Source organism: Phaeobacter porticola (assembly GCF_001888185.1).
Classification (GTDB): domain Bacteria; phylum Pseudomonadota; class Alphaproteobacteria; order Rhodobacterales; family Rhodobacteraceae; genus Phaeobacter; species Phaeobacter porticola.
The window spans coordinates 1,466,861-1,694,923 of the sequence record NZ_CP016364.1; the positions used below are offsets into that span (position 1 = coordinate 1,466,861).

General features: G+C 57.8%; 214 protein-coding genes, 4 tRNA genes and 2 pseudogenes (2 of these 220 only partly in view). 108 read left to right on the plus strand and 112 right to left on the minus strand.

The annotated features are described in order from the left end of the window. Positions 1-207, plus strand: the end of a protein-coding gene (locus PhaeoP97_RS07135; protein ID WP_072504489.1) for a PaaI family thioesterase. Its footprint begins 216 nt before the window's first position; only the last 207 of its 423 coding nucleotides appear in the window; its start codon lies beyond the left edge, outside the window; it ends in the stop codon at positions 205-207. A gap of 3 nt (positions 208-210) precedes the next feature. Here the strand turns inward: PhaeoP97_RS07135 and asd are convergent, their stop codons facing one another. From asd to PhaeoP97_RS07155, 4 genes are all read right to left on the minus strand, one after another. Further along, positions 211-1,101: an archaetidylserine decarboxylase gene (asd, locus tag PhaeoP97_RS07140; protein WP_072504490.1), complete on the minus strand. Its 891-nt coding sequence runs from the start codon at positions 1,099-1,101 to the stop codon at positions 211-213. A gap of 185 nt (positions 1,102-1,286) precedes the next feature. Next, positions 1,287-2,141 carry a polyamine aminopropyltransferase gene (gene speE / locus PhaeoP97_RS07145; RefSeq protein WP_072504491.1) on the minus strand — a complete coding sequence of 285 codons (855 nt, stop codon included), beginning with the start codon at positions 2,139-2,141 and terminating at the stop codon, positions 1,287-1,289. Further along, positions 2,138-2,659: an adenosylmethionine decarboxylase gene (gene speD / locus PhaeoP97_RS07150; protein ID WP_072504492.1), complete on the minus strand. Its 522-nt coding sequence runs from the start codon at positions 2,657-2,659 to the stop codon at positions 2,138-2,140. The genes speE and speD overlap by 4 nt, the downstream gene beginning before the upstream one ends. Positions 2,660-2,871: 212 nt before the next feature. Then, positions 2,872-3,105: a DUF1127 domain-containing protein gene (locus PhaeoP97_RS07155; protein ID WP_024097372.1), complete on the minus strand. Its 234-nt coding sequence runs from the start codon at positions 3,103-3,105 to the stop codon at positions 2,872-2,874. Between the two features lie 91 nt (positions 3,106-3,196). Between PhaeoP97_RS07155 and PhaeoP97_RS07160 the strand changes: the two genes are divergently transcribed. Further along, positions 3,197-4,612 carry an aminotransferase-like domain-containing protein gene (locus PhaeoP97_RS07160; RefSeq protein ID WP_072504493.1) on the plus strand — a complete coding sequence of 472 codons (1,416 nt, stop codon included), beginning with the start codon at positions 3,197-3,199 and terminating at the stop codon, positions 4,610-4,612. Positions 4,613-4,704: 92 nt separating this feature from the next. On the opposite strand, the gene PhaeoP97_RS07165 is transcribed toward PhaeoP97_RS07160, so the two are convergent. Further along, positions 4,705-5,229, minus strand: coding sequence for a hypothetical protein (locus tag PhaeoP97_RS07165; RefSeq protein WP_072504494.1), 525 nt, complete (start codon positions 5,227-5,229; stop codon positions 4,705-4,707). A 296-nt stretch (positions 5,230-5,525) separates the two neighbouring features. Here PhaeoP97_RS07165 and rplM point away from each other — a divergent pair, with 296 nt between their 5' ends. Together rplM and rpsI are read left to right on the plus strand one after the other, a co-directional pair. Then, a complete protein-coding gene (rplM, locus tag PhaeoP97_RS07170) occupies positions 5,526-5,984 on the plus strand; it encodes a 50S ribosomal protein L13 (RefSeq protein WP_072504495.1) in 459 nt (152 codons plus the stop codon). A 5-nt stretch (positions 5,985-5,989) separates the two neighbouring features. Continuing rightward, positions 5,990-6,475: a 30S ribosomal protein S9 gene (gene rpsI / locus PhaeoP97_RS07175; RefSeq protein WP_040168968.1), complete on the plus strand. Its 486-nt coding sequence runs from the start codon at positions 5,990-5,992 to the stop codon at positions 6,473-6,475. A 110-nt stretch (positions 6,476-6,585) separates the two neighbouring features. Here rpsI and PhaeoP97_RS07180 read toward each other — a convergent pair whose 3' ends face one another. From PhaeoP97_RS07180 to guaA, 9 genes are all read right to left on the minus strand, one after another. Then, positions 6,586-7,203 carry a TetR/AcrR family transcriptional regulator gene (locus PhaeoP97_RS07180; protein WP_072504496.1) on the minus strand — a complete coding sequence of 206 codons (618 nt, stop codon included), beginning with the start codon at positions 7,201-7,203 and terminating at the stop codon, positions 6,586-6,588. Beyond that, positions 7,196-8,065 (minus strand): polyphosphate kinase 2, encoded by an 870-nt coding sequence (gene ppk2, locus PhaeoP97_RS07185; protein WP_072504497.1) that lies wholly within the window; start codon positions 8,063-8,065, stop codon positions 7,196-7,198. Before ppk2 ends, PhaeoP97_RS07180 begins: the two co-directional genes overlap by 8 nt. Before the next feature lie 60 nt (positions 8,066-8,125). Then, positions 8,126-9,106, minus strand: a complete 981-nt coding sequence (locus PhaeoP97_RS07190; RefSeq protein WP_083570337.1) for an alpha/beta fold hydrolase — start codon at positions 9,104-9,106, stop codon at positions 8,126-8,128. Next, positions 9,096-10,013: a homoserine O-acetyltransferase MetA gene (gene metA / locus PhaeoP97_RS07195; RefSeq protein WP_072504499.1), complete on the minus strand. Its 918-nt coding sequence runs from the start codon at positions 10,011-10,013 to the stop codon at positions 9,096-9,098. The genes PhaeoP97_RS07190 and metA overlap by 11 nt, the downstream gene beginning before the upstream one ends. Before the next feature lie 68 nt (positions 10,014-10,081). Beyond that, positions 10,082-10,945: a hypothetical protein gene (locus tag PhaeoP97_RS07200; protein WP_014879924.1), complete on the minus strand. Its 864-nt coding sequence runs from the start codon at positions 10,943-10,945 to the stop codon at positions 10,082-10,084. Between the two features lie 200 nt (positions 10,946-11,145). Next, positions 11,146-12,291, minus strand: coding sequence for an outer membrane protein transport protein (locus PhaeoP97_RS07205; RefSeq protein ID WP_072504500.1), 1,146 nt, complete (start codon positions 12,289-12,291; stop codon positions 11,146-11,148). A 109-nt stretch (positions 12,292-12,400) separates the two neighbouring features. After that, complete coding sequence (locus PhaeoP97_RS07210; protein WP_072504501.1) at positions 12,401-13,303, minus strand: DMT family transporter; 903 nt, start codon at positions 13,301-13,303, stop codon at positions 12,401-12,403. Positions 13,304-13,412: 109 nt separating this feature from the next. Continuing rightward, positions 13,413-14,993 (minus strand): hypothetical protein, encoded by a 1,581-nt coding sequence (locus PhaeoP97_RS07215; RefSeq protein WP_072504502.1) that lies wholly within the window; start codon positions 14,991-14,993, stop codon positions 13,413-13,415. 146 nt (positions 14,994-15,139) lie between these two features. Beyond that, positions 15,140-16,708: a glutamine-hydrolyzing GMP synthase gene (gene guaA, locus PhaeoP97_RS07220; protein WP_072504503.1), complete on the minus strand. Its 1,569-nt coding sequence runs from the start codon at positions 16,706-16,708 to the stop codon at positions 15,140-15,142. A 238-nt stretch (positions 16,709-16,946) separates the two neighbouring features. Here guaA and PhaeoP97_RS07225 point away from each other — a divergent pair, with 238 nt between their 5' ends. Continuing rightward, positions 16,947-18,500: a trimethylamine methyltransferase family protein gene (locus tag PhaeoP97_RS07225; protein WP_072504504.1), complete on the plus strand. Its 1,554-nt coding sequence runs from the start codon at positions 16,947-16,949 to the stop codon at positions 18,498-18,500. Between the two features lie 87 nt (positions 18,501-18,587). Here PhaeoP97_RS07225 and PhaeoP97_RS07230 read toward each other — a convergent pair whose 3' ends face one another. After that, complete coding sequence (locus PhaeoP97_RS07230; RefSeq protein ID WP_072504505.1) at positions 18,588-18,884, minus strand: DUF6477 family protein; 297 nt, start codon at positions 18,882-18,884, stop codon at positions 18,588-18,590. 239 nt (positions 18,885-19,123) lie between these two features. Here PhaeoP97_RS07230 and PhaeoP97_RS07235 point away from each other — a divergent pair, with 239 nt between their 5' ends. Continuing rightward, positions 19,124-20,194: a DUF6456 domain-containing protein gene (locus PhaeoP97_RS07235; protein ID WP_072506353.1), complete on the plus strand. Its 1,071-nt coding sequence runs from the start codon at positions 19,124-19,126 to the stop codon at positions 20,192-20,194. 93 nt (positions 20,195-20,287) lie between these two features. On the opposite strand, the gene PhaeoP97_RS07240 is transcribed toward PhaeoP97_RS07235, so the two are convergent. Continuing rightward, positions 20,288-20,836, minus strand: a complete 549-nt coding sequence (locus tag PhaeoP97_RS07240; RefSeq protein ID WP_072504506.1) for a peroxiredoxin — start codon at positions 20,834-20,836, stop codon at positions 20,288-20,290. A gap of 392 nt (positions 20,837-21,228) precedes the next feature. On the opposite strand from PhaeoP97_RS07240, the gene lipA reads away from it, so the two are divergent. Both lipA and PhaeoP97_RS07250 read left to right on the plus strand, forming a co-directional pair. Then, positions 21,229-22,182 carry a lipoyl synthase gene (gene lipA / locus PhaeoP97_RS07245; protein ID WP_072504507.1) on the plus strand — a complete coding sequence of 318 codons (954 nt, stop codon included), beginning with the start codon at positions 21,229-21,231 and terminating at the stop codon, positions 22,180-22,182. Continuing rightward, on the plus strand, positions 22,179-23,321 hold the full coding sequence (locus PhaeoP97_RS07250; protein WP_072504508.1) for an amidohydrolase: 1,143 nt from the start codon (positions 22,179-22,181) through the stop codon (positions 23,319-23,321). The genes lipA and PhaeoP97_RS07250 overlap by 4 nt, the downstream gene beginning before the upstream one ends. Positions 23,322-23,372: 51 nt before the next feature. Here PhaeoP97_RS07250 and PhaeoP97_RS07255 read toward each other — a convergent pair whose 3' ends face one another. Both PhaeoP97_RS07255 and hpt read right to left on the minus strand, forming a co-directional pair. Continuing rightward, positions 23,373-23,699 (minus strand): hypothetical protein, encoded by a 327-nt coding sequence (locus tag PhaeoP97_RS07255; protein ID WP_027247367.1) that lies wholly within the window; start codon positions 23,697-23,699, stop codon positions 23,373-23,375. Between the two features lie 216 nt (positions 23,700-23,915). Beyond that, on the minus strand, positions 23,916-24,461 hold the full coding sequence (hpt, locus tag PhaeoP97_RS07260; RefSeq protein ID WP_014874585.1) for a hypoxanthine phosphoribosyltransferase: 546 nt from the start codon (positions 24,459-24,461) through the stop codon (positions 23,916-23,918). A gap of 73 nt (positions 24,462-24,534) precedes the next feature. Here hpt and PhaeoP97_RS07265 point away from each other — a divergent pair, with 73 nt between their 5' ends. Further along, positions 24,535-24,981, plus strand: a complete 447-nt coding sequence (locus PhaeoP97_RS07265; protein ID WP_072504509.1) for a type II toxin-antitoxin system RatA family toxin — start codon at positions 24,535-24,537, stop codon at positions 24,979-24,981. 77 nt (positions 24,982-25,058) lie between these two features. On the opposite strand, the gene PhaeoP97_RS07270 is transcribed toward PhaeoP97_RS07265, so the two are convergent. From PhaeoP97_RS07270 to PhaeoP97_RS07285, 4 genes are all read right to left on the minus strand, one after another. Then, positions 25,059-26,240: an ammonium transporter gene (locus PhaeoP97_RS07270; protein ID WP_072504510.1), complete on the minus strand. Its 1,182-nt coding sequence runs from the start codon at positions 26,238-26,240 to the stop codon at positions 25,059-25,061. A gap of 205 nt (positions 26,241-26,445) precedes the next feature. Then, positions 26,446-26,928 carry a CinA family protein gene (locus tag PhaeoP97_RS07275; RefSeq protein ID WP_072504511.1) on the minus strand — a complete coding sequence of 161 codons (483 nt, stop codon included), beginning with the start codon at positions 26,926-26,928 and terminating at the stop codon, positions 26,446-26,448. A 2-nt stretch (positions 26,929-26,930) separates the two neighbouring features. Then, complete coding sequence (locus tag PhaeoP97_RS07280) at positions 26,931-27,437, minus strand: phosphatidylglycerophosphatase A family protein (protein ID WP_014879937.1); 507 nt, start codon at positions 27,435-27,437, stop codon at positions 26,931-26,933. Beyond that, positions 27,434-28,654: a bifunctional 2-C-methyl-D-erythritol 4-phosphate cytidylyltransferase/2-C-methyl-D-erythritol 2,4-cyclodiphosphate synthase gene (locus PhaeoP97_RS07285; protein WP_083570338.1), complete on the minus strand. Its 1,221-nt coding sequence runs from the start codon at positions 28,652-28,654 to the stop codon at positions 27,434-27,436. Before PhaeoP97_RS07285 ends, PhaeoP97_RS07280 begins: the two co-directional genes overlap by 4 nt. A gap of 181 nt (positions 28,655-28,835) precedes the next feature. Between PhaeoP97_RS07285 and dusB the strand changes: the two genes are divergently transcribed. From dusB to ntrX, 5 genes are all read left to right on the plus strand, one after another. Next, entirely contained in the window at positions 28,836-29,849 is a 1,014-nt protein-coding gene (gene dusB / locus PhaeoP97_RS07290) for a tRNA dihydrouridine synthase DusB (protein WP_072504512.1), read from the plus strand. Then, positions 29,846-30,988 (plus strand): two-component system sensor histidine kinase NtrB, encoded by a 1,143-nt coding sequence (locus PhaeoP97_RS07295; protein ID WP_072504513.1) that lies wholly within the window; start codon positions 29,846-29,848, stop codon positions 30,986-30,988. The genes dusB and PhaeoP97_RS07295 overlap by 4 nt, the downstream gene beginning before the upstream one ends. A 6-nt stretch (positions 30,989-30,994) precedes the next feature. Further along, on the plus strand, positions 30,995-32,392 hold the full coding sequence (locus PhaeoP97_RS07300; RefSeq protein ID WP_072504514.1) for a response regulator: 1,398 nt from the start codon (positions 30,995-30,997) through the stop codon (positions 32,390-32,392). Between the two features lie 99 nt (positions 32,393-32,491). Further along, a complete protein-coding gene (locus tag PhaeoP97_RS07305) occupies positions 32,492-34,771 on the plus strand; it encodes a sensor histidine kinase NtrY-like (protein ID WP_072504515.1) in 2,280 nt (759 codons plus the stop codon). Next, on the plus strand, positions 34,768-36,183 hold the full coding sequence (gene ntrX / locus PhaeoP97_RS07310; RefSeq protein ID WP_072504516.1) for a nitrogen assimilation response regulator NtrX: 1,416 nt from the start codon (positions 34,768-34,770) through the stop codon (positions 36,181-36,183). Before PhaeoP97_RS07305 ends, ntrX begins: the two co-directional genes overlap by 4 nt. 63 nt (positions 36,184-36,246) lie before the next feature. On the opposite strand, the gene PhaeoP97_RS07315 is transcribed toward ntrX, so the two are convergent. Then, positions 36,247-36,726 (minus strand): hypothetical protein, encoded by a 480-nt coding sequence (locus PhaeoP97_RS07315; protein WP_237028995.1) that lies wholly within the window; start codon positions 36,724-36,726, stop codon positions 36,247-36,249. Positions 36,727-36,837: 111 nt separating this feature from the next. Here PhaeoP97_RS07315 and trkA point away from each other — a divergent pair, with 111 nt between their 5' ends. The 4 genes from trkA (at position 36,838) to hflX (ending at position 41,422) form a co-directional block, all read left to right on the plus strand. Next, complete coding sequence (trkA, locus tag PhaeoP97_RS07320; protein WP_072504518.1) at positions 36,838-38,214, plus strand: Trk system potassium transporter TrkA; 1,377 nt, start codon at positions 36,838-36,840, stop codon at positions 38,212-38,214. A gap of 1 nt (position 38,215) precedes the next feature. Next, positions 38,216-39,781 (plus strand): TrkH family potassium uptake protein, encoded by a 1,566-nt coding sequence (locus tag PhaeoP97_RS07325; protein ID WP_072504519.1) that lies wholly within the window; start codon positions 38,216-38,218, stop codon positions 39,779-39,781. Positions 39,782-39,911: 130 nt separating this feature from the next. Then, positions 39,912-40,151: an RNA chaperone Hfq gene (hfq, locus tag PhaeoP97_RS07330; protein WP_008204623.1), complete on the plus strand. Its 240-nt coding sequence runs from the start codon at positions 39,912-39,914 to the stop codon at positions 40,149-40,151. After that, positions 40,151-41,422 carry a GTPase HflX gene (gene hflX, locus PhaeoP97_RS07335; protein ID WP_072504520.1) on the plus strand — a complete coding sequence of 424 codons (1,272 nt, stop codon included), beginning with the start codon at positions 40,151-40,153 and terminating at the stop codon, positions 41,420-41,422. Before hfq ends, hflX begins: the two co-directional genes overlap by 1 nt. An 89-nt stretch (positions 41,423-41,511) precedes the next feature. On the opposite strand, the gene PhaeoP97_RS07340 is transcribed toward hflX, so the two are convergent. Beyond that, on the minus strand, positions 41,512-43,995 hold the full coding sequence (locus PhaeoP97_RS07340) for a penicillin acylase family protein (RefSeq protein WP_072504521.1): 2,484 nt from the start codon (positions 43,993-43,995) through the stop codon (positions 41,512-41,514). Between the two features lie 136 nt (positions 43,996-44,131). On the opposite strand from PhaeoP97_RS07340, the gene PhaeoP97_RS07345 reads away from it, so the two are divergent. Continuing rightward, complete coding sequence (locus tag PhaeoP97_RS07345) at positions 44,132-45,004, plus strand: NAD(P)-dependent oxidoreductase (RefSeq protein ID WP_072504522.1); 873 nt, start codon at positions 44,132-44,134, stop codon at positions 45,002-45,004. Between the two features lie 100 nt (positions 45,005-45,104). On the opposite strand, the gene PhaeoP97_RS07350 is transcribed toward PhaeoP97_RS07345, so the two are convergent. Both PhaeoP97_RS07350 and hemB read right to left on the minus strand, forming a co-directional pair. Continuing rightward, positions 45,105-45,680: a lipid-binding SYLF domain-containing protein gene (locus PhaeoP97_RS07350; protein WP_072504523.1), complete on the minus strand. Its 576-nt coding sequence runs from the start codon at positions 45,678-45,680 to the stop codon at positions 45,105-45,107. Positions 45,681-45,902: 222 nt separating this feature from the next. Beyond that, positions 45,903-46,901 carry a porphobilinogen synthase gene (gene hemB / locus PhaeoP97_RS07355; protein WP_072506355.1) on the minus strand — a complete coding sequence of 333 codons (999 nt, stop codon included), beginning with the start codon at positions 46,899-46,901 and terminating at the stop codon, positions 45,903-45,905. 200 nt (positions 46,902-47,101) lie between these two features. Between hemB and PhaeoP97_RS07360 the strand changes: the two genes are divergently transcribed. Together PhaeoP97_RS07360 and mfd are read left to right on the plus strand one after the other, a co-directional pair. Further along, positions 47,102-47,626, plus strand: a complete 525-nt coding sequence (locus PhaeoP97_RS07360; RefSeq protein WP_072504524.1) for a component of SufBCD complex — start codon at positions 47,102-47,104, stop codon at positions 47,624-47,626. A gap of 35 nt (positions 47,627-47,661) precedes the next feature. Next, on the plus strand, positions 47,662-51,123 hold the full coding sequence (gene mfd / locus PhaeoP97_RS07365) for a transcription-repair coupling factor (RefSeq protein ID WP_072504525.1): 3,462 nt from the start codon (positions 47,662-47,664) through the stop codon (positions 51,121-51,123). 106 nt (positions 51,124-51,229) lie between these two features. Here mfd and PhaeoP97_RS07370 read toward each other — a convergent pair whose 3' ends face one another. The 3 genes from PhaeoP97_RS07370 to PhaeoP97_RS07380 all read right to left on the minus strand — a co-directional run bounded on the left by PhaeoP97_RS07370 (position 51,230) and on the right by PhaeoP97_RS07380 (position 54,889). Continuing rightward, positions 51,230-52,453 (minus strand): multidrug effflux MFS transporter, encoded by a 1,224-nt coding sequence (locus PhaeoP97_RS07370; protein ID WP_072504526.1) that lies wholly within the window; start codon positions 52,451-52,453, stop codon positions 51,230-51,232. A gap of 241 nt (positions 52,454-52,694) precedes the next feature. Further along, on the minus strand, positions 52,695-53,360 hold the full coding sequence (locus PhaeoP97_RS07375) for a DsbA family oxidoreductase (protein WP_072504527.1): 666 nt from the start codon (positions 53,358-53,360) through the stop codon (positions 52,695-52,697). After that, the gene (locus PhaeoP97_RS07380; RefSeq protein ID WP_072504528.1) at positions 53,357-54,889 is read right to left on the minus strand and encodes a class I adenylate-forming enzyme family protein; all 1,533 of its coding nucleotides are present in this window, start codon (positions 54,887-54,889) and stop codon (positions 53,357-53,359) included. Before PhaeoP97_RS07380 ends, PhaeoP97_RS07375 begins: the two co-directional genes overlap by 4 nt. Before the next feature lie 65 nt (positions 54,890-54,954). Between PhaeoP97_RS07380 and PhaeoP97_RS07385 the strand changes: the two genes are divergently transcribed. Beyond that, entirely contained in the window at positions 54,955-55,578 is a 624-nt protein-coding gene (locus PhaeoP97_RS07385; protein ID WP_072504529.1) for a helix-turn-helix domain-containing protein, read from the plus strand. An 84-nt stretch (positions 55,579-55,662) separates the two neighbouring features. Here the strand turns inward: PhaeoP97_RS07385 and PhaeoP97_RS07390 are convergent, their stop codons facing one another. From PhaeoP97_RS07390 to PhaeoP97_RS07410, 5 genes are all read right to left on the minus strand, one after another. After that, positions 55,663-55,893 (minus strand): hypothetical protein, encoded by a 231-nt coding sequence (locus PhaeoP97_RS07390; protein WP_072504530.1) that lies wholly within the window; start codon positions 55,891-55,893, stop codon positions 55,663-55,665. A 163-nt stretch (positions 55,894-56,056) separates the two neighbouring features. Further along, positions 56,057-56,719 carry an aquaporin gene (locus PhaeoP97_RS07395; RefSeq protein WP_072504531.1) on the minus strand — a complete coding sequence of 221 codons (663 nt, stop codon included), beginning with the start codon at positions 56,717-56,719 and terminating at the stop codon, positions 56,057-56,059. Further along, positions 56,716-57,192: an arsenate reductase ArsC gene (locus PhaeoP97_RS07400; protein WP_072504532.1), complete on the minus strand. Its 477-nt coding sequence runs from the start codon at positions 57,190-57,192 to the stop codon at positions 56,716-56,718. Before PhaeoP97_RS07400 ends, PhaeoP97_RS07395 begins: the two co-directional genes overlap by 4 nt. A gap of 22 nt (positions 57,193-57,214) precedes the next feature. After that, positions 57,215-58,048 (minus strand): arsenate reductase/protein-tyrosine-phosphatase family protein, encoded by an 834-nt coding sequence (locus PhaeoP97_RS07405; protein WP_072504533.1) that lies wholly within the window; start codon positions 58,046-58,048, stop codon positions 57,215-57,217. 121 nt (positions 58,049-58,169) lie between these two features. Then, positions 58,170-59,996, minus strand: coding sequence for an extracellular solute-binding protein (locus PhaeoP97_RS07410; RefSeq protein ID WP_072504534.1), 1,827 nt, complete (start codon positions 59,994-59,996; stop codon positions 58,170-58,172). Positions 59,997-60,389: 393 nt separating this feature from the next. On the opposite strand from PhaeoP97_RS07410, the gene PhaeoP97_RS07415 reads away from it, so the two are divergent. Beyond that, positions 60,390-61,163, plus strand: coding sequence for a 3-hydroxybutyrate dehydrogenase (locus tag PhaeoP97_RS07415; protein WP_072504535.1), 774 nt, complete (start codon positions 60,390-60,392; stop codon positions 61,161-61,163). A 130-nt stretch (positions 61,164-61,293) separates the two neighbouring features. Beyond that, positions 61,294-62,322 carry a patatin-like phospholipase family protein gene (locus PhaeoP97_RS07420; RefSeq protein ID WP_072504536.1) on the plus strand — a complete coding sequence of 343 codons (1,029 nt, stop codon included), beginning with the start codon at positions 61,294-61,296 and terminating at the stop codon, positions 62,320-62,322. 59 nt (positions 62,323-62,381) lie between these two features. Here the strand turns inward: PhaeoP97_RS07420 and PhaeoP97_RS07425 are convergent, their stop codons facing one another. The 4 genes from PhaeoP97_RS07425 to PhaeoP97_RS07440 all read right to left on the minus strand — a co-directional run bounded on the left by PhaeoP97_RS07425 (position 62,382) and on the right by PhaeoP97_RS07440 (position 65,915). Beyond that, the gene (locus tag PhaeoP97_RS07425) at positions 62,382-63,089 is read right to left on the minus strand and encodes a DUF502 domain-containing protein (protein WP_072504537.1); all 708 of its coding nucleotides are present in this window, start codon (positions 63,087-63,089) and stop codon (positions 62,382-62,384) included. Positions 63,090-63,172: 83 nt separating this feature from the next. Then, positions 63,173-64,087 carry a pseudouridine-5'-phosphate glycosidase gene (locus tag PhaeoP97_RS07430; RefSeq protein ID WP_072504538.1) on the minus strand — a complete coding sequence of 305 codons (915 nt, stop codon included), beginning with the start codon at positions 64,085-64,087 and terminating at the stop codon, positions 63,173-63,175. Beyond that, positions 64,084-65,046 (minus strand): PfkB family carbohydrate kinase, encoded by a 963-nt coding sequence (locus PhaeoP97_RS07435; protein WP_083570424.1) that lies wholly within the window; start codon positions 65,044-65,046, stop codon positions 64,084-64,086. The genes PhaeoP97_RS07430 and PhaeoP97_RS07435 overlap by 4 nt, the downstream gene beginning before the upstream one ends. Before the next feature lie 47 nt (positions 65,047-65,093). Further along, positions 65,094-65,915: a DUF4198 domain-containing protein gene (locus PhaeoP97_RS07440; RefSeq protein WP_072504539.1), complete on the minus strand. Its 822-nt coding sequence runs from the start codon at positions 65,913-65,915 to the stop codon at positions 65,094-65,096. On the opposite strand from PhaeoP97_RS07440, the gene PhaeoP97_RS07445 reads away from it, so the two are divergent. Continuing rightward, positions 65,914-67,107, plus strand: a complete 1,194-nt coding sequence (locus PhaeoP97_RS07445) for a HupE/UreJ family protein (RefSeq protein WP_072504540.1) — start codon at positions 65,914-65,916, stop codon at positions 67,105-67,107. The genes PhaeoP97_RS07440 and PhaeoP97_RS07445 overlap by 2 nt on opposite strands. Before the next feature lie 85 nt (positions 67,108-67,192). Here PhaeoP97_RS07445 and PhaeoP97_RS07450 read toward each other — a convergent pair whose 3' ends face one another. Then, positions 67,193-67,828, minus strand: coding sequence for a thiamine phosphate synthase (locus PhaeoP97_RS07450; protein ID WP_072504541.1), 636 nt, complete (start codon positions 67,826-67,828; stop codon positions 67,193-67,195). A 207-nt stretch (positions 67,829-68,035) separates the two neighbouring features. On the opposite strand from PhaeoP97_RS07450, the gene PhaeoP97_RS07455 reads away from it, so the two are divergent. The 3 genes from PhaeoP97_RS07455 to PhaeoP97_RS07465 all read left to right on the plus strand — a co-directional run bounded on the left by PhaeoP97_RS07455 (position 68,036) and on the right by PhaeoP97_RS07465 (position 71,494). Continuing rightward, positions 68,036-68,782 carry an RNA methyltransferase gene (locus PhaeoP97_RS07455; protein ID WP_072504542.1) on the plus strand — a complete coding sequence of 249 codons (747 nt, stop codon included), beginning with the start codon at positions 68,036-68,038 and terminating at the stop codon, positions 68,780-68,782. 91 nt (positions 68,783-68,873) lie between these two features. Next, on the plus strand, positions 68,874-70,022 hold the full coding sequence (gene ctaA, locus PhaeoP97_RS07460) for a heme A synthase (RefSeq protein ID WP_072504543.1): 1,149 nt from the start codon (positions 68,874-68,876) through the stop codon (positions 70,020-70,022). Between the two features lie 2 nt (positions 70,023-70,024). Beyond that, complete coding sequence (locus tag PhaeoP97_RS07465; protein WP_072504544.1) at positions 70,025-71,494, plus strand: carboxypeptidase M32; 1,470 nt, start codon at positions 70,025-70,027, stop codon at positions 71,492-71,494. A 97-nt stretch (positions 71,495-71,591) separates the two neighbouring features. Here the strand turns inward: PhaeoP97_RS07465 and PhaeoP97_RS07470 are convergent, their stop codons facing one another. Further along, positions 71,592-71,942, minus strand: coding sequence for a DUF6614 family protein (locus PhaeoP97_RS07470; RefSeq protein ID WP_072504545.1), 351 nt, complete (start codon positions 71,940-71,942; stop codon positions 71,592-71,594). Positions 71,943-72,074: 132 nt separating this feature from the next. After that, on the minus strand, positions 72,075-74,813 hold the full coding sequence (gyrA, locus tag PhaeoP97_RS07475; RefSeq protein WP_072504546.1) for a DNA gyrase subunit A: 2,739 nt from the start codon (positions 74,811-74,813) through the stop codon (positions 72,075-72,077). Between the two features lie 224 nt (positions 74,814-75,037). Here gyrA and PhaeoP97_RS07480 point away from each other — a divergent pair, with 224 nt between their 5' ends. The 3 genes from PhaeoP97_RS07480 (at position 75,038) to pgl (ending at position 77,713) form a co-directional block, all read left to right on the plus strand. Next, positions 75,038-75,307 (plus strand): usg protein, encoded by a 270-nt coding sequence (locus tag PhaeoP97_RS07480; RefSeq protein ID WP_027247342.1) that lies wholly within the window; start codon positions 75,038-75,040, stop codon positions 75,305-75,307. 250 nt (positions 75,308-75,557) lie between these two features. Then, positions 75,558-77,045, plus strand: a complete 1,488-nt coding sequence (gene zwf / locus PhaeoP97_RS07485) for a glucose-6-phosphate dehydrogenase (RefSeq protein ID WP_072504547.1) — start codon at positions 75,558-75,560, stop codon at positions 77,043-77,045. After that, a complete protein-coding gene (pgl, locus tag PhaeoP97_RS07490) occupies positions 77,042-77,713 on the plus strand; it encodes a 6-phosphogluconolactonase (RefSeq protein WP_072504548.1) in 672 nt (223 codons plus the stop codon). The genes zwf and pgl overlap by 4 nt, the downstream gene beginning before the upstream one ends. Before the next feature lie 34 nt (positions 77,714-77,747). On the opposite strand, the gene PhaeoP97_RS07495 is transcribed toward pgl, so the two are convergent. Further along, entirely contained in the window at positions 77,748-78,224 is a 477-nt protein-coding gene (locus PhaeoP97_RS07495; RefSeq protein ID WP_072504549.1) for an acyl-CoA thioesterase, read from the minus strand. A 138-nt stretch (positions 78,225-78,362) separates the two neighbouring features. Further along, positions 78,363-78,436 (minus strand) — tRNA-Gly (locus PhaeoP97_RS07500). Between the two features lie 264 nt (positions 78,437-78,700). Between PhaeoP97_RS07500 and PhaeoP97_RS20180 the strand changes: the two genes are divergently transcribed. Next, entirely contained in the window at positions 78,701-78,865 is a 165-nt protein-coding gene (locus PhaeoP97_RS20180; protein ID WP_237028996.1) for a DNA cytosine methyltransferase, read from the plus strand. Between the two features lie 94 nt (positions 78,866-78,959). Then, positions 78,960-79,460 carry a hypothetical protein gene (locus PhaeoP97_RS07510; RefSeq protein WP_157891237.1) on the plus strand — a complete coding sequence of 167 codons (501 nt, stop codon included), beginning with the start codon at positions 78,960-78,962 and terminating at the stop codon, positions 79,458-79,460. 232 nt (positions 79,461-79,692) lie between these two features. Here the strand turns inward: PhaeoP97_RS07510 and PhaeoP97_RS07515 are convergent, their stop codons facing one another. Beyond that, positions 79,693-81,789, minus strand: a complete 2,097-nt coding sequence (locus PhaeoP97_RS07515) for an ASKHA domain-containing protein (RefSeq protein WP_072504551.1) — start codon at positions 81,787-81,789, stop codon at positions 79,693-79,695. A 160-nt stretch (positions 81,790-81,949) separates the two neighbouring features. After that, the gene (locus PhaeoP97_RS07520; RefSeq protein WP_072504552.1) at positions 81,950-83,125 is read right to left on the minus strand and encodes a CaiB/BaiF CoA transferase family protein; all 1,176 of its coding nucleotides are present in this window, start codon (positions 83,123-83,125) and stop codon (positions 81,950-81,952) included. 251 nt (positions 83,126-83,376) lie between these two features. Here PhaeoP97_RS07520 and guaB point away from each other — a divergent pair, with 251 nt between their 5' ends. Next, positions 83,377-84,825, plus strand: coding sequence for an IMP dehydrogenase (gene guaB, locus PhaeoP97_RS07525; protein ID WP_072504553.1), 1,449 nt, complete (start codon positions 83,377-83,379; stop codon positions 84,823-84,825). 256 nt (positions 84,826-85,081) lie between these two features. On the opposite strand, the gene PhaeoP97_RS07530 is transcribed toward guaB, so the two are convergent. From PhaeoP97_RS07530 to PhaeoP97_RS07565, 8 genes are all read right to left on the minus strand, one after another. After that, complete coding sequence (locus PhaeoP97_RS07530) at positions 85,082-85,360, minus strand: hypothetical protein (protein ID WP_072504554.1); 279 nt, start codon at positions 85,358-85,360, stop codon at positions 85,082-85,084. A 407-nt stretch (positions 85,361-85,767) separates the two neighbouring features. Beyond that, entirely contained in the window at positions 85,768-86,298 is a 531-nt protein-coding gene (locus PhaeoP97_RS07535) for a PD-(D/E)XK nuclease-like domain-containing protein (RefSeq protein ID WP_083570340.1), read from the minus strand. A gap of 152 nt (positions 86,299-86,450) precedes the next feature. Continuing rightward, positions 86,451-86,915: a phosphatase domain-containing protein gene (locus tag PhaeoP97_RS07540; protein ID WP_072504556.1), complete on the minus strand. Its 465-nt coding sequence runs from the start codon at positions 86,913-86,915 to the stop codon at positions 86,451-86,453. Continuing rightward, the gene (locus PhaeoP97_RS07545) at positions 86,912-87,457 is read right to left on the minus strand and encodes a histidine phosphatase family protein (protein ID WP_072504557.1); all 546 of its coding nucleotides are present in this window, start codon (positions 87,455-87,457) and stop codon (positions 86,912-86,914) included. Before PhaeoP97_RS07545 ends, PhaeoP97_RS07540 begins: the two co-directional genes overlap by 4 nt. Beyond that, entirely contained in the window at positions 87,454-88,470 is a 1,017-nt protein-coding gene (locus PhaeoP97_RS07550) for an MBL fold metallo-hydrolase (RefSeq protein WP_072504558.1), read from the minus strand. The genes PhaeoP97_RS07545 and PhaeoP97_RS07550 overlap by 4 nt, the downstream gene beginning before the upstream one ends. Before the next feature lie 51 nt (positions 88,471-88,521). After that, positions 88,522-89,571 (minus strand): ABC transporter ATP-binding protein, encoded by a 1,050-nt coding sequence (locus tag PhaeoP97_RS07555; protein ID WP_072504559.1) that lies wholly within the window; start codon positions 89,569-89,571, stop codon positions 88,522-88,524. Next, complete coding sequence (locus tag PhaeoP97_RS07560; RefSeq protein ID WP_072504560.1) at positions 89,559-91,262, minus strand: ABC transporter permease; 1,704 nt, start codon at positions 91,260-91,262, stop codon at positions 89,559-89,561. Before PhaeoP97_RS07560 ends, PhaeoP97_RS07555 begins: the two co-directional genes overlap by 13 nt. After that, positions 91,262-92,230 (minus strand): ABC transporter substrate-binding protein, encoded by a 969-nt coding sequence (locus PhaeoP97_RS07565; protein WP_072504561.1) that lies wholly within the window; start codon positions 92,228-92,230, stop codon positions 91,262-91,264. Before PhaeoP97_RS07565 ends, PhaeoP97_RS07560 begins: the two co-directional genes overlap by 1 nt. Positions 92,231-92,399: 169 nt before the next feature. Here PhaeoP97_RS07565 and PhaeoP97_RS07570 point away from each other — a divergent pair, with 169 nt between their 5' ends. The 3 genes from PhaeoP97_RS07570 to PhaeoP97_RS07580 all read left to right on the plus strand — a co-directional run bounded on the left by PhaeoP97_RS07570 (position 92,400) and on the right by PhaeoP97_RS07580 (position 97,553). After that, a complete protein-coding gene (locus PhaeoP97_RS07570; RefSeq protein ID WP_072504562.1) occupies positions 92,400-93,164 on the plus strand; it encodes a DeoR/GlpR family DNA-binding transcription regulator in 765 nt (254 codons plus the stop codon). Positions 93,165-93,940: 776 nt separating this feature from the next. Continuing rightward, entirely contained in the window at positions 93,941-95,149 is a 1,209-nt protein-coding gene (locus tag PhaeoP97_RS07575; RefSeq protein ID WP_072504563.1) for an RsmB/NOP family class I SAM-dependent RNA methyltransferase, read from the plus strand. Positions 95,150-95,243: 94 nt separating this feature from the next. Next, positions 95,244-97,553, plus strand: coding sequence for an ATP-binding response regulator (locus PhaeoP97_RS07580; RefSeq protein ID WP_072504564.1), 2,310 nt, complete (start codon positions 95,244-95,246; stop codon positions 97,551-97,553). Positions 97,554-97,635: 82 nt separating this feature from the next. Here the strand turns inward: PhaeoP97_RS07580 and PhaeoP97_RS07585 are convergent, their stop codons facing one another. Then, the gene (locus tag PhaeoP97_RS07585) at positions 97,636-98,229 is read right to left on the minus strand and encodes a gamma-glutamyl kinase (RefSeq protein ID WP_072504565.1); all 594 of its coding nucleotides are present in this window, start codon (positions 98,227-98,229) and stop codon (positions 97,636-97,638) included. A 204-nt stretch (positions 98,230-98,433) separates the two neighbouring features. Here PhaeoP97_RS07585 and recA point away from each other — a divergent pair, with 204 nt between their 5' ends. The 3 genes from recA (at position 98,434) to PhaeoP97_RS07600 (ending at position 102,687) form a co-directional block, all read left to right on the plus strand. Continuing rightward, a complete protein-coding gene (gene recA, locus PhaeoP97_RS07590; RefSeq protein WP_072504566.1) occupies positions 98,434-99,501 on the plus strand; it encodes a recombinase RecA in 1,068 nt (355 codons plus the stop codon). 156 nt (positions 99,502-99,657) lie between these two features. Beyond that, positions 99,658-102,309, plus strand: coding sequence for an alanine--tRNA ligase (gene alaS / locus PhaeoP97_RS07595; protein WP_072504567.1), 2,652 nt, complete (start codon positions 99,658-99,660; stop codon positions 102,307-102,309). A gap of 90 nt (positions 102,310-102,399) precedes the next feature. Beyond that, positions 102,400-102,687 (plus strand): DUF1330 domain-containing protein, encoded by a 288-nt coding sequence (locus tag PhaeoP97_RS07600; protein WP_072504568.1) that lies wholly within the window; start codon positions 102,400-102,402, stop codon positions 102,685-102,687. Positions 102,688-102,783: 96 nt separating this feature from the next. On the opposite strand, the gene PhaeoP97_RS07605 is transcribed toward PhaeoP97_RS07600, so the two are convergent. From PhaeoP97_RS07605 to PhaeoP97_RS07630, 6 genes are all read right to left on the minus strand, one after another. After that, positions 102,784-103,365: a VOC family protein gene (locus PhaeoP97_RS07605; protein ID WP_072504569.1), complete on the minus strand. Its 582-nt coding sequence runs from the start codon at positions 103,363-103,365 to the stop codon at positions 102,784-102,786. A gap of 99 nt (positions 103,366-103,464) precedes the next feature. Then, positions 103,465-105,285 (minus strand): translational GTPase TypA, encoded by a 1,821-nt coding sequence (typA, locus tag PhaeoP97_RS07610; protein WP_072504570.1) that lies wholly within the window; start codon positions 105,283-105,285, stop codon positions 103,465-103,467. A 146-nt stretch (positions 105,286-105,431) separates the two neighbouring features. After that, the gene (locus PhaeoP97_RS07615) at positions 105,432-105,767 is read right to left on the minus strand and encodes a DMT family transporter (RefSeq protein ID WP_072504571.1); all 336 of its coding nucleotides are present in this window, start codon (positions 105,765-105,767) and stop codon (positions 105,432-105,434) included. Positions 105,768-105,865: 98 nt separating this feature from the next. Further along, the gene (locus tag PhaeoP97_RS07620; protein ID WP_072504572.1) at positions 105,866-107,038 is read right to left on the minus strand and encodes an HD domain-containing protein; all 1,173 of its coding nucleotides are present in this window, start codon (positions 107,036-107,038) and stop codon (positions 105,866-105,868) included. Continuing rightward, the gene (locus PhaeoP97_RS07625) at positions 107,031-107,279 is read right to left on the minus strand and encodes a hypothetical protein (protein ID WP_072504573.1); all 249 of its coding nucleotides are present in this window, start codon (positions 107,277-107,279) and stop codon (positions 107,031-107,033) included. Before PhaeoP97_RS07625 ends, PhaeoP97_RS07620 begins: the two co-directional genes overlap by 8 nt. Beyond that, positions 107,279-107,932, minus strand: coding sequence for an alpha/beta hydrolase (locus tag PhaeoP97_RS07630; RefSeq protein WP_072504574.1), 654 nt, complete (start codon positions 107,930-107,932; stop codon positions 107,279-107,281). Before PhaeoP97_RS07630 ends, PhaeoP97_RS07625 begins: the two co-directional genes overlap by 1 nt. Positions 107,933-108,122: 190 nt before the next feature. On the opposite strand from PhaeoP97_RS07630, the gene iscR reads away from it, so the two are divergent. The 10 genes from iscR to PhaeoP97_RS07680 all read left to right on the plus strand — a co-directional run bounded on the left by iscR (position 108,123) and on the right by PhaeoP97_RS07680 (position 116,243). After that, positions 108,123-108,581 carry a Fe-S cluster assembly transcriptional regulator IscR gene (gene iscR / locus PhaeoP97_RS07635; protein ID WP_072504575.1) on the plus strand — a complete coding sequence of 153 codons (459 nt, stop codon included), beginning with the start codon at positions 108,123-108,125 and terminating at the stop codon, positions 108,579-108,581. 113 nt (positions 108,582-108,694) lie between these two features. Then, positions 108,695-109,738, plus strand: coding sequence for a cysteine desulfurase family protein (locus tag PhaeoP97_RS07640; RefSeq protein ID WP_072504576.1), 1,044 nt, complete (start codon positions 108,695-108,697; stop codon positions 109,736-109,738). A 15-nt stretch (positions 109,739-109,753) separates the two neighbouring features. After that, positions 109,754-111,277: a Fe-S cluster assembly protein SufB gene (sufB, locus tag PhaeoP97_RS07645; protein WP_072506357.1), complete on the plus strand. Its 1,524-nt coding sequence runs from the start codon at positions 109,754-109,756 to the stop codon at positions 111,275-111,277. 2 nt (positions 111,278-111,279) lie between these two features. Next, a complete protein-coding gene (locus PhaeoP97_RS07650; RefSeq protein ID WP_072504577.1) occupies positions 111,280-111,549 on the plus strand; it encodes a hypothetical protein in 270 nt (89 codons plus the stop codon). After that, positions 111,546-111,860, plus strand: coding sequence for a YbjQ family protein (locus PhaeoP97_RS07655; RefSeq protein ID WP_072504578.1), 315 nt, complete (start codon positions 111,546-111,548; stop codon positions 111,858-111,860). Before PhaeoP97_RS07650 ends, PhaeoP97_RS07655 begins: the two co-directional genes overlap by 4 nt. A gap of 67 nt (positions 111,861-111,927) precedes the next feature. Next, entirely contained in the window at positions 111,928-112,683 is a 756-nt protein-coding gene (gene sufC / locus PhaeoP97_RS07660; RefSeq protein ID WP_072504579.1) for a Fe-S cluster assembly ATPase SufC, read from the plus strand. Continuing rightward, positions 112,684-113,964: a SufB/SufD family protein gene (locus PhaeoP97_RS07665; RefSeq protein WP_072504580.1), complete on the plus strand. Its 1,281-nt coding sequence runs from the start codon at positions 112,684-112,686 to the stop codon at positions 113,962-113,964. After that, entirely contained in the window at positions 113,964-114,449 is a 486-nt protein-coding gene (locus tag PhaeoP97_RS07670) for a YIP1 family protein (RefSeq protein ID WP_072504581.1), read from the plus strand. The genes PhaeoP97_RS07665 and PhaeoP97_RS07670 overlap by 1 nt, the downstream gene beginning before the upstream one ends. Beyond that, complete coding sequence (locus PhaeoP97_RS07675) at positions 114,446-115,030, plus strand: YIP1 family protein (protein WP_072504582.1); 585 nt, start codon at positions 114,446-114,448, stop codon at positions 115,028-115,030. Before PhaeoP97_RS07670 ends, PhaeoP97_RS07675 begins: the two co-directional genes overlap by 4 nt. After that, positions 115,023-116,243 (plus strand): cysteine desulfurase, encoded by a 1,221-nt coding sequence (locus tag PhaeoP97_RS07680; protein ID WP_072504583.1) that lies wholly within the window; start codon positions 115,023-115,025, stop codon positions 116,241-116,243. The genes PhaeoP97_RS07675 and PhaeoP97_RS07680 overlap by 8 nt, the downstream gene beginning before the upstream one ends. A gap of 158 nt (positions 116,244-116,401) precedes the next feature. On the opposite strand, the gene PhaeoP97_RS07685 is transcribed toward PhaeoP97_RS07680, so the two are convergent. Together PhaeoP97_RS07685 and PhaeoP97_RS07690 are read right to left on the minus strand one after the other, a co-directional pair. Further along, positions 116,402-118,054, minus strand: a complete 1,653-nt coding sequence (locus tag PhaeoP97_RS07685; protein ID WP_072504584.1) for an O-linked N-acetylglucosamine transferase, SPINDLY family protein — start codon at positions 118,052-118,054, stop codon at positions 116,402-116,404. A gap of 238 nt (positions 118,055-118,292) precedes the next feature. Then, positions 118,293-118,382 (minus strand) — tRNA-Ser (locus tag PhaeoP97_RS07690). A 119-nt stretch (positions 118,383-118,501) separates the two neighbouring features. Here PhaeoP97_RS07690 and PhaeoP97_RS07695 point away from each other — a divergent pair. From PhaeoP97_RS07695 to PhaeoP97_RS07725, 7 genes are all read left to right on the plus strand, one after another. Next, entirely contained in the window at positions 118,502-119,353 is an 852-nt protein-coding gene (locus PhaeoP97_RS07695) for a DUF2059 domain-containing protein (protein ID WP_072504585.1), read from the plus strand. Between the two features lie 281 nt (positions 119,354-119,634). After that, the gene (locus PhaeoP97_RS07700) at positions 119,635-120,228 is read left to right on the plus strand and encodes a 50S ribosomal protein L21 (RefSeq protein ID WP_072504586.1); all 594 of its coding nucleotides are present in this window, start codon (positions 119,635-119,637) and stop codon (positions 120,226-120,228) included. Between the two features lie 11 nt (positions 120,229-120,239). Further along, positions 120,240-120,509 (plus strand): 50S ribosomal protein L27, encoded by a 270-nt coding sequence (gene rpmA, locus PhaeoP97_RS07705; RefSeq protein WP_014874659.1) that lies wholly within the window; start codon positions 120,240-120,242, stop codon positions 120,507-120,509. A 203-nt stretch (positions 120,510-120,712) separates the two neighbouring features. After that, on the plus strand, positions 120,713-121,252 hold the full coding sequence (locus PhaeoP97_RS07710) for a GNAT family N-acetyltransferase (RefSeq protein ID WP_072504587.1): 540 nt from the start codon (positions 120,713-120,715) through the stop codon (positions 121,250-121,252). 109 nt (positions 121,253-121,361) lie between these two features. Beyond that, the gene (obgE, locus tag PhaeoP97_RS07715) at positions 121,362-122,396 is read left to right on the plus strand and encodes a GTPase ObgE (protein ID WP_072504588.1); all 1,035 of its coding nucleotides are present in this window, start codon (positions 121,362-121,364) and stop codon (positions 122,394-122,396) included. Beyond that, positions 122,384-123,490: a glutamate 5-kinase gene (proB, locus tag PhaeoP97_RS07720; protein ID WP_072504589.1), complete on the plus strand. Its 1,107-nt coding sequence runs from the start codon at positions 122,384-122,386 to the stop codon at positions 123,488-123,490. The genes obgE and proB overlap by 13 nt, the downstream gene beginning before the upstream one ends. Positions 123,491-123,563: 73 nt before the next feature. After that, positions 123,564-124,829: a glutamate-5-semialdehyde dehydrogenase gene (locus tag PhaeoP97_RS07725; RefSeq protein ID WP_072504590.1), complete on the plus strand. Its 1,266-nt coding sequence runs from the start codon at positions 123,564-123,566 to the stop codon at positions 124,827-124,829. 77 nt (positions 124,830-124,906) lie between these two features. On the opposite strand, the gene PhaeoP97_RS07730 is transcribed toward PhaeoP97_RS07725, so the two are convergent. After that, complete coding sequence (locus tag PhaeoP97_RS07730) at positions 124,907-125,503, minus strand: histidine phosphotransferase family protein (protein ID WP_072504591.1); 597 nt, start codon at positions 125,501-125,503, stop codon at positions 124,907-124,909. 28 nt (positions 125,504-125,531) lie between these two features. On the opposite strand from PhaeoP97_RS07730, the gene PhaeoP97_RS07735 reads away from it, so the two are divergent. From PhaeoP97_RS07735 to tsf, 5 genes are all read left to right on the plus strand, one after another. After that, the gene (locus PhaeoP97_RS07735) at positions 125,532-125,717 is read left to right on the plus strand and encodes a DUF3553 domain-containing protein (protein WP_072504592.1); all 186 of its coding nucleotides are present in this window, start codon (positions 125,532-125,534) and stop codon (positions 125,715-125,717) included. 105 nt (positions 125,718-125,822) lie between these two features. Beyond that, on the plus strand, positions 125,823-126,584 hold the full coding sequence (gene olsB, locus PhaeoP97_RS07740; protein WP_072504593.1) for an L-ornithine N(alpha)-acyltransferase: 762 nt from the start codon (positions 125,823-125,825) through the stop codon (positions 126,582-126,584). Then, complete coding sequence (gene olsA, locus PhaeoP97_RS07745; RefSeq protein ID WP_072504594.1) at positions 126,581-127,432, plus strand: lyso-ornithine lipid O-acyltransferase; 852 nt, start codon at positions 126,581-126,583, stop codon at positions 127,430-127,432. Before olsB ends, olsA begins: the two co-directional genes overlap by 4 nt. Before the next feature lie 171 nt (positions 127,433-127,603). Beyond that, positions 127,604-128,389 (plus strand): 30S ribosomal protein S2, encoded by a 786-nt coding sequence (rpsB, locus tag PhaeoP97_RS07750; RefSeq protein ID WP_072504595.1) that lies wholly within the window; start codon positions 127,604-127,606, stop codon positions 128,387-128,389. A gap of 88 nt (positions 128,390-128,477) precedes the next feature. Then, on the plus strand, positions 128,478-129,353 hold the full coding sequence (gene tsf, locus PhaeoP97_RS07755) for a translation elongation factor Ts (protein WP_072506358.1): 876 nt from the start codon (positions 128,478-128,480) through the stop codon (positions 129,351-129,353). Between the two features lie 515 nt (positions 129,354-129,868). Here tsf and PhaeoP97_RS07760 read toward each other — a convergent pair. From PhaeoP97_RS07760 to PhaeoP97_RS07770, 3 genes are all read right to left on the minus strand, one after another. Next, the gene (locus PhaeoP97_RS07760) at positions 129,869-130,621 is read right to left on the minus strand and encodes a LuxR family transcriptional regulator (protein ID WP_072504596.1); all 753 of its coding nucleotides are present in this window, start codon (positions 130,619-130,621) and stop codon (positions 129,869-129,871) included. Further along, on the minus strand, positions 130,618-131,067 hold the full coding sequence (aroQ, locus tag PhaeoP97_RS07765) for a type II 3-dehydroquinate dehydratase (protein WP_072506359.1): 450 nt from the start codon (positions 131,065-131,067) through the stop codon (positions 130,618-130,620). Before aroQ ends, PhaeoP97_RS07760 begins: the two co-directional genes overlap by 4 nt. A gap of 269 nt (positions 131,068-131,336) precedes the next feature. Next, complete coding sequence (locus PhaeoP97_RS07770; protein ID WP_072504597.1) at positions 131,337-132,338, minus strand: NADPH:quinone oxidoreductase family protein; 1,002 nt, start codon at positions 132,336-132,338, stop codon at positions 131,337-131,339. A gap of 162 nt (positions 132,339-132,500) precedes the next feature. Here PhaeoP97_RS07770 and PhaeoP97_RS07775 point away from each other — a divergent pair, with 162 nt between their 5' ends. From PhaeoP97_RS07775 to PhaeoP97_RS07800, 6 genes are all read left to right on the plus strand, one after another. Continuing rightward, positions 132,501-133,523, plus strand: coding sequence for an NAD(P)H-dependent flavin oxidoreductase (locus tag PhaeoP97_RS07775; RefSeq protein WP_072506360.1), 1,023 nt, complete (start codon positions 132,501-132,503; stop codon positions 133,521-133,523). An 11-nt stretch (positions 133,524-133,534) separates the two neighbouring features. Next, positions 133,535-134,605: a phosphotransferase family protein gene (locus PhaeoP97_RS07780; RefSeq protein WP_237028997.1), complete on the plus strand. Its 1,071-nt coding sequence runs from the start codon at positions 133,535-133,537 to the stop codon at positions 134,603-134,605. Between the two features lie 26 nt (positions 134,606-134,631). Continuing rightward, positions 134,632-135,426 carry an IclR family transcriptional regulator gene (locus tag PhaeoP97_RS07785; RefSeq protein WP_072504599.1) on the plus strand — a complete coding sequence of 265 codons (795 nt, stop codon included), beginning with the start codon at positions 134,632-134,634 and terminating at the stop codon, positions 135,424-135,426. 144 nt (positions 135,427-135,570) lie between these two features. Next, on the plus strand, positions 135,571-136,323 hold the full coding sequence (locus PhaeoP97_RS07790; protein ID WP_072504600.1) for an enoyl-CoA hydratase/isomerase family protein: 753 nt from the start codon (positions 135,571-135,573) through the stop codon (positions 136,321-136,323). 33 nt (positions 136,324-136,356) lie between these two features. After that, positions 136,357-137,568, plus strand: a complete 1,212-nt coding sequence (locus PhaeoP97_RS07795) for a serine hydrolase domain-containing protein (protein ID WP_072504601.1) — start codon at positions 136,357-136,359, stop codon at positions 137,566-137,568. A gap of 79 nt (positions 137,569-137,647) precedes the next feature. Beyond that, positions 137,648-138,514, plus strand: a complete 867-nt coding sequence (locus PhaeoP97_RS07800) for an acyl-CoA thioesterase (RefSeq protein WP_072504602.1) — start codon at positions 137,648-137,650, stop codon at positions 138,512-138,514. A 9-nt stretch (positions 138,515-138,523) separates the two neighbouring features. Here the strand turns inward: PhaeoP97_RS07800 and PhaeoP97_RS07805 are convergent, their stop codons facing one another. Further along, positions 138,524-139,300 carry an SDR family NAD(P)-dependent oxidoreductase gene (locus PhaeoP97_RS07805; RefSeq protein ID WP_072504603.1) on the minus strand — a complete coding sequence of 259 codons (777 nt, stop codon included), beginning with the start codon at positions 139,298-139,300 and terminating at the stop codon, positions 138,524-138,526. 201 nt (positions 139,301-139,501) lie between these two features. Here PhaeoP97_RS07805 and PhaeoP97_RS07810 point away from each other — a divergent pair. The 3 genes and pseudogenes from PhaeoP97_RS07810 to PhaeoP97_RS20895 form a co-directional block, all read left to right on the plus strand. Continuing rightward, positions 139,502-140,819, plus strand: a pseudogene (locus PhaeoP97_RS07810) (ISNCY family transposase). A gap of 15 nt (positions 140,820-140,834) precedes the next feature. Continuing rightward, a complete protein-coding gene (locus PhaeoP97_RS07815; RefSeq protein WP_072504604.1) occupies positions 140,835-141,107 on the plus strand; it encodes a hypothetical protein in 273 nt (90 codons plus the stop codon). A gap of 330 nt (positions 141,108-141,437) precedes the next feature. After that, positions 141,438-141,644 (plus strand): annotated as a pseudogene (locus tag PhaeoP97_RS20895) (hypothetical protein); the annotation flags it as partial. A 588-nt stretch (positions 141,645-142,232) separates the two neighbouring features. Here PhaeoP97_RS20895 and PhaeoP97_RS07825 read toward each other — a convergent pair. Next, positions 142,233-143,453 carry an acyl-CoA dehydrogenase gene (locus PhaeoP97_RS07825; RefSeq protein ID WP_072504606.1) on the minus strand — a complete coding sequence of 407 codons (1,221 nt, stop codon included), beginning with the start codon at positions 143,451-143,453 and terminating at the stop codon, positions 142,233-142,235. A gap of 103 nt (positions 143,454-143,556) precedes the next feature. Between PhaeoP97_RS07825 and PhaeoP97_RS07830 the strand changes: the two genes are divergently transcribed. Next, positions 143,557-144,468, plus strand: a complete 912-nt coding sequence (locus PhaeoP97_RS07830; protein WP_072504607.1) for a LysR family transcriptional regulator — start codon at positions 143,557-143,559, stop codon at positions 144,466-144,468. Between the two features lie 62 nt (positions 144,469-144,530). On the opposite strand, the gene phoB is transcribed toward PhaeoP97_RS07830, so the two are convergent. From phoB to PhaeoP97_RS07885, 11 genes are all read right to left on the minus strand, one after another. Further along, positions 144,531-145,220, minus strand: coding sequence for a phosphate regulon transcriptional regulator PhoB (gene phoB / locus PhaeoP97_RS07835; RefSeq protein ID WP_014874682.1), 690 nt, complete (start codon positions 145,218-145,220; stop codon positions 144,531-144,533). 2 nt (positions 145,221-145,222) lie between these two features. Then, positions 145,223-145,933 carry a phosphate signaling complex protein PhoU gene (gene phoU / locus PhaeoP97_RS07840; protein WP_014874683.1) on the minus strand — a complete coding sequence of 237 codons (711 nt, stop codon included), beginning with the start codon at positions 145,931-145,933 and terminating at the stop codon, positions 145,223-145,225. 14 nt (positions 145,934-145,947) lie between these two features. Further along, complete coding sequence (gene pstB, locus PhaeoP97_RS07845; RefSeq protein ID WP_072504608.1) at positions 145,948-146,745, minus strand: phosphate ABC transporter ATP-binding protein PstB; 798 nt, start codon at positions 146,743-146,745, stop codon at positions 145,948-145,950. 12 nt (positions 146,746-146,757) lie between these two features. Then, positions 146,758-148,128, minus strand: a complete 1,371-nt coding sequence (gene pstA / locus PhaeoP97_RS07850) for a phosphate ABC transporter permease PstA (protein WP_072504609.1) — start codon at positions 148,126-148,128, stop codon at positions 146,758-146,760. Continuing rightward, positions 148,128-149,606, minus strand: a complete 1,479-nt coding sequence (gene pstC / locus PhaeoP97_RS07855; RefSeq protein ID WP_072504610.1) for a phosphate ABC transporter permease subunit PstC — start codon at positions 149,604-149,606, stop codon at positions 148,128-148,130. The genes pstA and pstC overlap by 1 nt, the downstream gene beginning before the upstream one ends. 144 nt (positions 149,607-149,750) lie before the next feature. Continuing rightward, positions 149,751-150,806: a substrate-binding domain-containing protein gene (locus PhaeoP97_RS07860; protein ID WP_072504611.1), complete on the minus strand. Its 1,056-nt coding sequence runs from the start codon at positions 150,804-150,806 to the stop codon at positions 149,751-149,753. Between the two features lie 242 nt (positions 150,807-151,048). After that, entirely contained in the window at positions 151,049-152,089 is a 1,041-nt protein-coding gene (locus PhaeoP97_RS07865) for a sensor histidine kinase (RefSeq protein ID WP_014880011.1), read from the minus strand. Positions 152,090-152,138: 49 nt separating this feature from the next. After that, positions 152,139-153,296: a trans-sulfuration enzyme family protein gene (locus tag PhaeoP97_RS07870; protein ID WP_072504612.1), complete on the minus strand. Its 1,158-nt coding sequence runs from the start codon at positions 153,294-153,296 to the stop codon at positions 152,139-152,141. A gap of 27 nt (positions 153,297-153,323) precedes the next feature. Continuing rightward, positions 153,324-153,845, minus strand: coding sequence for a gamma carbonic anhydrase family protein (locus PhaeoP97_RS07875; protein ID WP_072504613.1), 522 nt, complete (start codon positions 153,843-153,845; stop codon positions 153,324-153,326). Further along, positions 153,842-154,483 carry a guanylate kinase gene (gene gmk / locus PhaeoP97_RS07880; protein WP_072504614.1) on the minus strand — a complete coding sequence of 214 codons (642 nt, stop codon included), beginning with the start codon at positions 154,481-154,483 and terminating at the stop codon, positions 153,842-153,844. Before gmk ends, PhaeoP97_RS07875 begins: the two co-directional genes overlap by 4 nt. A 41-nt stretch (positions 154,484-154,524) precedes the next feature. Then, the gene (locus PhaeoP97_RS07885; RefSeq protein ID WP_072504615.1) at positions 154,525-155,421 is read right to left on the minus strand and encodes a YicC/YloC family endoribonuclease; all 897 of its coding nucleotides are present in this window, start codon (positions 155,419-155,421) and stop codon (positions 154,525-154,527) included. A 245-nt stretch (positions 155,422-155,666) separates the two neighbouring features. Here PhaeoP97_RS07885 and PhaeoP97_RS07890 point away from each other — a divergent pair, with 245 nt between their 5' ends. Beyond that, complete coding sequence (locus PhaeoP97_RS07890) at positions 155,667-156,512, plus strand: PAS domain-containing protein (RefSeq protein ID WP_072504616.1); 846 nt, start codon at positions 155,667-155,669, stop codon at positions 156,510-156,512. Between the two features lie 243 nt (positions 156,513-156,755). Here the strand turns inward: PhaeoP97_RS07890 and PhaeoP97_RS07895 are convergent, their stop codons facing one another. Continuing rightward, complete coding sequence (locus PhaeoP97_RS07895; protein WP_072504617.1) at positions 156,756-158,126, minus strand: class II 3-deoxy-7-phosphoheptulonate synthase; 1,371 nt, start codon at positions 158,124-158,126, stop codon at positions 156,756-156,758. Between the two features lie 180 nt (positions 158,127-158,306). Here PhaeoP97_RS07895 and PhaeoP97_RS07900 point away from each other — a divergent pair, with 180 nt between their 5' ends. Continuing rightward, positions 158,307-159,311 carry a GlxA family transcriptional regulator gene (locus PhaeoP97_RS07900; RefSeq protein ID WP_072506361.1) on the plus strand — a complete coding sequence of 335 codons (1,005 nt, stop codon included), beginning with the start codon at positions 158,307-158,309 and terminating at the stop codon, positions 159,309-159,311. Positions 159,312-159,342: 31 nt separating this feature from the next. Here the strand turns inward: PhaeoP97_RS07900 and PhaeoP97_RS07905 are convergent, their stop codons facing one another. Beyond that, positions 159,343-160,431: a PQQ-dependent sugar dehydrogenase gene (locus PhaeoP97_RS07905; RefSeq protein WP_237028998.1), complete on the minus strand. Its 1,089-nt coding sequence runs from the start codon at positions 160,429-160,431 to the stop codon at positions 159,343-159,345. 465 nt (positions 160,432-160,896) lie between these two features. On the opposite strand from PhaeoP97_RS07905, the gene PhaeoP97_RS07910 reads away from it, so the two are divergent. The 5 genes from PhaeoP97_RS07910 (at position 160,897) to PhaeoP97_RS07930 (ending at position 166,138) form a co-directional block, all read left to right on the plus strand. Next, the gene (locus tag PhaeoP97_RS07910) at positions 160,897-162,090 is read left to right on the plus strand and encodes an ABC transporter substrate-binding protein (RefSeq protein ID WP_014880018.1); all 1,194 of its coding nucleotides are present in this window, start codon (positions 160,897-160,899) and stop codon (positions 162,088-162,090) included. Positions 162,091-162,189: 99 nt separating this feature from the next. Beyond that, positions 162,190-162,978 carry an ABC transporter ATP-binding protein gene (locus tag PhaeoP97_RS07915; RefSeq protein WP_072504618.1) on the plus strand — a complete coding sequence of 263 codons (789 nt, stop codon included), beginning with the start codon at positions 162,190-162,192 and terminating at the stop codon, positions 162,976-162,978. Then, complete coding sequence (locus tag PhaeoP97_RS07920) at positions 162,975-163,805, plus strand: ABC transporter ATP-binding protein (protein WP_072504619.1); 831 nt, start codon at positions 162,975-162,977, stop codon at positions 163,803-163,805. The genes PhaeoP97_RS07915 and PhaeoP97_RS07920 overlap by 4 nt, the downstream gene beginning before the upstream one ends. A 3-nt stretch (positions 163,806-163,808) precedes the next feature. Next, positions 163,809-164,819 carry a branched-chain amino acid ABC transporter permease gene (locus PhaeoP97_RS07925; RefSeq protein WP_014874700.1) on the plus strand — a complete coding sequence of 337 codons (1,011 nt, stop codon included), beginning with the start codon at positions 163,809-163,811 and terminating at the stop codon, positions 164,817-164,819. Then, positions 164,816-166,138: a branched-chain amino acid ABC transporter permease gene (locus PhaeoP97_RS07930; protein ID WP_072504620.1), complete on the plus strand. Its 1,323-nt coding sequence runs from the start codon at positions 164,816-164,818 to the stop codon at positions 166,136-166,138. The genes PhaeoP97_RS07925 and PhaeoP97_RS07930 overlap by 4 nt, the downstream gene beginning before the upstream one ends. Before the next feature lie 97 nt (positions 166,139-166,235). Here the strand turns inward: PhaeoP97_RS07930 and PhaeoP97_RS07935 are convergent, their stop codons facing one another. Further along, the gene (locus tag PhaeoP97_RS07935) at positions 166,236-167,780 is read right to left on the minus strand and encodes a helicase HerA-like domain-containing protein (protein ID WP_072506363.1); all 1,545 of its coding nucleotides are present in this window, start codon (positions 167,778-167,780) and stop codon (positions 166,236-166,238) included. Between the two features lie 545 nt (positions 167,781-168,325). Here PhaeoP97_RS07935 and PhaeoP97_RS07940 point away from each other — a divergent pair. Next, on the plus strand, positions 168,326-168,970 hold the full coding sequence (locus PhaeoP97_RS07940; RefSeq protein ID WP_072504621.1) for an invasion associated locus B family protein: 645 nt from the start codon (positions 168,326-168,328) through the stop codon (positions 168,968-168,970). An 89-nt stretch (positions 168,971-169,059) separates the two neighbouring features. Here PhaeoP97_RS07940 and PhaeoP97_RS07945 read toward each other — a convergent pair whose 3' ends face one another. The 4 genes from PhaeoP97_RS07945 to PhaeoP97_RS07960 are packed head-to-tail and all read right to left on the minus strand — an operon-like array spanning position 169,060 to position 173,347. After that, complete coding sequence (locus PhaeoP97_RS07945; RefSeq protein WP_072504622.1) at positions 169,060-170,268, minus strand: beta-ketoacyl-[acyl-carrier-protein] synthase family protein; 1,209 nt, start codon at positions 170,266-170,268, stop codon at positions 169,060-169,062. Between the two features lie 28 nt (positions 170,269-170,296). Beyond that, positions 170,297-170,551 carry an acyl carrier protein gene (locus tag PhaeoP97_RS07950; RefSeq protein ID WP_072504623.1) on the minus strand — a complete coding sequence of 85 codons (255 nt, stop codon included), beginning with the start codon at positions 170,549-170,551 and terminating at the stop codon, positions 170,297-170,299. Between the two features lie 46 nt (positions 170,552-170,597). Next, the gene (gene lpxD / locus PhaeoP97_RS07955) at positions 170,598-171,671 is read right to left on the minus strand and encodes a UDP-3-O-(3-hydroxymyristoyl)glucosamine N-acyltransferase (protein WP_072504624.1); all 1,074 of its coding nucleotides are present in this window, start codon (positions 171,669-171,671) and stop codon (positions 170,598-170,600) included. Between the two features lie 38 nt (positions 171,672-171,709). Beyond that, positions 171,710-173,347, minus strand: coding sequence for a L,D-transpeptidase family protein (locus tag PhaeoP97_RS07960; protein WP_192849687.1), 1,638 nt, complete (start codon positions 173,345-173,347; stop codon positions 171,710-171,712). A gap of 374 nt (positions 173,348-173,721) precedes the next feature. On the opposite strand from PhaeoP97_RS07960, the gene mepK reads away from it, so the two are divergent. Both mepK and PhaeoP97_RS07970 read left to right on the plus strand, forming a co-directional pair. Next, the gene (gene mepK, locus PhaeoP97_RS07965) at positions 173,722-174,291 is read left to right on the plus strand and encodes a peptidoglycan L,D-endopeptidase MepK (protein ID WP_072504625.1); all 570 of its coding nucleotides are present in this window, start codon (positions 173,722-173,724) and stop codon (positions 174,289-174,291) included. A 256-nt stretch (positions 174,292-174,547) separates the two neighbouring features. Further along, positions 174,548-174,624, plus strand: a tRNA-Arg gene (locus tag PhaeoP97_RS07970). Between the two features lie 327 nt (positions 174,625-174,951). On the opposite strand, the gene PhaeoP97_RS07975 is transcribed toward PhaeoP97_RS07970, so the two are convergent. From PhaeoP97_RS07975 to PhaeoP97_RS07985, 3 genes are read right to left on the minus strand one after another with little or no spacing between them, the layout of a single operon-like run. Continuing rightward, a complete protein-coding gene (locus PhaeoP97_RS07975) occupies positions 174,952-176,013 on the minus strand; it encodes a methyltetrahydrofolate cobalamin methyltransferase (protein WP_072504626.1) in 1,062 nt (353 codons plus the stop codon). 3 nt (positions 176,014-176,016) lie between these two features. Next, complete coding sequence (locus PhaeoP97_RS07980) at positions 176,017-176,949, minus strand: methylenetetrahydrofolate reductase (RefSeq protein ID WP_072506365.1); 933 nt, start codon at positions 176,947-176,949, stop codon at positions 176,017-176,019. Positions 176,950-176,975: 26 nt separating this feature from the next. Further along, entirely contained in the window at positions 176,976-177,272 is a 297-nt protein-coding gene (locus PhaeoP97_RS07985; RefSeq protein ID WP_072504627.1) for a virulence factor, read from the minus strand. A gap of 323 nt (positions 177,273-177,595) precedes the next feature. Here PhaeoP97_RS07985 and PhaeoP97_RS07990 point away from each other — a divergent pair, with 323 nt between their 5' ends. Together PhaeoP97_RS07990 and PhaeoP97_RS07995 are read left to right on the plus strand one after the other, a co-directional pair. Next, positions 177,596-178,708 (plus strand): Ppx/GppA phosphatase family protein, encoded by a 1,113-nt coding sequence (locus PhaeoP97_RS07990; RefSeq protein ID WP_072504628.1) that lies wholly within the window; start codon positions 177,596-177,598, stop codon positions 178,706-178,708. Positions 178,709-178,778: 70 nt separating this feature from the next. Beyond that, positions 178,779-179,519 carry an RlmE family RNA methyltransferase gene (locus tag PhaeoP97_RS07995; RefSeq protein ID WP_072504629.1) on the plus strand — a complete coding sequence of 247 codons (741 nt, stop codon included), beginning with the start codon at positions 178,779-178,781 and terminating at the stop codon, positions 179,517-179,519. 51 nt (positions 179,520-179,570) lie between these two features. On the opposite strand, the gene PhaeoP97_RS08000 is transcribed toward PhaeoP97_RS07995, so the two are convergent. The 4 genes from PhaeoP97_RS08000 to PhaeoP97_RS08015 all read right to left on the minus strand — a co-directional run bounded on the left by PhaeoP97_RS08000 (position 179,571) and on the right by PhaeoP97_RS08015 (position 181,917). Next, positions 179,571-179,777, minus strand: coding sequence for a hypothetical protein (locus tag PhaeoP97_RS08000; RefSeq protein WP_072504630.1), 207 nt, complete (start codon positions 179,775-179,777; stop codon positions 179,571-179,573). Positions 179,778-179,926: 149 nt separating this feature from the next. Beyond that, complete coding sequence (locus tag PhaeoP97_RS08005; protein WP_072504631.1) at positions 179,927-180,790, minus strand: YihY/virulence factor BrkB family protein; 864 nt, start codon at positions 180,788-180,790, stop codon at positions 179,927-179,929. 218 nt (positions 180,791-181,008) lie between these two features. Further along, complete coding sequence (locus PhaeoP97_RS08010; protein WP_072504632.1) at positions 181,009-181,455, minus strand: ion channel; 447 nt, start codon at positions 181,453-181,455, stop codon at positions 181,009-181,011. Between the two features lie 147 nt (positions 181,456-181,602). Continuing rightward, the gene (locus tag PhaeoP97_RS08015) at positions 181,603-181,917 is read right to left on the minus strand and encodes a hypothetical protein (RefSeq protein WP_237028999.1); all 315 of its coding nucleotides are present in this window, start codon (positions 181,915-181,917) and stop codon (positions 181,603-181,605) included. Positions 181,918-182,174: 257 nt separating this feature from the next. On the opposite strand from PhaeoP97_RS08015, the gene PhaeoP97_RS08020 reads away from it, so the two are divergent. From PhaeoP97_RS08020 to PhaeoP97_RS08030, 3 genes are read left to right on the plus strand one after another with little or no spacing between them, the layout of a single operon-like run. Beyond that, complete coding sequence (locus PhaeoP97_RS08020) at positions 182,175-182,840, plus strand: ABC transporter ATP-binding protein (RefSeq protein ID WP_072504633.1); 666 nt, start codon at positions 182,175-182,177, stop codon at positions 182,838-182,840. Continuing rightward, positions 182,837-185,296, plus strand: coding sequence for an FtsX-like permease family protein (locus PhaeoP97_RS08025; RefSeq protein ID WP_072504634.1), 2,460 nt, complete (start codon positions 182,837-182,839; stop codon positions 185,294-185,296). Before PhaeoP97_RS08020 ends, PhaeoP97_RS08025 begins: the two co-directional genes overlap by 4 nt. Further along, complete coding sequence (locus tag PhaeoP97_RS08030) at positions 185,286-186,404, plus strand: lipocalin-like domain-containing protein (protein ID WP_072504635.1); 1,119 nt, start codon at positions 185,286-185,288, stop codon at positions 186,402-186,404. Before PhaeoP97_RS08025 ends, PhaeoP97_RS08030 begins: the two co-directional genes overlap by 11 nt. A gap of 102 nt (positions 186,405-186,506) precedes the next feature. Here the strand turns inward: PhaeoP97_RS08030 and PhaeoP97_RS08035 are convergent, their stop codons facing one another. The 3 genes from PhaeoP97_RS08035 to PhaeoP97_RS08045 all read right to left on the minus strand — a co-directional run bounded on the left by PhaeoP97_RS08035 (position 186,507) and on the right by PhaeoP97_RS08045 (position 190,688). Continuing rightward, positions 186,507-186,938: a universal stress protein gene (locus PhaeoP97_RS08035; RefSeq protein ID WP_072504636.1), complete on the minus strand. Its 432-nt coding sequence runs from the start codon at positions 186,936-186,938 to the stop codon at positions 186,507-186,509. Continuing rightward, the gene (locus tag PhaeoP97_RS08040) at positions 186,935-189,544 is read right to left on the minus strand and encodes a TRAP transporter permease (protein WP_072504637.1); all 2,610 of its coding nucleotides are present in this window, start codon (positions 189,542-189,544) and stop codon (positions 186,935-186,937) included. The genes PhaeoP97_RS08035 and PhaeoP97_RS08040 overlap by 4 nt, the downstream gene beginning before the upstream one ends. 178 nt (positions 189,545-189,722) lie before the next feature. Continuing rightward, positions 189,723-190,688 (minus strand): TAXI family TRAP transporter solute-binding subunit, encoded by a 966-nt coding sequence (locus tag PhaeoP97_RS08045; protein WP_072504638.1) that lies wholly within the window; start codon positions 190,686-190,688, stop codon positions 189,723-189,725. Positions 190,689-191,385: 697 nt separating this feature from the next. On the opposite strand from PhaeoP97_RS08045, the gene PhaeoP97_RS08050 reads away from it, so the two are divergent. From PhaeoP97_RS08050 to PhaeoP97_RS08110, 13 genes are all read left to right on the plus strand, one after another. Next, positions 191,386-192,252, plus strand: coding sequence for an FAD binding domain-containing protein (locus PhaeoP97_RS08050; RefSeq protein WP_072504639.1), 867 nt, complete (start codon positions 191,386-191,388; stop codon positions 192,250-192,252). Beyond that, positions 192,249-192,731 (plus strand): (2Fe-2S)-binding protein, encoded by a 483-nt coding sequence (locus tag PhaeoP97_RS08055; RefSeq protein WP_072504640.1) that lies wholly within the window; start codon positions 192,249-192,251, stop codon positions 192,729-192,731. The genes PhaeoP97_RS08050 and PhaeoP97_RS08055 overlap by 4 nt, the downstream gene beginning before the upstream one ends. After that, on the plus strand, positions 192,731-195,001 hold the full coding sequence (locus PhaeoP97_RS08060) for a xanthine dehydrogenase family protein molybdopterin-binding subunit (RefSeq protein ID WP_072504641.1): 2,271 nt from the start codon (positions 192,731-192,733) through the stop codon (positions 194,999-195,001). Before PhaeoP97_RS08055 ends, PhaeoP97_RS08060 begins: the two co-directional genes overlap by 1 nt. Positions 195,002-195,011: 10 nt before the next feature. Beyond that, the gene (locus PhaeoP97_RS08065; RefSeq protein ID WP_072504642.1) at positions 195,012-195,302 is read left to right on the plus strand and encodes a MoaD/ThiS family protein; all 291 of its coding nucleotides are present in this window, start codon (positions 195,012-195,014) and stop codon (positions 195,300-195,302) included. Positions 195,303-195,389: 87 nt separating this feature from the next. Then, on the plus strand, positions 195,390-196,493 hold the full coding sequence (gene mtnA / locus PhaeoP97_RS08070) for an S-methyl-5-thioribose-1-phosphate isomerase (RefSeq protein WP_072504643.1): 1,104 nt from the start codon (positions 195,390-195,392) through the stop codon (positions 196,491-196,493). Between the two features lie 7 nt (positions 196,494-196,500). After that, positions 196,501-197,172, plus strand: coding sequence for a class II aldolase/adducin family protein (locus PhaeoP97_RS08075; protein ID WP_072504644.1), 672 nt, complete (start codon positions 196,501-196,503; stop codon positions 197,170-197,172). A gap of 204 nt (positions 197,173-197,376) precedes the next feature. Then, the gene (locus PhaeoP97_RS08080) at positions 197,377-198,429 is read left to right on the plus strand and encodes a dipeptidase (protein ID WP_072504645.1); all 1,053 of its coding nucleotides are present in this window, start codon (positions 197,377-197,379) and stop codon (positions 198,427-198,429) included. A gap of 109 nt (positions 198,430-198,538) precedes the next feature. Further along, complete coding sequence (locus tag PhaeoP97_RS08085) at positions 198,539-200,134, plus strand: ABC transporter substrate-binding protein (protein ID WP_072504646.1); 1,596 nt, start codon at positions 198,539-198,541, stop codon at positions 200,132-200,134. A 1-nt stretch (position 200,135) separates the two neighbouring features. Further along, the gene (locus PhaeoP97_RS08090) at positions 200,136-201,194 is read left to right on the plus strand and encodes an ABC transporter permease (RefSeq protein ID WP_014874732.1); all 1,059 of its coding nucleotides are present in this window, start codon (positions 200,136-200,138) and stop codon (positions 201,192-201,194) included. Further along, a complete protein-coding gene (gene nikC, locus PhaeoP97_RS08095; RefSeq protein ID WP_027247283.1) occupies positions 201,191-202,126 on the plus strand; it encodes a nickel transporter permease in 936 nt (311 codons plus the stop codon). The genes PhaeoP97_RS08090 and nikC overlap by 4 nt, the downstream gene beginning before the upstream one ends. Next, positions 202,123-202,977 (plus strand): ABC transporter ATP-binding protein, encoded by an 855-nt coding sequence (locus tag PhaeoP97_RS08100; RefSeq protein WP_072504647.1) that lies wholly within the window; start codon positions 202,123-202,125, stop codon positions 202,975-202,977. Before nikC ends, PhaeoP97_RS08100 begins: the two co-directional genes overlap by 4 nt. Further along, a complete protein-coding gene (locus PhaeoP97_RS08105; protein ID WP_072504648.1) occupies positions 202,977-203,732 on the plus strand; it encodes an ABC transporter ATP-binding protein in 756 nt (251 codons plus the stop codon). Before PhaeoP97_RS08100 ends, PhaeoP97_RS08105 begins: the two co-directional genes overlap by 1 nt. A 100-nt stretch (positions 203,733-203,832) precedes the next feature. Beyond that, a complete protein-coding gene (locus PhaeoP97_RS08110) occupies positions 203,833-205,380 on the plus strand; it encodes an HD-GYP domain-containing protein (protein WP_083570425.1) in 1,548 nt (515 codons plus the stop codon). 19 nt (positions 205,381-205,399) lie between these two features. Here the strand turns inward: PhaeoP97_RS08110 and PhaeoP97_RS08115 are convergent. Further along, a tRNA-Leu gene (locus PhaeoP97_RS08115) sits at positions 205,400-205,485 on the minus strand. A gap of 179 nt (positions 205,486-205,664) precedes the next feature. Here PhaeoP97_RS08115 and PhaeoP97_RS08120 point away from each other — a divergent pair. Next, on the plus strand, positions 205,665-206,243 hold the full coding sequence (locus tag PhaeoP97_RS08120) for a YqaA family protein (RefSeq protein ID WP_072506367.1): 579 nt from the start codon (positions 205,665-205,667) through the stop codon (positions 206,241-206,243). Between the two features lie 2 nt (positions 206,244-206,245). Further along, a complete protein-coding gene (locus PhaeoP97_RS08125) occupies positions 206,246-206,716 on the plus strand; it encodes a disulfide bond formation protein B (RefSeq protein ID WP_072504649.1) in 471 nt (156 codons plus the stop codon). A gap of 34 nt (positions 206,717-206,750) precedes the next feature. On the opposite strand, the gene PhaeoP97_RS08130 is transcribed toward PhaeoP97_RS08125, so the two are convergent. After that, complete coding sequence (locus tag PhaeoP97_RS08130; protein WP_014874739.1) at positions 206,751-207,176, minus strand: Lrp/AsnC family transcriptional regulator; 426 nt, start codon at positions 207,174-207,176, stop codon at positions 206,751-206,753. Positions 207,177-207,288: 112 nt separating this feature from the next. Here PhaeoP97_RS08130 and rocF point away from each other — a divergent pair, with 112 nt between their 5' ends. Genes rocF through PhaeoP97_RS08145 form a run of 3 tightly spaced genes read left to right on the plus strand, consistent with a single transcriptional unit; the run spans position 207,289 to position 210,184 of the window. Then, positions 207,289-208,215 carry an arginase gene (rocF, locus tag PhaeoP97_RS08135; protein ID WP_072506368.1) on the plus strand — a complete coding sequence of 309 codons (927 nt, stop codon included), beginning with the start codon at positions 207,289-207,291 and terminating at the stop codon, positions 208,213-208,215. Then, positions 208,212-209,141, plus strand: coding sequence for a citrulline utilization hydrolase CtlX (gene ctlX, locus PhaeoP97_RS08140; RefSeq protein WP_072504650.1), 930 nt, complete (start codon positions 208,212-208,214; stop codon positions 209,139-209,141). Before rocF ends, ctlX begins: the two co-directional genes overlap by 4 nt. After that, positions 209,138-210,184, plus strand: coding sequence for an ornithine cyclodeaminase (locus tag PhaeoP97_RS08145; RefSeq protein WP_072504651.1), 1,047 nt, complete (start codon positions 209,138-209,140; stop codon positions 210,182-210,184). Before ctlX ends, PhaeoP97_RS08145 begins: the two co-directional genes overlap by 4 nt. Before the next feature lie 77 nt (positions 210,185-210,261). Here PhaeoP97_RS08145 and PhaeoP97_RS08150 read toward each other — a convergent pair whose 3' ends face one another. After that, complete coding sequence (locus tag PhaeoP97_RS08150) at positions 210,262-210,828, minus strand: HNH endonuclease (protein ID WP_014880053.1); 567 nt, start codon at positions 210,826-210,828, stop codon at positions 210,262-210,264. A 604-nt stretch (positions 210,829-211,432) separates the two neighbouring features. Here PhaeoP97_RS08150 and PhaeoP97_RS08155 point away from each other — a divergent pair. Next, a complete protein-coding gene (locus PhaeoP97_RS08155) occupies positions 211,433-212,131 on the plus strand; it encodes a pseudouridine synthase (RefSeq protein WP_072504652.1) in 699 nt (232 codons plus the stop codon). Between the two features lie 40 nt (positions 212,132-212,171). On the opposite strand, the gene PhaeoP97_RS08160 is transcribed toward PhaeoP97_RS08155, so the two are convergent. Next, positions 212,172-212,837 carry an alpha/beta hydrolase gene (locus PhaeoP97_RS08160; protein ID WP_072504653.1) on the minus strand — a complete coding sequence of 222 codons (666 nt, stop codon included), beginning with the start codon at positions 212,835-212,837 and terminating at the stop codon, positions 212,172-212,174. Further along, complete coding sequence (locus PhaeoP97_RS08165; protein WP_072504654.1) at positions 212,834-213,502, minus strand: DNA-3-methyladenine glycosylase family protein; 669 nt, start codon at positions 213,500-213,502, stop codon at positions 212,834-212,836. Before PhaeoP97_RS08165 ends, PhaeoP97_RS08160 begins: the two co-directional genes overlap by 4 nt. A 92-nt stretch (positions 213,503-213,594) precedes the next feature. Between PhaeoP97_RS08165 and PhaeoP97_RS08170 the strand changes: the two genes are divergently transcribed. After that, positions 213,595-214,821 carry an MFS transporter gene (locus PhaeoP97_RS08170; RefSeq protein WP_072504655.1) on the plus strand — a complete coding sequence of 409 codons (1,227 nt, stop codon included), beginning with the start codon at positions 213,595-213,597 and terminating at the stop codon, positions 214,819-214,821. A gap of 85 nt (positions 214,822-214,906) precedes the next feature. On the opposite strand, the gene PhaeoP97_RS08175 is transcribed toward PhaeoP97_RS08170, so the two are convergent. The 5 genes from PhaeoP97_RS08175 to PhaeoP97_RS08195 form a co-directional block, all read right to left on the minus strand. Continuing rightward, positions 214,907-215,686 (minus strand): squalene/phytoene synthase family protein, encoded by a 780-nt coding sequence (locus PhaeoP97_RS08175; protein WP_072504656.1) that lies wholly within the window; start codon positions 215,684-215,686, stop codon positions 214,907-214,909. After that, a complete protein-coding gene (gene cimA / locus PhaeoP97_RS08180; protein ID WP_072504657.1) occupies positions 215,686-217,317 on the minus strand; it encodes a citramalate synthase in 1,632 nt (543 codons plus the stop codon). The genes PhaeoP97_RS08175 and cimA overlap by 1 nt, the downstream gene beginning before the upstream one ends. A 66-nt stretch (positions 217,318-217,383) precedes the next feature. After that, on the minus strand, positions 217,384-218,781 hold the full coding sequence (gene cysS / locus PhaeoP97_RS08185) for a cysteine--tRNA ligase (protein ID WP_072504658.1): 1,398 nt from the start codon (positions 218,779-218,781) through the stop codon (positions 217,384-217,386). Between the two features lie 307 nt (positions 218,782-219,088). Beyond that, entirely contained in the window at positions 219,089-219,673 is a 585-nt protein-coding gene (locus PhaeoP97_RS08190; RefSeq protein WP_072504659.1) for an outer membrane protein, read from the minus strand. Positions 219,674-220,072: 399 nt separating this feature from the next. Then, complete coding sequence (locus PhaeoP97_RS08195) at positions 220,073-220,657, minus strand: outer membrane protein (protein WP_072506369.1); 585 nt, start codon at positions 220,655-220,657, stop codon at positions 220,073-220,075. Between the two features lie 473 nt (positions 220,658-221,130). Between PhaeoP97_RS08195 and PhaeoP97_RS08200 the strand changes: the two genes are divergently transcribed. Continuing rightward, positions 221,131-222,681: a trimethylamine methyltransferase family protein gene (locus PhaeoP97_RS08200; protein ID WP_072504660.1), complete on the plus strand. Its 1,551-nt coding sequence runs from the start codon at positions 221,131-221,133 to the stop codon at positions 222,679-222,681. 63 nt (positions 222,682-222,744) lie between these two features. Here PhaeoP97_RS08200 and PhaeoP97_RS08205 read toward each other — a convergent pair whose 3' ends face one another. The 6 genes from PhaeoP97_RS08205 to PhaeoP97_RS08230 form a co-directional block, all read right to left on the minus strand. Next, complete coding sequence (locus PhaeoP97_RS08205; RefSeq protein WP_072504661.1) at positions 222,745-223,488, minus strand: glycosyltransferase family 2 protein; 744 nt, start codon at positions 223,486-223,488, stop codon at positions 222,745-222,747. Between the two features lie 75 nt (positions 223,489-223,563). After that, positions 223,564-224,253: an ABC transporter ATP-binding protein gene (locus PhaeoP97_RS08210; RefSeq protein ID WP_072504662.1), complete on the minus strand. Its 690-nt coding sequence runs from the start codon at positions 224,251-224,253 to the stop codon at positions 223,564-223,566. Continuing rightward, the gene (locus PhaeoP97_RS08215; protein ID WP_072504663.1) at positions 224,250-225,014 is read right to left on the minus strand and encodes an ABC transporter ATP-binding protein; all 765 of its coding nucleotides are present in this window, start codon (positions 225,012-225,014) and stop codon (positions 224,250-224,252) included. The genes PhaeoP97_RS08210 and PhaeoP97_RS08215 overlap by 4 nt, the downstream gene beginning before the upstream one ends. Further along, entirely contained in the window at positions 225,007-225,990 is a 984-nt protein-coding gene (locus PhaeoP97_RS08220; RefSeq protein ID WP_072504664.1) for a branched-chain amino acid ABC transporter permease, read from the minus strand. Before PhaeoP97_RS08220 ends, PhaeoP97_RS08215 begins: the two co-directional genes overlap by 8 nt. After that, positions 225,990-226,910, minus strand: a complete 921-nt coding sequence (locus tag PhaeoP97_RS08225) for a branched-chain amino acid ABC transporter permease (RefSeq protein WP_072504665.1) — start codon at positions 226,908-226,910, stop codon at positions 225,990-225,992. Before PhaeoP97_RS08225 ends, PhaeoP97_RS08220 begins: the two co-directional genes overlap by 1 nt. A gap of 57 nt (positions 226,911-226,967) precedes the next feature. Continuing rightward, positions 226,968-228,063, minus strand: the 3' portion of a protein-coding gene (locus PhaeoP97_RS08230; RefSeq protein ID WP_072504666.1) for an ABC transporter substrate-binding protein. 41 nt of this gene lie beyond the right edge of the window; the window shows 1,096 of its 1,137 coding nt (coding positions 42-1,137); its start codon lies beyond the right edge, outside the window; its stop codon occupies positions 226,968-226,970.

A 228,063-nucleotide genomic window follows, 5' to 3' on the forward strand; every position in this document is an offset into this window, starting at 1 on the left:
CTGGGGCGCAAGGCGCTGGCGGTGACCACCAATGCCTCCTTCGATTTCATGCGCAAGCCGGTCGGCGGCACGCCTCTGGTGGCAGAGGGCAAGCTGCTGAAACTGGGTCGTCAGCTGGCGGTTGGCGATGTGCTTTTGTTTTCGGAAGGGGATCCGCGACCGGTGGCGCGCTCCACTATGACCTATGCAATCCCGCCAGAGCGATAGGCGTCAAATAGCCGTGGCCAGCGGTTGGCCGACTTTCACAAGCGTCTCGCGGCCCTTGGCGCTGTTGGTGACCAGATCGTCGCTGAACTGCACGCGGCCCGGTTCGAACACCACCACGACCGTGGAGCCGCCGAATTTGAAATAGCCCTTTTCGTCCATCTTCTCGACCGCGCCTGAGGTGCGGGTGTTGATGATGGAGCCAACGCCAAAGGCACCCACCTCGACAAAAGCGTAACTGTCAATGGTGTCTGTGTCGATCAGGGTCCAGCTGCGCTTGTTCTCGCCAAAGACATCCGGCCCGGCCCCCAGTGCAATCGGGTTCACCGAATGGAGCGCGCCGGGCAGATCCTTGGCGGCGCTGATCCGACCGGAGGCGGGGAAGTGATAGCGGTGATAATCCGCAGGACAGAGCCGGACGATGGCCAATGCGCCACCGATGAACCGGTCCGCGATGCCGGGCAGCATAGTGAGAATGGACATCGGATGCCCCTTCACGGGGACAAACACATCCTCGGCCAGCTCTGGAAACACCAGCACGCGGCCATCTGCGGGGCTGACGATCTCGCGGGGATCCTCACGAAAGGGGCGTGCCACAGGCTTTAGATGGCGGGCGAAGAAGCTGTTGAAAGTTGCATAGTTTTCCGTTGGTTCCGTTGCCTCGCTCATGTCGATGGCAAGGTCCTCGACCACGGCCTTGATCTTCCCCTTGGAAAACCGCGAGTCGAACCAAGCGCCCATCAGGCGGCTGATCAGGGCGGAGCGGAACAGCAGTTTTTCCACAGGCTTGGCGCTGGCGTTCTGATAGGCCCAGCGGATCCATGACTCTCCCAGCACCACCTCCTCAAAGGTTTCGCCGGTATCGCGGTCAACAACTAGAATCGGGTCGCGCTGCATGGGGCCTGCCAGATTTTGTTTCGCTCCCGTCGCGCCTAGCAAGAAGCGCGGTCTAGGCCAAGGGGGATTTGGAGCGCAAGGCGAGGGGTGGGCCGCCACGGCCCGAACGCATGATATCCGTGCGATGTGATCATTTGTCATCAGAGCAAAGAAAAAGGGGGCCGAAGCCCCCTGATGCCTGTCCCTTACGGAAACAGCTTTTTCACATAGTTCGGCAAGGCAAAGGCGGCCTTGTGAACCTCCGGGTTGTAATACCCGGTATCGATTCCAGCCGCGGCAAAGCGCGCCTCCAGATCCTCAAGCCGCACATTGCGGGCCTTGTCCGAATGGCTGCCCCAGCCAAAGGCCATCGGTCCGCCAGCATAAGTGGGCACGGTGGCCAGATAGCAGGAGGCATCGGCAAACAGCGCCTGGAACGCGCGCAGGGTGCCGGTCAGCTCATCGCCCTGCATGAAGGGCACGCCGTTCTGCGTGACGATGATGCCATCCTCAGACAGCGAGCGAGCTGCATGTCCATAGAAGGTGTCGGTGAACAGCACTTCGCCGGGGCCGATGGGATCGGTGGAATCGACGATGATCACGTCGAACTTCTCAGTGTTCTCTTTCATGAAGAGCGCACCGTCATTGATCACCAGATTGAGCCGCGGGTCGTCAAAGGCGCCGTCGCTCAGCATCGGCAGATACTCTTTCGAGAAATCCACCACGCCTGCATCAATCTCCACCATGGTCACATGCTCGACCGAGGTGTGGCGTAGCGCCTCGCGGGCCATGCCGCCGTCGCCGCCGCCAATGATCAGCACGCGTTTTGCGTTGCCATGGGCCAGAATCGGCACATGGGTCAGCATCTCGTGGTAGATGAAATTGTCGCCTTCGGTGGTCTGCACCACGTCATCCAGCGTCAGAATGCGGCCGAACTGACCGTTCTGAAACACCTTTAGGCGCTGATGCTCGGTGTTGCTGTCATAAAGCATCTCATCGACGCGCAGGGATTGCGCGTAATGCGCATGCAGGCGTTCGGTGTTCCAGGTCTGATCGCTCATGCTGCGACCTCCTTGGATGGGATCCCCTTGGCGAGGAATTCCTCGCCGCGCAGCAGTTCGCGTACCTCAACGGTGGGCGTATCAAAGGCCTCTTTCAGCACATCAACCGCGTTCCACGGTTCGGCATCACCGCACATGAAGACGTCAAAGGCGCCATAGCCGATCTCGGGCCAGGTGTGGACGGAGATATGGCTCTCGGCCAGCACCGCGACACCGGACACGCCCTGCGGCGAGAATTTATGGGTGTGAATATGCAGGAGCGTTGCGCCACAGACTTCGACGCATTTGCGGAACGCGTTCTGAATGCGGGTTTCGCAATCCAGACCGCTGCCGTTCATGACCTCGATAATGAGATGGGTTCCGGCAAACACCTTTCCATCCCGACGGATGAAATGGTCTTCGCGATCCGAATCCACAAGTGAGTTTACGATCGCAGTGGTTGCACTGCGGGCGGTATCTTCCTCTTGGGCGCCTGTCTCCAGACCGATCCCCAGTTGGAAGAGGTTGGCGTCCGTCATGACACTCCCCTTCGTTCCAGTAGATGACAATCCAGCCGGCCCTTAGCGCCCCCCCGGATAAGAGTCCGGGGTTGGGATCGGTACCGAAAGTGAAGCGGCATCTATGGTGGGGGCGGGATTCGATCAAGAGGTTTTTTGTAAAATGAACGGGATCAGCCCATAAAAAAGGCCGGGGCAAGCCCCGGCCGTAAGGTGGTTCCGTTGCCCGGGGATCATGGGCGCCAGAACGGAAGAGTTCCTTGATGCCGTGCCTCTTCACGGGTTAGCCCAACATCTTTGAGCAATTCCGGAGGCAATTGGCGCAATGCCTGGCGGGTGCGCTGACGCACTGTCCATTTGGTGACCAGAACCGCAAAGGAGACTGCAACCTCCGCCAGCACCGGCAGGGCGGGGCGGCTGGAGAGATAGAGCATATCCGGCGAAGGTGGTGTTGCGTTCTGTGTCATGGCATTTTCCTATTGTACTGATACAATCCTGTGTTAATATCACAATAATTGGGTACAATTTGTGGGGCGTCTTGTCCAAGGAAGGATTGTAATGGGTACAATTTGGCCAGATGAGCTGCCAACCGATCTTTCTGGCCAGTCCGGTCCTAAATATCAGCGAGTCGCCGATACAATCCGAAACGCGGTTGAGGATGGGACGCTTTGTATTGGTACAAAGTTGCCACCGGTGCGCGAGCTGGCTTATCAGTTGAAAATCACCCCCGGAACCGTGGCACGCGCCTATACACTGTTGACAGACGATGGCCTGCTACAGGCCGAGGTTGGTCGCGGCACCTTTGTCGCAGAGCGCCAGACCAAGGTGCCGGATGACGTTTGGTCGCGACAGCTGCATCTGCAAGAGGCAAAGGACCCCGACCATGTCAGCCTGTTCAGTCCGCGCCTGGTGGATGTCGGGCAGGTGGCTGCTATCCGCGAGGCGCTGATTAAAGTGTCGCAAAGCGACGCGCTACAATTTCTGAACTACCCGACACGCGATGCCTATCGCCCCTTGCGTGAGGCTGTGGTGAACTGGCTGTCGCAGGATCCACTGGGCCCGCTGGATGAGCGTGACGTTGTGCTGACCCATGGCGGGCAGAATGGCATCCTGACGGTGATGCAAGCCATTCTGAAGGGGCCACAGCCTACGGTACTGGTCGAGGATCTTTCTTATGCCGGCTTTCGCCGCGCGGCTGAACTGGTACGGGCCAAGGTGGTCGGCGTTGCGATGGACGAGCATGGCATCCTGCCGGCTTCGCTGGAGCTGGCGATCCGCAAAACAGGCTCAACCGTTCTATGCACCAGTCCCGAGGTGCATAATCCGACCGGGCTTTATACGCCGCTGGAACGTCGCCAGCAGATCCTTGAAGTTCTACGTCGCCACGATGTACAGATCATCGAGGACGACTGCTACCGCATGGGGGACGCCCGCGCGCCAAGCTACCGCGCCCTGGCGCCGGATCTGTCCTGGCATGTCTCGTCGATTTCCAAAACCCTGACACCTTCGCTGCGGGTTGGTTTCGCACTGGCACCCAAGGGCCGTGGCCCGGACCTACGGCGTATGGCAGAATACAGTTACTTCGGGATCGCGCAGCCGGTTGCCGAGCTGACGCGCCTTCTGCTGTCTGATCCGCGCACAAGGAAACTGGTCGCCGATGTGCGTCGCGAAATGGACAATTACATACGGATCGCTGTCAACACTCTGGGTGGGTTTGATCTGATCTGGTCGGAGAGCGTGCCGTTTCTGTGGCTCAAACTGCCCTCGGGCTGGCGCGCCGCAGCATTCACCCGCGCGGCGGAGGCGCAGGGGGTCCAAATCCGATCCGCAGATGAATTTGCCCTACGCGATGGTCGCGCGCCCAATGCAGTGCGGATCGCGGTGAACGGTCATGTCTCGCCCAAACGGTTTGAGGAGGCGATGCTGCGCCTGCGCTCGCTGCTCGACAACCCACCGGAGCAGATCAGCGTCTGATTGTTGCTCGCACTGGGGGCTGTCCGGCAAAGGAAAAAGGGCCTGAACAGCCAGGCCCCTTTATATATAGACACGGTGATCGATCGGGTCGGTTATTCGACCAGGATCGACACGCCCGAGGCGTGGTTGCCTATAAACGACCAGTTGTCGCGACCAGCTGCGATGCCAGCGGTAACGGCAGCGGCCAGAAGACCTGCAGCCGAGGCGCCGCCAACCACTGTGCCGTTCAGCTCAGGCTTAAGCGTGGTCCGGCCGGACTGTTCGCCTGCATTGCACTGCACATAGGCCGGGGTCGGACGGCGTTTGAGCACCGGAACGTTGACTTTTGCTGGGGTAATGAATGTCGCCTTGAATTCGGTGCTTTCGACTGTGCACCTTGCGCCAACAACCTCGCGCATGTTGGCGCTGCTGGGCTGACCGCCTGTCGCCTTCATCTTTTCCTTGTCCAGCACGACATGCGTGCGGAAGGTCAGTTCTTTGTAGCCCTGAATGCGCGGCGCTGTCGTGCTTTGATTCTTGAGCGCCACCGTCACCGGGGGAGCGGTGACTTCGGCGTTTTGCATACAGGCACACAGGGCCAGCGGCAGGGCGCCAGCCAGAGCAAGTTTTCGAAACATGTAATGAGATCCTATAATTCGTCTTTCCGATGCAGCTTTAACGTGTGAGACAGCGGCTGAAAAGGCGCGCCGACCTGTTCCGCGTCGACAGTTGCGGTTTTTGATCGGGCAGCAGCGCATCGGGCGGCATCAAAAATTTGGGGTATTATCATACCTATTTTGTAAGATGTTGTTTTTAAATGATTTAATGTATTTTCAAGGTGTTGACCTATGCGCGAGCCTGCCGTAAACCCCGTCCATCGAATTCGGATGCATCACTTTGGGTGTGTCCTTCACGTAAACAGGATTGACCTGCCATGAAAACCTTTTCTGCTACACCGGCAGACATCGACAAGAAGTGGATCCTGATCGACGCCGAGGGCGTTGTTCTGGGCCGTCTTGCCTCGATCATTGCCATGCGCCTGCGTGGCAAGCACAAGCCGTCGTTCACACCGCATATGGATATGGGCGACAACGTCATCGTCGTCAACGCTGACAAGATCCAGATGACCGGCAAGAAGCGCGAAGAGCACTTCTACTGGCACACCGGTCACCCCGGTGGCATCAAATCGCGCACCAAACAGGAAATCCTGGACGGTGCCCACCCCGAGCGCGTTGTCTATCAGGCCGTCAAACGGATGCTTCCCGGCAACCGTCTGTCGCGTCAGCAGATGACTAACCTGCGCATCTATGCAAGTGCCGAGCACCCGCATGAAGCCCAGTCCCCCGAGGTTCTGGATGTTAAATCCATGAACAAGAAAAACACCCGGAGCTGAGACCGATGGCTGATCAGATCAACACTCTCGAAGAGCTCGGCGCCGTTGCAGGCGTAGAAACCGTAGCCGAAGAAACCATTTCGCGCGAACCCGTTCGTGACGAGTTGGGTCGTGCCTATGCAACCGGCAAACGGAAAGATGCGGTTGCCCGCGTCTGGATCAAGCCGGGTTCCGGCAAGGTCTCCGTCAACGGTAAAGAGCTGAACGCATATTTTGCACGCCCTGTGCTGCAGATGATCCTGCGCCAGCCGTTCCAGGTTGCCGGTGTCGAAGGCGAATTCGACGTCTACGCAACCGTCAAGGGCGGTGGCCTCTCCGGTCAGGCCGGTGCGGTCAAGCACGGCATCTCCAAGGCGTTGCAACTGTACAACCCGTCCCTGCGTGGCGCGTTGAAAGCTGCTGGCTTCCTGACCCGCGACAGCCGTGTCGTTGAGCGTAAGAAATTCGGCCGCCGCAAAGCGCGTCGTTCGTTCCAGTTCTCCAAGCGTTAATCGCTGGATCACATGGATTGAAAAAGGCCGCAGAGCAATCTGCGGCCTTTTTCTATGTTTGACCTGTTTGATGTCGGCGCAGGTGTCGCAGGTGTTGCCTGCTACCAGCCTCAGCTGTCAGGTTCGATCAAACCCAGCCCGCGCAGGTAAATGCCAATGCCGCTTTCCAACAGATCCTCAGGCGGGAAGGGCGAGGCCGCGCCGGGGGAGTTTCGCGCGTAAAGCTCGACCACCCCATGGCTCATCGCCAGAATATGGGCCGAGAACATCGAGGCCGGGGGGCGCTTCTCAACCGGGATATGCTTGCTTAGGTCTGCGGCGGCCCGTTCCAGGATGGCACGGGCGCGGTTGGCGGCCTCTGCCAGCTCTGGCGTGCGGTTCACGGAAATGCCACTCTCGAACATTGCGATGTAATGGCCCGGATGTTTGCGCGCAAACGCCAGATAGGCCCGGCCTGTGGCCTCAAACGCGGCCAGGGCCGAGGGCTGATATTTATCATAGGCGTGCTGCATCAGGTCGGTAAACATGACATAGCCCTGCCTGCCGGCCTCTGCGATCAAATCCTCGCGCCCCTTGAAATGGCGATAGACCGCCGCCGGGGTGACGCCTGCCTGTTTGGCTGCTTCCGAGAGGGTGAAACCGGTCGGGCCCTTGGCCTCGATCAGATGGAGTGCTGCCTCAACCAGAGCCTGCCGCAGGTTGCCGTGGTGATATCCGCGTTTAGGCATCCCAGAGATCCGGGCCGCCAGAGATATCGCCATCCAGATCGCCAAGCGCTTTGGCATCCTTGTTGGGATAATCCAACGCATGCAACACCTGCCGGATTGCCGCCAGCCGTGCGCGTCGCTTGTCATCCGATCGCACGATGGTCCAGGGTGCATGTGAGGAATGGCTGCGCTTTAGCGTATCAGCAATAGCGGTGGAGTATTCCTGCCAGAGGCCCAACCCTTTGATGTCAATCGGGCTCAGCTTCCATTGCTTTAGCGGGTCGGTTTCGCGGGACAGGAACCGGCGCAGTTGTTCGGCACGACCGACGTTAAGCCAGATCTTGAACAGCTGAATCCCATCCTCGACCAAGGCTTCCTCAAACCCGTTGACCTGATCAAAAAACCGTTCTCGCTGCGCATCTGTGCAAAAGCCAAATACCGGTTCCACCACGCCGCGGTTGTACCAGCTGCGATCAAAGAAGACGATTTCACCCGCTGACGGCAGATGGGTGATGTAGCGCTGGAAATACCATTGGGTCTGTTCGCGCTCGCTGGGTTTGGACAGGGCCACGATGCGGGCACCGCGTGGGTTCAGGTTTTCGCGGAACCGCTTTATTGTGCCACCCTTGCCTGCGGCATCGCGCCCCTCGAACAGGATGGCGATACGTGCCCCAGTCTCTCGCGCCCAAGACTGCATCTTGACCAGTTCAATCTGGAGCTTGGCCATCTCTTTTTCATAGCGCTTGCGGCTCATCCGTGTGTCATAGGGATAGCCGGGATCCAGCAGGGCCCCCTTGTCCGCGCCTTTGATCGCTGCGCGGATCTCATCGGGGGCTTTGGTTTCGTAAAACGCACTGATCGCGCCATCAAAGGGCAGGGGCATAGAAAAATCCTTCTGTCTTCTGTCCCTTATATGGGGCTTCGCCGCGAAATGTGAATCGTTTTAACGTAATTTGATGCGCGCGGCGGCGCGATCTACAGCTGCGACAACCGCTTCGGTGGCCACCTGATGCGGCATGTGCCCGATGCCCTCCAGCACGGTGAGATTTACCGATGGTACATCCCGGGCCAGCTGCCGTGCGTGCAGATCCAATCCCACAGTCGTGTCAGCGCGACCATGCACCGCCTCGATCGGCAATGACAGGTCGCGATAACGTGGCACCATGGTCTCAATCTCTGCCAAAAGGTTTGCCCGTTGACGTGCATTGGCCCGGAGTGCTGATCGCCGCAGCGTGAGACCAGGACCGAAATGCTCAAAATACCCCGCCGGAACAGGTTGCGGAGCGAAGACCTCTGTCAGGGCGTTGCGAATGGTGGTTTCGGGGACATAGGCGGTCAGCAGGGGTACGGCCAGCCGCTGACCCAGCGGCGAGGAGGTTACCTTGTAGAACAGGCTCAGCGGTGTGGGCCAGGGGTGGGACACGGATCCGATCATGACCAACGCTGACAGGCTGTCAGGGGCGTCCAATGCCCAAGACAATGCGACGCCGCCGCCGTAGCTCTGACCCAGCACGATAGGGCGCTCGGCGCCGAGTTTTGCAACCGCGCCCCGGATCAACGCCGCCTGCGCACGCAAAGAGGCCTCTGCACCACGGATGCGGTCGCTGTAGCCCAGTCCGGGCCGGTCCACGATGATCACCCGGTAGCGATCCGTCAGCGCCGGAGCGAGCCGGAAGGTCATATCGCGGATATGACCACTGGCACCGTGGATCAACACAAGATCAGGCGCCTGGTCCCCCGGCTCCAGACCAGGCGGTTGGCCCAAATCCAGCAGATGAATCTGCTGGCCGTGCACCTCGATAAACTCACCTTGGGGCGGATAGGCGGCCACTGCGGCAGCCTCCCGCACAGAGGCGCGCCACAGGGTCACCCCGGTGCCAAGCGCGAGCACAAGCGCAGCGATCAGCACCTGTTTAATGGCCAATCTTCGCCATATCAAAAGGCGTGGATTGATAGATGGCATTGATCCAGTTGCCATAAAGAAGATGCGCATGACTGCGCCACCTGTTCTGCGGTTTGCGGCTGGGATCATCGTCCGGGTAGTAGTTCATCGGCACGTTTATTGGCGTGCCGCTGGCCACGTCGCGATCATATTCCTGTTTCAACGTGTCGCTGTCATATTCAAAATGATTGAAGATATAGAGCGCGCGATGGTTCGGATCCTCGATCAGGCAGGGGCCTGAGCCATCGCTACCAAGCAGGCTGCGAAGGCCGGGTCTGCTGTCGATCTCATTCTGGCGAATTTCGGTCCAGCGCGAAACGGGTATAACACAATCATCTGAGAAACCACGCAAATATGGAGAAGCCGGATCAAGGTTCTGATGCCGGAAACAGCCAAATATCTTGTGATCCAACAGATGTTTTTTGACACCGTGGAAATAGTTGATCATCGCCATGCCGCCCCAGCACACGCCAAAGGTGGAATGCACGTTGGTCTGGGTCCAGTCAAACACCTCGCACAGCTCATCCCAATAGGTGACATCCTCGAACTCAAGATGTTCAATCGGTGCGCCGGTGATGATCAAACCATCGAATTTCTCGTGTTTGATCTCCTGAAAGGAGTGGTAGAATTCGGCCATATGTTCAGCAGCGGTGTTGCGGGTCTGATGCTCGGTCATGCGGATCAGCGATAGGTCGATCTGCAAGGGCGTCGCGCCGATCAACCGGGCGAACTGGTTTTCGGTCTGGATTTTTTTCGGCATCAGATTGAGCAGACCGATGCGCAGCGGGCGGATGTCCTGACGTGCCGCCTGATCCGGCGACATGACCATCACGCCTTCGTTCGTGAGAACGTCATAGGCAGGGAGGTCTGAAGGGATCTTGATCGGCATATCTTGTCCTTTGGTTGTTTATCCCCGCCCAAGGTTGGTTGGGGTCTTGGTCACGTGATGTAGAAGGCCTAGCCGCGCGCCTCAAGGGCACCCGCGATCACGTCTGTGAAATCGGCCTCGGTGCGGATCGTGGAAATCTGATCGGCGGTGACCGTGACACCCCATTTTTCGGCCATCGCAGCATAGCGGGGCTGGCGATGAGCCAGCGCCTGCGCATAGGTCCAGCGAATGAAACTATCAGGATCCACATCGGCCTCTGATAGGGTGTTTTCCTTTAGATACTCTTGCCAAACACGGGTCAGAAAAGCGGGTTCATAGGCCATCGGCTTGGGTGCGCGATCAAATCGACGGATCAGCTCTTGGGTATGGGCCTCGTCGCCCTTGATCCAAACCATCAGCGTATTCTTTGCAAGCTCGGTCAGTAGGGGGTCGCCCGGATCATTGGCATCGACCCATTCGCAGATACTGCCGCCGGTGTCGCAGATGAAGTTCGGGTAATCATAAAGCCGCGCAGCCCGGTCGATGAAATAGCCGGTATCACGCAGCGCGTTCAGCTCAGCAGTGCGGAACTGGTCCTGACGGCGGGTGTATTCCTGCATTGCCAGCCCACCCTTGGCCGGATCACCGGGTTTGCCCAAGTAGGACGCCACCGGTGTCAGGTTCTCAAAGCTGATGTTGGAGCCGATGTAGATCGAGTCCGACAAAAGAAGATCCCGCAGGAACGGCACTTTCATTGCCTCGGCCTTGGCATTGTCAGCGATATATTCGCCCATGTAACGGGTGCCGATGCGGTAATCGATGGAATAGTGAAACCAACTGCCGGCGCCGCGCAGGATATTGCTGATATAGGTTTTGCCCAGACCGGACATGCCAAAGAACAAAACCCGCTTATGCGGCGCCTTACGCCACTCTTCGGCAGACGAATAGAGCATTTGAAATCCGGTCCCTGTTGGTTCCTTGCCTTGCTACTGACCAATGTCGCGTGGGTCAATCAGCAGCGCCCGAAGGTGACCTGATCAGATGTAGTCGTGACACGAAAAACCCCCGCACCATGGGTGCGGGGGCAAAGCTGGTCCTGGCCCTGTCTTTGTTGCAGCGCGGCCTGTAAGCGCACGCAGGTTTTACGCCAGGATCAGAAGCTATAGCCGACCTTCAGGCCAAAGCTGACGGCGTCGTTGTCGCGAAAGTTCGCGACGCCCACAGCACCACCGGGCGCGGCAATTGCGTCACCCAGTTTGGTATAGCGGATACCGGCAGAGATCTTCATCTTGTCCTGAGTGTACTGCACGCCAAGGCGGATTGCCTCATAGCCGTGCGTCGGCGCGAGCGGTGACACGAGGTTGTCGCCATCGACATCTGCATAGATTACCGCAAGCGAACCAGACCAGTTCTCGTTGAATTTGCGACCTACACCCAGCGTGTAGGTGACGGAGTCATCAAGGTCGATCAGGTCTACGGTGCGACCGGCCTGACCGCTGAGGCCCGGCACAACCAGATTGGTGACGCTATGCTCTGCCCAACGGACACTGCCAAACAGCAGCGTGTCTTTTGCAATGCCGGTCTGCAGGTCTAGATTGACCGACTGCGGTGTTTTGGTTTTGGTCGAGGTTGATGCGGTGGCACCGGTGACGAAAGTTTCAGTCAGGCTGAATTCGTGTTCGATTTCGGAACTGTAGGTCAGAGCCGCGCGGAGAGCGATTTCCGGGACTTCGTAAGCGACACCGGCCACCCAGCCAAAGGCACCATCCTTGTTGACCTGTACGTTGTATTGGCTGCCGATAGAGGAATAGGCTCCGCCCGCAAGGTTAATCGCGCCGTCAATTTCCTGATAGCGGATGCCGCCGTGGACGCTGAAGTTTTCGTTGAACCGGTAGCGCAGCAGTGCAGTGATTGCATTGGAATCTGCCACTGCGGTGGTGCCGCCCAAAAGGAGTGAGCTTCCGACCGGGTAATTCACGTCGACGCCCCACGGCTGATCGAAGATCACTGCGAAGGACAGCTGCTCGTTGATGTCCCGCTTGTAGCCTGCGCCAAACATGTTGAAGCGGTCGCCGACATCGCCGGTCGCAGATTGAAAAGGGTTACCCGGTGAACCGACGGTGGTGGTGGCGCGGTCATTACCGGACAGATCTACAGATGAGGTCGCCACGGAAAACTCGGCGTAGGTGCCTTCTTCAAAGATGATGCCAATCGGCTGGCCGGTCCGATCAAGACCGCTGGCCATAGCGGAGCCGGAAGCCAGCGCCAGCGCCGCTGACGTTGCAAGATAGCGTTTCATTATTCCTCCCTGTCCGAACGTTAAGCGTCCGGTTGTAAACATTGGGAAACGCTAGCAAGGCGGTATTTTTCGGTCAATGTTGACGCAAAGGCAAGCAACGGCAAGAAGATTAGGCAGAACGGCCTTGTTCTGAATGCGCACGCAATCGTCCTGCGGCATCAAGGATGTTGATGTAATTGGCGCAGAAGATCACCGCCGCGCCTAGCAGGATCCAAAGGTTAAGCGCTTCACCATAAATCAACATTCCGGCCACAGCGATGGCGGGCAGGCGTGCAAAATCAATTGGCACCACAACGGTGGCAGGGGCAATGGAGAGTGCTTTTGTCATGCAGAAATGCGCCGCCAGCCCGGCGCAACCGATGACCAGCAACCAAAGTGCCGTTACGGCATTTGGAATTGAAATTGCACCATCCCAACCTGATATAGCCAAACCCATCGCCAATTGCAGCAGCGTCAGCCATAGCAGGATTGAGGCAATCGGCTCGTGCCGGGTCAGTCGTTTGGTGAATATGATGGTCAGAGCAAAGAAGATGGCAGAGGCCCCAGCGGCCAGCACGCCAGCGTTCAATGTCTCAGGGCTGGGCCGCGCGACAATCAGAATACCGATGAACCCAAGTGCGGCTGCCAACACCCGTGGTCGCGTCAACCGCTCTCCCAGAAGGAGAGGAGAGAGCATCAGAACCCAGAGTGGCGATGTGAACTCGAGCGCAAAAACCTGTGCCAGCGGGATCAGGGTCACAGCAAAAAACCAGAGGTTCTGCCCAGTGAAATGCGCGGCATTGCGGATGAGGTGCAGGCCCAGCCGGTCGCGCCGTACCTGGCGCCAGCTGCCCGTCGCGGTCAGAGCCACGACGACGATCACCAGGCCGACTGCACTGCGGTAGGTCATGATCTCAAACGTGTCGAGGCTCAGACCGGCCTCTCGCCCGGCAATCGCCATGGCAGAGAAGGAGACAATCGCCCCGATCATCCAGATCGCAGCCGTCCCAATCGGTCGGTCGTTCAATTCCATCACTGCCCCTCATGCGCCATTCTAACGGGCAGAAGGGGGCAGTTTTCAACTTAGGTCAAGCCATGTTCGCCGCGCGGTCCAGTGCCGGGACACTGATATGCCGGGACAGCTATTCGGCAGCGACCTTCCCGGCTCTGGCGCTTTGGCGTGGCAGAGCTGGTACATCGAGCCGGTTTCCGCGCTGAATAAAGCCCTTGGCGGCGTCCTCCGGATCAAAGCTAACCCGCTGAAGCAGGGTCTCAATCTCGCCCACAAGCGCCTCCGTGGTGGAGTCATTCGTGTTTGACGCATTCATCTTCGGCGGCAAAAGCGCACGCCTCTGATGCCCGAGTGACTGCATCAGCCTTGCCGCCCCGTCAGCTGTGGTGGCCTCTTCCAAGGTTGTCTCCACAAAGCGCAGCTGATGGCCGTAGAGATGTTTATAATACGCGTATCGCGCCTCCATTTCCAATGCATACCAGATGGCAGTCCCAATCTCGCCCATCGGGGTAAGTGTACTGGGGTCGAGGATATTGTTGCGATAGTTAGGATGCAGGTACCATTGCCAGGGGGTGGTGATATTGAAGAAATCATTGCGATTGATGTAACTTGCGATTTGTTTGGCAAGGTTGCGGCGCAGGATGATGGTGGTTGTACGCGGTGCAAGACCGTGGTCAACAAGGGCCTCGATGAGCCCGCATTTTCCCAAGGTGTGATTGCTTTCCGCGTAGGGGGCTTGAAGCTCGCCCAGCCTGCCCTCCCAAAACTCGCAGACAGGTCCGTCCATGCCGTAGGTGTTGAAGTGCCGCATATGGCCGATACTGGGCAGGCGGGTGCCATAATCATCGAGATCAAGGGGTTCATGCACCGATGGAATATTCAGGTTCTCGCCGAGAAATCGCGCGAGCCAGGCCGTGCCGGTGCGCCCGGCAGAGAGGGTGAAGATGAAATCAGGCCGCGGATCAGGAGCGGCACCGCTGCCTGAGGGCATGTCACCTGGCGCAGAGGCAGTTGTGCGCTTGAGTGCCTCCGGATCTGGCGTTGCAACCGGACGGGCGTAGCCGAAGCGGGCAATTTCACCCGCGGCTTCCTGCTCAATCAGATCAGCGGTATCAGGATGTGCGGCAAAGACGGTCGCCGGATCGGCGCCGCGTTTTGGGCGAAGTGCCCCCTTGGCGCTCAGGCTTGAGAACCGCGCCCAGAGGTCGTCGATACCCAGCGCGTTGACATCCTCCTCAAGATGCTCGTAGCGCAGGAAAATGTCGGGGCTGTTCGGGCCATTCAGCGGCGCGATGCGACGGTTCTCGCTCAAGACGCTGCGGAAGTGCCCGACAAACTGGTCGAATGGAATATTACGTTTGTCCATCCCCTCCCAGTAATAGCGCGAGATTATCGCGTCATACGGATCGCGCCAGATTGTGATCTTGGTGTAACTCTCCCAGATGTCCTGAGGAACAGCGGCGCGGATCTGCCCGGCGGTCATGTGATTGAAGAAAGCCTGCGTGCCCTCATTTCCATCCGGCCAAGCCTGGGTTTGATGGTTCTGAGGACCGGGATAGCACAACTCTCTCCGGCTCTCTTCATCCTTTGGGCTGATTGGTGTGATGATGCTGCCGTCGTCGCAATAGCTGGACAGAGCGATCTCAAACGAGGTTCCGCCAACCTTCTTCGTTTTGATGAAAATTAGCTTGAGTGGGTGGCAGATGATCATTCCAGAAACGCTCCCGATAGAGGTTCACCGAAACTTCGCAAAGAGAGTTATTCAAATCGTTAAGATACCAGTTAAGGTAAAATAAAATCAGGGCTTTCTATAAAAAGAAAAACCCCGGCTCATGGGCCGGGGTTCTGGGTGCTGGCTTATTCCCACTCGATGGTGCCGGGTGGTTTTGAGGTGATGTCATAGGTGCAGCGGTTGATCCCCTTCACCTCATTGATGATCCGCGTGGCGGTCTCGCCTAGGAAGTCGTGGCTGAACGGATAGTAATCCGCCGTCATACCATCGACCGAGGTCACCGCGCGCAGGGCGCAGGCGAAATCGTAGGTGCGCCCGTCGCCCATGACGCCGACCGTGCGCACGGGCAGGATCGCAACGAAGGCCTGCCAGATGTCATCATAGAGACCGTGTTTGCGGATCTGGTCGATATAGATCGCATCGGCCTCGCGCAGGATCTCCAGTTTTTCGCGGGTGATTTCGCCGGGGCAGCGGATTGCCAGACCTGGTCCGGGGAAAGGGTGGCGGCCAATGAAACTCTGCGGCAGACCCAGTTCGCGGCCCAAGGCGCGGACCTCGTCCTTGAACAGCTCGCGCAGCGGCTCGACCAGTTTCAGGCCCATCTTCTCCGGCAGGCCACCGACGTTGTGGTGGCTCTTAATGGTGACCGATGGCCCCCCTGAAAATGACACGGATTCAATCACATCCGGGTAGAGCGTGCCCTGTGCCAGGAACTCGGCGCCCTCAATGGTGTTGGCGTGTTTCTGGAACACGTCGATGAACAGCTTGCCGATGATCTTGCGCTTGGTTTCCGGGTCCGACTGACCGTCCAGCTCGCCCAGGAACAGCTCCTGCTCATCCGCGTGGATCAGCTGGATATTGTAATTGTCGCGGAACATTGCGACGACCTCCTCGGCCTCGTTCTTGCGCAAGAGGCCGTGGTCCACAAACACACAGGTCAGCTGATCGCCGATTGCTTCGTGGATCAGGATGGCCGCAACCGAGCTGTCGACACCGCCGGACAGGCCACAGATCACCTGCTTGTCGCCGACCTGATCGCGGATCGCCTGGATCGCCTGTTCGCGGTAAGCACCCATTGTCCAGTCACCGGTGAACCCTGCGATACGCACAAAGTTTTCATACAGTTTGGCGCCATTGGGTGTGTGGTGCACTTCCGGGTGGAACTGCACTGCGTAGAAATTGCGCGAGACATCTGCCGTGACGGCAAAGGGCGCATTAGGGGAGGTGCCGTAGACCTCAAACCCCGGTGCAATCTCGCTGACGTGGTCGCCGTGGCTCATCCAGACCTGTTCGCGGTCGCTGTCATCGGCGAACCACCCCTCCAGCAGGGGCAACGAGGATACCGAAGGAGTCACATAGGCGCGGCCAAATTCGGCGGTGCCATGGCCAGACAGAACCTTGCCGCCGAGCTGGTGCATCATCACCTGTTGGCCGTAGCAGATTCCCAGAATGGGCACGCCAAGATCAAAGATCTCCTGCGGCACGCGGGGGGATCCCTCGCGGGTCACGCTGTCGGGTCCGCCGGAGAAAATCACCGCTTTGGGCGCCATCTCACGCACAAAGTCCATAGTGACATTCTGATAGGGATGGATTTCGCAATAGACGTTCAGCTCGCGCAGGCGGCGTGCAATCAGCTGCGTGACCTGGCTGCCAAAGTCGATGATGAGAAGGCGGTCATGGGATGTCTCTGTCATGTACGCGCCTTAGGGCAGCGGCGCAGGTTTCGCAAGGGATTTTCGTGCGTCAATCCTGCGTTTGCGCTATCTTACCTTGGCGCAGCCTCGGGGGGGGGCAGGCCGTATCGCGTCATATTTTCTGAGAAACCTGCCGCGAATGTCGCTTTTCAACTTCAATGGCCGTAATCCTGCGGCGCTGGTGTGCGGTAGCGATATAATCACCCTTGCAACGAAATGCCTGTGGTGAGGAAAAACCATGACAGAAGCAGCTCCAGCAGCACCGCGCCGCCGCGCACGTGGAGGCGGTGGTGCCGCCCGTCGCGCAGAACGTTCCGGCGTTAAGATCGAGACCGCAAAATATATTGAGCGGAAAATCCCGAACTTTGAGGTTTTGGACGACGAAGCCCTGCAAGTCATCGAGACCAGCGCCGAGACCATTCTGGAAGAGGTCGGTGTTAACTTCGTGAATAATCCCGGTGCGTTGGAGCGTTGGCGTGAGGCAGGCGCGATCATCGAAGGCGAACGGGTGCGCATCCCACGCGGCCTGGCCCGCAAACTATGCGCGACCGCGCCGTCCGAGTTCACTCAGCATGCCCGAAACCCGGAAAAATCTGTGGTTGTGGGGGGCAAGAACATGGTGCTGGCCCCGGTATACGGCCCGCCGTTTGTCCGCGATGCCAAAGGTGGTCGTCGCTATGCCACACTGGAAGATTTCCAGAAGTTTGTGAAACTGGGCTATATGTCCAAATGGCTGCACCACTCTGGTGGCACCGTTTGTGAGCCGACCGATGTGCCGGTGAACAAGCGGCACCTCGACATGCTGATGGCGCATATGACGTTGAGCGATAAGCCGTTCATGGGGTCGGTGACAGAACCCAGCCGGGCGCAGGATTCCGTCGAAATGTGTGAGATCCTGTTTGGTAAGGAGTTCGTGCGTGATAACACTGTGATGACTTCGCTCATCAACATCAACTCGCCAATGACATTCGACGATGTGATGATGGGCGCGCTGGAGGTCTATGCAGCACATAACCAGGCCTGCATTATCTCGCCCTTCATTGTGGGCGGTGCGATGGCGCCGGTGTCTGTCGCCGGGACGCTGGTTCAGGTTCTGGCCGAAGTTCTGGCCGGTGTCGCCTATAGTCAGCTGATCCGCCCCGGTGCGCCGGTGATCTTTGGGGCGATGGTGACCTCGATCGACATGAATTCGGGTGCGCCGACCTTTGGCACGCCAGAGGCGTCGCATATCACCTATGGCGCCGGCCAATTGGCGCGCCGTCTTGGGCTGCCTTTCCGTTCTGCCGGGTCGTTCTGTGGCTCGAAACTGCCCGACGCACAGGCCGCTTACGAGACCGCGAATTCGCTCAACATGGGGCTGCTGTCGGGCGTGAACTTCCAGCTGCACTCGTGCGGCTGGCTTGAGGGTGGCCTGGTGGCCGATTTCGAGAAATTTGTCATGGATGCCGATCAGTTGGGGGCCCTGCATGGTCTGGCCAAAGGTGTCGTGGTTGACGATGACACACTGGCCATGGGCGCGATCCGCGAAGTTGGTCCGGGTGGTCACTATCTGGGCTGCGAACACACGCAGGCGAACTTCAAATCGGCGTTCTGGAAATCGGATCTGTTGGATTACAAGCCCTTCGAGACGTGGGAAGAAGAAGGCGCACGGGACACAGTTGCGCTGGCAACCAGTCGGGTGGAGACCCTGCTCAACGCCTATGAGGCCCCGCCGTTGGACCCAGAGGTTCTGAGCAAGCTTGAGGCCTATGTGGCCGCGAAAAAGGACTCGATGCCGGACGCCTTTATGTAAAGGCATAGGATTTTTCTTCTGCCGCAGATCTGGCGGTGATTTCGGCAACGGCGGCTCTTTTGGGCCGCCGTTTTGCGTTGCGGACGGCTACGCGCAATCCAACCTGAGCCGCTGCAGGCCTTCAGCCTCGCCCACGAGGGCAATCAACACATCAACATGGTGGGTCAGCGAATAGCCTGCATCGCCATCCTCGCGCTGCTGATTATGCCCGCGTTCCATATCCAATAGCCGCATGATTGCTGCCGCGGGCTTGGGCAGGGCACCGTAGCCCAGTACCCGTTTCAGATCCCTGCGGCGGCTGTAGTCACGCGCCCCGATACGCGCGGTTCGAACCAGCAAACGGGGACGATGGAGCGCTGCCAGATGACCAAAGATATCCTGCATTGTGATGTCCTTTCCAGCTCAGTTATCAGCGTTGTTTAGCACAACCAATGAGGGTGTTGCGGAGGGGTGCGGTTCGGCGAACGGTCTATTCGATATTGATTGATGAAAATTTGAAACCAATGATGGTCTGACTGAGACTATTCAGAAAAATCAGGCCAGTACGGTAAGAAGTGACTGTGGAAAACACCTGGCAGGCCAATGGGAGGATAGTCTCGACTGATCACATGTGGGGTGATAAAATGCAAACTATGGCTGTATCCGGCTTGCCGGAATGGGTGCCTGAGGAGGCTTGCCGATATCTCGAACATACCGAAGCGGGTCGATCGATCCGCAATCTTGCCAAGCAGGCGGGCTGCCACCCGTCAACCGTCTTGCGGCAGGTCCGACGGGTCGAAACCAGGCGCGACGATCCGCTGGTGGATGGTGCTCTGGCCGCTCTTGCGGCGTGTCACTACGCTGGGGATGTGCCCGGACCAAGACCAATATCGGCCCGCGCGCTGGTGCTTGGGACTGTACCGGCCTGTGCCGAAGCCTTTGAGAGCCAGGCGATTGAGGTTCTAAGCTGCCTTAACCCGCGCGGGGCCGTATTGGCGGTGGCCGATGGCATGGAAAAGGCCGTTGTGGTACGCGAGGCAGCGTGTGAAGACAAAAAAGTGGTGGTGGAGCGAACCCTTGCCGAGGCATTGGCGCTGCGCGATTGGATTGCCTGTCCGACGCCCGGACGACTCAGCCGCTATCATATCACGTCAGAGGGTCGAAATGCGCTGAGCCGCTTCATTGCCGGCCGCGAAAATCGCGCTCGGGCCCGCGTTGAAAGCGCTAGCCCTACAACCCGAAAATTTGGCCGTGATCGCCATCAACGACGGCGCGCGCGGTATGGATTGGGTGAAACACCGCTGCATATGCTGGCCCGGCATACCGACCGGGATGGCACTCCGTTTCTGACAACTGAACTGGTGCGCGCGGGTGAGCGGCTGCGCGAAGATTTTGAACTGGCACAGGTGGCTGATCATTTGGCCCGTAGTTCCAGCCAGTTTGCGGATGCGGATTGCGCAGCGAGTGCACGCAGGCGTCGACCAGGACAGGCGGCGATCGCGGCAAAGCGCCGTGCAGCGGCGGCGCTCAGTGTGCTTGGTGAAGGGCTGAGCGACATCGTAATGCGCTGCTGTTGCCAGCTTGAAGGGTTGGAGGCTGCCGAACGTCAATTGGGGTGGTCTGCGCGGTCCGGCAAGGTGGTGCTCCGCATCGCTTTGCAGCAATTGAAACTGCACTATGACGCACAACAGAAACAGGACGAAATGATCGGCTAAAGATGTTGATCGCAAAACAAAAACCCGACGCTTTCTTAAGCGCCGGGTTTCATGACTTTGTAGCGGGATCGCCCGCGTGTCGAACCTGCTAGATCAGGCAGCGACCTCTGCCTTGGCGGTTTTCAAATGCGCCAGCACGGTTTCAGGCGAGGAGACGCCATAGGGATCTTCGCCGTGGTTATCGCAGAGACCCGGCTCTTCGAACCATGCTTCAACAACGCCGTTGTTGACGACGGCTGCATAACGCCAGGAGCGGTTGCCAAAGCCCAGATTATCCTTGGCGACCAACATGCCCATTTTGCGGGTGAACTCACCCGAGCCATCGGGGATCACATCGACGTTTCGCAGTTTCTGGGATTCGGCCCATTTGTTCATCACAAAACTGTCGTTCACCGACATGCAGTAAATTGCATCAATGCCTTCGGCCTGGAAATCGGCAAAGCCATTCTCAAAACCGGGCAGCTGATAGGTGGAGCAAGTGGGGGTGAAGGCGCCTGGCAGCGAGAACAGCACGACGCGTTTGCCGGCAAAGTAATCTGCGGTGGTTTTGTCTTCCCAACGGAACGGGTTCGGGCCGTCCACGGACTCGTCCCGGACACGGGTGCGGAAGGTCACATCGGGCAGTTTTACGCCAGCTTTCATCGTCAGCTCCTTAAAGATCAAATCGTCATCGCGCGGTGACTTATAATAGTTCTAAATCACTCGCAATGGGGTATTCGTCGCAGTGTTGACGCACCCCACGACAGCAAAAAATAGTGTCTTATCGCGACCGGTATAGCACTGCGGTGTCGCGATAATATTACGGCGGTTTCCGCACGACTCGCGACGCCGCTTTGCAGAGATGGCCCGTCGGCAGTTGGATCGGGTGGCTGGGTTGCATTTTCTGCAAGACGGCAGCGGGCTTAATTAATATCAGAGGGTTGCATGTCATTTCTGACTGAAGATACGATGTGACCCGGCTCAGAACTGGTCGTGCCAAGCGATTGCAACTATGTTACGAAGATCAAAAGACCACTGCCGCAAGGGAACATCGCGTGAGAGATCTGAAAATCCCCGAGCAACGCCACCCGGAAAAGGCGCATCGCCCTGACAATGCTCAGCCGAAAAAGCCAAGCTGGATCCGGGTCAAGGCGCCAGGGGGCAAGGGGTACGCGGAAACGCATAAGATCATGCGAGAGCATAAGCTGGTCACCGTCTGCGAAGAGGCGGGTTGCCCCAATGTTGGCGAATGCTGGAGCCAGGGCCACGCCACCATGATGATCATGGGCGAGGTTTGCACGCGGGCCTGTTCCTTTTGCAACATTGCCACCGGCAAACCGCCAGAGGCGCTTGATGTGTTTGAACCGGGCCGGGTTGCAGATGCGGTGCAGAAGCTTGGACTGAACCACGTCGTCATTACCTCTGTGGATCGCGATGATATCGACGACGGCGGCGCCGAGCATTTTGCCCAGACAATCCGCGCGGTGCGTCATCGCTCGCCCAAAACCACCATTGAAATTCTCACACCTGATTTTCTGAAATGTGATCCGTCTGTGCTGGAAAAAGTGGTCGAAGCGCGCCCGGATGTGTTCAACCACAATCTGGAAACCGTGCCCGGTCTCTACCCGGAAGTCCGGGCAGGCGCGCGCTATTTTCATTCGCTGCGGTTGTTGCAGCGGGTCAAGGAACTGGATCCGTCCATGTTCACCAAATCTGGCATCATGGTCGGCCTGGGCGAGAACGCGCAGGAGGTAAAGCAGGTGATGGATGATATGCGGGCCGCAGAGATCGACTTCCTGACCATCGGTCAGTATCTCCAGCCGACGCCGAAACACCATGCGGTCGACCGGTTCGTGACGCCGGAAGAATTTGAGAGCTATGAGAAAGCCGCCTATGGCAAGGGCTTCCTGATGGTTTCGGCAACGCCGCTGACGCGGTCATCTTACCATGCGGGGGATGATTTTGCCCAGCTGCGCGCCGCCCGCAACAAGAAGCTTGGCCTGGCATGACGCCGGACCGTCTGGCGCAGCTGGCAGAGCTGCGCCATGCGTTGCACCAGATTCCGGAAATATCGGGGGCCGAGGGAAAGACTGCGGCGTTCATCACCGACTTTCTGCGTGGCCATGATCCTGACCAGCTGCTGACCGGTCTGGGTGGCCATGGCGTTGCGGCGGTTTATAACGGTGCGGCAGATGGACCGACCGTGATGATCCGCTGTGAGCTGGACGGCCTGCCGATTGAAGAGCTCTCTGATCAGCCCTATCGCTCGACACACCCGGGGCGCGGCCATCTCTGTGGTCATGATGGGCACATGACCATCGTGGCTGCACTGGCACAGGATCTGGCCGCAAGGCGACCGGCACGAGGCCGTGTTGTGTTGTTGTTCCAGCCGGCGGAGGAGACCGGGCAGGGCGCGCGTGCTGTGATCGCCGACCCTGCGTTTCCGCAAATTGCACCGGAGTATGCCTTTGCCCTGCACAATCTTCCGGGGCTGCCGGTCGGGGCTGTGGCCTTATGTACTGAGGCGGCCAATTGTGCGTCCCGCGGGATGCGCATCCGGCTGATGGGCAAGACCTCTCATGCGGCGGCCCCGCAGGACGGAATTTCACCGGCGGGTGCCATGGCGCAGCTGCTGCCGGGGCTGGTGACGCTTGGCGGAGGTCAGGATCTGGGGCCGGATTACGCGCTGGTCACGCTCACTCATGCGCGCCTTGGCGAGGCGACATTTGGTATCGCGCCCGGTGAGGGCGAAGTCTGGGCCACGCTGCGCACGGTCAATGATGCGCGAATGGAGGCGTTGATCGCTGAGGCCACAGATCTGACAGGTCGGATCTGCGCGGACAGTGGGGTGGGCTGTGACATCAGTTTTGACGATGTTTTCGACGCCTGCACCAATGACGCTGAGGCCGTGACCATCCTTCAGGCGGCCTGCAACACCGCTGGGCATCCGGTTGAAATCCGCGATCGGCCGCAGCGTTGGTCCGAGGATTTCGGTCAGTTTGGGAAGACGGCACGGGCTGCGATGATCTGGCTCGGCTCAGGCGAAATGCAGCCGCAACTTCATAATCCTGACTATGATTTTCCCGATGACGCGATCCCGGTTGGCGTGTCCATTTTTACTGCCGTCCTTGATGATCTGCTGAGATAAGTTAGATTTCACAGCCTCTTATGTGCGCATGTTGATGTCGGAAAACGGCGATCAATCGATCAGCGCATCCACCAGAGCAACGGCGCCCACAATCGCCAGCGTGTCCCGCACCACTTCGTAAATTCGGTCATCCTTGCGGATATAGCGGTGACCCGGAGCAGGCGGCGCCAGCCCCCAACGGGCATGATCGTCGATATAGTCCCAGTCACCGCGCAGCTGTTGAAAGCCTTGGTGGCGCGGTTTGTGCTGTTTTTTGATCTGACCGGGGGCATGCTGCGCTGCGCTGTTCTTGTGGCCGGGCGCCCATTTCGGGGGCGCGGCGATCCCTGCGACAGGGGTAAGGGCAAGCGAGGCCGCAGCGATATAGGCCAGTCTCATTGTCGATCTCCTTTTTGGTCTCAATGCTTGGGGGAGCCTTGGAGGGGATCGGGGTATTTGGCAAACGGGCTGTGCAGAAAGACGCTGACGCAACAGCGAGCCATCGGCGGGCTGGTGCCGGTCTGGGGGAATCTTCAGTGCGTAGGGCGCGGTTGTTTGCGCCCCACGCCGGATTGCTCGGCGGATAATAGCGACCGGGAGAAGCCGGGCGCAGGTTCAGCCGTCTTCTGTGAAGCGGACTTTGCCGATGAAGGGCAGATTGCGGTTGCGCTGCGCGTAGTCGATTCCGTAGCCGACGACAAATTCATCCGGGATCTCAAAGCCGATCCAATCAGAGCGGAAATCGACCTCACGACGGGAGGGTTTGTCGAGCAACGCGATAGATTTCAGCCGGGCTGGCTGGCGGCTGCGCAACAGATGCGTCACGTGGTTCAGTGTATGGCCGGTGTCGACAATATCCTCAACAACCAGCACATCACGGCCTTCAATTGCGCCGCGCAAGTCCTTGAGAATGCGGACTTCCCGGCTGCTTTCCATGGCGTCGCCGTAAGAGGACGCCTCAAGAAAATCGACCTCGATCGGCAGATCCAGTTCCCGCACTAGGTCGGCGATAAAGACAAAGCTACCACGCAGCAGCCCCACCACCACCAGTTTGTCGGTGCCTTCAAATTCTGTCTGGATCTCGGCGCAAAGCTCTTCGATCCGCGCCGCAATGGCTTTGGCTGAGATCATCACATCGATGACATATGGCCGCTGTGTCATGGGTGCCCCCTTGAATTTCCCGCGCGTTCATATGACATGACGCGGGACGATCATAGCAGGAAATGCGCCTCTTATGCCTACCCATTCAGAAACCCGGCCAATGCCTTACACGGCTCAGCAGATGTATGATCTGGTGGCTGATGTCGGCGATTACCCCAAGTTTCTGCCATGGTGCTCCGCTGCCCGTATCCGCAGCCGCACGCCACTGGGGGAGGCTGAGGTGATGGAGGCGGACTTGGTGATCTCCTTCAAGGTGTTTCGCGAACGCTTTGGCAGCCGGGTCACGCTGTTCGCCGAGGAGAAGAAAATCGACACGGAATATCTGGACGGGCCGTTTCGTTACATGAAATCCAATTGGGCGTTTGCGGATCGTGCGGATGGTGGCTGTGATGTGTCGTTCTATGTTGATTTTGAGTTCAAGAACGCCGTGCTGCAGGGCATCATTGGTGTCGTTTTCAACGAGGCGATGCAGCGGATCGTACGCGCGTTCGAGCGACGCGCGGCGGAGCTATATACCTGATCAACACTGAGGCCTAAGTGGTTGAATGCAAACGGGCCCGCGATGCAGGCCCGTTTTTTGATACTGATGCTGTGGTCTCAGCTGGTCATGTCGTAGGCGCGTTCACCGTGAACGGTGATATCAAGCCCGTTGGTCTCCGTCTCCAGGTCGACGCGCAGCGGTGTGATCGCGGCGGTAACCTTGACCAGAACGACGGTCACAACGGCGGTGAAGACCCCAACCACAACCAGACCGCCAAGCTGTGCGAACCAACTGCCCGCGCCGAAGACCGCGATCATGATGGTGCCGAAGATGCCGCCGACACCATGCACGGCGAAGACATCAAGCGTGTCGTCGATCTTCAGCAGGTTTCTGACGACGTTCACGGCTTCTTGGCAGAGGATACCGGCGACAGCACCGATCACCAGCGCCTCGACCGGGCCGACAAAGCCGGAGGCAGGCGTGATGGAGGCAAGGCCCGCGATGGTGCCGGTGACGAGGCCTACCATGGACGCCTTACCGTATTTGATCTTCTCCCACAGCGCCCAGGTCAGTGAGGCGATGGCGGCGGAGATATGGGTGACAGTCAGCGCCATCGCCGCGCCACCGTCTGCGGCCAGCTGCGAGCCACCGTTGAAGCCGAACCACCCAACCCAGAGCATGGCCGCGCCGATGAAGACATAGCCGGGGTTGTGCGGCGGTGTGGTGCGGTTTTTGCGAGGGCCAAGGAACACCGCGATGATCAGCGCCGCCAGACCTGCGGTTTCATGCACCACGATGCCACCGGCAAAGTCGCGCACGCCGACTTCGCCAAAGATGCCGCCATCGGCCAGCATGCCGCCGCCCCAGATCCAATGCACGACGGGCGCGTAGCACAGGAGCATCCAGAGGCCGGAAAACACCAGCACAAAGCCAAAGCCCACGCGCTCGACATAGGCGCCCACGATTAGGGCAGGCGTGATGATGGCGAAGGTCATCTGGAAGGCAAAAAACAGAACCTCGGGTAGGGTGCCAGAGAGGCTGTCTGCGGTGACGCCGGACAGGAACATCTTGTCCAGACCGCCCCAGATACCTGAGGTGCCGCTTCCGAAGGCGATGGAATAGCCGAAGGCCAGCCACAGAACGCTCATCAAACAGGCAATGGCGTAGCATTGCATAAACACGCTGAGCACATTTCGGGCGCGGACAAGGCCGCCGTAAAACAGGGCAAGCCCCGGCAATGTCATGAAGAGGACAAGGGCCGTGGCCACAATAATCCAAGCTGTATCGGCTGCGTTCATCCGCCGTTCCTTCCACGTGTGAGGCTGTGTCTTGATCTGAGGCCTGACAAAGCGGAACCGGGGCGTTGAAAAAAGCGGCAGGTTGCAAATTTGCGCCAGAAAAGCGGGCTTTTGTCAAAATGCTTAATAATTGAGCGCCTCTGCGCGCGCGATGCTCAATTCGCATCCGTTCTATGAAATAGCGGCAGATGCGCTGTGGTTTGCGTCAACCTTGCGGATTTGCCGTAAGGGATTGCCAGATCAGCGACAGCGCGTGGTCGCGTGTCGCTGCGCGCACCTGTTCGCGGCCAAGCGGGCCAAAATCAACTGTCTCGACATGGGTTGGCAGCTTTTGCTGTGCCAGGGCAAAGCACACCCGCCCCTCGGGCTTATGCTCAGAGCCGCCGGGGCCTGCGATGCCGGTGACCGCGATGCTCAGGGTGACGTCAGCGCGGGTCAGCGCCCCTTCGGCCATCTCGACAGCAACCTCCTCGCTGACGGCGCCGACAGTGGCAAGGGTGCTCTCGCGCACGCCGAGCATGTCTTGCTTAGCGCGGTTGGAGTAGGTGACATAGCCCCGGTCAACCACTGAAGAGGATCCAGGAACATCCGTGAGGGCGGCTGCGATCATGCCTGCGGTACAGCTCTCGGCGGTGGCAATGGTGACCCCCTTCGCACGGGCCTTGTGGATGAGAGCAGCGACATCCATGATCACATTCCCAACACACCGTGTGAAAAGCCAGCAAGGGCGGCCACGCCGATCGCCGCGAGGATACCAGCGATGATATCATCCATCATCACGCCTGTGGCGCCCTTTTGGCGGTCGGCCCAGCCGACAGGGCCGGGTTTCCAGATGTCAAACAGCCGAAACAGCACGAAGGCCGCGATCCAACCAGGCCAGAGTGCTGTGATGGCGATGTCATGCGCCCATGCAGGATAAGAGATTGCCCAGAGCGCGATGAACTGGCCTGCGACCTCATCCAGTACAAATTCGGAGGGGTCCATGTTTTCGCGGTTGCGGGTCATTGCCTCCGCAGCCCAGACGCCGACGACCATGCAAATCACGGTCGCAAGCGCCAGCAGAAGAAAGCCGCCCAATTGGTGCAGGACAAACGCCATGGGAAGGGCTGCCAGTGATCCCCAGGTGCCGGGGGCGGGCCGCAGATAGCCAACGCCGCCAACGGTGCCGATCAGGAAAGCAAGACGCGATTTTTTCATGGTTTCACCACGCAGGCTGTAGCGATGGCGGCAATGCCTTCGCCGCGCCCGGTGAAACCAAGCCGTTCGGAGGTTGTCGCCTTGATTGAAACTCGGGAGATGTCGATAGAGAGGATCTCAGCCACAACGGTGCGCATGGCGGGGGCGTGGGGGGTGATCTTCGGGAATTCACAGACCAGCGTGCAGTCCACATTGGAGATCTGATAGCCCTTGGAGCGGGTCAGATCGGCGGCGTGGCGCAGGAAGATATCGCTGGCGGCACCTTTCCATTGCGGATCCGAGGGCGGGAAGTGGCGGCCAATGTCGCCCTCCGCCAGCGCGCCGTAGAGGGCATCGGTAATGGCGTGCAGCCCGACGTCTGCATCAGAATGCCCCTGAAGGCCACGATCATGTGCCAGGGGCACACCGCAGAGCACGACTTCGTCCCCCGGTCCGAACCGGTGAACATCATAGCCATTGCCAAGCCTTACATCCATGTCGCCCCCTAATATGCGCGCGGCCCGGTCGAAATCCTCCGGGCGGGTGATTTTCATATTGTCTGGGTCGCCCGGAATGATGGCAACGTCAATCCCTGCCGCGCGGGCGACCTCCACATCATCTGCGGCTTCCATGCTATTTGCCGCAAGCTGCTGATGGGCAGCGCGGATTTCAGCCAGACGAAATCCTTGCGGTGTCTGCGCGGCATGAAGACCTGCGCGGTCCTGTGTTCCGGTGACATACCCGTCTGCGCCACGCCACAGCGCATCGGTCACGGCGAGGGCAGGGGCCGCGGCCAGCGACGTGTCTAACGCGCTCAAGACATCGTGAACCACCCGGCCCGAAACGCAAGGTCGGGCTGCATCATGGATCAGCACACGGTCAACATCGTGATGTGCCAGCAGCTCTAATCCATTGGCAACGGATTGTGAGCGGGTCGCCCCCCCTCGTGTCAGCAAAATATCGTCTTGCGCTGCGAATTCTTGCCAGATCTCGGTATCCTGAGGCGATAGAACCAAGGCAATCTGGTCTATCCCGACCTTGCGAAACGCGTCGAGCGTCCAGTCGATCACTCGACGTCCCGCCAGCGGACGCCATTGCTTTGCCAGACCTCCGCCAGCGCGCAGACCCTTGCCTGCGGCGACAATCAGCGCGGCGGTTTGGTGGTTCGGGACGTGGGTCACCTCGGGTGTGCCTGCGGTGGCGGCTGCAGACACGGATGGGAAGGGATCAGACGGCATAGGGCGCCTCTTTGTTGGGTGACAATTGTTTAGGAGGTGATGCAAGGGGAGGCAATCACCCTGGGTCACATGCTTAAAAAATAGGCAAATGCCAAAAGATACAGCCTTGCCGTCAGCGGTTTCATTGTCGCATAGAGGCCGCTTCGGTTAGAAACGCTTCATATGCACAAGGATTAGGCAGTTGTCCTTCACTCTCGGTTCCACCTCTCTGACCCCTCCCATCGCTTTGGCGCCGATGGCCGGAATCACGGATCGCCCCTTTCGCGATCTGGTGCGCAGCTTTGGCGTCGGGCTGATGGTGAGCGAGATGGTCGCCAGTCAGGAAATGGTACAGGCCAAGCCCGGTGTGCGCGAACGCGCTGAGCTGAGTGCGGATGTCGAGAATACCGCCGTGCAGATCGCCGGGCGCGATGCCTATTGGATGGCAGAGGCCGCACGACAGGTGGAAAGCCGCGGTGCAAAAGTCATCGACATCAATATGGGCTGCCCGGCCAAGAAGGTGACCAATGGCTATTCCGGTTCCGCCCTGCTGAAGACGCCGGATCACGCGCTGTCACTGATTGAGGCGGTGGTGACCGCAGTGTCGGTGCCGGTCACGCTGAAAACGCGACTTGGCTGGGACGATAATAGCCTGAATGCCGCCGATGTGGCCCGCCGTGCGCAGGACGCAGGCGTGCAGATGGTGACCATTCACGGCCGCACCCGCTGTCAGTTCTATAAAGGGAGCGCGGATTGGAAGGCGATTTCTGCAGTAAAAGCCGCGTTGACCGTGCCGCTGCTGGCGAATGGGGATATAACAGATACTGCAACCGCACGAACCGCGCTGGCACAATCTGGTGCCGATGGGGTCATGATCGGGCGCGGAGTGCAGGGCAAACCCTGGCTGCTGGCTGAGGTGGCCCATGACATCTGGGGCACAGATTCCCCCTCTGTACCTGTTGGTGATGATCTGGTGCGGTTGGTGAGCGCCCACTACGAGGCAATGCTGGATTTCTATGGTCTGGATTTGGGCATCCGTGTCGCCCGTAAACACCTTGGTTGGTATATGGATGAGGTCGGTACACCCGCACGGCTGCGCCGCGAGGTGCTGACGGCCAAAGTTTCCAATGCAGTGCTGCGCCTTTTGCCTGATGCGCTGACATCTGACGCTGGGCCTGACCTGACACCGGGGAATGTGGATGGGCAGGCGGCATGACGGAGGATCTGACTGGATCAGCGGCGGTGCAGGATTGGAGCGGTGCCGATAGTGCGCTCTGGACCTCATTGCCGGTGCCTGCGTTTGTAATCGACGAGAACGCCAGGATCGTCGATGTAAATTCTGCCGGGGAAGGGTTTCTCAATACCTCGCGCAAGGCGCTGCTGGGCAAGGCGATCTGGCAGCATGTGATCATCGCGCCCGCCATCGACGACGCTGTGGACCGGGCCCGCGACAACGGCACGCCGCTGTTTGTAAACGATATTGATGTGGGGGCGCCCGGACGCGCCCCGTTGCAATGCAATGTCCAGGTGGCGCGGGTTCAGGGCCTGGGGCGCAAGATGCTGATCCTGCTCTCCCCGCGCGAGCTGGCCGGACGCCTGACGCAGAACCATTCCGCCAAATCCGCCGCACAATCCGCGATCGGTATGGCCGAGATGCTGGCCCATGAGATCAAGAACCCGCTGGCAGGTATCACTGGGGCGGCGCAGCTGCTGTCGATGGGGCTGACAGGCGATGATCTGGAGCTGACTGATCTGATTGTCAGCGAAAGCCGACGCATTGTGAAACTACTGGAACAGGTGGAACAATTCGGCAACCTGTCAGAACCCGCGTTTCAAGAGGTCAACATCCATGATGTGCTGGACCGCGCACGCCGGTCGGCCCTGTTGGGGTTCGGCGCGCATATGACCATCATCGAGGATTATGACCCATCCTTGCCGATGGCCTGGGGCGACGGTGACCAGTTGTTGCAGGTGGTGCTGAACCTGTTGAAGAACGCAGCAGAGGCTGCGGATCCGGGGGGCGGGACCATACGGATCCGTACCTTTTATGAGCATTCTTTTCGGCTGCGGCGCAGCGATGGCTCTGGCAAGCTGTTGCCGCTGCAGATTGAGATTTCCGACGATGGCCCGGGCCTGCCTGAGGCGATCCGCGACGATATCTTTGATCCCTTTGTGTCTGGACGTGAGAATGGCACCGGGCTTGGGCTGGCGCTGGTCAGCAAGATCATTGCTGATCACCAGGGCTGGATCTCTGTCAATTCCGAACCCGGCCAGACGGTTTTTCGGCTGTCACTGTCGCGTATGCCCACTGCACCGCGCCCCGCACCCATCCCAAACGCCCCACGGCAGGAGTAGCACATCATGGACGGCACCGTTCTGGTCGCAGATGACGATCGCACAATTCGCACGGTTTTGACCCAGGCGCTGACCCGCGCTGGCTGCAAGGTCCATGCGACCTCTTCTCTGACGACGCTGATGCGCTGGGTGGGCGAGGGAAAAGGCGACGTCGTGATCTCTGATGTGGTGATGCCGGATGGCAATGGGTTGGAGATGCTGCCTAAGATTGCGGATGATCGCCCTGGATTGCCGGTCATCGTGATTTCGGCACAGAACACGATCATGACGGCGATCAAGGCGGCCGAGGCTGAGGCCTATGACTACCTGCCTAAACCTTTTGACTTGCCAGAGCTAATGAAACGCACCGCCAAAGCGCTTGCAGAAAAGCGGGCACCGCAACAAAGCCAGGCGGGCATTAACGGCACATCCAGTGATGGGGGGGCCGAAAGTCATGAGGATTTGCCACTGGTCGGGCGTACCGAGGTGATGCAGACGCTTTACCGGCTGGTGGCACGGGTGATGAACACGGATATTCCACTGCTGATCACTGGCGAAAGCGGCACCGGAAAGTCGCTGATCGCCCGGTCGATCCATGATCTGTCGGACCGGCGTACACTGCCGTTTGTGCGCGCAGAAGCCGCAGATCTGGCCGCGCTTGATGGGCCTTCGCAGTTGCTGGCCGAGACCCGTGGCGGCACCCTGCTTTTGGATGAAGTGGCAGACCTGTCGGAAGAGGCGCAGGCCCGTGTGGTGCGGATGATGGATGCGCCGGGCGACCGTCAGCCCAGGTTTATTGCCACCAGCCAGCAGAATCTGGCTGCAGCGATGGAGGCAGGCAGCCTGCGGCAGGATCTTTACTATCGGATCAGCGGGACCGGACTGCCCGTGCCTGCGCTGCGGGCGCGTGTCGACGATATACCGCTGCTTTGCGCGCATTTTCTCACCCGTGCCGAAAATGAAGGAGCACCACATCGCGAAATGAGCGATGCCGCCCGTGAACCGCTGCGGCAGTTCCCTTGGCCCGGCAATGTGCGCCAGCTGGAGAATGTTGTTCGCCGTTTGGCCCTGACCGCACGCAGTGAAGATATCACCGTTGACGAGGTCACAGCCGCGCTGGGCGCACAATCGGGTGGCGAACCCTTGGTGGCTGGCCGTGCGGTGCTCAGCTCTGAAAAGCTCTCGGAATCAGTGGCGCAACATTTGCAGCGCTATTTCGATTTGCATGGTGATATTCTGCCGCCGCCTGGGCTTTATGCGCGCCTGATGCGAGAGGTGGAGACACCTTTGATCGAAATTTCCCTCGCAATGACTGGCGGAAATCAGGCAAAATGTGCGGATTTACTTGGTATTAACCGGAATACCCTGCGCAAGAAGATCACGGACCTTGATATTGAGGTGACACGCCGCCGCAAACTGATGTAATATCGCCACAGAACCGTGGCAGATCAGCGTTGAGGCTGGTGATGATCACGACATATGGCGGTCGGCCAGAATGGTCGCACATTAGGATGAGGGCAGTACGTGGCGCAGAGGTCACATCTTCGCTCGGCATATGGGCCTTTTGCGGCCCTTGACCGATGGCGCAGAACCCGCCGGGCACGCAATTTTGGCGCGCTTGGGCTGGTTGTTCTGGGTCCGGTGCTGGCGCTTTCGACATTTTTGATCATTGGCCCCTTTTCGCAAGGGGTGGCGTCACTATCGCTGCGGCTGATCCTGCTTGCCGATCTGATCTATGTGCTGGCCGTGGCTGCGCTGGTGTTGACCCAGGTCGGACGGTTGATCGCTGCACGACGGGCCAAATCTGCGGGCTCGCGTCTGCACCTGCGTTTGATCGGCGCCTTTGCGTTTCTGGCACTGACCCCCACAGTGATCGTCGCGCTTTTTGCCGGGTTGACGGTGAACGTGGGCCTTGAGGGCTGGTTTTCTGACCGGGTACGAGAGGTCGTCGGCAGTTCCCTGGCAGCGGCAGAGGCCTATCAGGATCAGCAGCAACGCGACCTGTCCGAAGATGCCACCGCGCTGGCGCGCTACATCGACAACAGCCGCAATCGTAATTTCTTTATCAGCGACGGGCAGCTGCGGCAGGTCCTGACACAGGGGCAGTTGCAGATTCAGCGCGGGTTGCAAGAGGCCTATGTGGTTGATGGCGCCGCCAAAATCCGCGCGCGCGGCGAGCGATCGTATGAGTTTGATTTCGAAAAGCCGCGCAACGTTGACCTAAGTCAGGCAACATCCGAAGGGGTGACCCTCATTCAGGACTGGGACAATAGCGAATTGCGCGCTTTGGTGCGGTTGGACGCATTTGTGGACCGGTTTCTTTATGTCAGCCGCGACGTGGATGGAGACCTGCTGAGCCTGCTGGACGATACGCAAGAGACGGCCCATCTCTACCAGCAGCTTGAGAGCGAACGCGGCCGAGTGCTGTTTGATTTTGTTCTGCTATATCTCGGCTTTGCGGTGATCCTGATCCTGGCGGCGATGTGGCTGGGCATGTGGTTTGCCGAACGGTTGTCACGACCGGTCGGGCGGCTAACCATCGCAGCACGCCGCGTCGGGGCAGGCAATCTGAATGTGAAAGTTCCAGAAGAAGATGGCGATGATGAGATTTCGCAGCTTGGCCGGTACTTTAACCAGATGACGCTAGAGCTGCGAGAGCAACGCGATACATTGCTGGAAAACACCCGACAAATCGAGCGCCGACGTCGCCTGTTCGATTCCGTGTTGATGTCGGTGACGTCTGGCGTGGTCGGGCTGGACCCTGAGGGACGGGTGACCTTTGTGAACCGCTCGGCCGAGCGGTTGTTGGATTGGAGCGCGGATCGCCAATCTCTGGCGCTGTCCGTGGCCGTACCCGAGTTTGGGCCGCTGTTTCAGGAGCTGTCGAAAACCGGGGCCGATGTGGTGCAGGATGAGGTCAAGGTCACCCGTCAGGGCCAGCTTGAAAATCTGTTGGTGCGTATGTCCCCCCGCCAGACTGAGGAAGGGCGGCTTGAAGGCTATGTTGTGGCCTTTGACGATGTGACCGATCTGGTCAGTGCGCAGCGGATGGCAGCCTGGGGTGACGTGGCGCGCCGGATTGCGCATGAGATCAAAAACCCGTTGACCCCAATCCAGCTAAGCGCCGAGCGTATCAAGCGTAAGTTTGCTCCAAAACTGGGCGAAGAAAACAGCGACCTGCTGCAATCCATGACGGATGTGATTATTCGCCAAACCAATGACTTGCGCCGCATCGTGGATGAGTTTTCAAAATTCGCGCGGATGCCTGAGCCGGAACGCCGTGAGGAAGACCTGGTCAAGCTGCTGCGCGAAGCGGTGACATTGCAGCGGGCGGGCCAGCCGGATCTTCGCATTGTCGCCAACTTGCCAGAAGAGCCGCTGCTGGCGGATCTGGATGCAACTATGATTGGGCAGGCGTTGACAAACCTTATCAAGAACGCAGGCGAAGCAGTTGAAACCTTGAAGAAAAAAGGCGATGTATCGAATTTGGATCCGGAAATTCGCATTGCCGTGAGTACAACAAAATCCGGCTATGAGGTCACCATTGCCGACAATGGTATCGGTCTGCCAGAGGACCGTGCCCGCTTATTTGAACCCTATGTGACCACCCGTGACGAGGGCACCGGCCTTGGCTTGCCGATCGTCAAGAAAATTATCGAAGAACATGGCGGTACGCTGGTGCTGGAAGATGCGCCTGTGTTCGACGGTCAGGCGCATTTTGGCGCCATGGCCGTAATCCGCCTGCCTGCGGCGAATGATGCTGCGGGCTCCCATAAGAGTATAGTGAAAGCAGGTCTGACATGAGTGACATTCTGATTGTTGACGACGAACGCGACATCCGTGAGCTGGTTTCCGATATCCTTGAGGACGAAGGCTATGCCACGCGCAAAGCTGGCAGTTCCGAGGAATGTATGGCCGCGCTCAACGCGGAACCGCCCGCGCTTTTGATCCTGGATATCTGGCTGAAGGACAGCCAAATGGATGGGATCGACATCCTGAAGGTGGTGAAACGCGACAATCCCGAAATCCCTGTGGTGATCATCTCTGGTCACGGCAACATTGAAATTGCCGTCGCTGCGATCAAGCAGGGGGCGTATGATTTTATCGAAAAACCGTTTAATATTGACCAGTTGCTGGTCGTTATCCGTCGCGCAATGGAAACATCACAGCTGCGGCGCGAAAACACCGATCTTAAGCGCAAGGATTCTGGCGTGAGCGAGATGATCGGTGCGTCTGCGTCGTTCCGCGCGCTGGTCGGACAGTTGGACAAGGTCACGAAATCCAATGGCCGGGTGATGCTGACAGGCCCTGCTGGCAGCGGCAAGGAAATCGCCGCACGCTACATTCATACCCAGTCCAACCGGGCCGGTGCGCCGTTTGTGACAGTGAATTGTGCCAGCATTGAGCCGGACCGGATGGAAGAGGTGCTGTTTGGCCGGGAAAGCGCCGAGCGGGGTATAGAACCGGGTCTGTTGGAACAGGCCCATGGTGGCGTGATCTTTTTCGATGAAGTCGCGGACATGCCGCTTGGCACCCAGTCCAAGATCTTGCGGGTCCTGGTTGACCAGCAGTTCCAGCGCGTGGGCGGTGCTGACAAAGTGCGCGTCGATCTGCGTGTAATTTCGTCTACCAACAAGGACTTGGATCGAGAGATTGAAGCAGACCGTTTCCGTCAGGAACTGTATCACCGCTTGAACGTGGTGCCGATTCCGGTGCCGTCTCTGGCCGACCGACGCGAGGATATTCCGTTGCTGGCCGAAGCTTTCATTGAGCATTTCAATGAAAGTCAGGGCTTGCCGATGCGCAAGCTGAGCGAAGATGCGGTGGCGCTGATGCAGACGATGCTGTGGCCGGGCAACGTACGCCAGCTGAAGAATATGGTGGAACGTGTTCTGATCCTTGGGGAAAGCAACGGCCCGATTGAGCCGAAAGACCTGCCACGCGAGGAAGAACCAGCCGAAGATCAAAGCCGCGTTGTGCTCTCCGGGGCTTTGGCCACCCTGCCGCTGCGGGAAGCGCGTGAGGCGTTTGAACGAGAATACCTGCTGACGCAAATCAACCGCTTTGGTGGCAATATCAGCCGCACAGCATCCTTCGTCGGTATGGAACGTTCAGCCCTGCACCGCAAGCTGAAATCTCTGGGGGTTGTAACCTCCAACAAGGCAGGCGCGCGGATTGCGCATGTCGAGAAAGAAACCGAAGAGGATATGGCCTGAGGGCCATATCCCGATACTGTTTTGTGACTTTCGCGACGTTGATCGTTGAGATGGCGAGAGCCGTCAGGGTGCGGTTTCGACGATCTGCGGTGATTGTCCGCGCCGTGCGATGGCGCAGGAGTTTTCGGTGAGCGCGGACAGGGTTGCAGAGCGCCGGGTACCAACGGCATCCGCGACACTCTGTGGACAGCGTTTGACCGCAACAGTCTGATACCCTTTCTCGGCCATGCAGGCGCGCTCCACCCGTTCCCGCAGATCAGCATTCGCATCAACTGTGTAGATGCCGCCGTCCTCCCAATAGCCCGGGTGGTGATAGCAATGGCCACTACGGCAGATGTCTTGTCCGGGGCGAAAGATTGGCGGGTGCTGCCGGATCTGTGTTGCAACCGGGGCGTCGCGCAAGGCACTGACCTCGCAGGTCAATAAATCGGTGTCACGTCGTGCCACGTCGACACCGGCCCGGTGATAGACGGCAACAGGCCCGCAGCCCGTCAGCCCAAGGATCAATACCAGCGCGGCAAGCGTATGATTTTGCGTGGACATCTTTTGATCTTGCCGGAAAACTGGGGCAGAGACAATTGAATTGACCGTTCCGGTGGCTTCTGTCATTCAAAACGCGCGATTTTGCGTATCAGCGCCGCAGGGGACAAGCACATGAAGGTTATTATCTGTGGCGCAGGCCAGGTCGGCTGGCAGATTGCCCGTCATCTGTCTGGTGAGCACAATGACGTCACTGTGGTGGATAACAATCCCGACCTGGTACGCCGTGCGACGGATACGCTGGACGTGCAGGGAATTGCCGGATTTGCCTCTTACCCGGATGTGTTGACACGGGCAGGGGCACGGGATGCGGATATGATCATCGCTGCAACCCATTCAGATGAGGTGAACATGGTCACCTGCCAGGTGGCGCATTCGGTGTTCTCTATCCAGCGCAAGGTGGCGCGCCTGCGCTCCAAGAGCTATCTGGAAGCAATCTATTCGGATCTCTATCGGCGTGACCATCTGCCAATTGATGTGGTGATCAGCCCCGAGCGCGAGGTCGCAGCGGCGGCGATGCAGCGCCTGTCGGCGCCAGCCGCCTTTGATACCGAAATGTTCATGGAAGGTCGCGCGCAGCTTTTGGGGGTGCAAATCGATGAGGATTGCCCCGTCGTCAACACGCCGCTGCGCCAGCTGACCGATCTGTTTTCCACTCTGCGCGCCATCGTTGTGGGCATTCGCCGCGATGGCAGCCTGTTTGCACCTGAACCTGGCGACCAGTTGTTCGTGGGCGATAGCGCCTATGTCTTTGCACATGTTGATGACGTGAGCCGTACTATCGAAGTCTTTGGTAAAAAACAAAAACGCCAGGAACGTGTGGTCATCGTGGGCGGTGGGAACGTCGGGCTGGAGGTTGCCAAGGCACTGGAAGCTCGCGCTGGTCGCACCCGTGCCAAGATGATCGAACGGAACCGGCAATCCGCAGAGCGTGCCGCGGAAACGCTGGAGCGGACAATTGTGCTGAACGGCGATGGGCTTGATCGCAGCCTGATGATCGAGGCGGGGATCGACCGTGCCGATGCTATGCTGGCGGTAACCGATGACGATAAGGTCAATATGTTGGCAGCTGTGCGTGCCAAGGCCGAGGGTTGCCCCCTGGCCATTGCATTGATCAATGACCCGACTCTGGTTCCATTGATGGCGCCCCTTGGGATCGATGCCTATATCAACCCGCGCGCCACTACCGTCAGCTCTATTCTGCGTCACATCCGGTATGGTCGGGTGCGGCAGGTCTATTCCATCGGCGACGCAGAGGCTGAGGTGATTGAGGCCGAGGTGATGTCGACCTCACCCATGGCCGGGCAGATGATCCGCGATATTGACTTCCCAGAGGGCGTATTGGTTGGTGCCGTCAGCAAAAATGGCGTTGTGATGCGCCCATCCGGCGGCATGCGGATTGAAGAGGGCGACGTCATTGCGCTATTTGCCATGGCCGCAGATGTCCCCGAGGTCGAGCGCCTGATGCAGGTCTCGATTGACTTCTTCTAGGATGCCGCGCTCTGGATCACAGGCACAAGCAAGGGCTCAGGCAAAAGCGCGCAATCGCGGTATTCTGCGACTGCCGCTGTTTCTGCTGATCCTGTTGGTGGCGGCGCTGGCGATGTGGGTGCCGGCCATCCACGCGCTGATCCTTGATGATCATCAGACCTCGCGTAGCTTCTTCTACTCTGGTGTTGTGGGGCTGATCGTCGTTGTGCTGGTCGGGCTGTCGATGGGCAACCGCGTGCCGCGCTACAGTATGCCGGGGCAACTAACCTCGCTGCTGGCCAGCTTTGCCGTGCTGCCTGCGTTTCTGGCGGTTCCGGTGCAGGACGCGTTGGGGAATACCAGCTATCTCAATGCTTATTTCGACATGGTCAGCGCCATCACCACAACGGGTGCGGATGTATTTGCCGACCCAAACCGGTTGCCGCCCAGCGTGCATCTGTGGCGCGCCATGGTCGGCTGGCTTGGGGGGCTGCTGATGTGGGTGGCGGCCTCGGCCATTCTTGCACCGCTGTCGCTGGGCGGGTTTGAGGTTACCGCACGGGGCGAGCCGGGGCGGGGCACCGAAACCCCCCTGCACATGCAGCGCGCCGATCCGCGCCGCAAGCTGGTGGTGGTGACCAAAACCCTCGCGCCGCTTTATGCCGGGCTGACGCTGGTGCTGTGGATTTTGCTGATCATCACCGGTGAGACAGCCTTGGTGGCGCTCGGCCATTCGATGTCGGTTCTGGCAACCTCGGGCATTTCGGCCGTAGGCGGGGTTGAGAATGGTGCCAGTGGTATTGCCGGTGAGATGGTGATGTTCCTGTTTATGTTCTTTGCCCTGTCGCGGCTGACCTTTTCCACGGATACCGTGACCAGTGGCCATAGTCGGCTGGACCGGGATCCTGAGTTTCGCATTGGGCTGCTGATCGTCTTTGGTGTGCCCCTGCTACTGTTTTTGCGCCACTGGATTGCCAGTTTTGATGTCGCAACCACCAGTGATCTTATGCAGGGGCTACGTTCGCTTTGGGGGGCAACCTTCACCGTTTTGTCATTCCTCTCGACCACCGGATTTGAAAGCGGGAATTGGGAGACCGCGCGACAATGGTCCGGGCTTGATACCCCCGGTATGATCCTGCTTGGGCTGGCGGTGATCGGCGGGGGCGTGGCAACGACGGCAGGAGGGGTGAAACTGCTGCGGGTTTATGCGCTTTACCTCAATGGGCTGCGCGAGATGGAGCGGCTGGTGCATCCTTCGTCGGTTAGTAATGAAGGCAAGGGCAACCGGCGCCTGCAACGCAACGGAGCCTTTGTGGCCTGGGTGTTCTTTATGCTGTTCGCGTTGTCTCTGGCGGTGATCAGCATCAGCCTTGCGGCCGTCGGGTCGGATTTTGAGCAGGCGCTGATTCTGACCATTGCAACCCTGTCGACCACCGGCCCGCTGACAGAAATCGCCGGATCGGAACCCATTGCATTGATCCATCTGACCGCTCCGGCAAAATTGATCCTTTGCTTTGCTATGGTTCTGGGACGGCTGGAAACCTTGGCGATCATCGCCTTGTTGACACCAAACCTCTGGCGCAGCTGAACGATCATGGTTACCGTGGGTGTCATATGAGTAATTTTCGGGTGGAAACTCCGACTATCTGCGTTCATACTATTCATTAACAAGAAGCGCTGGTCCGCAGCGCGACAAGAACAAAGGCGAGATTACAATAATGGCTTCGGACAGACAGAATCTTCAGGATGCCTTCCTGAACCACGTTCGTAAAACCAAGGTTCCGGTCACCATCTTTCTGATCAACGGCGTTAAGTTGCAGGGTGTGATTACATGGTTTGACAATTTCTGTGTCCTGCTGCGTCGGGATGGGCAGTCGCAACTGGTTTACAAACACGCCATTTCGACGATCATGCCTGCCCAGCCGATCAGCCTGTATGAAGGTGAAGACGCCTCTTGATGGAGCATGACCGGACGCCCACCCGTGCCTGGGTGGTGCATCCCGATATCAAATCCGACCGCGACCGCCGTGACCCGGTGGCGGCCCTTGCCGAGGGCGTGTCCCTGGCAGAGGCTTTGCCCGACATTGCGGTGATCGGCTCTGACGTGGTGCGCCTGCCAAAGGCACACGCCGGGATGCTGTTTGGATCGGGAAAAATCGAAGAGCTGAAGGCTTTGTTCCAAGGGAACGACGTTGAGCTGGTTTTGATTGATGGCCCTGTATCGCCGGTACAGCAGCGCAATCTTGAAAAGGCTTGGAAGGTCAAAATCCTAGACCGAACCGGGCTGATCCTGGAGATCTTTTCGGACCGCGCACGTACCCGCGAGGGCGTTTTGCAGGTCGAGATGGCAGCGCTGAGCTATCAGCGCACCCGGCTCGTGCGGGCGTGGACGCACCTTGAGCGGCAACGGGGTGGGTTGGGCTTTGTCGGCGGACCCGGCGAAACCCAGATTGAGGCAGACCGACGTGCAATTGATGAACAATTGGTACGCCTGCGCCGCCAGCTGGACAAGGTGGTAAAAACCCGCACGCTGCACCGCGCTGCGCGGGCAAAAATCCCCTATCCGATTGTGGCGCTGGTTGGGTATACAAATGCTGGAAAATCAACACTTTTCAATCGTTTGACGGGTGCTGAGGTGATGGCCAAGGACATGCTCTTTGCGACGCTGGACCCAACCATGCGCCGGGTAGAGCTGCCGGATGGGCCGGAAATCATCCTGTCTGACACCGTTGGGTTCATCTCAGAGCTGCCGACAGAGTTGGTTGCGGCATTCCGCGCCACGTTGGAAGAGGTGCTGGCCGCCGATGTGATCGTGCATGTGCGCGACATCAGCCATGACGAAACCCAGAATCAAGCAGCAGATGTGGAAACGATCCTCTCCTCGCTTGGCGTGGATGACAGCCGCGCCCGGATTGAGATCTGGAACAAGCTTGATCTCTTGAACGAGGAAGAAGCAGAGGCCCGTCGCCAACGCGCTGAGCGCGAAGAGGGCATTCACGCCATCTCTGCGATCAGTGGTGAAGGGTTGGATGGTCTGCTGGCGGATATTACCGCCAAACTGCGTCTGGTACGGCATGAGGATGATATCACCCTGACATTTGCGCAAGGCAAACAACGGGCGTGGTTGTTCGAACAGGATGTAGTGCAAGGCGAAACGCAGACTGAGACGGGTTTTGAGCTGACCGTATTGTGGACGGAAACACAGAAAAACCGCTTCGCTGCGCTTTGATGCAACTCTAAATTGACTCAAATGAAACCCCTGTAACCGGATTGGCTGCGGGGGTTTCTTGTATCTAGGCTGGGCCTATCCGGTACATCTTATTCCTCGGGCGTAAGAGGGATAAGCCGGGTCACACCGACAGCGGCAGCACGGGCCAGATCCTCGTCCAGGGACATAGGGATGTACTCGCCGCGCCTCCAAAGCTGGGACATATCGTCGTAATAGCGCGACAGGAAATGCCCGGATTGCCCGGTGGCGATAATAAACACCGAACTATCGGGATCGGCAAAGTCATAGACGCCCCGGTACCCGGCAGCGTGCACATTGCGGAACGGGTGTTTGCCCTCGCCTGAGGTGAGACCACGTTGCAGAGTGTTGTCGCCACCGCTGGTGGATTGACGGATGTTCACGAAGAAGCGCAGCAATGGAACCTCGCCCAGCACCTCGTGGTCTTGCGTTGCCTGATGCGCATCACCCCAGCGCAAGGATTCAAGTGCAGAGCCATAGGTTTCCTCTATCCAGATCAGCGCATCGTCCAAAGCGAGTCGTGCCAGTTCTGTGCAAGTCTCGCGCGGGGCGCTTTGGCGGATGTCGCACCAGGCCGATGCGCCTTCGACGTCGCGAAACACGCGCTCCAGAAACAGCGGATCAACCTGCGTAAACTCCTGTGCCAAAGGTCCTAAATCGTCCGTGATAAGACGTTTTTGCAATGCGCGGACCCATGCGGCATAGATCAAAGGCTCAGGCAGATGTTCATTCATCTCGCCGTTCCATTCCGACAACAACGACAGTGCGATCTGGCGTTGACGCTCGCGGGTGCCGTCTTCGGCGGCTTCGCCGGTAAACCAAAGATCGGCCCCGATCAGCGGCAACAGGCTGCGTGCGGTATAGGAAACAGTGTCCAGCTGCGCCTCGATAAAGCTGTCACGGGTGTGGACCTGCCGATCCTGCATCAGCTTTTTCCAGCGGTTTATTCGCTGGGTGTCGCCCCAGCTGTAAGACACGTGATTGGGGAAGGGGCGGTCCAGAATTTTGTTGTTGGTGTTGCCGAGGATCCCGCCAACGGGGGCCACAAATTGCGGATTGGCCGCATAAGGCGCGCGGCCCTGCCACTGGTTTTCGCGGCGCCAACCCTGACTTGGCATGCGACCCTGACTTTGGTGGCGGGCATCGCGTTGCGGGATGGCTCCGACGGTTTTCAATGCGATCACATCGCGGTCGGCCAGTGTAAGGTTCTGCGCGGGAGCGATATAGCGCTTGCTGATCTGGATGGCCTCTTCCACTGAGTTGGCGCGCATCAGCTCGAGCGCGGCAGTCATTGAGGTGTCTTGGCTGCTCAGTCCGGTCCAGCCTAGGCTGACCACATGGCCGGGCGGCGTGATGGTCGACAGATCAAACAGTGAGCGGGGCAGCACTGGCCCATTGTCGGTCCAGCGCAGGGTCAGGGTGACGGGTGTTTCATCCTTGATATTGATGATCGACCGGCGGCTGGCAAAGCGCTGGAAACCATCGACTGTCCTATATTCCTCTGGGTTGTTCGGGTTCAACTGTTCAATGAACAGATCCTGATCATCCAAATATGAAGAGGTCACGCCCCAGCCCATCAGGTCGGATCGCCCAGAAATGACGGCTGGAATGCCTGGAATGGTGGCGCCGATGATGCCGCCAGTGCCCAATTCTAGCCGGGCCAGATACCAAACACCCGGCGCTGTCAGCTCCAGATGTGGATCATTGGCGAGCAGTGTGCCGCCAGCCGCTGAACGGCTCGGCGCCGCTGCCCAAGCGTTTGACGCCCCGGCCAATCCGCGCCGGGCCACTGGCATGAACGGCGAACCGGGGCTGGTGCTGGCAGTGGCATGGCGGGGCAGATCGGGAAAGAACGCGGCATATTCCGGCAGGGCCGCCACGCCACTCCCCGGTGCATCCGGCAGAATATCCATGAGCCGGTCCGGATCGGGCAGGGCCAGTGAGGTGCGGGCGCGCATAATTTCTTCCTGCATGTGGCCAGAGAGCTTTAGCCCCATCAACTTCATCACGGCGATACTGTCGGCGGGCTGCCACGGGGCCATTGGCACATTGAACAGGAACATCTCTGGCGCGCCTCGACCTAGCGCGTCGTCATTGATTTCCTGAATGCGGGCGTTAACACCAGCCGAATAGGCACGCAGGGCGGTCATGGTCTCAGGCGTCTGCGCCGCGACGGATTGCTGCGCCAAACGATAGATATCCAGACGGCGGATCAGCGTGTCGACCTGTACAGTACGGCTGCCAAAGATTTCTGACAGGCGACCCATGGCGCTGCGCCGCAACATGGTCATCTGCCAGAGACGGTCCTGCGCATGCACATATCCGAGGCCAAAATAGACATCCTCGTCACTGGCGCCATAGCTGCCAAAGATATGTGGTACGTTGGCATTGTCACGCACGATTTCAACCGGCGCCAGCAGGCCTGGGAGAGTGGCCTCTTTGTTGTAGTCGGGCAGAGATTGCGCTGCGAGGAAATAGACCAGGCCAAGCCCTAACACCAGAAGCAGAATCAAAGCGGCGGCAAGGCGCAGGAGCCAGCGAAAGAGAAGTCCCATCGGTGGTGCGTTTCCTCAGTTTTTTGACGTTATTGGCCCGGTTACGGCGCAGTTTATGACCCGCGCAGATTGCGCCGGGCGGCGCGGCTGCTAGGGTGTCGCCAACATAGGACAAGACGCATCAGGGGGAAAGCAGATGGCGAAAGTTGCATTCTTGGGACTGGGAGTGATGGGATATCCGATGGCGGGTCATCTGGCGGCCGCAGGTCATGAGGTCACGGTATATAACCGCACGGGTGCCAAGGCCACGGCCTGGGCCAAGGAGCATGGTGGTAGCGCAGCCGCAACACCGCGCGAGGCAGTGGCGGGTGCGGATTTTGTCATGGCCTGTGTCGGCAATGACGACGACTTGCGTTCGGTTTGTCTTGGCGCGGATGGCGCCTTTGTCGGCATGGATGCGGGCGCGATTTTTGTTGATCACACAACTGTGTCCGCCAAGGTGACTCGCGAGCTGAACACGGCGGCGGCGGATCTGGGGTTGCCCTTCGTTGATGCGCCGATTTCCGGCGGACAGGCCGGGGCGGAAAACGGTGTGCTTTCAGTTATGTGTGGCGGCGATCAGGCGGCCTACGACAAGGCCGAGCCGATTATCGCAGCTTACGCCCGGATCTGTCGCCGGATCGGCGAAAGCGGCGCTGGTCAGATGACCAAAATGTGCAACCAGATCGCCATTGCCGGCCTGGTTCAAGGGCTTAGCGAGGCGCTGCATTTTGCCGATAAGGCCGGGCTGGATGGCCGCGCGGTGGTGGAAGTGATCAGCCAGGGGGCCGCAGGCAGCTGGCAGATGGCGAACCGTCACGAGACCATGCTGGACGATCACTTCGAACATGGCTTTGCGGTCGACTGGATGCGCAAGGATCTGGGCATTTGCCTGGATGCGGCGGACGAGAGCGGGGCCAGTCTGCCAGTCACGGCTTTGGTTGATCAGTTTTACAAGGATGTGCAGAAGATGGGCGGCGGGCGCTGGGATACATCAAGCCTGTTCAAGCGTCTGAAAGCGTTCGATTAGACACATAATAATGGCCTTTCCAGATGGAAAGGCCATGACTCTGGCGGCGATACCTTAAGCCAGTAGAAAGCGCGGAGCGGATCCGCAGATCCCCACCGTATCAGGGTATAATACGGGTATATTTGGTGCCTTCCAGCGTTGCGCCAATACGCAAGCCAGCCTGCCCGAAGACCGCTGCCAGAATAGGTGCGTTTAATGTGTTGGTGTCAGCGGCCAGAGAATTGCCGTCATCACGGATCACATATTCTAGGTCCGCGCCCGCAGCCCAGCCGGAGGAGCGGCGAAAGTTCGACAATGCCTCTTGTGTCATGAAAAACAGAACATGGGCATATTGCTGTGCGCCGATCTGCAAGCCGGCATTGCCCTTGACGGTGGAATAGTAATCAACAGTTACGCCATCAATGCGCAACGCCCCGCGGCCAAAGGCGCCACCGACCAGAAAGCCGGCTTCGGTCACCAAAGGCATCACCAGCATGCCAGTGGATTTTTCGGCCAGAGCAACGGCACCGGGATATTGGCTGTACATCTGGCTGAGGGTTGCATCAACGCGGGCGTCGATCTTGGGCGCATTGCTGTTGCCAATGCCATTGCCGCAGGCGGCGGTGACACCAGCACCGGCCAGGGCACCAAGCGCAAAACCGCGCCGGGTCAAACGGGAGGAATACGATCTGCTCATCTTGTTTGCCTGTATATTGAGGGCCTGCCCAGATTGGGCTGTCACATCGGCCTGTCACTGTTCATTCGTGGCCAGTTTTCTGGCTCTAGGCCATGGTATACGCGGAAAGCTGCCGCATGTCATCATCAGCCCTGCGAAGATCAGCGGCTTCCTGCCTGATGAGTGGCGCGATTTTCTGCGGGTTTTTATGTTGTTGTACTGGCTGTGGAACTGTTGGGGTTATCAGCCGTTCAGCAGGCGTGCGGCGGCCGGGGCATAATAGGTCAGAACCCCATCGCAACCAGCCCGTTTGAAGGCCGTAAGGCTTTCTAGCATGATGCGCTCGCCATCAATCCAGCCGTTCTGGGCGGCAGCTTCGATCATCGCATATTCACCAGAGACCTGATAGGCAAAGGTCGGTGCGCCAAAGGTGGATTTTATCCGCTGGCAGATGTCGAGATAGGCCAGCCCCGGTTTGATCATCACCATATCTGCGCCCTCGCTCAGATCACGTTCGATCATGCGCAGCGCCTCATCGGTATTTCCAGGGTCCATCTGATAGGTTTTCTTGTCGCCCTTCAGGGCGCCGGAGGCCCCAACCGCATCGCGGAACGGGCCATAGTAGGCTGAGGCGTATTTGGCAGCATATGAGAGGATGGTGACATTGCGGTGACCTGCGGCCTCCAGCGCGCTGCGCATGGCACCGATGCGACCATCCATCATGTCGGACGGACCAATGATGTCTGCGCCGGCATCGGCCTGGGCCACGGTCATTTTGACCAGCGCCTCGACCGTTTCGTCATTGACGATCTCACCGTCCACCACATAGCCGTCATGCCCGTTGATATTATAGGGATCCAGCGCCACATCCGTCATCACCGCGATATCGGGGACGGCGGATTTGATGGCGCGGATGGCGCGGTTTACCAGATTGTCCGGGCTCCAGGCCTCGGCGCAATCCGAGGTCTTAAGCACTGGATCGGTATAGGGAAAAAGGCAGATTGCCGGAATACCTAGGGCGCGCGCCTCAATCGCAGCGTCCACCACCTTGTCGATGCTGCGCCGGGTGACACCCGGCATTGAGGCGATCGGTTCTTCGATACCGTCGCCATCACGAACAAAGACCGGCCAGATCAGATCGTCACTGGTCAACGTGGTCTCGCGCACAAGATTGCGCAGCGCAGGCGTGCTGCGTAGCCGACGTGGACGGGCAGCTGGAAATGGGGCGACGGTTGGTTTCATCGGGTCCTCGCAGATCATGGTCGCGATCCTGATGCTGACCGCGCTCACCCCCTTGCGTGACACGGAACGCGCACGACGACAAGTGACAGATTCGCCGCGCCATATGACCCCATCTGATGGCGAATGGGGCCAGCCCTTGTGCCAGACCGCGACGCAGGGGATATAAGGGCGCAACGACTGGAAGAGAGAAGGGCCGCCCAGTGGATCTGTTTCATACCTTGACCGAGCTGATTGACCTGCGGTCGTTTTCCAATCTGTGGTATTGGATTGCTCTTGCGGTTGTCTGGTCCTCGGCCAGCCATTGGGTCATGGGTGTTCCTTTTGACATGGTGTATCGCGCCCGCAAGAACGGTGGCCAGGCGGCGCTGGATCTAGAGGCAATCACGCGGGTCAATGTGAACCGGATGATGTATATCACCGAGGTGTCGGGACATTGGGTGCTTGGCATGACCTGCTTTGTTCTGGCGATGCTGGGCATGCTAGGGTTCTATTACGGCGTGGAATTTGCGCAGGCGGTCTTTCTTTTGGCCTTTCCCATGGGGTTTGTCGGCCTAATTAACTGGATCTCGGCGCGCCGTATTCAGCAAGAAGGGCTGGCTGGTGAGACGTTGATCCGCCAGTTGACCATCAGCAGATTATTTATCCAACTGGTTGGCATGGTAGCAATTTTTGTGACCGCGCTTTGGGGCATGTATCAGAACCTGCAAATTGGGTTCCTGGGCTAATCGCCTACGGGCAGACGACGAAAGAGAGACGCAAGATGGCGCAACGGGCAATCACCGCAAGTGGGGCACCTGAGGGGTTTGATGCGCGGCTGATCCTCAAAGAGGCGGCGAGCACTAATGCGCCCGTGGTGCATGTGGCACGTGACGACAAGCGGATGGAGGCCATGCGGGCGGCGTTGGCATTTTTCGCGCCGGATATGCCCATTATCAGCTTTCCTGGCTGGGATTGTCTGCCGTATGACCGTGTATCGCCCAATGCCGATATTGCGGCGGCGCGTATGGCGACGCTGGCCGCGCTGGTGCATCAAATGCCGGGGCAGTTTGTGCTGCTGACCACGCTGAACGCAGCGACCCAACGGGTGCCTGCGCGACAAGTGCTGAAGGACGCGGCCTTTACCGCTGAAGTCGACCGCCGGATTGATGAAAAAGCACTGCGGAACTATCTGACCCGTATGGGTTTCACCAAAAGCCCAACAGTTATGGAACCTGGTGATTTTGCCGTCCGTGGTGGCATTATCGATATTTTTCCACCTGGTCAGAGCGGTCCGGTGCGGCTGGATTTGTTTGGCGATGTTCTGGATGGCGCGCGCCGGTTCGATCCGGCAACTCAGCGCACCACCGAAAAGCTGACCCTGATTGAGCTGGCGCCAGTGTCCGAGGTGATTCTGGACGAGGCCGCCGTTACCCGGTTCCGGCAAAACTACCGGATCGAGTTCGGCGCGGCCGGCACCGATGACCCGCTATACGAGGCCGTGTCGGCTGGACGAAAATACCAAGGGTTAGAGCATTGGTTGCCATTCTTTCACGACCAGCTGGAAACGCTGTTTGACTATCTGCCCGGCGCCACGGTGACGCTGGACGATCAGGTGACACCAGCACGGCTGTCGCGTTGGGACAGCATCGTTGACCAATATGAAACGCGCAAGATCGCAATGGCGCAAAAAGGCCGGATTGATACGGTTTACAAACCTGTTCCGCCAGGGTTGCTCTACCTTGATGACACCGCCTGGGAGGCGGCTATTGGTCACCACCGCATGATTCAGTTCCACCCCTTGCCACAGGCAACCGGACCAGGCGTGATTGACGCAGGTGGGCGCATCGGACGCAATTTCTCACCCGAACGCCAGTTGGAAAACATAAGTTTGTTCAGTGCATTGGCTGATCATATTAAGGTTCGAATGCAAGTCGGTCCGGTGGTAGTTGCCTCTTATTCTGAGGGCGCGCGGGAACGGCTGACTGGATTGATCGAGGATGAAGGCCTGGCCGAGGTGATCCCGGTAAAAGATGGCACGAGGATTGGAAAATCCGGCCTGCACCTGGCAGTCTGGGCGCTGGAACATGGGTTTGAGACTGATGATCTGACAGTGATTTCGGAACAGGACGTTCTGGGCGACCGGTTGATCCGCGCACCAAAGAAACGGCGTAAAGCTGAGAATTTCCTGACCGAAACGCAATCCCTCAGCCCTGGTGATCTGGTGGTGCATGTTGACCACGGGATTGGCCGCTACAAGGGGTTGGAGGTCGTCACCGCAGCGGGGGCCGCGCATGAGTGTATCCTGCTGGAATACGCTGAATCTTCAAAGCTGTACCTCCCGGTTGAAAATATCGAGCTGTTGTCGAAATACGGCCATGATGAGGGCCTGCTGGATCGACTGGGCGGCGGTGCATGGCAGGCCAAAAAAGCCAAGCTGAAGGAACGTATTCGCGAGATGGCGGATCGGTTGATCCGCGTGGCCGCTGAACGTGCATTGCGCAAAGCGCCGATGATGGATCCGCCTCCTCATGCATGGGAAGAGTTTTCGGCCCGGTTCCCCTATCAGGAGACCGATGACCAGTTGCGTGCCATCGAAGACGTGATGACGGATCTGCAATCGGGTGCACCGATGGATCGGCTGATCTGCGGAGATGTGGGTTTCGGCAAGACCGAAGTCGCGATGCGCGCGGCCTTTATCGCGGCTATGTCGGGTGTGCAGGTTGCGATTGTCGCGCCGACCACGCTGTTGGCGCGACAGCACGCAGCGGCTTTTGTACAGCGGTTTCGTGGGTTTCCTTTGGAAGTCAGACAGTTGTCACGCTTTGTTACAGCAAAAGAGGCCGCTAAAACCCGTGATGGTATTGCCAGAGGCACAGTTGATATCGTGGTCGGCACCCACGCGCTATTGGCAAAATCGGTGCGGTTCCAGAACCTAGGCCTGCTGATCATCGACGAAGAACAGCATTTCGGCGTCGCACATAAAGAGCGGCTAAAGCAAATGCGCAGCGATATTCATGTGCTGACTCTGACCGCCACGCCGATCCCGAGAACGCTTCAGTTGAGCCTCACCGGTGTACGGGATCTGTCGATCATTGGCACGCCGCCTGTGGATCGTCTGGCAATCCGCACCTATGTAAGCGAATTCGATGCCGTCACCATTCGCGAGGCGCTGTTGCGCGAACATTATCGTGGCGGGCAAGCCTTTTATGTGGTGCCGCGGATCACGGATTTGCCGGATGTGGAGGCCTTCTTGCAGGAACAGTTGCCCGAGCTCAGCTATGTCGTGGCCCATGGCCAGCTGGCGGCCGGGGATCTGGATGATCGGATGAATGCCTTTTACGATGGCAAATTCGACGTTCTTCTGGCGACCACAATTGTGGAGTCGGGTCTTGATATTCCTACCGCGAACACGATGGTTGTGCACCGGGCCGACATGTTTGGTCTGGCGCAGCTTTATCAGGTGAGAGGCCGGGTGGGTCGCTCCAAGACGCGGGCCTATGCTTATTTGACGACCAAACCGCGCGTACGTCTGACACCGGGGGCCGAAAAGCGGTTACGGGTCTTAGGGTCACTGGATACGCTTGGGGCCGGGTTCTCGCTGGCCTCGCAGGATCTTGATATTCGTGGTGCCGGCAATCTTCTTGGGGAAGAGCAGTCCGGTCAGATGCGTGATGTGGGTTATGAGCTTTATCAATCCATGTTGGAGGAAGCGATTGCCAAGATCAAATCTGGCGAGCTGAACGGTCTACCAGGAAGCGACGACCAATGGGCACCGCAGATCAATCTTGGCGTACCAGTGTTGATTCCAGAAAATTATGTGCCTGATCTGGACGTACGTCTGGGTCTGTATCGACGGCTCTCTGATCTGACGACCAAGGTGGAGCTTGAGGGCTTTGCCGCCGAACTGATTGACCGGTTTGGCAGCTTGCCAAAGGAAGTGAACACCCTGATGCTGGTGGTGCGGATCAAAGCGATGTGTAAACGCGCTGGTATCGCCAAGCTGGACGGCGGTCCGAAGGGGGCAACAATCCAGTTCCACAACGATAAATTTGCTTCACCGCAGGGGTTGGTTGAATTCATTCAGGCGCAGGACGGTCTGGCCAAGGTAAAAGACAACAAAATCGTTGTGCGCCGTGACTGGAAAAAGGACAGTGACAAGATCAAGGGCGCCTTTGCCATCGCACGTGATCTGGCGGAAAAGGTCGTCGCCGAGAAAAAGAAGGCCAAAGCTAAAAACACCTGAACAGCGCACCTAAACAGCGCCGCTGTAGCCAGAGTTTCCGAGACGAATAAGCCCCTCCAAGCGACTGGAGGGGCTTAATTTTAACATGAACTGATTTGCGTAGAGATTATTCGGCGGCGAGCCGGTTTTCCACCCGTGCCATGTGCAGCATCAGGCCAAATCCACATACCGACATCAACAGGATCGCGGCAGTGAGCGGCACAACTGAGCCATCAAACAGCAGCCCCACAGGTGCTGCGATTAACGCTGCACAAACCGTTGAAATAGCACCAGTGACAGAGGCCGCCATGCCCGCGATATGGCCCATCGGCTCCATGGCCATAGCATTGAGATTGCCCATAGTCAGGCCTGCCATGAAAAACACGCTGGTCTGCCAGGCGACGAACATTCCGAACTTGATGGCCAGCGGCAAATCCATCGTGCCAGCTAGCAGCATGATGGTGGCCAGAATGATCTGGCCACATAGTGCCCAAGTCACCATACGACGCATGCCGATCCGTACCACAACCGATGCGTTGATCAGACTGCCGGTGCCAGACATCAGCGCGACAAAGCCAAACCAATACGGAAAGCTTTCGGCCCGGTCGAAAACAACATCGAAGACCGGCTGTACCAGTGTGATCATGCAAAACAACATGCCAAGGCACAGGGTCTGCACCATGATTGACAGGCGTACACTGCGATGGGTCACCATTTCGGTCACGGCACCCAACAACAAGGGCAGGCGGAACGGGCGGCGGTTCTCGCGCGCCAGCGGCTCTGGCAGGCGGAGCCCCATCCACAAGACGATGATGATGGCAAACAGGGCAAAGGCAAGAAAGATGCCACGCCAGCTGGTTACGGCAATGATGCCTGCGCCCAGCATGGGGGCCACGGCAGGAACCAGAGTGAAAATCATCATTGCGATCGACATCATCTTGGCCATTTCCCGGCCAGAATAGAGATCGCGCACGATCGCAAGCGCCACAACCCGAGGGCCAGCAGCGCCCAGGCCCATTGTCACCCGGCTGATCAGCAGCAGCTCAAGCGAAGAACTGATCCAAGCCAGAAAGGCTGATGCAATATAAAGCGCGGCCCCGGCAAAAATAACCGGGCGGCGGCCAAAGGCATCAGAGAGTGGCCCAGTGAAAAACGTGCCTACGCCCATGCCAAAGACAAAGGCGGCGATCACCAGCTGAGCGCGGTTGACGTCACCAGGGCTTAGGGTTTTGCCAATCTCGGGCAGCGCCGGCAACATGGCGTCGATGGAAAAAGCAATTGTCGCAAACATCATCGCAATCAATGCGATGAATTCCGCCTTTGACATGGCGTGTTGTGTATCTGTCGTCATTTGAAACCTCTCGCGACACTTCAGGAGCCCCGGTCATCGGGCACTGTCTGGGTGTCACACCGTCCGCGCTAACATATCTTTTGCGGTTCGACCAGAAGCGCTGATGCACAGAATTATGTGCATCTACACGCGAGCAAAGGCTGGCATATGACACTCATAGCACCCCACCTGCGCATCCATTTTTGGTTCGGAAATGGAGTGTTATGATTATATATTAGATACTTGTAGGATGATCGTTAGGTTAGCTGTCCGTCGTGCCATTGTCATCTTTCAGCTGCTTTTGGATGTCGGCGATGATCTGCTTCCACATCTCGGGTGGCTGCGCGCCGGGGACGGCGTGCTGGTTGGCCACGATAAATGTCGGCACTGATGTGACACCCATCTTGCGCGAATGGGCATCGCGGTCCTGGATCTCTTGGGCGTCAGTATCGCCGGACAGAAGCCGCAGAGTGACGTCTCGGTCCATCCCGGCGCTGGCGGCGATATCGCTCAGGATTTCGGCGTTGCCGATGTCCTTTGCTTGCACGAAATAGGCATTAAACAATGCGTCCACCACAGTGCTTTGCTTGCCTTCTATCCCAGCCCAATGGATCAGACGATGCGCATCAAGCGTATTCGGCGTGCGCTCCATTGCCTCGAAATTGATCTGAAGCCCGGCTGCATTGGCGTGTTCCACAACCGGTGCATAAGCCTGCACCGCGCCGTCTTTGCCGCCGAATTTACCTTCCAGGTAGGCGCGTCTGTCCATGCCGTCGCGTGACATATCCGGGTTTAGCTGGAAGGGGTGCCATTCGATTACAAAGGGATGATCGCTGACTTCGGCCAGGGCCTTATCCAGATGGGCTTTGCCGATATAGCACCAGGGGCAGATCGGGTCCGACAAGATATCAAGCTTTACGACGCTCATGTTTGGTGTCCTTTGTAGCAATCGGGCAGGGCGCGGCGCAGCAATTTGCCATTGGCGCCGGTGGGCAGCACCTCAAGCCGCTGATAGGCGCGGGGCTGCTTGTAGCGCGCCAACCGTGTCTTGGCAAAAGCGAAAAGCGCCTCTGTGCTCACATCTTTGGCACTGGTGTAGAACGCGACGATAATCTGGGTGTCGGCTTTGATCTCAACCGCTGCGACCGCGATCTGTATCAGATCAGGATGCGGGGCCAACGCGGTTTCCACCTCCAGCGGCGACACCCGGTACCCGCCGGCGTTCATCATGTCATCGTTCCGCCCAAGGTAACGGATCTGCCCATCGTCGGTCATCTCGCCCTGATCCCCGGTCAGGAACCAGCGATTATGTATTCGGGCGTCTGTTGCGTCTGGCGCGCCGTGATACCCAAGCATTAGCCCCGGATCCTGTCGGTCAACGGCGATAACGCCTGGCATATTACGTGGCACGGGTTGGCCATTCTTTCCCAGGATCGCAACGCGACGGCCGGGCTGTGGCCTGCCAAGGGTGCCGGGGGTCTGTACCTGTCCCGGCGTCGCCGAGATGAAGGTGGAGCATTCCGACATGCCAAAGGCCTCATAGAGCCGTGTGCCGGTGGCCATCTGCCATTGTGTTGCCAATGTCTCCGAGAGCTTCTCACCAGCGCAAAGCCCATGACGCAGGTCTGGTAGGTCCAGTGACGTATCGGACAACAGCATCTTACGGTAGACGCCGGGAGCGGCGGCAAACTGGCTGGCGCGGTGGTGTTTCAGCAGAGCCGGTAGCGCTGTGATCGCTGTACCATCCTCCGGGATCAGTGCCGTTGCGCCCAAGCTCCACGGGTCCATCAATCCGGTGCCAAGTGTGAAGGTCCAGTTGAAGGCGCCAGCGTGCAGCAGCCTGTCGTTAGGCCTCAGATCATACCAGTGGCGGATCATCATCTGCCGCGCCCAGATCGCGCGATGAGCGTGGACCACGGCGCGCGGATTTCCGCCGGTGCCAGAGGTGTAGACGATGTAAGCCGGTCGATCTGGTGGGCCAAACGCAAAATCGCAAGGCGGCGCGCTTTGCATATCCCGAAGTGAGTCGCCGGTTATCTCGCGTGGATGCGACGGACAGGCGATGCCATCGTCACGCAGGACAGCTGCTGGTGACAGCTCATCCATCATCCGTCGGACTTCGGGTTCGGTCAGCTGCGCAGAGGTCGGGATCGGCACCAGCCCGACAGCGATGGCACCAAGATAGGCAATCGGAAAGATGGGCGTGTTGCCAAGTCGCAGAAGCACACGGTCACCCGGTTCCAGACCCGCGGCCAATAGGCCTGTTCCCGTGCCCCTGACGGCGGCGCGCAATTCAGTATAGGCCCAGTCTTGTGACCCATGCGGGCCAAGCACCGATAGGGCCGGCCGCTTCGGTTCGGCCAGGTGGCCAGCTGCGCCCTGATTGAGTACATGGGCCGCCAGATTGAACGGCGTGGGGCAGGGCACAAAGGGGCCGTTGTCAAAGAGGGACTGCATTCAGATTGGCTATCGTGCCAATCCACGCGTTGCAAGACGGCCCGTCCCGTCTTATAGGAAATCGCATGAGCTCTCGTGATCCCAAATCGCTTATCACTATTGCCCGTGCGTCGGGCGATGCCGCGGACACCGAGCCGCTTGATCTGGGTGCGCGCGTGCGCGAATTGCGCAAGGCGCGAGACTGGACGCTGGAGCACGCGGCCAATCAGGCGGGGCTGGCAAGATCGACCCTGTCCAAGATTGAAAATGGCCAGATGTCACCGACTTACGAGGCATTGAAGAAGCTGGCAGTGGGCTTGCAAATCTCTGTTCCACAGTTGTTTACCCAGCCACAGCGCGATCAGGTCAATGGCCGTTTGACGGTGACAAAGACCGGTCAGGGATCCGCCCATGCCACCGCGACATATGAGCATGAGCTGTTGGCCGACAGTCTCACACGCAAGCAGATGTTGCCGTATCGTGCCCGTGTCCGGGCACGGTCGATGGATGAATTCGAAGGGTGGGTACGGCACGATGGTGAGGAATTCCTGTACGTGCTGACAGGGATTGTCCAGCTCTATACCGAGTTCTATGAGCCGATCGAAATGCGACGCGGCGACAGCGCTTACTACGACGCAGCCATGGGTCATAATGTGATTTCGCTTAGCGACGAAGATGCCACCATCCTTTGGGTGACATCGCTTGCCTGACCTATGCGTTGGCCTACGGGAATGATCGCGCCCCGATGCGATGGGCAACGGAACGCGTTACTGATCAGAGCGAGGAGCACAGCCTCAGTTAAACTGGTGTTCCAGCTCTAGGTGCAGGCTTTCTGTATAGAGGAAATCCTCTACCTCTTCGCGCGCTTCTGTGAGCGTCAGATGGTGCGTGCGGGCAAGATAGGCGACAAATTTATCCTTGTCATCGAGCAAGGATGGGGCCTGGCGGGTCTGCAGATGCGGAAACCGTTGCTTGATACGGGGCATCCTGTCGAACCAGCTGGCGCGTGCTGTTTGAACAGGCATGGGGGGCTCCCTAAGGTTCAGAGTTGCGCGTGGACAATAATGCTAGCATTTTCTCGTAAAAAAGAAAGTCTGCAACTTTTCGATCCGAACCAGACGGGGCTGAATGACCAACCCCGTTGCTTGATCTTGCGATGTAACATGCCGGACCTTCGCGGCGTGCCCGTCAGCCTTGGGGTGGGGTGAACAGACGCGGTAGCAGCAGATGCGCCAGTCCGACTCCGACAATCTGCATCACGATGAACATCAGGATATGACCGGGGTAGATTCCCGCAAATGTGTCGCTGAACCCACGCGCAATGGTCACGGCCGGGTTGGCAAAACTGGTCGAGGAGGTGAACCAATAGGCGCCCGTGATGTAAAACGCGACAAGCGGGGGGACGGCATCGGGGCGCGACCGCAACCCACCAAAGATCACAAACAACAGGCCAAAGGTCGCAACGATCTCCGAGAACCACTGGGCAACGCCGGTCCGGTGCATGGTCGCAGAGGTTTGCAGGATTGACAGGTCGAACATGATATGGCTCGCCCAGACCCCAAAAATGCCACCTACGATCTGTGCAACAACGTAGGGCGGCACCGCGCGCCAGCTGTGTTCTCCGCGCAAGGCAAAGGCCAGGGTCACCGCCGGGTTGAAATGGGCGCCAGAAATCGGCCCCAGCGTGGTGATGATCACATAAAGCATCGCGCCCGTGGCCACGGCATTTGCCAGCAGCGCCAGCGCAATATTACCGCCCGACAGGGCCTCGGCCATGATGCCAGAGCCGACGACGCCGATCAGCAGGAAACAGGTACCCAACCCTTCGGCTATCAGTTTCTGTGTGGTCATGGCAGGTCTCCAATTCGGGCCAGTTCTGCGCTGAGCGTATCACGATCCATTGTTTCCACCGGCAGCGCGAGAAAGGCCTTCGCGCGGCAATCCAGCCGGTCGTAGGCGGTGCGAAAGGCGTTATCCCAGTCGGGTTCAGCAGCGGCGGCAGGATCGTCCACCCCCCAATGGGCGCGGATTGGTATGCCTGGCCAGATCGGGCAGGTTTCACCGGCGGCTGATGCGCAGACGGTGATCACAATGTCCATTTCCGGCGCGCCCTCAGCGCTGAATTCATCCCAGCTTTTGGATCGGGCAGTGCTGGCGTCATGACCTTTCTCGGTCAGAAGAACCAAGGATTGCGGATGCACCTTGCCTGCGGGCTGCGAGCCTGCGGAATAGGCCCGCAGGCGCCCGGCGCCATGGGTATTCAGGAGTGTTTCCAACAGGATTGAGCGCGCCGAATTACCGGTGCAAAGAATGAGAATATTCATATGGATAACCGTGGTTGATGCGTTATTCAGAGGAAGAGCTGCGACCGATATCATCCAGGCGATGCTGCAATGACAGGCTGTTGAGTGTTTCAAAGGGCAACGATGCAAAGGCACGGATCCGATTGCGCAACAGCCCATAGGTCTGATGAAATGCGAGATGTCGCTCTGCCTCCGTGCCGCTGGCCTTGACCGGATCAGCAAGCCCCCAATGGGCGCTCATCGGCTGTCCGGGCCAGGCAGGGCATTCTTCATTTGCGGCATGATCACAGACGGTAAAGATGAAATCCATCTGAGCCGCGCCAGGGGTCGAAAATTCAAGAAGATCCTTTGACCGCAATCCGCTTGTCTCATGACCTTTTGCCTGTAATAGCGCGATGACCTCTGGCTGCGGCGCGCGCGCGGGGTGGCTGCCCGCGGAATAGGCGCGAAACCTGCCGCCGCCTTCTTTGTCCAGTATAGCCTCGGCCATCACTGACCGTGCCGAATTGCCCGTGCAAATGAACAGGACATTTAGGGGGCGTTCGACGGTGGGCCTGATCGCTTCGGCATGTTTTGTGGGGGGGCAGACGTCCGGGCGGTTGTGGCAGCAGTCAGACAGAAGGTCGTCAAACAGTCCACGTAGCCCGTCAAGATGTGCCTGATAGAGCAGCGAGGTCCCTTGCCTGTGCGAATGGATCAGCCCAGCGGCAGTCAACGTTGAGAGATATGTCGAGACGGTATTGGACTTTTGTGCCAATGCAGAGGCGATCTCACCCGCAGGGACCGCATCCGGATACCGCCGCATCAGCAGGCGAAACAAGGCCAGCCGATTGGGGTGCGCAAGGGCTGACAGCTGAGATGTGATATCTATTTCCATATTTCATGAAATATGGAAATAATGAATATGTGTCAACATTCATCTTCCAAAACAGTACAGATCTGAAAAAGCCCGCCTCGATACCATCGGGACGGGCTATTTTATCGGGTACCGTCGGGCGTCAGTCTGCCTGATACCACCAGACCTCAGGCATATAGTTGATCCCATCCCCGCTGATGGGCAGGCGACCCGGGAACCGCAGGTTTTTGTCGTGTGCAATGCGGCCCTCGGCATATTGCCAGACCGGAATGACATAGCGCCCAGCCGTAAGCAGCCGGTCCAACGCACGGGCCGCAGCGATAAAGTCCGCCTTGGAGGTCGACACAAGCATGGTGTCAATCATCGCATCCACTGCCGGATCCTCGATCCCAATCAGGTTGCGCGACCCCGGCTGCTGCGCAGCGGCGCTGCCCCAATAGAGATATTGTTCATTGCCGGGGCTCAGTGACATGGCACGACGAAAGAAGGTCATATCATAGTCAAACCCTTGCTGGCGTTCAACGAATTGCGCGCTGTCAACGACGTCAGAGGAGAGGGAGATACCCAGTCGTTCCAAGGCTCGGGCGTAGATTTCGACGACGGAGCGCATCTCACCCTCGCCCAGATTGCCAGGGGTGAGCAGTACCTGCAGCTCCAACGGCTCTCCCTTGGCATTGCGCATCAGACCGTCCTGCACAGTCCAGCCGGCCTCTGCCAAGAGCTTGGTGGCGGCGCGCAGGTTTCTGCGATTGCGCTCACTGCCATCGCTTTGAGGCAGGTCGTATCCATCCATCACACCGGGCAGAAGATCCGCCTCAAACGGAGTCAGCAAGACGCGGGTCTTGCCCGTGGCGGGGCCGGGTTGCATGGCAAGATAAGAGTTCGAGAAGTAAGAGCTGATCCGTGGCTGGGTGCCACCGGTCATTGTCTCATTGATGTATTCGAAATTAAACGCCCGGATCAGCGCCTCGCGGACCCGCCAGTCGTCCATCGGCGCGCGGCGGGTGTTCATGGCGATGCCGGTCATCCCTGAAGGTTTGCCATTGGGGATCAAAGTCTTGCGGACTGCGCCCGAGGCGATGGCCGGAAAATCATAGGCCTTGTCCCATTTGGCGGCGTTGAATTCGCGAATGGCTGAAATTTCGCCAGCCTTGAACGCCTCTAGTAGGACGGTCTGATCGCCATAAAAGTCGAGCCGGATTTCGTCGAAGTTATTGGTGCCGCGCCGCAAGGGCAGATCCTTGCCCCAATAGGCGTCGTTGCGGGCAAACTGAATAAATCGACCCGGCTCGAACTCTGCAACCACATAGGGGCCGGACCCGATCGGGGCCTGCTTCAGGCCGGAGGAGGCGAAATCCGCAGAGGCCCATTGATCCTTTTTCAGGATCGGGCGCATGCCGGCAATCAGTGCCAGCTCGCGGTTTTCTTCGTTGAAGGTGATGCGCAGGCTACGCTCACCAGTCTGGCTGATGCTGGCAATCTGTCCCCAAAGGCGGCGATACCGGACGTGGCCGTCGGTGCCGAGAGTCTTGTAGGACCAGATCACATCCGCGACCGTTACGGGCGATCCATCAGAGAATCGGGCTTCTGGGCGCAGCGTAAATTCAACCCAAGAGCGATCCTCCGGGACCTCAATCGATTCGGCGAGAAGCCCATATAGTGTGAATGGCTCGTCTGCGGACCGGCCCATCAAACTCTCGTATCCCCAGAACCGCATCTGCCAGGGTGGCGTGCCTTTTTGGGCAAAAGGGTTCAGCGTATCAAAGCCACCGGTATTGCCGAACACCACTTCACCGCCTTTGGGGGCGATAGGGTTTACATAGGGTAAAGACACAAAATCCGGTGGTAGAGCGGGGTCGCCATACATAGCTATGCCATGAGATGATTCTGCTACTGCAAAATTACCGCTGACGCTGAGGATGATTCCGGCCAAGACCGGTCGAACTCTAAAGAAAAAATCTGGTCGCACTTTCGCAACAATCCCGCTCTGGCCTTATTTTCATGAACACCAACGCTAACGGCGCTGCGGCGTCAATTCAAACTTTTAGCTTGGATGAACGGGGGAAATTGCTTATAAAGGTCTCACTGCTCGATAGGTTTCTTGCCTGTATGAAACCTGCCTCAATAACTTAACGCCCGCTTCGTGCGGGCGTTTTTTTTGCGCTGCGGTTTCCAATATGAACTGCGCGGTCCCGATGCCTATGGCGGATCCGGACGGGGCCGTTTCTCCGTCTGTAGTATTGAGATCGGCAGTTGTCTTGGGCATCGCTTGCAACTATTGCGCGGTGATCGACGTTTCCTTTGCAGGTGCAGCATGTCACAGTCGCACCAAACAGGTTTTGCACAGGAAGGGAAGAGTAAGATGACGTTGACGGGCAAATGCGCGGTGATTACCGGGTCGAATTCAGGCATCGGTCTTGGGGTCGCGCGCGAGATGGCGCGGGCGGGTGCCGACGTGGTGCTGAATTCTTTTTCTGATAGCGAAGAAGACCACGCTTTGGCGGCGAAAATCGCGTCTGAGTTCGGCGTGGATGCCCGCTATATTCAGGCCGATATGTCTGACGCTGATGCCTGCCGTGCGCTGATCGCCAAGTCCGGGCGTTGTGATATTCTGATCAACAATGCAGGGATTCAACATGTGGCACCGGTAGAAGAGTTCCCGGTCGACAAGTGGAATGCGATTCTGGCGATCAACTTGTCGTCGGCTTTTCACACAGTTGCAGCCGCACTGCCGATGATGCGCCAGGCAGGCTGGGGCCGGGTGATCAATATCGCCTCGGCACATGGCCTGACCGCGTCGCCTTATAAATCGGCGTATGTGGCGGCCAAACATGGTGTTGTTGGCCTGACCAAGACCGTCGCACTGGAAACGGCGCAAGAGCCGATCACCGCCAATGCCATTTGTCCCGGCTATGTCCTGACTCCATTGGTTGAAGCGCAGATCCCGGACACCATGGAGAAATACAACATGGGTCGTGAGGAAGTGATCAAGACTGTGATGCTGGAACGCCAACCGTCGCGCGAGTTTGCAACCGTTGAACAGCTGGGTGGTACGGCGGTGTTCCTCTGTTCTGATGCGGCAGCACAGATGACAGGTACCACGTTGAGCGTTGATGGTGGCTGGACCGCGCTGTAGTCGCGTCACAGATGTGGAGGGGGCCAGCCCCCTTTTGCCCTGCGGGGCAATTCACCCCCGGAGTATTTCGGGAATGGTGACAAGCGACATGCGCAGGTCTCGCTCTGCGCTGGTGGTCAGGAGACAGAGTGTGACTAAACGGATAAATCTGGCCCTGCAGGGCGGCGGCGCACATGGGGCCTTTACCTGGGGTGTCCTGGATCGGCTGCTAGAGCAGGATGATCTGGAAATTGCCGCCATCACCGGCACCTCTGCCGGGGCGCTGAACGGAGCCGCGCTGAAATCTGGCCTTGTTCAGGGCGGCAGAGAGGGCGCGCGGGATTGTCTTGACCAACTTTGGCAACGCATGGGGGCGGTCGGGGATATGCGGTTTGCCCATTGGCTGGCCGGGTTGGACGCCGCACCCTTGTTGGGTGCGCTGGATTGGATTGCGCCGTTTTCCCCGCGCGAGATGATGGGGCAGATGGTGTCGCCCTATAGCTACGGGCCGTTTTATCGCAATCCGCTATTGCCAGTGGTAGAGGCGTTCAATTTTGCCGAGGTTTGTGCGGACCAGGGCCCACAGCTGTTTATCTGTGCCACTTCAGTGCGCAGTGGCAAGGTGCGGGTATTTTCAGGTGACGAGGTGTCGACAGAATCAATTCTGGCATCTGCCTGTCTGCCGAACCTGTTTCAAGCCATTGAGATCGAAGACCCAAAGACAGGACGGTTGGAGGCCTACTGGGATGGCGGCTATACCGGAAATCCGGCGTTGTTTCCGCTATATCGACCTGAACTGCCGTCTGATGTGGTTGTCGTCAGCATTAACCCGCTGGAGCGCGAGGTGTTGCCACGTACACCACAGCAGATCCAGAACCGGATCAATGAGATCAGCTTCAACTCATCCTTGCTGCGGGAATTGCGGGCCATCGAGTTCGTTCAGCGCCTGCTGGCAGACGGTCGTATCGAGCAGGGGCATATGAAACGGGTTTTTGTGCATCGTATTGCGGATGACAATCTGATGCGGCAACTGTCCGTGAACACCAAACTGGTTCCGATCCCGCAGATCCTGGCCAAGTTGAAGGCCGCAGGGCGCGCAGCGGCGGAGGTGTTTCTGGAGCAGGATTATAGCGCACTCGGGGTTCGGTCAACCGTGGATCTGGGCGAAATGTTTGGCTGAGGATTGCGGACAGGGCTGGCTCTGTGGACCGGGTTTGCGTGGACTAGGGGTTTGCCGGGTTACCGGCCGGGCTGTTGGTCGGTGACAGGTTCGCTGGGCTGGCTTGGATCTGCGGGGTTTGGGTAGACTAGGCCCGCTGAGATCACCAGTTTGGCGGCATCTTCAACGGACATATCCAGCAGGATCACGTCTTCCTCTGGAAAGAATAGCAAGAAACCCGAGGTGGGGTTGGGCGTCGTCGGGACAAAAACGCTCAGCAGGTTGCCTCCTGTTTCGGCCCGGCGCGCGACTTCACCTTTTGCGGTGGTCGAAACAAAGCCGATCGCCCAGATACCACGGCGTGGGTACTGAATCAGACAAGCGGTGTCGAAACTGCGTTCGGTCTGGGCAAATACGGTTTCCGAGATTTGCTTGATCCCGGAGTAAATCGAGCGCACAACCGGCATCCGGCTGACCAGACTTTCGGCAAAGCCAATCAGAGAGCGGCCAATGATCCCTTTGGCAATCCAGCCGACGACAATGGTGAAGAGCAAAAAGATGATCAGCCCGACGCCACGCAGGTTGATACCGATATATTGCTCAGGTCGAACCGTATGGGGCACCAGCGGCAGCACCACCCCGTCGATCCAGCCCATCACGGTCCACAATAGCCAGATGGTTAGTCCGACGGGTGCAATCACCACAATTCCGGTAAAAAAAGACGACCGCAAGCGCGCAAACAGGCCGGGGCGGCGGGGAGTTGTTTCGTCGTCGAAGGGCGTGGTCATTGGAGCGTTTCACCGGTGAGGAACGTAACGAAGCTAGGCAGGGACCTGCGCAACCGCAATGGGCAGCTGCGCAGAAAGACCTGTTATGGCTTCAACTTGACCAATTCTTTGGCGATTTCCGCAGCCAGACGGGCATTGTTGCGGACCAGCGCGATATTGGCTGTCAGAGAGCGCCCCTTGGTCAGCTCAAAGATGCGTTGCAGCAGGAAGGGGGTCACGTCCTTGCCGCTGATGCCCTGCGTGTCGGCCTCAGTCTGAGCCTGTTTCAGAACCGGTGCGAGATCCTCGGCAGCGATCTGGTCTGCTTCGGGAATCGGGTTTGCGATCAGCTGGCCACCTGGCAGGCCCATTGCCTGCCGCGTGGCATGACCGCGGGCGATTTCAACTGCTCTGTCCATACGGAGGGGGGCGCGAAGGTCTGACGTCGCCGACCAGAACGCGGGTATGCTGTCCTGGCCAAATGCGATCACCGGTACGCCTTGGGTTTCGAGTACCTCTAGCGTTTTGGGGATGTCGAGAATGGCCTTAGCGCCGGCTGCAACAACGGTAACCGGGGTTTGGGCAAGTTCAAGCAGGTCAGCTGAGATGTCAAAGCTGGTTTCAGCCCCCTTGTGGACTCCGCCAATGCCGCCGGTGGCAAAGACGCTGATCCCAGCCAGGCGGGCTGCAATCATGGTGGCCGCCACGGTGGTCGCTCCGGTGCCGCCGGTGGCGATGCAGGCTGGCATATCCGCGCGTGAGATCTTTGCGACGTTTTGCGCCTGACCCAGTGCCTGAAGCTGGTCCGCCTCCAGCCCGATATGCAGCACGCCGTCAATCACCGCCATGGTGGCTGGAACGGCACCAGCTGCGCGAATGTCGTCTTCGACCTGAGCCGCGACTTCGACGTTCTGTGGGTAGGGCATACCGTGGGTGATAATGGTGCTTTCAAGCGCAACAATGGCCGCGCCGGTCTCACGTGCAGCCGCAACCTCGGCGGAATAAATCATATTAATCAAAGGGGTGGTTCTCCTGAAACATAGGTGGCAGCGGCCTTGAGCGCCGATGCAAGAGAGGTTTCGCGATCTTCGCCGCGGGCCTCGGCCGCAATGTGCGCAGCCATGAAGGTGTCGCCAGCTCCGGTCACACGCGCGACAGTGACGCGCGGTGGAGCCTGGGTGATGAGGCCGTTTTGATCGGCCTCGGTTGCGGTGCTGCCGCCATCGGTGACCAGCACCCGTGCCGCGCCACGATCCAGCATGGCGCGGGCTGCGGTTGGGCTGTCAGTGAAGTCGTCTTGGCACAGAAGGCCGGCTTCTTCGAGATTTACATAGAGTGTGCCACAACTGCGTAGCAGGAAGGGCCGTAGACGCTCGGCCTTGCCGGGCGATGCTGGGGCGACGCGCAGATCAGCCTGGGTGAAGGCTGGGTTGGATGTGATGTCATCCAATAGCGACAGTGTCAGATTGCCATCCAGCGCAACCGGCCCGGCAAAGGGAGCGTCTTTGGTGCCTAGAGCGCCATCGGTCAACGGGCGCAGGATTTTGGCACCTGCGGCCTCAAGCGAATGAGCATCGGCAATTGCGGCAATTAAGCCGTTGGCGCCTTCGACAGCCATGTAGCGGTCGGTGGGCAGATCCTCGGAGCGGTAGAGGTGGTCAGTGATCAGGCCCAGATGTGTGCAGGCGTGAACCAGCTCGTCCCCTTCGGCATCGCGTCCAATGGCGCTGAGCAGGGCCGGGCGCAGTCCGAAGCGCGCCAGTGTCATAGCGATGTTCATAGCCACGCCGCCGGGCAAGCGAGTGATCCGTCCCGGCTTGTCCGAGCCGCGTTGCATCTCGGCTGTGCAGCGACCGATGATGTCCCATAGCACTGAGCCGATACAGAGTATGTCCGGCTGGTTCGCCGTGGTCTGAACCTGGAACTGCGCTGTAGATTGGGATGGGTGCGAAGCGGGAGAGTGCGGGGCCTGTGTCATAAAATCCGTATTGCCGCGTTTTTTCGCCCCCCGCAAGCGCAACCCGCCTAGGGAACCGCGAAAGTCAGCGCCGCCCAATGGGTTTGCCAGACGGGAATGGGCTTGGCTTTGGTAGCGCTGTCAGCGGCTGGTTTCAGCGGTTCAAGGACCACAGCATCCAAGAGGTATGTATGTCCTGATGTGACGGCAATCGCTGCACGCCCGTCTGCATCAGTACGGGTCAGTATGGTGGCAACCTCACCCGCTGGATTGCGGTCAAATACTTCAATCTGTGCATCGACGCGGGGCTGGCCCTTAAACAGCAGCTGCACCGGTAGACCTTGGCTGAGGTCGTCGGTGTAGGGATTGGCCAAGGCGACAAATTCCGTCAGCAGACCTGTAGCGCGATCTGCGCCCATACCGGCGCCAACCGCGATCAGCGATTTGGCGTGGCGAGTGTAGCGTTCAACAAACCCCTCGCGTGGTAAGTTACGGGCGGTGTGACGGCTCTCGATATTGGCAAAATCCTTGTGTGCGGCGAATTTGGCAAAATCCTCCCAGTTGTCATAAGTCAGCTGATCTGGCTGGGTTTCATGAACGACAATCAAGAGTCCCGCAGTTGGTGGGTCCAGTTGCAGGGCTGGCATATCTCCCATCCGCCCGCTGTAGGGGCGCAGACTACTGCCGTCTGAGACCTCAAACCGGGCGATACGGTTGTCGAAATACGGCAGCCGCGCACCACTGAAATTCTGCCCGTTGCGCAAATCTGCTTGCACTGAGGTGCCTAATTTTACTTGATATTCTTCTGGCGAAATCCAAAACTCGTGGGAAAGAGCCGCGTTGCAGGTGACGGCAAACAGGGCGACAACAATTGGGCGGATAAAACGCATGGAGCAGATGACACCTCGGGCTGGGACGGGTTGCGACAGATGCTGGCGCAGGTTGACGCGTCCTGAGTGGTTGTTCGGAGCCATACTGCGTCTGACGCTGGTCTGGCTGGTGTTGGCCGCGTCTCACTCTAATGGTCTGGCCCATGAAGTCACGCCAACGATTGCGGATTTCGAAATTGTTGATGGCCAGATGGAGATGCAGCTGCGGCTGAATGCCGAGGCCTTTGTCGCGGGGATTGATCTTGACGGCATGATGAACACTGATACCGCAGAACAGGCGCAGGACTATGACAGCTTGCGTGCGCTTGGCCCGGATGAGTTGCGTCCGATGGTTCAGCTTTTTGCAGAGGATTGGGTGCAGACATTCAGCGTCATCGCCAACGGCGCGGTTCCGCTGCAAGTGGGAGAGATCGAGATCCCGGAGCCGGGCGATATCACCTTGCCGCGCAGCACTGGGATTCAGCTGATCGGTCCGGTGACGCCGGGCGCGCGAGGGTTGAAGATTGGCTGGCCAAAGGGATCAGGCGGGGTGGTGTTGCGGCAAAACGGTGTCGACCAGCCCTATACAGGTTATCTTCAGGGCGGGGAAACCACCCCGACCATTCCGCTGGCCGGAGGCCTTGCACAGACCCCGCGCGAGGCTTTTGCAGATTATATTCCAGTGGGTTACACACATATCCTACCCAAAGGGCTGGATCATATTCTGTTTGTCCTGGGGTTGTTTTTCTTCAGCACACGCCTGCGCCCGCTGATTTGGCAGGTCAGCGCCTTTACCGTGGCGCATACGATCACATTGGCGCTTGGGGCGATGGGTTGGGTGCATATTAATCCCACTATTGTGGAGCCACTGATTGCGGGATCCATCGTTTTTATCGCGGTCGAAAATATCTTTGCCCGCAAGCTGCACAGCTGGCGCACGCTGGTGATCTTTGGCTTTGGCCTGCTGCACGGATTGGGGTTTGCGTCGGTGTTGGGAGAGTTCGGCCTGCCAGATGCGCAGTTCTTGCCTGCACTACTGGGGTTCAACGTTGGTGTCGAGCTGGGGCAGCTCACGGTGATTGGCGTGGCCTACGGGCTGTTGGGGTTTTGGTTCTGGGGTCATCCCAAATATCGCGGCCGGGTGGCAATCCCGGCCAGCTTCACAATTGCGCTGATTGGCGGCTACTGGTGTGTGGAGCGGGTGTTGCTTTGACCGACCATCAGGCCGGTCAGATCCGCAGGGCACACAGCATGTGCCAGAACATGTATCTGTCTAATTGAAAGGTCTGAGAAGTGGCCTAGCCCTCCATCGCCGCCATCAAGCTGCGCAGGCTTACCAACGGGTCCTCATCGCGCCAGATCTCATCACCGATCGCGAAGAAATCGGTGTAGGGGGTCAGATCACGGATCAACTCTGTGGTCAGCCCACCTTCTGCCACCACCGGCACTTCGATCATCTGTGACCACCATTCGAACAGCTCTTTTTGCGCCTGATTGCCATCACCCAGCCCGGACGTCCCAATCGGGCCAAAGCTGACATAGTCAGCACCCGCTTCTGCGGCGGACAGGCCGTCATGACGTGAGGCGCCGCAGAAACTGCCAACAATAGCATCGGTGCCAAGAGCCTTTCGCGCGGCACGCACAGGGCGGGCAGCGTCCGACAGATGTACACCATCCAGACCCAGACGCTCTGCCAGGATCTGATGATCGGCAATTACAATGGCCACATCGCGGGCGTGGGTCACCGCGCGCAGCGCATCGCCTGCACGGCTCAGTGTATCTTCGTCGCGGCTGGCCAGTTCCAGGCGGACACATGCGATTTCGACCTCGTCCAGCACACGTGCCAGCTGGTCCGGAAAGCGGCCAAGTTCAAAACTGGAAGGCGTCGTCAGGTAAATCTGCGGCGTTTCGGGGGCATCAGCGGGGCTGTCCATGGGGAGGGCTCCTGTTCAGTGGTTGTCGGTGTTTAGCGCATTTGCCACTGGACGCAAGGATTTGGCGACACCCCGAGCGGGTTATTTCCGTGTGATGCAGCGCTGATATATCAGGAATATAGCGGGTTTCCCGCAGAAGTCGCCCCACGTGGCCTTGCCCATCACGCCTGTGCCGACTAGAGCAGAGCAGCTTTTTTGGAGAACCGGATGCCCAGCGATACCCCTCAGCCCGCCTTTGTGCTCGTACGCCCGCAGATGGGTGAGAATGTCGGCGCTGCCGCCCGAGCGATGTGGAATTTCGGGCTGGACCGGATGCGCATCGTGGCACCGCGCGACGGTTGGCCCAACCCCAAGGCCGTTGCCATGGCCTCGGGCGCGGGGCGATTGCTGGATGAGGCGCGCCTCGCTGAGGATCTTGCGGGTGCGATTGAGGATTGCGATTTTGTCTTTGCCACCACGGCGCGCCCGCGCGAGTTGACCAAACCGGTCTATAGCCCGGAAGCTGCCATGAAACTGGCCGCAGAGAAGATGGCGGCAGGTGAGAAGGTTGCGGTGATGTTCGGCCCCGAACGAGCAGGCCTCGAGAATGAGGATATCGCCCGCGCCAATGCCATTATCTCTGTTCCCGTAAATCCTGAATTTGCCTCGCTTAACCTCGGCCAATGTGTCCTGCTGACGGCCTATGAATGGCGCCGTCAGGTGACTGACGTTGCCCCCGTCGTGACTGACCTTGGCAAATCCGACTGGGCCAGCCATGCGGATGTAGACACTCTGGTCAATCATTATGAGGACCGTCTGGACGACGCAGGGTTCTTCTTTCCGCCCGACAAGGCGCCCAGCATGAAAACCGTGTTCCGCAATATGTTCAGCCGGATGCCGCTCACCCGAGCGGATGTGCAGATGCTGCATGGGATCATGCGACAGATGGTCCGCTGGAAAGAAAAACGCGACTGAGGCGCGACTTCGGGCGGATTTGCACCATAGTCGCCCACTGGACGGGGCCGAACATGCGGCCTAGCTTGACGAGAAATTGGAAGAGGCAAGCATGAGCAAGCGCAGCATTTTCGAAGAGGTCTCTGGCAACGAGCCGCAAGAACGCCCACAGGCGACACCCGGCGGTATTGATCGCACCCGCCGCGGCGCAAGAGGCGCAATTCGTGCGTGGCTGGCAGTGCTGTTTGCGCTGGTGGTGGCGATGATTGTTGTCGGCGGGCTGACCCGGCTGACCGACAGTGGACTGTCGATCACCGAATGGCGGCCTGTGACCGGTGCCATGCCACCGCTGAGCGAGGCAGACTGGCAGGCAGAGTTCGACAAATATAAGGAAATCGATCAGTGGCGCATTGAGAACCAATGGATGCAGCTGGCGGATTTCAAGGAAATCTACTGGTGGGAATGGGGCCATCGCCAGCTGGGCCGGGTGATCGGCCTGGTCTGGGCGCTGGGGTTCCTAGGTTTTGCGCTGGCGCGGCAGATCCCGGTCCGCTGGACCGGGCGTCTGGCGCTGCCGGGTGTTCTGGGCGGCGTTCAGGGCGCGATCGGATGGTGGATGGTGGCCTCTGGTGTAACGCAGGGGGAGGGCATGACCTCGGTCGCGTCTTACCGCTTGGCAACCCATCTGGGGCTGGCGTTTGTCATTCTGGGCTTCATCGCCTGGTATATGTTTCTACTGGGGCGCGAAGAGCGCGATCTGATGCAGGCCCGCCGTGCCAAGGAGGCCAAGCTGTTTGGTCTTTCCACTGGGCTACTGCACTTCAGCTTTTTGCAAATTATTCTGGGTGCGCTGGTGGCGGGCATTGATGCAGGCCGGTCCTATACCGATTGGCCACTGATGGCGGGTCAAATCCTGCCGCCTGAGCCGTTTATGTTGCAGCCGCTTTGGAGCAACTTTTTTGAAAATCCCGGCCTAGTGCAATTTATCCATCGGATCAGCGGCTATCTCTTGCTGGCCTTTGGTGTGGTGGTCTGGCTGCGGGGCCGGGGCAGCGCCCATCCACGCTCGCGCTTTGCCTTTAATGCAGTCTTTGCGGCGCTGATGTTGCAAATGGTCCTTGGTGTCGTCACCGTGCTCTATGCCGCACCTTGGCAGATCGCGATCCTGCATCAGCTGATGGCTGTCTGTCTCTGGGTGCTGATCCTGCGGGCGCGGTATCTGTCGGGTTATCCCATTGCAACTTCGATTAAGGATCACTGAGAATGAGCGTATTTGAAGACTTGATGGCCTATGAGCGCGATACACAAGCGCTTGGCCAGATTGCGGGCCGTCTGGGCTGGGATCAGGAAACCATGATGCCACGCGGTGCCGCCCCCCAGCGGGGCGAAGAAATGGCGGCGATTGAGGCGGCTCTGCACGCCCGTCGCTCTGACCCGCAGGTGGCCGACTGGCTGGTACGGGCCGAGGCTACGGACGACATCGGCGCGGCCCAGCTGCGCGAAATCCGGCGTAGTCATGAGCGTGCTGTCAAGGTGCCTGGTGATCTGGCCAAACGCATTGCCCGCGTCACCTCCGAGGCGCAGGGCAAATGGGCAGCCGCCCGTGCCGCTGAGGACGTCGCAGCCTTCCTGCCGGTGCTGGAGGAAGTGGTCGCGCTAAAGCGCGAAGAGGGGCAGGCTTTGGCTGCCGGGGGCGATGTCTATGACGCGATGATCGCCGATTACGAACATGGCACCACCGCCGCCGAGATTGCAGCCCTGTTTGATGCCATGCGCCCGCGTCTGGTTGATCTGCGCGCGCGCGTTTTGGACAAACCCGCGCCGACAGGTGTCAGCGGTCATTTTGATGCCGATAAGCAGATGGCACTGACCACCACGCTGGCCGAGACCTTTGGCTACCAGATGCGCCATGGTCGGGTCGACAAGGCGGTGCATCCCTTCTGTTCCGGCAGCGGTCTGGACGTGCGTGTCACCACCCGTACCAGCGACGATGATCCGTTCAATTGTTTCTATTCCACCATTCACGAGGTCGGTCACGCCGCCTATGAGCAGAACATTGATCAGGCCTATCTGCTGACCCCACTGGGGCGCGGCGTCTCGATGGGGGTGCATGAAAGCCAGAGCCGGATCTATGAGAACCAACTGGGCCGCAGCCGTGCCTTTACCGGCTGGCTGTTTGAGCAGATGGTGCCGCAGTTTGGTGACTTTGGCATTGCAGATGCCGATGCGTTCTATGCGGCAGTGAATGCGGTTCACAACGGCTACATCCGCACCGAGGCCGATGAGTTGCAGTATAATTTGCATGTGATGATGCGGTTTGATCTGGAGCGCGCGCTGATGTCCGGCGATTTGCAGGTGCAGGATCTGGAAGCGGCCTGGAATGACCGTTTTGCTGCTGATTTTGGCTATGGCGTTGATAGACCATCCAATGGCTGTTTGCAGGATGTGCATTGGTCAGTGGGTCTGTTCGGCTATTTCCCGACCTATTCATTGGGCAATGTCTACGCCGGTTGTCTCTATCAGGCGCTGCGTCAGGCGGTGCCGGATCTGGATGCGCAGCTGGCGGCGGGCGACACGGTCGCGGCAACCAGCTGGCTGCGGGACAATCTGCAAACCCATGGTGGATTGCGCAGCCCGGTTGAGACCATCACCCATGCAGCTGGAATGACGCCCAGCCCAGAGCCGCTGTTGAGCTATCTGGAAGACAAATTCGGCGCGCTTTACGGGCTGTAAGCCGACGGGCCGCAATAATCAGCAAATCTCCCGTCAATCGCTGGCGGGGGTTTGTCCGTTCTGGTGTGGCGCCCGTGTTTCGTCGGCGCAGGCTTGGTCAGATCAGCGCCATACGCTCGGCGCGCTCAGGATCGGGGAAGGGACGGTACAGGCCGAAGTCAGCCGAGGCGATCAGCGCATTTACATTGGCATAGAGACGCTCGACGTTTTCGTCTGTTTCACCCAGCACCCGAAATGCCTGATCCAGCTGAGTCATATTGGCGAATTCGATTTCCAGCAGGAAATCACGATGCTTGTCACTGGCCAGATTCAGTTTGCGGCGCAAAAGACGCCAGCCCTGTATAACATCGCGTTCCCGCAGATAGGACATCCACTGGTCCACGGCATTGGCAAAAGCAATTGCCTTGGCCTCGTGGTGCAGGTCAATTGAACAGTGATAGAGGTTCATGCGAACCCTCCCTTTGCGGTGGCGGATGTGTGCAAAAGGCTGCCAGAAACCTATTAGATTTCGATTAACGCAAAACGCCGCCCATAGGGCGGCGTCTGTATTTGTGTTTTATCCAGGTGACGCGCGCGCAGATCAGTTCTCTTCGCTTACGCCTGCTGCGTCATCCGAGGCTGGCAAATCACCGTCTTCGTCGGACTGTTCTGCAATCCACGCGACCGAGACAACCTCTTCGCCTTTGGCTGTGTTGAACACCCGGACGCCACCAGCAGAGCGGGAGCGGAAAGAGATGCCATCAATCGGCACCCGGATCGACTGGCCCTTGGATGTGGCCAGCATGATCTGATCGTCCAGATCAACCGGGAAGGAGGCCACAATGGCCCCGCCACGCATGGCCTTATCCATCGCGGTCACACCCATACCGCCCCGTCCACGAACTGGATAATCGTGGCTTGAGCTAAGCTTGCCAGACCCAGCAGAGGTGATGGTCAGGATCAGGTTTTCAACCGCCGACATTTCGGCATAGCGTTCCTGACTGATGGCACCTGCAACTGCGTCTTCCTCGTCACTCTCGCCATCATCGGCAATACCTGCTACCGCGCGGCGCATCTTGAGATAGGCGGCCCGTTCCTCGGGCGAGGCACTGAAGTGACGGATTACCGACATCGACACCACGTGATCATCACCATTCAGGCGAATGCCACGCACACCGGTGGATTCCCGTGAATTGAAGACGCGCACATCGGTGGTGCGGAATCGGATTGCACGACCGGAGTCGGTGAACAGCATCACATCATCATCTTCCGAACAAATTCGGGCATTGACCAGCTTGACCGAGCCATCCTCGGGCAGTTTCATCGCGATCTTGCCGTTGCGGCGCACATTGGTGAAATCCGACAGGCGGTTGCGACGGACATCCCCTGCGCTGGTGGCAAAGATGACTTGCAGATTTTCCCATTCGTCATCCGGCACATCGACCGGCATGATCGCTGCAATCGACACGCCCGGCGGGATCGGCAGAATATTGACAATCGCCTTACCCTTCGACGTGCGGCCACCTTGCGGCAGGCGCCAAGTCTTCAGCTTGTAGACCATGCCGTCGGTGGTGAAGAACAACAGCTGGGTATGGGTATTGGCCACAAAGAGGTTGGTGACAACATCCTCTTCCTTCGTCTGCATGCCGGACAATCCCTTGCCGCCACGTTTCTGGGCGCGGAAATCAGCCAGCGGGGTACGTTTGATATAGCCACCGCTGGTGATCGTCACGACCATGTCTTCGCGTTCGATCAGGTCTTCGTCGTCCATGTCGCCGGACCAGTCGACGATCTCGGTACGGCGGGGCACGGCGAAATTGTCACGCACTTCGCGCAGCTCGTCCGAGATGATACCCAGGATCCGCTCACGCGAAGACAGGATCTCAAGGTATTCCTTGATCTTGCCCGCCAGTTCTTCCAGCTCATCGGTGACTTCTTTGACACCAATCTGTGTCAGGCGCTGCAACCGCAGTTCGAGAATAGCGCGGGCCTGAATCTCAGAGAGATTATAGGTGCCGTCATCATTCATGGTGTGGGTCGGATCGTCAATCAGACGGATATAAGGTGCGATGTCGACCGCAGGCCAGCGCCGGGTCATCAGCTTATGTCGGGCTTCGGCTGCATCCGCAGAGGCGCGGATGGTTGCGACCACCTCGTCCACATTCGAAACAGCGACCGCCAAACCGCACAGGATATGGCTGCGTTCCCGCGCCTTGCGCAGGTCATAGGCGGTGCGCCGCGCAATCACGTCTTCGCGGAAATCAAGGAAGGAGGTCAGGAACCGGCGCAGGGTCAGCTGTTCGGGGCGACCACCGTTCAAGGCCAGCATGTTGCAGCCAAAGTGCGTCTGCATGGGCGAGAAACGATAGAGCTGGTTCAGTACCACCTCTGCCGTGGCATCACGTTTCAGCTCGACAACAACGCGCACGCCGTTGCGATCGGATTCATCCTGAACGTGGCTGACACCCTCGATCTTTTTCTCGCGCACCTGCTCGGCGATCTTTTCGATCATCGCCGCTTTGTTGACCTGATAAGGGATTTCTTCGACCACGATCGCATAGCGGTCCTTGCGGATCTCCTCAACGCGGGTCTTGGCGCGAATGACTACGCTGCCGCGTCCTTCCAGATAGGCCTTGCGCGCGCCGGACCGGCCCAGCATCACACCGCCGGTTGGGAAATCCGGGCCGGGTACATAGTCGATCAGCTGTTCGCTGGTCAGATCCGGGTCTTCGATCAGCGCGAGCGTGGCATCAATCACTTCGCCCAGATTGTGGGGCGGGATATTTGTCGCCATGCCAACGGCAATACCGCCAGCTCCATTGACCAGCATGTTGGGGAACCGCGCCGGCAGCACCGTGGGTTCACGGTCCTTGCCATCGTAGTTGTCCTGAAAATCGACCGTGTCTTTTTCAATGTCAGCCAGGATTGAGGCGGCGGGTTTGTCCATCCGTACTTCGGTATAGCGCATGGCGGCTGGATTATCGCCATCCATGGAGCCGAAGTTGCCCTGACCATCCAAGAGCGGCAGCGACATGGAGAAATCCTGCGCCATCCGCACCAAGGCGTCATAGATCGCAGAGTCACCATGGGGGTGGTATTTACCCATGACATCACCAACCGGACGCGCCGATTTGCGATAGGGCTTGTCATGCGAATTGCCGACCTCGTGCATGGCGTAGAGAATCCGGCGGTGAACCGGTTTCAGACCGTCACGCAGGTCAGGAATGGCGCGGCTGACAATAACCGACATCGCATAGTCGAGATACGAAGTGCGCATCTCGGATTCGATGGACACCGTCGGGCCGTCATACTTTGGCCGTTCGGGTTTGTTTTCGTCCATGTTTTCAGGAGTTTCCGGCGTATCGTTCACGTTGGCTGCCCGTTGTTATTATTGGGTCTATATATTGTGTCTGCACCATAACAGACAGGGCATATAAGGCGCAAGCAAGCAGGGCTGCGGAGCGCGCCCGTGCCGGAGCTTTTCTTCCAACGGGCTGTATTTGTTCGGAATTAACCTTTCCTATGCTAAGCTGTCTATGGGGGGATCCGTAAGGGAGACCTGAAATGGAGACACGCGAAACTGAATTGATGCTGAAGGGCTACGGTCTGACCACGGCAGAGATGACCTATCATATGCCGGACTATACCCATGTCCTGAACACTTTCGTCTGGCAGGAGTATGATCTGGCGCCAGATCATCCGCGATTGTTTGAGTTTATCGAGTATTGGCAGCGCGAGATTGAAGGCCCGCTGCATTCCGTCCGCTTTACCCATCGCAAGATGATCAGCCCGGGGGAATGGCGCAACGTAACGGGCATCCTGCGCATGCATTGATCTTGTAGAACTCGCAAGCGGATCAACAGTCCGCTTGCTGTATCTATGACTGATCTGACCAGTTGACCTCTACCGAATATAGTTGAGGGTGACACTGGCTGTTTTCTTCTATCTACAACTGCATATACTGCCATCTGATTGACCCGCATCAGTCGGGCCTATCGCTATGGTCGCCTGACGTTTTTGACCGTGTTCTGTCCGGTGTGCATTGCCCGGGACGTGTTTGATCCAGACTGAAAGAAGGCACATCATGGTTTCCCGCGTTATTCCGGTTCAGGCGTTTGACTTGGTGATATTTGGCGGCACCGGCGATCTGGCGCAGCGTAAGATTCTGCCCGCGCTGTATCGTCGCCACTGTGCGGGCCAGTTACCCGATACCGCACGTATCATTGGTGCTGCGCGTGCCGAGCTGAGCCGCAGGGACTATCAGTCACTGGTGCGCGCAGCGTTGCAAGCGGGCGACATCTCGGCGGGCAAAGACGCTGCCGGGGGGCAGGTCGACAGTTTTCTGGCGCGGATTAACTATCTGGCAATTGATGCGACTGAGGCCGAAGGCTGGCAGACGCTGGCCCAGACCCTTGGTCGTCCAACAGCGGATCGCGTCCGCGTGTTTTACTTCTCGGTCGGGCCTGCGCTGTTTGCGCCGTTGGCAGAGCAGATCTGGGCGCATGATCTGGCGGACGATCAGACCCGGATCGTTGTCGAAAAACCCTTTGGTCATGATCTGGCGTCAGCGAAGGCGCTAAACCGCACACTGGCCAGCCATTTTGATGAAAGCCAGATCTACAGAATTGACCATTATCTAGGCAAAGAGACCGTGCAGAACCTGATGGCCATCCGCTTTGGGAACATGCTGTTTGAACCGCTATGGAACAGTCAATATGTGGATCATATCCAAGTAACAGTGGCGGAAACGGTTGGTGTAGAGGGGCGTGCGTCGTATTATGATAAGTCAGGCGCGATGCGTGACATGGTGCAGAACCACCTGATGCAACTGCTGTGCCTGATCGCAATGGAACCGCCTGCGAAGTTCGATCCCGATGCTGTACGTGACGAAAAGCTGAAGGTGATCCGGGCGCTGGAGCCGGTGGAGCCACACCACATTGTGCGCGGTCAATACGCGCTGGCCCAGGAAGGGGCAGGGGGCGACGAGGACCAGTCCTACCGCGAAACCGTGGGGGATCCGCGCTCCTCCACCGAAAGCTATGTGGCGCTGAAGGCACATATCAGCAATTGGCGTTGGGCGGGTACACCGTTCTACCTGCGCACTGGCAAGCGTCTGGTGGCGCGCTCCTCGGTGATCAATGTGTTCTTCAAGGACGCGCCGCATTCGATTTTTGGCGCGGATGCAGGGCGTCATGCCAATCTGTTGACCATCCGATTGCAGCCGGACGAGGGGATCACCCTCAAGGTTACGATCAAGGAACCCGGCCCAGGCGGCATGCGCTTGATCGACGTGCCGCTGGACATGAGCTTTGCGCAGGCGCTGGGGGCGGATATCGACGATGCGCCTGATGCCTACGAACGGCTGATCACCGATGTGATTAGGGGCAATCAGACGCTGTTCATGCGCGGCGACGAGGTTGAAGCGGCCTGGGCCTGGACAGACCCGATCATTGCGGGCTGGACATCGCGCGGGGATGTGCCAAAACCCTATGATAGCGGTAGCACCGGACCGGGGGACGCAGATCTTCTGATGCGGCGCGATCAGAGAGACTGGCAGGGGATCAACCCATGAACATAATCGAATACGCGGATCGCGACATGCTGGCCATTGATGTGGCCAATCAGCTTGCCGGGGATCTGAAGACCCATTTGCTGCACCATGACAGCGCTTCTTTTGCAGTGGCAGGCGGCACCACTCCGGCGCCGATCTTTGATGATCTCTGCGCTGCCGACATTGACTGGAAACGGGTCCGTCTGATGGCGACGGACGAACGTTGGGTGCCGTCCGACAGCGAGCGCTCTAATGCCCGCATGATCCGTGAACGATTGCTGGTCAATCGGGCGGCGGCGGCGCAGTTCGTGCCGTTCCATATTCCGGCCCGCGCCCCAGAAGATGTGCTCGCAGAGATTGAGAGCCAACTGCAACCGGACCTGCCGCTTTCGGTCATTCTGCTGGGCATGGGCGAAGACATGCACACCGCGTCCTTGTTTCCGGGCGTTGCCGGATTGGCACAGGCCTTGGCCCCGGATGCGCCAGTGCTGGCCGTGATGCGGCCTGACAGCCAGCCAGAGCCGCGTGTCAGCCTGACAGCGCGGGTGTTGGATGCAGCGATTGCCAAACATCTGGTGATCTATGGTAATGCCAAACGCGAAGCGCTTGAACGGGCCAAATCTCTGCCCCCGGAAGAAGCGCCTATACAGGCTGTTTTGTCAGAAATGACAGTTCATTGGGCACCATAGGTTATGTTGCCTGTTTGAGGCTGGCAGTTGTTGCCTAAGCTTCCGCAATCGCGCCGTCTCGGTCAATCAGGGCGGTGCGCAACGTTTCTGGCAGTGGATAGCCGGACTGACCGTCGGGGGTGCGCAGGACCATAACCCCGGTCATTGTGGCCCGCAGATCACCCGACCAGATTTGCTGTTCCATCACATAGGACGTGCGTCGGAACGACACCACCCGTGCCGTTGTGATGTAATCCTCGTCCAGCACCATTTCCTTCACGTAGTGGACATTGGCATTGCGCAGCACATTGCGTGGGGTCGGCATGCCCTTGAAATGAAGGGCGAAAAATTGGTTGTAGTAGGCGACGCGCAGGGTTTCAAACCAGCCCAAATAGGCCTTGTTGTTGACGTGGTGCAGGATGTCTAATTCAGAAAACCGTACCCGATCCGCAATCGCCAGGGGCTGCGGAATCTCTAGGCCATGCTGGCGCTGTATGTCGGGGCTGAGCGGGGTGTGAAACGATAGATCCATACGCACTTGGTTAGGGCGAATGCGCCCGTCCTGCAAGCCAAGATCAGATGGTGTACTTTCAACACCTGCCTTGGAGCTGCAGTCGGATTACCGCGCAATCACAAAGCGATCAGCGGCTGTCTTAATGTAAGGAATGAATGGAGCGGGTGAAGGGAATCGAACCCTCGTCACTTGCTTGGGAAGCAAATGCTCTACCATTGAGCTACACCCGCGTTGCTATTTGAGATACTATCTAGGCGTCATGCCTGCAAGCCGAAATTACCGAACGGACAGAATTCTAACACTAAAACAAAAGAGGAACACGGTTAGGAAGCGTTAACCCGTTCAAGCGATGTTGGATGGGATTCGACGGCGAAGCGGGCCTTCATTTCGGCTCATGTCAGCGCGACTTTCGCTACGTTCTCGCACCACTAGGTTTCGCTGGTCAAGCTGTGCCACCGTCGATGTGTTGCGGAAAAAAACGGCGAGGGGCAGTTATGTCACGACCAATCGGAGTTGATCTGTTTGCAGGCTCGGGCGGTATGAGTCTCGGCTTTGAGAAAGCTGGGTTCGATGTTGTCGCAGCGGTTGAGCTTGATCCTGTTCATGCCGCCGCCCGTAAATTCAATTTCCCTGATTGCTCCGGTATGTGGAAGGCATAGCCGCTCAGTCTCCGGTTGCGTGGCTCCCCGGATAGGACCGTATAACTGAGTTATGGCAGCATTGCTGTCCTACTTGGCAGCGGAGTCCAGAACCATGACCAAACAAGAAATTGCTCTCGAACTGAAAGCCCACGGTGTCACGCTGATCGCATGTCAGATCAAGAAGGCACCGAAAGTCGACCTCGCCACGATGTTGGAGAAGGCCAAGAAATTGAGCGTCGTCGCGCTGCCGAAGAAAGCACGCGTGCTTCCTGACCGGGTGATTGTCGAACCCGCGACCGACCTGTCCAACGTCAAGCCGACGCGGGACGCGCTAGATTGCGGACAGCCTGCGCAAGTTCCGTGTAGGCCATTTGCGGGATGCGCTCCGCTCGCACGATCTCGCGACAACGTGGCCCGAGGCCCCCAGATTCATGCGCGTCGTTTTGCCGTGCACGTCCTTCTGGTAAGAGAAGGTCTTCTTCGCCTTGCCTATAAACAGGCCGAAACCTTTGATCTCGGTGCCCCAAAGTTTTGCGTTCGGTGGGGCATTCTTGCAGGCGGCGTCAATGAGCTTCAAGCGTTCAGTTGGCATCTTCGTTGTCCCATTTTGTAGTGAATCTGTAGGCAGCACATTGCAACGCGATATAACGCGCTGGGACAACGTTGCGGCGCTTTATGAAGCAAATTCAACCACTTTGGTAAGTTCTCGAACAGGCCGGTACGGAACTTTTATGTTTGGGAAGCTGCCGTGATACCTTTTCACCATACCCGCGCCATTGACGTGCTGAGTATTCAATTCGCCGGGGGGATCAAGCGGACAACGCGACCCGTCCCGGCAAAAAAACTCAGCCGCGCCGCCGCCGCCGTGGTCGGCCTCCATCCCTGCTGCCATCGCCACCACCGGTGTTAAAGTTCACATCTGGAAGCGAGACGATCGTGTTGAGGATCGGGAAGGGTTCCGCTGAATTGGGAATGGCGGAGGCATTTACGAAATGTTCTTGAAAGCGGGGCTCGACCGCAGTTTCGATTTTTTCGATTTGCTGTACGGTGGCCTCGATTTCGGCGCGGGCCGTTGTGTTCAGCAGCGCAATGCGTGCGCCAGTACCAGCCGCATTGCCCGCACTTGTCACCTTGTCCAGCGGGCAGTCGGGGATCATGCCCAGCACCATGGCGTGTTTGGATGAGATATGTGCGCCAAAGGCACCTGCCAGAACCACGCGATCAACCTTGTCGACACCGAATTTATCCATAAGCAAGCGCGCACCAGAGTACAGTGCAGCCTTGGCCATCTGGATGGCGCGGATGTCGGGGTTGGTGACAGTGATCGTTGGTCCTCCTTCGGCAGATCCATCCCAAAGCAGATAGGAATTGGTACGCCCGTCCTGGATGCAGCGCGCCGTACCTGTTTGTTCAGCAGACCCGATAAGTCCCGAGGCATCCAGAAGACCCGCCAGACGCAGTTCTGCAATTGCCTCGATAATGCCGGATCCGCAGATTCCGGTGATGCCTGTGGTGGCAATCGCCTCGTCAAATCTATCCTCGTCGGACCAAAGTTCGGATCCGATAACGCGGAAGCGCGGTTCCTTAGTGACGGGATCAATCTCGACCCGCTCGATGGCGCCGGGGGCGGCGCGCTGGCCGCTGGAAATCTGCGCGCCTTCAAAAGCGGGACCAGTGGGAGAGGAGCACGCCAGCACTTTATCCTTGTTGCCAAGCAGGATTTCGGCGTTGGTGCCAACATCGACCACCAGCATCAGGTCATCGGATTTGTCTGGCGCCTCCGACAATGCCACAGCCGCAGCATCCGCGCCCACGTGACCGGCGATGCAGGGCAGCAGGTAGACACGGGCAGCGGGATGGATATTCAAATCCAGCTCAACTGCGCGCAGATTCATGGCATCCGATGTTGCCAGCGCAAAGGGGGCCTGACCCAGTTCAAACGGATCAATGCCCAGGAACAGATGGTGCATGACAGGGTTGCAGACGAACACAGCATCGACGATCAACGCCTTGTCAATATCGGCCTCGGACGCGATCTGGGTGAACAAGTCGTTCATCCCTTCGCGGACCGCGCGGGTCATTTCCTGATCGCCACCTGTGTTCATCATAGCATAGCTGACCCGGCTCATCAGGTCTTCGCCAAATCGGATTTGCGGGTTCATGATACCGGAAGAGGCAACAACCTCGCCGGTTTTCAGATCGCACAGATGTGCCGCGATTGTTGTAGATCCAAGATCAACAGCAAGACCATAAACGGTTCCATCGTAGTAACCGGGCCAGACATGCATGATCTTTGGCGACTGGCTGTTGCTACCTAAATGGACGGCGACGGTGGCGGTCCATTTCCCCTTGCGCAGCGCTGGCTGTAGCAGCTGCAGTATGCGCAGATCGGTTTTGACATCCCTAAGCTGCCATTGTTCCTCTAGCGCTGTGACAAGCCGTTCCAGATCACCTGACGGCTTGTGCATGTCTGGTTCTTCCACCTCGACATAATAGAGCCTTGTGGAAGGATTCATGGTGATGTCGCGTACTTCGGCACGTTTGCGCACCACCTGACGGTGTACCTGACTTTCTGGCGGGACGTCGATCACCACATCGCCCTGCACCTGTGCCTGACATCCCAGGCGGCGTCCATCAATCAGACCGCGTTTGTCTTTATAGCGCTGTTCGACCTTATTCCAATCGGTCAGCGCATCCTCAGCAACGGTGACGCCATGTTTGGAGAATTCGCCATAAGACGGTGTGATCTGACATTTGGAGCAGATGCCACGCCCCCCGCAGACTGAATCCAGATCCACACCCAGCTGACGCGCGGCGGTCAGTACCGGTGTGCCAACCGGAAACCGCCCGCGTTTGCCAGACGGGGTAAAGACCACAAGTGGATCATTTGCGGGATGAGTTGCGGTCTCGGTAGAGATCTCGGAGACGGGATCGTTTGCCATGCCTGTACCTATCTTGCTTGCGCGGTTTGGGCGGAGCATATGGCGTTTTTTCTGCGAGGGAAGGCGGCCCGCGTCATTTTACAGTCTTACGGCGTCATTTCTGCATGGTCCTGATCTGCTGAGGGGCAAAACTGTCGTTTTAGGGGGCGATAAAGGCGGCTTATTCTGAGGCGTCGCGATTTTCTGCGCTCCCTTCCGAGAGCCAGCGCAGGATGTCGGCGCGGTTCCCATCCAGCTTGGGCGCAGGGGCACGAACGGGACTGTCGGGCAGGGTCGACAGTTTTACCGGATTGCCCGCCGCCTTGAACTGGGTTTCACACTCGGCGTCACAGACATCCACCACCATATTGCGGGCCAGTATCTGCGGATCCTGCATCACCTCTGCGATATTCTGAATGGCACCGGTGGGTACGCCCACGCGTTGCAACAGGTCGATCCAATGCTGGGCCGGGTTATCCAGCGTCACGGCTTCGATCAGGCGTTTCAGCAGGCGCGCATTTTCGCAACGGGCGAGGTTGGTGGCGAACCTTGGATCTTGGGCCAAAGGCAACCGAAGCGCCTGGCAAAGCGTGGCAAACAGCGCGTCATTGCCTGCCGCGATCACAAACAGGCCATCGGCGGCGTGAAAGGTTTCAAACGGGGTGATGGATGGATGCCGTGCCCCGGACGGGCGTGGTGGTTCACCGGTGACAGAGGTGATCGCAATTGCATGTTCCAGTAACGCCAACTGACTGTCGAGCATGGCAATATCCACCTTTTGCCCGTCCGCACCCATCTGTACGGCATAAAGCGCGGCCAAGACGCCCTGACAGAGAAACATGCCTGCCGCGATATCGCCAATTGAGGCACCGACGCGGACCGGATCGCGGTCTCGCTCCCCAGTGATCGACATGACGCCACCACGCGCCTGCACCACCATGTCGTAGGCCGGGCGCAACCGGTCCGGCCCGGTGTGGCCAAAGCCGGAAACCGCGCCATAGACCAGCTTGGGAAATCGCGTATGCAGCGCCTCCCAACCATAACCCAATCGCTCCATCACGCCGGGGCGAAAATTCTCCAGCACGACATGGGCGCGGGCCAGAAGCTGGTCAAAGACCAGCCTGTCTTCTTCGCCCCTCAGGTCCAGCGCGATGCTTTCTTTGCCGTGGTTGATGGCTGCGAAGTAAGCGCTTTCGCCCTTCTTGAAGGGCGGAAAGGCACGGGTATCATCACCTGTGCCAGGACGTTCCACCTTGATCACGCGGGCACCTAGGTCCCGCAGCGTCATGGATGCATATGGCCCCGCCAGTACGTGGGTGAGGTCAAGGACAACAATGTCGGACAGGGGAGGTTTCATCGCAGGCTCCTGTGAGATCTATTCGCAGGCCCTTGTTGGTGCATCACAAATGAACCTGCTTTGATGCAGATCAGGCGTGATGCCGATAATAGCCGATAGCGCGTGTTGCTTCAGTGACGGCGATCCGGAGTATGTTCTTACCGGTAAATCACACGCTATTCGGTGGCTTTTTTCCGGTTCGGCCTCTTTTACCCCACGGGCTTCTGTGCCATAGGGTCATCGCCAAACGGGGTTATGCATGGGGATGACAAATGCAGATTCGTGAGGCTCTCACATTCGACGATGTTTTGTTGGTACCGGCCGCATCCAGCGTGCTGCCGAACACAGCGGATACCCGCACGCGGGTAACGGGCGCCATCTCCTTGAACATACCATTGCTCAGTTCGGCGATGGATACGGTGACGGAATATCGCATGGCGATTGCAATGGCTCAGGCCGGTGGCATGGGCGTCATCCACAAGAACCTGGATCTGGAAGAGCAGGCCCGACAGGTTCGCCGCGTCAAACGGTTTGAGAGCGGCATCGTCTATAACCCGATTACCCTGACCGCAGATCAAACCCTCGCAGATGCTAAGGCCTTGCAGGAACGCTACCGCGTCACCGGCTTTCCGGTGGTGGACAACGAAGGCCGTGTGGTGGGCATCGTGACCAACCGCGACATGCGCTTTGCCACCGATGACAAGACGCCCGTTTCGGTAATGATGACCTCTGACAACCTCGCGCTGCTACATGAGCCGGCAGAATTGGAAGAGGCCAAGTCGATGATGAAGGCACGCCGGATTGAAAAGCTTCTGGTCACCGACAGGGATGGCAAGCTGACCGGTCTGCTGACCCTGAAAGACACGGAACAGGCGGTTCTGAACCCAACGGCCTGCAAGGACGATCTTGGTCGTCTTCGTGTGGCTGCGGCCAGCTCTGTTGGTGACAGTGGCTTTGCACGGTCCGAGGCCTTGATCGATGCCGGTGTTGATATCGTTGTTGTCGACACGGCGCATGGGCACTCGGCGGGGGTGATTGAAGCGGTGAAGCGGATCAAAGCTCTGTCCTCTGGGGTGCAGGTTGTTGCGGGAAATGTCGCCACAGCGGCCGCCACCAAGGCGTTGATTGATGCTGGCGCGGACGCGGTCAAGGTGGGGATCGGTCCAGGCTCCATCTGCACCACCCGTATGGTTGCGGGTGTCGGGGTGCCTCAGCTGACCGCGATCATGGATTGCGCTGGCGCTGCGGGAGATATCCCGGTGATCGCCGATGGCGGTATCAAATTTTCAGGCGATTTTGCCAAAGCCATCGCAGCAGGTGCGTCCTGTGCTATGGTGGGCTCGATGATCGCGGGCACCGATGAAAGCCCGGGCGAGGTGATCCTCTATCAGGGCCGTTCTTTCAAATCCTATCGCGGGATGGGCTCGCTTGGGGCAATGGCGCGTGGTTCGGCCGATCGCTATTTCCAGAAAGACGCAGCTAGTGACAAGCTGGTGCCGGAGGGCATTGAAGGTCAAGTCGCCTACAAAGGCTCGGCAGGTGCGGTGGTCCATCAGTTGGTTGGCGGTCTGCGTGCGGCCATGGGCTATACTGGCTGCGCCACCGTGGACGAGATGCGCAAAAACTGCGAATTCGTCCGCATCACGGGCGCGGGTCTTAAAGAAAGCCACGTGCACGACGTGCAGATCACCCGCGAAAGCCCGAATTACCGTATCGGGTAAGCTGTAAAAATAAGGTGCTTCTGGGTTTTCTCTGGAGCGCCATTTTTTCCAAATATCAGGAAGTATCGTCCAGTTCAGATGCAATGTAGATGCATGGACTTATGTGTTAGATGCAGTCTTCAACGCCGGATCCCCAGGACCAACCCGTCGCAATCGCCACATAGCCAGCCTCAGTAAGATTCCTGGTCGGCGGGTGCGATTGTATTTGTTAGCTGTGGCGACCAGGCGGCCGTATGTGTGCGGTGTCACCGGCCCTCTAAACATTCGGATTGCCCTTAAATCTCCTCTCGACATGCTGCAGTTCCTGGTGTGCTGACATCTCGTCGAGAGCCCACCGCAGCTGATGCATGAGCTCCAGGGCACCGCGCATCCGATCTCTGCGTTGCTTGGTGCCGGAGATGTAGAACGGGAACTCCTTGCCGTCCTCGGCGGCGGCATCTGCGACCTGCATCCACTCAGAATACTCGCTCCATGCGTCACTGAGTGCCTCGTGTATTTTCTCGATCTCCTGGTCCGTGATCGTTGTTGCTCTCATGTCAGCCTCCTTTTCTGAATGGGAATTAGTCCCCGGAGACGTTCAAAAAAATGTTTGGGAAGGCGCACGAAATGGGGTGCTGGGACACATCTCCTATTTACCTTATGGCCGTTCGACAATGTCCTCTGATACTCGCTGGTCTTCTATCAGTCAGCCACTCGTCGGGTTCATGACTGGAAGAAGCTGATAAATGACAGAGCCGGGGATTTACGGATACCCCGGCTCACACCACTTGCGGCATGCTTCGGCGATGACCGCTTGCTCACAGTGGGCTGTGGTCGTTCCGATCGTCTAAGATCAAGTCGATTCATTTGACTGCAAAGTGGGGCCTATATAGACGAGAAGGCAGATCGGGTCCGATCCGATCTCATACAAGAGGGCGGGTCTCCGGATCCGCCCTCGGCAATTCAATGCTTCCGATCACTCAGCATCCCCAGCAAATCAGCCTCATCTGCGGCCTCTGCCTCGGGATCCCTATGCGCCTTAGGCTCACAAACAACAAAGATGAATGCAGTAGGTGCAGGCATTCCGAGATCCGGTCCTTGCTTTACAGCTTTATTTCCGCCGTCCAAGTAGAATGGGTCCTGCTTGTAGTAAGACCAACCTGCAATGCTTTTTGAGAAGCCTTCTTCGCTCGCATCGAGAGCGGATTTGAGATCCACGATTTTTCCATCATGACGCCACCAATCTGGCCGACAACGACACAAAAGGCCGGTCTCTTCGTCGATCCAATAGCAAGACAACTCAACAACACCGGAGCCAGGCGCGAACAGTTTTCCAGCGATTGGGTGAGCCACCACCGCATCGCGCATTGCTTCGACAACGGTGAGCTCCTCGGCGGTTATGATCTCTTTGTCGCCGACTGCGGCCGCATGTGCCGCTTTCGCTTCGTCAAGGAAAATGGCAGATAGATCAGCATCACGCAGACGGTCAGTCAGAGCGGACCTTTACTGCGTGATGCAAGGACTCGCAGTTTAGCGTGGGGAGCTGACATTCAGCTCTTCTCGATTCAGCGCACACTACTCAGTACAGAACTACTCGAAGTGCCTCGGGGACAACGGGCCAATGGATGACATCTGTTGACCTATTCTTAGAAATCCCCCGGAGCGCATTGTAGACATACCAAACCTTCACCGCGCCACGCATCGACCACAGAGCTACGATCATCGATCACCAGCCAGGGCTTGAAGCCATCCGCTTGCATTTCTTTCAAGGCTCGGCGCTTCACTTCGGGGTCGGTGGCTTCGTCCTGATCTTCGGCGCGCAGGTATATGCCATCGAAAGGCAGGTCATGTTTGCGCAGCCATGCAATCGTATGCTCGGCCCAGCCCTTTGGTCGCCCGGAGCAAATCAGAATAGTCTCACCGCTTTCTTTCAACCGGCGCATCAACTTTGCGACCGGGGCAATCAATGCGGCATCTGCCATCGCGACGTGAAAGTCATCCCAGTGCTTTTCAACGCCATGTACAAGATGGCCCAGACGCTCTGCGTCGAACTCTGCGAGTGTGCCATCAACATCGAATACCACACAGGGGGTCGCTGCAGATTGGGTCATAAGGTCTTCTCCAGTAATTTCTTGCCTGTGTTTTCAAACAAGAGTGGTGTTGCGTTGGGCGGGCGTTGGCCCACGTCACCTGTGGTCCAGAGCACGCGCGTGGCGCGGATTACGCCCGAGTGGCACACCAGAACCGGCAATGCGTGCGGGGAAGAGGCGCAAATCCCTGTGATCGTAGTTTGCACGCGCATCAGCATATCGGGCCAGCTTTCGCCCCGGTCTGGTGTGTTTTCTCTGACGGGCTGCTCGCTCAAGGGTTGCCCTTCGAACACCCCCCAGTCGCGCTCGCGCAACCCGTCATGTACCTCAAACCCTCGGGCTGGAAAGGCGAGCTCAGCGGTGTGTTTGGCCCGTGACATCGGGCTTGCGTAGATCGCAATCGGCTCTGGCCATATACTGTCTGAAAGGGCGCGCGCCTGATCGCGACCCAACTGGGTAAGCGGGACATCCGTTACTCCGGCGATGATCTCATCTGCATTGGCAGTCGTTTCGCCGTGGCGGATCAGGCAAAAGCTGCGCGATGGCAAAGGTGCTGCGGTCATAGGCGGACCCGATCATGAAAAAACACCTCAGCGTTGAGCCCTTCTATCAGGTAATCTTCGGGTTGCGTGCAGAAGGCAGGGGCAAAGCGTTTAGCGCCGAGGCGCTCTAACATTCTCACCTGATCGCGCAGCGGTGGATGCACGTTCCAACGCTGGAAATAGCCGCCCGGAACGCTGCAAATGCCCCGCGCATGGGCCGTCATATGGCCGGTGAATACGACATGCGCGTCGCGCCCCAAACGCCCGCTTTCGTGCCATGCCCGCACATACCCCCAAGCGGCGCCGCCATCGGCATTTGGGGTGTCGCAGATCAGAAACCGTGCTTGTTCCATCGGGCCGCGGTCCAACAGCGGGGCGATTTGCTGCGCATTGGCGCTGACGGCACCGCTGCTGAGCGCCGCGCGCAGTGTATCTTGGCATTCAGGGTCCAGCATCACGCTTTCACATCCGTAGCGTCGCACCAGATGCAGCGCCATTTCGCCCGCTCGGCCAGAGGGGGGGACGGGCAAAAGCACTTGACCATCAATCCGGTCCAACAGGGCATTCAGCGCGTCGAACCGATCCGATTGAGGCACGTCATCAAGATGGTAAGAGCAATCCAAGATCGCAGTCGCCGCGGGCGGCGGCACATCGAAGCTGAACCAATCGGATTCCTCTGACCAATCGCCAGAATAAAAAAGCCCTTCGCCAAGATCGAAGTGGAACCAGACGCCGCCCATTGCGTGGCCATTGCGCCCGGTGGTCAAGGTGACGCCGTTAATCGTCGCCTGACCTTGTTCGGGCAGCAGATGCACATTGGCCGCAGGCGGCAGAGCTTTGGCCGTTTGCGCCGTAGCATAAATCGGAAGGCCCGCCTCCACGGCATAAGACGCGCCGCCGATGTGATCGATGTGATCATGGGTGATGAACACCGCCTCTGCCTCTTCAAGCCACGCGGGATCAAAATGTGCGTTGGCTTCGGGGCCAAAGCCGCAATCAAGCAGCCAGATCCGATTGCCCACAGTCAATTGCATGCACGCAGGGCCTTTATCCCCGATGCCGGAAAGTACTCGTATGCTTTGCATTTAATCCTCTGAAAAGGCCCAAGGTGTGGTGATTGTCAGGCCCAATTTCGCGCCGACGTCGAAGCGGGTGCGGGTTTCTGCAAACAGGCGCGCGCCGCAGTCGGTCACTGTTTCCAACAGGTATTTTCCGCCCATATAAGTAACCCGCGCGACCTTGCTGCGCAGATCGCCGCTCTCGGTGATGGTTAGGTTTTCGGGGCGTAGGCAAACATGGCTGACCTGCGTCTCAGCCCGTGTGGATTGCACGGCAACTTCTGTCCCCAATATACGCGCCTGCCGGGCTTCTCCGGTCTGCGTGGTCTCTTGCACCGGCACCACGGTACCGCGCCCGACGAATTCGGCGACAAAGCGGTTTTTGGGCCGTTCATAGAGGGTTTGCGGCGTGTCGAATTGCTGGATGCGACCCTGATCCATCACGGCGATCCGATCGGCCATCGCCATGGCTTCGGCTTGGTCATGGGTGACATAGACCATGGTGGCCCCGGTGCGCTTGTGAAAATCGGTAAAGACGCCCTGCATCGTGGCCCGCAGCGCCACATCAAGGTTGGCCAAGGGTTCATCCAGCAGAACGGCACAGGGGGCAGAGACAAGGCAGCGCGCCAAAGCAACCCGCTGCCGTTGTCCGCCTGACAGGTCAGAGGGCATGCGGTCGGCATAGTTCTCAAGGCCCGTTGAAGAGAGTGCCGCATCGGTGTGTCTGGCGATCTCAGTCTTGGAAAACTTCCGGATTTCAAGCGGGTAGGAGACGTTGCGCCGCACCGACATATGGGGCCAAAGCGCGTAGGACTGAAACACAAACCCGATGTTACGCTCTTCGGGCGGCAGGTTCGCCCCTGTCTGGGCATTGGCCATTTCGCGGGTGCCGATGCGGATTTGCCCGCTGCTGGGGGCCTCAAACCCAGCCAAGATGCGCAGAAGGGTGGTTTTGCCACAGCCGGACGGCCCCAAAAGCGCGATAAATTCGCCATCGTGAAACCGGGTTGTGATGTCTTGTAGTGCAGGCGTACCTGCGAATGTCTTGCCGACCGAAGACAGGTCTATGTCTGCCATGGGACAACTCCTTTGGGAAAGCGACGGGAAAACAGTTGGATCAGCACCATAAGGACCACGACCACAAAGACGATGGTCATCGCCAACGCACTGGCCATCCCGGTTTCTCCGCTGTCATCGAGATTGAAGATCACCACGCCCAATGTCTCGGTGCCCGAGGACCACAAAAGCGCAGAAACCGTGAGTTCGTTAAACGCGGTTAGAAACACAAGGATCGCCCCTGCCGCCGCCGCTGGGGCGGAAAGCGGAAAGATCACATCGCGCAGCCGCCGGTAGAGGGAGGCACCGACCGATTGTGCGGCTTCGTCCATGGCGGGATCGAACTGCTTCAGGCTTGCCTGAACCGGGCGGAACATCACGGCAAAGAACCGCGCCAGATAGGCCAGAAAAATGATCCAGATGGTGCCGTAAAGCGTGGCTTCGGTGAAGGGCAGTTTGATCAGCAGCAAAATCATCGCAATCGACAGGACAACACCCGGCAGTGCGTAGGGCAAATCTAGCAGGCTGTCGAAAAGGCGCGCCAGCCGCGTTTTGCGCCGCTCCATCAGCCACGCCAAGGGAAGGGAGATCACAACCAAAGCGACAGACGCGCCCGCTGCCAATCCAAAAGAGTTGGCAAAGGCCCGAGACGTGACAGGTTGGCGGAATAGCACCTCGTACCAAGATGCAAGCGTCACCGTGTCAAAGCGCAGGGTTACGCCATAAGCAGGCACCAATGATGTCGCCAATAGGCCGAACATCGGCAGGACGAGGATGGCAAAGACCACGGCCCACAATAGTATCTCAACCGGCAGACGGGCCGTGCCCAAGGGCAGGGCAAGCGGGCGTGAGGTGCTGCCCACGAGATGCAACCTCTGGCGGGACTGACACAGGCGCTGCAATAAGATACCTGCTACTGCGACCGCCCCGATTAGCATGGCCAGAACCGAAACCTCGGCCAAGAGGGTTGTCCCCATGCCAGCCAGCTTTTGGTAAACGAGTGTCGGCAGCGTCGCATAGCCTGCGGGGATGCCCAGCATCGCGGGGATTCCAAAGTTGCCAAGCGCGGTCACGAAGGTAATCGCCGTGCCCGCCGCCAGACTGGGCAAGGTCAGCGGCATCACCACCTGCCACCAAGTGCGCAGCCCTTTGGCACCGCTGATGCGGGCGGCCTCAACCACGTCTTGGGGGATAGACCGAAGACCCGCGCGTAGGGTCAGGAAGATGATCGACATATGCTGAATGCCCAGCAAAAAGATGATCCCCTCCGGTGAATAAAGCGGCTGCGGCGCGCCAAGCGGAGGGGCGATGCCCAGTGTTTTTAACAAGACCGACGATGGCCCCATGATCTGGGTCCAAGACAACGCAGTGATCTGCGGTGGGATCATCATGGGGATCATAAGACAAAAGACCAAAGCCGCTTTGGCCCGCAGATCTGTCAGCGCCACGAGAAAGGCAAAAGCCGCGCCAAGTACCAGTGATACCAAAGTGCCAAAACCCGCGGTGACCAATGAATGTTTGAGCGCGCTCAGAGTAGAGGGCTGCGCCAGCACATCACGCATAAGCGCCATGCTGGGGTTGCCCTGATCGGTGACGCCCTCAACAAACAGGCGCAGCACCGGGGCAAGCGTTAGACAGATCGCGACGACCAGAATAGCAGAGAGCAGCCGGGCCTCGGATCGGCTGCCTCCATTTTGTTGCGCGACACTCATTATTCCGCGCCGAAAAGTTCTGCGAATTTGCCCTTATTGGCTTCGGCGTTTGCAAGGGCCTCGGCGGGGTCAAAGGCCATCAGCTTGATGTCTTCGCGGGCGGGGAACCCTTCGGGGACGCCCATACCGTCACGAGCGGGGATATAGCCCATGTCCAGAACCAGTTCTTGGCCTTCGGAACTGAGCAGGAAATCGACGAATTTCTCCGCGCCTTCGACGTTCTTGGCCGAAGACATGATCGCAACCGGCTCGGTCACGTAGGAAACCCCTTCTTCGGGGAAGACGAAATCAATCGGGGAACCATCGGCCTTGTTGCGGATTGCAAGGAAGTCAACGACCATGCCGTAAGGCTTCTCGCCCGAGGCTACGGCCTTAAAGGTGCCGCCGTTGCCCCCCTGTGCGCGGGCATCATTCGCGGCGAGGTTTTCGTAATACTCCCAACCCAAAGCCTCATCGCCGGTCAGCGTGGCAAGGTGGATCAGCGCGGCGCCTGAGTAAAGCGGCGAGGGCATCGCGATTTGCCCTTTGATAGAGGCGTCTGAGAGGTCGTTCCAAGAGGACGGCGCGGTATCGACACCTGTGTTGTAGACGATCCCGGTGGTGATCAATTTGGTCGAATGGTAGTAGCCCTCGGCAGAGTGCAGGGCCGCGTCATAGTCACCGGCCTCGGGTGATTGATAGGCGGTCAAAAGACCCTCTTGCGCCATGCCCTCCAGCGTCACAGTGTCGGCGATCAACAGGACATCTGGCTGCGGGTTGCCAGCCCCAATCTCGGCGCGCAGGCGGGCCATCAGTTTGGTAGTGCCGTCGCGCACCCAGTCGACTTCGGTGCCGGGATTGGCGGCCATAAAGGCATCAACCGTCCGTTGCGCATCGGCATTAGGCTGCGAGGTATAAAGGGTGATCGTATCGGCCATGGCCGTGCTGGCCAAAATCGCGAAAGCGGTGGATGTGACGAAGGACTTCATGGGCTCTCCTGGAGTTTTAACTTTCGAACGAAAGCAGTTCACAAAGGCCTTATCCCTGATAAATCTGACAGATTTGTAACATTTAGTTGAAAGTATTATTTATATTGCGGGGCCTAAATGATTTTCCTAACCTAGCCAAAAGTTTTAATATCTTTCGAAGGAAATTACCGTGCGACAGGATGTTATCCAGAGAAGAGATGAGATTGTCGCGCTTCTGTCTGAGAGCGACACGCTGTCGGCGATCGAGCTTTCGTCCGAGCTTGCCGTTTCTGTGCAAACCATACGGGCCGACCTGCGTGATCTTGACGAAGCGGGGCTTGTCCAGCGTCGTAACGGCTACGTTCGGCTGCGCCAGCAAAGTGAGAACATCGGCTATCTGCCGCGCGAAGGCATAGCGCGACAGGAAAAGCAGCGCATCGCTCTGGCGGTAAAAACCCTGATCCCCGATGGGGCGCGGGTGGCTCTGGGCACCGGCACAACGGTGGAAACTTGCGCACGGTTATTGGTCTCTCATAAAGATCTTTTCGTTGCGTCCAACAGCATCCATGCCGTCTGCGCCTTGCAACAGGCCCCCGGTGTTGCCGTTGAACTGGCAGGCGGAACCGTAAGAATGCGCGATCTGGATATGATCGGCACGCCAGCTCTCGAATTCTTTGCAAGATATCGCGTCGATTACGCCGTGTTTAGCTGTGGCGGTCTGTCCGAGGAGGGCAGTGTTATGGATTATAACGCTGACGAGATGTCCGCACGCAAGGCCATCGCAGGCTGTGGAAAGAAGAGCATTCTGGTCATGGATAGCAGAAAGAACGGATTGGACCTGGCGTTCCAGATGGGACATGTCTGGGACGTTGATGTCATCGTGACCGGAGCGAGGTTTTCAACGTCTATTGCGGAAAGCTGTTCCCGACACAGTTGTCAGATTATCCAAGTATGACTGTGCCGTTGATTGGCTGATGTCCGGCGTGATTGCCGAAACCTTGGGTGTGGACATTGGTTCGCGGAAGTTGGCCGCGGAGGACGCTGGTGGGCAGGATGAAGGAGCGGTATCAATCTGGTGGCGACTGCCTAATCGGGTCGCGCCTTGAAGTAATTTTATGCTGTTCAGACGATGCGTTATTAGACATCTGGGTGGCGGTCGATACTGTCCTGCGCCGCGAAAACAGCTTCGGAGGGCCTGCGTCGCAACGATGACCATCTTGGTCTATATCCGCTTTGGGCCGAAAGCACCCTCTTCAAAAGGGGGCTTCCGGTGTCAGCTTGCGTCCTTGAATTCTGCATATTCTCCGCGCACTTGAACAGTTAACCGCAGGTATTGCCGGTGCGACAGCTGGCGTAACTGGAGAGAGACGCCAATTCCGTCAGAACGACGGAAGCAAGACAACGCTCATTTACCTCAAACAAAACTCGTACATCTCGACCCGATCCGGAAAGCGCTGGACGAAGAGTGGTGGCCGCAGATAGAGATGCACTGAAAAATTAGACTTGCGACTCGGCAATCCGAAAGTGAATGACGAATGGACCGAAGCGCGAAAAATGGTCGAAAAATAGACGCAGGGTAGATGCAGATGGCTTGTAAGTTATTGAAAATAAATGAGTGATAAGCACGTGCACGACGTGCAGATCACCCGCGAAAGCCCCAATTACCGTATCGGCTAAATTCAGCCAAGGAGACTGTTCAATGATCGTTGCACCACGCCCCGAGGCCGGGATATGACCCCGGCCGCCCGCCGTCAGGCTGCTATTGAAATCCTCGATCAGATCCTGACCGGGCAGCCTACGGAAAAAGAGCTGACGGCCTGGGCGCGGCGCAGCAGATTTGCAGGTTCCAAAGATCGCGCCGCTGTGCGTGATCACGTCTTTGGTGCGCTACGTTGCTTGCGATCTTATGCGGCATTGGGGGGCGGCGGCGGTGATGTCGTGTCTGATGCCAACACCACTGGGCGGCAGCTGGTGCTGGGGGCGTTGCGCGCCGAAGGCATTGATGTGGATGAGATTTTCAACGGTATCGGCCACGCGCCGGCACCGTTGGATGATGTTGAACAATCCGTGCTGACCACCGTGCCACAGATGCAGCAGGCTGAAGAACTGAATATGCCGGACTGGCTCTGGCCTGCGTTTGAGGCCAGCCTTGGCAGTGCCGCTGTGGACGCCGCAAAAGCGCTGCAAGACCGCGCACCCGTGCATCTGCGCATCAACCGCCTTCATGAGGATCGCGACAGAGCTGTTGAACAACTGGCGTCTGAGGGCGTTTCCACAGAGCCGCATCCATCTGCTGAGACGGCGCTGAACGTGGTTGACGGCGTGCGCAAGCTTCGCAACAGCGAGGCCTATACCGGGGGGCTGGTCGAGCTGCAGGATGCCGCCAGCCAGGCGGTCATTCAGTCACTACCTCTGTCTGATGGTCAGCGAGTATTGGACTTTTGTGCCGGTGGCGGTGGTAAAAGCCTTGCCATGGCGGCACGGGCAAAATTGAAGATCTTTGCCCATGATATCGCGCCACAACGCATGAAAGATCTACCGGTTCGCGCAGAGCGGGCAGGGACAACAATCATGGTGCTGGAGCCAGGTGCCGCGGCCTCCCAGGCACCGTTTGATCTGGTGCTATGTGACGCGCCCTGCTCCGGCTCCGGCTCGTGGCGGCGTGCGCCCGAAGGAAAGTGGCGCCTGACGCAGGCGCAGCTGGATGACCTGTGCCAGACGCAGGCCGAAATCCTGAACGAGGCCAGCCAGTTGGTCGCAGGTAATGGGTATCTGGCCTATGCGACCTGTTCCATGTTGGAGGTTGAAAATCGCGCACAGGTTGATCGGTTCCTGGCCAACAATCCAGGGTGGACGTTGCAGCAGGATCACGACTGGCATGTGCACAAGGGCACGGATGGTTTCTATGTTGCCGTGTTGACGCGATTCAGCGACGATTGACGGAGTTTGTCGAAAGTTGATCAGTGCTGCCTTAACGCAGTTTTAACCAAATTCGTCTCGATATAAGCAGATCAAATTCATCGAGGGAGCCGCAATGAACGGTCGCCACGCCTCACCCGTTCCCCAGTTGCGTGTCTATACGCCCGAGCACGTCCGTTTGGCGGCGGTCTTGGTGCTATCGGCGATGGTCATTACGGCACCTTGGCTGTTTAAGACCCCGGATTGGATTACGCGGGGGCTGGTGGCTGTTGGCTTGACGCTGGTTGCAGTGGCGCTGTTGATGCTGGTCCAGGCGCGCACCCGTCTGCGGGCGCGCGCGATGGCGGCGGCTCTGCTCACCGGATTTATCGACAAGGACGCCACTGTGACCTTCGTCTGCGATGATGACGGTATGATCCATGCGTCCAATGGCGCTGCGATCAAACGCTTTGCCGATGCCGAGACCGAAACACTGGCTGGCACGCTGCGGTCGATCCTTGCCAACCCCTCGGCGGTGTTATTCCGGCTGCAAAGCCGTGCGCGTGTGGATGGTTCCGCGCGCGAGGATATCGTGACCCGTCGCGGTCACGTTCGGCTTGCCGTGCATCAGATGCAGGGGGGCAGTTTTTTGTGGCGGGTTGAAGAGATCTCTGATCGCCCAACCGCGAGCCGTGGCGCGGATGCCGTGCCGATCCCCATGGTCACCGTAGGTCGCACCGGTGCCGTTCTTTTCATGAACGAAGCCGCGCGGAGCCTTATCGGTGAGCGTGTCAAATCCACTGACCGCCTGTTTACCTCGTTGCCGGTACTGTCCGGTCAGATCAACACGATGAGCACCAAGACCGGTTTGGTTGAAGTGCTTGTCTGCGAAAAGAACCGGAGCCAAGGGCGAAGCGAATTGTATTTCTTGCAATTGGATGCCAGCGAAGCCTCTGCGGGCAAAGCCCCACTGGAAAGTCTGCCGGTTCCATTTGTTAAGGTTGATCCAGATGGCACGGTTTTGTCTGCCAATAAGCTGGGAAAGCATCTGCTTGGCATCAGCTCTAGCGCCAATCTGAAACTTGGCCAGCTGATGGATGGCTTGGGGCGTCCGATGGCCGATTGGCTGCGTGACACGGCTGGCGGTCAAGCCTCACATAAATCGGAATTCCTGCGATTGACACGTCGCGACAAAGAGGTGTTCGTCCAGGTGACTCTGACACGGGTCATTGAAGAGGGCGAGACTGTCCTGATTGCGGTGCTGAATGATGCGACAGAGTTGAAAACTCTTGAGGCACAATTTGTTCAAAGCCAGAAAATGCAGGCAATTGGCCAGTTGGCGGGCGGTGTGGCTCATGACTTCAACAACCTGCTGACAGCCATTTCCGGGCATTGCGACCTTCTGTTGTTACGTCACGATCAGGGCGACCAGGATTTTGGTGATCTGATCCAGATCCATGAAAACGCCAATCGCGCAGCGGCATTGGTGAGCCAGCTTCTGGCCTTTTCGCGCAAACAGACCTTGCAGCCAGAGGTTCTGGATGTGCGCGATACATTGTCTGATCTGACTCATCTGCTGAACCGTCTGGTGGGTGAAAAGGTGACACTGACCCTCAGCCATGATCCGGTCATGCGCTCCATCCGTGCGGACAAGCGCCAGCTAGAGCAAGTTCTGATGAACCTGGTCGTGAATGCGCGCGATGCGATGCCACAGGGCGGTGAAATCCGGATCGAGACCGAGGCCGTGGTTTTGGATGAACCACTCGAACGCAACCGGGCCGTTGTGCCTGCTGGTGACTGGGTCACAGTCAAGGTCTCTGATGAAGGCGTTGGGATCTCGCCTGACAAGCTGCAAAAGGTATTTGAGCCGTTCTACACGACGAAACGTACGGGTGAGGGTACCGGTCTGGGGCTTTCGACCGCTTATGGTATCGTTAAGCAGACGGGGGGCTATATCTTTGTCGACTCGATTAAGGACCAGGGCACACAATTCACACTGTTCTTCCCGGTGAACAGCCAGTCAGAGGCCGAAGTCGCTGCGCCAGTGACAACCACCGCCAAAGCGATTGCCGCTCAGCATGGCGAGGGTGTTGTGCTTCTGGTCGAGGATGAAGCGCCCGTGCGTGCCTTTGCCTCACGTGCGTTGCGGATGCGCGGCTATACCGTGTTGGAAGCGGAATCCGCCGAAGATGCACTGCGTACGCTGGAAGATCCCGGGCTGACCGTAGACGTCTTTGTTACCGATGTGGTGATGCCAGGCATGGATGGTCCCACCTGGGTGCGCGAGGCGTTGAAAACCCGACCCGACACACGTGTGGTATTTGTCTCGGGCTATTCAGAAGGCGCGTTTGGCGAGGCAGAGCCTTCGGTGCCAAACTCGGTGTTCCTGCCCAAACCCTTCTCTCTTAACCAGTTGACCGAAACGGTTCACGAGCAGCTGCACTAGGCCATAAGATCTGGTCCGCGCTGATGCTCTGCTGCCGGGCCTAAACTCGCCGATCACAATGATAGCCCGACGCCGCTGGTCGCTATGGGATGCTGTTATACAGGTCGAATTCTTCGGCACGCTTACGATGCACCAACGCCAGCGTTTCTTCGTTCGCATCTAGATCTGCGTTGGGGCTGACATTCAGTCGGGGCAGCTCAAACCGGGTCTTTAGCCGATCTTCCAGAAACCCGTGTAAGGCTTCTGACGTCTCGTAACGGAACATATGGCGCACGGAGCAGCCATTGGGCTGGGCCTCCAGAAACTTTGCCTGACTGCCCACATTGGCATATGGGGCAGGCTTGCCCTTGCAGGCCGCCCGCAGGAAGGCATCAAAAGAAACGGTCTGTGTGCTGTTCTGATGTCCGCGCAATTCGTCGCGCTGACGGAAGCGATACCAGCTCCCCAGCCAACTGACAGGCTCCCGCATCACCGCCACCAGTTCCATCTCTGCATCGCAGACCTTGGCAAGCATCGGGCGAATCCAACGGTTGTAGCGGTAAACGGGGGCGTGCTTCAGCTCTGGCGGATTGGCAAAAACCAAATCAGCGCGGCCCTTCAGGGCATCCTGATAGGCGGTGGTACCGGTTTTCGGTACAGACAATAGGGCCAGGCGTTCTTTGAAAAAGATCAGCATATCGTGAAATACCTGCTGTCAAAAAGGATGTTCGCCCCTGAATAACACTCTCTTAACCATCTTGGCCACCTGATCGACCGACAACGACCTCAATACGATTTTGGTTGTAATGTTCCTGTTTTGATCTCATATAGAACATGAGGTGAACAAAGCAGTGATTGCCGCCCGCCTGCGGGTGTGACACATAGGAAGGGACAAGGGACTATGGCGGATCTTTTGACCATGAAAGACAATAAGAAGAGCGGCGACAAACAGAAAGCGCTTGATAGCGCTTTGGCGCAGATCGAACGGCAGTTCGGCAAGGGCTCGATCATGAAGCTGGGCGACGGTAATGCGCTGAGCGAGATTGAGGCCAGTTCGACCGGCTCTCTGGGGCTAGATATCGCGCTGGGGATTGGCGGCCTGCCGATGGGGCGGATCGTTGAGATTTACGGACCTGAAAGCTCGGGTAAGACAACGCTGACATTGCACTGCGTTGCAGAACAGCAGAAAAAGGGCGGCGTTTGCGCCTTTGTGGACGCCGAGCATGCGCTTGACCCGCAATATGCAGCCAAGCTGGGCGTTGACTTGGACGAGCTGCTGATTTCGCAGCCAGACACAGGCGAACAGGCGCTGGAAATCACCGACACGCTGGTGCGATCTGGCGCCGTCAATATGGTGATCGTCGATTCTGTGGCGGCCCTGACTCCCAAGTCAGAGCTTGAGGGTGACATGGGCGACAGCAGCGTTGGCGTGCAGGCCCGCCTGATGAGCCAGGCCATGCGCAAGCTGACCGGCTCGATCAGCCGGTCAAAATGTATGGTGATCTTTATCAACCAGATCCGTATGAAAATCGGCGTCATGTTTGGCTCGCCTGAAACCACGACCGGTGGCAACGCGCTGAAGTTCTATTCTTCTGTTCGCCTGGACATCCGCCGTATTGGTGCGATCAAGGATCGCGACGAGGTGGTCGGCAATGCCACGCGCGTAAAGGTCGTGAAAAACAAGGTGGCACCGCCGTTCAAACAGGTTGAATTCGACATCATGTATGGCGAAGGTATCTCCAAGATGGGCGAACTGCTGGATCTTGGTGTGGCGGCTGGTGTTGTGGCCAAATCCGGGGCTTGGTTCTCATACGGGGATGAGCGGATCGGGCAGGGGCGTGAAAATGCCAAAACCTATCTGCGTGAGCACAGTCATATCGCCTATGATATCGAGGATAAGATCCGCGCGGCACATGGTTTGGAATTCGATCGGCCCGAGGGCGATGGCGACGATATTTTGGAAGCCTAAGCACAGGCGACGTCGGGAAAATCAGATCAAATCTGGGCGCGGGCACCCCCGCGCCTTTTTTCATGCCCGCTTTCCGCACCGCAGCGCTGGACAGGCCCCTTGGGGGCGGATACATCTTCCCGAACTGCTGAGACAACCAGCCGAGAGATCCCGATTATGCCGACGCTCAATGATATCCGCTCCACCTTTCTGAACTATTTTGCCAAACAAGGGCATGAGATCGTGTCCTCCAGCCCGCTGGTACCGCGCAACGATCCGACTCTGATGTTTACCAACTCGGGCATGGTGCAGTTCAAGAACCTTTTTACCGGGGTCGAAACACGCGATTATAACCGCGCGACCTCTTCGCAGAAATGTGTGCGCGCTGGCGGTAAACACAATGATCTCGACAACGTAGGATATACCGCGCGTCATCACACTTTCTTTGAGATGCTCGGGAATTTCTCCTTTGGCGATTACTTCAAGGACGAGGCAATCCCCTTTGCCTGGGAGTTGATCACCAAGGAATTCGGTATCGACAAGTCGAAGTTGCTGGCGACGGTCTATCACACGGATGACGAGGCATTTGAGATCTGGAAAAAGGTTGGGGTGCCCGAGGACCGGATCATCCGGATTGATACCTCTGACAACTTTTGGCAGATGGGGCCAACTGGTCCCTGTGGTCCCTGCACCGAAATTTTCTATGACCACGGTGATCACATCTGGGGCGGGCCTCCGGGTAGCGCAGATGAGGATGGCGACCGCTTCATAGAGATCTGGAACGTCGTGTTCATGCAGAACGAGCAGTTCGAAGATGGTTCGATGAAGGCGTTGGACATGCAGTCGATTGATACCGGCATGGGGCTGGAACGGATCGGCGCGCTGTTGCAGGGCAGCCACGACAACTATGACACGGACCTGTTCAAGGCATTGATCGAAGCTTCGGCAGATGTAACCAATGCGGATCCCTACGGAGATCAGAACGTTCACCATCGCGTCATCGCGGATCATTTGCGGTCGACCTCTTTCCTACTGTCTGACGGGGTGATGCCGTCAAACGACGGGCGCGGCTATGTGTTGCGCCGGATTATGCGCCGTGCCATGCGCCATGCGCATCTCTTGGGTGCCAAGGATCCGGTTATGCACCGTCTTGTGCCCGCGCTGGTGCAGCAGATGGGGGCCGCCTACCCGGAACTGGGCCGCGCCCAGTCGATGATCGAAGAGACACTGTTGCAGGAGGAAACCCGGTTCAAACAAACGCTGGATCGTGGTCTGAAACTGCTGGATGATGAACTTACTGATCTGGACGACGGCGCGCCGCTGCCTGGCGCGGCAGCGTTCAAACTATATGACACTTTCGGCTTTCCATTGGATCTGACCCAAGATGCGCTGCGTGAAAAGGGCCGGACCGTGGACACTGATGGGTTTGACAGCGCTATGGCCGAGCAAAAGGCCAAGGCTCGCGCCGCTTGGGCAGGCTCGGGTGAGGCGGCAGACAGCACCATTTGGTTCGACATTGCTGATCAGGCAGGTACAACTGACTTCCTTGGCTATGAAACAGAGGTTGCCGAAGGGCAAGTGATGGCGTTGGTGACCAATGGGGCACAGATAGCTGAGGCGGGTGCGGGCAGCGAGGTTCAGGTGATCCTGAACCAGACACCCTTTTATGCGGAATCCGGTGGTCAGATTGGCGACCGTGGTGTGATCCGCGTCGATGGCGGCTTGGTCCGTGTGAGCGACACCAGGAAAGCCGCAGGCGTTTTTATTCATATTGGTAAGGTCGAAAGCGGTCTGGTAACCAAGGGCGCGGCAGCGCAGCTGGAGGTGGATCATGCCCGCCGTACGGCCATTCGCGCGAACCACTCGGCGACGCATTTGTTGCATGAAGCGCTGCGCGAGGTACTGGGCGATCATGTGGCACAGCGCGGGTCGCTGAATGCCGATGATCGTTTGCGGTTTGACTTTAGTCACAACAAGGCGCTGAGCGCTGACGAATTGCGTCAGGTCGCAATCGATGTGAACCGATTCATCCGTCAGAATACCGCGGTCGAAACCCGGATCATGACGCCGGATGATGCCCGTGCCCTGGGCGCGCAGGCACTGTTTGGTGAAAAATACGGTGATGAAGTCCGCGTGGTCTCTATGGGTGAGGCCGCCACCGGCAAGGGTCAGGATGGCAACACCTATTCGATTGAACTCTGTGGCGGCACGCATGTGCGTCAGACGGGGGATATCGGCACCTTTGTGATCCTCAGCGATGGCGCATCCTCAGCGGGTGTGCGCCGGATCGAGGCGCTGACAGGCGCCGAAGCTTTTGCGCATCTGGAACGTGAAGCATTGCGGATGGGCGAGATTGCCAGCACGCTGAAGGCGCAGCCGGAAGAGGTCATGGACCGCATCAAAGCGCTGATGGATGAACGCAGGGCGTTGCAGAATGAGGTTTCGCAACTGAAACAGCAGGTTGCCATGGGCGGGGGTGCTGGTGGCGGCACCGAGACCAAAGAGATCGGCGGCAAGACGTTCCTTGCTCAGGCCTTGGAAGGTGTTTCAGGCAAAGATCTGCGGGGCTTGATTGATGCACATAAGCAAAAGATCGGCTCGGGCGTGATCCTGCTTATTGCCAATGATGGTGGCAAGGTGGCTGTAGCGGCGGGTGTGACGGACGATCTCGTCGGTCAGATTTCTGCCGTGGACGTACTAAAGGCTGCAGTTCCGTCAGTAGGCGGTAAAGGTGGCGGTGGCCGTCCAGATATGGCGCAGGGTGGTGGGAAGGATTTTTCCGGTGCAGACGACGCGATCAAGGCAGCAGAGGCTCTGCTGGCAGGGTGATCACTTTTCTTGACCATTAGGTCAAAACGACTTGGTCTTTCTGGCAATTCCCTTAACCTGCTGCAAAGATCTTTTGAAAGGACGACACAAATGCCCGCACTCTGGATTGCACATGTCACCGTCACCGATGCCGAGGCTTATGGTAAATATGCTGAGCTGGCCGGGCCTGCTGTTGCCAAACATGGCGGCGTCTTTATTGCCCGCGGTGGTCGGTTCGTACAGTTAGAGGGCAAGGAGCGGCCGCGCAATGTCGTGGCGCGTTTCCCCAGTGTTGATGCCGCAGTTGATTGCTACAATAGTCCTGAATACCAAGAGGCATTGAGCCACGCACGCGATGCATCCGAACGCGAGCTTATGGTTGTCGAGATCAGCGACTAAACTCTGATCGGATATATTGCGATATGTAAGAGAGCGGTCTTTGGCCGCTCTTTTTATGGTTTAGAGATGCTCAGCAATAGCGGCCCTAGTCCGCACTCAATACGGGTTTCGAGGGCTGCGGTCATCTGACAGGGTCTGCTGACGCCGGGCAACCACACGTTCGATCGCATCGGCAAGGTGCTTTTCCTGAATATTGTAGTCGCTGGCCTCGACCCGGATACGATGGGCTTCGATCATGACATCCGCATGAGAGCATCCCATCGGTGGTTCAAACCGGTAACAGGCTAGCTCAATCATCAGGCCCATGGGATCCTTAAAATAGATGGAGTCCATAAATCCGCGATCCTTGGGGCCGGAATGGCCGATCCCACGTTCATTCAGCCGTTCAACAGCCTGGCTAAAGGTGGCTTTTGACACATTAAACGCCAGATGATGCACGCAGCCGGGGTCTGTCGGCGTGCGGCTGCGGTTGGCTGTGCGGGTCTCATTGGTAAAAATGGTGATCAGTCGGCCATCACCTGGATCAAAGTAGAGATGCCCCTCGTCAGGATCATCCAGATTGGGTTGATCAAAGATGAATGGCATGCCCAGCACACCTTCCCAGAAATCAATCGAGGTCTGCCGGTTGGCACCGGTCAAGGTGATGTGATGAACGCCTTGGACCTGTAGCTTGCGCATGTTGTTTTTCCTTGGGTAATTGCTTGTTTTGCCAAGGATAGCAGGTGTCGCAGGGATAGCAAAAAAGCCGCCCGGTTGGGGCGGCTTTTTCTGTTTGTGTTAACCGTTGGTGCGCGCCATGCGCTTGCGCTCATGCGGGTCAAGGTAGCGCTTGCGCAGACGTACAGAGTTGGGCGTCACTTCTACCAGCTCGTCGTTATCGATATAGGCGATGGCCTCTTCCAGCGACAGCTTCATCGGGGTGGTCAGACGGACCGCGTCATCGGTGCCAGAAGCCCGTACGTTGGTCAGTTTCTTACCCTTCAGCGGGTTCACTTCCAGATCATTTTCGCGGCTATGCTCGCCAATGATCATGCCGGTGTAGACGTCTTCCTGCGCGCCAATCATCATCTTGCCGCGCTCTTCCAGGTTCCACAGGGCATAGGCCACCGAGGTGCCGTTCTCCATCGAGATCAAAACACCTGCACGACGACCGGGGATGGATCCCTTGTGCGCAGTCCAGCCATGGAACACACGGTTCAGAACGCCGGTACCGCGTGTATCGGTCAGGAATTCGCCGTGATAGCCGATCAGGCCACGCGATGGGACATGCGCAATGATACGCGTTTTGCCAACACCTGCGGGCTTCATCTCGACCAGTTCACCCTTACGGTGGCCAGTGAGCTTTTCAATGACAACGCCGGAATATTCGTCATCCACGTCGATTGTGGCTTCTTCGACGGGTTCCATGCGAACGCCGTCTTCTTCCGTGAACAGAACCTGCGGGCGGGAGATCGACAGTTCGAATCCTTCGCGGCGCATGTTTTCGATCAGGACGCCCATCTGAAGTTCGCCACGACCGGCAACCTCAAAGGCTTCGCCGCCGGGTGTATCCGAAATCTTGATCGCGACGTTGGACTCGGCTTCTTTCATCAGGCGATCACGGATCACGCGCGACTGAACCTTCTTGCCATCACGCCCCGCCAGAGGGCTGTCGTTGATGCCGAAAGTCACGGTGATGGTCGGTGGGTCAATCGGCTGTGCGGGCAGAGCTTCGTTCACCGAGGTGGCCACCAACGAGTCGGCGACGGTTGCCTTAGTCATACCGGCGATGGAAACGATATCGCCTGCCTCTGCCACGTCGATGGCCTGCTGGCCAAGACCGCGGAAGGCAAGAACTTTTGTACAGCGAAAATTCTCGATCAGTTCGCCATCACGGCTCAGCGCCTTGATGCTGTCGCCGGATTTCAGCGTGCCCGATTCGACACGGCCAGTCAGGATACGGCCCATAAAGGGGTCAGCGCCCAACGTGGTTGCCAGCATACGGAACGGCTCGTCCTTATGCTCGATCTGCTTGGGGGCAGGGACGTGGTCGACGATCAGTTGGAACATGGCCGACAGATCCTTGCGGGGGCCGTCCAGTTCCATATCAGCCCAGCCAGAGCGACCGGATGCATACATGGTTGGGAAGTCCAGCTGGTCGTCATCCGCGCCGAGGTTGGCGAAGAGATCAAAACACTGGTCCAGCGCGCGGTCCGGTTCGCCATCTGGCTTGTCGACTTTGTTGACGACAACGATCGGACGCAGGCCCAGGGCGAGGGCCTTGGAGGTCACAAATTTGGTCTGCGGCATCGGGCCTTCGGCGGCGTCGACCAGCAGGACAACACCGTCAACCATCGACAGGATCCGCTCAACTTCGCCGCCAAAATCGGCGTGGCCGGGGGTGTCAACGATGTTGATCCGGGTGCCATTCCACTCTACCGAAGTGGCTTTGGCCAGAATTGTGATGCCTCGTTCGCGTTCCAGATCATTGCTGTCCATGGCGCGTTCCGCCACAGCCTGGTTTTCGCGGAAGGCGCCGGATTGTTTCAGAAGCTCGTCAACCAGGGTGGTTTTCCCGTGGTCCACGTGAGCAATGATCGCAATGTTGCGCAGGTCCATAACGTCAGCCTTTGTAAGGAAGTTGACGCGCGCATAGCGTGATAGGCCAACAAAGGCCAGAGGAAATGCATCTTTTTGCCAAGTCCTGTGCCACTTGCGTTCGACTGTGATCGGGCTTGGTTGGGCCTATAGGTTGTGCTGGGTGGTCAGTGACCGGTGGTGTTGGAAAAAAGGTGGATCACCAGAATACCCACAAGGATCAGCAAGAGGCCAAAAATCGCAGGCAGATCAAGCCGCTGACCAAAAACAACCCAGCCAATGATTGCAATCAGGAAGATACCAAGCCCTGACCAGATCGCGTAAACGATACCAACGGGCATATAGCGTAGCGTCAGCGTCATCAGATAAAATGCCAGACCATAGCCAATCACAACCAGCACGGTTGGGCCAAACCGCGTGAATTGCTGACTCGCCTGAAGTGCGGTGGTCGCTATAGTTTCCGCCAGCACGGCCAGAATAAGGTAGAGATAATGCAGTGGCATGGTGATCTCCGTCAGGTGGGCTGTGCGATCCTGTCAGGGGGGTCTGTCAGGCTGTTACACTAGATCGCTCTGTCAGGCTGTTACACCAGATCGCTCTGTCAGGCGTGGGCGTTCTCAGCAAACCACGGGGCAACGGTGGCGCGTACGTGATCCCAAACGGCCGGTGCGCCGCGCGTGACCTTATGGCCGACGCGTGCGTCCAGCTGCTCCATGGTCACATTATACTCTCGCCAGCTGCCGCCGCCGGACATCAGGTTCAGTAAAACGGGCTGTACCCTGTCAATGGCCTTGGCATAGATGGCTTCAGCGCTTTCCGCGGCTTCGAATTCCTCCCAGATGCTGCGAAAACTGTTGGCTTGTGCCTCTGGCAGCAGGCCAAAGATGCGCTCGGCCGCGGCTTGTTCTGTTGCGGCAATCGCGGCGAGATCGGCCTCGGACAGAGCCGAATGGATCGGAACGTCGCCCGCATCAATTTCGACGATATCATGCAGCAGCAACATTTGGAGCACCTTTGCCATATCAATCGGCGCGTGGCTGTGCTGAGCTAGAACCCACGCGTAAAGCATGATGTGCCAACTGTGTTCGGCAGAGTTTTCGTGACGGCTGCCATCACCGATGGTGGTCGCCCGCAAAACAGTCTTCAGCGCATCGACTTCGTTCAGGAATGAAAGCGGGGCGGTGATGGCATCCTGCGGCTTGGTGCCCTCTAGCAGGCCAACCGCATGGTGGAACACTTCGGGAAAGCTCTCTTCCAGAGCGGTCGCACGCCCGCCAAATAGGTTTCCGCGCACCACCTCGATATGTGCGTCAGGAACACCAGCGTTGCACAAGGTCTGAAAAATGGGTTGGCAATGATCAATCCGCTTGGCCCATTGGGCGTCAGGGGTGAGGCTGGCTTCGAATTCGCGCCAGAGGCCGTGCAAGAATGCGGATTGATCGGCAGGCAACAATGAAAACAGCCGGGTTGCTGCGGCCGCTTCTGCGCTGGCCACGGCGTCCCAATCCACATCTTCGTCAATCGGGTGATCGCCGGCGTCGATTTCCACTAGATCATGCAGCAACAACATCTGCACCACACGTTCCACAGAAACGCCGGTTGGTGCAAATGGCGCGAAAACCAATGCGTAGAGGGCCAGATGCCAGCTGTGTTCTGCGGAGTTTTCGCAGCGAGAGCCGTCCAGGATCAGGTTCTGACGATCCACGCGGCGCAGCTTGTCCGCCTCCAGCAAGAAACGGAACTGGCTTTCAAGCCGCGATGAGGTGTCAGTCATTGTCTGGGGCCTTGGATGCAATCTTGGCCTTGGCGGCGCTGATTTTGCTGTTGAGAAACGCGCGCGCCTTGCGTTCGGCAAGGCGCACCCGCATTTCGGTGAGGAAGGCTTCCTCAAGCGATTGAGACGCGGCCCCCAGCACCTGGCTTACCTCCATGTAGAGGCGCTCTTCGCCGGTGGCGTCCTGTACTTTTAGCGTATCGGCGGCCAGTTTCTGTGCCAGCGTCTCAATCGTGCCCATCAGCGGGAGCTTTCGGTCAGCCGCCGTTTGACGTAGTCGGAGACATTATCGATCATCGGGTCCATATGTGGATCCTGGAAGAAATGATCGGCGCCTTCGATCTCCGTGTGGGTGACGGTGATGCCCTTTTGTTCGTGCAGCTTGTTCACCAGGTTCACCGTATCCGCAGGCGGCGCGACGCGGTCGGCGGTGCCGTTGATGATCAGACCGGAAGACGGGCAGGGCGCTAGGAACGAAAAGTCATACATATTGGCAGGTGGTGCGACCGAGATAAATCCGGTGATCTCCGGACGGCGCATCAACAGTTGCATGCCAATCCAGGCCCCGAAGGAGAAGCCGGCAACCCAGCAATGCTTGGAGTTGTTGTTCATCGACTGAAGGTAATCCAGCGCCGATGCGGCATCGGACAATTCGCCTACACCTTGATCATATTCGCCCTGCGACCGGCCAACGCCGCGGAAATTGAACCGCAGTACGGTGAAGCCCATGTTGTAGAACGCGTAATGCAGATTGTAGACGACCTTGTTGTTCATCGTTCCGCCGAACTGCGGGTGCGGATGCAGCACGATGGCGATGGGGGCGTCTCTTTCTTTTTGTGGGTGATAGCGGCCTTCCAGGCGGCCTTCGGGTCCGGGAAAAATGACCTCAGGCATGGGTGGGTGGATCCTACTCTTAATTTTCAGAGATGTCGCTTGGGAAAACTTGACGAATTCCGTAGGACACCTTAGAACGGTTCTAATTGATGGCAGAGGCCAAGTTTCGCTGCCGTCTCGCTGAGATACGCATTGCAGCGTTCAAGGTCAATCTTTTCGCTGTGCCATCGGGGCCTGAGGATTTGAAACTATGAAACTTTCGACCAAAGGCCGCTATGCAATGGTTGCACTGGCCGATATCGCGCTACAACCAGAGGGCGTTCTGGTTGTTCTGGGCGATATCTCAAAACGTCAGGATATTTCATTGCCCTATCTTGAACAGCTGTTTGTAAAGCTACGGCGTGCGGGCCTTGTTGTATCTGTACGTGGACCGGGAGGTGGCTATCGGCTGGCGCATAGCCCATCGGAAATCCGGGTTGTTGACGTCCTGAGCGCAGTGGATGAAACCGTTGATGCAATGCACAAGGGGGCCGGGGCCTCCGGGGCGCTATCAGGCAGCCGTGCGCAGTCTCTGACCAACCGGCTGTGGGAGGGGTTGAGCGCACATGTTTATGTGTTCCTTCATCAGACCCGACTGTCGGACGTTATCCAAAATGATCTGGCACCTTGCCCTGCGGTGCCAACGCTTTTTGCGGTGGTTGACGATTAAGCTCACCAGCATACCCAAGCTGATCCACACCTTGAGACTTTAACCTTTCCTCCTAAAGGCGCGCCACACAGCTGGAGTTGCCAGGGATCTGATCTAGGACCAAATAGCCGCATATGTCGCGCGTATATCTTGATCATAATGCCACCACGCCGCTGTGCGCTGCTGCCAAGGACGCGATGATCGCGGCGATGGAGGTTTGCGGCAATCCCTCGTCAGTGCACGCAGAGGGGCGCGCGGCGAAGGCTCTGGTCGAGCGTGCGCGCGCACAAATTGCGTCCGCATTTGGCGCGGATGGGGCCGATATTGTCTTCACCTCAGGCTCAACCGAGGGGGCCGCGCTGGCGATGATAGGGCGAGAAATGCATGGTGCGGCGCTTGAACATGATGCCATAAGGGCCTGGTCAATCGAGGATTTGCCGGTTTCAGCGGAGGGGCGTGTTGAGGTCGCTGACCCGCAGCATTCGACTCTTCAGCTGGCCAACTCGGAAACGGGCGTGATCCAGGACTTGCCCGAAGGTCTGGCCGTAAGCGATGCCACGCAGGCATTTGGCAAGCTGCCTGTCGCGTTCAACTGGATGGGGGCCACAATGGCGCTGATTTCAGCGCATAAGTTGGCTGGGCCCAAAGGCATTGGCGCGGTTGTTCTGAAGCGCGGCACCGATATCACCGCTCAGATCAAGGGGGGTGGTCAGGAGATGGGCCGTCGTTCTGGCACCGAGAATGTCGTGGGGATCGCCGGTTTCGGAGCCGCCGCTGAGGCTGCCGCACTGGCCTTGGCGAATGGTGTCTGGGAACGTGTTGCCGAACTGCGCAACATGATGGAAGCGGCTCTTGCGGCAGAAAGTTCCGATACTATTTTTGTTGGGAACACAATGCCGCGATTGCCCAATACCAGTTGCTTTGCGACCCCCGGCTGGAAGGGCGAAACCCAGGTCATGCAGATGGACCTGTCGGGGTTTGCCATCAGCGCCGGCAGCGCTTGCTCCAGTGGTAAGGTGCGCGCCAGCGCGGTGCTGACCGCCATGGGATTTGATGAGATGACCGCCCAGAGCGCCGTGCGCGTCTCGCTTGGGCCGGAAACAACGGAAACAGATGTGCTGCGTTTTGCCGAAGCGTGGTGCGTCAAACAAAAGAAACATCGCGCCCGCGTGGCGTGATTGCAGGAGATGATCATGGCCGCATTGGATGATGTTCAGGTAAAAGAAGGCGTTGACCAGGAAACGGTTGATGCTGTTCGCGAAGTTGGTGGTGCGTACAAATACGGATGGGAAACCGATATTGAGATGGAATATGCCCCCAAGGGGCTGAACACCGATATCGTGCGGCTGATTTCGGAAAAGAACGAAGAGCCAGAGTGGATGCTGAACTGGCGTTTGGAAGCCTATGACCGCTGGCTTCAGAAGGAAGAGCCGACCTGGGCCATGGTTGACTACCCGGAAATCGATTTTCAGGATCAGTACTACTACGCCCGGCCCAAATCCATGGAAGTCAAACCAAAGTCGCTGGATGAGGTTGATCCCAAGCTGCTCGCTACTTACGAAAAGCTTGGTATACCTCTGAAAGAGCAGATGATTCTTGCTGGCGTCGAGGGGGCAGAGAACATGCCTGCAGAAGGCCGTAAGGTCGCTGTCGACGCTGTGTTTGACTCTGTGTCGGTGGGCACGACTTTCCAGGCTGAACTGAAAAAAGCTGGTGTTATCTTTTGCTCTATCTCTGAGGCGATCAAAGAACACCCCGAGCTGGTGAAGAAGTACCTTGGTACCGTTGTGCCGGTCTCAGACAACTACTATGCGACACTAAACTCTGCCGTGTTTTCTGATGGATCGTTTGTTTATGTGCCGCCGGGCGTGCGTTGCCCGATGGAGCTGTCGACCTATTTCCGCATCAATGCGGAAAACACCGGCCAGTTTGAACGTACGCTGATCATCGCCGATAAAGGCAGCTATGTCAGCTACTTGGAAGGCTGTACTGCACCAGCACGTGACATCGCGCAGCTGCACGCCGCAGTGGTCGAAATCATCATCGAAGAAGACGCCGAGGTGAAATACTCGACCGTTCAGAACTGGTATCCCGGTGATGAAGACGGCAAGGGTGGCATCTACAACTTTGTGACCAAACGCGCCGATTGCCGCGGCGACCGCGCCAAGGTGATGTGGACTCAGGTGGAAACCGGCTCTGCTGTAACCTGGAAGTACCCCTCCTGCATCCTGCGCGGCAACGAAAGCCAGGGCGAGTTCTACTCAATTGCGATTGCGAACAACATGCAGCAGGCCGACACGGGCACCAAAATGGTGCATCTCGGCAAGAACACTAAATCGCGGATCGTTTCCAAAGGGATCTCCGCAGGCAAGGCACAGAACACCTATCGCGGTCTTGTATCGATGCACCCCAAAGCCAAGGACAGCCGCAACTACACCCAATGCGACAGCCTGTTGATCGGGGATAAATGCGGGGCGCACACGGTTCCCTATATCGAGGTCAAGAACAACTCCTCGCGCGTCGAGCACGAGGCAACGACATCCAAGGTGGATGACGACCAGCTGTTCTACTGCCGCCAGCGCGGCATGGACGAAGAAGAGGCGGTGGCCCTGGTGGTCAACGGCTTCTGCAAGGATGTGCTGCAGGCGCTGCCGATGGAGTTCGCCATGGAAGCACAGCAGCTGGTTGCGATCTCGCTGGAAGGGTCTGTGGGGTAATAATGGCCGTGGAGGAGAGGGCAGCAGCGGAGGTCAAGGCCTTTGAATATAACGCGAAAGAAGGTGTTCGCGCCGTTGCGTTCATCTGGTTCTTGCAGCGCATTGCCGCACCTCTTTTCTTCGTTTTCTTGTTTGCCGTTATTATGGCCTTTGCCGTGAATGGTGTTGTCGCTGGGCTGCTTTGTTTGGCGATTTTTGGAGGACCGGCCCTGTTGCTTTGGTGGTTCACGTCCCGGCAAGGACAAAAAGTGTTGGAGTATTGGAAAAAATGATCATCACAACCACTAACTCCGTCGAAGGCTACCAGATCTCCGAATACAAAGGCATCGTGGTGGGTGAGGCGATCATGGGCGCCAATGTGGTGCGCGATGTCTTTGCGTCCATTACCGACATCGTCGGTGGTCGCTCTGGCGCCTATGAAAGCAAGCTGCAGGACGCGCGCGAAACTGCGCTGGCAGAGCTGGAAGACCGCGCCCGTGCCAAAGGCGCCAACGCGGTTGTCGGCGTCGATCTGGATTATGAAGTGGTGGGCCAGTCCATGTTGATGGTGTCCGCCAGCGGAACAGCCGTAGTGATCGGCTAACGAATTCGCCCCTCGGGGCACAGGAACAACCGGGGTCTATCCCCGAAGAGATATAAACGAGGAAAAAATGCTCGAAATCAAAAACCTGCACGTCAAACTTGAAGAAGAGGACAAGCAGATCCTCAAAGGTGTCAACCTCACCGTTGAAGCTGGCAAAGTGCATGCGATCATGGGGCCGAACGGCTCTGGCAAGTCGACACTGTCTTATGTGCTGTCCGGTCGCGATGGCTATGAGGTCACCGATGGTGAAGCCTCGCTGGCTGGCGAAGATCTGCTGGAGATGGAGCCGGAAGAGCGCGCCGCCGCTGGCGTTTTCCTCGCGTTCCAGTACCCGGTTGAGATCCCCGGTGTTGGCAACATGACATTCCTGCGGACTGCGGTGAACGCACAGCGCAAGGCCCGTGGCGAAGAAGAACTGAGCGCGTCTGACTTCCTGAAAGAGATCCGCGCCAAGGCAAAAACATTGAAGATCGACGCCGATATGCTGAAGCGGCCAGTTAACGTCGGCTTCTCTGGCGGTGAGAAAAAGCGTAACGAAATTCTGCAGATGGCTATGCTTGAGCCCAAAATGTGTATCTTGGACGAAACCGATTCTGGTCTTGATGTGGATGCGATGAAATTGGTGGCCGAAGGTGTTAACGCGCTGCGCGACGAGGGCCGCGGCTTCCTCGTGATCACCCACTATCAGCGTCTTCTGGATCACATCAAACCCGATGTTGTGCACATCATGGCCAATGGTCGCATTGTGAAAACCGGTGGCCCAGAGCTGGCGCTGGAAGTGGAAAACAACGGGTACGCCGACATTCTGGCAGAGGGTGTGTAAATGGCGCTTCCTGAAGTAAAACAAAATGAAACCGACGCGCGTCTGGCAACGTTGACGATGCCAGACGGCGGTTGCCTGGCCGAGGCACGTCACGCTGCGCTGTCACGGGTACAGACCATGGGGCTGCCCGGTCGTCGTGACGAATATTGGAAATACACCCGGCCTGACACTCTGACCGCAGCAGAGGCACCAACAGCCGCCGTGCTGGACAGTGGAGAAGCACCCCTGTTTGACGAATTTGATCGTTTGAAGGTGGTGTTTGTTGACGGTGTGTTCGACGCGGCTGCCTCGGATGACCTCTCGCTTGAAGGTATCAGCATCGAGCGGATTTCGGATATCTGCGACAAAGATATTCATTGGGCCAAGGACTTGTACGGTGTTCTTGAAGCGCGCGGACAAACCCCGGTGGCACGACCACTGGCAGCGCTAAATACCGCGTTTGCGCGGGACGGTGTCGCCATTCGTGTAACGGGCACGCCGTCAAAACCGGTCAATCTGATTTATCGTCACGCGGCTGAGTCATCAGACGCGATCCTGCACCATGTCATTCGCGTCGAAACGGGCGCTTCGGCGACCATTCTGGAAAACGGTCCTGCTGCGTCGCGCTTTAACAAATGCATGGAAATTGACCTGGCTGATGGTGCTGCACTGCATCTGGTGCGCGCGCAGGGCCGCGATCACGAACGCCGTGCCGCAACACATTTGTTTGCACGTCTGAGCACAGAGTCCGTGTTCAAGAGCTTCACGCTGACGGTAAACGGTGTTCTGACCCGCAATGAAGCCGTGATTGAACTGACTGGTGATGATGCCGCTGCGCATATTGCAGGTGCCTGTGTTGGCGACGGTGATTTCCATCATGACGACACCGTGTTCATCACACATGACGCCGTAAATTGCGAAAGCCGTCAGGTATTCAAGAAGGTGCTGCGCAACGGTGCCACCGGCGTTTTTCAGGGCAAGATCCTGGTGAAGGAAGGCGCGCAAAAGACTGACGGATATCAGATTTCCCAGTCGTTACTGTTGGACGGTGACAGCCAGTTTCTCGCCAAACCGGAGCTGGAAATCTATGCTGATGACGTGGTTTGCTCGCACGGATCCACCTCCGGCGCGATTGATGAAGAGGGTCTGTTTTATCTGCGGTCCCGCGGGATCCCGACATCTGAAGCAACCGATCTGCTGACGCTGGCATTTCTTGCCGAGGCCGTCGAGGAGATTGAAGATGCCGATATTGCGGCCAGTGTCGTGGACCGGCTGGAAGGCTGGCTGGCTCGGCGCCGCTGATGTCCGTCACACAGGACATCGTTGCAACCTACATGGGGCCGCGCAAAGTCTTTGCGCGGCGTCTTGCCGTGGGATTGCGTGAGGATCGGCTGTTGGCGATGCTGATGGCTGGCTGTGCGCTGGCTTTCATCGCGCAGATGCCGGTCCGGGCGCGCGAGGCGCATTTGACGGGGCAGGAATTAAACATGCTGCTCGGAGGCTCGCTGCTTGCAGTACTCTTTATGGCACCATTGCTGCTTTATGGGGTGGCGTTGCTGGCCCACGCTGTTGCGCGTCTTTTCCGTGGACAAGGCGACAGCGCCCGGGCGAGGCTGGCATTATTCTGGGCGTTTCTTGCGGCCAGCCCATTTATGTTGCTCAATGGGCTCGTGGCCGGTTTCATAGGATCTGGACCTGAGTTGACGCTTGTTGGCGGATTATGGTTTGTCCTGTTTCTATGGTTCTGGGGGAGCGGCATGGTTCAATCCTACTGGGCAAAAACATGATTATATATCAACAGCTTGTTGGGCTTACTTTTCGTGCTCCAACTCAGGCTGCGCGATTGATACTATCATTTCGCTGGCCGCGCGAAGCGCTATTTTTGGCGTTGATGTTGACGGCTGTGCTAAACAGCTTGATCCTGGAGCTGGCGGATATACTGATGCCGACTGCCGGCGTCAGCGTCATGGAACAGGTTCCGGCGTTGGCCTATGCTGGCGCCGTATTCGGACTGCACCTGTGTTCCACCCTCGTTATGACCTGGACCGGCCGATGGATTGGTGGGCAGGGGGGCTTCTTTGATATTCTGGCGGTGACGATTTGGCTCAACGTGGTGCAAATTGCTCTGCTCGTTGCGGTGGTTCTGTTACATCTCGTGATGCCCTTGGCGGCGTCCCTTGTCGCGCTGGTGACGAATTTCGTCATGCTGGCGATTTTTCTGGTGTTCATTAAAGAGGCGCATAAGTTTACCTCTATCTGGCGATCCATCGGGACCGTGGTTATGTCAGCGATTGTTGTCGTGCTTCTTCTTACCTTGCTATTGGGAGCTCAGGCTCCTGCGCTATTGGGACTTCCTGACCATGTATGATGTCGAAAAGATCCGTGCCGATTTCCCGATCCTGTCACGGCAGGTGAACGGCAAACCATTGACCTATCTGGACAATGGTGCATCAGCGCAGAAACCCCAGATGGTTATCGACGCCATCACCCGTGCGTATGCTGAAGAATATTCAAATGTTCACAGGGGGTTGCACTACCTTTCGAACCTGGCGACAGAGCGGTATGAAACCGTGCGCGGCACCATCGCGCGGTTTCTCAATGCTGCGGATGAAAATCATATCGTCATGAATTCGGGCACCACCGAGGGCATCAATACCATTGCCTATGGTTGGGCCATGCCGCGGCTGCAATCCGGGGACGAGATCATCCTAAGTGTGATGGAGCATCACGCAAACATCGTGCCCTGGCATTTCCTGCGCGAGCGTCAGGGCGTTGTACTGAAATGGGTTGAAACAGCCGCCGATGGCAGCCTTGACCCGCAGGCGGTGCTTGACGCGATCGGGCCAAAGACAAAGCTGATTGCAATCACCCAGTGTTCGAACGTCTTAGGCACCATTGTTGATGTCAAAACCATCTGTCATGAAGCCCGCGAGCGTGGGGTGGCAGTACTGGTTGATGGCTCGCAGGGGGCAGTTCATATGCCCGTCGATGTGCAGGACATCGGCTGCGATTTCTACGCGATCACGGGCCACAAGCTGTATGGCCCGTCGTCTTCGGGTGCGATTTATATTCGGCCTGAGCGTATGGCGGAAATGCGTCCCTTCATGGGCGGCGGCGATATGATCAAGGAGGTCGCGCGCGACCAGGTGATATATAATGATGCGCCAATGAAGTTCGAAGCGGGCACACCTGGGATCGTCCAGATGATCGGCCTGGGTGTTGCACTGGACTACATGATGGACATCGGCATGGAGAACATCGCAGAGCATGAGGCCGCGCTGAAGGACTATACGACCGAGCGACTAGCAGGTTTAAACTGGGTAAACGTTCAGGGGCAAAGTGCTGATAAGGCGGCGATTTTCAGTTTTACGCTTGAAGGCGCCGCGCACGCGCATGATATCTCGACCATCCTGGATAAAAAGGGCGTTGCAGTGCGCGCCGGTCAACATTGTGCCGGGCCGTTGATGGACCATTTGGGCGTTGCTGCGACCTGCCGTGCTTCCTTTGGCCTGTATAACACCAAGGAAGAGGTTGACGTGCTGGTTGATGCTCTGGAACTGGCGCATGAGCTGTTCGCCTAAGCACGATTTGGCGTTCAGACTGACATAGAGATGTCGATTTCCTGATGCAACGTGACCAGTTGATCACCCGGTTTTAGGGCTGGGTAATCTATCAAAGTCTATGGTGATAAGCATCTCCCACGCGATCCTGCTCTGGTATCATAGCGGGATCGCAAACGTCACGCCTTGTTTTGTGATGTCTTGTAGATCGCTCGAAGAACTTCTTCGAAGTCTTTTGCCCAACTTTTGGTGTCAAAGAGCGGGAGTGCGTAGCGGTTTTCATCAAGGTGTCTCTTAAGCCGACGCATTTCCTCAGGGTCTTTTGCCAGACTGACGGCCTTGTCGATGAAGTGTTTTTCCGACGTCACAGATAGTTCCGCAAGATTTGCGGCATTGAGTATGCTTGTCGCTACCCGCGCGGAAAACTGTTTGCCGTAGATGGTAAGAATTGGAACACCTGCCCACAGCGCGTCTGACGCCGTTGTGTGGGCATTGTAACTGAAGCAATCAAGACAAAGATCGACCTGTGCAATCCTGTCTAGATGTTCCGCCTGAGGTACCACCGTACATGGTATTATCCGCTCTGGGTTGACCCCAAGAGCGCGCGCTTTTTCGAATATAGCGGCCGAGTTGTCTTCCATACCGGTGTAGAATAGCAAAACTGAGTCTGGCGCACGTTTCAGGATTTTCATCCAGGCCGCGAACTCGCGCGGACCGACTTTGTAGGTGTTGTTCAAATTTGCAAAGACGAACTTGTCGTCCGGGAGACCATAGCGTGATCGGCTGTTTTCAGGTTTTGGAAGATATCGACAATTGCTGTTTGGCTGGTAACAGGTCGGCATTCTAACGATGTCTTCACTGTAAAATTGATCGTCTTCTTTGGGTACGGTGATGTTATCTGCGATCATATAGTCCATTTCGGCCATTCCAGATGTCCCTGGAAAACCTAGAAACGACACCTGAGCCGGGGCAGCCCGGAATGCGAATATCTCTTGCTTTGCATCGGTGGTGTCGCCTTTCAGGTCAACCGCGATGTCGACTTTGTCTTCAATCGCCAGTCGAGCGATTTCTTGAGCTGTCAGCCGCGACACATCCCGATATAGGTCGGCAAATTCCTTTATGAATCTATATTGTCGTGACTGTTCGCGCGGTTTGATGTCGTAGACAAAAAACTGGAATAGATCCCGATCATGCGCTTTGAGTGCGCCTTCGAAGAGATGCATCGTTGCATGTTCGTGAAAGTCGCTGGAGAAATATCCAACTCGTATCTTTTCGCCTGGTGGGTGCGGTGGCACGGAGTTACCCGCAGAGCGCGGTGCCCGCGCATAGGCATTGTTAAGCTGTACCTGTGGATCATCTGTATAGGCAAGCAGCGCCAGGGGGTCGAAGGTGTGATCGTTCTGGAGAATTCGCTGAATTGTGGACTCCTCCTGCTTTTTATCTTCCCAAGATAGAAATTGTCTTCGAAGCCGCATGATCAACGGCAGTGCAATAGGGTTGTTTGGGTCGACAGAAAGGGCGGCCTCCAGCATTTTAAGCGCATCCCTGTCAAACCCACCGTCTTTCAGGCGTGACCCAAGCGCGGCTATGAAAACCGAATTTGTCGGCGCGAGTGAGAGGGCTTTCGTCTGTAGCTTAATCGCGTCTTGAATGCGCCCAGATTGGGACGCAACAATCTCCGCAAGATAATGATAGCTGAGCGCCGTCTCACCTTCGCGTTCAATCGAACTGCGCATCACTGTTTCAGCTTGCGGAAATTCGCCGTTTCTCATCAGCAAGACAGCGCGGTCGTACATTGGGCTGTCAAAACTCTTTGGGAATGCAATGGTCACAACGCAGCTCCTCCCCTTGTTCCCCTTGTTTTTATTCAAAATACTTAAGAAACCGTGAGTATCAGCGGGATAATGCTGCTCAGTTGTGCTGCGGTATTCTTTGGGTGACTGACCGGCGTGTCTACGCGCCAATCCCGATAAAGGCCGGCGTGTACGGTCTTTTGGTATAGAGTCTACCTAAAAGAAAATGCACTATCCCCTTGGAATTTTTGATCTTTCACAAATTTCAGGGGGATAGTGGCGGAGAGACAGGGATTCGAACCCTGGGAACCCGTGAAGGCTCAACGGTTTTCGAGACCGCCCCGTTCGACCACTCCGGCACCTCTCCGCGAGTGGTGAGAGGCCGTTTAAAGCGGAATTTCAGCACGCGCAAGGGGGATTTGGCCCTTCCTGCAAGAAATTAGATTTTTGATTGTCTCGGGGCGGAAAACGCTTAGATTTTCAGGCATGATACAGCTCAAAACTCTCCGCACAGTCGTGATGCAATCGCTCTTTGGCTTTGTTTTTGCATCGGTTTCTGCATTCTCCGGGGCACAGGCCGCGGATCGTGACAGGGTGATAGCGTTCCTGGAAACCACTGGATTTGACGTGGCGCTGGACAGTATCGCGCTGTCGGCTGAAATGGCACCGGATATGTTGGGCATTGATGCCGGTGATTTTGGCGCGGCCTGGGTGCGCCTGTCGCAAGACGTATTTGACCTGACGGAGATGCGCGAAGTTGCTCTTGGCATTCTGGAGGAAACGCTGGAAGAGGATGTCCTTGCCCATGCGGCGGAATTCTACGCCAGCCCATTGGGCGCGCGGCTGGTGGCAGCCGAAAACGCGTCGCATCTGGTTGAGGACGACGAGACCAAGCAGCAGGCAGGTTTGCGTATTATCTCGGATCTGGTGACAGAGGGGAGCGAGCGACCTCAGCTGTTTCAGCGCATGGGGCAGGCGATTGACGCGGATGGCACTGGTGTGAAGGCGATTCAAGAGATCCAGTTCCGCTTTCTTATGGCTGCCAGTGCGGCGGGCGTTATTGACCTGCAATTGGATGCAGATGGACTGCGCGCCTTTATGAAGGATCAGGAAGCTTCAACCCAAATGGCTATGCAGGCGGCTGGTATGGCGGGCAATGCCTACACTTATCAGGGCTTCAGCGATGCAGAGATCTTGACCTATATCGAAGCGTTGGAACATCCGATGATGCAGCGGGTCTATGAATTGTTGAACGCGGTAACCTTTGAAATCACCGCCAGCCGGTTCGAGATACTGGCCTATCGTCTGCAAGATCTCGCGCCCGCGCAGGATCTGTGATGCTTGTGCTGTGCGTCGGGCTAGGGCGTCACCTGTCGCGGTCCTAAGGGCGGTATGCAAGATCCGCCGGACCCGCATTGAACGGCGCCGCCAATAGGGTTGACAGACCCGCCAATTCGCCGCATAAGCCCGCATCCCGGCCCGGACTCTCTGCGCCGGGGTTTATTTGTCATACGCCCCAAGATGGGCGCGCTGTTCGAGGTGGCCTTGGGCCAAAACACCTAATGTATCGCAAGATGCTGCCGGGACCGTAGGACGCGGGTAGAAAAGGAAAGACGCATATGTTTGCGGTCCTCAAAACCGGCGGCAAGCAGTACAAAGTTCAGGCCGGCGATATGCTGCGCGTGGAAAAATTGGCTGCTGATGCTGGCGAAACAATCCAGTTCAACGACATTCTGATGCTTGGTGGTGATACACCGGTTGTGGGTGTGCCCTTTGTAGATGGTGCTGCGGTTCAGGCCGAAGTGGTCGATCAGATCAAAGGCGAGAAGGTTATTCACTTTGTGAAGCGCCGTCGTAAGCACTCCTCCAAGCGCACCAAGGGTCACCGTCAGAAGCTGACTTTGGTCAAGATCACTGAGATCCTGGCCTCCGGCGCTGACAAATCCGGCGTAAAAGCTGCAAGTGGCCAGGGCGATGCACCTGCTGCTGCCAAAGCTGCTCCGGCTGCAAAAAAGGCTGCGCCTGCTGCTTCTGGTGATGATCTCACCGAGCTGACCGGTGTTGGACCCGCTGCTGCCAAGAAACTGGAAGAAGCCGGTCTGACCAGCTTTGCCCAGATCGCAGCCTTGTCGGATGCTGACATTGCTGCTATCGACGCGGTCAAAGTGAAGCCCGAATGGGTTGAGCAGGCCAAAGATTTGGCTAAAGGCTAAGGAGATAGACAATGGCACATAAGAAAGCTGGTGGTTCCTCACGTAACGGCCGCGACTCAGCCGGTCGCCGCCTTGGCGTGAAACTCTATGGTGGCCAAGCGGCCATCTCTGGCAACATCATCGTACGTCAGCGCGGCACCAAGTTTTGGCCGGGCGAAGGCGTTGGTCTGGGCAAAGATCACACCATCTTTGCAACGACTGACGGTGCTGTAACGTTCCATAAGGGCCTTAAGGGCCGCACCTTTATTTCGGTTCTGCCAGTGGCGGAGGCCGCTGAATAAGCCGAACCCATAAGGTGAGACACAATAGGGGATCGGCGGTACCGCCGGTCCCTTTTTTCATTTTTCGCAATTCTTGGCGAAATTCCCTAACCAGATGTCAACCGTTCTGCCCTATGGCAGGATCCCATGACACTCCGTTAAGGCCCAGTCGTTTGATCCGGATCAAAGATCCGGTGTTGGTATTGTTCGAGAGGAGCAAGGGCATGAGTTTGGATCACAAAAGAGCAGAGCAGCCCGTGATTGAAGCAGAGCGTTTTGTTCTGCGTCCGCTGCGCAAATCCGACGAAGGGCTAATTGCCCACTACGTCAGTGACGAACGTGTCGCTCGTATGACCACTGCCATCCCGCACCCGCTGCCCCCAGGCGCGATTGAGGCCTTTGTTGCTCGCGCACTGGATGAAGAGCGTGACGAAGATGTCTGGGCGATTGACGGCACAGCAGATGGCGGCGACGAGCTGAAAGGGATCATCAGTCTCAAGCGGCTGGATCGAGACCAAAGCGAAGTCGGCTATTGGATTGCGCCGGTGTTCTGGAACAATGGTATTGCTTCTGCAGCATTGCGTGCGCTTGTGGAGAATAACCCGCAGGGCTGCAATGCGCTCTTTGCAAGTGCGTTTCAGGACAACCCGGCATCGGCACGTGTGCTGACACATTGCGGGTTTGAATACCTTGGCGATGCGGAAACCTTCTCGGTTGCGCGTAACGCCCCGGTCCCAACATGGACCTACAGCCGAAAACTGTGATTGGCGCGCCGCGCGGTTTGCGTTAAGTCGGGGCAACAGGCCCCGACATCGGCCACATACCCATCCTTATCCTCTCGCCACGGCGACAGGTCATCAGCAAGGAGCTGACATGAAATTCCTCGATCTGGCCAAAGTCTATATCCGCTCCGGTGCGGGCGGGAACGGCTGCGTCAGCTTTCGCCGTGAAAAATTCATGGAATATGGCGGCCCCGATGGCGGTGACGGTGGCCGGGGTGGGTCTGTCTGGATCGAGGTGACCGAAGGGCTGAACACTCTCATTGATTTTCGTTACCAGCAGCATTTCTTTGCTAAAAACGGTCAGTCCGGCATGGGGCGACAGCGCACCGGCAAGGATGGCGATGACATCATTCTGCGCGTTCCTGTTGGGACCGAGATTATGGATGAAGATCAGGAAACGGTTCTGGCTGACCTCACCGAAGTTGGCGAACGGTTCCTCTTGGCCAAGGGCGGTAACGGCGGCTTCGGTAACCTACACTTCAAAAGTGCCACGAACCAGGCGCCGCGGCGTGCTAATTCAGGGCAGGATGCAATCGAACGCACCATCTGGCTGCGTCTGAAGCTGATCGCCGATGTTGGTCTTTTGGGGTTGCCGAACGCGGGCAAGTCGACTTTTCTATCGGCTACATCCAATGCGCGACCCAAGATCGCTGATTATCCGTTTACTACCTTGCATCCGAACCTCGGCGTTGTGGGTATTGATGGCGTTGAATTTGTCGTCGCTGATATTCCCGGATTGATTGCCGGGGCCCATGAAGGGCGCGGAATTGGTGATCGGTTCTTGGGTCATGTCGAACGCTGCGCGGTCCTGTTACATCTGGTCGATGGTACCTCGGAGACGGTTGCCGAGGACTACCAGACTATCATTGATGAGCTGGAGGCCTATGGCGGCGAGCTAGCAGAGAAGCCCCGTATCACGGCGCTGAACAAGATCGACTCGCTGGACGACGAGGAACGCGCAGAGGCCAAGGCAGCACTTGAGGCTGCCGTGGGCGGGCCTGTCTTTATGATGTCAGGTGTCAGTCGCGAAGGTCTGAATGAGGTCCTGCGGTCCATGCGGACCCAGATCGATGAAGATCGCCTGCGTCAGCAGCCCCAAGTGGAGCAGGACACGTGGCAACCCTGACCGACGCCCAGCGTATCGTAGTCAAAATCGGGTCGGCCCTGTTGGTAGACCGGACAAGCGGTGCATTGCGGGCGGATTGGTTGCGGGCCTTGTCGGCGGATGTTGCCTGGCTGAAATCCATGGGCAAGGATGTTATCCTTGTCTCATCCGGCTCTATCGCGTTGGGGCGTCGGGTGCTGGGGCTGGCGGCACAGGAGTTGCCGTTGGAACAGTCACAGGCCGCGGCAGCCGTTGGTCAAATCCGTCTTGCAGGCGCTTATGAGGAGGCGTTGGCCCCGCATGCGATCACCACAGCGCAGGTGCTGGTCACATTGGAAGACAGCGCCGACCGGCGTCGTTATCTGAATTCCCGTGCGACGTTGGAGACGCTTATTGGTCTTGGCGTTGTGCCCATCGTCAACGAAAATGACACCATTGCCACCGATGAGATCCGCTATGGCGATAATGACCGTCTGGCGGCGCAGGTGGCGGTGACGGTCGGGGCGGATGTGCTCATTCTGCTGTCGGATGTCGACGGATTCTACACTTCCAATCCGGCTTTGGATCCATGCGCCCGGCGTTATGACATTATTGAACGGATCACCCCAGAGATTGAGGCAATGGCGGGCGACGGTGTCTCTGGCCTTTCCAAGGGCGGTATGATCACCAAATTGCTGGCAGCAAAAATGGCGACAGCAGCTGGCTGCGCCATGGCCATCACTGAAGGTTCGCCTAATAATCCACTGAAAATGCTTGAAAATGGCGCGACATCCACTTGGTTCACTGCACAGGATGATCCGCAGGTTGCGCGCAAGCGCTGGATTGCAGCCATGAAGACGCGCGGTGTTGTCACTGTAGATGAAGGCGCTGCACGGGCGCTCGGCTCCGGTAAGAGCCTTTTGCCGGCAGGCATCCGTCACATTGAAGGAGACTTCGGCCGCGGTGATCCGCTGGCCATCCTTGGTCCAGACGGGAGAAAACTGGGGCAGGGGCTCAGCCGATATACGGCTGACGAAGCCACTGCGATCCAAGGGCGCCAATCGGGAGAAATCGAGGCGATCCTTGGCTATGCTGGCCGCGCAGCTGTCATCCATCGCGATGATATGGCGCTGTAGCTGCAATCCATGTTAGGGCTGACCCCGCCTGACCACCAGATGTGTCAAAAGGGGCTACAAAGGGTTTCAACGAATGAATGAGACGCAAGATATTGCTGCGCTGATGGCCGACATCGGCAAACGCGCAAAGCAAGCCGCCGCAAAACTGGCGACTGCCACTGATGAACGCAAAACCGCTGCGCTGAATGCTGCGGCTGATGCGGTTTGGGAAAATCAGGCAGAGATATTGGCGGCCAACGCCAAGGATCTCGATTTTGGTCGCAGCAAAGAGCTGTCGCCTGCCATGATGGACCGTCTGGCGCTGGATGAAGGCCGGATTGCCGGGATTGTCTCTGGTCTGCGTGCCGTTGCTGCTCAGCCCGATCCCGTAGGTGAGGTTTTGGCGGAGTGGTCACAACCGTCTGGTATCGACATCCAGCGCGTACGTACGCCGCTCGGCGTGATTGGGGTGATCTACGAAAGCCGCCCCAATGTGACGGCAGATGCGGGTGCACTGTGTCTCAAGTCCGGCAATGCGGTGATCCTGCGTGGTGGGTCCGAAAGTTTTTATTCTAGTCAGGCCATTCACGCCTGTTTGGCAGCTGGCCTGCGTGTCGCCGACCTGCCCGCGGAGGCGGTGCAGCTGGTTCCGACCCGCGACCGGGCTGCGGTTCAGGAACTGCTGACCATGACAGAGACGGTTGACGTGATCGTACCGCGTGGCGGCAAGGGGCTGGTGGGTCTGGTACAGCGCGAAGCGCGTGTCCCGGTTTTTGCACATTTGGAGGGGATCGTTCACATCTACCTCGATAAGCATGCAGATCCGCAAAAGGCGTTGGAGATTGTGCTGAATGCCAAGACCAGGCGCACCGGGATCTGTGGCGCTGCTGAATGCCTGTTGATCCACCGCGATATTGCTGAAACGCTTGGGCGTGATGTACTGACGGCGCTGACCGCGGCCGGAGTAGAGATCCGTGCCGAGGCTGGGCTGCCCGGACCAGACGCTATGACGGACGCCACTGATGCCGATTGGGGCTGCGAGTATCTGGACGCGATCATTGCGGCCAAGCAGGTGGATGACATTGATGCCGCGATTACGCATATTCGCGCGCATCATTCACAGCACACCGATTGTATTGTTACCGAGGACGAGGCCGCCGTTGCGCAGTTCTTCGCTGAGCTGGATAGCGCGATCCTGATGCACAATGCTTCAACCCAATTTGCCGATGGCGGTGAATTTGGCATGGGCGCCGAAATTGGAATCGCCACCGGTAAAATGCACGCACGGGGGCCAGTCGGTGCCGCGCAGCTAACCAGTTTCAAATATCTCGTGCGTGGAAATGGTGCAGTCCGCAGTTAAAATCTGCTGTCAAGAAACATGAAAAAAGCGCCGCAAGTGATTGTGGCGCTTTTGTTTATTCTAAAATGTGGGTCTTTCTAGAAGTGGAGAGTTACCCGTTCCAGAGTCTGTTCAACGCGAACGGTGCGTCCTAGGTCTTTTGCGGCCTCGGGCAGCATGGCGAATTGAACAAGCGCCGGGGTGACGGCCACAGCCGACGTGCCACCGCTGACGCGCGCCCAGAGATTATCGTCAACGTTCAACTTGCTGCCCTCGCCAATGACAGTCCACTTACCGTCGGCACAGAGGATCTTAACGGTGCCGCCATAGGGCAAACCTGTTTCCAGGCACAATGCGGCGAGAAAAGCGAGCCGTACCTCGGTCCGGCTGGAGGCCTCTTGCGGGGTCCACTGGTATTTCAGACGACCGCCCTTGCCAATGTCTTCCAGCACAGAAACCACCTCGGCCCGGCTGATTTGCTGCTCACTGGCGGCACCAAAGGCAATGCGGAAGAAGCGGATCCGGGCATTGGCATTGGCCACACTGTCAGAAATCAACTCAAGCTCGGGGCCGGACATATCCCCAGACATTCCAAGCAGTTCCAAGCCGTTGTTGATCGCGCCGATTGGGCTGATCAAGTCATGGCAGATGCGCGACCCTATCAAAGCCGCGAGATTAGCGTTATCTACTGACATATCTTTCCTCCGAATTGGGCCATCACGCATGAACGACCTCAACGCCATACTTGCCCCTGGAATGTGTGTAACCCATCCTGACCACCCCGAATGGGGGACAGGGCAGGTCCAATCCAACGCCGGCGGTAGGATCACCGTAAACTTCCCCGATCAGGGCAAGGTGGTGTTCAACAGCGCCCAGGTGGCCCTTATTCCAGTCTTTGATCCGTCATAAGCGTTGATGAACGGTTAACGGCTGTTCACCAACTTGCTCGAAACTTGCACATGCCGTGCCTTATAGGCTAGCTGCACACAAGGCAAACCATTGTTGAGCAAGGTCATGGACGGCTGTTCCCCTGAATTTCAGGTTAAACTAGCGGAAACATCGGCGGATTTACGCGCGGCTCAAGCCCTACGCTATGATGTCTTTGTGCGTGAACTGCGTGGTGGCGGCGAAATGGTCGATCATGACGCCGGGTTGGAACAGGATCGTTTTGATCCGTTTTTTGATCATTTGTTGCTATGGGATCTGTCCCAAAACGCCGTTGTAGGCGTCTACCGGGTTCTGCGCAGCGATCAGGCGTTGCGCGCCGGGCAGTTCTACTCCGAAGATGAATACGATCTGTCGACGCTAACAGGTTCGGGGCGCAAGCTACTGGAACTAGGACGTTCCTGCCTGCATCCTGATTATCGCGGCGGCACAGCCATGTTCCATTTATGGTCGGCGTTGGCGGACTATGTGGCAGAGTATCAGATCGAGGTTCTGTTCGGCGTCGCCAGCTTTCACGGCACAGATGCGGCACCGTTGGCCAATGCGCTGTCGATGCTCCATCACAACCATCTGGCCCCTGAGGAGCTACGCCCGGTTGCGCGGGTCTACCAACCTATGGATCTGGTTTCGAAAGGTGATCTTGACCGTCGCAAGGCCATGCTGGAGACGCCCGCGCTCATCAAGGCCTATCTTCGCCTTGGCGGCTGCGTTGGTGATGGGGCTTACATTGATCATGACTTTAACACGACCGACGTTTGCCTGGTGTTGGACGCGGCGCGGATGAATGCGCGGCAGCGTCGTATCTACGGGGCAGGGCGCGGCACCGAATGACGACCTGGAACGGAGAAGACGCGCCAACGGCACTTCGGATTTCGCTGTTTGGTTGGCTACGTGTCGTGGTGCGCGGGCTAGTTCTCGGCGGTTTGGTTTTTGGCGGGTTGCTGGTCTTGCTGCTGGTGCGTCTGATTGAGCGCCCGTTTTGTCGTATGGACAGACCTGTGACGCCCTTCATCACCCAATTTGTGTGTCGCAATGCCTTTCGCGTTCTTGGCATTGGCTTTCGCACCCATGGGGCGCTGATGACTGAACGCGGTGCGGTGGTGGCAAATCACACGTCCTGGCTGGATATCTTTGCTCTTAATGCGCGTAAACGGATCTATTTCGTCTCCAAGGCAGAAGTTGCGAAATGGCCCGGTATCGGTTGGCTTGCGCGGGCGACAGGGACGGTATTCATCGAACGCAACGCCAAGGAAGCACGCAGGCAGACCGCGTTGTTTCAGGACCGGCTGATGTTGGGGCATAAGCTGCTGTTCTTTCCCGAAGGCACATCAACCGATGGGCTGCGGGTGCTGCCGTTCAAGACCACACTCTTTGCTGCGTTTTTCCATCCTGAATTGCGCGATGAAATTTCGATCCAGCCTGTATCCGCAGTATTTCTGCCACCCAAAGGTGAGGGACCGCGCTACTATGGTTGGTGGGGCGAGATGGCGTTTGCTCCGCATTTGTTGAAAACACTGGCCTCTGCGCGTCAGGGAGAGGTCGTGCTGCGGTATCACCGCCCGTTACGTGTCGCTGATTTTGAAGATCGCAAAGCGCTTGCAGCGGCCTGCGAGACGCAAGTGCGCGCGGGACATGAGGCAATCTGGTGTGGGTATCAGGCGAATGAGGAGGCGCAATGACACGAGACAGCTTTTTTCCTTGCACGCCTGGCGAGCCTGTCATATACGCGCGCCATTCAATCCGCAGGTGGGGATTGGCCTGACCGGGGGAGACATCCCCGGCAGACCGCCGGTTGGAGCATCTGCTCTGAGACCCCCGCCGAGGCACGAAACCGGAAAAGGAAAATACACATGGCTCTTCCCGAGTTCTCCATGCGTCAGCTGCTTGAGGCAGGCGTACACTTTGGTCACCAAACCCAGCGCTGGAACCCGCGCATGTCGCCGTTCATCTACGGCTCGCGTAACGGTATCCACATTCTGGACCTGACCCAGACCGTTCCCATGCTCGACGCAGCTTTGAATGCTGTCCGTGACACCGTCGCAAAAGGCGGCCGCGTTCTGTTCGTCGGCACTAAGCGTCAGGCGGCACAGCCGATCGCAGACGCTGCTGAGAAATCCGCTCAGTACTTCATGAACCATCGCTGGCTTGGCGGCACGCTGACCAACTGGAAAACCGTTTCTCAGTCGATCAATCGTCTGAAAGAAATTGACGAGAAAATGACCGCTGGCGCCGAAGGCCTGACCAAGAAAGAGCGTCTTGGCATGGAACGTGACCAGCTGAAGCTGGAAGCATCCCTCGGCGGTATCCGCGATATGGGCGGCGTTCCTGACCTGTTGTTCGTCATCGACGTGAAAAAAGAAGCGCTGGCCATCGCCGAAGCCAACAAACTGGGTATCCCGGTCGTCGCGATCGTTGATACCAACTGCTCGCCTGATGGTGTTGATTACATCATCCCCGGTAACGATGATGCGGCTCGCGCTATTGCTCTGTACTGTGACCTGGTAGCTCGCGCTGCTCTGGACGGCATGTCTGCTCAGCTGGGTGCCGCAGGCGTTGACCTTGGCGCTCTGGAAGAGGCCCCGGTGGAAGAGGCGGTGGAAGAAGCGCCCGCAGCTGCCGAAAAAGTCGATAGCTAATCCCCGCGTCACATCGTTGACACTGGCGTAAGACATAGGGGGCGGCATGACTGCCCCCTTCCAACATATTCATAAGGAGAACCTGGAGATGGCAATTACTGCATCCATGGTCAAGGAACTGCGCGACAGCACCGGCGCAGGCATGATGGACGCCAAGAAGGCGCTGACAGAAAACAATGGCGACATGGACGCCGCCGTTGACTGGCTGCGCACCAAGGGCCTGGCCAAAGCGGCCAAGAAATCTGGTCGTACCGCTGCAGAAGGTCTGGTTGCCGTGGTTGTCGAAGGTAACAAAGGTGTTGCAGTCGAAGTGAATTCGGAAACCGACTTTGTTGGTAAAAATGCTGAATTCCAGGATATGGTCTCTGGTATTGCCAAGGCTGCGCTGAATGCTGCTGACGTTGACGCGCTGCTGGCTGCTGATATGGGTGGTAAGTCGGTTGCGGACACGCTGACCGATAAAATCGCTACCATCGGTGAGAACATGGCCGTGCGCCGCATGCAGACGCTGGAAGGCGAGACCGTTGTGTCCTACGTGCACAATGCCGCCGCCGCTGGTATGGGCAAAATTGGCGTTCTGGTTGCCATGAACGGTGGCGACGAAGCCATCGGCAAACAGATCGCGATGCACATCGCAGCTGTCAATCCTGCTGCGCTGAGCGAAGCTGATCTGGACGCGTCTGTCGTCGAGAAAGAAAAGCAGGTCCAGATGGACATCGCCCGCGAATCCGGCAAGCCGGAGCAGGTGATTGAAAAGATGATCGTCGGCCGCATGAAGAAATTCGTCGCAGAATCGACCCTGCTGAACCAGCAATTCGTTGTCAACCCTGACCTGACAGTTGAAGCCGCGGCCAAAGCTGCTGGCGCAACCATCACTGGTTTTGTTCGTCTCGAAGTTGGCGAAGGCATCGAAGTCGAAAAAGAAGATTTCGCAGCCGAGGTTGCAAAAGCTGTTCAAGGCTAAATTAGCCGCAGGTTTTGCCTGAGTGATTTCTGAGAAAGGCCGACGAACCTGTTTCGTTGGCCTTTTTCATTGCGAAAACGTAATGGGTGCCACGACTGGCAATCTGTGAATTGAATGGCCAATTCAATCTCGTTGCACCTTACCTTGCGTTGCCAGTGTTTCAATGCAGAGCGAATGAGTGTGCGAGGAGCGTCACGGTGCTCGACTTGTTGCGTCTGAGAGAGGCTTGAGGGGCTCTGATCGCTCTGATCGAACCCCCCAGAAATGCCCCGGCGCTATCGTTTAACAATACACGCAGCAACCGGACAGTTTAGAGAGCCTTGAAATCTCAAGGATCATATCCTGCACAGTTCCAGGCTAAAGCCCCACTCACGGAACATAATAAGTGTGCCTGTATTTCCCGTATTCGGGAAGTAATGAATTCCATACCTAATTGTAAATATTTTACTAATAATCGGAAGCGTAACTATTAAATTATCTATGGAATACATCTTTTCCTGCAGATATGATGATAATTATTCCATAATGTACATCTGGTTGTGGAGTGCGGCCTTCAGAACCGCATGAGCGGTGGTCTCCACTGCCAATGACTCGCGAGCCAGCCGGAGGTGTTTTTCTACTGTCGCGGGTGTCAGGCCCATCAATAAGGCGATGTCCTGTGTGGTTTTTCCGTCTCCAACCCATTGTAGGGCCTCACGCTGGCGTTTGGTCAGGCTACGGTTGGGGGGATTATAGGGCAGGGTCAGGATCTTCAAATGGGCCATATTGTTCATCAGAATAATGTCATGCCCATCTGCGGCCCAAATTTCGTCCACCTCATCCTGGCTGAGCGTTTGCTCAGCGGCCAACGAGATAGCACCTTTGAATCGTTCAGATGTTGAGTAAAAGCTAACAGTGTAACCTGCGTTAACTGCCATCTTCTTGTTGAAATCTATAACCTTTTGCGCCTGTGGCGACAGGGACTGGCGCTCGACCTGATCTTGAATCATCTGCCAACTACCAGCGCCTTCATTCTTTAGCGCCCATTTCAGCATCGGCGCGTCGAAATAGAGACCCGAATTGACAAACCCCTGCACGTAGTCTGCGCAATGGTTCGATAGGATTACAAAATCCTCAGGATCCCCAAGCGATGTCTTTGTTTTGTGACGGGTATAACCATAAATCAGCCGATCAAATCGATAGGTTTTCATCTGTTTGACGTGTTCTAGCCACAACTCTTCCAGCGACCGCACGCTACATAAAAAATGCAGATATGCGCGGAGTTTCATCCCGCATCATCTTTGGTCAGGTGAGTCTTTAGCGCGTCGAGCGCCATCAAATAGCCCTGTGTTCCGAACCCACAAATTTGGCCAATTGCCGCTCGCGAGATATATGAGCGATGGCGAAATTCCTCGCGTGCATGGATGTTTGAGAGATGAACCTCAACCGTTGGCAGCTCAATTGAATAGATTGCATCCATGAGCGCAACAGAGGTGTGCGTATAGGCCCCTGCGTTTAGAATAATGCCGGCGTATACGCCACGCGCGCCATGCAGTGCATCCAGCAGGGCGCCCTCATGGTTGGTTTGCTCACATTCGACCGACAGTCTAAGCGCGGTGCCGTGATCAATGCAGCGTTTCTCGAGCATAGCGAGTGTTTCGTTGCCGTATACCTCTGGCTGGCGGGTACCGAGAAGGTTCAGGTTTGGTCCATTCAAAACCAATATCTTGTGCATGTCACTATCCATTATCTGTCCAAGCTGTATCGGCCTGATGACGTGACTCCGGCGTGCGCGCTACCAAGTGGTCAGTCTGTCATTGTGCTGCTACCTAAATATCCGCTGCTACAGTTCTTGCAGCGGGAGGCGAGCATTCTTCGCCAGAAGACCGGGTAACAGCGCATCCAGCTTAACATCAAATACGTGTAATCCGCTCATATTGAAATATATTTTCCGATAATATGCAAGCAGTCTAGTGCGACCAATCGGAGAGCAATCTGGTCAGATCAGTCTGACGTATTTGTCAGGATGATCTTGCCTAGGACAGCTCGGTTTTGCATTTCTGACAGGGCGTCTGCGGCCTTTTCCATCGGATATGTCGCATGAATGCGAGGCCGGATTTCTCCGCGCGAATAGAGGTCGAAGAGTTCGGAGACATTGCGTTGATGGTCCGCTGGGGCACGTTGGACAGCCGCGCCCCAGAACACGCCGACAATCTGACAGCCTTTCAGCAGCGGTAAATTCATAGGTATCGACGCAATACCCGCGGCAAAGCCAACAACGAGATAACGACCTTGCCACGCCATCGCGCGCAAGGCTGGCTCTGCATAAGCTCCACCGACCGCATCATAAACCACATCAATGCCGGAACTGCCTGCCAAAGCCTTGATATTTCTCCCAAAGGAGATTTGCTCTTCCTTATCCGGCGCGCGTCCGTAAATCACTGTTGCATCGGCGCCAATCGTCTCGCAAAAATGGGCCTTATTGGCGGTGGAGACTGCGGCGATTACCCGTGCCCCGCGTGCCTTAGCCAGTTCAATCGCGGCAGAGCCGACGCCACCGGCGCCGCCCAGCACCAATACGGTCTCGCCGGATCGCAAGTTGGCACGATCCTTCAACGCGTGATGCGATGTGCCATAAGTAAAGACAAACCCGGCGGCATCGACGTCCGACATTTGATCGGGGATCTTAAAAGCGCTGCTTGCAGGGATGCAGATATGGGTGGCAAAACCGCCAAAGCCGGTCAGCGCCAGTATCCGATCGCCAATTGCATGGCTGGTCACGTCTCGGCCCACTGCGATGATCTCGCCCGCGATTTCTCCACCAGGGGCAAAGGGGCGTGGCGGTTTGATCTGATAAAGATCCCGGATCATTAAAGTATCTGGGTAATTCACGCTGGCGGCGCGGATTGCCACCAATACCTCGGCCGGGCCGGGTTCAGGGCGTTCCTGGGCGCTCCATTGTAGCGTTTCTGGTCCACCTAGAGCTGTCGAAAGCATCGCCTGCATGGTCGAAAATCCTGTCATGACACCCAAAATTGGGCTGTGTTACGTTAAGTCTTCTGCGTAGATCCCCCGTTGTCAACGAAATTGCGAAATGCAATTCTGCTCTGCAGAAGGTCTGTCTCCATCTTGGGAGCGGTGTCAGAAATGCTGGGTAAGGGACTGAAAATGAAAGAACTTCATCTCACGCAGGGCGGTCAGCCGATGCCAAAGGCGCTGCAAGGCCTGCGTCTGCCCCTGATCGGGGCGCCTTTATTCATCATCTCAGTGCCGGAATTGGTTATTGCGCAATGCAAGGCCGGGATTGTTGGTGCGTTTCCCGCGCTCAATGCCCGCGAATCTGATGGTGAGCCGCCGCTGCTGGAAAGCTGGCTGAGACAAATCACGGAAGCGCTGGATCGCCACAATCAGGAAAATCCAGATCATCCGGCAGCGCCATTTGCGGTAAATCAGATTGTGCATCGCTCCAACACGCGGTTGGAACGAGATCTGGAGATTTGCTATCGCTGGAAAGTGCCTCTGTGGATCACCTCCCTTGGTGCGCGCCCAGAGGTGAATGAGGCTGCGCATGCCTGTGGCGGTGTTGTGTTGCATGATGTGATCAACAACCGATTTGCCAAAAAGGCGATCGAAAAAGGCGCAGACGGTCTGATTGCAGTTGGCGCAGGGGCAGGCGGCCACGCTGGGCAGCAATCGCCACTGGCGTTGATTAGTGAAATTCGCTGCTGGTTTGATGGGCCCTTGGCGCTCTCGGGGGCGATTGCGAACGGGCGGTCTTTGTTGGCTGCGCGGGCTCTTGGGGCTGATTTTGGCTATGCCGGTTCGCCATTTATCGCCACAAACGAAGCCAACGCCCAGCAGGCCTACAAACAGATGATCGTCGATAGTGATGCGGATGATATCGTCTATTCTTCATTGTTCACAGGTATTTCCGGGAACTATTTGAAAGGGTCGATTCAAAATGCTGGTTTGGATCCGGACGATCTGGAGACGGCTGATCCAAGTTCGATGAATTTCTCTGACGGGTCGTCCAAGGCTAAGGCGTGGAAGGAAATCTGGGGATCGGGTCAAGGCATCGGCGCGATTAAGGATATCCAGCCGGTCGCCGCACTGGTCGATCAAATTGCCATTGATTATGTCGCAGCCGGCGAACGGCTTGCGGCAGGATTTACGATGGCTGGTGACCACTGATGGCTCCACAGATGTCCGATACGGAAAAACGAGATAGCGTCGATGCCGACAGCGATCCCCTGACGCTCGACCTTACGGCAGTGCAACGCTACATGTGTGGGCGATTACCGGGGTTTGACGCCGACGTCACCGCCACGAAATTCCAAAATGGTCAATCCAACCCCACCTTCTTGTTGTCGACTGATGCCGGCGCATATGTATTGCGGCGCAAGCCACCGGGGGTGCTTCTCAAATCTGCTCATGCAGTAGATCGTGAGTTTCGCGTGCAGACGGCCTTGCAGGATACCGATGTTCCGGTTGCGCGTATGCATCATCTTTGTGAGGATGATGCGGTTATTGGATCGTCTTTTTACATTATGGAACAGGTGGTTGGGCGCAATTTCTCAGATCCGGCCTTGCCTGAACTGACATCTGATTCTCGTGCGGCAGTTATGGACGAAATGAATCGCGTTCTGGCGGCCCTTCATTCCATTGATGTCGACAAGATCGGGCTTGGTAACTATGGCCCAAACGGTAACTACTTCGTCAGACAGCTTGATCGCTGGACCAAGCAATATCGCGCGAGCGAAACTGATGTGATCGACGACATGGACGCTCTTATTGCAGCGCTGGACGCGCAAATGCCGGTGGATGATGGTCAGCGTGGGCTTGTGCATGGGGATTACCGGATCGACAATATGATCTACGCCCAAGACGGCACCGAATGCCGCGCCGTCTTGGACTGGGAGCTGTCTACAATCGGTCATCCTTATGCTGATCTGGCAGGCGTCATCATGCAGTGGCAGATGCCTCCGGGGCGTGAAGGCCGCGGTCTGGAGGGGATCAATCGGCGCGATCTGGGGTTGCCAACGGATCAGGAATTTATCGCAAGCTATTGCAAACGCCGTGGTCTTTCGGGAATTTCTGACTTTGGTTACTATCTATCATTCAGTTTCTTCCGAATGACTGCGATTCTGCAGGGGGTTCGAAAGCGTGGGCTTGATGGCAATGCCTCGAACCCTGAGCACGCGGCAAGATTGGGGGCGTTTGTACCTGAATTCGCACGCGCAGGGCTTGCGGCACTGACGGGCAAGCCTCACTAAAGGGGGCAGCAGCAACAGGACACGATATGGATAGTGATGCGGGGACCCAGACGGATGGCGAAAAGGACCGCAATTTTGTCACAGCTCTGGCGCGGGGATTGGATGTACTGCGCGCGTTCAGACGCAATGAGCTGGAACTAACAAACACCGATCTGGCGATGCGGACGGGCCTGCCGAAGCCGACGATCTCACGGCTCACGTATACATTGTGTCAGCTTGGCTATCTTGTGCAGGATTCACAGTCGGGCAACTATCGACTTGGGGCAGGGGTGCTGCGTCTGGGATACGGTGTCTTGGCTGGTATGGATATCAGCGAACGTGCCTCGCAGATTTTACGAGATTTACGGAATGGCGAAAATTCATATATTACCAGTGCATTAGGCGAAGCACATCATTCGGATGTCATCTATATCGCGGTGCATCGTTCCCGCGAAGATGTATCGCTTGCAGCCCATGTGGGGATGCGGCTGCCATTGTTTTTCTCGGCGGTGGGACGGGCGGTTCTGGCAGGCATGTCGCCTGATCAGCGGGCTGAGAGCCTGCGCATTGCCGATGTGCTCGATCCTGACCGGGCACAGGCACGTCAAGATAGTTTAGGCCGCGCGCAAGAAGAATACTCCGCGCGCGGGTTCTGTACCGGATATGGCGACTGGCGCCGGGACGTCAACGGCATTGCAGTGCCGGTGGTTTCGCTTAACGGAATGCGGGTTTACGGACTGAACGTCGGCGGTCCGGCCTTTCACGTCAGTCCTGAAGCGCTTGAGAAAACCTATGCCGACCAACTTATCACTGCGGCCGAAACGCTGAGCATGCGCCCGTAGTGGTAACGCTTTTCCAAAGAGGCTCCGCTATACCGGCTGTTGCGTGGAGTTTCGCAGGCCAAAATACTCGACCTTGGTAAATAGACCGCGCATGATGTGACAAATGGCTGATCAGGCATCCAGCCCAAAAGGAAAGACGCAGACATGACCGATAGCGAGTGGTTGTTACGGAAATCGCATGGCGATGGTATTCTAGAAATCCAATTGGCTCGTGCACCGGTCAATGCGCTATCGCCCGCGTTCCTGATGGATTTCGCCTCGACGATCAAAGAGTTGGGTGAAGATCCTGATATTCGCGCTGTGCTTCTTACAAGTGCATTCAAAGTGTTCTCCGCAGGTCTGGATCTGAAAGCAGCGCGGGAGTTTGATCTTTCTGGTCAACAGGCCGCTGTGCAGGGGTTGAACGAGGCGTTCTTAGCGCTTTATGCGTTTCCCAAGCCCGTGGTCGCCGCAGTCAACGGGGCTGCGATTGCTGGTGGGTTGTTTTTTGTCCTTTGCAGCGATGTGCGTGTCGCCCAGGTGAAATCCAAGTTCGGCCTTGCAGAAGTGCAAGCAGGTGTCGATTTTCCCGTGGCACCACTTGAGATTGCGCGCGCGACATTGAACCCGAATATTCAGCGTCGTCTGATGCTTACGGGACAAAACATCGGTCCGATCGCGGCGCGTAATTTCAATATTGTTGATATTATCGCTGATGACGCAGAGGATCTTCTTGGGTATTCGCTGAAAGAGGCCCGGACCTTGGCTGCGTTGCCGCCCAAAGCCTATGCCGCGATCAAACATCAACTGCGTGGCGAAACCATCGCCCGGATAAGAGCTGCGATGACCAGTGAGACTGTACCCAAGGCTTGGTTCACCGACGAAACCATTCCCGCCATGACCAAAGCAATCGGCTGATCCGCCGTTTGCCTGACAACAACAGGAGCGCCAATGGACGCCGCACGCCTTGAGAACCTCAAGACATGGCAAGATCGCTATGTGGAGCACCGCAAATATGCTGGCAGTTCGCTATTGATCAATCGGGGTGGGAACGAAGCCTATTTCTATGCCACCGGCTATCGCACTATAGAAGAGGATCTGCCCTTCACGCGTGAAACCGTGGCGCGTATCTATTCAATGTCCAAGCCGGTAACATCGCTGGCGCTGATGATTCTGGTGGAGCGTGGCCTGCTGCATCTAGATGCGCCTGTATCAGATTTTATTCCTGAATTCAGTAGTATGCGCTGCCTTGTTGATGGTGCGACTGATGTTGAACAGACGGAAAGCTGCCGTCCACCAACACTGCATGAATTGCTGACGCATACCAGTGGCCTTAGTTATCCATTTAATCCCGGTATCCTTCCAGAAGAGATGTCCAAGACCGAGTTGATGTTCAAGCCTGATCAGGGTCTGCTTGCGACGAAGGTCACGGAATTGGCGCAGCTACCGCTGGCATTTCATCCAGGCACACACTGGGAATACTCTGTCGGCATTGATGTCATCGGTCGGGTGATTGAAGTGGTGACTGGCGGCAGTCTTTCGACATTCTTGAAACAGCAGATTTTTGATCCGCTGGGAATGAACTCGACAGGTTTTCAGACTATCAAATCGACTGGTAACCTATTGGCGTCATTGTATTCTCCACTCAGCGGCGATGCTATGGCGCTGAATGACGCTAAGCAAGGTGGCGAGCGTCTTCGCCTGATCGATTCCTATGACAATACTCCCTTTGATCGCACAAAAATGCAGTCGGGCGGCGGTGGTTTGCTGAGCACGATTGACGACTACATGCGTTTCGCCGAAATGATCCGGTTGCGTGGCAAGGTCGGAAACGAGTATATCATCGGCCCACAGACTATTGATTTCATGCGCCAAAATCACCTGCGCGGTGATATCGCCTCGATGGGTCCGCAGAGCTTTGCAGAGCAACCTATGAACGGTATGGGCTTTGGTCTCGGCGGCGCTGTCGTGCTCAATCCTGCGCTGACTCGCTGTCCTGGTTCTCTGGGGGATTTCAGCTGGGGCGGTATGGCCTCGACGTTTTTCTGGGTTGATCCCGTTCTGGATCTCAATGTCGTGTTCTTTACACAGCTAGCCCCGTCCAGTTCCTATCCGTCACGCGCTGAGTTAAAAGCGCTGGTTCACGGCGCTGTAACAGTCTAATTCCATGACATTAGCCAGCCAAAGGGCAGGGCGGTTCTTGTCGCATTGCCCAGGCTGAAATATCAAAAAGGGACGGTAAATGACTGATGCTGCTGAGATTCTCTTGAACCTTCTTGACCTGGAAGAGCTCGACCGAAATCTCTATCGTGGTATCGGATCCGGCGGTGAAACGCCGACCCGAATTTATGGCGGCCAAGTTATCGCTCAGGCGTTGATGGCAGCCTATGCGACAGTGCCAGATCGATTGTGTCACTCGCTGCATGCGTATTTCATTCGTCCGGGTGATCCGTCAAAGCCGGTGATCTACGCAGTTGACCCGTCCCGTGACGGCGGCAGTTTTACAACCAGACGCGTGACAGCACTGCAAAACGGCAAGCAGATCCTAAATCTTGCGGCGTCTTTCCATATTGTTGAGCCTGGTTGGGAGCATCAGCATGACATACCAAGCGTTCAGGGGCCGGAGACCCTGACATCGCGCGATGTTTTGCTACGCAAGTTAGCGCCGAATTTAGATGATCTCCTGCGTGTGGAATTCACCCGCGAGCGCCCGTTTGAAATTCGTGATGTTGAACCAAGAGACCCTCTTGAACCTGAAAAATGCATTGATATCAATCATATGTGGATAAGAATGAAAGCGGCAAAGAATGCCAGTCCACAGCTTCAACATGTGTTGATGGCTTATGTTTCTGACTATGGTCTGCTGGGGTCCGCGCTGCGTCCGCATGGTCTGAGCTTTGTAAAAGGTCAAGCAATGACGGCCAGTCTTGATCATGCGATGTGGTTTCATGCACCAGTGAAATTTGACGATTGGCATCTTTATACGATGGACTCACCGTTTGCCGGAGGTGGACGGGGGTTTAATCGGGGCTCGATTTTTACACAGGATGGTCAATTGGTCGCCAGCGTCGCACAGGAAGGGTTGATGCGCCCGATGTCAAAGTCCTAAATCGGCCTGTCAGTCCGCCTGTGGCATACCAAACTTGTCTCGCAATCGCTGCATCCCGGTGATCCAACGACCATAATTCGCGGTCTTGGCCTGCATATAGGCTTTGACATTTGGATGCGGCAGAACAAGAAATTCTTCTTTCTCAATTGCTTCGACGCAAAGCGTTGCAACATCCTCGGCCGTAATCATACCATCAACGCTTGCCGCGCTGTTTTCCAACCCTCTGGTCATCGGTGTTTGCACGGCCTGTGGACAGACAACCGAAACGCCGATCCCTTGATCGCCATGGGTGATCGCCAGCCATTCGGAAAATCCGACAGCCGCATGTTTGCTGACGCCATAGCTGGCAGCGCCAATCTGATTCAGCAATCCAGCAGCAGATGCAACGTTGAGAAAATAACCGCCACCACGCGCGCGCATCCGCGGCACCAAATGACGGGCGGCAGAGACATGCGCCATCACATTGATGTCCCAGCTTTTCTGCCAATCGTCCAGCGACGTCTCAAGCCCGCCAATTCTTAGGATTCCGGCGTTGGAGCAGAACACGTCAATCGGGGCAATCTCACGCTCGATGGTATCAATCATCTGACCAACTTCCGCGTCACACCCCACATCGACGCCATAGGCTATGCCATTAATAACAGAGGCTGTGTCGTGGGCGTTCTGCTTGTCGAGATCAGCGCAGATAACGTGTCGTGGTTGTTTGGTGGCCAGCACCAATGCAAGGGCGCGTCCGATACCGGAACCGGCACCGGTAATGACAATCGTCTTATCCTTCAGGTCCATTGAATCTTCTGTTCCTCGTCAGATGGAATTGCCCGAGTGTCGGTGTATGGCATACCTCCCGCAAGTGTGACGCTACAGTATTTTTTAGTTTACATAATACTGATTATTGGATGCTTTCTTGTACGCGCAAAGCGATAATGTCACCCATGAGCAAAGCAGAAGTGTCACTCTCCTCGTAAAACGATGTGAGGATGAGCGGACATGGGATGGGTGGTGATGAGCGAGCGCGAGTTGAACCGCGTGGAAGTTTTGGCGCAGGTCGATGATGGCCGGCTGAGCGTCGACAATGCGGCGAACATGCTGGACCTGACACGTCGTCAGGTTTTCCGGCTGCTCAAGCGATACCGTCAGGATGGCGCAGCCGCGATCCGGCACAAATCGCGCGGCAAAATTCCAAACAATCAGATCCACAAAGCCAAACGCGACTATGCGTTGGGCCTGATCAAGGAACAGTATCCGGATTTCGGGCCGACCCTGGCGGCCGAGATGCTGGCCGAACATCATGGCTTCAAAGTCTCTCGCGAGACGCTTCGGAAGTGGATGGTTGAAGATGGCATCTGGCTTTCGCGCAAGCAGCGCCGCCAGTTCCACCAGCCGCGTCTACGCCGAGAATGTTTCGGCGAGCTGATCCAGATCGATGGGTCAGACCATCGTTGGTTTGAAGATCGCGCAGGTCCCTGCACCCTGCTCGTCTTCATTGATGATGCCACCAGTACCTTGATGGAGCTTCGGTTTCGAAGCACTGGAAAGCTATTTGCTCGAACACGGACGCCCCGTTGCATTCTACAGCGACAAACACACAGTGTTCCGCGTGGCCAAGGAAGACGCCAAGGCTGGCGCGGGTATGACCCAGTTTGGACGTGCTTTGAATCAGTTGAACGTCGAGATCTTGTGCGCCAATTCAAGTCAGGCCAAGGGGCGCGTTGAGCGCGCCAACCGGACCTTGCAAGATCGGCTCGTGAAAGAACTGCGGCTGGCTGATATTTCGGATTTGGAAGCTGGAAACGCCTATCTGCAAGGCTTCAAGGGCCGTTACAACACCCAGTTCGCCAAATCGCCGGCCAAGCCTGACAACCTGCACCGCGCGCTCAACGTCGAGCCGGACCGGCTGGATGAAGTGCTGTGTTGGCGCGAGAACAGGTACGTCGGTAAGCAGTTGACGTTTTCTTATGACCGCAAGCGGATCATGCTGGAAGAAAGTGATGTGACGCGCGGCCTTGTGGGCAAATACGTAGACACCTACGCCTTTGTCGACGGCCGGTTTGAGGTGCGCTCAAAAGGCCGATCCCTGCCCTACAAGATCTTCGACATGGACCAACGGGTCACTCATGCCGCCATCACCGACAACAAGCGCTTGGGTGCCGTGCTCGAGCACATCAAAGACATGCAAGATAAGGCCCCGCCAAAATATCCAGTCAGAACAAATTCTGAGAAGATGGGGTATAAGCCAAATGGCAAACGTCCCGGCAGACCTTCCAGCGCACGTGCCAAAAAGACGATTGTACAGGCGGCGGAATAGGCCCAGGTTTGCGGCATGGATACTGACGACGACCCAGAGATCATCTTCTCCGATTACACGCAATCCGTTGTCATCGACGGGCATCATTTCGATGTCGAGATATATAAGACCAGCATCCATCCCGGCTGGATCCTGTCCGTAGAGAACCAGTTCGGAACGTTGACCGTGTCGGACAATCCACCCTTTTTCGGCGACGTCCTCGCCTGGCGCGCCTTTGAGGAACTCGTCCGCGAGGAAGGTATCAAAGCCTTCTACAACAAGAAAGAGCGTCGCAAGCTTGGTCTATGACCAACCACCGCAAGGCTTATCAACCCTACGATATATGACGTCTCCGGGCTGCTAAGCCTTGCTACCGGCAGCGCATTTGGTGACACTTCTGCTTTGCGCAACCAGTGACATTTCTGAATGGTGTTTACATTTCTTGGAACCTGAAATACGCCTTTCGTGTTGTTGCGCTCTTATGGATCTTTAATGGAGTAAATCATATATACTTTCAACCCGTGATAGATCTCCTTCAGCTGGTGCCCCTCATTGCGCAAAATCGGTACATAAAGATAACGCCGCAACCGTTGCCGGTGCGGCGTTATATCTTCCCATCAATGACGCCTCAGAAACGCAGACGCTTTTCCAGTGGATCTGGACGCCTGGCTGACCAAATATAACGAGCAGCGGCCACATTCGCGACGATACTGCTATGGCAAGACGCCTATGCAGATCTTTTGCGAGCTGCACATTGCCAGGGACAAGACGATCAGGGCTCCCGAAACATCGGACCGCCAGCAACCTCAGCACAGAAAGCTGAGGTGTCCGTCAGATCAAGCCTGAAGTTTTACATCTTCTGTTCATTTAGATTGACGTGTCTGGCATGGTTGCGGTACCTAGCATGCAGTTATGTTGGGATGTTTTGTGACTTTCGCAGCGCATAGATGCCAATCATTGGTTTCCATTTGCGTTACTGCAAAGTCATTAAACGTGAAAATACTACGATACGGTTCCTTTCTATATCAGCATTTGCAGGGATGCATTCTGGCGTACGCCCAGCCTCCATACATCACCTTTGCGTATAGATCCGTTTGGGTCGCCGAACGGTTCGATCAATTTGCAAAATTTCATGAGTGCATTAACTGTCCCCGCGCCGGTTTCTAGCAATGCTTGGGCCTTCTGGTTTACGATTTTAACCATTTTCCTTCGCTATGCCGGTTCTGTAGCCAAAGAATCCCTTCACTATCTTTGCGGGAGTTCCCGTGTGAATCAGCTTTGCGGTTTTGCGGTCAGACCTTGCATCTATGCCAAGCCTTGTGGCCAAGTTAACCACGATACGCTGTAAGAGATGATTTACGATCTTAACGAAAAAGCACACCGTTGGTATTCAACGATGCGCTTTCTGCAGTGTTTCAGGCGATCTACCAGTGCCTAGAAAAAGGCCTGAAGACCTGTCTGGGCGCGCCCAAGGATCAGGGCATGGACGTCATGCGTCCCCTCATAGGTGTTCACTGTTTCCAGGTTGACCATGTGGCGGATGACGCCGAATTCCAGGCTGATCCCATTGCCGCCGTGCATGTCACGGGCGTGACGCGCAATTTCGAGTGCCTTGCCGCAGTTGTTCCGTTTGACAATGGAAATCATCTCCGGCGCAGCATTGGCGTCATCCATTAGACGCCCCACGCGCAAGGAGGCCTGTAGGCCAAGCGTGATTTCGGTTTGCATATTGGCCAGTTTCAGTTGGAACAACTGCGTATTGGCCAAGGGACGTCCGAATTGCTTGCGATCAAGGCCGTATTGGCGCGCGGCATGCCAGCAGGATTCTGCTGCGCCCATTGCGCCCCAACTGATGCCGTAGCGTGCGCGGTTCAAACAACCAAACGGGCCTTTTAGCCCCTCGACATGAGGCAGCAGCGCGTCGTCACCGACTTCGACGCCGTCCATGACGATCTCACCAGTGATGGAGGCGCGCAGCGATGCTTTATTGGCGATTTTTGGTGCGGACAGGCCCTTCATCCCTTTTTCCAGGACAAAGCCGCGGATCTTGCCGCCATGGGCTTCCGATTTGGCCCAGACGACAAACACATCTGCGATCGGCGCGTTGGAGATCCACATTTTTGATCCGGTCAACCGGTAGCCGCCTTCGGTCTTTTCCGCGCGGGTTTTCATGCCGGCCGGGTCAGATCCCGCATCGGGTTCGGTCAGGCCAAAACAGCCGATCCATTCGCCGGAGGAGAGTTTCGGCAGGTATTTCTGCCGCTGTTCTTCACTGCCATATGCGTAAATAGGATACATCACGAGTGAGCTTTGCACGGACATCATGGAGCGGTAGCCACTGTCGACCCGCTCTACTTCGCGTGCGACCAGGCCATAGGAGACATAGCCTGCCCCCAGACCACCATATTGTTCCGGAATGGTGGTGCCCAAAAGGCCCATTTCTCCCATCTCACGAAAGATTTCTGGATCAGTTTTCTCGTTTTCATAAGCACTTAAAACACGCGGTTGAAGTTTCTCCTGTGCATATGCACGGGCGGATGCAGCGATCATACGCTCATCCTCGGTCAGTTGCTCGTCCAGTCGTAGCGGATCTTCCCAGTTGAACTGGCCGAGGTCGGGGGCGTCTTTTGCACGCAATGCAGGTTTATCAGTCATCGGTTGTTACCCTTCTTTGCCCTGAATTTGGATCGCAGCTTAACTATTGAGTAAGGCGATTTACAGCGAGACTTTCACACCAAAACATGCCAAAAGCTCATATATGGCAACACCGCGACGTTTTCTTCCTTCTATTGCTGCCCTGCGGGCGCTCGAGGCGCTGGACCGTTTGGGCAGTGCGTCGGCGGCTGCGGATGAATTATCCCTGACACAGGGGGCTGTTAGCCGCCAGTTGCAAGCCCTAGAACGGCAGCTCGGCATAGATCTGGTCCGCCGCGATCAGAAACGGCTCACGCTGTCACCCGAGGCGGCGACCTATGCCGGAGAAATCCGTCAGGCGCTCAATCAGATTGCCCAATCAACGCTGCGCGTGCAGGCTGCTCCTCTGGCCGGAACCCTCAACCTTGCTATCCTGCCGGCATTTGGAATGCGGTGGTTGATGCCACGACTGCCGGAGTTTGCGCGATTACACCCAGATGTGACAATTAACATGTCCACTAGGCTAGAACCATTTAACTTTGTTGGCGAAGGGTTTGATGCAGCAATACATTTTGGTACAGCTGATTGGCCGGGTACCGCTGCGCTCTTGCTGAAGCATGAACAGATGTTGCCGGTCTGTGCACCGGATCTGCTGGGTGAGCGCGACGTTACTGATCCGGCGGATATCGCGGCCCTGCCCTTGCTGCATATCCAGACCCGTCCGCAGGCCTGGCAGCAATGGTTTCAATGCCATAATATCGATGTAAGCAGAGGATTGTCGGGCACAATGTATGATCAATTCGCAACCATCACCCAGGCAGCGTTACATGGGTTGGGCGTGGCCCTAATGCCCGATTATCTGGTGGAGCAGGATTTGGCAACTGGGCGTTTGACTGCGTTACATCCGACTGCGACCGAAAGTCCGGGTGCCTATTACCTGGTCTGGCCTGAGGCCCGGTCCAAGGACCCTGCCCTGATCAAGTTTCGCAACTGGCTGGCTGGGCAAGCGCAGCCCGAAGATCCGCTGCCAAGGTAGGTATCATAAAACAAAACCCCGCGTTCTGGCGGGGTTTTGTTTTCTCTCAGTTACTTAACGCTTTATCCTAACGCGTAGCCCGCGCCACGGACCGTGCGCACGGGGTCACTGCCGCCGTGTTGGGTCAGCGCTTTGCGCAGGCGGCCAATGTGAACATCCACAGTGCGGGTGTCGACGTAGATGTCCCGTCCCCAGACCCGATCCAAAAGCTGTTCGCGGCTCCACACCCGACCCGGTTTTTCCATAAAGGTGGAGAGCAGGCGGAACTCTGTCGGCCCCAGCTTCAGCGGCGCTTCTGCGCGGCTTACCTTATGGGTTTCAGCGTCCAATATGATGTCGTCGAATTCCAGCCGCACGCCAACGGTCGAAGGACGGACCCGGCGCAGCTGCGTGCGTACACGCGCCATCAGCTCGATCACCGAATAGGGCTTCACCACATAGTCATCTGCGCCAGTTTCCAACCCGCGCACCTTGTCGACCTCTTCCGAGCGGGCCGACAGCATGATGATTGGAATGTTGCGGGTTTCCGTGCGGGTCTTCAGACGGCGGCAAACCTCAATCCCGCTCAGATTGGGCATCATCCAATCCAGTACGATGATATCCGGCATGTCCTCTTCGACGATCAGCAGCGCCTCTTCGCCATGTTCTGCGCGCAGCACACGAAAGCCGTCCGCCTCCAGATTATAGGCCAAAACTTCGCGTTGGGCCAATTCGTCCTCGACCACCAGAACGGTGGGTTGGTCGGCAGCCATGGTCAGACCTCCTGCGGTACAGACGATGTGGTGTCGGCTTTCTGCCGGTCATCCTCGGGCTTGTCGCCGGTCACCAGATAGACCACCTGTTCGGCAATCGACGTGACATGATCGCCCATGCGTTCGACGTTCTTGGCGATGAAGTGCAGGTGCATGCAGGGTGTGATGTTGCGCGGATCCTCCATCATGAAGGTCAGGAACTCGCGGAACAGGGCATTGTACATCTGGTCGACGTCGCGGTCGCGGGCGATCACGTCCTGCGCCAGTTCCACGTCGCGCTGAATGTAAGAATCCAACGCATCCTTCAGCATCAGTTCGACTTCGCGCGCCATACGGCGCATGGCGGCAGCACTTTCGGAAACATTTGGCCCCTGCGCCAGAACAGCCGTCCGTTTGGCGATGTTCTTGGCATAGTCGCCGATCCGTTCCAGATTGCCGGAGATTTTCATCACCGACAGAACCAGCCGCAGGTCAACGGCGGCGGGCGCACGGATGGCGATGACGCGGGCGGCTTCTTCGTTGATCAGTTCTTCCAGACCGTCGATGGCCTTATCGCCCTGACGGACCTGCTGGGCCAGTTCCTCATCGCGGGTTTCCAGCGCGCGGGCGGCGTCCATGATGGCAGCCTCGACGAGGCCGCCCATTTTCATGATCTGAGCCTGAATAGCTTCGAGGTCGCGGTCAAACGCGGATGCAATATGTTGTTCTACCATGGGTCAGTCCTCGATCAGCCGATACGGCCGGTGATATAGCTTTCGGTGCGCGGATCTTCGGGATTGGTGAAGATCTGCCCGGTCGCACCAAATTCCACCAGATTGCCAAGGTGGAAGAAGGCGGTTTTCTGGCTCACCCGTGCGGCCTGCTGCATGGAATGGGTGACGATCACCACCGAATAGCTGTTGCGCAGCTCGTCAATCAGCTCTTCGATCTGGGCGGTTGCAATCGGGTCCAGCGCCGAACATGGCTCATCCATCAAGAGCACTTCGGGTTCGGTCGCGACAGCACGGGCGATACACAGGCGCTGTTGCTGGCCGCCGGAGAGACCTGTACCGGGTGCGTCCAGCCGATCCTTCACCTCATCCCAGATGGCGCCACGGCGCAGGGATTTCTCAACGATTTCGTCCAGCTCCGCCTTATTGGCGGCCAGGCCGTGGATGCGCGGGCCATAGGCGACGTTGTCATAGATCGACTTGGGGAACGGGTTCGGCTTCTGAAACACCATGCCCACCTTAGCGCGCAGCTGCACGGGATCCACGCGGTTGTCGTAGATATCTTCGCCATCAATGGAGATATCGCCAGTTACCCGGCAGATATCAATCGTGTCATTCATCCGGTTGAGACAGCGCAGAAAGGTCGACTTGCCGCAGCCCGATGGGCCGATGAAAGCGGTGACGGTGTTGTCTTCGATCCCGACGTTCACGTCCTTGATCGCGTGGGACTCGCCGTAATAGACATTCACGTTTTTGGCGGCGATCTTGGTTTTCTGAGTTTGCACGTCTTTGTCCAATGCAGTCATCTGGTTCATAATTGCCCCCTCTTACCAGCGGCGTTCAAAGCGGCGGCGCAGGATTACGGCCACTGTGTTCATGGTGACGAGGAAGATCAACAGGATGATGATACCGCCCCAGGCGCGTTCGTAAAATGCGGGATCTGCGCGTTTGGCCCATTCATAGATCTGTGCGGGCATGGCGGAATTCGGCGCCAGCAGGCCATCGGCGAGAGTTTCAGGCGCATTGGAGGCGATGAAGCCGACCATGCCGATCAGCAGCAGCGGTGCGGTTTCACCCAAGGCTTGCGCCAGACCAATGATAGTGCCGGTCAGGATACCGGGTGCGGCCAGCGGCAGGACGTGGTGAAACACCGCCTGCATCCGCGAGGCCCCGACCCCGAGTGCGGCATCGCGAATGGAGGGTGGCACAGATTTCAGCGAAGCGCGGGTCGAGATGATCACTGTCGGCAGCGTCATCAGCGTCAACACTAGGCCACCAACCAGCGGTGCCGACATCGGCAGGTGCATGTAGTTGATGAATACTGCAAGGCCGAGAATACCAAACACGATTGATGGCACGGCTGCGAGGTTGGAGATATTCACCTCAATCACATCAGTGATCCAGTTTTTCGGGGCGAATTCCTCAAGATAGATCGAGGCGGCAACCCCAATAGGCAGCGCCAGTGCCAGAACTACCAGCATCATGAACAGCGAGCCCATCATGGAGACGCCCATGCCGGCCGCTTCGGGACGCGCATCAGAGGCATCGGATCCGGTGATGAAATCCAGGTTGAAGGTCTTGGCCAGAACACCGGCATCGACCAAGGCGTCCACCAGATCCAGTTGCTCTGCCGAGATACTCTTGTCGTTGGTGATACTGTCGCGGCTGACGCGGCCTTTCAGATACCCATCAACACGGCTCGAGGCGAGGAACCGGAATTCAATCGTTTCACCGATTTGATCCGGGTTTTCCAACACATAAGCACGCAGCTGGGCGGCAGCATTTTTGGATAGAATGCCGGCCATGGCCTTTGGCTTAAGCGGCGTTTCGACCCCCAAACTGGTGACCTGAGCCTCTACTGCGGCTTTGATCAGTGGTGCATACCCGAAGGTCGTGACCTTTTTTATCACTTCTGGATCGCGGGTTCCGGATTTATCCAGTTTGCTCTCCAGCAATTCCACATCCATCGTCACAAAGGTTTGCTGAAAGGCGCCTGTGCCCCGGCTGACGATTGTGGTCACCAGAATGGCCAGCATAATCAGACCAACGGCGATGGCGGCCATACCATAGAGCCGAAAGCGGCGCTCGGCGGCATTGCGTTTGCGGGTGTGGCTGGTTTGTTGCAGCAGCGAGCCTGCGTGGTCGCTGGCGTTGCCAGATGTGTTTGGACCGGGTGTGTGGTGGCTGATATCGGTCATTAGTCGTACTGCTCCCGGTATTTGCGCACGATATAAAGCGCCAGGACATTGAGGCCGAGGGTCAGGACAAAGAGGGTCAGACCAAGGGCAAAGGCAACGAGCGTTTCAGGGCTGGCGAAATCCGTATCGCCGGTCAACTGGCTGACAATACGTGTGGTGATCGTGGTCATTGATTCCAGGGGGTTGAGCGAGAATTTCGCAATCGCCCCTGCCCCCATAACCACGATCATCGTCTCACCGATGGCGCGCGATGCCGCAAGCAGGACAGCGCCGACGATACCCGGCAGCGCGGCCGGAATGACCACCTGACGGATGGTTTCGGATTTGGTCGCACCCAATCCAAGCGAGCCATCGCGCATGGCCTGAGGCACGGCGTTGATGATGTCATCGGACAGCGACGACACAAAGGGGATCAACATGATGCCCATCACCAGACCAGCGGTCAGCACCGAGGTGGCGCCGCTCATCCACTCGACCCCCAAGATGCCGTCTTCGCCCTGGCCGAAGAATTTCACAAGAAGCGGGCCAACGGTCAGCAATGCAAAGAGGCCGTAGACGATGGTCGGGATCCCAGCGAGGATTTCCAGCAGCGGTTTGGCAAAGGCGCGCGTGGTGCTGCCGGCGTATTCAGAGAGATAGATCGCCGCAAATAGCCCTACAGGCACCGCGACCAGCAGCGCAATCGCCGAGATGTAAAGCGTTCCCCACAGCAGCGGCAGGATCGACAGATCGCTGTCCCCGCGGAAGTTCGGCGCCCATGTGGTGCCAAAGAAGAAGTCACTCCAGGCATGCAGCCCAAAGAAGTTGATGCTCTCGAACAGCATTGAGAAGACGATGCCGACGGTGGTAAGAATAGCGAGGCTCGCGGCGAGAATGAGCAAGGCCATGATGCCCTGCTCTACCACATTGCGGGCCCGGAAATCCTTATGCGTGCGCCCATAGGCCCAGCCAAACCCAACTACGGCGAGAAGGGCAACAATCAGCGTCATGGCGATCTGCCCGGTGTTTGACTGGCTGCGATAACTTTGTGCAGCGGTCAGCACTTCTGCGCGCACATCAGAGCCGAGCGCAACGCCGATCTCCCCCAGACGGGCGCGTATGTCAGTCTCACCACTGTCGAGGCTGCGGGCTTCGGTCGAGGAAAGAACGCCCTGCTCTACTGCTAGGTCCAGCCCTTCGGCAAGACGGCGCACGTCACTCATCACGAGGCCAAGCGTGGAATTCTCCGGCACCAGTTCCGCAGGGATCATGGCGGATACGCGGTTTTCAATGACCATGGGCTGGGCCAGTGACCATATGGCCAGTACCACCAGCGCGGGCACCAGCGCGCTGAAGGCCACGTTGTGACCGTAGTAAGCGGGCAGCGAGTGCAACGCCTTGGCGTTCCCTCCTGCCGAGGCAAGCGCGCGGTTGCGCCCCAGCACAAAGCCCAGCCCGGAAAGGGCAAGAAGGGCAATCACGAGCCAAACTGTCGGCATCAGCTACTCCGTTTGAGTGAGACGGAAAAATCCGGTTCTGCAAGGCCGGACGGGCCGGGATGCAGGGTGTTACATTTGGTCGGTCATAAGTCGGGCCGGAGCAACTCTGATGCTCCGGCCCGTGTCATTGTCATAACTGAGCGATCAGGAATTTCCGCCGATGACCTCTTCTTCGGAAACCATGGCTTGCGTCTTGGTCAGCTCAGGGTCGGCAACCAGGCCATATTCTGCCAGCGGGCCATCGGGGCCTGCCACTTCGTCTGCGACGAAGAATTCAGCGTATTCTTTCAGGCCGGGGATCACGCCGATGTGGGCTTTCTTCACGTAGAAGAACAGCGGGCGCGATACCGGATATTCACCTTCGGCGATGCTTTCGGTGGTGGGTACAATGCCGGACATGGTGGCAACCTGCAGCTTGTCGGTGTTGTTCTCGTAGAACGCCAGACCAAAGACGCCAATGCCGTCTTTGTTGCTGTCGATGCGGGCCAGGGTCTCGGTATAGTCGCCATCGATATCAACCGATTTGCCATCGGTGCGCAGGGAGATACAGGCTTTCTCTGCGGCTTTCTTCTTGGCTTTGTCGCTGTCACCTTCGGCGTGGGCCAGCAGATGCTCGAAGGCGCCGGTGGCTTCGCAGCCTGCCAAGATCACCTTGTCTTCGAACACTTCGCGTGTGCCGTGCTTGGTGCCGGGGATGAAGGCCTGAATGTCTTGCGCCGGGAAAGCGCTGTTCACATCGGCCCACGTCTTGTTGGGGTTGGCGACCATTTTGCCATCAACCAGGATCTCGTCGGACAGGGCCAGGAACCAGTCGGTCGGCGTGTATTCAAAGGCATTGCCCTTGATGTCATTTGCAAACACGATGCCGTCATAACCGATCTGAACTTCGATGATGTCAGTGACGCCGTTTTCGGCGCAGGCCTTGATTTCCTTGTCCTTGATGCGGCGCGACGCGTTGGCGACATCGATGGTGTTTTCGCCAACACCTTCGCAGAACCGCTTCAGACCGGCGGAGGACCCACCGGATTCAACAACCGGTGTCGGGAAGTCGAAGTTCTCGCCAAAGGCTTCGGCCACGATGGAGGCATAGGGCAGAACGGTCGAAGAACCGGCCACCTGAACCTGATCGCGCGCTGCCGCAGCAGTGGCAGAAACAGCCGAAATGGCCAGGGCGGACGCGGTGAGTTTCACAAAGGACATCTGTGTCTCCTTGGGTGTCAATTTTCAGGATCATCCCGTGATGATCTTGCGCCCTCACCTAAGGGCGGCGCATGTGCCTTTTGTGACGGCTATGTAACAGCTGTATGACAAACCGGGTTGTTGCCCCGTTTTTTGTGACAAATCGGCCCGGCAACAGTCGATTCTCTTAACTTTTCGCGACGAACTTTGCGGTGGGCGGCAGTTTATTGTCACATACAACGCGCCAAAGCCTCACCGTCGTGTCAGCGCGGAAGGATCACGGTGAACACCGTGCCCGTCGCAGCGGAGCTTTCCACCCGCATCCGGCCGCGATGGCGATTGACGATATGTTTGACAATCGCAAGCCCCAACCCGGTACCGCCCTGTTCGCGTGAACGATGGGAGTCGACCCTGTAGAACCGTTCCGTCAGACGTGGCAGATGCACGGGGTCGATCCCGTTGCCATTGTCTATCACCTCAACCCGGACGGCGGCGGCACGGACCGCGGGGTCGCGGTCGCGTGTTCTGAGGCGCAGGGTCACCTGATCGCCGCCATATTTGATGGCGTTCTCAACAAGGTTTGTGAACACCTGCTGCAGCTGATCCGGATCCCCGGTGACCAGCGTCGGCTCCTCTGGTATTTCCAGAAAAAGCTGCACATCTGCAGCCTCCGCCACCGGTTCCAGCGATTTCAGCGTTGAGGCCAGATGCGCGCCCAAGTCGAGTTGCTCGCGCGGGCGCACACGCTCTTCGCTCTCGACCCGGTTCAGTGACAACAGATCCCCGACCAGGCGGTTCATCCGATTTGCCTCGCCCTGCATGATTGTCAGAAACCTGTCGCGTGCCGGGGCATCGTCACGTGCGGGGCCACGCAGCGTTTCGATGAACCCCATCAGCGCGGTCAGCGGCGTGCGCAGTTCATGGCTGACATTGGCGACGAAATCACGTCTCATCTGGCTGGCCTGCTCGCGGTCAGTGATATCCGTGAGACTGATCAGCGCCGCCCCGCCATTTACCGCACCAATGCCGGGGATATAGCGCAAAGCGACCTCGAACGTGGTGTCCTGTGCGCCGTCGTTGGACAGGTGACGGGCGGTTTTGGCGCTGCGTTCATAGAGACAGCTTTCGATCGCCGTGGCCACATTGGGCTGGCGTAGGATGGTGGCGAAATGACGTCCGACCAGATTGGCACCCAGCAGTGTGGTCGCCGCCGCATTTGCGGCGATGAACCTTTCGCTTTGATCGACCAGCATCGCTGGCAAGGGGATGGCTTCCATGAAACCGTCGATTAAATCCTGTGTCATCTGCCCCTCGCCTTGTTGCTGTGCCGGTCGTGTTACAAACCAATTGTAACTATGACGTGGCAGCCGCGACCGCTTCGGTGAAGACAGCGCAGAGTGTTTCCGGATCCTCAAGCCCGACCGAGATGCGAAAGAACCCTTCGCTCAGCCCCAGTTTGGCGCGATCCTCTGCACTGAGAGCGCGATGCGAGGATGAGGCCGGATGCGACAGTGTCGTTCCCACATCCCCAAGAGTCGGGGCAAAGTTCAGCCCATCGGCCCCACGGGTAAAGGCATTGGCAGCAGCGCGCCCGCCTTCCAGCTCAAAGCTGACCATATTGCAGCCTTTCCCGTCCAACAGCGCCATTGCGCGCTCGTGATCGGGATGGTCCTTGCGGGTCGGGTAAATCACCCGCTTGACCCCCGGCAGCCCGGCGAGATGATCGGCCAGCGTTACTGCGGTGGCCTGCGCGCGCTCAAACCGCAGCTCAAACGACAGCATGCCACGCTCCGCAAGCCAGCAGTCAAACGGGCTGGGTGTCATGCCGGTAGTGACTACATAGACGCTGAGACGGGTGTTGATCTCAGCATCCTTGGCCACGACATAGCCCAGCATCACATCGGAATGCCCTGCCAAGAGCTTGGTGATAGAATGGATGACGATATCGGCGCCATGATCAAAGGGGCGAAAGCCCCGTGGCGTGGTGAAGGTGTTGTCGACCACCAAAAGGATATCGCGATCCTTGCAGAGCTGCGCCAACCCGTCGATATCGGCCACGGCCAGAGTCGGGTTTGAGACGGCCTCGACCAGGATCATTTTGGTTTCGGGGCGGATCGCGGCGTCAACCGCAGCCACATCGCCGGGATCGGCCAATGTTGTTGCAATGCCCAGACGCGGCAGATCCTCGGCCATCAGGCGCATGGAGCGGCCATAAAGCTGATTGCCGCCAATCACGTGATCGCCGGTTTTCAGCAGGCCCAGCAGAACAGCCGAAACCGCCGCCATACCGGACCCGGTCACAACACCGCCGGGCATGCCTTCCATCGCATCGAGCCGTTTGGCGACCACATCGGCGTTTGGATGCCCCTCACGTGAATAGGTGTAGCCATGCACCCGACCCTCATATTGATCATCGAGCGCATCTGGCGTGTCGCTGGCATAGACCACCGACGGACTAAGTGGGGTCACCACCGGATGGCTCGCGCTGAAGGGCAAGGGATCTGGCCGCATCAGCGACCCTTTGGAATTTCTCACGTGTCAGACCTCATTTAGTTCGTCGCGGAAACGACGCATGTTTTCTTGGTAGTGTTCGGCACTTTGGCGCAGGGATTGAACCAGCGCCTCATCCACATCACGGACGATTTTGCCGGGTGCGCCCATGACCAGAGAATTATCAGGGATTTCCTTATTCTCTGTAATCAAGGCGCCCGCACCGATCAGGCAGTTCTTACCGATCTTGGCTCCGTTCAGCACCGTGGCCCCCATCCCGATCAGGGTGTTGTCGCCGATGGTGCAGCCATGCAGCATCACCTTGTGGCCGATGGTGCAATTCTCGCCAATGGTCAGGGGGTAGCCGGCGTCAATATGCATGACGCAGTTTTCCTGCACGTTTGAACCACGCCCGATGCGGATTTCCTCGTGATCGGCGCGGATGGTGCTGCCGAACCAGACCGAGGCCCCCTCCTCCAGCACAACGAGGCCGATCAGATTGGCATCCGGCGCAACCCATGTGTCGGCGTGGAGTTCGGGGGTTTTGTCACCCAGGGCATAAATCGTCATGACAGATCCTCAAATTCGCTTTGCAGGCCGCGCACATGGTCCATCAGATGCGGCTGCTGGATGCGGCGCAGACGGGTGGCGGTGATAATGGTCTTCAGCTGTAGCTCGGTTGTGTCGAGATTGTCGTTGATCAAGACGTGATCATAGCTGCCCCAGTGGCTGATTTCGTCCCAGCTTTTCTCCATCCGGCGGGTGATGGTCGCCGCATCATCCTGCGCGCGGCTCTCCAGTCGGCGGCGCAGCTCTCCAATCGAGGGCGGCAGCAGAAAGATCGACAGCGTGTGCTGACCCAGGTCTGAGTTGCGGATCTGCTGGGCGCCCTGCCAGTCGATGTCAAACAGCACGTCACGCCCGCCATCAATCGCCGCCTTCACCGGTCCCTTGGGCGAGCCATAAAAATTGCCGAAGACATGGGCGTGCTCCAGCATGTTGCCTTCGCTCACGGCGGTCTTGAAGGCATCAGTGGTGATGAAGTGATAGTCCTGCCCGTCGGTTTCGCCGGGACGCGGATTGCGCGTGGTGGCAGAGACGGAAAATTCAATGCTGGGATCCCAGGACCGCAGCCGTTTCGCCAATGTGGATTTCCCGGCCCCTGAGGGCGAAGAAAGGATAATCAACAGGCCGCGCCGATCTGCCATGGCATGCTCTCCTTATATTATATTTGTTGTTATTCTGGTTTCTATTCGATGTTCTGAACCTGCTCGCGCATTTGGTCGATGACCGCTTTCAGCTCAAGCCCGACCGCGGTCAGGTCACTGTTTTGCGCCTTGGAGCAGAGCGTATTGGCCTCGCGGTTGAATTCCTGCATCAGGAAATCCAGCTTGCGCCCGACGGCGCCACCCTTGGTCAGCAGTTCACGCGCGGCCGCGACATGGGCGGTCAGCCGATCCAGTTCCTCGGTGACATCCGCTTTGACCGCCAGCAGGGCCAGTTCCTGTGCAAGCCGCGTTTCGTCCACGCCGTCACTGTTTTCCAGCACCCGCGCCAGGTTGCTGCGCAGGGTTGCGGCGACTTCCGGTTTGCGGGCCTCTGCGCGGCGTGCGGCTTCCTCCCGCAGGGTGTTGATCTGATCCAGCTGGTCCAGCAGAACAGCTTTCAATGCGGCGCCCTCATTTGCGCGCATATTAACAAAGTCGGACAGGATTGTGGCGAAATCGGTACTGAGGGCCGCCACGATGGGGGCAGGATCATCGCTGCCGCTGGCCTGCTCCAGCACACCCCGTTGTGCCAGAAGATCTGCCGCCGAGGTCTGTGCCAATATCACCCCCGCAGCTGCGGCCTGTCGTTCCACCTCGGCAACGGCTGTCAGTAGCGTTGCCAGCACGGGTTGGTTGATCTGAACGGCGGCGGCCACCTCTTCGCTGCGGCTGATCCTCAGGGTCATGGAGACATTGCCGCGCGACAGAGCCTTGCTTAATTGCCCGCGCAGGCAGCTTTCAAGCCCGTCCAGCCAGTCCGGGATGCGCAGACGCAGGTCCAGTCCCTTGGCATTCACCGAGCGCAATTCGCACGACCAGCTATGTGCCCCGGTGCTGCCCTGCCCTGCGGCAAAGCCCGTCATTGAATAGATGGTCATTGTCTGCTGCCTCCTCGGGCGCCCAAGGCGCTGTTTCGCCTCGCCACAGGTTTACAAACGGCCAGCGGACAAGTCCATAAGTGCGCGGACCTATCCTAAAGTGTTAACCATTGATTAAAGAAATAGTCCAAAATTGAATAAGATTGTGGCATGTTAACTTCAGGATAACCAATTCGGCATTAATCGTTAGGCAGCCAACTAAAGCTTGGCGCATGACCCAGCCGGATCCAGCGAGGATGACAGCGATGTTTTTTGGCGGCCGCAAAGATAACGATCAGACCAAAGGTCAAACCAAAGTGGTTGCGATAGACCGGTTCCGTGCCGCAGGCTCGCTGTCACCGATGCGTCAGGCAGAGGCCTATTGGACCGCTCTGCGCCGTGGCGACGATATCCCCAGCCGGTCGCAAATTGATCCGCGCGGTTTGGAAAATATCCTGCCCCAGACCTTTATTCTGGAACGGATCGCCCCTGGTATCGCCCGTTTCCGTCTGGCCGGTCAAAAGGTCAACGAAATGGCCGGTATGGAAGTGCGCGGCATGCCAATCACCGCCTTCTTCACCCCGGCGGCCCGCAAACAGGTCAGCGCCGCTCTGGAAACCATGTTCGATACGCCTGCCATCATCGAATTGACCTTGCAGACCGAGAACAACCGCCTGCGGGGCGCACGAGAGGCACGGATGTTGCTGATGCCTCTGCGCAGTGATCTGGGGGATGTGAGCCGCGCGCTGGGTGTGTTCATCTCTGAGGGCAATCCAACAGGCGTGTCGCAGCGGTTTTCGGTCATCGAAACTCAAATCCGTCAGGTCAGCCAAAAGGGCGATGCGCCGTTCAAAGCAAAGCCCCGCGATTCTGAGGTTGCGACCGCCACCCCTGCGACCCCCAAGCCTGCAGCCAAGGATATCAATGCGCCGAACCCCGGTTTTGCCGAGACCCAGGCTCGTTTTGAGCGCGAGCCGACGGTGATGACCGAAGCCCGCGCCCTGATTGAGCGCAGCCGTCGGATGTCAGCAGAGGCGCCTGTGAAAGATACGGTAGAACCGGCACCCGCCAAACCCGGCAGCCATCTGCGTCTGGTGATTAATCGGGACTGATCACCCGGACGTAGACACGATAAGAGTTTCTTTCGCGCTACTGGACATAGCTAGAAAGTATACGCCCCGTGACAGAACGTCCGGGGCGTTTCCCTATTTGCAAATCGGCTCTCTTATTAAACCGAAAATGCCTTTAGAGTCGGCCTTTAGTGTATTGAAGTTAAAGATAAACCCTCGCACCGGACAGAATGCGAGGGTTTATCTATTGAACATAGGCAGGCCGCAGCGTTGGCCGGTTGTTTATCAGCCGGCCTGACGCTCAGACGTACGCGCCCGCAGCTGCGACACTTCTTCTGCCACAAGGAAGGCCAGCTCCAGCGATTGGCTGGCGTTCAGACGCGGATCGCAGGCCGTGTGATAGCGATCGCTCAGATCCTCGTCTGTAACCGCACGCACGCCGCCGGTGCATTCAGTCACATCCTGACCGGTCATCTCAAAATGCACACCACCGGGGATAGTGCCTTCTGCGGTATGGGTCGCAAAGAAGTCGCGAACTTCGCGCAGAACGCTCTCAAAGGGGCGTGTTTTATAGCCGGTCGATGATTTGATGGTGTTGCCGTGCATCGGATCGCAGACCCAAGTCACCTTGGCCCCCTCTTCCTTCACGGCTTTGATCAGGCGTGGCAGATGTTCGCCGGCCTTGCCCGCACCAAACCGCGCGATCAGGGTCAGGCGGCCCTCTTCGTTTTCCGGATTCAGCTTGGCCATCAGCACCTTTAGGTCGTCGGCGGTGGTGGTCGGACCACATTTCAAACCAATAGGGTTCTGAACGCCGCTACAGAATTCGACATGCGCACCGTCAGGTTGGCGGGTACGGTCACCGATCCACAGCATGTGGCCAGAGCCGGCCAGCCATTTACCAGAGGTCGAATCAAGACGGGTCAACGCCTCTTCATATTCCAGCAACAGACCCTCATGGCTGGTATAAAACTCCACCGATTGCAGTGTATGCGCAGTGTCGTTGTTGATACCGGCGGCTTTCATAAAGTCGAGCGTATCGGTGATCCGCTTGGCCATCTCGCGGTAGCTCTCGGCCTTTTCACCCTCGGTAAAGCCCAAAGTCCAGGCGTGCACCTGGTTCACGTCGGCATAACCGCCAGTCGAAAAGGCGCGGATCAGGTTCAGTGTTGCCGCAGCCTGGGTGTAGGCCTGAAGCATCCGCTTGGGGTCAGGGGTCCGCGAGGCTTCGGTAAAGGCCAGATCGTTGATGATGTCGCCACGGTAGCTGGGCAGTTCCACACCGTTGACGGTTTCGGTGGGCGCGCTGCGCGGCTTGGCAAATTGGCCCGCCATGCGGCCCACTTTGATCACCGGCACCTTTGCACCATAGGTCAGGACCATCGCCATCTGCAGCATCACCTTAAAGGTGTCACGGATTGCGTCGGCGCTGAACTGGTCAAAACTCTCGGCGCAGTCGCCGCCTTGCAGCAGGAACGCTTCACCACGGCCAGCGGCCCCGAGGTGTTGTTTCAAACGTCGTGCTTCACCGGCAAAAACCAAGGGCGGATATTTTGACAGCTGAGATTCAACAGCCGACAGCGCGTCGGCGTTGGTATACTCTGGCATCTGTACCCGCGGTTTTTGGCGCCAGGTTGATTTTTGCCACTCACTCATAGCTGTGTCTCCGCATAAGAGGTCTTAGGTTAACGAGCGCTATCTATACGAAATCACACCGGTGCTGACCAGTTTAGATTTGCAAAGTCTTGACGACACGGCAAAGCTATGAACACGGTGCCCGAATTTCGCAAATTCCGGCTTTGCGAGGAGTTGAATTCAGTGACAAGGACGCTGGCCATGCGGACGCAAAGCAAGCCAACAATAAGCCCGGCCTCAGGCCCCCAGATCAAATGCTATGCCTTTGTGCTATTGGACAATTTTTCGATGTTGTCTTTTGCATCCGCGCTAGAGTGCCTACGCATCGCAAACCGCATGATTGGTCGCGAGGCATATAGCTGGAGATTGTTGGCCGAAGGCGGCAGCACGGTGAGTTGTTCAGCCGGTACGTTGTTTCAGGTTGATGAAGATCTGATTGAGCTGCAACGCGATGACACAATTCTGTTATGTGCAGGCATCGCCGTACAGGAAGCGACAACCAAAAAACTGATGTCGTGGCTACGGCGTGAGGCGCGCAAGGGGCTGAAGATAGGCGGACTGTGCACCGCTTCCTACACATTGGCGCGCGCGGGCCTGCTGGATGGCAAACGCGCGACCATTCACTGGGAAAATGCCGATAGTTTCAGCGAAGAATTTGACGAAGTTGAACTGACAAAATCGGTTTTTGTCATTGATGGCAATCGGATGTCGACGGCAGGTGGTACCGCCTCTATCGACCTGATGCTGAAATTGATTGCCAGCGATCACGGCGAGGATATCGCAAACTCGGTCGCGGATCAGCTGATCTATTCATCGATTCGCACCGACCAGGATACCCAGCGTTTGTCGATCCCAACGCGGATTGGTGTGCGCCACCCGAAACTGTCTATGGTCATTCAGATGATGGAGGCCAATATTGAAGAGCCGATCAGCCCGTCTGTTCTTGCTCAGAATGTCGGCATGTCCACCCGTCAGCTAGAGCGCCTATTTCGCCGGTATCTGAACCGATCACCCAAGCGGTACTATATGGAACTGCGCCTGCAAAAAGCGCGTAACCTGTTGATGCAGACGGATATGAGCGTGATCAATGTGGCGCTTGCTTGCGGTTTTGCATCGCCGTCGCATTTCTCCAAATGCTACAGGGCCCATTACGACACCACACCCTATCGCGAACGTGGCAGTAAATCGACTCCTCCCGCGGGGTAGGACACAACAGGGGCGCAGTAGGCCGGTCACATTAGCGCGAGAGCCGGTAGAGCGCCCCATCTGTTTCAGAGGCAAACCAGACGCTGCCATCCGGTGCTTCGTGCAGATCGCGGATACGGCCGGTCTGATCGCTCTTTAACTGCTCCACCTCGGTCAAATCACTGCCAGAAAGCCTTGAAATATAGTCGAATTTAAGAGAGCCAATAAGGAGGTCACCCTGCCATTCCGGCCACATTTTTCCGGAGTATATCAACAGATTGGACGGGGCGATCGAGGGATCCCAATGGTAATGCGGTTGTTCCAGCCCTGCCTTTTCCGTCCCCTCGCCAATCTTCAGCCCAGAATAGTGTCGCCCGTATGAGATGATCGGCCAGCCATAATTGGCGCCCCTTTTGATCAGGTTGACCTCATCTCCACCACGTGCGCCATGTTCTGCTGACCAGAGATTACCATCGCGCCCAAAGGCCAATCCCTGCGGGTTTCTGTGACCGTAGGACCAGATCAGCGGTTGCGCGCCTTTTTGACGGAAAAACGGATTGTCTCGCGGGACGGAGCCATCTGGATTCATCCGCAGGATACTGCCGTTATGTGAGGCCAGCGATTGCGCCGAGGGCCGGTCGCCCCGATCCCCAAGGCTGACAAAGATACGGCCATTCGGTCCTTCTGCAAGGCGGGCACCAAAATGACGACCACTGGTCGTCGCTGGGGCGGCTACAAAAATATCCCGAAGCCCTTGCAACACAGTGTTGCGTCGCGACAGCTGGGCGACGGCTACCGCTGTCGCGGATCCTCGCCCGACCTGCTTGACGTAAGACAGGTAAACGCGTCGGGTCTTTGCAAAGTCGCGTGTGACCATCACATCAAGCAAGCCACCCTGCCCGTTCTCTGCCACCTTTGGAGCGCCCTTGATCTTCAAGAGCTGCTCGGCGTGCAGCAAGAGAAGATCGCCGCTCCGCTGGCTGATCACCACAGATCCGTCAGGCAGAAAGTCAAAGCCCCAGGGAATATCCAACCCATCAACCATCTGTTCAACCCGCAACGTCCCCTGACTGCTGGTTAGGGATTGGGCTGGGCTGACCTCTGCCGATGCAACCAGTGCGCAGACACCACCGCCAAGCACGATCGCTACGGTCTCCAGGCAATTCCGTGGGCTATGAAGTCGCCACAGAGGAAATGCCCTGGAGCGTGGTGCAAAAACTGCGCAACAGATTTGGAATAACCGAATAGCGGATCCTGTCATCATGGCTTTCCCTCTCGTTATCAACACCGGCATACAATTGCCCTATGGGGCCTCCGCGGCTTGGTAAGATATTAGCATCATATTGCAATTTTCCCAATTTGGTGTCGCAGTTCACTGGCAAACGACATTAGTCTTGGCACTTGCGACGCCATAAAAATATGGAAGCATCGCGTATTGGGGCGCAGTAAAAGCCTTTGTTCCGTGATCCGCGCACCGGGCATCGGTTGGGGCGGATCACGACCAAAAAACCTACCAAATGTTGGCGCTAGAGGACTTCCCTTTTTTGACGTGCTTGCCTAGGGTCCGATTTGAACAAATATGTTCCAACAAATGGGAGTTTCAAAAATGAAAAAACTGATGATGGCCACAGCGGCCGCCGCCCTGACTGCTGGCACTGCATTTGCGGGTGGCCACGCCAAGGAAGTGAAGCTGGGTGTGCTTCTCGGGTTTACCGGCCCGATTGAATCGCTGGCCCCTGCCATGGGTGCGGGCGCCGAACTGGCGATGGAAGAGGTCACCAAATCCGGCAAGCTGCTTGACTCCGCCACTGTCACCCCTGTGCGCGCGGACACCGGCTGCATCGACAATGGTCTGTCCACCGCGAATGGCGAAAAACTGATCGCTGACGGCGTGAACGGCATCATCGGCGGTGACTGCTCCGGTGTGACCGGCGCGATCCTGCAGAACGTTGCCATTCCGAACGGCATGGTGATGATCTCGCCCTCCGCCACCTCGCCGGGCCTGTCCTCGATGGAAGACAATGACCTGTTCTTCCGCACATCGCCGTCTGACGCCCGCGAAGGCCAGGTCATGGCAGAAGTGCTGAAAGAGCGTGGCATCAACTCCATCGCGCTGACCTACACCAACAACGACTACGGCAAGGGTCTGGCCGACGCGATCAAATCGTCCTTTGAGGAAGTTGGCGGCGAAGTCACCATCGTGACTGCGCATGAGGATGGCAAAGGCGACTATTCTGCAGAAGTTGCAGCGCTGGCATCCGCCGGTGGCGATATTCTGGTTGTGGCCGGCTATCTGGACCAGGGCGGTCTGGGCATCATTCAGGCCTCGCTCGACTCCGGCGCGTATGACACCTTCGGTCTGCCCGGCGGTATGATCGGTGACTCCCTGCCCAAGAACATCGGGTCGGACCTTGATGGCTCCTTCGGTCAGATCGCAGGCTCCGACAGCGAAGGCGCTGCCATCTATGCTGAATTGGCAAAAGCCGCAGGTTTTGACGGCACCTCCGCCTATTCGCCGGAAAGCTATGACGCGGCGGCACTCTTCATGCTGGCCATGCAGGCCGCGAACTCCAAAGATCCGGCCGACTATGGCTCCAAGATCCTTGAAGTGGCGAACGCACCGGGTGAGAAAATCAACCCCGGTGAGCTGGGCAAGGCGCTTGAGATCCTCGCGAACGGTGGCGACATCGACTATGAAGGTGCCACCGGCGTGGAGCTGATCGGCCCCGGTGAGAGCGCAGGCTCCTATCGTGAGATCGAAGTCAAGGACGGTGCCAACGCAACCGTGAAATTCCGCTGATCCCTTAATACCGGATCAAACCAAGATGATCAGCCCGGGTTCTGCCCGGGCTGTTCCAAATTCAAAAGCCGTCAAAAAGACGGTGGGGGATGAAATGACATGATCGTCGTCGAGGACTTGCACAAGCACTTCGGCGGGTTCCACGCGGTTGATGGCGCATCGCTGGAAATCGCTAAGGGCTCCATAACCGGTTTGATCGGGCCAAACGGCGCGGGAAAGACCACTCTTTTCAACGTAATTGCGGGCGTTCTGCCCCCTACCTCGGGGCGGGTAACCATGGATGGTGAGGATATCACCGGACTGCCGCCGCATGAGTTGTTTCACAAGGGATTGCTGCGCACCTTCCAGATCGCGCATGAATTTGCGTCGATGACTTGCCGCGAAAACCTGATGATGGTTCCGGGAAGCCAATCGGGCGAAAGCCTGTGGAACACTTGGTTCGGGCGCAAACGCATCGCTGATGAGGAGCGCGCGCTGCGGGCCAAGGCCGATGAGGTGCTGGAGTTCCTGACCATCAGCCATATCGCAGATCTGAAGGCCGGACAGGTTTCTGGCGGCCAGAAGAAGCTGCTGGAGCTGGGCCGTACCATGATGGTGGACGCGAAAATCGTCTTTCTGGATGAGGTCGGCGCCGGTGTGAACCGCACCCTGCTTTATACCATCGCTGACGCCATCAAGCGCCTCAACGAGGAGCGCGGATATACCTTCGTCGTGATCGAACACGACATGGAATTCATTGACCGACTCTGCGATCCGGTGATCTGCATGGCCGAAGGCAAGAAGCTGGCGCAAGGCACATTGGACGAGATCAAGGCCAATGAACAAGTGATCGAAGCCTATCTGGGCACCGGTTTGAAAAACAAAGATAAACTGGAGGTGGGCGCATGAGTGACAACCCCTACCAGAATGATCACGGCAATCGCGATGCCTCGATCACCAATGCCCATGGAGCTGGGACGATGCAACCGGCGCATAACAAAAGTGGGCCAACAACGAAGGTCGATGGCGGACCGTTCCTAATTGGCGACACCATGACCGGCGGCTACGGCAAGGGTCCCGATATTCTGCACGATTGCACGATTGCGGTCGACAAGGGCGAGATTGCGGTGATCGTCGGTCCTAACGGTGCCGGTAAATCGACCGCGATGAAAGCGGTGTTTGGCATGCTGGATGTGCGGTCTGGTGCTGTCCGTCTGGACGGTGAAGATATCACCCAGCTTACCCCGCAGGACCGGGTGATCAAGGGCATGGGATTTGTCCCCCAGACCAGCAATATCTTCACCTCGATGACGGTGGAAGAGAACCTGGAAATGGGCGCCTTCATCCGCACCGATGATTTCTCTGACACGATGGAGCAGGTCTATGAGCTGTTTCCGATCCTGCGTGAGAAACGCAACCAGCCGGCTGGTGAGCTGTCCGGCGGGCAGCGCCAACAGGTGGCCGTGGGCCGCGCGCTGATGACCAAGCCGAAGGTGCTGATGCTGGATGAGCCCACAGCGGGTGTCTCGCCCATCGTCATGGATGAACTGTTTGACCGCGTCATTGAGGTCGCTCGTACCGGGCTGCCGATCCTGATGGTCGAACAAAACGCCAAACAAGCGCTCGAGATCGCGGACAAAGGCTATGTGCTGGTGCAGGGGCGCAATGCCTATACCGGCACCGGTCAGGAACTGCTCGCCGATCCCGAAGTACGCAAATCTTTCCTAGGGGGCTAAGAGATGGATTTCCTCAACGCCCTTGTGGCGCTAACTAATTTTGTCGGGGTTCCGGCAATCGCCTATGGCAGCCAGCTTGCGCTTGGTGCGCTTGGCGTGACGCTGATCTATTCGGTGCTGCGGTTTTCGAACTTTGCCCATGGTGACACCATGGCCTTTGGCACCATGATCACCATTTTGGTGACCTGGTGGTTTCAGTCGATGGGTATCAGTTTTGGTCCCCTGCCGACCGCGCTGCTTGCGCTGCCTATTGGTATCGCGGGTTGCATGCTCTTGATGCTGATCACCGATCGCACCGTCTATCGGTTCTATCGCGCACAAAAAGCCAAGCCGGTGATTTTTGTCATGGTCTCGCTTGGCGTGATGTTTATGATGAACGGCCTTGTTCGATTTATCATCGGGCCGGGTGACCAGCGGTTTGCTGACGGCGAAAGGTTCATCATTTCCGCGCGGGATTTCAAGGCGTTGACCGGCCTGCGCGAAGGTCTGGCGATCAAGACCACGCAGGGTATCACCGTGATCACTGCGGTTGTGGTTGTGGCACTGCTGTTCTGGTTCCTGAACAAGACCCGCACCGGCAAATCCATGCGCGCCTATTCAGACAACGAAGATCTGGCGCTGCTCTCGGGCATCAACCCGGAGCGCGTGGTGATGTACACTTGGTTGATCGTTGCGACCCTCGCGACCATTGCCGGTGTGCTTTACGGTTTGGACAAATCCTTTAAACCCTTCACCTATTTCCAGCTGCTACTGCCGATCTTTGCCGCCGCCATCGTTGGCGGTCTGGGCAGCCCTGTTGGTGCCATTGCGGGTGGGTTCATCATCGCCTTTTCCGAGGTGACAATCACATATGCGTGGAAAAAGGTGCTGACCTACGTTGTGCCTGAAACGATGAAACCGGATGGCCTCGTCCAGCTACTGAGCACGGATTATAAATTCGCCGTGTCCTTTGCGATCCTTGTGGTCGTGCTTCTGTTCAAGCCCACGGGCCTTTTCAAAGGAAAAGTGGTATGAGCGAGACAGTCAAAACATCTCTGCTGTTTCTGTTTGTTGGCATGCTGATCCTGCTTGAAGGCAGCACCAACTTCCTCTTCTTCTCCGGGTCTTGGAACTCGGCTCTGGTGATCCTCAATATGGGGTTGGTGTCGGCCATCATGGCGATTGGCGTCAACCTTCAGTGGGGCTTTGCGGGCCTGTTCAACGTTGGCATCATGGGGTTTGTAGCGCTTGGCGGTCTGGCCGTTGTGCTGGTGTCCACCGCGCCAACACCGGGCGCCTGGAGCCAGGGCGGCGTTGGGATCATCATGGCGCTGGCCATGGGGGCGATGACGCTGGTTGCGGCGGTTGCCACCATGCGGATGGTGCCTGCTGGCAAGCTGCGTATTGCGGTGCTGCTGGCGGTGCTGATCCTGGGCTTCGTGATCTACCGGGCGATCTTTGATCCGGCGGTGGCGGGCGTTGAGGCAATCAACCCCGCGCTTGAGGGCAACCTTGGCGGCCTTGGCCTGCCGGTGCTGCTGGCCTGGCCCGCAGGTGGCCTGCTGGCCGCCGGTGTTGCCTGGCTGATCGGCAAGACGGCGCTGGGTCTGCGCTCGGATTATCTGGCGATTGCGACGCTGGGGATTGCAGAGATCATCATCTCGGTTCTAAAGAACGAGGACTGGCTGTCGCGCGGCGTGAAGAACGTTGTCGGCCTGCCCAGGCCCCTCCCCTATGAGGTCGATCTGCAGAACGATGCCGCGTTTGTCGCCAAGGCTGCGGACTATGGTCTGGATCCGGTTCTGGCCTCCACTCTCTATGTGAAGCTGGGCTATTCGCTGTTGTTCACGATTGTGTTGCTGGCGCTGCTGTGGATGGCGCAGATGGCACTGAAGAGCCCCTGGGGCCGGATGATGCGCGCAATCCGTGACAATGAGGTGGCCGCCGAGGCGATGGGGAAGGATGTGACCCGCCGCCATCTGCAGATCTTCATTCTGGGCTCTGCGATTTGCGGTATTGCCGGGGCGATGATGACCACGCTGGACAGCCAGTTGACACCGGGCACCTATAATCCCTTGCGCTTCACCTTCCTGATCTGGGTGATGGTGATTGTCGGCGGGTCCGGCAACAACTTTGGCGCGGTGCTGGGTGGCCTGCTGATCTGGTTCCTGTGGATCAAGGTGGAGCCGATGGGCATCCTGCTGATTGAAACCGTGACAGCAGGCATGTCCGACACTAACGCGCTGAAGCTGCATCTGTTGGAAAGCGCGTCGCATATGCGTTTGCTGACCATGGGTCTGATCCTGTTACTGGTCTTGCGGTTCAGCCCCCGTGGTCTGATCCCGGAACGGTAAAGTCGAAGGTGCGTAGCGGGTTCAATTGCGGACCCCTGAAACAAAAAACGCCGCCCGTGGATATCTCGGGCGGCGTTTTCTTTTGTTCTGGTGGCGCTCAGCGTCCCTTGAACAACCCACCAAGGATGCCGCGCACAAGGCGCCGCCCAGTGGTGCCTTTCAGCTCCTTGATTACTGCTTCGGACATGGCTGAGGCAAAGCTGTCGCGCGGCTTCATCCGTCGCGACGACGACCGGCTGACGCGGCTTCCGGAGTAGCGCCGCCCGGCGTTATACTCACGCGCCATCGGCTCTGCTGCGCTTTCGGCCGCTTCCTCTGATGCCTCAGCCTCACTGGCGGCTTTGGCTGCGCGCTCCGCGAGGATCTCATAGGCGGAGCGCCGGTCGCTGGTCTGGTCATATTTCCCGGCCATATCCGAGGCCTGCAAGAACGCCGCCCGCTCGGCAGTGGTGATTGGCCCCAGCTGGGAACTGGGCGGCCGGATCAAAGTGCGTTCCACCACGCCCGGCACGCCTTTCTTTTGCAACATAGAGGTGACCGCTTCGCCGACGCCAACCTCGCGGATGGCTTCTTCGGTCGAAAACCGCGGGTTCTCTCGATAGGTTTCCGCTGCCATGCGCAGGTTCCTGCGGTCGCGTGCGGTGAAGGCACGTAAGGCATGTTGGATGCGGTTGCCAAGCTGGCCAAGGATGTCTTCCGGCACATCAGCCGGGTTTTGTGTGATGAAATAGATCCCGACCCCTTTGGAACGGATCAGGCGGGCCACCTGCTCCACCTTGTCGATCAGCGCCTTGGGGGCGTCATCAAACAGCAGATGTGCCTCGTCGAAGAAAAAGACCAACTTCGGTTTGTCAGGATCCCCAACCTCCGGCAGTTCTTCAAACAGCTCGCTCAGCAACCACAGCAGGAATGTCGCATATAGTCCAGGTGCGGCCATCAGTTTGTCCGCGGCGAGGATATTGACCATGCCCTGCCCATCCTTCGTGCAGCGCATCAGATCGGCAAGCTCCAGCGCAGGTTCGCCAAAGAGCTGTGCACCGCCTTGGTTTTCCAGCACCAGCAATCGACGCTGGATTGCCCCGATTGAGGCCGTAGAGACATTGCCGTAGCGCAGCGATAGCTGCGCGCGGTTTTCCCCCACCCAGACCAGCAGCGCCTGTAGATCCTTCAGATCCAGCAGTGCCAGCCCTTCCTCATCCGCGAGACGGAACGCGATGTTCAGAATGCCCTCCTGTGCCTCGCTCAGCTCCAACAGTCGCGCAAGCAGCAGCGGCCCCATCTCGGCGACAGTGGTACGCACCGGATGGCCCTGTTGGCCGTAGAGATCCCAGAAAGTGACCGGACAGGCATGGTAGTTATAGTCGCCAAATCCGATTTTGTCGGCCCGGCTGGTAAAGGCGTCATGAAGCTTCTGCGTGGCGCTGCCGGATTTCGCGAGCCCGGAAAGATCGCCCTTCACATCCGATAGGATTACCGGAACGCCCGCATTGGAGAAACTCTCTGCCAGGATCTGCAGGGTGACGGTTTTTCCGGTGCCGGTGGCCCCGGCAATCAGCCCGTGACGATTGGCGTATTTGAGCGTCAGCGCCTGTGGATCGGCATAGTTTTCACCCCCGCCCCCGATAAATAACTTGTCCTGCATGATCTGCCCCCGGCTGTTGTCATCCCGCACACTGCGGTTTCTGTGAAATGAAAATACAAAATTAACCTTTGAATGCGAGAGTGATAATTGCCCGTCGACCATCATGCGGTTGGTTCGGCGGACATTTCCTCCCTGTCAGACTGGGCCGTGCTTCGCGCACGGCCTTTTTTTGTCTACAACACCCTTCACAGCGGTTCTCCTGCAAGCCTTAATTACAAGCCGATTTGTGCATATGCCGCGCGCTATGTGTGCAAGCGTCAATAAATCAACCAGGCGCGACATTTTTTTCGCTTTGTCTGTTGACCGATGGCCGACCCTTTCGTAACGTCCTCCTCAATAACTAAGTCGGCCAGTCCGACGGGGAGAATAATACGAAGAAGGGGGCATTATTGCTCCCTTTTTTGTTGTGTATCAATTGCTTCCAAAGGTGACGAACCTGCTGTTCAATTCCCCGCCAGTCAAAGGGGTAAACATGGTTATTGGACTGACACCGGGTTTCGGCCATGCTACATCGGTGCCAATAACACAGGATAGATGAGGCAATCATGATCAAGTCCCTGACCCCGATGACCCTGGCAGCCCTGATGGTGCTTCCGCTGCCCCTAATGGCGCAGGACAGCACTGGGACGGCCGCGACCGAAGAGAGCCAGCCCGCCGCAGAAGCCCCCACTACAGAGGCCCCCAAAGCCGATGAAGTTCTGGATCTCGGCCAGCCCGTACAAGACGGTCCTCAGCTTGGGCAGCGCTATTCCAAGGAAACCCATGGCGATTGGGATCTGGCCTGCGTCAAAACCGAAGAAGACGCTGATCCCTGCTCCTTGTTGCAGATCCTGACGGATGACGCGGGAAGCCCAATGGCAGAGTTTTCGCTGTTCCGCATTGACCAAGAAGGCAGCCAGGCTGTGGCCGGCGCGACCATCATCGTACCGCTGGAAACACTGCTTCCTGCGGCGTTAACCATCTCCATCGACGGGGCTCCGGGCAAGCGTTACAACTATTCTTTCTGCAACCCGATGGGCTGCGTTGCGCAAATTGGTCTGACCGAAAGCGATATTGCGTCCTTCAAAAAGGGTAAGAAAGCCACGCTGAGCCTGCGTCCAGCGCCCGCGCCTGATCAGGCGGTGAACATGGATCTGTCGCTGAGTGGCTTCACTGCCGGCTATAATGTTGTCGATGTTGTAAAGCAGTAAGCGACCTGACCGCGCTGCCAGACAAAGAGCCGCCGCGTCCCGGGAAAGAGACGCGGCGGTTTTTTGTCATCTGCTTGACGGTGTGGGGGTCAGACTTTGCGTAGTGCCAGAACCGCGTTCAGTCCGCCAAAGGCAAAGGCGTTGCTCAGGGCCACGCTCACATTGGCCGTGCGTGCTTCGTTTGGGACCACGTCCAATGCACATTCGGGATCGGGTTCCTCATAACTGATGGTGGGGGCGATCACCCCGTCGCGCAGCGCCATGATACAGGCCAGCAGTTCAACCGCGCCGGTGCCGCCGATCAGGTGGCCATGCATGGATTTGGTCGAGGAAATCATCAGATTGTCCGCATGTGGGCCAAAGACATCGGCCACAGCGGCGCATTCCGTCTTGTCATTGGCAGCGGTTCCGGTGCCATGAGCGTTGATATAGCCCACTTGTTCCGGGTTGACCCTTGCATCCTGCAACGCGCCTGAGATGGCTCGTGCAGCGCCCTGTTTGCTGGGCATAACGATATCCGCAGCATCCGACGACATCGCAAAGCCTGCAACCTCACACAGGATGTCAGCACCGCGCGCACGCGCATGGTCATATTCTTCAAAGACAAAGACGCCGGCCCCTTCGCCCTGCACCATCCCGTTGCGGTTGGCACTGAAAGGACGGCAGGCGTCCCTCGACATCACCCGCAGCCCTTCCCAGGCTTTGACCCCGCCAAAGCACAGCATCGATTCAGATCCGCCGGAGACCATCACTGGGGCCATGCCCGTTCGCACCATCTGAAACGCCTGCGCCATGGCATGGTTCGACGAGGCACAAGCCGTCGAGACGGTGAAACTGGGCCCCTTCAGGTTATGCTCCATCGAGACATGGCTGGCAGCGGCATTGTTCATCAGTTTTGGCACAACAAACGGGTGCACACGATTTTTGCCATCCTCATAAACGGAACGGTAATTGTCATCCCAAGTCGACACACCGCCGCCGGCGGTGCCCAGCACAACACCGGATTTCTGCGACAGTTCACCGTGGAATTCCAGACCGGATTGGTCGATAGCCTCCTTGGCGGCAGTCAGTGTAAACTGCGTGAACCGATCATAGAGGCTCATCTGTTGGCGATTGAACCGACCCTCGGCCTCAAACCCGCGCACCTGCCCGCCAATGCGGATTGAGAGCCGGTCGACATCGCGAAACTCCAGATCGCCAATGCCACATCGTCCTTCGGCCATGGACGCCAGTGTGTCAGCGACATTGTGGCCAAGGGCATTGATCGTACCCATGCCAGTGATAACAACCCGCTTCATGCGCTGCCTCCAAACCATTTAGAGAGCGTCATTTTTCAGCAATCAGTTTGTCGATGCCCGCGATAATGGCCGCCACATTCGAGATGTCGAAATCACTTTTTTCGGGTTCATTTGCGTTGAACGGAATGGTGATGTCGAATTCTTCCTCGATGGCAAAGATGCTCTCGACCAGACCAAGGCTGTCGATGCCCAGATCTTCCAACGTGCTGTCCAGTGTTACATCCGATGGTTCCAGCACAGCCTGTTCGGCGATGATGGTGATGACCTTGTCCTGAGTGCTCATGAGGCCCCCTTTAGTGGTGCTTACGCGTCATGTAGTGGCTGCGCCGTTACTTGAAAACCGCCTTCTTCAACGCGTCAATGTCGCGCATCAGACGGCTCAGGCGTCTCTGCCCCTTATACATTTCGGTATGTGTCTCCATTTTGACAGCCGGGTATCCCATCACCACACGTCCTGCCGGTACATTGGACAGGATCTTGGTCCCGCCACCGGCGATGACACCGTCGCCAATGAACAGGTTATCCGCAACACCGGTCTGGCCACCTAACACCACGCTATTGCCGATATCGACCGAGCCGGAAATCCCGGTCTGACCACACAAGAGGCAATCGCGCCCGACACGGGTGTTGTGGCCAACATGAACGAGGTTGTCCAACTTGCTGCCGCTGCCGATCACAGTGTTGCGGATGGTGCCATTGTCGATGGTGCAATTGGTGCCCAGTTCTACGTCATGACCAATTTCAACCGCACCAAGGGAGTGGATGCGCAGCCAGCTCTGGGCTTTGGTCTCACCCTGCGCTCCCATAGTCTTGCGTGCGGTTTCCACGCCCGACACTTCGGGCGTGACATAGGAAAACCCATCCCCACCAACCCGCGCGCCGGGTTGGGCACGAAACCGGTCGCCGATCTTGGCACGGGCTCCGATGCTGACGCCTTCCCGTAGATAGGCCTCGATGCCGATGGTGACATCCGCGCCAATGTAACACTGCGGGCCGATTACCGATCCTGCGCCTATACGTGCGCCGGCAGCGACCACAGCCAGCGGTCCCACCGAAACACCTTCGCCAAGTTCGGCATCGGGATCGACGACGGCGCTGGGGTGAATGCCTGTGTTGTATCCCTGTCCAACATCAAGCAGACGCGTGACGCCCCCCATGGCCAGTCGAGGCCGCGGAGCGAAAATAGCGGCTTTTAACCCCATGGCCTGCCAATCGGCCCCCTCCCAGACCAGCGCAACACGGGCGTCGCCCTGATCTAGGCTTTCGGCATATTTGGAGGCCATGGCCATGGCAAGATCGTCGGGCCCGGCGTCCTGCGGCTCTGCTGCGCGCTGAACTGTCAGATCCAGATCACCTGCGGCCTCTGCCTTAAGAGAGACGGCTATTTCGCGGACTGTAAACATATCGGGCCCTTCCGGTCTGTTGCCTTTGGGCCCGAGGATTACCCTTGTACGCCGGGCAACACCACCCCTGCCCGTTCTAGCGCCGCCCATACCTTGGCGTCACGGTCATAGATGTCGCGGCGGTATTCTGGCTGGCCTTTTTCGGTCACAAAGGCGGTGCGATAGATGATATGCACCGGGACCTTTTGATCCAGTACCACTTTGGTTTCTTTGCCGCTGTTGAGGATACGATGAAAGAAATCTTTGGGGTTTTCCGTCTGGCGTGCCAGCAAAGCATATGCAAATTCAAAGGGTTGCGCCAAGCGAATGCAGCCGTGTGAAAAGGCGCGCACCTCGCGTTGGAACAGACTCTTTTGCGGCGTGTCATGCAGGTAGATATTGTATTTGTTCGGGAACATAAACTTTACCAGCCCCAACGCGTTCTTCGCACTAGGCGGCTGTCGCATTGCAAAGGGGAACGTGCGTGCGGTGTATTGCGAGAAATCGACCGCACCGCGGTTCACTTTGCGGCCCCGGCTGTCGGTGATTTCGATATGGCTGACTGCGTTGGGGTTGCTGCGCAGCTTTGGAAGATATTCCTTGGTCACGATGGATCGCGGGACGTACCAGCTTGGGTTAATGACCAGATGTTCCATCTCGTCGGAAAATTCCGGCGAGCGACGGTCGGCGTTATCCTTCCCGATAACAGAGCGCGTCACAAAGGTGACTTCGCCATTGTCGATGATCTTGGCAGTAAAATCTGTCTGATTGACCAGCACATGGCGACTGCCCCGGTCCGGAGTCAGCCAGCGTTCCCGTTCCATCGCGACAATCACCGATTTCAACCTTGCAGAGACCGGCTTGTTGATTTCCTTGAGTGTGCCACCACCCGCGACGCCATCGGCCGTCAGCCCGTGATCGGCTTGGAATTGCTGGACGGCCCGCTCCAGCGCGGTGTCATAGCTGCGCGCGGCACTTCGTGGCAGATATCCCATCGCAATAAGACGGTTTCGCAGTGCAATCACCGGCTGCCCGCTATCGCCCCGCTCCAGTTTTTTGGCCGAAACACGTGGTCCCCAACCGCCGATGTCCTGAAGCTTTTCAAGCCGCATCTTTTCGCGCAGCAGCGCCTGATATTGCGCAGTTTGCGGGGCAAGGCTACGCAGATAAGCCACCGGGGCCTCATCACGAATTCCGGTCAGATAAGCGGCAAAATCGGGTTGATGTTTCTTGCGGACAATACCGTCATCAATCCGACGAGGTTCCAGTAGACCGGTTTGCAGATCGCTGGCATAGCCGACCAGCGCGCGGCTCATCGCAACTTCGGCCCGACCCAGATCACGGGTTGTGCGAATATCAGCCAAGATCTGCATAAGCTCGTTCATCTCGTTTGCCCGGTCGGGAAGCCCGTGAATCGGTGCCTCACCAAGGGCCCGGAACAACGCTGCACGGCGCGTGCGCGATGCGTCGTCACTGCCGGTCCAGATCGCGGCATAGCCGGTTTCGCGATAGAACTGTGCTACGGGATCGCTTGCAGATGCAGCTTCGGCAACCGCTTGCTTAAAGGCCGTGACCTGCGCCTGTGCTGGCGCCACATTCGCCCCAAGTGCAAATCCACCAAGCGCGAGCGCAAATAGGCCCGCCTGAAAGCGTGGCCTGATGGTTGAAATGGCGCGGGTCAGCAAAACAGGCGACATGTGGTTACGGTCCTCAAATGAATTGATTTTCACAGCTTAAAGCTGCCTACATGAAATCCTGGTAAACGCCAGCCCCTGCTGTCCAATCACATTTTGATCAGCGCATCGCGGCAACAGATGATTACGTTATATACGCCTCAGCAGCAGTGTTCCCGCCTGTGGCCGCGCCGACACGCAGAGGGGAAATTAACCATTTATTTCCCTTTTGCGCAAAAAATTGCCGAAATTCACGGCTCATGTCGAGCTGCAACATTCAAAACTTGGCGCACGATTCTGTATGTGCAATACAGTTGTCGCAAGGAAACAGGACCACGAACCGCTCGTAACATCGGGCACAGGCAGAGACTTCAGGCGTACGGGACAACGCAGTGACAATGGCAACTACTGATAAATCGGGATTTTCCCGTCGTGCTCTGTTGGGCGCGTTCGCGGCAACAACCTTGGTCGCCGCTCCAACCTTCTCCAATGCGGCTGGTTTTCTGCGTGGCGCAGGCGATATCCGACGGATCCGGATGTTTTCTGGCCGCACGGGTGAACGGATCGATATGGTCTATTGGATTGATGGTAAATATATCAAAGACGCGGTCAAAGAAGTGAACCACTTCATGCGTGACTGGCGCAACGATCAGGTCAAGGAAATCGACCTGCGTACCATCGACATAATGGCGGCGTCGCATAACTTGCTCGACGTTAATGAGCCTTACATGATGTTATCTGGCTATCGCAGCCCCAAGACCAACGCCATGCTGCGCAGCCGCTCTCGCGGCGTTGCCAAAAACTCGCTTCATATGCGCGGCCAAGCCGCCGACCTGCGCCTGAGCTCGCGCTCTGTTTCGCAGATGGCAAACGCCGCCAAAGCCTGCCGCGCTGGCGGTGTTGGAAAATACCGAGGTTCGAATTTCGTTCATATGGATTGCGGCGTAGTCCGCAGCTGGAACGGTTAAGCCAAAGCCGTCCCTGTTCCGACGGACCCGTTCGTTCCGGCATATCCGTCCATGTCTGCACCTCGCAACATTCCCCCGAGAAACCCGCGCCATCCCGGTTTGCGGGTTTTTTTGATGCGATCTTGCCTGGTGATTTCGCTGCTGTGACATGTTTATCGTCCTTTATCGTCATAGTACAAACGCCTGAATTGAATTGTGGTTCCATTGTTTTTTGTCGTTGCAGAGCCATCCTGTCGCAGCTATACGACCTCTATTGGCACCTGTAGCTCAGCTGGATAGAGCGCTGCCCTCCGAAGGCAGAGGCCAGAGGTTCGAATCCTCTCAGGTGCGCCATATATCCTAAGTTCTGATATCAATCCCGATGTACTCTATTTCACAGTCAATCGGGGGTGGGTAGCGGCAAGACATGGCCGGTCCAGACTCGGAATATGGACGTCATCACGACTCCGCACTATTGTTATGCCATCCCGACAAATCCGGGGCGGGAGAGAGCGGCCTGCGTCCATGAGGAATGGTTTTACCCGTGGGTCGCTCGTTTAGCCTTCTCGGCGTCGCTTGGACTCGTGCCCGATAGCGATTTTCCAATCACATCTACCATCCATTCAATAAAAAAAGGCCAGACCGAAGCCTGACCTCTCTGTCGCATGATCTTGAGCTGGCTCAGGCGCGGCGGCGGCGACCACCGGCGCGCCCACCGCGGCCACGGCCTTCTTCGCCCTCTTTTGCGGGCTCTTTGTTGGCCTTGATCCATGCGCCACCATGCGGATCATTGTTGGTCAGCAGGTTGGCGGCGCGGATGGCCTCCATCTCCTTGCCTGGGCGCGGTTTGGTGGAACCCAATCCAAACATCTGAACAAAAGCCTCGTCTTCCATACCCTCAGGCAGAGTGATGCCTGCAGCTTCGACTTCGGCACGTTTCTCTGCGATTTTCTTCTGATTGATCGGCAGGGCGACCGGGTTCATGATCGCGGAGGTCATGCCTGCACCCATTGCCATCGGCAGGAAGGCGTTGTTTATGCCGTGACGGTTTGGCAAGCCGAAGGACACATTGGAAGCGCCGCAGGTGGTGTTAACACCCAGCTCCTCGCGCAGACGACGGACCAGGGCAAACACCTGAAGGCCGGCCGTTGCCATCGCGCCAATCGGCATCACCAGCGGGTCAACGACGATGTCATGGGCGGGGATGCCAAAATCTGCGGCGCGTTCGACAATTTTCTTGGCCACGGCAAAGCGGACATCGGGATCTTCGGAGATACCAGTGTCATCATTGGAGATCGCCACAACTGGGACGTTGTACTTTTTGACCAGTGGCAGCACGTGCTCCAGCCGCTCTTCTTCACCGGTGACGGAATTCAGCAACGGACGGCCCTCGGCAGCCTGTAGACCGGCCTCAAGCGCGCCGGGAACCGAGGAGTCGATACAAAGCGGCGTATCGGTGAGCCCCTGCACCAGCTCGACGATCTTGGTCATCAGCGGTGGCTCGGTCTCATTCGGGTTCGGGTTGGAATTGTAGACAACACCTGCATTGATATCCAAGATGTTGGCCCCGGCCATAACCTGCGCCAGCGCGTCTTTCTCAACGGTTGAGAAATCCCCGGCCTCAAGTTCCGCCGCCAGCTTCTTACGGCCGGTGGGGTTGATCCGTTCGCCGATCACGCAAAACGGTTGGTCAAAGCCCAGGATGGCGGTTTTTGTTTTAGATTCTACGACGGTACGGGTCATTGTTTATCCTTGGGAATTGACCGGCTGCGCTGCTGCGCCGCCGTTGTTGATGGCCCAGGTGGCGTTGGTTTTGATACCACCCAGCGGGAAGAAATGCACATTGGTGATGTTGAAATCCGGGTTTGCGGCCTTGTGGGCGGCCAGCTCGGCGATCACGTCGGTCGGCTCATAGGGCAACAGCAACTTGGACACGTCCATGGCCCTTTTTTGCAACACTTTCAGCGATGGGCCGACACCACAAGCAATGGCGAATTTGATCAACGTCTGAAGCTTTGCCGGACCCGCAATTCCGATGTGGATCGGCAGGTCAACGCCTGCGGCTTTGATATTGTCCGCCCATTCGATGATGGGCTTGGCTTCAAAGGCAAACTGCGTGGCCAGGGCCATTTCAGAGTCAGTACGCTCTGAAAATTTCTGTTTCCACAGAAGCGCATCAGCGACGTTCTTCATGCTTCCGTCGGGGTCAATATCTTTGTTGCCCTCGGGGTGACCTGCAACGTGCAAATTGGTAAATCCAGCTTTGTCGAACAGCCCGGTTTCCAACAGTTGCATGGAGCTGTCGAATGCGCCATGAGGTTTGGCCACACCGCCGGCCAACAGCAGCGCCTGTTTGACGTCAGCTTCGCCCTGATAGCGTGCAATCCAATCGGCCAGCGTCGCCTCGTCCTGGATGATACGCGCTGGGAAATGCGGCATCACCGGATAACCTTCAGCGTTCAACCGCTTGGCGGTCTCGACCATTTCCTCAATCGGGGTGCCTTCGATATGGGCGATGTACACGCGGGTTCCGGCTGGCAGCAGGTCGCGGAAGTTCTCAACCTTGGAAGCGGTGCGGGGCATCACCTCGATCGAGTAGTTTTCCAGAAAGGCCTCGACCTCGGGGCTGGTGGGCTGGGTTGTCCCAGCATCGCGTTTTTTGAAGTTCAACAAAGCCATAGTGGCCTCCCAAAAAGATGTCAGGCTCATGCCCATCCGTCGTTTGCGATCAGCGTCTTGAGCCGGTCCTGATCATATTCCGCTTCCAGACGCTGGGCCTCGGCCTCAGCGACATCCGCCGGTTCACCGTCTACCGGATAGGCGGCGGCCTTGCGCCATTCTGCCAGATAGGCATCTGCGTCCTTTGCGTTCACTTTCATGGCGGCGCGGTCGATGGCTTGTTCAAACCGCTCTTCCAATTGGCGTTTGGCCCCGCGACGGCCTTTGCCGACGATGATTTGTGCTGGGATATCGCGCCAGTAAACGATTGTGACGTCGGGCATTGCCGTGGCTTCCTTTGCGTCTGGGTATGTGCGTTTCTAGTGTGGCATCGCAAGCGACGGTCGCCGGATTTCGACCTGACATTGGTTTGGAGCGACCTTTTTAACGTCGTTCCTGAATAGCAATGCGGTCCGGCTCTGGCTACTGTGCGGCTGTCTCATAATATTCATCAGCTTTATGAATTTGACCGGCAAAGCGTTCAAATTCGTTCAAAAATCGACAATGGGTGATCATGCAAATCTTCATCTCAGGCACCGGGCCACCTTGCACGTGGCGATGAGCGAACATATGCTTGACGCAACACGATTATCGGAGGGCGTGAATCATGGCGCCCAGGCGTTCTAAAGGTGCGGACGCATTTCCCCGAGCGGTAGAGAGCCCTGCACCGGCCCGACCAGATCCGGATGCGCTATATGCTGCGCTCGATCTGGGGACAAATAGCTGCCGGATGCTGATTGCCCAACCAAAGGGCAGCGGCTTTCATGTGGTGGACAGCTTCTCAAAGTCGGTGCAGCTTGGCGCCGGGCTGGAGCGGACCGGGCGTTTGTCGCGCGCGTCCATGGCGCGCACCATTCAAGCGCTGCGGATTTGTCAGCAGAAACTCAAACGCAACCGCGTTAAACGGATGCGGCTGGTCGCGACCGAAGCCTGCCGTCGTGCCAAAAACGCGCGTGAGTTTATTCGCCAGGTCCGCCGTGAAACCGGATTGAATCTTGAAATTATTCAGCCAGAGGAAGAAGCACGCCTTGCAGTGATATCCTGCGCGCCGTTGGTGTCCACTAAGACAGACCAGTTGTTGGTGGTGGATATCGGTGGCGGGTCGACGGAACTGGTGTGGATTGATATCTCCTCCATCGCGCGCCGGGATCGGCCCTCTGCCATCATGCGGCTGCACGCTGGTTTCCATCCAGCAGAGAGCCCCTTTCCTGCGGCCAAAGTCGTTGACTGGATATCAGTGCCGCTGGGCGTTGCAACGCTGCGCGATCAGTTCAACGATGTGGAAGATGACGCCGCACGTTTCGCCCTGATGAGCTGGTTCTTTGAGGAAAACCTTGCGGATTTTGCCCCCTACAAGGATGAGCAGACCCGCCAAGGGTTTCAGATCGTCGGCACCTCTGGCACGGTAACCACCGTTGCGGCCTCCCATCTGGGGTTGAAACGGTATGATCGGACCAAAGTAGATGGATTGCGCATGACCAGCGATCAGATTGACAAGGTCATACGCTCTTATCTAGAACTCGGCCCTCAGGGGCGGCGCAGCGATCCGCGCATTGGCGAAGATCGGCAGGCGCTGATCATGTCAGGCGCGGCGATCCTGCAGGCGCTTTTGCGCTGCTGGCCGACAGATCGCCTGTCAGTGGCGGACCGAGGGCTGCGCGAAGGCCTGCTTTATGCACAGATGAGCGCCGATGGCGTATTGGAAGACGGGCCGTTCTGACGGCCACACACAGGATATGAGCGTCCGATAGCTGGCCAGATGCGGCCACGGGCGACAAGGAACAGCGGATATGGCAAAGACACCCACTGGCAAGAACACCTCCGGGCGCGGGCAGCGCGACCTGAAGGTCAAGGTCAAGACCGCCCGCGGGCGCAAGCTCAGCTCAACCCGCTGGTTGCAGCGGCAGTTGAACGACCCCTATGTCAAACGCGCGCAAGCCGAAGGTTATCGCGGACGTGCGGCCTATAAGATTATGGAAGTTGACGATAAATTCCGCTTTCTTGTGCCCGGCGCGCGAGTTGTCGATCTAGGCTGTGCCCCTGGTGGCTGGGCCCAGGTCGCGGTCAAGCGTATCAATTCAATGGGCGAACGGACCGACAAAGCCGTCGGTCGTATCATTGGCGTCGATTTGCAAGAGGTAGAGCCACTGGCGGGTGCAGAGTTCCATCAGCTGGATTTCATGGATGATGGTGCTGACGATCAGGTCAAGGGATGGCTGGGTGGCAAAGCCGATGTCGTAATGTCGGATATGGCGGCCGCCAGTTCTGGCCATAAACAAACGGACCACCTGCGGATCATCTCACTTTGCGAAACGGCTGCCTATTTCTCGTTTGACGTGCTGGAGATTGGTGGCACTTTTGTGGCCAAGGTTCTGGCGGGTGGGGCCGAAGGCGAATTGCAAAAGCTTCTCAAGCAGAAATTCACCAAGGTTTTTCACGTCAAACCGCCATCTTCACGGTCCGACAGCTCGGAGAAATTTGTAGTCGCCACAGGATTTCGCGGTAACGTTGCGGAGGCGACCGACGATTGACGTCTGATTGAATGATCGACGGGGCAGATTGCTGCCCTGCCGCTAGTTTCATCAAAGTCGCGCTATTTTATCCGGCGCGCTGCCAAAGGACCGCAGTGCCATAGCCTGCAAGGCTGCGGTTTCTTTAGATGCGCCCTCAGACCGCAGAAAGACATGCGGGTCATCCGCATATTGCCCCGGATCAACAAGGGCGCGCCGCTTTAGCAAGCGCTGCATGATGAACTGGCTGGCTGGAAATTTGCTTTGCAAGACGCGCATATGACCCTCATACCGTTGTCAGCCGGATTTCCCGGTGTTGGTCTGAGGATAAGCGACCCACTGGGCCGTGTTCATGACGCAATTGTGGCAAACCTGCCTTATTGTTGTGATTGACGAAACAATAACGATCTGGTTCTCCTACCTGTTTCCTAGGGTTTGCTTCTGGACGTCGGGTGTAGCAGCACGCCATTCAGCTCTGCCCCCAAAATCAAGATTGCAGAATTGAGATAGAGAAAAATCAGCGCAGCCATAGCGCCGGCCAGCCCCGCATATGTCGTGGAATAAGCTGCGAAGCTGCTGATATATATAGCAAAGGCCAGCCCCGCAGCCCACCACAATATCACTGTCAGTAGCACGCCCGGCAACACCTGCGTGAAGCGATGACGCTTGGCTGGAAGCACCATGTGAAAGGCGAAAACCGCGATCAGCGGGATCACTGCAACCAATATCCCATTCAAGCCGCTTTCCCAATCGCGGGTGAGTGGGACCTGCGGGAAGAAGCTCGCTAGGTGACGGGCATAGAGCGGCAGGATCAGTTCGAACACCGCTGCCGCCATGATGCCGGCACCGCCGAGAATCACCAGCCCGATGCACAACCCCCGGGTTTTCCAGAACGGACGTGTGTCCCGTTCATGATAGGCTTGTACGATCGCCAACCGTATCGCATCCACTCCGTTCGACGCAAAGTAGATCGCGATGACGCCGCCAAGCGTTACGACGCCGGTCGATGATGTTGCCAGAACCGAATAAACCTCGCGTACGATGGGGTCTGATACGCTTTCGGGCCAAGAACCAAAGACCAGTTCGACCAGATTTTTCAGATCAATGCGGTCCGATAGGGACCCTGCCACCGCGCCTGTCAGCGCCACCGTGAACAGGATGAACGGGAACAGTGCCAGCATCAGCGACATTGCGATATGGCTGCTCAGCACCCAACCGTTCTTATCGTTGAACCGTTTGGCGGCCAGATACAACGCATAGGCGCCGGGCTTCACGTAGGGTCTGATGCTCATATTGGGGACGCTCTCATAGCTGGATGTGAAAAACCAGACCTTTCAGAGAGATATAGTTCAGAGCCGATGACCAGCACAGGGTAATAGGCAAGAGGAACCGCACGCTGAGCTGCGGAGGTTTTGGCCAGCGCTGATCCATGGCGTTTTGTGGTGGGGTCTGGCGTCACAAACGGCCTAAGGCCATGGCAGATATACTGCGTTTTCGGTGAGCAACTTCCTTAGCTTATATCGCTACCTTGTTGATCCAAAACGAAAACCTCTCTTAGGACCGCCACCAGAAATGCCGTACTGATGCCAAAGGCGAACAAACCGGTGACCGCACCAAAGGCGGCAAAGATCCGCATGCCCTCACTCAAAACGATGTCGCCGTAGCCAAGCGTTGTGTAGGTCGCAAGCGAAAAGTAAATCGCTGTGTTCCAATCCCCGATTGCGCCGGAAAATATCAGCGCAGTCGCCCAAATCCAAACCTGCATCGTGTGGGCAAAAACAATCAACCCAATGGCGATGAACATGACCAAACCGATTTGAAAAACCCGTCGAGCGCCTTGCAGGTAACCCGTACGCTTGCGCAGGAAATGGATACAGAACACCAATAGTGCCGCCTCTACCGCAAGACAAATGCCAAGGTATAGGCTGCCCAACAGCAACTGTTGAATGAGCGTCATAGATGTTCTGCCCTTGTCTCGCCTGTCTTGGCGCCTGTCCTTATGTCACGCGGCGCATCAGTTGGATGCTATCCGGCAATGTGCGTGCCATGCTCAGTCCGGGAACCGGCACAATATAAATCTATGGGTTCTGGACAGCTTACGAAATCAGCGTTGAGACATGCAATCGCGATAATGCTGTTTTACCAGACGTTTGCGGCGCGCTTCGGGGGTATTGAAATAGTCGTCACGATCACTGGCCTCTGACCCGTTCCGGGACCCTGCGCTGCGGACCTTGCCATCCTGAATACTGATGCCAAAACGGGCGGTGCCCGAAAAGGTGATCCCGACGCGATCATTTCCAAGGCCTAGCCCCTGACTGCTATCGCTGCGTGGAACACCGGCGTAGGCCTCTGCACGATTGCGACAGACCTCTTCTGCCTGATTGTCTGAGGATGCCTGCGCATGGGCTGCCTGCGTCATCCCAGTTGCTGTCAAAGCAACAAGTGCGACAATTACTCCAGGACGACAGGATGGCAGTAAGAACGGCAACATGGCAAAACCTATTGTATATGACATCCATCTTTTCATGGGCAAACCTCAGATGGGGGCTATATCGCATCTCGTCAATGCTTTGCAGAAAGAACCTGTACCCAGCTGAACCACTAAGCCCGCTCCCAGCTCGATGAACGGGGCCGAATTTCGGAAAAGTTGATTAATATGCAAGAGGTTATAGTTCTATGCTAATCATAAGGGACATCTGTAAATCCTACGCAGGCCCGTCTGGCCCCGTGCCAGTACTAAAGGCGGTTTCGCTGTCCCTTTCGGCAGGCCGCAGTCTTGCACTGACCGGCGACAGTGGTTCAGGCAAGAGCACACTTTTACATCTCGCGGCAGCCTTGGACCAATTTGACAGCGGCGAGATTACAGTTGGCAACGTTGCACTTGCCGATCTGGACGATGATGGCCGTGCGGGTCTTCGGCGCAGCCAAGTGTCGCTGGTGTTTCAGCAATTCAACCTCATTCCAGCTTTGAGTGTTGAACAGAATATCAGTCTGCATGCCCGCCTTGCAGGGCGTGCAGACGAGGCCTGGATCGGGGTGCTGACAGACCGTCTGGGACTGACAGAGTTCAGGATGCGATACCCAGAACAGCTGTCTGGTGGCCAGCAGCAGCGTGTCGCCATCGCCCGTGCCTTGGCACTGCGGCCAAAACTTCTGCTTGCAGACGAGCCAACCGGAAATCTTGACGAGGCATCAAGTGCTTCGGTGATGGAGTTGATGCTTGATCTGGTTCGTGAGACAGAGGCGGCCCTGCTGCTGGTCACGCATTCGCATGATATTGCGGCGCGGCTTGATCAGCGGGCGCATCTCAGCGGCGGTCAGATTATTGGGTGCAGCACATGATCCGTCCCGCACTAGGTGCGATCCTTTCCCATTGGCGGCAGCATCCGTTGCAACTGGGGATGCTGATAACCGGGCTCGCGCTTGCCACTGCGCTTTGGTCAGCGGTTCAGGCCATCAATGGCGAGGCCCGTGCCAGCTACGCGGATGCGGCAGCGCAGATATCTCCTTCTGGTCAGTCCTACCTTGCACCACAGCAGGGGTATATCACTATTTCCCAATATGTTGCGCTGCGACGTGCAGGCTGGCAGCTGTCTCCTGTGTTGACGGGATCTTATCGGGGGCCAGATAATGGGCCTGACGGGGCCAGTCTTGAGCTGATCGGGATTGATATTCTGTCGAACCCGGTGATGGCACGGCTGACTGATGATTTTAACAAGCAGTCTAGGGGGCCTGACAGCGGCAACAAGATGATAGATCTCACGCCAGAGGATCTTCTGCTGCGTCCTGGGCGGCTGTTCGTTCACCCTGAGACAAATATCGCTGTCGGCGGAACAGATGTTCCCCCTGTTATGCGCTCGACACTGGTTCCGCTTGGAGCCGCGATCAGCGATATCGCCACCGTGGCGAAACTGTTGCAAAGGCCGAATGCGATTAGTCGGCTAATTCTATTGCCGGATCAACCTGCTGGCCTCACGCCACTCGCAGATTTGGCTCCAAATCTGCGTCAACAGACCCCATCAACCGGCGCTGATACGGCACAGCTCACGCGCAGTTTCCATCTCAATCTCACGGCCTTTGGCCTGCTGTCATTTGCTGTGGGATTGTTCATCGTTCAAGGCACCATTGCACTGGGAATTGAACAAAGGCGTGGAATGTTTCGAACGCTGCGTAGTTTAGGTTTACCACTCAAAGCATTGGTATATATTGTTTTTGCTGAGCTATTGGCAATCACGATTGTAGCTGCACTATTGGGGTTGCTACTGGGATATCTGGTTGCTGCGGCGCTGCTGCCTGGTGTGGGTGCGACCCTGTCGGGCCTCTACGGCGCGTCATTAGAGGGCAGCTTGCAGCTACGCCTCAGTTGGGTTGTTTCTGGCATGGCAATGGCATTGGCGGGTATGGGTCTTGCCGGCGCGCAGAGTTGGTTCAGTCTGTATCACTTGCCAATTTTGGCCGCACCAGCTGCAACGGCGCGCGGCCAACAGGCCCTGCGCGGGCACAAGGTCTCTGCGCTTGCAGGGGCGGCGATGCTGGTTTCAGCGCCCTGTGTTCCACTGTTGTTTGACGGGCTTCTGGCCGGGTTTGTATTCCTAGGCGGGTTAATGCTTGGTGCGGCTCTCTTGTTGCCGCTCGTCTTATCGGGCCTTGCGGGGGTTGGTACGCGTCTGGCGCGTACACCTGTTTCACTGTGGCTTTGGGCAGACATGCGCGCGCAACTGCCGGGGTTATCGCTGGCCCTGATGGCGCTTTTGCTCGCTCTGGCGACCAATATCGGTGTCGGAACAATGGTTTCTAGTTTTCGCCTCACCTTCCTTGGCTGGTTGGATCAGCGATTGGCGTCTGAACTGTATATGACTTTGCCGCGCAATGAGATGGCTGCGGATGTGTTGCCCTGGCTGGCGTCACGGGATATCCGCGCCCTGCCCATCCGCCATAGCGATGAACGCTATGATGGCGCGCCGATGGAGGTTTACGGCATCATCAATGATGCCACCTATAGGGACAACTGGCCCTTGCTCCGGGCGGATCCGGACGTCTGGCAGTCCGTAGACGCGGGCACCGGGGTGTTGATCAATGAACAACTGTCGCACCGCGCGGCTCTGGCACCGGGTGATCCTTTGCAGATCGCGCCAGGCTGGCAGATGCCCATTGCAGGTGTCTATTCGGACTACGGCAATCCCCATCCCCAGGCCATCGTCGGTCTGCCAGTGCTTTTGCGCCATCGCCCTCAGATTGACAACCGTCGGTTCGGTCTGCGTGTTCGACCCAGCGCTGTCGGCCAACTCCGCGCCGATCTGACGGCCCGGTTCGATTTGCCAAGCGGCGTCTTTATCAACCAAGGGGAGCTGAAGGCGCGGTCCTTGGCGATTTTTGATCGAACATTTGTGGTGACGGCGGCCCTTAACCTTTTGACCTTTGGGGTGGCGGGATTTGCGATTCTGACCAGTCTGCTGACTCTCTGGAGCCAGCGGTTGCCGCAACTGGCACCGATCTGGGCCATGGGACTGACACGGCGGCAACTGGCACGATACGAAGTCCTGCGCAGCGTCTTGCTGTCAGGATTGACAGCGCTCTTGGCGCTACCACTGGGATTGCTGTTGGGCTGGGCCCTGTTGGCTGTTGTCAATGTAGAGGCCTTTGGCTGGCGCTTGCCGATGGTTCTCTTTCCGCTGGACTGGCTGCGCTTGTTCCTGATGGCATTGGCGGCTGCGGCGCTGGCCGCGGCACTGCCTGCGAGGCGTCTCAGCCGTCTGAAACCCGCAGATCTATTGAGGGTATTTGCAAATGAACGGTAATCGCGTGACAGCAGCCATAGTTGGCTTGGGACTCGGGCTCGGGTGGGTGACGTTGCCCGCAATGCTTGCCGCCCAAGGGTACGCAGGATTGGGAACAGAGGCCGCAGGCTTTGCCGTACCACAGCGCGGTGTCGCATTGAAGTTTCCCCGCGATCACGGCCCCCACCCTGACTATCGCATTGAATGGTGGTATTTAACGGCCAATCTGACCGGTGAAGATGGGCGCGACTACGGCGTGCAATGGACGCTGTTCCGCTCAGCCCTGCACCCGGAGGGGGCGGACGGTGAGAGGGTCACGACATCCTGGTCGGATCCGCAGATCTGGATGGGCCATGCAGGTTTGACCACCCCGGATCATCACTATTATGCTGAACGTCTGGCCCGCGGCGGTATTGGTCAGGCCGATGTGCGCACTGCACCGTTTGAGGCCTATATCGACGATTGGAACATGCGAGCCGGGGGCGCATCGACAGGTGATGGGTTGGACCAGCTTTCTCTTCGAGCCAGCGGGACTGCATTTTCTTATCAGCTATCGCTGCGTGCCGAGGGTCCGCTCGTTCTTCAGGGGGAGTCGGGCTATTCCGTGAAATCCGCGAGCGGACAAGCCAGCTACTATTACTCGCAACCTCATTATCAGATCTTGGGTGTCTTGCAGCTACCAGATGGTCCGATCAAAGTGACGGGGCAAGGATGGCTAGATCGTGAATGGTCCAGTCAACCGCTCGCAGAGGATCAAACCGGTTGGGATTGGTTTTCCTTGCGCTTTGACAGCGGGGACAAGCTGATGGGGTTTCAACTGCGGGGACACAATGATTTCACCTCTGGAACCTGGATTATGGCGGATGGTCAAGCGACAGCATTGGAACCCGGCGCGTTGCAGGCAACCCCGATTGCGACCAGCACGGTCGAGGGGCGTGAGATCCCAACAGGCTGGCATCTGCAATTGCCCGAACAGGAGCTCGACATCCGGGTACACGCGTTAAACCCAAATGCCTGGATGGACACCAGCTTCCCCTATTGGGAGGGACCGGTCAGCGTAAACGGTAGCCACAGTGGCAAAGGCTATCTGGAGATGACTGGATACGGTGAGACCTCAGACTCGCGCTAGATCGGTACACGAACGCAGGGATCCAAAAACGAAAACAACATGACAAAGGGGCGCCGTATTGGGCGCCCCTTTACAATTTACCTACCGTTCATTTGGGCCGGATCAGCGCACCACATAGACCGAACAGGTCGAATGCCGGATCACTCGCGCCGCATTGGGGCCAAGCAGGTAATCCGACAGCTCCGGCTTATGCGCGCCAATCACGATCAGATCGGTCCCCGCCTTGTCGGCAACCTTCAGGATCTCCTGATAGGCTTTGCCGGTGGCGACCACATGGCGGACCTTGGCGTTGCGCTCGGCTCCCAGAGCCTCTTCGCACATCTTGCTCAGATGCTCTGCCGTTTCCTTGACCGCACGGTCATGGTGGTGATCCTCGAAGAACCCCGAGACCCAGCTTTCGCCAAAATCCGGTAGGACGTTGACCACATCAAGTTGTGCCTGATCCAGATCCGCCAGCCGTGCCGCTTCGCGCAGCACCTTGGCATCAACGGTTTTATCACTCAGCTCCAATGCGCAGAGAACAGATTTGCTCATGCCGGGACTCCTTCCTTGCTGGCCCGTGCGCGCTGCAAGAAGGCGATCATCGCCAATAGCAGCAGCGCCGGGATGAAGATCAATTCCTTGGGCAGCTGGTCTGCCGGGGCCTGTACACTCAGCAGGCGCACCGGTTCGTCGGCGTAGAAGTCGAAGCTGTCCATGCCCGACTGCGCGGGCGTGCCGAACATCGGTTCGTCCAGTTTGACCACACCATCCTCAGGCAGGAGCATCAGGCCAAACCCATCAACCTGTGCCTGACCATCGCCACCATCAGCGACGGGCAGGATCAGCGTTGTGGTCTTCTGCTCACCGGTGTCGAAATCCGGCCCTTCCACGGTGATCCGCAGCTCGCTACCGGCTGGGGCCGTGGCCACGGTTTCCACCAATGCCGCCGGATCCGTGCTGGCGAACGGAGGCATCAGCCGGTTCATGAAGAAGTCCGGGCGGAACAGGGCAAAGGCGACCAGCACCAGCAACACGCTTTCATAGATGCGGTTGCGGGTTAGGAAGTAGTTCATCGTACCTGCAGTGAAGGCCAGAATGGCGATGGTCGCAGAAATCGCCACCAGAATGCCCTGCACCCAAGTCACATCAATCAGCAACAGGTCGGTGTTGAAGATGAAGACGAAGGGCAGCGCCACGGTGCGCAGGCTGTAGAAGAACGCCACAAAGCCGGTGCGAATGGCATCGCCCCCCGACACCGCAGCGGCAGCAAAGCTGGCCAGACCCACAGGCGGTGTCACATCCGCCATGATGCCGAAGTAGAACACAAAGAGATGCACGGCAATCAGTGGAACCACCAGTCCCGACTGCGCGCCAAGTTCTACCACAACGCCGGCCATCAGCGAACTGACAACGATGTAGTTGGCGGTGGTAGGCAGCCCCATGCCCAGCACCAGCGACAGAAGGCCGACCATGATCAGCATCAGGATCAGGTTACCGCCGGACATCAGTTCCACCAGTTCCGACATCACCTGACCAACGCCGGTCAGCGTCACAGTGCCAACAATGACGCCTGCCGTGGCCGTGGCCAGGGCAATGCCGATCATATTGCGCGCGCCGTCAATCAGCCCGTTCCACAGATCATGCACCCCATCAAGGAAGCTGTGCGCCAAAGTGCTTTGCCCCCGGAACAGCGCCTTCAATGGTTTTTGCGTCAGCAGGATCACAAACAGCAGTGCCGTCGCCCAGAACGCGGACAGACCCGGCGACTTCTGCTCAATCATCAGGAAGTAGACCAAGACGATGATTGGCAGTAGGTAGTGCAGACCCGCCTTGTAGATTTCGCCTACCACTGGCAGCTCGACCTCAGCTGCATTTGGGTCATCAGGCACTAGATCATCGGTCCCGGCCGCCAGCCACAATAGCCCCAGATAGGCTGCAACGACCAATAGCGACAGCACAAGGCCAGAGGCGCCGGGGATCGCGGCGGTGATCGCCTTAATGGGATATTGAATGCCGTAGCAAAGAGCCGCAAACCCCGCGAAAAACGCGGCCATGCCGCCGATGGTCCGCCCCATAGACACCACGCGGTTGCCCAGCGTGGGCATGTTCCGCTTCACCGCCTCAAGATGGACGATATAGACCAGCGCAATGTAGGAAATCGCGGCCGGCAGGAAGGCATGGGTGATCACCTCCACATAGGAAATGCCGACGTATTCCACCATCAGGAAGGCCGCAGCCCCCATGACGGGCGGCATGATCTGGCCATTCACCGAGGAGGCGACCTCGACCGAACCGGCCTGCTCCGAACTGAAGCCCACCCGCTTCATCAAGGGAATGGTGAAGGTGCCGGTGGTCACCACATTGGCGATGGAAGAGCCGGAAATCAGACCGGTAGCGGCAGAGCCAACAACAGCGGCCTTGGCGGGACCACCACGCAGGTGACCAAGCGCGCCAAAGGCCATCTTGATGAAGTAATTGCCAGCCCCGGCCTTATCCAGAAGTGCGCCGAACAGCACGAAGAGGAACACGAATTTTGTGGAGACACCCAGCGCAATGCCAAAGACCCCTTCGGAGGTGATCCACATATGGCTCATCGCCTTTTTCAGGCTCGCGCCTTTCCAGCGGATGACTTCCGGCACCCAGTCGGAGGAGCCAAAGAATACATAGGCAAGAAAAATACAGGCGATGATAGCCATGGCCGGCCCCAGCGCGCGACGTGCCGCTTCGAACAGCAACAACAGTCCGATCAGGGCTACCCATTTGTCCGTATCATCGGCAAGCCCGCCGGAATTCACGACTTTCTGGTAGAAAATGTAACCATAGAGCGCGATAATTGCTCCGACGATGGACATGATCCAATCTTGGATCGGAATGTAGTGACGTGGACTGGATTTCAGCGCGGGATACGCCGCAAAGGCGAGGAAGATTGCAAAGGCCAAATGAATCTGGCGTGAGTTGTTGACCACGCTGCCGGGCAGCAACAGGTTAGAAACTGGCGAGGCCAGCACCACCTGAAAGACCGACCATATTACCGCGACAATCGCCAGAAACAGCCCAACCGACCCAACCGGGTTGCGTGCGCCGGCATCGGAGGATGCGACGAGGTCCTGTAGCTCTTCTTCGGTAAGCGGTCGATTTCCTTGAACATCGGATGTCATGGAGTATCCCCCTGAGGCCGTCAGACACTGCGGCCGGTTATTCTTGGGTGTTGCCCTTGGCCCCGACGCGCCCTGCTCCCTGGTGGAGTTTCAGCGCCTCATGGCAAAGGGCAAAGCCTTCACGGCAAGGGCAAAACGGGGCACCAATTGGCGCCCCGTTGCAATCATCAGAGATGGGTTACTCTACCCAGCCCTGCTCTTTGTAGTATTTCGCAGCACCGGGATGCAGCGGCGCGGACAGGCCTGCGGTTGCCATTTCCTCAGGCTTGAGGTTGGCGAATGCCGGGTGCAGCTTTTTGAAGTCATCGAAGTTCTCAAAGACCGCTTTCACCACGGTATAAACCGCCTCGTCGGAGACCTGATCGGAGGTGACGAAGGTCGCGCCCACACCGAATGTGCCGACATCCGCGTCAGAGCCACGGTACATGCCACCGGGGATGGTTGCGGTCCGGTAGAAGGAGTTGTCGGCGATCAGCTTTTCAACGGCTTCGCCATCAACAGTCACCAGAACGGAGTCACAGGCGGTGGTGGCTTCCTGAATGGAACCCGAGGGGTGGCCAACGGTGTAGACCATCGCGTCGATCTGGTTGTCACAGAGCGCTGCGGACTGTTCGGCCGCTTTCAGCTCGGTTGCCAGCGCAAAGCTGTCCATGCCCCAGCCTTTGGCTTCCAGTAGCACTTCCATGGTGCCACGCTGGCCGGAACCAGGGTTGCCAATGTTGACGCGCTTGCCTTTGAGGTCGTCAAAGCTGGTCACGCCGGCATCCGCGCGGGCCACAACGGTGAAGGGCTCGGGATGCACGGAGAACACCGCGCGCAGACCTTCAAAGGCGCCCTGATCTTCGAATTTGGAGGTGCCGTTGTAAGCGTGGTACTGCCAGTCGGACTGCGCCACACCAAATTCCAGCTCGCCTTCGCGGATGGTGTTGATGTTGTAGACAGAGCCGCCAGTGGATTCCACGGAACAGCGGATGCCGTGCTCTTTGCGGGTCTTGTTGACCAGACGGCAGATCGCGCCACCGGTCGGATAGTACACGCCGGTTACACCGCCGGTACCAATTGTGATGAATTCTTCTGCCATGGCAGCAGGCGCCATAAAGGCAGTTGCTACAAGGGCGCTAACGGCCAGCTTGGTGTTGGTCATATGTGTTGTTCTCCCACGTTTTTTGTCGTCGAAACCGTTAGCCGCATGACGTGCGGCTGGGGGTCGTTGAACCCTTGGGGACATGTAGACGCCAGGTGTGATTTGTCGCGCGTTCTGGCAACAATTTCCGGCAGGTCCAGAGGTTTAAGCGTTTCAGGCGCATCCGGCCAAGTCAAGGCTTGCGGCCCGCCCCGTTGCCAAAGGGCACGGGGTTTCTGCGTATCTGACACCGATCCCGGAATTTTCCCCCGTACCCACATCCGTTGGATTCGGCGTACTGTGGCAGATTGTCACATCAAAGTGCAAGCCAACTCTGCCAGTCAAACCCCTTTGACGGCGATATTTTTTGCGAAATTTCCGGAAACGCCGATGCCATAAAAGAGTGGATCCGGCACCGCAAGGGGCAAAAGCGTAAAAGCCTCCCCATTTGTATCGTGAGCCGCTGTTGTTCGGAGTGCGGTGACGGCCCGCTCGGAATGTGAATACAACGGCCGTGACAGGTGATTTTCCCGCCTATAATCCGGCGAAGGCGTGATGGCGACTTGCCCAAGCGCACGTCTGGTCGCAAGATGGTCCGGCGGGCACGCGCCACGTTCAGGGCCATGGGGTCATTGATACGCTTCCCTTTGTTCCTCGTCCCGGCCCCCCGGATTCAACCACAGTCGCCAGCAGCAAGGCCAGCAGAAGGACAGTCCCAATGGAATATCACCGACCCAGCAGTTTTGCCGAGGCGGCAGAGCTGGCGGCCTCAGCCAAGGGTGTGACCCGTGTGCTGGCCGGCGGCACCGATGTGCTGGTGCAGATGCGGGCCGATATCGTGACCCCGGATACGCTGATTGATATCAAGTCAATTAAGGGGGCGCGGGACATCCGGCAGGAAGACGATGGCAGCTGGACCATCGGCGCCGCCGTGGCTGGGGCCGAGATGAGCGAGCACCCTGCCCTGTGTGCTGCCTGGCCCGGTGTGGTCGAGGCCATGGATCTGATTGGTTCAACCCAAGTACAAGGCCGTGCCACGTTGGCTGGCAATCTGTGCAATGCCTCGCCAGCGGCGGACAGCGTGCCGGCTATGGTCGCCGCGCAGGCGACCGTCAGCATCACCGGCCCAAACGGAGATCGCAGCGCCGCTGCTGTGGATATTCCCTCAGCCCCCGGAAAAACCACGCTTGCCCCCGGTGAGCTGATCACTGCCGTGCATCTGCCCGCCACTCAACCGCGTCAGGGCGATGCCTATCTGCGGTTCATTCCGCGCACCGAAATGGATATTGCAGTTGTTGGTTGCGGCGTCTGGCTGCGACTGGAGGGTGACACCATTGCGGAGGCGCGTGTTGCACTGGGCGCTGTTGCCCCGACGGTGCTGCTGGTTGAGGCCTGTGCCGATGCGCTTATTGGCTCCACGCTGGACGACGCGGCGCTTGACCGACTGGCCACCGCCGCCTCCGATGCCTGCACTCCGATCTCTGACAAACGCGGCACCGTTGCCTTTCGCACGCAAGTCGCGGGCGTGATGGCGCGCCGCGCTGCCGAAATCGCCTATACCCGTGCCAAGGGAGACACAGTATGAGCTCGAAAATCCACGTCTCGGCCACCATCAACGGCGATGCGGTCGACTATCTCTGCGACCCGCGCGAAACCCTGCTGGATGTGCTGCGTGACCGGTTGAACCTCACGGGCGCCAAGGAAGGCTGCGGCACGGGTGACTGCGGGGCCTGTTCGGTCACCTTGAACGGTCGGTTGGTCTGTTCCTGCCTTGTCCTCGGGGTTGAGGCCGAAGGCCAAGAGATTGCCACGGTCGAAGGTATCGCGCCTGACGAAACACTGCATCCGCTGCAACAGAAATTCATCGACCACGCCGCGCTGCAATGCGGGATCTGCACGCCAGGTATTCTGGTCGCGGCCAAATCTCTACTGGAGAAAAATCCGGACCCCAGCGAGACCGAAGTACGCTATTGGCTGGCCGGCAATCTGTGCCGCTGTACCGGCTATGACAAGATCATTCGCGCCGTGATGGACGCGGCAGCAGAGATGCGGGAGGCATCATAATGGCTCTGGATCAACGAAAAACCGACTTCACCCAAGTGGGAACCCGCCCCAATCGCCCCGATGGTCTGGACAAGGTCACTGGCAAGGCGCGCTTTGGCGCCGATGTGACCGCACCGGGGATGTTGTTTGGCGCCATCCTGCGCAGCCCCCATGCCCATGCCCGGATCAAACATATCGACACCAGCAAGGCTGAGGCGCTGAATGACGTAAAGGCGATTGTCACCCGCGCCGATTTCTCCGACGCGATCCAGCCCGCTCCCGGACTGGAAGGTGAACAATGGAATGTGCTTGAAAACGTGATGGCAGGCGATACCGCGCTTTATGATGGTCATGCCATTGCTGCGGTTGCCGCCACCTCTGCCCTCGCCGCGCGCGATGCGCTGAAGCTGATCGAGGTTGAGTATGAGGTGCTGCCCCATGTGACTGATGTCGACAAGGCCATGGCCAAGGATGCGCCGGTGATCCGCGAAGGGGCAGCCGATTATTCCGTGCCAGACGGGATGCACCCCAATGTGGTACGCTATCACGAAAGCGGCCATGGCGATGTCGAGGCGGGTTTTGCCAAGGCCGATCTGGTGGTGGAGGAGCATTTCGTCACAGAGGCCACGCATCAGGGCTATATTGAACCACACGCCTGTCTGGCCCAGCTGGGACAGGACGGCAAAGGTGAGCTGTGGTGCTGTACGCAAGGCCACTGGTATGTGCAAAAGAACTGTGCGGCGCTGTTGGGCATTGAGACATCACAGCTGCGTGTCACCGCCTCGGAAATCGGCGGCGGTTTTGGCGGCAAGACCACGGTGTTCATCGAACCTGTCGCCTTGGCCCTGTCGCGCAAGTCCAATCGTCCGGTGAAATTGGTGATGAGCCGCCCGGAGGTGTTCCGCGCCACCGGCCCCACCGCCTCGACCTCCATGGACATCAAGATTGGTATGACAGCGGATGGTATCATCACCGCAGCACAGGGCACCTTCCGCCTACAGGGCGGGGCCTTTCCGGGTGCGCCTGCGGATATGACCGCCATGTGTGCCTTTGCGCCCTATGATCTGCAACATGTTCAGCAGGTCGGTTATGATATCATGAGCAATCGTCCCAAACAGGCCGCCTACCGGGCGCCCGGCTCGCCGATGGCGGCTTATGCGGTGGAATCCGTGATTGACGCGCTATGCCGCAAACTGGATCTCGACCCTGTTGATGTCCGATTAAAGAACGCCGCCCGCGAGGGCACCAAAGCCTCCTACGGGCCAAAGTTCGAACGCATCGGTCTGGTGGAAACGCTAGAGGCCGCCAAGGCGCATCCTCACTATGGTGCCCCGCTGAAACCGGGTCAGGGGCGCGGGATCTCCTGCGGGTTTTGGTTCAATCACGGGGGCGAAACCTCTGTTTCGCTGTCGCTGTCAGAGGATGGCACCTGCCAGATCTCTGTCGGGACACCGGATATCGGCGGCTCTCGTGCCTCCATGGCGCTGATGGCGGCAGAGGTTCTGGGCATTCCCTATGAGAGCATCCGTGTCACCATCGCCGATACCGCAACGCTGGGATACAATGATGTCTCCCACGGCAGCCGGGTGACCTATGCCAGCGGTCTGGCCACGATCAAGGCGGCAGAGGATGCCGTGGCCAAGCTCAGCAAACGCGCGGCGGCCAAATGGGGCATTCCTGAGGATGCTGTCAAATGGGAAGACGGCCACGCCGTACCCTCTGGTCCGAATGCAGGCAATTTTGACCCGCTACCACTGGCTGAAATCACCCATGACATGGGCCAGACCGGTGGACCGATCTCAGGCCATTTTGAAGCCACCCCCGAAGGGGCCGGTGTCTCCTTTGCCACGCATATCGTCGATGCCGAAGTCGACCCGGAAACCGGCAAAACCGCCGTGACGCGCTACACCGTCATTCAGGACGCGGGAAAGGCGATCCACCCCACCTATGTGGAGGGGCAGTTTCAGGGTGGCGCCGCACAGGGTATCGGCTGGGCGCTCAATGAGGAATACATTTACGGCGAGGATGGCCGGTTGCAGAATGCGGTCTTCCTCGACTACCGGATCCCCGTCGCCTCTGACCTGCCGATGATCGACACGGTGATTGTCGAAGTACCAAACCCTGGTCATCCCTTTGGCGTGCGCGGTGTCGGCGAGACATCAATTTGCCCGCCTCTCGCTGCCATTGCCAATGCAGTTTCTGCGGCGGCGGGTGTACGGTTGCACGCTCTGCCGATGTCGCCACCGCGTATTCTGGCGGCATTGGAACAGCAGCGCGCCAGTAACAGCTAAGGCCCTGCAAATGGCGTCCGAGCACATCAAAACAAGTCAGAGCGCGGGGACACCGCGCCTGACCGTTCACCTTTGGTCTGGTTTGCGGCGTTTTGCCGAGGGCCAAGAGTTGGTAGAGGTTGAGGCAACAACAATTGGCGCGATGATTGCGGCGCTTAAATCTGCCTATCCGGCACTTGCCCCGGCCTTGGACGCAGGCGTATCCGTGGCTGTGGATGGCCGTATCATCGCAGCCAGTCTGGATGAGCCGCTCGCCCCTGAGAATGAAATATATCTGATGCAGAGACTACGCGGCGGCTAGGCGTGCAAGATGATTGCACTTTAACGCCAATGCGCTAGGACAACATCCAACGGCGGCGCTGGGCTCGCCATCAACGGAGGACCCCACGTGAAAATCAACGGCACGCATTATCGTTCGCTCTGGTGGGATGAGGATCAATCGGTTCTGATGATCATTGATCAGCGCTGGTTGCCGCATGAATTTCGCATCCAGCCCGTTGCTACATTGGACGAGTTTGCCACCGCGATTGTCGAGATGCGGGTGCGTGGTGCGCCGCTGATCGGGGCCACGGCCGCCTATGGTATGGCGCTGGCTGCGGATCTGGATCCGTCCGACAACGCATTGAAGGCCGCCTGGGAACAGCTCAATGCCACCCGCCCCACCGCGATCAATCTGCGCTGGGCGCTGAACCGATGCATGGAGACGCTGACCCCTCTGCCTGAGGAAGACCGCGCAAAAGCGGCGTTGAAGCTTGCCCATGCCATCGCCGATGAGGATGTCGAAATCAACCGACGCATCGGAACCTACGGGCTGACGCTGATCCGTGATATCGCGGCCAAGAAACCTGCAGGTGAGCCAGTGCGCCTGCTGACCCATTGCAATGCCGGCTGGATCGCCACTGTTGACTGGGGCACGGCCACCAGCCCGATGTATCAGGCGCATGATGCCGGTATCCCCATCCACGTCTGGGTCGACGAGACCCGCCCGCGCAATCAGGGCGCGCTGACCGCTTGGGAGTTGGGCAGCCATGGTATTAGCCACAGCTACATCACGGACAATGCCGGGGGCCATTTGATGCAGCACGGGCAGGTTGATCTGGTGATCACCGGCACTGATCGTACCACTCGTCAGGGCGATGTCTGCAACAAGATCGGCACCTACCTGAAGGCGCTGGCCGCGCATGACAATGGGGTGCCTTTCTATGTTGCCCTGCCCTCGCCCACCATCGACTGGACAGTGACTGATGGCGTTGCTGAAATCCCGATTGAGGACCGCGACAGCCGCGAGGTCAGCCATGTGCAAGGCGTGCTTGATGGCGGAGATATCGGTCTGGCACAGGTCACCCCCGAAGGTACGAACTGCGGAAATCCGGCCTTTGACGTGACGCCCAACCGACTGGTGACCGGGCTGATCACTGAACGCGGGATCTGCGATGCCTCGGCCACGGGACTTGCGGCACTGTTCCCCGACCTCATCCGCAAGGCGGGGTGACGCCGCCATGACCGATATTGCGCCCGAGGACAGCAACACGCTGCGCCAGTCGATCATTGATGCCTGTCTGGAAATGAACCGGAATGGCATCAATCAGGGCACCTCAGGCAATATCTCGCTGCGGATCGCTGGGGGTGAGATGCTGATCACCCCATCCGGCATCCCCTATGAGGCGATGACCCCGGAAATGATTGTGCGGATGTCGGTGGTCGGCAGCCCGGATCCGCAGGATGGCCAGCCTGCCCCCTCTTCCGAGTGGCAATTTCATCAGGCGCTGCTCTCAGCCAAGCCAGAGGCGATGGCCGTCGTCCATGCCCACCCGGTGAACTGCTGCGCCCTTGCAGTAAACCACATGCCTATCCCGGCCTGCCACTATATGGTGGCAGCATTTGGCGGGCATGATGTTCCGCTCGCCGATTATGCGCTTTTTGGCAGTTCAGAGCTGTCGAACCATGTGGTCGCGGCAATGGCAAACCGCGAGGGGTGCCTGATGGCGAACCATGGCGCCATCTGCACAGGCGACACACTGGCGCGCGCCATGTGGCGGATGGCCGAGCTGGAGCATTTGGCGGCAACTTATATTCGCGCGCGCAGCATTGGCACGCCAAGGCTGCTCAGCCACGCGCAGATCGACGAAGCGCTGGCGGCATTTACGAGTTATGGCTTGAAACAGGATTGAAGTCCCGACTCGCATTTGCGCGTTAATCGAACATCTTCCCGGCCCGGTCGAGCGATCATCAGACAGGGCGACCCGCCCCTTACTGCATCCCGCTGGTCAGGCGCTACTTTTTGAGCGTTGCTCTGACTTATCTTGAAAACCAGCGTAAATTCCCTTGCGTTAGCGCAAAAGATACGACCTCATATCAGGGAATTAGGAAGCAAAATGACTGATCCTCTGATTTTCGACGGCCACAACGATCTATTGCTGCGATTGCATAATCGCGATGTTTCTCCCGGCAAAGACGGGTTCCAGGGTGATGGCGGGCAGCAAATTGACCTTACCAAAGCGCGCCACGGCGGCTTTGGTGGCGGCTTCTTTGCCATCTATGTGCCTGACGTTGTCAGCATCGATATGCGTGACGAGATGTCGTCAGACAGCTATGACCTCCCCTTATCCCAAGAAATCAGCTGGTCCGAAGCCGCCCCCGTGGCCCTGTCACAAGCGGCAATCCTGTATCAGCTGGAACGCGACGGTGCGCTGAAAATCTGCCGCAGCACGAATGATATTCGCAGTTGTCTCGCAAATGGCGTGATGGCAGCGGTTCTGCACATGGAGGGGGCCGAGGCAATTGATCCGGATTTCCATGTGTTGGAGGTGCTCTATCAGGCGGGCTTACGCTCTCTCGGCCCGGTCTGGAGCCGCCCGACCCGGTTTGGCCATGGTGTGCCGTTCCGCTTTCCGGGATCACCTGATACCGGGCCAGGTCTGACGGCGGATGGCAAGCGGCTGGTGCAGCGCTGCAATCAACTGGGTGTGATGATTGATCTCTCCCATCTGAATGAGGCTGGGTTCTGGGATGTTGCGGAGCTGAGTGACGCGCCGCTGGTGGCCACGCATTCCAACGCCCATGCTTTGACGCCCCACAGCCGCAATCTGACCGACCGCCAGCTGCATGCCATCCGTGACAGCGATGGCATGGTTGGTCTCAACTTTGCCGTGGCCTTCCTGCGGGAAGATGGGCGCATGGACGCTGATACGCCGCTTGATCGCATGCTGCGCCATATCGACCACCTGATCACCCAACTTGGGGAGGATCGGGTGGGTTTCGGCTCGGACTTTGATGGCGCCACAGTGCCAAAGGACATCGAAACCGTCGCGGGTCTCCCCGCCCTTCGCACCGCCCTGCGTCAGCACGGCATTAATGATGACCTGCTGAAAAAACTGTGCCACGGCAACTGGTTGCGGGTCCTAGATGCGACCTGGGGCGATCTCTGACTTTCCACAGGCTGCCGCCTTTGCTCATCGTGAGCCATGGTTCAGACAACAACAAGACGCTGACAACAGCGCGATATTCAAAGATTAAAAACACGATAGGGAGTTAAAGATGAAAACCATTCAAACCCTTCTTGGCACCGCCGCGCTGGGGCTGGCGATTGGCCTCACCCCGATGGCCACGATGGCAGAAACACCGGCCAATATGCTGGTCATTGCCAACCGTATTGATGATATCACCACACTGGATCCGGCGCAGAGTTTTGAGTTTGCAGGCGCAGATGTGATCCGCAATATTTACGGCAAACTGGTCAACTTTGACCCGTCCGATCTGGACGCAGGCTACCAGCCGGATCTGGCCGAAAGCTGGACTGTCTCCGAGGATGGCCGCACCATCACCTTTACCATGCGCGAAGGCGTGACCTTCCAATCCGGCAACCCAGTCCGGGCCGAGGATGCCGCGTTTTCGCTGAAGCGCGCGGTTCTTCTGAACAAGACGCCATCCTTCATCATCACCCAATTTGGGTTCACGCCCGAAAACGTCGATGAAACGATCAAGGTTGACGGCAACACTTTGTCGATCACAACGGATAAGCGCTATGCGACGTCCTTTGTTCTGAACTGCCTGACCGCCACCATTGGCGCGATTGTCGACAAGGAATTGGTCATGGCCAATGAAGTCGACGGCGATATGGGCAACAAGTGGTTGACCACCAATTCCGCAGGCTCCGGCCCTTACAGTCTTGCCAGCTGGAAGCCGAAGGAAAGCGTCACCCTGAGTGCCAGCCCGTCTTACTACGGCGGCGAGGCAGCAATGAAGCGCGTTATCGTGCGCCACGTTCAGGAAAGCGCCACCCAGCGTTTGATGCTGGAACGTGGCGACATTGACGTAGCCCGCGACCTGACACCGTCGGATGTTGACGGTCTCGCCGGTGTGGACGGTGTCGAGGTGCTGCGCGAAATGCGGGGCCGCCTGATGTACGTCTCCTTCAACCAGAAACACCCGGAGCTGTCCAAACCTCAGGTCCGTCAGGCGCTGAAATATCTGATCGACTATGACGGCATGGAAAACAGCTTCCTCAAGAACTGGTATGTCGGCCATCAGAACTTCTTGCCCAAGACGTATCTCGGCGCGGTGGATGAAAACCCATTCTCCTTCGATGTTGAAAAGGCCAAGGCGCTGCTGGCCGAAGCGGGTGTTGAAAATCTGGAACTGACCGTCGGTGTGCGTGAGGCGCAGGAGCGTCTGGAAATTGCGCAGTCGTTGCAAAACACATTCGCGCAGGCGGGGATCACGCTCAATCTTGAGGTTGGCACCGGCAAGCAGATCCTGGGCAAATACCGCGCACGCGAGTTGGATATCTATCTGGGCGCATGGGGCCCGGACTATCCCGATCCGCATACCAATGCGGGAACCTTTGCCTATAACCCGGATAACTCGGACGAAGCCAATGCAACCGGTCTTCTGGCCTGGCGCAATGGTTGGGACACTGGCGGGCTGACTGAAAAGGTTGCTGCTGCTGTTGTAGAAGGCGACACAGAGAAGCGCGCGGAGATGTATCATGAGATCCAGGCGCAATTCCGTGACACTGCCCCCTTTGCCGTCATGTTCCAGCTGATCGAACAGGCGGGCATGGCCGACAATGTCGAAGGGCTGAGCCTCGGCGGCGCCATCACCTCGGTCGCCTACTGGGATGTGACCAAGTAAGATGGCGAATTTCGCAACAGAAACGGAGCGGCGGCCTTGGCTGCCCCTCCCCCCTTGGGCGCGCGGCACGCTGGTGACGCTGTCGTCCATCGCGGTCACTATGCTGGGCCTCTTGTTTGTGACCTTCCTGATCGGTCGGGTGATGCCCATCGATCCGGTGCTGGCCATCGTCGGCGAGCGTGCCACCGAGGAGCAGTATAACGCCGCCTACCGCGAGCTGGGCCTTGACCGGTCGCTGGCGGTGCAGTTTTTCTACTATGTCACCGATGTCCTGCGGGGTGATTTCGGCACCTCATTGCTGACAGCACGCGATGTGTCCACCGATATTGCCCGTGTGTTCCCGGCGACGTTTGAACTGGCCACTATTGGCATTTTTTTCGGCTGTATCCTTGGTGTGCCACTGGGCGTCATCGCCGCGGTACGCCGGGGCAGCTGGATTGACCAGATTGCCCGTGTGATCGCGCTGGTTGGGTACTCCATGCCCATCTTCTGGCTGGGCCTGATGGGGCTATTGCTGTTCTACGGCATCCTGGGTTGGGTCGGTGGGCCGGGCCGTCAGGGGATATTTTATGAGGATATGATCCCGTCGGTCACCGGGATGATCCTGCTGGATTCGCTGATTGCGGGCGACTGGGGCGCGTTTCGCGATGCGTTCTCACATATCGTGCTGCCTGCCGCGCTGCTGGGGTACTACAGCCTCGCCTATATCAGCCGCATGACGCGGTCCTTCATGCTGGAGCAGCTTTCGGCGGAATATGTCACCACCGCCCGCGTCAAGGGCATGAGCGAATGGGCCGTGGTCTGGACGCATGCATTTCGCAATATCCGCGTGCAACTGATCACCGTGATCGCGCTGAGCTATGCCAATCTCCTTGAGGGATCAGTTCTGACCGAGATCATTTTCTCCTGGCCGGGAATTGGCAGCTATATCACCACCGCTCTGCTGTCGGCGGATATGAATGCGGTGTTGGGCGGCACAGTTGTTGTTGGTCTGGTGTTCATCTGCCTCAACATCTTCTCCGACCTTCTCTATAAAGTCTTTGATCCGAGGTCGAAATGAGCATGTCTTCGCAAACCACGGCCCCAAAGCAGGGCCTGCGCGCCTGGCTGCTGACTGACACGCCGACATCACGTCGTCAGGCGCGGCTGGCCGCCCTCTATCAAGGGTGGCTTTCATTGCGGCAGAACCACATGGCCATGGTTGGCCTTGGCATTCTGATCCTGCTGATCTCCATTGCTGTGCTGGCGCCGGTGATCGCGCCGCATGACCCTTATGTGCAGAACCTCGCCAACCGGCTGCAACCGCTTGGCAGCGAGGGGCATATTCTGGGCACGGATTCCCTTGGTCGCGATATCCTCAGCCGCTTGATCCACGGTGCGCGTATCACGCTTTATATCGTCGCATTGGTTGCAATGATTGCGCCGATTGCAGGGCTTCTCGTGGGGACGGTTTCCGGCTATGTTGGTGGCTGGGCTGATATCATCCTGATGCGGATCACCGATATCTTCCTCGCCTTTCCAAGGCTGGTTCTGGCGCTGGCCTTTGTGGCCGCGCTTGGCGCCGGGATCGAAAACGCCGTGCTGGCGATCTCTCTCACCGCTTGGCCGCCCTATGCGCGGATGGCGCGGGCAGAGACGCTGACGATCCGGTCCTCTGACTATATCAGCGCGATCCGGCTGCAAGGCGCAGGTCCGCTGCGGATCATTATCAAGCATATCTGGCCGCTGTGCGTGTCTTCGCTGATCGTGCGGGTGACACTGGATATGGCCGGGATCATTCTGGCCGCTGCTGGACTCGGCTTCCTTGGCCTTGGCGCGCAACCACCCAGCCCGGAATGGGGCGCGATGATTTCCGAAGGGCGCCGATTTATTCTGGATCACTGGTGGGTTGCCACCATGCCCGGTCTCGCCATCTTTGCGGTCTCACTGGCCTTCAACCTGCTGGGCGATGGCCTGCGTGATGTATTGGACCCAAAGGACAGCGCCTCATGAGCACGCTATTGGATGTAGAAAACCTCTGGGTGCGCTTTCCCACCCGCAATGGGATCTTTGATGCGGTGCGCGGCGTGTCGTTTTCGCTTGGCCGTGAGCGGCTTGGGATTGTTGGCGAAAGCGGCTCGGGTAAATCCATGACCGGTCGTGCCATCCTTCGCTTGATCCGCCATCCTGGCATTGTTGAGGCCGATCACATCAATCTGCATGGTGAAAACCTTCTGGCCAAATCCGAACGTGAGATGCGCAAGGTCCGGGGCGAGCAGATCTCTATGGTGATGCAGGATCCGAAATTCTCGCTCAATCCGGTGATGACCATTGGCGACCAGCTGATCGAAGCGCATCGCCTGCACAGCAAATCCACCAAGACCGATGCCTATGCCAAAGCCCTGGAAATGCTGGAGGCCGTGTCGATCCGCGACCCGGAACGGGTGATGACCGCCTACCCGCATGAGATGTCCGGCGGCATGGGCCAGCGCATCATGATCGCCATGATGCTGATCCCCAACCCCGAAATCCTGATCGCGGATGAGCCAACTTCTGCGCTGGATGTCTCCGTACAGGGTCAGGTGCTGTCGATCATGGATCGGCTGGTGAAGGAACGCGGCATGGGGCTGATCTTTATCAGCCACGATCTGAACCTTGTGTCGCAATTCTGCGACCGCGTGCTGATTATGTATGCGGGCCGCATCGTCGAGGTCTGCGACGCCAATCACCTGCATGAGGCCCAGCACCCCTACACCAAGGGGCTATTGGGCAGCCTGCCCCGGTTTGACGCACCGCGTCCACGGCTGGAGGTCCTGCAACGTGATCCCGCCTGGCGGGATGCCCCCAGCGTGGAGGGACGGTGATGACAACCGCCTTGGACATCAACAATCTGAACGTCTATTTCGGCGAACGCCACGCGCTGGTCCATGCCGTCAAAACGGCCTCTCTCCGCGTTGAGACAGGTGCCAGCTTTGGCCTTGTCGGGGAGAGCGGGTCGGGAAAATCCACTATTCTGAAAGCCATCACCGGACTTGCGCCGCAATGGAACGGTGAAATCTCGGTCGAAGGCACACGGCTTGGCCCCACCCGCGACCGCGAGTTCTACAAGACCGTTCAGATGGTGTTTCAGGATCCCTATGCCTCGCTCCATCCGCGCCAGTCGGTGGATCAGGTGTTGTCGGAGACGCTGCACCTGCACGGGTTTCGCGATATCGATGATCGGGTCGATCAATTGCTGAAAGACGTCGGTCTCGGCCCGGCCTTTCGCTTTCGCTATCCGCATCAGCTGTCGGGGGGACAACGCCAGCGCGTCGCCATTGCCCGTGCCTTGGCACCACAGCCGGATATCTTGCTGCTGGATGAGCCGACCTCAGCGCTGGATGTTTCTGTTCAGGCGGAAATTCTCAACCTGCTTAGCGACCTGCGCGCTACCCATGGGCTGACCTTTGTTATGGTCTCTCACGATCTTGCCGTGGTGGCACATATGTGTGATCAGGCCGCCGTCATGCAGCATGGCGAGATTGTTGAAATCCTGAGCATTGATGCCATGCGTGCGGGACAAACCCAGCACTCCTATACGCAGACACTGTTGCGTGCCGCAGCCAACCGGGTAGCCTAAGCTAAAAACTGACAAACACAGCATAGCTCAATCTGGGTGATAACCTAGAGTTAAGGCTTTGAGTATAGTTTGAACGCGCATTTGAACAAGGATGCGCACCATGTCGGCCAATGGGCTGCCCTACACTGCGACGGATTTTGATCCAGTCGCCATTGCTGCTGCGGCGCATGCAGGTGGCTTGCCGGGCGTGCGCTATCCTATGGTTGGTGGTCAGACAATCCAGCTTGGAGAATTGCTGGGCGCGCTCAGCCATGCGCTGGACCTGACCGAAGGCCAGCCAGAGGGGCATTGTGTGCGCTGTTGCTGGATTGGCATGCAGGTTGCTGAATACCTGGACCTGCCCCAACAAGATCGCGCAGATCTCTATTTCACACTGCTGCTCAAGGATTTGGGGTGCAGTTCCAATGCGGCACGTATCTGCGCGCTGTATCGCACCGATGATCTGACTTTCAAACGAAACTTCAAGTTTGTCGATGGCACCACCCGGCAAAAGTTGGATTTTGTGTTGCGGCACACCGGTCTGGACGACGGCCCTTTAAAACGGTTGAAAACCGTCACTGGTGTTATTGGGCGCAGTGGCAGCCTTGCTACTGAACTGATCCAGACGCGCTGTGACCGTGGGGCAGAAATCGCGCGTTTGATGCGGTTCTCCGAACAGGTTGCTGATGGTATTGCAGGACTTGACGAACATTGGAACGGAGGTGGCCATCCTGCGGGGATTAGCGGCAAGCAAATTCCCCTGTTTTCGCGAATAGCGCTGATGGCTCAGGTGACGGATGTCTTCACTCTTCAATTGGGGTCTTACGCCGCCGCAACAGAACTGGAAGAACGCGCAGGCAGTTGGTTCGATCCAGATCTGGTTCCGATTTTTACCCGTGTGATCCGCGCCCCTGGATTCTATGACGCGCTCACGGGTGACAAGCTGGAGGCCAGTGTACTGTCGCGCAGTCCGGCCAAGGCAACGGTTGATGTCGATGAACAATATCTGGATGAAATCTCCTATGCCTTCTCGCGCGTCATTGACGCCAAGAGCCCCTTTACCTCAGGCCATTCGGAACGGGTCGCTCACTACAGCGACATGATCTGTGAACAATTGGGTTATGATCTGTCGCATCGTCGTTCGGTGGTGCGCGCTGGTCTGTTGCACGACATCGGCAAACTAGGCGTCTCCAGTGCGATCCTCGACAAACCCGGTAAGCTGAACGATGTCGAATTTGACCAGATGAAGCTGCATCCCGTGCTGGGTCACGATGTGCTGCGCCGTATTTCCGTGTTCAAAGACGTGGCCGAAGTGGCTGTTGCTCATCACGAGCGCCTGGATGGCAAGGGCTATCCTTATGGGAAAGGGGCGGCCGACCTCAGCACCGATATGCGCATCCTGACCATTGCTGATATTTTTGACGCTTTGACGGCGGATCGTCCCTATCGCGCGGCCATGTCATTGGACCGCACCTTTGCCATAATGGATGATTTGGCAGGCAAAGCCATTGACCCCGCGCTGTATGAAACCCTGAAAGATGCAATCGCCGCCAGCCCTTGGCCCGCCCGCGAAGAGCGCCCATTCTCGCCCAAGTTCAGAGATCATAATCTAAAATATGCGTTGCGTAGCCAGGCTGTTCACAAAACAAAAAAAGCAGAGAGGCGATAAACGCACTCTCTGCTTTTCATGGTACCCAAGGCCGGACTCGAACCGGCACGCTGTCACCAGCGGGGGATTTTGAATCCCCTGCGTCTACCATTCCGCCACTTGGGCCTCTGCCCCGTTCCTACCCAAGCCCGCAGCGGAGGTCTATAGGGAAATTGCGCCCTGAAGTCGGAAAAATGCGCAGGCGGTGCCTTGTCACAATCACAGGTCCTTTCACCATGGCGGTTGACGCGCCTGTCACCGCGTGGCACCGCTCAGATCGGACTGCCAAGGAGAAATCCCCGACAATGCTGCGCGCGCTATATGACCGAACCATGGCCCTGGCCGATCATCCCAAGGCGCTGTGGTGCCTCGCTGGTGTCGCCTTTGTTGAAAGCTCGGTTTTTCCAATCCCGCCAGATGTATTGATGATCCCGATGATCCTCGCGCGCCCGTCTCGGGCTTGGCTGATCGCATTGGTGGCGCTGGTCGCGTCGGTTGCGGGCGGATTGCTGGGCTACGCGATTGGTGCTTTTTTCTACGACAGTGTCGGTCAGCCGATACTTGCTGCCATGGGCAAGGCGGATGCAATGGCGGAATTCAATCAGCGCTTCAATGATTTTGGGTTTTGGGCAGTGCTGATCGCGGGCATTACGCCCTTTCCCTATAAGGTGATCACAATAATGTCAGGCTGGACCGGAATGCCCATCGTAACCTTTGTTGCGACCTCCATTCTGGCACGTGCTATGAGGTTTTTCATCGTTGCGGGGCTTCTGTGGCAATTCGGCGCGCCCATCCGCGACTTTATTGAACGGCGTCTGGGCCTTGTCTTCACGATCTTTGTCGTGTTGTTGTTTGGCGGGTTTTTCGCACTAAAGGTCTTGTAAACATGAGCCGATTTCTAATTCTGATTGCCACCGCTGGCTCAGCTGCGCTTCTGCTGGGGGCCTTCGGGTTCCAGTATCTGGGCGAGATGCCGCCGTGTAAGCTGTGCATCTGGCAGCGTTACCCGCATGGTGCGGCGATTGTGATTGGGGTGCTGGCCCTGATGGTGCCAATGATGATTCTGCCCTATCTCGGCGCGCTGGCTGCGCTGGCCACGGCGGGTATCGGCGCCTATCACACCGGGGTAGAGCGCGGCTGGTGGGAAGGTCCGAATTCCTGCACCTCCGGCCCGATTGGCACCCTCAGCGGCGAGGATCTGATGCAGCGGATCATGTCGGCACCGCTGGTGCGCTGCGACGATGTACCATGGGAGCTGTTCAGCCTCTCAATGGCCAGCTGGAATGCGATTGCATCGCTCTTTCTGGCCGTGCTCTGGATTGCTGCGGCCAATCACATGCGCAAGAACCGGATCTGACGCCTGCATCGGGCCGGGCGTGTCACCGCTCGGCTCAGCTGTCCTTTTTCGTGGCAAGCAGGAGGTTGGTTTCGCTGCTGACCACCCCTTCGAATGTGCGGATCTTGGCAAGGGCGGCATCCAGGGTTTCAAGCGTTTCGGTGCCCAGCTCAATGATCAGATCCCAGCGCCCGTTCGTGGTGTGGATCGCCCGAACTTCTGGCAGACCCTGTAGCTGGCGGGTGATCCGGCTGGTACCACGGCCTTCGATGCCGATCATCATCAGTCCACGCACCGGATCGCGCAGCACATCCTCTTTCAGCACAACAGAAAACCCAAGGATATCTCCCTTGGTCTGTAACCGTTCGATCCGTGCCCGTACCGTGGTCCGCGACAGGTTCAGCTGCAACGCCAGGTCCGACAGGGAGGCGCGTGCATTATGGCGAAGGGCAGCAATCAGGCGTTCATCCGTTTTGTCCAATCTTATCTCCATCTTGGCAATTTGACCTACTATATGGGCGATTTGATCGCTGGATTCCACCTCAAAACGGAGATTTCTAAAGGTATACACATTTCACAGAGGAGATATGCGCGTGACATCCAAGACCTGTATTCTGATCGGCGCCCCGGTGGACAGCGGCAAGCGACGCGCCGGATGCCTGATGGGGCCGGATGCCTATCGCACCGCCGGTCTGGGGCGCGCAATCGAAAGTCTGGGTCATAAGGTGATCGATCAGGGCAATTTGCGTCCTGCCACCCATGAACCTGATACCAACGACGGTCTGGTCTTTGCCCGCAATGAAACGATCGGCTGGACCAATCGTCTGATCCGCGCCGCGGAAGAGGCGATGACAAAAGGGCTACCGATCTTCCTTGGTGGCGACCATTCGCTGTCCTTGGGTTCGGTTGTTGGCGTGGCCAACCACGCGGCCAAGGAAGGCCGCCCGCAATTCGTGCTGTGGCTCGATGCGCATACCGATTTTCACACCCCGGCGACCTCTGACAGCGGCAACCTGCACGGCACACCAGTGGGCTATTTCACCGGGCGCCCTGATTTCGCAGGCTTTCCCGAGGTTGCCAATCCGGTCCCGCAAGAAAACGTCTGCATGATTGGCCTGCGTTCCGTGGACACCCCGGAACGCCTCGCGCTTGAGGCCAGCGATATTCATCGTCATGACATGCGTGATATCGATGAAAATGGCATTGCCGGTCCGCTTTCTGCCTTTCTTCAGCGGGTCAAGGATGCCAACGGAATGCTGCATGTTTCGCTGGATGTTGATTTTCTGGACCCGTCTGTGGCCCCTGCGGTCGGCACCACCGTGCCCGGCGGCGCCACAGTGCGCGAGGGGCATTTGGTGTGCGAAATGCTGCACGATTCCGGGCTGATGACCTCGCTCGACCTTGTTGAGCTGAACCCGTTTCTGGATGAGCGGGGCCGCACGGCCCATCTGATGGTGGATCTCTGCGCCTCAGCCCTTGGGCGTCGTGTCTTTGACCGCCCGACACGGAGCTATCAATGAGCCAGCTTCAGGCCCCCGGTGCGGTGGTGATGATCCGCCCGCACCATTTCTGCTCCAACCCGGAGACGCGCGACGACAATGCGTTTCAGACCCTTGCGCGTGAGACTGCCGATGTCACCTCGGCCCAGGCGCTGGCTGAATTCGACGCCGCTGTTGCCGCGCTGCGCGGCGCAGGTGTGAGCGTCCATGTGTTTGACGACACTAGCACGGAAACACCGGATAGCGTGTTTCCGAACAACTGGTTTTCGACCCATGCCGGCGGCCATGTTGCGGTCTATCCGATGTATGCGGCCAACCGGCGCAAGGAACGCCGCTGGGATGTGATCGAACTGCTGAAGCGGGACTACCGCGTTCAGGATGTGATCGACTATTCCGGGCTGGAACAGGACGGGCTGGCGCTGGAAGGTACCGGCGCCATGGTGCTCGACCATATCGGGCGCATTGCCTATACCGTTAAATCCAACCGTGCCGATCCGGTGCTGCTGGAACGCTTCTGTACCCATTTCAACTTTGAACCGATGGTATTTGAAGCACGGGATGCGCAGGGACGTGATGTCTATCACACCAATGTTCTGATGGGCATTGGCACGGATTATGCGCTGATCTGCCTCGATATGATCACCGATCCAACGCGCCGGGCCGAAGTTGCCGCGCGGCTGGAGGAAACCGGACGCCGGGTGATTGATCTTACGCCTGAACAGATTGCCGGATTTGCCGGCAACGCGCTGGAGCTGACCGGGCACAGTCGCTTGCTGGCGCTGTCCTCACGTGCGGCAGAGGTGCTGCGCCCGGACCAAATTGCCATAATTGAGCGCAGCGCGACCCTGCTGCCGCTCTCCATTCCCACTATCGAAACCGCTGGCGGGTCGGTGCGCTGCATGCTGGCAGGCATCCACCTCAGCCCCCGTGAAAGGACCCAGTCATGACCCAACCCTCGGACAAGGCACTTGTGCCTTTTGTCAGCGTCGACAATATGATGCGCCTCATTCATCATGTTGGAATTGACACGGTGATGAAGGATCTGGCCACCTATATCGAAGAAGATTTCAAACGCTGGGAGCTGTTTGACAAGACACCGCGCGTGGCCAGCCATTCCGACGTCGGTGTGATTGAGTTGATGCCAACCTCCGACGGCGAGGCTTATGGCTTTAAATATGTAAACGGCCATCCGAAGAACACCTCTGAGGGGCTGCAGACTGTCACCGCCTTTGGCCTCTTGGCGGATGTCTATACCGGCTATCCGGTCCTGCTGACCGAAATGACCATCCTGACCGCGCTGCGCACCGCTGCAACCTCAGCCATGGTGGCAAAGCATCTGGCCCCCAAAGGCGCGACAACGATGGCGATGATCGGCAATGGCGCGCAGTCGGAGTTCCAGTCACTAGCGATGCAGGCGATCTGTGGGCTGAAATCCGTGCGGCTTTATGATGTTGATCCGGCAGCGACCGCCAAATGCGCAGCGAACCTGAAAAACAGCGGGCTGGACGTTGTGGCTTGCAAGACGCCGGAAGAGGCCATTGAGGGCGCTCAGATTCTGACCACCTGCACTGCCGACAAACAATGCGCCACGATCCTGACCGACAATATGGTCGGCAGCGGTGTCCACATCAACGCCATCGGCGGCGATTGCCCCGGCAAGACCGAATTGGCCCCCGGCATCCTGACGCGCTCGGATGTGTTTGTTGAGTTTCCGCCCCAAACCCGTGTCGAGGGCGAAATCCAGCAGATGCCTGAGGATTTTGAAGTCACCGAACTGTGGCAGGTGATCCTGGGCCAGAAGCCCGGTCGCCGCGATGACAAGCAGATCACCTTGTTCGACAGCGTTGGTTTCGCGATCGAGGATTTCTCGGCCCTGCGCTACATCCGCGACCGGATCAAGGATACGGATTTCTTCCTTGAGTTGGATATGTTGGCCGACCCTGACGATCCGCGCGATCTCTTTGGCATGGTACAACGCGCTAAGGGCTGAATCTCTCGTATACAGACAACCAAAGGCTCCGACAGCGCTGCTGATCGGGGCCTTTTCATAGCTCTTACAGGGTGCGATCAGCTGTCCAATTCGCTGTCCCAATAGAGAAAGTCCATCCAGGTCTGGTGCAGCTCTGGTTTGGGGCGCGGCAGGCGCCGGGCAATGGCGTCCAGCTCATGCGGACTGGGGGCAAAGGGTTTGCGGCGCAGTTTCAACCCGACCTGCTGTGGCTTCAGGTTGCCCTTACGCAGGTTGTCGGCGCTGCAACAGGCCACGATATTCGTCCAGGAAGATGCACCGCCTTTGCTGCGGGGAATGACATGGTCAAATGTCAGATCCTTTGCCGCGAAACGATTGCCGCAGTACTGACAGCAAAATTCATCACGCAGAAACACATTGTAACGGGTGAAGGCCACCTTCTTGCGCTTACGATAGCGTTTGAGCGCAACAACAGCGGGCACTTCGAAGGTGTCCGAGGCCGAATGCACCGCGACATCGTCATAGGTCTTGACCTGTATGACCCGTTCCTGATGGACGGCAACAAACGCATCCTGCCAATTGCAGACTGACAGCGGTGCCCAGCTGAGCGGCTGCATATCTGCGTTCAGAATCAAAGTTCTGAGATTACCAACGGCGACGGTCATACTGCACCTCCTCGTTTCAATGGCCTGGACCTGCGCCAAGGTCCCGGCCACTGACCACCACCCTGCCCCCGCGTACGGGCCGACACAGCGGTGGTTTCAGACAAAACAAAAGCGCGTGGAGCCCACGCGCTTGTCTTTGGATTAGTCATTTGAATGCCAACATTCCGCAGGCTCGCCGACAGAAGGTTTCGATGCGGCCACACAGGTATTCGCAGACCAATCAGCGGACGCACCCCTTTGTTGAAACACGTCATAGGCTGGGTGTGGGATAGGGCCGGAGGGCCATAACCAAAATCTGCTGCACTCTGTTGCTGTTGGATCTGCATGTTCTGCAACGGCTCTACCGCCCTGTCTGCCTGTTTTCCGACACCAGAGCGGGGAACCCGCCCCTGCTTTGGATTAACTATATATCGTGGCCTGCAACTGACAAGCCCCCATTATCAATGATTGAGGCGGTATGATTGTGACGGCGCCCGTCCCCGTCTGAAGCCTAGCGTTAGAATGATTCCGTGACACCTCCGTGACGTCTGAACCACCAGGTGAAACCAAGATTGGTACTACAGTTGGACTTGCCACTCAGCAAAGCGCTGCCTATTGCAGATTGATGACCAGATTGATCCGTTTCAATAAGCCCTTTGATGTCTTGCCGCAATTCACCGACCGCGGCAGCGAAGGCAGCCCGCGCGCCACGCTGAGTGACTGGATTAACCTGCCTGATGTCTATCCCGCCGGTCGACTGGATCGTGATAGCGAAGGGCTGATGCTGTTGACCGATCATGGGCGATTGCAGGCGTGGATTTCGGACCCGCAGCATAAGATGCCAAAAACCTATTGGGTACAGGTCGAGGGCACACCGGATGCCGCCGCCATTCAGGCTCTGGCCGACGGCGTAGAGCTGAAGGACGGGCTGACCCGCCCAGCCAAGGCGGCATTGATGGATGAACCCGACGGGATCTGGGCGCGCAATCCGCCCATCCGTGTGCGCAAATCCGTCCCTGATAGCTGGATCGCGCTGACCATCCGCGAAGGCCGCAACCGCCAGGTGCGGCGGATGACAGCCGCTGTCGGCCACCCGACCTTACGTCTGATCCGCGCTGCGATTGGGATCTGGACGCTTGATGGCTTGTCCCCCGGCAGTTGGGAGGATCTGGAGGTGCCGAACATTCCCGGACCGCCCAAACCCAAACCCGCGCCAAATCGACAGGCCATCGCCCGGCGCAAGGCTGCCGCGTCAACGCCCGGTCGCCCGGAACCGAATGCGAGAGCAAAGCCGCGAAAACCAAGAAAGCCGCGCAAGGGCTAATCCTTACGCGGTTTTGCGCTTCATCTACGGCTTTCAGCTCTCAGAGGCTCAGCTTGTCGCGCATGAAGGCCAGCGCCACGCTCAACCCATCGGGGGCAATGCCGTGACCTGTGCCCTTCATGATATGGGCAAAGACATCCTGGAACCCGGCCTCTCCCAGCGCCTCGGCAGCCTCGGGCAGTGATTGTGGCGGCACCACATCGTCAGCGTCGCCATGCACCAGCAGCACCGGCATTTTTGAGATGACCTCGTCCTTCAGCGTTTCCGGCGACAGCAGGCGACCGGAAAAGGCGACGATCCCCGCCACCGCATCCTCGCGGCGGGGGGCCACATGCAGGCTCATCATTGTGCCTTGCGAGAATCCAAACAGCACCACCTGCTCGGGCAGCACGTCCTCATCCACCATCAGCGCATCCAGAAAGGCGTTCAGATCCTCGATTGAGGCCATCATCCCGCGCATGGATTCCTCTTCCGAAGAGCCGTCGATCCAGGGGATCGGAAACCACTGGAAACCAAAAGGCGCGCCTGCGCAGCTTTCCGGAGCATCTGGTGCAACAAACAAGGTGTCGGGCAGATGTTCGCCCAAGGGGTCAGCCAGTCCCAGCAGGTCGGCGCCATTGGCCCCATAGCCATGCAGAAACACCACCACGGATCGGGTCTGCCCCGACAAAGGCGCCTTGCGCTCGGCTGATAAAACTCGTGTCATCGGATCCCTTCCCTGTCCTTTGCCACCCGGTAATAGGCCCAGAGCACGCGCGCCGCAACCGACCGCCACGGCGACCATGCCTCGGCGATGCGGCGCATCGCGGCGGGTTTGGGCCGCTCCGGCAGGTCGAGCAGGATCCGCGCGCCCTCTTGCAGCGCCAGATCGCCATGGGCAAAGACATCGGCCCGCCCAAGCGAGAACATCGCATAGATTTCCGCCGTCCAGGTGCCGATGCCCGACACTTGCGTCAGGGTCGCAATCACCTCGGCATCCGGCAGCTGGCGCAGCGCGTCAAAATCAATACCGGCCGCAGCAAGGGCGTGGGCGTAACGAATTTTCTGACGGCTGAGACCCACGGCACGCAAATCCTCCTCGCTGGCCGCTGCTACCTGCGGTGCTGTATCCAGCCCGGCCTCAACCATCCGCCCCCAGATCGCATTGGCTGAGGCCACGCTGACCTGCTGGCTGACAATCGCGCTCAGCAACTCGGCAAACCCCTCGGATTTGCGGCGCAGGGGCAGCGGTCCGCAGAGGTCAATCGCGGCGGCAAATCGCGCGTCGTGATCGGCCAGCCAAGCTGCTCCTTCGCGCACACAGGCGTCACTGGTGATGATCCGTCCGACATTGAATGCCCCCGCTGCATCCGGATTTTTCGATCCTGTCATGTGTCACCTCTCCTTGCGTCTTTTTCGCGCGCATAGCGCACTGATGCAGCATCAATCTTGCCCTGTCGGATATTCAGGGATACGCATCTGTCATGACTGACAGCCTCCCCCTCCCCGACGACCGCATCGCCAAACGCAATGTTGTCATTCTCGTGCTTGCGCAGGCCTTTCTGGGTGCGCAGATGCCGATGATTTTCACCATTGGTGGTCTCGCAGGTCAATCGCTTGCCAGCAATGCCTGTTTCGCGACGCTGCCGATTTCGCTGATCGTCGCCGGTTCCATGCTGGCGGCCACGCCGATCTCTGCGATCATGCAGCGGTATGGGCGCAAGGTGGGCTTCTTCGTGGGCGCCGCTGGTGGCACGCTTGGCGGTGTCATTGGGGCCTATGGGCTCTACCTTGGTTCCTTCCCCATCTTCCTGTTTGGCAGCTTCCTGACCGGTATCTACATGAGCGCGCAAGGTTTTTACCGCTTTGCCGCCACTGACACCGCGTCCGATGCGTTTCGGCCCAAGGCAATTTCTTATGTGATGGCGGGCGGGTTGCTCTCAGCCATTATTGGCCCGCAGATCGTCAAGGCGACCAGCCAAGCCTTTGTGATCCCCTTCCTCGGCACCTATATGGCCGTGGTCGCAGTCAATGTTCTGGGCGCCATCCTGTTTCTGTTCCTCAAGATCCCCAAACCCCCGGTGCCCAGCGAGGACGCGCCCAAGGGACGCAGCCGTCTGGAGCTGCTGCGCACACCCACCATCGCCGTGGCCGTGATCTGTGCAATGGTGTCCTACGCGCTGATGAACTTAGTGATGACCTCCACCCCGCTGGCGGTTGTTGGCTGTGGCTTTACCGAAGGCAGCGCGGCTGACGTGGTGACCGCCCACGTGCTGGCAATGTATGTGCCTTCCTTCTTTACCGGTCATCTGATTGCGCGTTTCGGCGTTGAAAAGGTTGTTGGCGCCGGCCTTGTGATTCTTGCCGCAGCCGGGGCTGTCGCGCTGCAGGGCGTGGATCTGGAAAATTTCTTTGTCGCCTTGGTCTTGCTGGGCATTGGCTGGAACTTTGGCTTCATTGGTGCAACCACCATGCTGGCAGGCGCACATGAGAGCTATGAGCGCGGCCGGATGCAGGGGCTGAATGATCTCTTGGTCTTTGGCGGCGTCACCTTTGCCTCGCTGGCCTCGGGCGGGCTGATGAACTGTTCAGGCGGTAGTGCGGTCGAAGGCTGGACCGCCGTGAACATGGCGATGGCGCCCTTCCTGGTCCTGGCGGGCGGCGCGCTCTTGTGGCTTGCGTTGAAACCCCGAGCTGTACGTGACATGTGATCTCCGGTTAACCCGCTGCAGAAAAAGAAAAAGACGCCAGGCGGAAAGCCGTCGGCGTCTTTTTTCCATCTGAATCTCAGTGAACCTACCAGCGCCCGGTCGAGACCCGATAGATCAGACTGGTGCGACGGCGGAATTCACTTGTCCCCAAGGCGCCATCTGCAACCCGTTGCGGCACGGCGACGGCCTGTTGCAGGATCTTGTCCGCCTGCCAGCCTGGCAGGAGCGCCGGCAGCGAAGATGCCGCCATCGCTCCCCGATTGGCGCGGGCTTCTTTCAACGCCGCAAGGCCATCCTGGGCCAGTGCCCGTACTCCCTCGGGGGTGCCATCCAGAAGCGGCACGCGCTTCTCTGCAACTAATTTGGGAATTGCGCGCAGCCAATTGGCGACGCCGACCCCATAGGCGAACCGGCGCACTAGTGTCTGATCACGTGCCCCCAGCGTCGCCGCTGCCATCCACATGAGCGAGCCTGTGGTCTTGTCGATGTGATCCGCCAGTGCCGCCTCATCCTCAAACGGATCTCGGTAGATGTCCCAGCGCCGGGCCTCTGCCATCGCATCAATATGCACCGCGAGGTCAGGCCGCAGCACCCTGGCCAGTGGTGTCGCGACAAAATGTCGACGCACAGGGCCACCGGCGGCAATCTCGGCGCCGACGTCGCGCCACCACTGCACACGCATTTCGGCAATCATTGCCTCGGTTGAGGCCCAGGGTGCCCGCGCCAATTCCAGATTAAACGCGTAAATCGCAAACAGGGCGGCGCGCGTAGAGACTGGCGAGGCCATCACCGTCGCAAAACGGTCGGGATCGCCTTTCTGCACCAGATCGGCGCAGGCAATCAGGTCGTCATCAAATGTCGTCATCAGACGCCAACGCCTCCGGCATCGGTGTCGCGCAGCAGCTTCCAGCGGATCGCATCCAGCAGCGCCTCAAACGAGGCATCTATTATGTTCGCGCTGACGCCAACGGTGGACCAGCGTCGCCCGGCGCCATCTTCGCTGTCGATAATGACCCGTGTCACCGCCTCGGTGCCGCCTTGGGTGATGCGCACTTTGAAATCAACCAGCCGCATATCACCCAGCGCCTTGGAATACTGGCCCAGATCCTTCGTCAGTGCCTTGGCCAGCGCGTTCACCGGACCCCGGTCGCTACCGGTCTCGTCCAGCGATTCACTCACCGACAGCAGCTTTTGCCCATCCACCTTGACGACCACAACCGCCTCAGAGAGGGAGACCATCCGGTCATACTTGTTCTTACGCCGCTCTACCGTGACCTTATAGCGCTTCACCTCAAAGAAACTTGGAAGCTGCCCCAGCTCCTCGCGCGCCAAGATCTCGAACGAGGCCTGCGCGGTATCATAGGAATACCCCTCGGCCTCACGGGTTTTGATCCGCTCCAGAATTCGCGCCAGCGCCGGGTCGCCGTTCTCAACGCGCAGACCGGCCTCCGACAGGCGACGGCGCAGATTGGACTGCCCTGCCTGATTGGACATCGGAATGATACGCGCATTGCCAACCAATGCCGGGTCAATATGTTCGTAGGTGCTCGGATCCTTCAGGATCGCGCTGGCATGCAGCCCGGCCTTATGGGCAAAGGCGGAGGCCCCAACATAAGCGGCCTGTTTCGTTGGTACCCGGTTCAGGATCTCATCCAACATCCGGCTGAGCGCGGTCAGCGAGCTCAAGCCCTCGTGGCTGACACCGATGTCGAATTGGTCCGCATAGGGCTGTTTCAGCAGTAATGTGGGGATCAGCGTTGTCAGATTGGCATTGCCGCAGCGCTCCCCCAGACCGTTCAGCGTACCTTGGATCTGCCGCGCGCCTGCATCCACAGCCGCCAGCGAACAGGCCACCGCATTTTCGGTGTCATTATGGGTGTGAATACCCAAATGATCCCCCGGCAACCCGGCCGCGATCACCTCCGCCACGATCCGCCCCACGTCCCCCGGCAAGGTGCCGCCATTGGTATCGCACAGCACCACCCAGCGCGCGCCCGCCTCAAGCGCGGCACGGCATGCTGCCAGCGCGTAATCCGGGTTGTCCTTATAGCCGTCAAAGAAATGTTCGGCGTCAAACAGCGCCTCGCGCCCCTGCGCCACAAGATGTGCGATGGAGGCGCGGATATTGTCGAGGTTCTCCTCAAGCGTGATCCCCAGCGCGTGGGTTACGTGATAGTCATGGCTCTTGCCCACCAGACAGACCGCCCCGGTGCCCGCATTCATCACCGCCGCCAGAACATCGTCGTTTTCCGCGGACCGCCCGGCCCGTTTGGTCATGCCAAAGGCGGTCATGGTCGCGCGCGTCCGCGGGGCTGCATCAAAGAACCCGCTGTCAGTCGGATTGGCGCCGGGCCAGCCCCCTTCGATATAGTCCACCCCAAGCCCGTCCAGCGCCGTGGCAATCTGCACCTTCTCAGTGGTCGAAAACTGCACACCCTGGGTCTGCTGCCCATCGCGCAGCGTGGTGTCATAGAGGTAAAGACGTTCTTTGGTCATGGCTGGCCTTATGGCTTGGCAAATGAGGGTGGCCCTCCCCTCAGAGGGCCGTGATGTGTTGTGGTGCTAGATCGCGTCCAGTTTGCTGGCATCAAACGACGGGCCGGGCACCAATTCAACGCCGGTCTTACTCATCCGAACCTCAACCCCGGCATCAACCAAGGTCGATTTCAACCGGTCAACTTCCGCAAAATTCTTGGTCTCCATTGCCAGCTGACGCGCCTCAAAAAGTTTATTTTCATAGTGGCTTAAGTCGTGATCTTCATCTTGCGCCCAAGTTCCCAAATCATCTGTCAGCAAACCCAGAAGGCGGGCTGAGGTCAAGAGATCAGCAGCCGTCTCAGTGGAGGCCAACTTGTGCAGTTCCGCCAAGGCCCCGGCGGTATTGAGATCATCAGACAGTGCTTCGATGACCGCGGCAGCAGCGGTGGGCGCGGGCTCGATGCCCGTGGTCAGCACGCGCCACTTGCGCAGCGTTGCCTCTGCTTCCTTTGCCTTTTTGTCGGTCCAATCCATCGGCTTGCGATAGTGGGTTTGCAAAAATACCAACCGGATCACCTCCCCCGGATAGCCCTGATCCAAGAGGTCGCGCACGGTGAAAAAGTTGCCCAGAGACTTGGACATCTTCTTGCCTTCGACTTGCAGCATCTCATTGTGCAGCCAGATTTTTGCAAAATCGCCTTCCGGATGGGCACAGCAGCTTTGCGCAATTTCATTCTCGTGATGCGGGAACATCAGATCATTGCCGCCGCCGTGAATGTCGAAACTGTCGCCAAACAGCTCGTGGCTCATGGCGGAGCATTCGATATGCCAACCCGGACGACCCCGGTCCCAGGGGCTGTCCCAGCCCGGCAGCTCATCGGTGGAGGGCTTCCACAGCACGAAATCCATCGGATCGCGTTTGTTATCGGCCACTTCAACCCGCGCCCCGGCAATCATGTCATCCACCGACCGGCCGGACAGCGCGCCGTAATCCTTGTAGCTCTTGACCGAGAACAGCACATGTCCCGCGCCATCGGCGTAGGCATGGCCCTTGGCAATCAAGTCTTCGATCATCGCGATCATCTGCGGAATATAGGCGGTTGCGCGCGGCATGTGATCCGGCTCCAGCGCACCCAACTCTCCCATATCGGCCAGATACCAGCTGATGGTCTCTTCCGTGCGCTCCTGCACCAGCTCTTCCAGCGTGCCCGGCGCGCCCGCTTCCTTCCGGGCCAGCGCGGTTGCGTTGATCTTGTCATCCACATCGGTGAAATTGCGTGCATAGGTGACGTGATTGGTGCCGTAGACGTGGCGCAACAGGCGATAGAGCACATCAAAAACCACCACAGGACGCGCATTGCCCAGATGGGCACGGTCATAAACCGTAGGTCCGCAGAGGTAGAGGCGCACATCGTCGGGATTGAGCGGGTCCAGCACCTCTTTGCCTCTGGTGCGGGTGTTGTGCAGCTTGATCGTCGTCATCACAAATCCTTCGTCTGACCGCAGCGCATGCGCCTCTGGCCACTCTCCCAACGGGTGCCGCAGATACGCGGCGCGCAGCGCGGGCTTAGCAACTTGTTCAAAAGAAGGGAACGACAGAAACCAGCCCGCTGACTATTTCAGCAGGTAATGCAGCAGGTAATAATGTTGCACATCTGGGTCATAAGATTGGCATAACACAGCAAGAAAGCCCCGCCAAGCCTGCAATTCAGACTTAAGCCTTCACGCCATCGCAAAACGGCGCGCCCATCGAAATGGACGCGCCGCTGTTATCACTGGGGGGGGCAAATCAGAACTGGTAGGAGGCCCGCAGCGATACGGTCGTCGCATCGGCGCTGATGCCGGAGCTGCCCAGATTGTCGAAGTCATGCTCCAACACTTCACCACCGACGGTCCATTGGTCGGTCACGCGGTAGGCCACGCCGATACCGTAGAATTCACCGGTTTCATCACCAACAGAGGTATCAACCTGCGCCACACCGCCGGTCACATAGGCCAGCACGGGACCAAAGTCATACCCGGCCTTCACCTTGCCGCGCATCACAGAGTCCACAGTGGCGGCACCGCCACCCAGTTCGACATCTGTGGCGTCATAATCAATCTCACCACCCAGTACGAAGCGGCCAAAATCATAGTTGTAGCCAGCGTGGACACCGTAAGAGACGTCATCCCCTGACAGGCCGTTGCTGGTATCTGCGTCCAGCTGCCCGATTTGGCCACCAATATAGGCACCAGTCCAATCACCACCATCATTGGCAACCACGACGGGCGGTGCCGCAGGCGCTGGGGCCACGACGGGCTCTTCCAGATTGCCGGCAAAGGCTGGGGTGCTCAGGGCGGCGGCGATAGCGGCCATGGATACGATACGAGTCATCTCGACTTCTCCTTGTCTGTCTTTCGACATGTGTCTTCTCAAAGACGCGCTACTCTCGCGTCTGCCCCTCCTAAAGAAGATCGAGAGCCGAATTGTTCCAGAGCCGTTGCGGTTTTTCGTGAATATTGCGCATGGAGTGGCCGAAAATAGATCTCGAAGGCAGCTTTCTGCCGGCGAATTTCAAGCGGTTAGGCGCCGATCGGCGAGCATGCGCCCAGTCCGGCCGTCGCTGGCCAAATATTGCTTACCTCGGAGATTGTGATGTGCCTTGCTGGATTTTGGATAAGCACGGCAGGTGCGAGCGCGCAGCGTCTCTTTTGTTCCATCCGCAAGAAACGAGAAAGCACCTGTGGTAGACCTCGCATTGCGCAGCAAACGCGTGGTGGCGAGGTAGAGACCCTAGAACTGGAAGGACGCCCTGATCGACAGGATATCGCGCGCGGGTGCCTGCAGCGCGGCGCCGTCGTTGGCATCTTGGTGCAAATACTCACCGCTCAGCCTCAGTGCGCCGTTCAGCGAATAGCTGACACCCACACCATAGACTGCGCCATTATCGCTGTCAGTTGCACTCTCGTTGCGCGCAGTGCCGATGGTTACATAGCCCAGCGTCTCGCCCAGATCGTAGCCGGCACGCAGTTTGACTCGGCTTGTCTGATCCTCTTGCAGATCAGGTGTGAGACGCCCACTGCGATCAACCTCCACCTCTCCGCCGAGGACGATCCGACCAAAATCGTGATCATAGCCCAGATGCAACCCCGGTGCGCTGACGGGTCCCCGGTCAGCTGACGAGGCCGATGTGCGGGCCATCGAGGCCCCCAGAAAGAAGCCGCTCCAATCACCGGCACCAACCGGGACACCAAACATCAGCGCAATTCCAAGACCAGAGGCCATGACGCGCCAGGTCACCTTCGCATCTCCACGTCTGACGCCACCATCATGCAGCGGCGGTGTCCGGTTGCTTGTGCGAACTATAGCCGGTGTCATCGGCACTGCCCTTTTCTGGCTGCGAGCCGTTTTGGCGCGCGTAAATATCATTGTCTGACCAGTATCGGCGATAATACTTAACACTCGGTTCAGCATTATCGCGCCATCAGACTGCCCTAAACTGAGTCCGCTTTGCAGATCAAAAGTGGCTTACAAGCCATTTATAAAATTATCTTTTTTAAAATATTCTCACGATTATTTTAATATATTAAAGACCCGTCGACATGAAATTTTTGTCGCGAATTTCACATAAGTCGCAAACGGGATAGAATCACGCTCTCTCTGTGCAACGATGTCCAGACGTAAGCGGAGCGTCAGATGGCAGACATCCAACGAGAACAGCAATCAAGTGAGCGATGGCTCATTAGCCTGATCGGTCGGACCATTGGTGCGGCGCGCGGGCGGGCGGCGCGGGGGCGGCCACAGTGGATCTGAACCCATCGGATCCTACCCAAACGTGAAAGACCCCCACAATGACAGATCAATCGAATTCCCCCCGTACGGCCCGTAATGGCGGGCGTGCGGCGCGCCGTGCAGCCCGAGCGGCCCCGCTTGCAGATCACCTGCGCCCCGTGCGCGCCGGAATGGAAGGTGGGCGATATCGCCCGCTCAGCGACGCCGGTGTTGCACGTATTCACCAAGCCGCGCTTGATGCACTGGAGCAGATCGGCCTTGCCGACGCGCCACCAAGCGGGGTTGCCTATCTGAAAGCTGCGGGCTGCATTGAGGGGGACGATGGCCGCATCCGGTTCCCCCGCGCCCTGGTCGAGGACACGATTGCCAAGGCGAACAGATCGGTCACCCTGTTCAGCCGGGATGGCAAAAACGATCTCGAACTCTCTGGCACACGGGTCCATTACGGCACCGCCGGTGCTGCGGTCCATGTGGTTGACGTTCATGGCCGGACATACCGCGATTCAACTGTGCAGGATCTGCACGACGCGGCCCGGATCACCGACCAACTGGACAACGTCCATTTCCTGCAACGGCCCATGGTGTGCCGCGATATACTCGACAATATGGAAATGGACCTGAACACGGTCTACGCGAGCTGCTCTGGCACGTTAAAACATATCGGAACATCCTTTACTGAGCCGAGCCATGTGCCGCCGGCACTGGAGATGTTGCATATGATTGCAGGCGGTGAGGACAAATGGCGCGAGCGTCCGTTTATGTCCAATTCCAACTGCTTCGTTGTGCCCCCGATGAAGTTCGCCACTGAAAGCTGCGAGGTGATGGAGCTGTGCATCAAGGGTGGCATGCCGGTTCTCTTGCTGTCCGCGGGCATGGCCGGCGCTACCGCACCGTCAACGATTGCCGGTGCAATTGTGCAGGCGGTTGCCGAATGTCTGGCCGGACTGGTCTATGTCAACGCCGTCAAACCCGGCGCGCCTGCGATCTTTGGTACCTGGCCTTTCGGGCTTGATCTGCGAACCGGGGCAATGTCCATCGGATCCGGTGAGCAGGCCCTGCTGACGGCGGGCTGCGCGCAGATGCATCATTTTTATGACCTGCCGGGAGGGGCCGCCGCCGGCGCCTCTGACAGCAAACTGCCCGACATGCAGGCCGGATGGGAACAGATGTGTTCCAACGTGATGGCGGGGCTATCGGGGTGCAATATGGTGTATGAGGCGGCCGGAATGCATGCCTCTCTGCTTGGTTTCTGCCTTGAGTCCTTGATCCTGAGCGACGATATGCTCGGCCAGGCGATGCGCTGCGTGCGCGGTATTGAGGTGAGCGAGGACACTGTTGCCATCGATCAGATCGCTGAAGTCTGCCTTAGCGGAACTGGCCATTATCTGGGTACGGACGCTACGCTCAGCCGGATGCAGCAGGATTTCGTTTATCCCACATTCGGGGATCGCACCTCTCCCAAGGAATGGGCTGAGCTGGACAAGCCTGACCTCATAAAAAAGGCTGTGGCCCGCAAGGAACATATCCTAAGCCAAGCCTCGCAGGCGCAATTCGATCCAGTTCTGGATCAGGCTTTGCGAGAGAGATTTAACATTCACTTATCCCGCTAGACGATTGAAATACCTATGGGCATCACCTCAGACTGCCCATAGGTGTACTTTGACGTCGCGATGTCAGAGCGCCTTCAACCGCTGCCGCAGATACTCCATCCAGCCGCACAGACTGGTGGTTTTTGCAAACTTCCGCGCCATATAGCGCAGTTCAGTTTGACGAAGGGATCTGCTGACTGATGCGCTGACCTGCCCATCATGCAGGCGATTGGCAATGATGGTGTCAGCTACAACAATCGGCGCGCCATGGGCATCCCAAAGCCGTTTATAGATGTCCACATCCATCAGCCAGATCAGCGCTTCGTCAAACAGCACCAGCGCCTCACGTCGCATTGCCAAAACCGATGGGCTGGAGACGGTATTTTTACCAAAATGCAACCGGTTGGTCAGATGTGGGACCATCGGACGATCAACCGCAACCCCGTCACGCGTGGTGCCCGAGCCACATAGCGACCAATACGCGCCCTGCCCCATTTCATCATGAATGCGCTGCAGGCCGTTGGGATCAATTATCAAATCGTCCTGAAACAGAATCTTGATAATCTCGCCTTTGGCGTGGTGCATCGCGTTATTCACATTCGCAGAAGCCTGCCTGGCACCATCGCGGTTCCACAGATGTGTTACGGTGAGGCGGTTGCCATAGGCCGCGCAAACCTCGGCGACCGCTTGATCATCAGATTGATCCGAAACCACGACGTCGAAATCGCCGAAGCTCTGCGCGCAGAGATGGTCAAAGGAATCCGCCAGATAAGACGCACCCTCCCCGCCCATCGCGTAGGCCGGAATACAGATTGTGATGGCTGGCATGACGGAGCGTCCTTGGTATTGGGTATTTGACCCTGCCTAACAAACCACTCCGGCAAGGCCAAGCCAGTGACGATGTCAGACCCCCAGATAGCGGTCCTTCAGCTCAGGTGTCAGTGCGGTCATTGTGCCGCTCCAGACTGATGCCCCTTTGTTCAAGATCACCGCCCGATCCGCCACTGCTGCAAGTTCCCGCAGTGTTTTATCCACCACCAGGATCGACAAGCCGCTGTCGCGCTTTAACCGCGCGATGGCCGCCCAGATCTCTTGCCGCACCACGGGGGCAAGGCCTTCGGTTGCCTCGTCCAGGATCAACAGGCGGGGGTTAATCATCAACGCGCGACCAATTGCCAACATCTGCTGTTCACCACCCGAGAGCGACGATGCGGTCTGATCGCGGCGCTCCTCCAGTCGTGGAAACAATTCGGCCACCATCGCGAAATCCCATGGCCCCGGACGGGCGGCAGCAATCAGATTTTCCTCAACCGTAAGCGGCGCAAAACAGCGCCGCCCTTCCGGCACAAGGCCAACACCCAATCGTGCGATCCGATGCGACGCCATGCCGCGCAGATTTTCGCCCGCGAATTCCAACGTACCGGAACTGGCAGGTAACATGCCACAGATTGTCTTGATCGTTGTGGATTTCCCCATGCCATTGCGCCCCATAAGCGCGACCACTTCACCTTCGCTGATCTCTAGTTTCACACCAAAAAGCGCCTGTGACGGCCCATAGGATGCTGTTACATCTCGTAGCGATAACAGGCTCATACAGCCTCCTCCTCGCCCAAGTAGGCGCGGCGCACCTCTGGGTCATTGCGGATTTCGTCTGTAGTGCCTGTGGCGATCACTTCGCCGTAAACCAGCACACTGATCCGATCTGCCAGCGCAAAGACAGCATCCATGTCATGTTCCACCAATAGGATCGGCGCCTCGGTCCTTAACTCATCCAGAAACGTCGTGAGCGCCTTTGACCCACTTGCCCCCAACCCGGCCATCGGCTCATCCATCAGGAACAGCTTAGGTGCCATTGTCAGAGCCACGGCGACCTCTAACTGGCGGCGTTGACCGTGCGACAGATCCGCAGTGCGCCGCATCGCGTCGTCAATCAGGCCAACCCGTTTTAGCGCATGCTCAGCCTGCTGAAGCAAAGCTTTGTCGCGCATCACGTTGCCAAAAAACCGAAAAACACCGCCCCGCGCACCAAGCGCGCCTAGGACCGTATTTTGCAGCACCGTGAACTCCATCGCCAAGGCTGAGATCTGAAAAGTCCGCCCTAACCCGAGCTGCGCACGCGCGACACGGTCCAGCGCGCTGACATCCTGCCCCAGAACTTCGACTTCGCCGCTATCAGGGCAAAGTTCGCCGGATATCTGTTTGATAAGTGTTGATTTTCCTGCCCCATTCGGCCCTATAAGCGCGTGAATTTCACCTGTCTTGAGGTCTAGCGAAATATTCTTGCTGGCCTGCAAAGCCCCGAAAGACTTGCTTAGGTTCCGTACCTTCAGCACCTGCGTCATTTGATCAGTCATGAGCCACCTCCCGCCCGCTGATGGCGCCGATGATGCCACCACGGGCATACAGCACGATCATCAAGAGCAATCCGCCTAGGTAGATTTGCCAATAGTCACTGATCCCACCCAGAAAATGCTCCAGAAGAATGAACAAAGCCGCGCCTATCACGGGGCCAAAAAGACGCCCGACGCCGCCAATAATCACAAAGATCATGATTTCGCCGCTGGTGTGCCAGCTCAGCATGGTTGGGCTGACAAAACGATTGAGATCCGCAAACAATGCCCCTGCCAGTCCTGTGATGGCACCGGAAATGACAAAGGCGGTGAGCCGCAGTTTATAAGGGGTGATGCCCACGGTTTCGACCCGTGCCTCGCATTGGCGGGCGGCCGCCAGTGCCAGGCCAAAGGGCGCGTGTGCCAGTCGGGCGGAAAACCAAAGTGCAAGACATAGAATAACATAGCAAATTAGGAAAAACTGAAGCGGTACCAGCGTATTAAGTCCCGGAAACTCATTCCGCACCCAGATCGATAACCCATCCTCACCGCCGTAGGCGGACCAGCTAATCGCGAAATAGTAAAGCATCTGACCAAAGGCGAGCGTGATCATGATGAAATAAACACCCGAGGTGCGCAGCGACAGGGCACCAATCACCAGTGCCGCCAGTGCGCTACTTGCAGTGGCAACCAGCCAGATCAGCGGCATCTGGTTCGTACCCTCAACCAGCATTGGCCACTGCATCAACGGCTCGTAGTTTTGGGCATGGGCCGCCAAAATACCCATCGCATATCCACCGATGCCGAAAAACGCAGCGTGGCCCAGGCTAACCAGCCCGCCAATACCTAAGGCAATGTTTAAACCGACGCCGGCCAGCGCCAAGATTGCCACCTTTGTCGCAAGGGTGATCAGAAAAGGTTCATCCGCGCTCCATGCCCAAAGCGGCACCATGAGCAGCAGCAAAATGACGCCTGCATTTAATAGCCGTTCGCGCCCCATCAGCTCTGCCCTCCGTATAGGCCTGACGGGCGCACCAAAAGGATCACCGCCATCAGAATGTAAATCAACATTGACGCCAGCGACGCGCCAACAGAGGTCGCGCTCGCCGGTTCCATAAAGAGCCCAAACAGCCGCGGCAAGAATACCCCCCCCAAAGTGTCCGTCAGACCAACCAATAGCGCACCAACCATCGCCCCTTTGATTGATCCGATGCCGCCAATAACAATCACCACAAAAGCGAGGATCAGTACCGGCTCGCCCATGCCCACCTGCACGGATTGGATTGCACCGACCAAAGCACCCGCAAGGCCTGCAAGGGCCGCACCCAATGCGAAGACCAGCGTATAGAGCACTGATATATCGACACCTAATGCGGCGATCATCTCGCGGTCGCTTTCACCCGCGCGGATTTGAATGCCGATACGGGTACGCGCGATCAACCAGAACAACCCTGTTGCCACAACCAGACCAATTGCAATGATCGTCAGACGATATAGCGGATATTGAATGCCCCCCGGCAGGGTCACAGGCCCAGACAGATAACTCGGCACATCCAGAAACAGTGGAAACGAACCAAAGATCCAGCGTGTGCCTTCCGAGAAAACCAGGATCAACGCAAAGGTGGCCAGCACCTGATCAAGGTGATCGCGGTCATACAGTTTGCGAATGACCAGCAGCTCAACCAATGCGCCTGCGGCGGCAGCGGCCACAAGGCTTGCCGCAAGGGCCAGCACAAAGGAGCCCGTCCAGGCCGCGACGATCGCGGCGGCAAAGGCACCAACCATATAAAGCGCACCATGCGCGAGATTGATTAATCCCATGACACCAAAGACCAGCGTAAGCCCAGCCGCCATGAGAAAGAGCATCACCCCGAACTGTAATCCGTTCAGGATCTGCTCCAGAATAAGAATGAGGGACATTGTGTCTTTCCGACTTGGCAGGGGGCGTTACGCCCCCTGCGTGCGAGGATCTTAGGCTTACATCTTGCAGTCGGCCGCATAGGCGTCGGCGTGGTTTTCCAGACCGGTGGCTATGATCTTGTTTGTAAAAACATCCCCTTCTTGGATCACTTCACGGACGTAGATATTCTGTATCGGGTGATGATTGTTTCCGAACTTGAACGCACCACGGACGGAATCAAATTTCGCCGCTTTCAGTGCCGCACGAAACGCGTCTTTGTCGGACACATCCGCTGTATCGAGCGCACTTAGGATCAGGTTTGCGGTGTCATACCCTTGGCTGGCATAGAGCGATGGCAGACGATCGTATTTTTGCTCAAATGCCGCGACAAAGGCAGTGTTCGCCGGTGTGTCCAGGTCCTTGTTCCACTGCGAGGTGTTTTTGATGCCCAAGGCCGCGCCTCCAACCGCTTGCAGGATGCCCTGGTCAAAACTGAAGGCTGGGCCAACCACTGGCAGATCAACACCGCTGTCCGCATATTGTTTGAGGAAAGAAATCCCCATGCCACCTGGCAGGAAAAAATAGACGGAATCTGCGCCCGATGCCCGGATTTGCGCGATCTCGGCGGCATAGTCGGTCTGGCCCAGCTTGGTATAGGTCTCGCCCGCCAGATCGCCCTCATACATACGCTTGTATCCAGTCAGCGCGTCCTTACCCGCCGGGTAGTTCGGCGCGAGGATATAGCTGTTTTTCAGTTCCGCATCATTCGCGTAGGCACCGGCAGCTTCGTGCAGGTTGTCGTTCTGCCATGCAACGTTGAAATAATTCTCGTGGCAACGCTTGCCCGCCAGTGCCGAGGGCCCCGCATTGGGTGAAAGGTAGAACACACCCTGCGCCGTTGCCGAGGGCACCACAGCCATGGCAAGGTTGGACCATATGATGCCGGTCATGATATCGACCTTTTCCGACTGGATCATGCGATCAGCAATCTGGACGGCGCTTTCGGGTTTGCGCTGATCATCCTCGATCACCACCTCGACATTGTCGCGCCCCGCCTGGTCGATCGCCAGCATAAAGCCGTCGCGGACATCCACACCAAGACCGGCCCCGCCGCCGGACAGAGTTGTGATCATGCCGATCTTCGTCTCGGCGGCGGCTGCCATCGCTAAGGTC

Coding starts and splice junctions, on each gene's coding strand:
- PhaeoP97_RS08160 (WP_072504653.1), bottom strand. CDS start 212,837: ATGACACGAGTTTTATCAGCCGAGCGCAAGGCGCCTTTGTCGGGGCAG.
- PhaeoP97_RS07210 (WP_072504501.1), bottom strand. CDS start 13,303: ATGGAATTGAACGACCGACCGATTGGGACGGCTGCGATCTGGATGATC.
- PhaeoP97_RS08165 (WP_072504654.1), bottom strand. CDS start 213,502: ATGACAGGATCGAAAAATCCGGATGCAGCGGGGGCATTCAATGTCGGA.
- rpsB (WP_072504595.1), top strand. CDS start 127,604: ATGGCTCTTCCCGAGTTCTCCATGCGTCAGCTGCTTGAGGCAGGCGTA.
- PhaeoP97_RS08080 (WP_072504645.1), top strand. CDS start 197,377: ATGACTGATCCTCTGATTTTCGACGGCCACAACGATCTATTGCTGCGA.
- tsf (WP_072506358.1), top strand. CDS start 128,478: ATGGCAATTACTGCATCCATGGTCAAGGAACTGCGCGACAGCACCGGC.
- sufC (WP_072504579.1), top strand. CDS start 111,928: ATGCTCGAAATCAAAAACCTGCACGTCAAACTTGAAGAAGAGGACAAG.
- PhaeoP97_RS08205 (WP_072504661.1), bottom strand. CDS start 223,488: ATGCCAGCCATCACAATCTGTATTCCGGCCTACGCGATGGGCGGGGAG.
- PhaeoP97_RS07515 (WP_072504551.1), bottom strand. CDS start 81,789: ATGGCAAACGATCCCGTCTCCGAGATCTCTACCGAGACCGCAACTCAT.
- speE (WP_072504491.1), bottom strand. CDS start 2,141: ATGAGCGATCAGACCTGGAACACCGAACGCCTGCATGCGCATTACGCG.
- PhaeoP97_RS07450 (WP_072504541.1), bottom strand. CDS start 67,828: ATGGACAGCCCCGCTGATGCCCCCGAAACGCCGCAGATTTACCTGACG.
- PhaeoP97_RS08150 (WP_014880053.1), bottom strand. CDS start 210,828: ATGACCGTCGCCGTTGGTAATCTCAGAACTTTGATTCTGAACGCAGAT.
- recA (WP_072504566.1), top strand. CDS start 98,434: ATGGCGGATCTTTTGACCATGAAAGACAATAAGAAGAGCGGCGACAAA.
- PhaeoP97_RS08225 (WP_072504665.1), bottom strand. CDS start 226,910: ATGTCCCTCATTCTTATTCTGGAGCAGATCCTGAACGGATTACAGTTC.
- PhaeoP97_RS07815 (WP_072504604.1), top strand. CDS start 140,835: ATGGATACTGACGACGACCCAGAGATCATCTTCTCCGATTACACGCAA.
- PhaeoP97_RS07445 (WP_072504540.1), top strand. CDS start 65,914: ATGGAGCAGATGACACCTCGGGCTGGGACGGGTTGCGACAGATGCTGG.
- hflX (WP_072504520.1), top strand. CDS start 40,151: ATGGAGCATGACCGGACGCCCACCCGTGCCTGGGTGGTGCATCCCGAT.
- PhaeoP97_RS07580 (WP_072504564.1), top strand. CDS start 95,244: ATGAACGGTCGCCACGCCTCACCCGTTCCCCAGTTGCGTGTCTATACG.
- ntrX (WP_072504516.1), top strand. CDS start 34,768: ATGAGTGACATTCTGATTGTTGACGACGAACGCGACATCCGTGAGCTG.
- PhaeoP97_RS07830 (WP_072504607.1), top strand. CDS start 143,557: ATGGCAACACCGCGACGTTTTCTTCCTTCTATTGCTGCCCTGCGGGCG.
- PhaeoP97_RS08195 (WP_072506369.1), bottom strand. CDS start 220,657: ATGACACCGGCTATAGTTCGCACAAGCAACCGGACACCGCCGCTGCAT.
- PhaeoP97_RS07875 (WP_072504613.1), bottom strand. CDS start 153,845: ATGACGATTTATGCCCTGGGTGACAAAACCCCCGAACTCCACGCCGAC.
- PhaeoP97_RS07180 (WP_072504496.1), bottom strand. CDS start 7,203: ATGCCTAAACGCGGATATCACCACGGCAACCTGCGGCAGGCTCTGGTT.
- PhaeoP97_RS08155 (WP_072504652.1), top strand. CDS start 211,433: ATGACCAGATTGATCCGTTTCAATAAGCCCTTTGATGTCTTGCCGCAA.
- PhaeoP97_RS07555 (WP_072504559.1), bottom strand. CDS start 89,571: ATGGCAGACATAGACCTGTCTTCGGTCGGCAAGACATTCGCAGGTACG.
- cysS (WP_072504658.1), bottom strand. CDS start 218,781: ATGACGACGATCAAGCTGCACAACACCCGCACCAGAGGCAAAGAGGTG.
- PhaeoP97_RS07545 (WP_072504557.1), bottom strand. CDS start 87,457: ATGACCGCAGCACCTTTGCCATCGCGCAGCTTTTGCCTGATCCGCCAC.
- metA (WP_072504499.1), bottom strand. CDS start 10,013: ATGCCGATCAAGATCCCTTCAGACCTCCCTGCCTATGACGTTCTCACG.
- PhaeoP97_RS07200 (WP_014879924.1), bottom strand. CDS start 10,945: ATGCTCTATTCGTCTGCCGAAGAGTGGCGTAAGGCGCCGCATAAGCGG.
- PhaeoP97_RS07325 (WP_072504519.1), top strand. CDS start 38,216: ATGCCGCGCTCTGGATCACAGGCACAAGCAAGGGCTCAGGCAAAAGCG.
- PhaeoP97_RS08215 (WP_072504663.1), bottom strand. CDS start 225,014: ATGACTGATCAAATGACGCAGGTGCTGAAGGTACGGAACCTAAGCAAG.
- PhaeoP97_RS07230 (WP_072504505.1), bottom strand. CDS start 18,884: ATGCAGGATATCTTTGGTCATCTGGCAGCGCTCCATCGTCCCCGTTTG.
- PhaeoP97_RS07930 (WP_072504620.1), top strand. CDS start 164,816: ATGAGCGAGACAGTCAAAACATCTCTGCTGTTTCTGTTTGTTGGCATG.
- PhaeoP97_RS08210 (WP_072504662.1), bottom strand. CDS start 224,253: ATGAGCCTGTTATCGCTACGAGATGTAACAGCATCCTATGGGCCGTCA.
- PhaeoP97_RS07280 (WP_014879937.1), bottom strand. CDS start 27,437: ATGAAAAAATCGCGTCTTGCTTTCCTGATCGGCACCGTTGGCGGCGTT.
- PhaeoP97_RS07285 (WP_083570338.1), bottom strand. CDS start 28,654: ATGCCGTCTGATCCCTTCCCATCCGTGTCTGCAGCCGCCACCGCAGGC.
- PhaeoP97_RS07240 (WP_072504506.1), bottom strand. CDS start 20,836: ATGAAAGCTGGCGTAAAACTGCCCGATGTGACCTTCCGCACCCGTGTC.
- PhaeoP97_RS07710 (WP_072504587.1), top strand. CDS start 120,713: ATGAGTTTGGATCACAAAAGAGCAGAGCAGCCCGTGATTGAAGCAGAG.
- PhaeoP97_RS07455 (WP_072504542.1), top strand. CDS start 68,036: ATGCCCAGCGATACCCCTCAGCCCGCCTTTGTGCTCGTACGCCCGCAG.
- ctaA (WP_072504543.1), top strand. CDS start 68,874: ATGAGCAAGCGCAGCATTTTCGAAGAGGTCTCTGGCAACGAGCCGCAA.
- guaA (WP_072504503.1), bottom strand. CDS start 16,708: ATGACAGAGACATCCCATGACCGCCTTCTCATCATCGACTTTGGCAGC.
- PhaeoP97_RS07795 (WP_072504601.1), top strand. CDS start 136,357: ATGGACGCCGCACGCCTTGAGAACCTCAAGACATGGCAAGATCGCTAT.
- phoB (WP_014874682.1), bottom strand. CDS start 145,220: ATGGCTGCCGACCAACCCACCGTTCTGGTGGTCGAGGACGAATTGGCC.
- PhaeoP97_RS08055 (WP_072504640.1), top strand. CDS start 192,249: ATGAGCTCGAAAATCCACGTCTCGGCCACCATCAACGGCGATGCGGTC.
- PhaeoP97_RS07300 (WP_072504514.1), top strand. CDS start 30,995: ATGGACGGCACCGTTCTGGTCGCAGATGACGATCGCACAATTCGCACG.
- PhaeoP97_RS07350 (WP_072504523.1), bottom strand. CDS start 45,680: ATGAGCAGATCGTATTCCTCCCGTTTGACCCGGCGCGGTTTTGCGCTT.
- PhaeoP97_RS07340 (WP_072504521.1), bottom strand. CDS start 43,995: ATGGGACTTCTCTTTCGCTGGCTCCTGCGCCTTGCCGCCGCTTTGATT.
- PhaeoP97_RS07390 (WP_072504530.1), bottom strand. CDS start 55,893: ATGCCTGTTCAAACAGCACGCGCCAGCTGGTTCGACAGGATGCCCCGT.
- PhaeoP97_RS08090 (WP_014874732.1), top strand. CDS start 200,136: ATGGCGAATTTCGCAACAGAAACGGAGCGGCGGCCTTGGCTGCCCCTC.
- mepK (WP_072504625.1), top strand. CDS start 173,722: ATGGCAACTACTGATAAATCGGGATTTTCCCGTCGTGCTCTGTTGGGC.
- PhaeoP97_RS08120 (WP_072506367.1), top strand. CDS start 205,665: ATGCTGCGCGCGCTATATGACCGAACCATGGCCCTGGCCGATCATCCC.
- PhaeoP97_RS07215 (WP_072504502.1), bottom strand. CDS start 14,993: ATGATCATCTGCCACCCACTCAAGCTAATTTTCATCAAAACGAAGAAG.
- PhaeoP97_RS08220 (WP_072504664.1), bottom strand. CDS start 225,990: ATGGGGCGCGAACGGCTATTAAATGCAGGCGTCATTTTGCTGCTGCTC.
- guaB (WP_072504553.1), top strand. CDS start 83,377: ATGCAGATTCGTGAGGCTCTCACATTCGACGATGTTTTGTTGGTACCG.
- PhaeoP97_RS08170 (WP_072504655.1), top strand. CDS start 213,595: ATGACTGACAGCCTCCCCCTCCCCGACGACCGCATCGCCAAACGCAAT.
- PhaeoP97_RS07160 (WP_072504493.1), top strand. CDS start 3,197: ATGGGTACAATTTGGCCAGATGAGCTGCCAACCGATCTTTCTGGCCAG.
- mfd (WP_072504525.1), top strand. CDS start 47,662: ATGGCGCAACGGGCAATCACCGCAAGTGGGGCACCTGAGGGGTTTGAT.
- PhaeoP97_RS07550 (WP_072504558.1), bottom strand. CDS start 88,470: ATGCAATTGACTGTGGGCAATCGGATCTGGCTGCTTGATTGCGGCTTT.
- ctlX (WP_072504650.1), top strand. CDS start 208,212: ATGAGCCAGCTTCAGGCCCCCGGTGCGGTGGTGATGATCCGCCCGCAC.
- ppk2 (WP_072504497.1), bottom strand. CDS start 8,065: ATGCCCCTGCCCTTTGATGGCGCGATCAGTGCGTTTTACGAAACCAAA.
- PhaeoP97_RS08030 (WP_072504635.1), top strand. CDS start 185,286: ATGAACGGTAATCGCGTGACAGCAGCCATAGTTGGCTTGGGACTCGGG.
- PhaeoP97_RS07530 (WP_072504554.1), bottom strand. CDS start 85,360: ATGAGAGCAACAACGATCACGGACCAGGAGATCGAGAAAATACACGAG.
- PhaeoP97_RS07470 (WP_072504545.1), bottom strand. CDS start 71,942: ATGAACCTCTATCACTGTTCAATTGACCTGCACCACGAGGCCAAGGCA.
- PhaeoP97_RS08200 (WP_072504660.1), top strand. CDS start 221,131: ATGACAGATCAATCGAATTCCCCCCGTACGGCCCGTAATGGCGGGCGT.
- gmk (WP_072504614.1), bottom strand. CDS start 154,483: ATGGCAGATCGGCGCGGCCTGTTGATTATCCTTTCTTCGCCCTCAGGG.
- alaS (WP_072504567.1), top strand. CDS start 99,658: ATGCCGACGCTCAATGATATCCGCTCCACCTTTCTGAACTATTTTGCC.
- PhaeoP97_RS07265 (WP_072504509.1), top strand. CDS start 24,535: ATGCCTACCCATTCAGAAACCCGGCCAATGCCTTACACGGCTCAGCAG.
- gyrA (WP_072504546.1), bottom strand. CDS start 74,813: ATGGACGAAAACAAACCCGAACGGCCAAAGTATGACGGCCCGACGGTG.
- PhaeoP97_RS08065 (WP_072504642.1), top strand. CDS start 195,012: ATGGCGTCCGAGCACATCAAAACAAGTCAGAGCGCGGGGACACCGCGC.
- zwf (WP_072504547.1), top strand. CDS start 75,558: ATGGTTTCCCGCGTTATTCCGGTTCAGGCGTTTGACTTGGTGATATTT.
- PhaeoP97_RS07375 (WP_072504527.1), bottom strand. CDS start 53,360: ATGAGCGTCGTAAAGCTTGATATCTTGTCGGACCCGATCTGCCCCTGG.
- PhaeoP97_RS07425 (WP_072504537.1), bottom strand. CDS start 63,089: ATGACCACGCCCTTCGACGACGAAACAACTCCCCGCCGCCCCGGCCTG.
- PhaeoP97_RS07860 (WP_072504611.1), bottom strand. CDS start 150,806: ATGTCCTTTGTGAAACTCACCGCGTCCGCCCTGGCCATTTCGGCTGTT.
- PhaeoP97_RS07915 (WP_072504618.1), top strand. CDS start 162,190: ATGATCGTCGTCGAGGACTTGCACAAGCACTTCGGCGGGTTCCACGCG.
- olsA (WP_072504594.1), top strand. CDS start 126,581: ATGACGACCTGGAACGGAGAAGACGCGCCAACGGCACTTCGGATTTCG.
- PhaeoP97_RS07585 (WP_072504565.1), bottom strand. CDS start 98,229: ATGCTGATCTTTTTCAAAGAACGCCTGGCCCTATTGTCTGTACCGAAA.
- PhaeoP97_RS07805 (WP_072504603.1), bottom strand. CDS start 139,300: ATGGACCTGAAGGATAAGACGATTGTCATTACCGGTGCCGGTTCCGGT.
- cimA (WP_072504657.1), bottom strand. CDS start 217,317: ATGACCAAAGAACGTCTTTACCTCTATGACACCACGCTGCGCGATGGG.
- PhaeoP97_RS07415 (WP_072504535.1), top strand. CDS start 60,390: ATGACGTTGACGGGCAAATGCGCGGTGATTACCGGGTCGAATTCAGGC.
- PhaeoP97_RS08085 (WP_072504646.1), top strand. CDS start 198,539: ATGAAAACCATTCAAACCCTTCTTGGCACCGCCGCGCTGGGGCTGGCG.
- pstA (WP_072504609.1), bottom strand. CDS start 148,128: ATGACCGATATCAGCCACCACACACCCGGTCCAAACACATCTGGCAAC.
- PhaeoP97_RS07870 (WP_072504612.1), bottom strand. CDS start 153,296: ATGCGGCCAGATCCCTTGCCCTTCAGCGCGAGCCATCCGGTGGTGACC.
- olsB (WP_072504593.1), top strand. CDS start 125,823: ATGGACGGCTGTTCCCCTGAATTTCAGGTTAAACTAGCGGAAACATCG.
- PhaeoP97_RS07910 (WP_014880018.1), top strand. CDS start 160,897: ATGAAAAAACTGATGATGGCCACAGCGGCCGCCGCCCTGACTGCTGGC.
- PhaeoP97_RS07895 (WP_072504617.1), bottom strand. CDS start 158,126: ATGAGTGAGTGGCAAAAATCAACCTGGCGCCAAAAACCGCGGGTACAG.
- sufB (WP_072506357.1), top strand. CDS start 109,754: ATGGCCGCATTGGATGATGTTCAGGTAAAAGAAGGCGTTGACCAGGAA.
- asd (WP_072504490.1), bottom strand. CDS start 1,101: ATGCAGCGCGACCCGATTCTAGTTGTTGACCGCGATACCGGCGAAACC.
- PhaeoP97_RS07520 (WP_072504552.1), bottom strand. CDS start 83,125: ATGAAACCTCCCCTGTCCGACATTGTTGTCCTTGACCTCACCCACGTA.
- PhaeoP97_RS07985 (WP_072504627.1), bottom strand. CDS start 177,272: ATGCCCGACGTCACAATCGTTTACTGGCGCGATATCCCAGCACAAATC.
- PhaeoP97_RS07565 (WP_072504561.1), bottom strand. CDS start 92,230: ATGAAGTCCTTCGTCACATCCACCGCTTTCGCGATTTTGGCCAGCACG.
- PhaeoP97_RS07650 (WP_072504577.1), top strand. CDS start 111,280: ATGGCCGTGGAGGAGAGGGCAGCAGCGGAGGTCAAGGCCTTTGAATAT.
- PhaeoP97_RS07770 (WP_072504597.1), bottom strand. CDS start 132,338: ATGCAGGCGATGCTTTCGACAGCTCTAGGTGGACCAGAAACGCTACAA.
- PhaeoP97_RS08010 (WP_072504632.1), bottom strand. CDS start 181,455: ATGACGCTCATTCAACAGTTGCTGTTGGGCAGCCTATACCTTGGCATT.
- PhaeoP97_RS07730 (WP_072504591.1), bottom strand. CDS start 125,503: ATGTCAGTAGATAACGCTAATCTCGCGGCTTTGATAGGGTCGCGCATC.
- PhaeoP97_RS07640 (WP_072504576.1), top strand. CDS start 108,695: ATGTCGCGCGTATATCTTGATCATAATGCCACCACGCCGCTGTGCGCT.
- hfq (WP_008204623.1), top strand. CDS start 39,912: ATGGCTTCGGACAGACAGAATCTTCAGGATGCCTTCCTGAACCACGTT.
- PhaeoP97_RS07270 (WP_072504510.1), bottom strand. CDS start 26,240: ATGAACGCAGCCGATACAGCTTGGATTATTGTGGCCACGGCCCTTGTC.
- PhaeoP97_RS08100 (WP_072504647.1), top strand. CDS start 202,123: ATGAGCACGCTATTGGATGTAGAAAACCTCTGGGTGCGCTTTCCCACC.
- PhaeoP97_RS07380 (WP_072504528.1), bottom strand. CDS start 54,889: ATGCAGTCCCTCTTTGACAACGGCCCCTTTGTGCCCTGCCCCACGCCG.
- PhaeoP97_RS07790 (WP_072504600.1), top strand. CDS start 135,571: ATGACCGATAGCGAGTGGTTGTTACGGAAATCGCATGGCGATGGTATT.
- PhaeoP97_RS07600 (WP_072504568.1), top strand. CDS start 102,400: ATGCCCGCACTCTGGATTGCACATGTCACCGTCACCGATGCCGAGGCT.
- PhaeoP97_RS07940 (WP_072504621.1), top strand. CDS start 168,326: ATGATCAAGTCCCTGACCCCGATGACCCTGGCAGCCCTGATGGTGCTT.
- PhaeoP97_RS07680 (WP_072504583.1), top strand. CDS start 115,023: ATGTATGATGTCGAAAAGATCCGTGCCGATTTCCCGATCCTGTCACGG.
- PhaeoP97_RS08015 (WP_237028999.1), bottom strand. CDS start 181,917: ATGACGCAGGCAGCCCATGCGCAGGCATCCTCAGACAATCAGGCAGAA.
- PhaeoP97_RS07735 (WP_072504592.1), top strand. CDS start 125,532: ATGAACGACCTCAACGCCATACTTGCCCCTGGAATGTGTGTAACCCAT.
- PhaeoP97_RS07960 (WP_192849687.1), bottom strand. CDS start 173,347: ATGTCGCCTGTTTTGCTGACCCGCGCCATTTCAACCATCAGGCCACGC.
- PhaeoP97_RS07920 (WP_072504619.1), top strand. CDS start 162,975: ATGAGTGACAACCCCTACCAGAATGATCACGGCAATCGCGATGCCTCG.
- PhaeoP97_RS07225 (WP_072504504.1), top strand. CDS start 16,947: ATGACAGAAGCAGCTCCAGCAGCACCGCGCCGCCGCGCACGTGGAGGC.
- PhaeoP97_RS07760 (WP_072504596.1), bottom strand. CDS start 130,621: ATGAAACTCCGCGCATATCTGCATTTTTTATGTAGCGTGCGGTCGCTG.
- obgE (WP_072504588.1), top strand. CDS start 121,362: ATGAAATTCCTCGATCTGGCCAAAGTCTATATCCGCTCCGGTGCGGGC.
- PhaeoP97_RS07945 (WP_072504622.1), bottom strand. CDS start 170,268: ATGAAGCGGGTTGTTATCACTGGCATGGGTACGATCAATGCCCTTGGC.
- PhaeoP97_RS07775 (WP_072506360.1), top strand. CDS start 132,501: ATGAAAGAACTTCATCTCACGCAGGGCGGTCAGCCGATGCCAAAGGCG.
- PhaeoP97_RS07630 (WP_072504574.1), bottom strand. CDS start 107,932: ATGCCTGAGGTCATTTTTCCCGGACCCGAAGGCCGCCTGGAAGGCCGC.
- PhaeoP97_RS07785 (WP_072504599.1), top strand. CDS start 134,632: ATGGATAGTGATGCGGGGACCCAGACGGATGGCGAAAAGGACCGCAAT.
- PhaeoP97_RS08105 (WP_072504648.1), top strand. CDS start 202,977: ATGACAACCGCCTTGGACATCAACAATCTGAACGTCTATTTCGGCGAA.
- PhaeoP97_RS07900 (WP_072506361.1), top strand. CDS start 158,307: ATGCGGACGCAAAGCAAGCCAACAATAAGCCCGGCCTCAGGCCCCCAG.
- rpsI (WP_040168968.1), top strand. CDS start 5,990: ATGGCTGATCAGATCAACACTCTCGAAGAGCTCGGCGCCGTTGCAGGC.
- PhaeoP97_RS07560 (WP_072504560.1), bottom strand. CDS start 91,262: ATGAGTGTCGCGCAACAAAATGGAGGCAGCCGATCCGAGGCCCGGCTG.
- PhaeoP97_RS07890 (WP_072504616.1), top strand. CDS start 155,667: ATGTTTTTTGGCGGCCGCAAAGATAACGATCAGACCAAAGGTCAAACC.
- PhaeoP97_RS07315 (WP_237028995.1), bottom strand. CDS start 36,726: ATGTCCACGCAAAATCATACGCTTGCCGCGCTGGTATTGATCCTTGGG.
- PhaeoP97_RS07605 (WP_072504569.1), bottom strand. CDS start 103,365: ATGCGCAAGCTACAGGTCCAAGGCGTTCATCACATCACCTTGACCGGT.
- PhaeoP97_RS07725 (WP_072504590.1), top strand. CDS start 123,564: ATGAATGAGACGCAAGATATTGCTGCGCTGATGGCCGACATCGGCAAA.
- PhaeoP97_RS07400 (WP_072504532.1), bottom strand. CDS start 57,192: ATGAATATTCTCATTCTTTGCACCGGTAATTCGGCGCGCTCAATCCTG.
- PhaeoP97_RS07980 (WP_072506365.1), bottom strand. CDS start 176,949: ATGGCTTTGTTGAACTTCAAAAAACGCGATGCTGGGACAACCCAGCCC.
- PhaeoP97_RS07935 (WP_072506363.1), bottom strand. CDS start 167,780: ATGCAGGACAAGTTATTTATCGGGGGCGGGGGTGAAAACTATGCCGAT.
- PhaeoP97_RS08190 (WP_072504659.1), bottom strand. CDS start 219,673: ATGACTCGTATCGTATCCATGGCCGCTATCGCCGCCGCCCTGAGCACC.
- PhaeoP97_RS08000 (WP_072504630.1), bottom strand. CDS start 179,777: ATGCGCGTCTTGCAAAGCAAATTTCCAGCCAGCCAGTTCATCATGCAG.
- PhaeoP97_RS08005 (WP_072504631.1), bottom strand. CDS start 180,790: ATGAGCATCAGACCCTACGTGAAGCCCGGCGCCTATGCGTTGTATCTG.
- PhaeoP97_RS07465 (WP_072504544.1), top strand. CDS start 70,025: ATGAGCGTATTTGAAGACTTGATGGCCTATGAGCGCGATACACAAGCG.
- PhaeoP97_RS07435 (WP_083570424.1), bottom strand. CDS start 65,046: ATGACACAGGCCCCGCACTCTCCCGCTTCGCACCCATCCCAATCTACA.
- PhaeoP97_RS07575 (WP_072504563.1), top strand. CDS start 93,941: ATGACCCCGGCCGCCCGCCGTCAGGCTGCTATTGAAATCCTCGATCAG.
- PhaeoP97_RS07975 (WP_072504626.1), bottom strand. CDS start 176,013: ATGACCCGTACCGTCGTAGAATCTAAAACAAAAACCGCCATCCTGGGC.
- PhaeoP97_RS07255 (WP_027247367.1), bottom strand. CDS start 23,699: ATGAGACTGGCCTATATCGCTGCGGCCTCGCTTGCCCTTACCCCTGTC.
- speD (WP_072504492.1), bottom strand. CDS start 2,659: ATGACGGACGCCAACCTCTTCCAACTGGGGATCGGTCTGGAGACAGGC.
- PhaeoP97_RS07625 (WP_072504573.1), bottom strand. CDS start 107,279: ATGGGCACGATTGAGACGCTGGCACAGAAACTGGCCGCCGATACGCTA.
- PhaeoP97_RS08110 (WP_083570425.1), top strand. CDS start 203,833: ATGTCGGCCAATGGGCTGCCCTACACTGCGACGGATTTTGATCCAGTC.
- PhaeoP97_RS08075 (WP_072504644.1), top strand. CDS start 196,501: ATGACCGATATTGCGCCCGAGGACAGCAACACGCTGCGCCAGTCGATC.
- PhaeoP97_RS07885 (WP_072504615.1), bottom strand. CDS start 155,421: ATGACCATCTATTCAATGACGGGCTTTGCCGCAGGGCAGGGCAGCACC.
- PhaeoP97_RS07395 (WP_072504531.1), bottom strand. CDS start 56,719: ATGACCACACAGAAACTGATAGCCGAAGGGTTGGGTACCTGTTTCCTG.
- nikC (WP_027247283.1), top strand. CDS start 201,191: ATGAGCATGTCTTCGCAAACCACGGCCCCAAAGCAGGGCCTGCGCGCC.
- PhaeoP97_RS07670 (WP_072504581.1), top strand. CDS start 113,964: ATGTCCGTCACACAGGACATCGTTGCAACCTACATGGGGCCGCGCAAA.
- PhaeoP97_RS07950 (WP_072504623.1), bottom strand. CDS start 170,551: ATGAGCACTCAGGACAAGGTCATCACCATCATCGCCGAACAGGCTGTG.
- PhaeoP97_RS07825 (WP_072504606.1), bottom strand. CDS start 143,453: ATGACTGATAAACCTGCATTGCGTGCAAAAGACGCCCCCGACCTCGGC.
- PhaeoP97_RS08045 (WP_072504638.1), bottom strand. CDS start 190,688: ATGACCAACACCAAGCTGGCCGTTAGCGCCCTTGTAGCAACTGCCTTT.
- PhaeoP97_RS08175 (WP_072504656.1), bottom strand. CDS start 215,686: ATGACGACATTTGATGACGACCTGATTGCCTGCGCCGATCTGGTGCAG.
- PhaeoP97_RS07155 (WP_024097372.1), bottom strand. CDS start 3,105: ATGACACAGAACGCAACACCACCTTCGCCGGATATGCTCTATCTCTCC.
- PhaeoP97_RS07510 (WP_157891237.1), top strand. CDS start 78,960: ATGACCAAACAAGAAATTGCTCTCGAACTGAAAGCCCACGGTGTCACG.
- PhaeoP97_RS08040 (WP_072504637.1), bottom strand. CDS start 189,544: ATGACATCCGATGTTCAAGGAAATCGACCGCTTACCGAAGAAGAGCTA.
- PhaeoP97_RS20180 (WP_237028996.1), top strand. CDS start 78,701: ATGTCACGACCAATCGGAGTTGATCTGTTTGCAGGCTCGGGCGGTATG.
- rpmA (WP_014874659.1), top strand. CDS start 120,240: ATGGCACATAAGAAAGCTGGTGGTTCCTCACGTAACGGCCGCGACTCA.
- PhaeoP97_RS07405 (WP_072504533.1), bottom strand. CDS start 58,048: ATGGAAATAGATATCACATCTCAGCTGTCAGCCCTTGCGCACCCCAAT.
- PhaeoP97_RS07695 (WP_072504585.1), top strand. CDS start 118,502: ATGATACAGCTCAAAACTCTCCGCACAGTCGTGATGCAATCGCTCTTT.
- typA (WP_072504570.1), bottom strand. CDS start 105,285: ATGGACCTGCGCAACATTGCGATCATTGCTCACGTGGACCACGGGAAA.
- PhaeoP97_RS07675 (WP_072504582.1), top strand. CDS start 114,446: ATGATTATATATCAACAGCTTGTTGGGCTTACTTTTCGTGCTCCAACT.
- PhaeoP97_RS07165 (WP_072504494.1), bottom strand. CDS start 5,229: ATGTTTCGAAAACTTGCTCTGGCTGGCGCCCTGCCGCTGGCCCTGTGT.
- iscR (WP_072504575.1), top strand. CDS start 108,123: ATGAAACTTTCGACCAAAGGCCGCTATGCAATGGTTGCACTGGCCGAT.
- PhaeoP97_RS08145 (WP_072504651.1), top strand. CDS start 209,138: ATGACCCAACCCTCGGACAAGGCACTTGTGCCTTTTGTCAGCGTCGAC.
- trkA (WP_072504518.1), top strand. CDS start 36,838: ATGAAGGTTATTATCTGTGGCGCAGGCCAGGTCGGCTGGCAGATTGCC.
- hemB (WP_072506355.1), bottom strand. CDS start 46,901: ATGAAACCAACCGTCGCCCCATTTCCAGCTGCCCGTCCACGTCGGCTA.
- PhaeoP97_RS08025 (WP_072504634.1), top strand. CDS start 182,837: ATGATCCGTCCCGCACTAGGTGCGATCCTTTCCCATTGGCGGCAGCAT.
- PhaeoP97_RS07440 (WP_072504539.1), bottom strand. CDS start 65,915: ATGCGTTTTATCCGCCCAATTGTTGTCGCCCTGTTTGCCGTCACCTGC.
- phoU (WP_014874683.1), bottom strand. CDS start 145,933: ATGGTAGAACAACATATTGCATCCGCGTTTGACCGCGACCTCGAAGCT.
- PhaeoP97_RS07925 (WP_014874700.1), top strand. CDS start 163,809: ATGGATTTCCTCAACGCCCTTGTGGCGCTAACTAATTTTGTCGGGGTT.
- hpt (WP_014874585.1), bottom strand. CDS start 24,461: ATGACACAGCGGCCATATGTCATCGATGTGATGATCTCAGCCAAAGCC.
- PhaeoP97_RS08050 (WP_072504639.1), top strand. CDS start 191,386: ATGGAATATCACCGACCCAGCAGTTTTGCCGAGGCGGCAGAGCTGGCG.
- pstC (WP_072504610.1), bottom strand. CDS start 149,606: ATGCCGACAGTTTGGCTCGTGATTGCCCTTCTTGCCCTTTCCGGGCTG.
- aroQ (WP_072506359.1), bottom strand. CDS start 131,067: ATGCACAAGATATTGGTTTTGAATGGACCAAACCTGAACCTTCTCGGT.
- PhaeoP97_RS07235 (WP_072506353.1), top strand. CDS start 19,124: ATGCAAACTATGGCTGTATCCGGCTTGCCGGAATGGGTGCCTGAGGAG.
- pstB (WP_072504608.1), bottom strand. CDS start 146,745: ATGAACCAGATGACTGCATTGGACAAAGACGTGCAAACTCAGAAAACC.
- PhaeoP97_RS07800 (WP_072504602.1), top strand. CDS start 137,648: ATGACTGATGCTGCTGAGATTCTCTTGAACCTTCTTGACCTGGAAGAG.
- PhaeoP97_RS07700 (WP_072504586.1), top strand. CDS start 119,635: ATGTTTGCGGTCCTCAAAACCGGCGGCAAGCAGTACAAAGTTCAGGCC.
- lpxD (WP_072504624.1), bottom strand. CDS start 171,671: ATGTTTACAGTCCGCGAAATAGCCGTCTCTCTTAAGGCAGAGGCCGCA.
- PhaeoP97_RS07480 (WP_027247342.1), top strand. CDS start 75,038: ATGGAGACACGCGAAACTGAATTGATGCTGAAGGGCTACGGTCTGACC.
- PhaeoP97_RS07385 (WP_072504529.1), top strand. CDS start 54,955: ATGAGCTCTCGTGATCCCAAATCGCTTATCACTATTGCCCGTGCGTCG.
- PhaeoP97_RS07370 (WP_072504526.1), bottom strand. CDS start 52,453: ATGACGACAGATACACAACACGCCATGTCAAAGGCGGAATTCATCGCA.
- PhaeoP97_RS08035 (WP_072504636.1), bottom strand. CDS start 186,938: ATGAGCAAATCTGTTCTCTGCGCATTGGAGCTGAGTGATAAAACCGTT.
- PhaeoP97_RS07540 (WP_072504556.1), bottom strand. CDS start 86,915: ATGACCCAATCTGCAGCGACCCCCTGTGTGGTATTCGATGTTGATGGC.
- PhaeoP97_RS07345 (WP_072504522.1), top strand. CDS start 44,132: ATGGCGAAAGTTGCATTCTTGGGACTGGGAGTGATGGGATATCCGATG.
- PhaeoP97_RS07295 (WP_072504513.1), top strand. CDS start 29,846: ATGACGGAGGATCTGACTGGATCAGCGGCGGTGCAGGATTGGAGCGGT.
- PhaeoP97_RS08060 (WP_072504641.1), top strand. CDS start 192,731: ATGGCTCTGGATCAACGAAAAACCGACTTCACCCAAGTGGGAACCCGC.
- PhaeoP97_RS08125 (WP_072504649.1), top strand. CDS start 206,246: ATGAGCCGATTTCTAATTCTGATTGCCACCGCTGGCTCAGCTGCGCTT.
- PhaeoP97_RS07495 (WP_072504549.1), bottom strand. CDS start 78,224: ATGGATCTATCGTTTCACACCCCGCTCAGCCCCGACATACAGCGCCAG.
- PhaeoP97_RS07615 (WP_072504571.1), bottom strand. CDS start 105,767: ATGCCACTGCATTATCTCTACCTTATTCTGGCCGTGCTGGCGGAAACT.
- PhaeoP97_RS07620 (WP_072504572.1), bottom strand. CDS start 107,038: ATGACTGACACCTCATCGCGGCTTGAAAGCCAGTTCCGTTTCTTGCTG.
- PhaeoP97_RS07865 (WP_014880011.1), bottom strand. CDS start 152,089: ATGACACAGGATTTAATCGACGGTTTCATGGAAGCCATCCCCTTGCCA.
- PhaeoP97_RS07780 (WP_237028997.1), top strand. CDS start 133,535: ATGTCCGATACGGAAAAACGAGATAGCGTCGATGCCGACAGCGATCCC.
- PhaeoP97_RS07205 (WP_072504500.1), bottom strand. CDS start 12,291: ATGAAACGCTATCTTGCAACGTCAGCGGCGCTGGCGCTGGCTTCCGGC.
- PhaeoP97_RS07250 (WP_072504508.1), top strand. CDS start 22,179: ATGACGCCGGACCGTCTGGCGCAGCTGGCAGAGCTGCGCCATGCGTTG.
- PhaeoP97_RS07275 (WP_072504511.1), bottom strand. CDS start 26,928: ATGGATGTCGCTGCTCTCATCCACAAGGCCCGTGCGAAGGGGGTCACC.
- rplM (WP_072504495.1), top strand. CDS start 5,526: ATGAAAACCTTTTCTGCTACACCGGCAGACATCGACAAGAAGTGGATC.
- PhaeoP97_RS07995 (WP_072504629.1), top strand. CDS start 178,779: ATGGCAAAGACACCCACTGGCAAGAACACCTCCGGGCGCGGGCAGCGC.
- PhaeoP97_RS07655 (WP_072504578.1), top strand. CDS start 111,546: ATGATCATCACAACCACTAACTCCGTCGAAGGCTACCAGATCTCCGAA.
- PhaeoP97_RS07665 (WP_072504580.1), top strand. CDS start 112,684: ATGGCGCTTCCTGAAGTAAAACAAAATGAAACCGACGCGCGTCTGGCA.
- PhaeoP97_RS07990 (WP_072504628.1), top strand. CDS start 177,596: ATGGCGCCCAGGCGTTCTAAAGGTGCGGACGCATTTCCCCGAGCGGTA.
- PhaeoP97_RS08020 (WP_072504633.1), top strand. CDS start 182,175: ATGCTAATCATAAGGGACATCTGTAAATCCTACGCAGGCCCGTCTGGC.
- pgl (WP_072504548.1), top strand. CDS start 77,042: ATGAACATAATCGAATACGCGGATCGCGACATGCTGGCCATTGATGTG.